The sequence below is a fragment of the Ramlibacter alkalitolerans genome (assembly GCF_016722765.1).
In the GTDB taxonomy this organism is placed as follows: domain Bacteria; phylum Pseudomonadota; class Gammaproteobacteria; order Burkholderiales; family Burkholderiaceae_C; genus Ramlibacter; species Ramlibacter alkalitolerans.
Genome location: NZ_JAEQND010000006.1, coordinates 54,939 through 282,090, shown reverse-complemented (window position 1 = coordinate 282,090; position 227,152 = coordinate 54,939). Strand labels below are relative to the sequence as shown.

The 227,152-nt window shown below is 69.0% G+C and carries 197 protein-coding genes, 2 tRNA genes, 1 other RNA gene, 2 pseudogenes and 2 riboswitches (1 of these 204 running past the window's edge); of the genes and pseudogenes, 110 read left to right on the top strand and 92 right to left on the bottom strand.

The annotated features are described in order from the left end of the window. Positions 1-566: the 3' portion of a ferrochelatase gene (gene hemH / locus JI746_RS12575; protein ID WP_201689883.1), read on the top strand. It extends 538 nt beyond the left edge of the window; only the last 566 of its 1,104 coding nucleotides appear in the window; the start codon falls outside the window, past its left edge; the stop codon is at positions 564-566. 159 nt (positions 567-725) lie between these two features. Here the strand turns inward: hemH and JI746_RS12570 are convergent, their stop codons facing one another. From JI746_RS12570 to JI746_RS12535, 8 genes are all read right to left on the bottom strand, one after another. Beyond that, entirely contained in the window at positions 726-1,616 is an 891-nt protein-coding gene (locus JI746_RS12570; protein WP_201689881.1) for an alpha/beta fold hydrolase, read from the bottom strand. A gap of 35 nt (positions 1,617-1,651) precedes the next feature. Next, positions 1,652-3,943, bottom strand: a complete 2,292-nt coding sequence (locus JI746_RS12565) for a 3-hydroxybutyrate oligomer hydrolase family protein (RefSeq protein ID WP_201689879.1) — start codon at positions 3,941-3,943, stop codon at positions 1,652-1,654. Next, entirely contained in the window at positions 3,930-5,084 is a 1,155-nt protein-coding gene (locus JI746_RS12560) for a branched-chain amino acid ABC transporter permease (protein WP_201689878.1), read from the bottom strand. The genes JI746_RS12565 and JI746_RS12560 overlap by 14 nt, the downstream gene beginning before the upstream one ends. Positions 5,085-5,091: 7 nt before the next feature. After that, positions 5,092-6,072: a branched-chain amino acid ABC transporter permease gene (locus JI746_RS12555; RefSeq protein ID WP_201689876.1), complete on the bottom strand. Its 981-nt coding sequence runs from the start codon at positions 6,070-6,072 to the stop codon at positions 5,092-5,094. Next, the gene (locus tag JI746_RS12550) at positions 6,069-6,881 is read right to left on the bottom strand and encodes an ABC transporter ATP-binding protein (RefSeq protein WP_201689875.1); all 813 of its coding nucleotides are present in this window, start codon (positions 6,879-6,881) and stop codon (positions 6,069-6,071) included. The genes JI746_RS12555 and JI746_RS12550 overlap by 4 nt, the downstream gene beginning before the upstream one ends. Beyond that, a complete protein-coding gene (locus JI746_RS12545) occupies positions 6,878-7,648 on the bottom strand; it encodes an ABC transporter ATP-binding protein (protein WP_201689874.1) in 771 nt (256 codons plus the stop codon). Before JI746_RS12545 ends, JI746_RS12550 begins: the two co-directional genes overlap by 4 nt. Positions 7,649-7,840: 192 nt before the next feature. After that, the gene (locus JI746_RS12540; RefSeq protein ID WP_201689873.1) at positions 7,841-9,037 is read right to left on the bottom strand and encodes a substrate-binding domain-containing protein; all 1,197 of its coding nucleotides are present in this window, start codon (positions 9,035-9,037) and stop codon (positions 7,841-7,843) included. A 265-nt stretch (positions 9,038-9,302) separates the two neighbouring features. Beyond that, positions 9,303-10,769, bottom strand: a complete 1,467-nt coding sequence (locus JI746_RS12535) for a sigma-54 interaction domain-containing protein (RefSeq protein ID WP_201689872.1) — start codon at positions 10,767-10,769, stop codon at positions 9,303-9,305. A gap of 169 nt (positions 10,770-10,938) precedes the next feature. Between JI746_RS12535 and JI746_RS12530 the strand changes: the two genes are divergently transcribed. The 6 genes from JI746_RS12530 (at position 10,939) to JI746_RS12505 (ending at position 16,855) form a co-directional block, all read left to right on the top strand. Next, the gene (locus JI746_RS12530; RefSeq protein ID WP_408004095.1) at positions 10,939-12,105 is read left to right on the top strand and encodes an ABC transporter substrate-binding protein; all 1,167 of its coding nucleotides are present in this window, start codon (positions 10,939-10,941) and stop codon (positions 12,103-12,105) included. A gap of 99 nt (positions 12,106-12,204) precedes the next feature. Further along, positions 12,205-13,065: a branched-chain amino acid ABC transporter permease gene (locus JI746_RS12525; RefSeq protein WP_201689871.1), complete on the top strand. Its 861-nt coding sequence runs from the start codon at positions 12,205-12,207 to the stop codon at positions 13,063-13,065. Then, positions 13,062-14,075, top strand: coding sequence for a branched-chain amino acid ABC transporter permease (locus tag JI746_RS12520; RefSeq protein WP_201689870.1), 1,014 nt, complete (start codon positions 13,062-13,064; stop codon positions 14,073-14,075). Before JI746_RS12525 ends, JI746_RS12520 begins: the two co-directional genes overlap by 4 nt. After that, entirely contained in the window at positions 14,072-14,842 is a 771-nt protein-coding gene (locus JI746_RS12515; RefSeq protein WP_201689869.1) for an ABC transporter ATP-binding protein, read from the top strand. Before JI746_RS12520 ends, JI746_RS12515 begins: the two co-directional genes overlap by 4 nt. Further along, positions 14,835-15,581 (top strand): ABC transporter ATP-binding protein, encoded by a 747-nt coding sequence (locus JI746_RS12510; protein WP_201689867.1) that lies wholly within the window; start codon positions 14,835-14,837, stop codon positions 15,579-15,581. Before JI746_RS12515 ends, JI746_RS12510 begins: the two co-directional genes overlap by 8 nt. Next, positions 15,578-16,855, top strand: a complete 1,278-nt coding sequence (locus tag JI746_RS12505) for a class I adenylate-forming enzyme family protein (RefSeq protein ID WP_201689865.1) — start codon at positions 15,578-15,580, stop codon at positions 16,853-16,855. The genes JI746_RS12510 and JI746_RS12505 overlap by 4 nt, the downstream gene beginning before the upstream one ends. 96 nt (positions 16,856-16,951) lie before the next feature. Here JI746_RS12505 and JI746_RS12500 read toward each other — a convergent pair whose 3' ends face one another. The 3 genes from JI746_RS12500 to JI746_RS12490 form a co-directional block, all read right to left on the bottom strand. Continuing rightward, positions 16,952-18,484 (bottom strand): tripartite tricarboxylate transporter permease, encoded by a 1,533-nt coding sequence (locus tag JI746_RS12500; protein ID WP_201689863.1) that lies wholly within the window; start codon positions 18,482-18,484, stop codon positions 16,952-16,954. A gap of 1 nt (position 18,485) precedes the next feature. Further along, entirely contained in the window at positions 18,486-18,995 is a 510-nt protein-coding gene (locus tag JI746_RS12495; protein WP_201689862.1) for a tripartite tricarboxylate transporter TctB family protein, read from the bottom strand. 76 nt (positions 18,996-19,071) lie between these two features. Continuing rightward, the gene (locus JI746_RS12490; protein ID WP_201689861.1) at positions 19,072-20,031 is read right to left on the bottom strand and encodes a Bug family tripartite tricarboxylate transporter substrate binding protein; all 960 of its coding nucleotides are present in this window, start codon (positions 20,029-20,031) and stop codon (positions 19,072-19,074) included. A gap of 99 nt (positions 20,032-20,130) precedes the next feature. Here JI746_RS12490 and JI746_RS12485 point away from each other — a divergent pair, with 99 nt between their 5' ends. From JI746_RS12485 to JI746_RS12460, 6 genes are all read left to right on the top strand, one after another. Continuing rightward, positions 20,131-20,820: a response regulator transcription factor gene (locus JI746_RS12485; protein WP_201689860.1), complete on the top strand. Its 690-nt coding sequence runs from the start codon at positions 20,131-20,133 to the stop codon at positions 20,818-20,820. Continuing rightward, positions 20,817-22,226, top strand: coding sequence for a sensor histidine kinase (locus tag JI746_RS12480; protein ID WP_201689859.1), 1,410 nt, complete (start codon positions 20,817-20,819; stop codon positions 22,224-22,226). Before JI746_RS12485 ends, JI746_RS12480 begins: the two co-directional genes overlap by 4 nt. Before the next feature lie 6 nt (positions 22,227-22,232). Beyond that, entirely contained in the window at positions 22,233-22,664 is a 432-nt protein-coding gene (locus JI746_RS12475; RefSeq protein ID WP_201689858.1) for an RNA-binding S4 domain-containing protein, read from the top strand. Positions 22,665-22,741: 77 nt separating this feature from the next. Further along, positions 22,742-23,695 (top strand): TAXI family TRAP transporter solute-binding subunit, encoded by a 954-nt coding sequence (locus JI746_RS12470; protein ID WP_201689857.1) that lies wholly within the window; start codon positions 22,742-22,744, stop codon positions 23,693-23,695. Positions 23,696-23,822: 127 nt separating this feature from the next. Then, the gene (locus tag JI746_RS12465) at positions 23,823-26,045 is read left to right on the top strand and encodes a TRAP transporter permease (protein WP_201689855.1); all 2,223 of its coding nucleotides are present in this window, start codon (positions 23,823-23,825) and stop codon (positions 26,043-26,045) included. 110 nt (positions 26,046-26,155) lie between these two features. Beyond that, positions 26,156-26,341, top strand: a complete 186-nt coding sequence (locus JI746_RS12460) for a hypothetical protein (RefSeq protein WP_201689854.1) — start codon at positions 26,156-26,158, stop codon at positions 26,339-26,341. A gap of 96 nt (positions 26,342-26,437) precedes the next feature. Here JI746_RS12460 and JI746_RS12455 read toward each other — a convergent pair whose 3' ends face one another. The 4 genes from JI746_RS12455 to JI746_RS12440 all read right to left on the bottom strand — a co-directional run bounded on the left by JI746_RS12455 (position 26,438) and on the right by JI746_RS12440 (position 31,793). Next, positions 26,438-26,614, bottom strand: a complete 177-nt coding sequence (locus tag JI746_RS12455; protein WP_201689853.1) for a hypothetical protein — start codon at positions 26,612-26,614, stop codon at positions 26,438-26,440. Between the two features lie 106 nt (positions 26,615-26,720). Further along, the gene (locus JI746_RS12450) at positions 26,721-29,354 is read right to left on the bottom strand and encodes an Ig-like domain-containing protein (protein ID WP_201689852.1); all 2,634 of its coding nucleotides are present in this window, start codon (positions 29,352-29,354) and stop codon (positions 26,721-26,723) included. A gap of 1,003 nt (positions 29,355-30,357) precedes the next feature. Beyond that, a tRNA-Ser gene (locus JI746_RS12445) sits at positions 30,358-30,451 on the bottom strand. Positions 30,452-30,524: 73 nt separating this feature from the next. Next, entirely contained in the window at positions 30,525-31,793 is a 1,269-nt protein-coding gene (locus tag JI746_RS12440) for an aspartate kinase (protein ID WP_201689851.1), read from the bottom strand. Between the two features lie 480 nt (positions 31,794-32,273). Here JI746_RS12440 and JI746_RS12435 point away from each other — a divergent pair, with 480 nt between their 5' ends. Together JI746_RS12435 and JI746_RS12430 are read left to right on the top strand one after the other, a co-directional pair. Beyond that, entirely contained in the window at positions 32,274-34,907 is a 2,634-nt protein-coding gene (locus JI746_RS12435) for an Ig-like domain-containing protein (RefSeq protein WP_201689850.1), read from the top strand. Between the two features lie 262 nt (positions 34,908-35,169). Then, positions 35,170-36,108 (top strand): SEL1-like repeat protein, encoded by a 939-nt coding sequence (locus JI746_RS12430; protein WP_201689849.1) that lies wholly within the window; start codon positions 35,170-35,172, stop codon positions 36,106-36,108. Here JI746_RS12430 and JI746_RS12425 read toward each other — a convergent pair. From JI746_RS12425 to cysS, 5 genes are all read right to left on the bottom strand, one after another. After that, positions 36,105-36,968 carry a DMT family transporter gene (locus JI746_RS12425; RefSeq protein ID WP_201689848.1) on the bottom strand — a complete coding sequence of 288 codons (864 nt, stop codon included), beginning with the start codon at positions 36,966-36,968 and terminating at the stop codon, positions 36,105-36,107. The two genes, JI746_RS12430 and JI746_RS12425, sit on opposite strands and share 4 nt — an antisense overlap. A 178-nt stretch (positions 36,969-37,146) precedes the next feature. Further along, positions 37,147-38,136 carry a tRNA lysidine(34) synthetase TilS gene (tilS, locus tag JI746_RS12420; RefSeq protein ID WP_201689846.1) on the bottom strand — a complete coding sequence of 330 codons (990 nt, stop codon included), beginning with the start codon at positions 38,134-38,136 and terminating at the stop codon, positions 37,147-37,149. After that, positions 38,099-39,076, bottom strand: coding sequence for an acetyl-CoA carboxylase carboxyltransferase subunit alpha (locus JI746_RS12415; RefSeq protein ID WP_201689844.1), 978 nt, complete (start codon positions 39,074-39,076; stop codon positions 38,099-38,101). Before JI746_RS12415 ends, tilS begins: the two co-directional genes overlap by 38 nt. A gap of 36 nt (positions 39,077-39,112) precedes the next feature. Then, positions 39,113-39,763, bottom strand: a complete 651-nt coding sequence (locus JI746_RS12410) for a DNA-3-methyladenine glycosylase family protein (protein ID WP_236599780.1) — start codon at positions 39,761-39,763, stop codon at positions 39,113-39,115. Further along, positions 39,760-41,136, bottom strand: a complete 1,377-nt coding sequence (gene cysS / locus JI746_RS12405; protein WP_201689843.1) for a cysteine--tRNA ligase — start codon at positions 41,134-41,136, stop codon at positions 39,760-39,762. The genes JI746_RS12410 and cysS overlap by 4 nt, the downstream gene beginning before the upstream one ends. 156 nt (positions 41,137-41,292) lie before the next feature. Here cysS and JI746_RS12400 point away from each other — a divergent pair, with 156 nt between their 5' ends. The 6 genes from JI746_RS12400 to JI746_RS12375 are packed head-to-tail and all read left to right on the top strand — an operon-like array spanning position 41,293 to position 46,423. Continuing rightward, positions 41,293-42,471, top strand: coding sequence for a nuclear transport factor 2 family protein (locus tag JI746_RS12400; RefSeq protein WP_201689841.1), 1,179 nt, complete (start codon positions 41,293-41,295; stop codon positions 42,469-42,471). Positions 42,472-42,499: 28 nt separating this feature from the next. After that, the gene (locus JI746_RS12395) at positions 42,500-43,792 is read left to right on the top strand and encodes a L,D-transpeptidase family protein (protein WP_201689839.1); all 1,293 of its coding nucleotides are present in this window, start codon (positions 42,500-42,502) and stop codon (positions 43,790-43,792) included. Then, entirely contained in the window at positions 43,792-44,361 is a 570-nt protein-coding gene (locus JI746_RS12390; RefSeq protein WP_201689837.1) for a peptidylprolyl isomerase, read from the top strand. Before JI746_RS12395 ends, JI746_RS12390 begins: the two co-directional genes overlap by 1 nt. Before the next feature lie 12 nt (positions 44,362-44,373). Further along, entirely contained in the window at positions 44,374-44,877 is a 504-nt protein-coding gene (locus tag JI746_RS12385; RefSeq protein WP_201689835.1) for a peptidylprolyl isomerase, read from the top strand. A 41-nt stretch (positions 44,878-44,918) separates the two neighbouring features. Next, positions 44,919-45,659 (top strand): UDP-2,3-diacylglucosamine diphosphatase, encoded by a 741-nt coding sequence (locus tag JI746_RS12380; protein WP_330892993.1) that lies wholly within the window; start codon positions 44,919-44,921, stop codon positions 45,657-45,659. Further along, the gene (locus JI746_RS12375; RefSeq protein WP_201689833.1) at positions 45,659-46,423 is read left to right on the top strand and encodes a M90 family metallopeptidase; all 765 of its coding nucleotides are present in this window, start codon (positions 45,659-45,661) and stop codon (positions 46,421-46,423) included. Before JI746_RS12380 ends, JI746_RS12375 begins: the two co-directional genes overlap by 1 nt. Positions 46,424-46,521: 98 nt before the next feature. Here JI746_RS12375 and JI746_RS12370 read toward each other — a convergent pair whose 3' ends face one another. After that, the gene (locus JI746_RS12370) at positions 46,522-49,281 is read right to left on the bottom strand and encodes a DUF349 domain-containing protein (RefSeq protein WP_330892992.1); all 2,760 of its coding nucleotides are present in this window, start codon (positions 49,279-49,281) and stop codon (positions 46,522-46,524) included. A gap of 827 nt (positions 49,282-50,108) precedes the next feature. Here JI746_RS12370 and JI746_RS12365 point away from each other — a divergent pair. From JI746_RS12365 to nrdR, 3 genes are all read left to right on the top strand, one after another. Next, a complete protein-coding gene (locus tag JI746_RS12365) occupies positions 50,109-50,927 on the top strand; it encodes a lytic transglycosylase domain-containing protein (protein WP_201689830.1) in 819 nt (272 codons plus the stop codon). 213 nt (positions 50,928-51,140) lie between these two features. Then, entirely contained in the window at positions 51,141-52,385 is a 1,245-nt protein-coding gene (glyA, locus tag JI746_RS12360) for a serine hydroxymethyltransferase (RefSeq protein WP_201689829.1), read from the top strand. Between the two features lie 8 nt (positions 52,386-52,393). Then, positions 52,394-52,843 (top strand): transcriptional regulator NrdR, encoded by a 450-nt coding sequence (gene nrdR / locus JI746_RS12355; protein WP_201689828.1) that lies wholly within the window; start codon positions 52,394-52,396, stop codon positions 52,841-52,843. A 1-nt stretch (position 52,844) separates the two neighbouring features. On the opposite strand, the gene JI746_RS12350 is transcribed toward nrdR, so the two are convergent. Further along, positions 52,845-53,402, bottom strand: coding sequence for a GspH/FimT family pseudopilin (locus tag JI746_RS12350; protein WP_201689827.1), 558 nt, complete (start codon positions 53,400-53,402; stop codon positions 52,845-52,847). Positions 53,403-53,485: 83 nt separating this feature from the next. Then, a complete protein-coding gene (locus tag JI746_RS12345) occupies positions 53,486-54,145 on the bottom strand; it encodes a hypothetical protein (protein ID WP_201689826.1) in 660 nt (219 codons plus the stop codon). Positions 54,146-54,381: 236 nt separating this feature from the next. On the opposite strand from JI746_RS12345, the gene JI746_RS12340 reads away from it, so the two are divergent. The 17 genes from JI746_RS12340 (at position 54,382) to JI746_RS12260 (ending at position 71,400) form a co-directional block, all read left to right on the top strand. Continuing rightward, the gene (locus JI746_RS12340; protein WP_201689825.1) at positions 54,382-54,822 is read left to right on the top strand and encodes a type IV pilin protein; all 441 of its coding nucleotides are present in this window, start codon (positions 54,382-54,384) and stop codon (positions 54,820-54,822) included. After that, positions 54,816-55,421, top strand: coding sequence for a GspH/FimT family pseudopilin (locus JI746_RS12335; protein WP_201689824.1), 606 nt, complete (start codon positions 54,816-54,818; stop codon positions 55,419-55,421). The genes JI746_RS12340 and JI746_RS12335 overlap by 7 nt, the downstream gene beginning before the upstream one ends. Before the next feature lie 10 nt (positions 55,422-55,431). Next, positions 55,432-55,899, top strand: coding sequence for a type IV pilus modification protein PilV (gene pilV, locus JI746_RS12330; RefSeq protein ID WP_201689823.1), 468 nt, complete (start codon positions 55,432-55,434; stop codon positions 55,897-55,899). Further along, positions 55,896-56,978, top strand: a complete 1,083-nt coding sequence (locus JI746_RS12325) for a PilW family protein (RefSeq protein WP_201690017.1) — start codon at positions 55,896-55,898, stop codon at positions 56,976-56,978. Before pilV ends, JI746_RS12325 begins: the two co-directional genes overlap by 4 nt. Continuing rightward, positions 56,972-57,580, top strand: a complete 609-nt coding sequence (locus tag JI746_RS12320; RefSeq protein ID WP_201689822.1) for a pilus assembly PilX family protein — start codon at positions 56,972-56,974, stop codon at positions 57,578-57,580. The genes JI746_RS12325 and JI746_RS12320 overlap by 7 nt, the downstream gene beginning before the upstream one ends. Beyond that, complete coding sequence (locus JI746_RS12315; protein WP_201689821.1) at positions 57,567-62,870, top strand: PilC/PilY family type IV pilus protein; 5,304 nt, start codon at positions 57,567-57,569, stop codon at positions 62,868-62,870. Before JI746_RS12320 ends, JI746_RS12315 begins: the two co-directional genes overlap by 14 nt. Positions 62,871-62,925: 55 nt before the next feature. Next, positions 62,926-64,014, top strand: a complete 1,089-nt coding sequence (gene ribD / locus JI746_RS12310; protein ID WP_201689820.1) for a bifunctional diaminohydroxyphosphoribosylaminopyrimidine deaminase/5-amino-6-(5-phosphoribosylamino)uracil reductase RibD — start codon at positions 62,926-62,928, stop codon at positions 64,012-64,014. An 18-nt stretch (positions 64,015-64,032) separates the two neighbouring features. Continuing rightward, entirely contained in the window at positions 64,033-64,662 is a 630-nt protein-coding gene (locus tag JI746_RS12305) for a riboflavin synthase (protein ID WP_201689818.1), read from the top strand. Next, the gene (ribBA, locus tag JI746_RS12300) at positions 64,659-65,789 is read left to right on the top strand and encodes a bifunctional 3,4-dihydroxy-2-butanone-4-phosphate synthase/GTP cyclohydrolase II (protein ID WP_201689817.1); all 1,131 of its coding nucleotides are present in this window, start codon (positions 64,659-64,661) and stop codon (positions 65,787-65,789) included. The genes JI746_RS12305 and ribBA overlap by 4 nt, the downstream gene beginning before the upstream one ends. A gap of 20 nt (positions 65,790-65,809) precedes the next feature. Continuing rightward, positions 65,810-66,274 (top strand): 6,7-dimethyl-8-ribityllumazine synthase, encoded by a 465-nt coding sequence (gene ribH / locus JI746_RS12295; protein WP_201689816.1) that lies wholly within the window; start codon positions 65,810-65,812, stop codon positions 66,272-66,274. Beyond that, positions 66,271-66,750, top strand: coding sequence for a transcription antitermination factor NusB (gene nusB, locus JI746_RS12290; RefSeq protein WP_201689815.1), 480 nt, complete (start codon positions 66,271-66,273; stop codon positions 66,748-66,750). The genes ribH and nusB overlap by 4 nt, the downstream gene beginning before the upstream one ends. Continuing rightward, the gene (locus JI746_RS12285) at positions 66,747-67,931 is read left to right on the top strand and encodes a pyridoxal phosphate-dependent aminotransferase (RefSeq protein ID WP_201689814.1); all 1,185 of its coding nucleotides are present in this window, start codon (positions 66,747-66,749) and stop codon (positions 67,929-67,931) included. Before nusB ends, JI746_RS12285 begins: the two co-directional genes overlap by 4 nt. Next, complete coding sequence (gene ybgC, locus JI746_RS12280) at positions 67,928-68,338, top strand: tol-pal system-associated acyl-CoA thioesterase (protein ID WP_201689813.1); 411 nt, start codon at positions 67,928-67,930, stop codon at positions 68,336-68,338. Before JI746_RS12285 ends, ybgC begins: the two co-directional genes overlap by 4 nt. Then, positions 68,335-69,027 (top strand): protein TolQ, encoded by a 693-nt coding sequence (tolQ, locus tag JI746_RS12275; protein WP_201689812.1) that lies wholly within the window; start codon positions 68,335-68,337, stop codon positions 69,025-69,027. The genes ybgC and tolQ overlap by 4 nt, the downstream gene beginning before the upstream one ends. Before the next feature lie 88 nt (positions 69,028-69,115). Continuing rightward, positions 69,116-69,541 (top strand): biopolymer transporter ExbD, encoded by a 426-nt coding sequence (locus JI746_RS12270; RefSeq protein ID WP_201689810.1) that lies wholly within the window; start codon positions 69,116-69,118, stop codon positions 69,539-69,541. A gap of 7 nt (positions 69,542-69,548) precedes the next feature. Further along, positions 69,549-70,457 (top strand): cell envelope integrity protein TolA, encoded by a 909-nt coding sequence (gene tolA / locus JI746_RS12265; protein ID WP_201689808.1) that lies wholly within the window; start codon positions 69,549-69,551, stop codon positions 70,455-70,457. Positions 70,458-70,686: 229 nt separating this feature from the next. Then, entirely contained in the window at positions 70,687-71,400 is a 714-nt protein-coding gene (locus JI746_RS12260) for a TauD/TfdA dioxygenase family protein (RefSeq protein ID WP_201689806.1), read from the top strand. Positions 71,401-71,546: 146 nt separating this feature from the next. On the opposite strand, the gene dnaE is transcribed toward JI746_RS12260, so the two are convergent. From dnaE to JI746_RS12235, 5 genes are all read right to left on the bottom strand, one after another. Beyond that, positions 71,547-75,011: a DNA polymerase III subunit alpha gene (dnaE, locus tag JI746_RS12255; protein WP_201689804.1), complete on the bottom strand. Its 3,465-nt coding sequence runs from the start codon at positions 75,009-75,011 to the stop codon at positions 71,547-71,549. A gap of 104 nt (positions 75,012-75,115) precedes the next feature. Then, positions 75,116-76,015, bottom strand: coding sequence for a pirin family protein (locus JI746_RS12250; protein WP_201689802.1), 900 nt, complete (start codon positions 76,013-76,015; stop codon positions 75,116-75,118). A 1-nt stretch (position 76,016) separates the two neighbouring features. Beyond that, positions 76,017-76,583 carry a flavodoxin family protein gene (locus JI746_RS12245; protein WP_201689801.1) on the bottom strand — a complete coding sequence of 189 codons (567 nt, stop codon included), beginning with the start codon at positions 76,581-76,583 and terminating at the stop codon, positions 76,017-76,019. Between the two features lie 4 nt (positions 76,584-76,587). Then, a complete protein-coding gene (locus tag JI746_RS12240) occupies positions 76,588-77,052 on the bottom strand; it encodes a DoxX family protein (protein WP_201689800.1) in 465 nt (154 codons plus the stop codon). A 37-nt stretch (positions 77,053-77,089) separates the two neighbouring features. Beyond that, the gene (locus JI746_RS12235; protein WP_201689799.1) at positions 77,090-77,794 is read right to left on the bottom strand and encodes a pirin family protein; all 705 of its coding nucleotides are present in this window, start codon (positions 77,792-77,794) and stop codon (positions 77,090-77,092) included. Positions 77,795-77,896: 102 nt separating this feature from the next. Here JI746_RS12235 and JI746_RS12230 point away from each other — a divergent pair, with 102 nt between their 5' ends. From JI746_RS12230 to trmB, 3 genes are all read left to right on the top strand, one after another. Further along, complete coding sequence (locus tag JI746_RS12230) at positions 77,897-78,844, top strand: LysR family transcriptional regulator (RefSeq protein WP_201689798.1); 948 nt, start codon at positions 77,897-77,899, stop codon at positions 78,842-78,844. A 7-nt stretch (positions 78,845-78,851) separates the two neighbouring features. After that, entirely contained in the window at positions 78,852-79,721 is an 870-nt protein-coding gene (gene gluQRS / locus JI746_RS12225; protein WP_201689797.1) for a tRNA glutamyl-Q(34) synthetase GluQRS, read from the top strand. A gap of 99 nt (positions 79,722-79,820) precedes the next feature. Further along, entirely contained in the window at positions 79,821-80,522 is a 702-nt protein-coding gene (gene trmB / locus JI746_RS12220) for a tRNA (guanosine(46)-N7)-methyltransferase TrmB (protein ID WP_201689795.1), read from the top strand. 128 nt (positions 80,523-80,650) lie between these two features. Here trmB and JI746_RS12215 read toward each other — a convergent pair whose 3' ends face one another. From JI746_RS12215 to alaS, 8 genes are all read right to left on the bottom strand, one after another. Beyond that, on the bottom strand, positions 80,651-81,943 hold the full coding sequence (locus JI746_RS12215) for an NnrS family protein (protein WP_201689794.1): 1,293 nt from the start codon (positions 81,941-81,943) through the stop codon (positions 80,651-80,653). Between the two features lie 45 nt (positions 81,944-81,988). Beyond that, positions 81,989-82,432 (bottom strand): hemerythrin domain-containing protein, encoded by a 444-nt coding sequence (locus tag JI746_RS12210; RefSeq protein WP_201689793.1) that lies wholly within the window; start codon positions 82,430-82,432, stop codon positions 81,989-81,991. A gap of 28 nt (positions 82,433-82,460) precedes the next feature. Then, entirely contained in the window at positions 82,461-82,787 is a 327-nt protein-coding gene (fdxA, locus tag JI746_RS12205) for a ferredoxin FdxA (RefSeq protein ID WP_201689792.1), read from the bottom strand. 10 nt (positions 82,788-82,797) lie between these two features. After that, entirely contained in the window at positions 82,798-83,787 is a 990-nt protein-coding gene (locus tag JI746_RS12200; protein WP_201689791.1) for an acyl-CoA dehydratase activase, read from the bottom strand. Continuing rightward, positions 83,784-84,605, bottom strand: a complete 822-nt coding sequence (locus JI746_RS12195) for an acyl-CoA dehydratase activase (protein ID WP_201689790.1) — start codon at positions 84,603-84,605, stop codon at positions 83,784-83,786. Before JI746_RS12195 ends, JI746_RS12200 begins: the two co-directional genes overlap by 4 nt. Next, entirely contained in the window at positions 84,602-85,957 is a 1,356-nt protein-coding gene (locus JI746_RS12190) for a 2-hydroxyacyl-CoA dehydratase subunit D (RefSeq protein ID WP_201689789.1), read from the bottom strand. The genes JI746_RS12195 and JI746_RS12190 overlap by 4 nt, the downstream gene beginning before the upstream one ends. A gap of 12 nt (positions 85,958-85,969) precedes the next feature. Beyond that, the gene (locus tag JI746_RS12185) at positions 85,970-87,145 is read right to left on the bottom strand and encodes a 2-hydroxyacyl-CoA dehydratase (protein WP_201689788.1); all 1,176 of its coding nucleotides are present in this window, start codon (positions 87,143-87,145) and stop codon (positions 85,970-85,972) included. 216 nt (positions 87,146-87,361) lie between these two features. Then, entirely contained in the window at positions 87,362-89,986 is a 2,625-nt protein-coding gene (alaS, locus tag JI746_RS12180; protein ID WP_201689786.1) for an alanine--tRNA ligase, read from the bottom strand. 199 nt (positions 89,987-90,185) lie between these two features. On the opposite strand from alaS, the gene JI746_RS12175 reads away from it, so the two are divergent. The 3 genes from JI746_RS12175 (at position 90,186) to pncB (ending at position 94,015) form a co-directional block, all read left to right on the top strand. Beyond that, positions 90,186-91,664 (top strand): NAD-dependent succinate-semialdehyde dehydrogenase, encoded by a 1,479-nt coding sequence (locus JI746_RS12175; RefSeq protein WP_201689784.1) that lies wholly within the window; start codon positions 90,186-90,188, stop codon positions 91,662-91,664. A gap of 241 nt (positions 91,665-91,905) precedes the next feature. Beyond that, positions 91,906-92,754, top strand: coding sequence for a mechanosensitive ion channel family protein (locus JI746_RS12170; protein ID WP_201689782.1), 849 nt, complete (start codon positions 91,906-91,908; stop codon positions 92,752-92,754). 67 nt (positions 92,755-92,821) lie between these two features. Further along, positions 92,822-94,015 (top strand): nicotinate phosphoribosyltransferase, encoded by a 1,194-nt coding sequence (pncB, locus tag JI746_RS12165; RefSeq protein ID WP_201689780.1) that lies wholly within the window; start codon positions 92,822-92,824, stop codon positions 94,013-94,015. A 114-nt stretch (positions 94,016-94,129) separates the two neighbouring features. On the opposite strand, the gene JI746_RS12160 is transcribed toward pncB, so the two are convergent. Together JI746_RS12160 and JI746_RS12155 are read right to left on the bottom strand one after the other, a co-directional pair. Beyond that, positions 94,130-94,333 (bottom strand): DUF3606 domain-containing protein, encoded by a 204-nt coding sequence (locus tag JI746_RS12160; RefSeq protein WP_201690015.1) that lies wholly within the window; start codon positions 94,331-94,333, stop codon positions 94,130-94,132. A gap of 93 nt (positions 94,334-94,426) precedes the next feature. Beyond that, on the bottom strand, positions 94,427-95,512 hold the full coding sequence (locus JI746_RS12155; protein WP_201689778.1) for a hypothetical protein: 1,086 nt from the start codon (positions 95,510-95,512) through the stop codon (positions 94,427-94,429). Positions 95,513-95,652: 140 nt separating this feature from the next. Here JI746_RS12155 and JI746_RS12150 point away from each other — a divergent pair. After that, positions 95,653-96,695, top strand: a pseudogene (locus tag JI746_RS12150) (aldo/keto reductase). Positions 96,696-96,837: 142 nt separating this feature from the next. On the opposite strand, the gene JI746_RS12145 reads toward JI746_RS12150, so the two are convergent. Then, positions 96,838-96,911: transfer RNA gene (locus JI746_RS12145), tRNA-Gly, on the bottom strand. Positions 96,912-97,223: 312 nt separating this feature from the next. Between JI746_RS12145 and JI746_RS12140 the strand changes: the two genes are divergently transcribed. Continuing rightward, positions 97,224-97,757, top strand: coding sequence for a TlpA family protein disulfide reductase (locus JI746_RS12140; RefSeq protein WP_201689776.1), 534 nt, complete (start codon positions 97,224-97,226; stop codon positions 97,755-97,757). A gap of 362 nt (positions 97,758-98,119) precedes the next feature. After that, the gene (locus JI746_RS12135) at positions 98,120-99,145 is read left to right on the top strand and encodes a DUF898 family protein (protein WP_201689774.1); all 1,026 of its coding nucleotides are present in this window, start codon (positions 98,120-98,122) and stop codon (positions 99,143-99,145) included. Between the two features lie 35 nt (positions 99,146-99,180). Here the strand turns inward: JI746_RS12135 and JI746_RS12130 are convergent, their stop codons facing one another. Next, positions 99,181-99,681 carry a DinB family protein gene (locus tag JI746_RS12130; protein ID WP_201689772.1) on the bottom strand — a complete coding sequence of 167 codons (501 nt, stop codon included), beginning with the start codon at positions 99,679-99,681 and terminating at the stop codon, positions 99,181-99,183. 238 nt (positions 99,682-99,919) lie between these two features. Here JI746_RS12130 and JI746_RS12125 point away from each other — a divergent pair, with 238 nt between their 5' ends. Further along, entirely contained in the window at positions 99,920-101,086 is a 1,167-nt protein-coding gene (locus JI746_RS12125) for a helix-turn-helix transcriptional regulator (protein ID WP_236599777.1), read from the top strand. Positions 101,087-101,344: 258 nt separating this feature from the next. Further along, a complete protein-coding gene (locus JI746_RS12120; RefSeq protein ID WP_201689768.1) occupies positions 101,345-103,108 on the top strand; it encodes a hypothetical protein in 1,764 nt (587 codons plus the stop codon). Between the two features lie 53 nt (positions 103,109-103,161). Here JI746_RS12120 and JI746_RS12115 read toward each other — a convergent pair whose 3' ends face one another. From JI746_RS12115 to imuA, 3 genes are read right to left on the bottom strand one after another with little or no spacing between them, the layout of a single operon-like run. Next, positions 103,162-106,362 carry an error-prone DNA polymerase gene (locus JI746_RS12115; RefSeq protein ID WP_201689766.1) on the bottom strand — a complete coding sequence of 1,067 codons (3,201 nt, stop codon included), beginning with the start codon at positions 106,360-106,362 and terminating at the stop codon, positions 103,162-103,164. A 15-nt stretch (positions 106,363-106,377) separates the two neighbouring features. Then, a complete protein-coding gene (locus JI746_RS12110; RefSeq protein ID WP_201689765.1) occupies positions 106,378-107,721 on the bottom strand; it encodes a Y-family DNA polymerase in 1,344 nt (447 codons plus the stop codon). Next, positions 107,687-108,424, bottom strand: coding sequence for a translesion DNA synthesis-associated protein ImuA (gene imuA / locus JI746_RS12105; RefSeq protein ID WP_201689764.1), 738 nt, complete (start codon positions 108,422-108,424; stop codon positions 107,687-107,689). The genes JI746_RS12110 and imuA overlap by 35 nt, the downstream gene beginning before the upstream one ends. A 140-nt stretch (positions 108,425-108,564) precedes the next feature. Between imuA and JI746_RS12100 the strand changes: the two genes are divergently transcribed. Next, positions 108,565-110,418: an ABC transporter ATP-binding protein gene (locus tag JI746_RS12100; RefSeq protein ID WP_201689763.1), complete on the top strand. Its 1,854-nt coding sequence runs from the start codon at positions 108,565-108,567 to the stop codon at positions 110,416-110,418. After that, positions 110,411-110,980: a DNA-3-methyladenine glycosylase gene (locus JI746_RS12095; RefSeq protein ID WP_201689762.1), complete on the top strand. Its 570-nt coding sequence runs from the start codon at positions 110,411-110,413 to the stop codon at positions 110,978-110,980. Before JI746_RS12100 ends, JI746_RS12095 begins: the two co-directional genes overlap by 8 nt. A gap of 191 nt (positions 110,981-111,171) precedes the next feature. Here JI746_RS12095 and JI746_RS12090 read toward each other — a convergent pair whose 3' ends face one another. From JI746_RS12090 to JI746_RS12075, 4 genes are all read right to left on the bottom strand, one after another. After that, positions 111,172-111,798, bottom strand: coding sequence for a hypothetical protein (locus tag JI746_RS12090; RefSeq protein WP_201689761.1), 627 nt, complete (start codon positions 111,796-111,798; stop codon positions 111,172-111,174). Positions 111,799-111,927: 129 nt separating this feature from the next. Continuing rightward, positions 111,928-113,310, bottom strand: coding sequence for a CoA transferase (locus JI746_RS12085; RefSeq protein WP_201689759.1), 1,383 nt, complete (start codon positions 113,308-113,310; stop codon positions 111,928-111,930). A 74-nt stretch (positions 113,311-113,384) separates the two neighbouring features. Further along, on the bottom strand, positions 113,385-114,026 hold the full coding sequence (locus tag JI746_RS12080) for a CoA transferase subunit B (protein WP_201689757.1): 642 nt from the start codon (positions 114,024-114,026) through the stop codon (positions 113,385-113,387). Positions 114,027-114,078: 52 nt separating this feature from the next. Next, positions 114,079-114,780: a CoA transferase subunit A gene (locus JI746_RS12075; protein WP_201689755.1), complete on the bottom strand. Its 702-nt coding sequence runs from the start codon at positions 114,778-114,780 to the stop codon at positions 114,079-114,081. Between the two features lie 103 nt (positions 114,781-114,883). On the opposite strand from JI746_RS12075, the gene JI746_RS12070 reads away from it, so the two are divergent. Then, positions 114,884-115,432 (top strand): LuxR C-terminal-related transcriptional regulator, encoded by a 549-nt coding sequence (locus tag JI746_RS12070; protein WP_201689753.1) that lies wholly within the window; start codon positions 114,884-114,886, stop codon positions 115,430-115,432. Positions 115,433-115,479: 47 nt separating this feature from the next. Here JI746_RS12070 and JI746_RS12065 read toward each other — a convergent pair whose 3' ends face one another. Together JI746_RS12065 and JI746_RS12060 are read right to left on the bottom strand one after the other, a co-directional pair. Next, a complete protein-coding gene (locus tag JI746_RS12065) occupies positions 115,480-115,860 on the bottom strand; it encodes a carboxymuconolactone decarboxylase family protein (protein ID WP_201689751.1) in 381 nt (126 codons plus the stop codon). A gap of 66 nt (positions 115,861-115,926) precedes the next feature. Further along, entirely contained in the window at positions 115,927-116,916 is a 990-nt protein-coding gene (locus JI746_RS12060; RefSeq protein WP_201689749.1) for a lysozyme inhibitor LprI family protein, read from the bottom strand. A 166-nt stretch (positions 116,917-117,082) separates the two neighbouring features. Between JI746_RS12060 and JI746_RS12055 the strand changes: the two genes are divergently transcribed. After that, positions 117,083-117,661 (top strand): peroxidase-related enzyme, encoded by a 579-nt coding sequence (locus JI746_RS12055; RefSeq protein WP_201689748.1) that lies wholly within the window; start codon positions 117,083-117,085, stop codon positions 117,659-117,661. 143 nt (positions 117,662-117,804) lie between these two features. On the opposite strand, the gene JI746_RS12050 is transcribed toward JI746_RS12055, so the two are convergent. Together JI746_RS12050 and JI746_RS12045 are read right to left on the bottom strand one after the other, a co-directional pair. Beyond that, entirely contained in the window at positions 117,805-118,224 is a 420-nt protein-coding gene (locus JI746_RS12050; RefSeq protein ID WP_201689747.1) for an acyl-CoA thioesterase, read from the bottom strand. A 14-nt stretch (positions 118,225-118,238) separates the two neighbouring features. Then, a complete protein-coding gene (locus JI746_RS12045; RefSeq protein ID WP_201689746.1) occupies positions 118,239-119,021 on the bottom strand; it encodes an SDR family oxidoreductase in 783 nt (260 codons plus the stop codon). 124 nt (positions 119,022-119,145) lie between these two features. Here JI746_RS12045 and JI746_RS12040 point away from each other — a divergent pair, with 124 nt between their 5' ends. The 8 genes from JI746_RS12040 to JI746_RS12005 all read left to right on the top strand — a co-directional run bounded on the left by JI746_RS12040 (position 119,146) and on the right by JI746_RS12005 (position 129,668). Beyond that, positions 119,146-120,828: an electron transfer flavoprotein-ubiquinone oxidoreductase gene (locus JI746_RS12040; RefSeq protein WP_201689745.1), complete on the top strand. Its 1,683-nt coding sequence runs from the start codon at positions 119,146-119,148 to the stop codon at positions 120,826-120,828. A 128-nt stretch (positions 120,829-120,956) separates the two neighbouring features. Beyond that, a complete protein-coding gene (locus JI746_RS12035) occupies positions 120,957-121,928 on the top strand; it encodes a TRAP transporter substrate-binding protein (protein ID WP_201689744.1) in 972 nt (323 codons plus the stop codon). Positions 121,929-122,082: 154 nt separating this feature from the next. Continuing rightward, positions 122,083-122,577 (top strand): TRAP transporter small permease, encoded by a 495-nt coding sequence (locus JI746_RS12030; protein WP_201689743.1) that lies wholly within the window; start codon positions 122,083-122,085, stop codon positions 122,575-122,577. Beyond that, positions 122,574-123,851 carry a TRAP transporter large permease gene (locus tag JI746_RS12025; RefSeq protein ID WP_201689741.1) on the top strand — a complete coding sequence of 426 codons (1,278 nt, stop codon included), beginning with the start codon at positions 122,574-122,576 and terminating at the stop codon, positions 123,849-123,851. Before JI746_RS12030 ends, JI746_RS12025 begins: the two co-directional genes overlap by 4 nt. A gap of 138 nt (positions 123,852-123,989) precedes the next feature. Next, a riboswitch (glycine riboswitch) is annotated at positions 123,990-124,078 on the top strand. Between the two features lie 10 nt (positions 124,079-124,088). Next, positions 124,089-124,194: riboswitch (glycine riboswitch) on the top strand. 43 nt (positions 124,195-124,237) lie between these two features. Next, positions 124,238-125,368: a glycine cleavage system aminomethyltransferase GcvT gene (gene gcvT, locus JI746_RS12020; protein ID WP_408004094.1), complete on the top strand. Its 1,131-nt coding sequence runs from the start codon at positions 124,238-124,240 to the stop codon at positions 125,366-125,368. A gap of 19 nt (positions 125,369-125,387) precedes the next feature. Next, positions 125,388-125,765 carry a glycine cleavage system protein GcvH gene (gene gcvH, locus JI746_RS12015; protein ID WP_201689737.1) on the top strand — a complete coding sequence of 126 codons (378 nt, stop codon included), beginning with the start codon at positions 125,388-125,390 and terminating at the stop codon, positions 125,763-125,765. Positions 125,766-125,905: 140 nt separating this feature from the next. Beyond that, complete coding sequence (gene gcvP / locus JI746_RS12010) at positions 125,906-128,800, top strand: aminomethyl-transferring glycine dehydrogenase (RefSeq protein WP_201689735.1); 2,895 nt, start codon at positions 125,906-125,908, stop codon at positions 128,798-128,800. 124 nt (positions 128,801-128,924) lie between these two features. Next, the gene (locus JI746_RS12005; RefSeq protein ID WP_201689733.1) at positions 128,925-129,668 is read left to right on the top strand and encodes a sulfite exporter TauE/SafE family protein; all 744 of its coding nucleotides are present in this window, start codon (positions 128,925-128,927) and stop codon (positions 129,666-129,668) included. 6 nt (positions 129,669-129,674) lie between these two features. Here the strand turns inward: JI746_RS12005 and JI746_RS27655 are convergent, their stop codons facing one another. The 4 genes and pseudogenes from JI746_RS27655 to tam form a co-directional block, all read right to left on the bottom strand. Next, complete coding sequence (locus tag JI746_RS27655; protein ID WP_408004097.1) at positions 129,675-130,994, bottom strand: TRAP transporter large permease; 1,320 nt, start codon at positions 130,992-130,994, stop codon at positions 129,675-129,677. 180 nt (positions 130,995-131,174) lie between these two features. Further along, positions 131,175-131,768: pseudogene (locus tag JI746_RS28005) on the bottom strand (TRAP transporter small permease); the annotation flags it as partial. Next, positions 131,734-132,729, bottom strand: a complete 996-nt coding sequence (locus JI746_RS11995) for a TRAP transporter substrate-binding protein (protein WP_201689729.1) — start codon at positions 132,727-132,729, stop codon at positions 131,734-131,736. The gene JI746_RS11995 and the pseudogene JI746_RS28005, both read right to left, overlap by 35 nt. A 177-nt stretch (positions 132,730-132,906) precedes the next feature. Next, complete coding sequence (gene tam / locus JI746_RS11990; protein ID WP_201689727.1) at positions 132,907-133,686, bottom strand: trans-aconitate 2-methyltransferase; 780 nt, start codon at positions 133,684-133,686, stop codon at positions 132,907-132,909. Positions 133,687-133,801: 115 nt separating this feature from the next. Here tam and JI746_RS11985 point away from each other — a divergent pair, with 115 nt between their 5' ends. Together JI746_RS11985 and JI746_RS11980 are read left to right on the top strand one after the other, a co-directional pair. Continuing rightward, a complete protein-coding gene (locus tag JI746_RS11985; RefSeq protein ID WP_201689725.1) occupies positions 133,802-134,245 on the top strand; it encodes an Hsp20/alpha crystallin family protein in 444 nt (147 codons plus the stop codon). A gap of 11 nt (positions 134,246-134,256) precedes the next feature. Then, positions 134,257-134,667 (top strand): Hsp20/alpha crystallin family protein, encoded by a 411-nt coding sequence (locus tag JI746_RS11980; RefSeq protein ID WP_201689723.1) that lies wholly within the window; start codon positions 134,257-134,259, stop codon positions 134,665-134,667. 199 nt (positions 134,668-134,866) lie between these two features. Here the strand turns inward: JI746_RS11980 and JI746_RS11975 are convergent, their stop codons facing one another. From JI746_RS11975 to JI746_RS11935, 9 genes are all read right to left on the bottom strand, one after another. Further along, positions 134,867-135,544: a DsbA family oxidoreductase gene (locus JI746_RS11975; protein ID WP_201689722.1), complete on the bottom strand. Its 678-nt coding sequence runs from the start codon at positions 135,542-135,544 to the stop codon at positions 134,867-134,869. Positions 135,545-135,673: 129 nt separating this feature from the next. Continuing rightward, complete coding sequence (locus tag JI746_RS11970) at positions 135,674-136,678, bottom strand: SDR family oxidoreductase (protein ID WP_201689720.1); 1,005 nt, start codon at positions 136,676-136,678, stop codon at positions 135,674-135,676. An 87-nt stretch (positions 136,679-136,765) separates the two neighbouring features. Further along, positions 136,766-137,791 carry an aldo/keto reductase gene (locus JI746_RS11965; RefSeq protein WP_201689718.1) on the bottom strand — a complete coding sequence of 342 codons (1,026 nt, stop codon included), beginning with the start codon at positions 137,789-137,791 and terminating at the stop codon, positions 136,766-136,768. Next, positions 137,791-137,982: a DUF3606 domain-containing protein gene (locus JI746_RS11960; RefSeq protein ID WP_201689717.1), complete on the bottom strand. Its 192-nt coding sequence runs from the start codon at positions 137,980-137,982 to the stop codon at positions 137,791-137,793. The genes JI746_RS11965 and JI746_RS11960 overlap by 1 nt, the downstream gene beginning before the upstream one ends. 66 nt (positions 137,983-138,048) lie before the next feature. Next, the gene (locus tag JI746_RS11955; protein ID WP_201689716.1) at positions 138,049-138,486 is read right to left on the bottom strand and encodes a signal peptide prediction; all 438 of its coding nucleotides are present in this window, start codon (positions 138,484-138,486) and stop codon (positions 138,049-138,051) included. A 58-nt stretch (positions 138,487-138,544) separates the two neighbouring features. Beyond that, positions 138,545-139,732: an MFS transporter gene (locus JI746_RS11950; protein ID WP_201689715.1), complete on the bottom strand. Its 1,188-nt coding sequence runs from the start codon at positions 139,730-139,732 to the stop codon at positions 138,545-138,547. Further along, positions 139,733-140,830, bottom strand: coding sequence for a chorismate synthase (gene aroC, locus JI746_RS11945; RefSeq protein WP_201689714.1), 1,098 nt, complete (start codon positions 140,828-140,830; stop codon positions 139,733-139,735). It abuts the gene before it with no gap. A gap of 4 nt (positions 140,831-140,834) precedes the next feature. Next, positions 140,835-141,800: an MYG1 family protein gene (locus tag JI746_RS11940; RefSeq protein WP_330892991.1), complete on the bottom strand. Its 966-nt coding sequence runs from the start codon at positions 141,798-141,800 to the stop codon at positions 140,835-140,837. 131 nt (positions 141,801-141,931) lie between these two features. Then, entirely contained in the window at positions 141,932-142,396 is a 465-nt protein-coding gene (locus tag JI746_RS11935; RefSeq protein ID WP_201689713.1) for a CBS domain-containing protein, read from the bottom strand. A 99-nt stretch (positions 142,397-142,495) separates the two neighbouring features. On the opposite strand from JI746_RS11935, the gene JI746_RS11930 reads away from it, so the two are divergent. From JI746_RS11930 to JI746_RS11920, 3 genes are read left to right on the top strand one after another with little or no spacing between them, the layout of a single operon-like run. After that, on the top strand, positions 142,496-143,791 hold the full coding sequence (locus JI746_RS11930; RefSeq protein ID WP_201689709.1) for an O-acetylhomoserine aminocarboxypropyltransferase: 1,296 nt from the start codon (positions 142,496-142,498) through the stop codon (positions 143,789-143,791). 10 nt (positions 143,792-143,801) lie between these two features. After that, positions 143,802-144,605 carry an alpha/beta fold hydrolase gene (locus tag JI746_RS11925; protein ID WP_201689708.1) on the top strand — a complete coding sequence of 268 codons (804 nt, stop codon included), beginning with the start codon at positions 143,802-143,804 and terminating at the stop codon, positions 144,603-144,605. Between the two features lie 2 nt (positions 144,606-144,607). Then, positions 144,608-145,882 carry a cytochrome P450 gene (locus tag JI746_RS11920; protein WP_236599776.1) on the top strand — a complete coding sequence of 425 codons (1,275 nt, stop codon included), beginning with the start codon at positions 144,608-144,610 and terminating at the stop codon, positions 145,880-145,882. Positions 145,883-146,010: 128 nt separating this feature from the next. Here the strand turns inward: JI746_RS11920 and JI746_RS11915 are convergent, their stop codons facing one another. Then, positions 146,011-147,210 carry a YihY family inner membrane protein gene (locus tag JI746_RS11915; protein WP_201689707.1) on the bottom strand — a complete coding sequence of 400 codons (1,200 nt, stop codon included), beginning with the start codon at positions 147,208-147,210 and terminating at the stop codon, positions 146,011-146,013. Between the two features lie 23 nt (positions 147,211-147,233). Here JI746_RS11915 and JI746_RS11910 point away from each other — a divergent pair, with 23 nt between their 5' ends. From JI746_RS11910 to JI746_RS11890, 5 genes are all read left to right on the top strand, one after another. Beyond that, positions 147,234-147,590, top strand: coding sequence for a DUF2069 domain-containing protein (locus JI746_RS11910; protein WP_201689706.1), 357 nt, complete (start codon positions 147,234-147,236; stop codon positions 147,588-147,590). Continuing rightward, a complete protein-coding gene (locus tag JI746_RS11905; protein ID WP_201689705.1) occupies positions 147,587-148,999 on the top strand; it encodes an FAD-binding oxidoreductase in 1,413 nt (470 codons plus the stop codon). The genes JI746_RS11910 and JI746_RS11905 overlap by 4 nt, the downstream gene beginning before the upstream one ends. Before the next feature lie 146 nt (positions 149,000-149,145). Then, on the top strand, positions 149,146-149,961 hold the full coding sequence (locus tag JI746_RS11900) for a thymidylate synthase (protein ID WP_201689704.1): 816 nt from the start codon (positions 149,146-149,148) through the stop codon (positions 149,959-149,961). Beyond that, positions 149,958-150,455 carry a dihydrofolate reductase gene (locus JI746_RS11895; RefSeq protein WP_201689702.1) on the top strand — a complete coding sequence of 166 codons (498 nt, stop codon included), beginning with the start codon at positions 149,958-149,960 and terminating at the stop codon, positions 150,453-150,455. The genes JI746_RS11900 and JI746_RS11895 overlap by 4 nt, the downstream gene beginning before the upstream one ends. 2 nt (positions 150,456-150,457) lie before the next feature. Next, positions 150,458-151,063 carry a DUF4337 domain-containing protein gene (locus JI746_RS11890; protein ID WP_201689701.1) on the top strand — a complete coding sequence of 202 codons (606 nt, stop codon included), beginning with the start codon at positions 150,458-150,460 and terminating at the stop codon, positions 151,061-151,063. A 132-nt stretch (positions 151,064-151,195) separates the two neighbouring features. Here JI746_RS11890 and JI746_RS11885 read toward each other — a convergent pair whose 3' ends face one another. Continuing rightward, on the bottom strand, positions 151,196-152,182 hold the full coding sequence (locus tag JI746_RS11885; protein ID WP_201689700.1) for a Bug family tripartite tricarboxylate transporter substrate binding protein: 987 nt from the start codon (positions 152,180-152,182) through the stop codon (positions 151,196-151,198). A gap of 165 nt (positions 152,183-152,347) precedes the next feature. Between JI746_RS11885 and xth the strand changes: the two genes are divergently transcribed. Both xth and galE read left to right on the top strand, forming a co-directional pair. Then, complete coding sequence (gene xth, locus JI746_RS11880; protein WP_201689699.1) at positions 152,348-153,127, top strand: exodeoxyribonuclease III; 780 nt, start codon at positions 152,348-152,350, stop codon at positions 153,125-153,127. After that, entirely contained in the window at positions 153,124-154,167 is a 1,044-nt protein-coding gene (gene galE / locus JI746_RS11875) for a UDP-glucose 4-epimerase GalE (protein ID WP_201689698.1), read from the top strand. Before xth ends, galE begins: the two co-directional genes overlap by 4 nt. A 154-nt stretch (positions 154,168-154,321) precedes the next feature. Here the strand turns inward: galE and ntrC are convergent, their stop codons facing one another. From ntrC to JI746_RS11850, 5 genes are all read right to left on the bottom strand, one after another. Continuing rightward, positions 154,322-155,842, bottom strand: a complete 1,521-nt coding sequence (ntrC, locus tag JI746_RS11870) for a nitrogen regulation protein NR(I) (protein WP_201689697.1) — start codon at positions 155,840-155,842, stop codon at positions 154,322-154,324. A gap of 35 nt (positions 155,843-155,877) precedes the next feature. After that, positions 155,878-156,897 carry a nitrogen regulation protein NR(II) gene (glnL, locus tag JI746_RS11865; protein ID WP_236599791.1) on the bottom strand — a complete coding sequence of 340 codons (1,020 nt, stop codon included), beginning with the start codon at positions 156,895-156,897 and terminating at the stop codon, positions 155,878-155,880. 187 nt (positions 156,898-157,084) lie between these two features. Next, positions 157,085-157,615 carry a hypothetical protein gene (locus tag JI746_RS11860; protein WP_201689695.1) on the bottom strand — a complete coding sequence of 177 codons (531 nt, stop codon included), beginning with the start codon at positions 157,613-157,615 and terminating at the stop codon, positions 157,085-157,087. A 233-nt stretch (positions 157,616-157,848) separates the two neighbouring features. Continuing rightward, positions 157,849-159,270 carry a type I glutamate--ammonia ligase gene (glnA, locus tag JI746_RS11855; protein WP_201689693.1) on the bottom strand — a complete coding sequence of 474 codons (1,422 nt, stop codon included), beginning with the start codon at positions 159,268-159,270 and terminating at the stop codon, positions 157,849-157,851. Between the two features lie 211 nt (positions 159,271-159,481). Then, complete coding sequence (locus JI746_RS11850; RefSeq protein ID WP_201689691.1) at positions 159,482-160,297, bottom strand: competence/damage-inducible protein A; 816 nt, start codon at positions 160,295-160,297, stop codon at positions 159,482-159,484. 79 nt (positions 160,298-160,376) lie between these two features. Here JI746_RS11850 and JI746_RS11845 point away from each other — a divergent pair, with 79 nt between their 5' ends. Next, positions 160,377-161,795, top strand: coding sequence for a mannose-1-phosphate guanylyltransferase/mannose-6-phosphate isomerase (locus tag JI746_RS11845; RefSeq protein WP_201689689.1), 1,419 nt, complete (start codon positions 160,377-160,379; stop codon positions 161,793-161,795). Here JI746_RS11845 and JI746_RS11840 read toward each other — a convergent pair. Further along, positions 161,780-162,616 carry an EI24 domain-containing protein gene (locus JI746_RS11840; RefSeq protein WP_201689688.1) on the bottom strand — a complete coding sequence of 279 codons (837 nt, stop codon included), beginning with the start codon at positions 162,614-162,616 and terminating at the stop codon, positions 161,780-161,782. The genes JI746_RS11845 and JI746_RS11840 overlap by 16 nt on opposite strands. 42 nt (positions 162,617-162,658) lie before the next feature. Between JI746_RS11840 and JI746_RS11835 the strand changes: the two genes are divergently transcribed. Further along, entirely contained in the window at positions 162,659-163,825 is a 1,167-nt protein-coding gene (locus JI746_RS11835; protein ID WP_201689686.1) for a nucleotide sugar dehydrogenase, read from the top strand. Positions 163,826-163,953: 128 nt separating this feature from the next. Here the strand turns inward: JI746_RS11835 and JI746_RS11830 are convergent, their stop codons facing one another. From JI746_RS11830 to JI746_RS11815, 4 genes are all read right to left on the bottom strand, one after another. Further along, the gene (locus JI746_RS11830) at positions 163,954-164,940 is read right to left on the bottom strand and encodes a sterol desaturase family protein (RefSeq protein ID WP_201689682.1); all 987 of its coding nucleotides are present in this window, start codon (positions 164,938-164,940) and stop codon (positions 163,954-163,956) included. A 2-nt stretch (positions 164,941-164,942) separates the two neighbouring features. Continuing rightward, on the bottom strand, positions 164,943-165,707 hold the full coding sequence (locus JI746_RS11825; RefSeq protein WP_269129449.1) for a polysaccharide deacetylase family protein: 765 nt from the start codon (positions 165,705-165,707) through the stop codon (positions 164,943-164,945). Positions 165,708-165,733: 26 nt separating this feature from the next. Continuing rightward, entirely contained in the window at positions 165,734-166,753 is a 1,020-nt protein-coding gene (locus tag JI746_RS11820; RefSeq protein WP_201689681.1) for a YVTN family beta-propeller repeat protein, read from the bottom strand. Between the two features lie 101 nt (positions 166,754-166,854). Further along, entirely contained in the window at positions 166,855-167,586 is a 732-nt protein-coding gene (locus JI746_RS11815; RefSeq protein ID WP_201689679.1) for a pseudouridine synthase, read from the bottom strand. Positions 167,587-167,777: 191 nt separating this feature from the next. On the opposite strand from JI746_RS11815, the gene JI746_RS11810 reads away from it, so the two are divergent. The 16 genes from JI746_RS11810 (at position 167,778) to JI746_RS11735 (ending at position 186,910) form a co-directional block, all read left to right on the top strand. Further along, complete coding sequence (locus tag JI746_RS11810; RefSeq protein ID WP_201689677.1) at positions 167,778-168,149, top strand: MarR family EPS-associated transcriptional regulator; 372 nt, start codon at positions 167,778-167,780, stop codon at positions 168,147-168,149. 14 nt (positions 168,150-168,163) lie between these two features. Continuing rightward, a complete protein-coding gene (tviB, locus tag JI746_RS11805; RefSeq protein WP_201690011.1) occupies positions 168,164-169,441 on the top strand; it encodes a Vi polysaccharide biosynthesis UDP-N-acetylglucosamine C-6 dehydrogenase TviB in 1,278 nt (425 codons plus the stop codon). Positions 169,442-169,454: 13 nt separating this feature from the next. After that, positions 169,455-170,489 (top strand): NAD-dependent epimerase/dehydratase family protein, encoded by a 1,035-nt coding sequence (locus tag JI746_RS11800; RefSeq protein WP_201689675.1) that lies wholly within the window; start codon positions 169,455-169,457, stop codon positions 170,487-170,489. Next, complete coding sequence (kdsA, locus tag JI746_RS11795) at positions 170,486-171,328, top strand: 3-deoxy-8-phosphooctulonate synthase (RefSeq protein WP_201689673.1); 843 nt, start codon at positions 170,486-170,488, stop codon at positions 171,326-171,328. Before JI746_RS11800 ends, kdsA begins: the two co-directional genes overlap by 4 nt. A 23-nt stretch (positions 171,329-171,351) precedes the next feature. Beyond that, positions 171,352-172,368 carry a polysaccharide pyruvyl transferase family protein gene (locus JI746_RS11790; protein WP_201689671.1) on the top strand — a complete coding sequence of 339 codons (1,017 nt, stop codon included), beginning with the start codon at positions 171,352-171,354 and terminating at the stop codon, positions 172,366-172,368. Then, positions 172,365-173,990, top strand: a complete 1,626-nt coding sequence (locus JI746_RS11785) for a hypothetical protein (protein WP_201689669.1) — start codon at positions 172,365-172,367, stop codon at positions 173,988-173,990. The genes JI746_RS11790 and JI746_RS11785 overlap by 4 nt, the downstream gene beginning before the upstream one ends. Positions 173,991-173,993: 3 nt before the next feature. Then, a complete protein-coding gene (locus JI746_RS11780) occupies positions 173,994-175,064 on the top strand; it encodes an EpsG family protein (protein WP_201689667.1) in 1,071 nt (356 codons plus the stop codon). Further along, positions 175,055-176,218, top strand: coding sequence for an acyltransferase family protein (locus JI746_RS11775; RefSeq protein ID WP_201689665.1), 1,164 nt, complete (start codon positions 175,055-175,057; stop codon positions 176,216-176,218). Before JI746_RS11780 ends, JI746_RS11775 begins: the two co-directional genes overlap by 10 nt. A gap of 9 nt (positions 176,219-176,227) precedes the next feature. Further along, the gene (locus JI746_RS11770; protein WP_201689664.1) at positions 176,228-176,971 is read left to right on the top strand and encodes an acyltransferase; all 744 of its coding nucleotides are present in this window, start codon (positions 176,228-176,230) and stop codon (positions 176,969-176,971) included. Further along, positions 176,968-178,143, top strand: a complete 1,176-nt coding sequence (locus JI746_RS11765) for a glycosyltransferase family 4 protein (protein WP_201689663.1) — start codon at positions 176,968-176,970, stop codon at positions 178,141-178,143. The genes JI746_RS11770 and JI746_RS11765 overlap by 4 nt, the downstream gene beginning before the upstream one ends. Continuing rightward, complete coding sequence (locus JI746_RS11760) at positions 178,079-178,933, top strand: class I SAM-dependent methyltransferase (RefSeq protein ID WP_201689662.1); 855 nt, start codon at positions 178,079-178,081, stop codon at positions 178,931-178,933. Before JI746_RS11765 ends, JI746_RS11760 begins: the two co-directional genes overlap by 65 nt. Continuing rightward, on the top strand, positions 178,930-179,871 hold the full coding sequence (locus JI746_RS11755) for an FkbM family methyltransferase (RefSeq protein WP_236599775.1): 942 nt from the start codon (positions 178,930-178,932) through the stop codon (positions 179,869-179,871). Before JI746_RS11760 ends, JI746_RS11755 begins: the two co-directional genes overlap by 4 nt. A gap of 7 nt (positions 179,872-179,878) precedes the next feature. Beyond that, the gene (asnB, locus tag JI746_RS11750; RefSeq protein WP_201689660.1) at positions 179,879-181,864 is read left to right on the top strand and encodes an asparagine synthase (glutamine-hydrolyzing); all 1,986 of its coding nucleotides are present in this window, start codon (positions 179,879-179,881) and stop codon (positions 181,862-181,864) included. Next, positions 181,861-185,313 carry an SGNH hydrolase domain-containing protein gene (locus JI746_RS11745; RefSeq protein ID WP_201689659.1) on the top strand — a complete coding sequence of 1,151 codons (3,453 nt, stop codon included), beginning with the start codon at positions 181,861-181,863 and terminating at the stop codon, positions 185,311-185,313. The genes asnB and JI746_RS11745 overlap by 4 nt, the downstream gene beginning before the upstream one ends. After that, on the top strand, positions 185,310-186,458 hold the full coding sequence (locus JI746_RS11740; protein ID WP_201689657.1) for a glycosyltransferase family 4 protein: 1,149 nt from the start codon (positions 185,310-185,312) through the stop codon (positions 186,456-186,458). Before JI746_RS11745 ends, JI746_RS11740 begins: the two co-directional genes overlap by 4 nt. A 77-nt stretch (positions 186,459-186,535) precedes the next feature. After that, positions 186,536-186,910 (top strand): VanZ family protein, encoded by a 375-nt coding sequence (locus JI746_RS11735; RefSeq protein WP_201689656.1) that lies wholly within the window; start codon positions 186,536-186,538, stop codon positions 186,908-186,910. A 45-nt stretch (positions 186,911-186,955) separates the two neighbouring features. Here JI746_RS11735 and JI746_RS11730 read toward each other — a convergent pair whose 3' ends face one another. The 3 genes from JI746_RS11730 to JI746_RS11720 all read right to left on the bottom strand — a co-directional run bounded on the left by JI746_RS11730 (position 186,956) and on the right by JI746_RS11720 (position 189,842). Then, positions 186,956-188,710 carry a calcium-binding protein gene (locus tag JI746_RS11730; protein ID WP_201689655.1) on the bottom strand — a complete coding sequence of 585 codons (1,755 nt, stop codon included), beginning with the start codon at positions 188,708-188,710 and terminating at the stop codon, positions 186,956-186,958. A 157-nt stretch (positions 188,711-188,867) separates the two neighbouring features. Beyond that, the gene (locus JI746_RS11725; RefSeq protein ID WP_201689654.1) at positions 188,868-189,272 is read right to left on the bottom strand and encodes a hypothetical protein; all 405 of its coding nucleotides are present in this window, start codon (positions 189,270-189,272) and stop codon (positions 188,868-188,870) included. 204 nt (positions 189,273-189,476) lie between these two features. Then, positions 189,477-189,842 carry a hypothetical protein gene (locus JI746_RS11720; RefSeq protein WP_201689653.1) on the bottom strand — a complete coding sequence of 122 codons (366 nt, stop codon included), beginning with the start codon at positions 189,840-189,842 and terminating at the stop codon, positions 189,477-189,479. A gap of 209 nt (positions 189,843-190,051) precedes the next feature. Here JI746_RS11720 and JI746_RS11715 point away from each other — a divergent pair, with 209 nt between their 5' ends. After that, a complete protein-coding gene (locus JI746_RS11715; RefSeq protein WP_201689652.1) occupies positions 190,052-190,528 on the top strand; it encodes a LysM peptidoglycan-binding domain-containing protein in 477 nt (158 codons plus the stop codon). Positions 190,529-190,566: 38 nt separating this feature from the next. Here the strand turns inward: JI746_RS11715 and ssrA are convergent. Then, positions 190,567-190,941: a transfer-messenger RNA gene (gene ssrA / locus JI746_RS11710) on the bottom strand. An 873-nt stretch (positions 190,942-191,814) separates the two neighbouring features. Between ssrA and JI746_RS11705 the strand changes: the two genes are divergently transcribed. Beyond that, the gene (locus JI746_RS11705; protein WP_201689651.1) at positions 191,815-193,743 is read left to right on the top strand and encodes a hypothetical protein; all 1,929 of its coding nucleotides are present in this window, start codon (positions 191,815-191,817) and stop codon (positions 193,741-193,743) included. Positions 193,744-193,822: 79 nt separating this feature from the next. Here JI746_RS11705 and gph read toward each other — a convergent pair whose 3' ends face one another. The 3 genes from gph to ompA all read right to left on the bottom strand — a co-directional run bounded on the left by gph (position 193,823) and on the right by ompA (position 196,018). Further along, positions 193,823-194,494, bottom strand: a complete 672-nt coding sequence (gph, locus tag JI746_RS11700; RefSeq protein ID WP_201689649.1) for a phosphoglycolate phosphatase — start codon at positions 194,492-194,494, stop codon at positions 193,823-193,825. Then, the gene (ubiG, locus tag JI746_RS11695; protein ID WP_201689647.1) at positions 194,494-195,204 is read right to left on the bottom strand and encodes a bifunctional 2-polyprenyl-6-hydroxyphenol methylase/3-demethylubiquinol 3-O-methyltransferase UbiG; all 711 of its coding nucleotides are present in this window, start codon (positions 195,202-195,204) and stop codon (positions 194,494-194,496) included. Before ubiG ends, gph begins: the two co-directional genes overlap by 1 nt. Before the next feature lie 91 nt (positions 195,205-195,295). Next, positions 195,296-196,018 carry an outer membrane protein OmpA gene (ompA, locus tag JI746_RS11690; protein ID WP_201689645.1) on the bottom strand — a complete coding sequence of 241 codons (723 nt, stop codon included), beginning with the start codon at positions 196,016-196,018 and terminating at the stop codon, positions 195,296-195,298. A gap of 231 nt (positions 196,019-196,249) precedes the next feature. On the opposite strand from ompA, the gene gyrA reads away from it, so the two are divergent. The 11 genes from gyrA to JI746_RS11635 all read left to right on the top strand — a co-directional run bounded on the left by gyrA (position 196,250) and on the right by JI746_RS11635 (position 209,356). Beyond that, positions 196,250-198,883 carry a DNA gyrase subunit A gene (gene gyrA, locus JI746_RS11685; protein ID WP_201689643.1) on the top strand — a complete coding sequence of 878 codons (2,634 nt, stop codon included), beginning with the start codon at positions 196,250-196,252 and terminating at the stop codon, positions 198,881-198,883. 179 nt (positions 198,884-199,062) lie between these two features. After that, positions 199,063-200,148, top strand: coding sequence for a prephenate dehydratase (pheA, locus tag JI746_RS11680; protein ID WP_201689641.1), 1,086 nt, complete (start codon positions 199,063-199,065; stop codon positions 200,146-200,148). Positions 200,149-200,175: 27 nt separating this feature from the next. Further along, positions 200,176-201,045: a prephenate dehydrogenase gene (locus JI746_RS11675; RefSeq protein WP_201690010.1), complete on the top strand. Its 870-nt coding sequence runs from the start codon at positions 200,176-200,178 to the stop codon at positions 201,043-201,045. 6 nt (positions 201,046-201,051) lie between these two features. Next, complete coding sequence (locus tag JI746_RS11670) at positions 201,052-203,121, top strand: bifunctional 3-phosphoshikimate 1-carboxyvinyltransferase/cytidylate kinase (RefSeq protein WP_201689639.1); 2,070 nt, start codon at positions 201,052-201,054, stop codon at positions 203,119-203,121. 168 nt (positions 203,122-203,289) lie between these two features. Further along, positions 203,290-204,978, top strand: coding sequence for a 30S ribosomal protein S1 (gene rpsA / locus JI746_RS11665; protein ID WP_201689638.1), 1,689 nt, complete (start codon positions 203,290-203,292; stop codon positions 204,976-204,978). A gap of 34 nt (positions 204,979-205,012) precedes the next feature. Beyond that, entirely contained in the window at positions 205,013-205,369 is a 357-nt protein-coding gene (locus JI746_RS11660) for an integration host factor subunit beta (protein WP_330892995.1), read from the top strand. 140 nt (positions 205,370-205,509) lie between these two features. Next, the gene (locus tag JI746_RS11655; protein WP_201689636.1) at positions 205,510-205,806 is read left to right on the top strand and encodes a LapA family protein; all 297 of its coding nucleotides are present in this window, start codon (positions 205,510-205,512) and stop codon (positions 205,804-205,806) included. After that, positions 205,796-206,929, top strand: coding sequence for a lipopolysaccharide assembly protein LapB (gene lapB, locus JI746_RS11650; RefSeq protein ID WP_201689635.1), 1,134 nt, complete (start codon positions 205,796-205,798; stop codon positions 206,927-206,929). The genes JI746_RS11655 and lapB overlap by 11 nt, the downstream gene beginning before the upstream one ends. Then, positions 206,926-207,855 carry a D-glycero-beta-D-manno-heptose-7-phosphate kinase gene (gene rfaE1, locus JI746_RS11645; RefSeq protein WP_201689634.1) on the top strand — a complete coding sequence of 310 codons (930 nt, stop codon included), beginning with the start codon at positions 206,926-206,928 and terminating at the stop codon, positions 207,853-207,855. Before lapB ends, rfaE1 begins: the two co-directional genes overlap by 4 nt. After that, positions 207,852-208,856, top strand: coding sequence for an ADP-glyceromanno-heptose 6-epimerase (gene rfaD, locus JI746_RS11640; RefSeq protein ID WP_201689633.1), 1,005 nt, complete (start codon positions 207,852-207,854; stop codon positions 208,854-208,856). The genes rfaE1 and rfaD overlap by 4 nt, the downstream gene beginning before the upstream one ends. 89 nt (positions 208,857-208,945) lie before the next feature. Further along, the gene (locus JI746_RS11635; protein ID WP_201689632.1) at positions 208,946-209,356 is read left to right on the top strand and encodes a ComEA family DNA-binding protein; all 411 of its coding nucleotides are present in this window, start codon (positions 208,946-208,948) and stop codon (positions 209,354-209,356) included. A 122-nt stretch (positions 209,357-209,478) separates the two neighbouring features. Here JI746_RS11635 and JI746_RS11630 read toward each other — a convergent pair whose 3' ends face one another. The 4 genes from JI746_RS11630 to JI746_RS11615 form a co-directional block, all read right to left on the bottom strand. Beyond that, on the bottom strand, positions 209,479-210,546 hold the full coding sequence (locus JI746_RS11630; protein WP_201689630.1) for a dihydrodipicolinate synthase family protein: 1,068 nt from the start codon (positions 210,544-210,546) through the stop codon (positions 209,479-209,481). 19 nt (positions 210,547-210,565) lie between these two features. Then, positions 210,566-211,426 (bottom strand): GNAT family N-acetyltransferase, encoded by an 861-nt coding sequence (locus JI746_RS11625; RefSeq protein ID WP_201689628.1) that lies wholly within the window; start codon positions 211,424-211,426, stop codon positions 210,566-210,568. Further along, positions 211,413-212,480 carry an NAD-dependent epimerase/dehydratase family protein gene (locus JI746_RS11620; protein ID WP_201689626.1) on the bottom strand — a complete coding sequence of 356 codons (1,068 nt, stop codon included), beginning with the start codon at positions 212,478-212,480 and terminating at the stop codon, positions 211,413-211,415. Before JI746_RS11620 ends, JI746_RS11625 begins: the two co-directional genes overlap by 14 nt. Positions 212,481-212,607: 127 nt before the next feature. Continuing rightward, complete coding sequence (locus tag JI746_RS11615; protein WP_201689625.1) at positions 212,608-216,282, bottom strand: hydantoinase B/oxoprolinase family protein; 3,675 nt, start codon at positions 216,280-216,282, stop codon at positions 212,608-212,610. Positions 216,283-216,347: 65 nt separating this feature from the next. On the opposite strand from JI746_RS11615, the gene JI746_RS11610 reads away from it, so the two are divergent. Together JI746_RS11610 and JI746_RS11605 are read left to right on the top strand one after the other, a co-directional pair. Beyond that, positions 216,348-216,857, top strand: coding sequence for a TRAP transporter small permease (locus JI746_RS11610; RefSeq protein WP_201689624.1), 510 nt, complete (start codon positions 216,348-216,350; stop codon positions 216,855-216,857). After that, positions 216,850-218,145 carry a TRAP transporter large permease gene (locus tag JI746_RS11605; protein WP_201689623.1) on the top strand — a complete coding sequence of 432 codons (1,296 nt, stop codon included), beginning with the start codon at positions 216,850-216,852 and terminating at the stop codon, positions 218,143-218,145. The genes JI746_RS11610 and JI746_RS11605 overlap by 8 nt, the downstream gene beginning before the upstream one ends. Before the next feature lie 128 nt (positions 218,146-218,273). Here JI746_RS11605 and JI746_RS11600 read toward each other — a convergent pair whose 3' ends face one another. Next, positions 218,274-219,149, bottom strand: a complete 876-nt coding sequence (locus JI746_RS11600) for an alpha/beta hydrolase (protein WP_201689622.1) — start codon at positions 219,147-219,149, stop codon at positions 218,274-218,276. Positions 219,150-219,282: 133 nt separating this feature from the next. On the opposite strand from JI746_RS11600, the gene JI746_RS11595 reads away from it, so the two are divergent. Next, complete coding sequence (locus JI746_RS11595; protein ID WP_201689621.1) at positions 219,283-220,251, top strand: TRAP transporter substrate-binding protein; 969 nt, start codon at positions 219,283-219,285, stop codon at positions 220,249-220,251. Positions 220,252-220,671: 420 nt separating this feature from the next. On the opposite strand, the gene JI746_RS11590 is transcribed toward JI746_RS11595, so the two are convergent. From JI746_RS11590 to JI746_RS11575, 4 genes are all read right to left on the bottom strand, one after another. Further along, entirely contained in the window at positions 220,672-221,739 is a 1,068-nt protein-coding gene (locus JI746_RS11590; RefSeq protein WP_201689620.1) for an XdhC family protein, read from the bottom strand. Positions 221,740-221,754: 15 nt separating this feature from the next. Beyond that, on the bottom strand, positions 221,755-223,917 hold the full coding sequence (locus JI746_RS11585; protein WP_201689618.1) for a TonB-dependent receptor family protein: 2,163 nt from the start codon (positions 223,915-223,917) through the stop codon (positions 221,755-221,757). 235 nt (positions 223,918-224,152) lie between these two features. Further along, on the bottom strand, positions 224,153-225,283 hold the full coding sequence (locus tag JI746_RS11580) for a c-type cytochrome (protein ID WP_201689617.1): 1,131 nt from the start codon (positions 225,281-225,283) through the stop codon (positions 224,153-224,155). A 27-nt stretch (positions 225,284-225,310) separates the two neighbouring features. Beyond that, positions 225,311-226,987, bottom strand: a complete 1,677-nt coding sequence (locus tag JI746_RS11575) for a pyrroloquinoline quinone-dependent dehydrogenase (protein WP_201689616.1) — start codon at positions 226,985-226,987, stop codon at positions 225,311-225,313. Positions 226,988-227,152 lie beyond the last annotated feature (165 nt).

Here is a 227,152-nt window from a genome sequence, read left to right as displayed (position 1 = left end):
GCTACCACGACGACCGCGGCTACGTGCAGGCGCTGGCGCAGCGCATCCAGCGGCACTGGCGCGAGAACGGCCGGCCCGACCACCTGGTCATGAGCTTCCACGGCGTGCCCGAACGCACGCTACACCTCGGCGACCCCTACCACTGCGAATGCCGCAAGACGGCGCGCCTGCTGGCCGAGTGGCTGGAGCTCGCGCCGGAGCAGTACACCCTGAGCTTCCAGTCGCGCTTCGGCAAGGCCAAGTGGCTGGAGCCCTACACGCAGCCGACCGTCGAAGCGCTCGCGCGCAAGGGCGTGCAGCGCCTGGACGTGGTCTGCCCCGGCTTCGTGGCGGACTGCCTGGAGACGCTGGAGGAGATCGGCATGGAGGTGCGCGACGCGTTCCTCGCCAATGGCGGCAAGGAGTACCGCTACATCCCGTGCCTGAACGACGAGACCGAGTGGATCGCGGCTTTGGGGAACATCACCTTGCAGCACCTGGCGGGATGGGAGACGCAGGCGGCGCCGCAGGCGCAGGAGCTCGCGGCGCAGAAGGAGCGGGCGATGAAGCTGGGGGCGTCGGCGTAGGCTGGGGGGCTCCGTACCGCCGGGGAATCCCCGTACCGCTGGGGAATCCCCGTAGGCTGGGGTGACGCGCGAAGCGCCGGAACTCCGGCGCTCGCGCGCATCGCTGGGGTTTCGCTGCGCTCCACCGCCAGCCTACGAACGCAGGCCCCAGGAGCCAGCCTACGAAACCGCCGCTGTCGCCGCCAGCTCCACCTGGTCGATGAACCCCCTGACCACCGCCAGCTGCTCCGGCACGTTCAACGCCGGCGCATGCCCGCACCCCGGCACCTCCACCACGCGCGTGAGCCCCAGCGCGCCGGGGCCGCGCGTCATCATCTCCGCCGCAGCATCCGGCAGCACCACGTCCGATTCCATGCCGCGCAGCAACAGCACGGGAATGCGCAGCCGGTCGTAGTGCTCCCACAACTCGTAGTCGCGCGGGTGGTCCGTGAACTGGCGCACCATCGCCGGGTCGTAGTGCGGCGTCACGCGGCCATCGGGGAGGCGGCGCGTCGAGGTCTCGGCCAGGCGCCGCCACTGATCCTCACTGAGCCACCCGTACGGCTTGTAGACCTCGCGGAAGAAGCCCTCCAGTTCGGCCATCGAGGCGAACGCCGGCGGGTTGCCCGCATAGGCGCGGATGCGTTCGATGGCCGGCTGCGCCAGCCGGGGTGCGTTGTCATTGAGCACGAGGCTCTGGATGCGCCCGGCCAGCTGCGGCTGCAGCAGGCCGGCCGCGCACACCGTGCCGATGGCGCCGCCCATCGAAGTCCCCACCCAATGCGCCCGCTCGATGCCGAGCCGCTCGAACAAGTCCGCTGCCAGGCGCGCATAGAACGCCAGGCAGTACTCGTTGGCGGGGTCGGGGCTCCACTGGCTGTAGCCGCGTCCCACCGTGTCCGGGCAGATCACCCGGAACCGGTGGCACAGGGCCTGCGCCAGTTCGTCCATGTCGCGCCCGGTGCGCGCGAGGCCGTGCCACGCGATCACCGTGGGGGCGTGCCGGGCGCCCCACTCGGTGAAGTGGATCTCGCGCCCTGCGCAGGTGGCGTAGCTGGATGTGAATTGCATGCGGGTCCTCCTCCCGGGCGGCGGCGCGCGCCCCGCTATTGCGGCACGGCGAGCGTGCTGCCGGCGAAGCCGATGCGATCGCCGGCCGCCGGCTGGGCGCTGATCGGCGGGATGTTCGCAGCGGTGAGCGCCGGCGCGGGCGCGACCAGGCTGGGAACACCGCCGCGCGGCGTGGTCCGCACCACCTGGCTGGGCGGCAGCGCCGCGCCATTACGCAGGTGCGCGTACATCATGTCCATCGCCTGGTTGAAGTACACGTGCAGCGGCACGAAGCGGTTGTCGAAGCCGGCCAGCGGAATGAAGGTGTCGAAGTGCTGCGCATTCGTCACCTCCACGTAGCGCAGCCTGCTCTTGCGCCCTTCCTGCGCCTGGTTCAGCGCCGTGTAGGCGCGCGCATTGTTGTTCACCGGCACCAGCGCGTCGCTGCGGCCCGCCACGATCAGCGTCGGCGTGCCGCGCAGGTCGCCGTTCACCAGCACTTGCGCGATGCCCGCCTGCACGGCGCGGCTTTGCGCCAGCGTCGGCCGGCTGCTCGCGGTGAGGGGCGCGCCGGTGACGGGATCGGTGCCCGTGACGAGTGCCCGCTGGCACAGCGCGGTGTCCAGACCGAAGTCGAGCGCGCCGGTCGATTCCGAGCGCGCGAACTGCCAGGCCTTGGGGCCGCCCGGCGACCTGTCGTACACCGGCGTCGCCGGAGTGCCGTTGGCCGTGCCGTTGGCGGTGGCGAAGCTCTGGGCCACGCCCGCGGGCGAGGCCGCGATCGGATCACCGGTGGCATTCACTGCGGCGAAACTGGTGTCGCACACCTTGTCCAGCACCGAGAAGCGCCCATAGGCGACGGGATACATCGCCGCCAGGATGGGGCCGTTGCCCAGCCCCCAGTGCGCGTTGTGCATCTGGTCGTTGTCCGCCGTCCAGCCGTAGGCGTGCAGCTTCGCCAGCGCGTCCGCCGCCTGCTCCTGCGGGGTCGCGCCGCTGACCAGCCCCTTGGCCGCGAGGCTGGTGCAGCGCTCCTGCGCGCGGCCGTTCATGCCGGTGAGGGACATGAAGTTGAAGAACGAAACCTCGGTCATCGCCGCAGCGGGCGCCAGGGTGGCGCAGGGCTGCAGCAGGTTGCCGTAGGTGACGTAGTCGGCCAGCGTCTTGAAGCCGCTCACCGGCACGCCGCCGAAGGTGGCGCCGAAGCCTCGGGCACCGTCGATTTCCGTGACGGGCTCGGAGGCCACCACGCCGTCGATGATCCCGCTGTGATCCAGTTCGGCGGCGCGCAGCACCGCGGCGCCGCCGTTGGAGGCGGAACCGGCGATCACCAGCGTGTTGGACTTGTCGAAGCGCAGCGACTTGCCGTGCTGCGCGAAGTGGTCCTCCAGCGCGATGAAGGCGTACTGCGCGGCGGCCAGCGTGTCGCTGCCCCAGTCCTTCTCAGGGTTCTGCTGCGAGTGCACGTGCTTGAGGGCGAAGCGGTTCGGCAGCACCGCGTTGAAGGCGGCCAGCGCCGCGTCGCCGACATCGGCCGCGAACTGCGCCAGCGACCCCGCCGCCGCGCGCGTCGCGCGCGTGCCGTCGACCTTGTTGACGGTGTCGTTCTGCAGGTCGTGCAGGCCCACGCCCTTGCCCGCATCGGTGAGCGCCACCGCGCATCCATTCTTCAGGCCCCACTCGCCCGCCGTGCCGATCGCTCCATAGACGCCGCGCGACCCCGAGGAAGGACCGAGCACGAGGCATGGGGCCCTGGTATCGAAGCTGTCAGGGATCTGCACCGCCATCACGACGCGCTTGCGGCCGCTGCCGTCATCGAGCGAGGCCAGGTATTCCACGCCGGGAATGAGGCCTTCCTCGGCGGTGACGGTGCCATCGGCCCGAAGGTTCGGGCCATAGAAGCGGCCGTAGCCGCCGGCGACCGACGGGTCCAGGATGCCCCGGTAGTTCGAATACAGCGCGTTGCGGCGCAGTTCGGCCGCGGTGGGGTTCGCCGGGTCGGCGTAGGCCGGCGGCAGCGCGGCGCCCAGCCCTGTCTTGCCGATCCCGCCGGTCAACAGGTCCTGCTCCGCGGCCGTCGCGCCGCTGCCGACGCTGGTGGCCCGGTACGCCGTGACGCTGTGCACCGTGACCTGCAGCGGCTTGCCCTGCCCCGGGAGCTCCACGAAGAGCGGCGACTTGCCACGCGAGGAGGCGCTCAGGAGCGAAGCCGCGCCGCCGTCGTCGGCAGCAGGCGAGCCGCCGCCGCAGCCGGCCAGGACGGCTGCCGCGACGGCGCACAGCGGGGCGAGGCGGCGCGCGCGGGCGCGGGCGCGGGCGCGGGCGCGGGCAGGATCAGTTGTTCTCAACGTAGTCTCCTTGCAGGCTCTTGGTGGGGTCGGATGCGGCCGGGCCGGCCGCGGCGGGAGGAGGCGTGCGCAGGGGCCCGGCGGCGCGCAGCGCGCGCAACCGCCCCACCACGCCGGTGGGGAAGTAGTAGACGGAGAGCACGAACAGCAGGCCCAGCCACAGCAGCCAGCGGTCCGGCGACAGCAGCGCGGCCAGCCAGGGCAGGTCGGCGACGGCGCCGCTGGCCAGCCGCAGCAGGTCCTGCAGGTAGCTTTGCGCCACGAGGAACAGGCCCGCGCCGATCGCCGCGCCGTAGATCGTTCCCATGCCGCCGATCACCACGATCAGCAGCACGTCGAGCATGATCTCGAAGGAGAGCGTCGTGTCCGGCCCGTTGTAGCGCAGCCAGATCGCCAGCATGGCGCCCGCAAGCGTGGCGAACAGCGCCGAGAGGATGCTGGAGAGGGTGCGGTACACCACCACGCGGTAGCCGATCGCCTCGGCGCGGAACTCGTTCTCGCGGATCGCCTGCAGCACGCGGCCGAAGGGCGAATTCACGATGCGCAGCAAGGCCAGGAACAGCAGCACGCAGGTGGCGAACAGCAGGTAGTAGCAGACGATGCGGCCGTCGAGCGTCAGCCCCAGCACGGGCGTTTCCGACAGCGTGAAGCCGGGCGACAGCACCTCCGGCATGCGGAAGGTCAAGCCGTCCTCGCCGCCGGTGAAGTCCGACAGCTGCGAGGCGAGCGTCTGGAAGGCCGCCGCGAAGGCCAGCGTGATCATCGAGAAGAAGATCGCCCGCACCCGCAGCGAGAACAGGCCGATGGCCAGGGCCAGCGCGAAGGACAGCACCAGCGCCACGGCCGTCCCGAGCAGGATCGCGCTCCAGCCCGCGCCCATGCGGGTCGACGCGATCGCCACGCCATAGGCGCCGATGCCGAAGAACATCGTGTGGGCGAAGCTCACGATGCCGGTGTATCCGAGCAGCAGGTCGAAGCTGGCCACCAGCACGATGAACACGAGGATCTTGGCCGCGACGTTCAGCGCCTTGATGCCGGGGATCAGGAAGGGCTGGAACGCGAGCCCCAGGAACAGCAGGACCAGGATCGCGGCCAGCACGCGGCTGCGCGGGTAGTCGTTGGAGAGCAGGTGCCTGAGCATCGCGGTGCTACTTGCTCAGCGCGTACACGCCCTGCGGCCGCCACAGCAGGATGGCCATCATCAGCAGGATGTTGGAGAACAGCGCCGCCTTGGGCACCAGGAAGCCGGTGTAGTTGGCCATCAGGCCCACCAGCAGCGCGCCGACCAGCGCCCCGGTGGTGGAACCGAGGCCGCCGATGATCAGCACGATGAAGATCAGCACGTTGACCTGCGCACCCATCTGCGGCACGACGTTCTGCTGGTACAGCCCCCACATCACGCCACCGAGGCCGGCGAGGCCGCTGCCCACCACGAAGACACCGACGAACAGCACGCGGATGCGGTAGCCGAGCGCCTCGACCATCTCGCGGTCCTGCACGCCGGCGCGGATCAGGAGGCCGATCTTGGTGCGGGTGAGCGTCCACAGCAGCGCGGCGAACACCACGACGCCGACGGCCACGGCAATGAGCCGGTACTTCTCCACGGCCGCCTCGCCCAGCAGCAGCGTTCCGCGCATGCCTTCGGGCAGCGGCAGCGGGATCTGCAGCGGCCCCCAGATCACCTTGATCAGCTCCTCGCCGATGATCATCCCGCCCATGGTGATCAGGATCTGCTTGAGGTGGTTGCCGTAGACCGGGCGCACGATGAAGCGCTCGAAGGCCAGGCCGACCGCACCGGCCACGAGCATCGCCACCACCATGGCCGGCAGCACCGCCAGCATGTTGCGCCACAGGCTCGCCGAGTTCGTGTAGTCGCCCATGGCGCCCAGCACGCTGGTGGCGACAAAGGCGCCCAGCGCGATGAACACGCCGTGGCCGAAGTTCAGCACGTCCATCAACCCGAACACCAGCGTGAGGCCCGAAGCGATGATGAACACGATCATCCCCATGGCCAGGCCCGCGATGGTCAGCGTGAGCCAGGTGGACGCGGAGCCGATGAAGGGGAACACGAGCAGCGCCAGCACCGGCACCAGGGCGAGCGGCTTCCAGTCCAGGTCCTTGTAGTTCACAGCGCCAGCCCGAGCAGCGAATGCTGCAGTTCCTCGTCCTGCGCCAGCGCCTGCATGGCGCCGGCGTGCACCACGACGCCGTTGTCCATCACGGCGACCGTGTCGCCCAGGCGCTTGGCGAAGTTGATGTTCTGTTCGACCAGCAGGATCGTCACGCCGCTGGCCTTGAGCTGCGCGAAAGCTTCGATCATGTTGTTGATGATGGCCGGCGCCAGGCCCTTGCTCGGCTCGTCGATGATCAGCAGCTCGCGCGGCTCCACGATCGCGCGGGCCACGGCGAGCATCTGCTTCTGGCCGCCGGAGAGCTTGCCGGCCGGGTGGTTCCAGAACTTCTCCACCGCCGGGAACAGCGAGAAGATCCACTGCAGGCGCTTCTCGTCCATCTGCTTCGCGTGCCGGACGCCGCGGGCAGCAAGCAGCATGTTCTCCTTGACGGTCAGGTCGGCGAAGATGCCCATGTTCTCCGGCACGTAGGCGATGCCGCGGGCGGCGATGTGGGGCGTAGTGGCGGCGGTGATGTCTTCGCCGGCGAAGGTGATGCGCCCGGCCGACGCGCGCCACAGGCCCATGATGGTCCGCAGCGTCGTGGTCTTGCCCGCGCCGTTGCGGCCCAGGAGCATCGTGAGCTGACCGCGCGGAACGGCCAGGTCGACGCCGTGGAGGATGTGATAGGCAGCGATGTGGGTGTGCACGCCTTCCAGGGTGAGCAGGTTGCCCCCGTCATCCCCGCGCAGGCGGGGATCCAGGGCGTCCTGCGAGCGCTGTCGCGCGATTCCCGCCTGCGCGGGAATGACGTTGCCGGGGCTCATGCGGCCTCCTTCGCGACACCCAGGTACGCTTCCTGGACGATGGGAGAAGCGATCACTTCGGCCGGAGCACCATCGGCCACGAGCGCCCCGTTGTGCAGCACCACGATGCGGTCCGCCAGTTCGCGCACCACGTCCATCTTGTGCTCCACCAGCAGGATGGTCTTGCTCCGGTCCTGCTTCAGCTTGCGGATCAGGTCCAGGATCACGGGCGCTTCCGCGTGGTTCATGCCCGCCGTCGGTTCGTCGAACATGTAGACCTGCGGCTCCAGCGCCATCAGCAAGGCCACTTCGAGCTTGCGCTGGTCGCCGTGCGGCAGGTTGGCCACCAGCTCGTTCTCGCGCGCCTTCATCGCCACGGCATCGAGGATCGCGTCAGCGCGGGCCATCAGTTCGCCATGGTCGCTCCACACGCTCCACAGGTTCAAGCCGCGCCGGTGGGTGCCGGGGCGCGTGGCCTGCACGGCGAGGCGCACGTTCTCCAGCACGGTGAGCCGCGGAAACAGGTTGGTGAGCTGGAAGGCGCGACCGAGTCCGGCGCGCGTGCGCTGCGAGGCGGAGGCCCTGGACAGGTCGCGCCCGCCCAGCGTGACGGTGCCCGAATCGGCCTTCAGCTGGCCCGAGATCAGGTTGAAGAACGTGGTCTTGCCGGCCCCGTTCGGCCCCACGATGGCGGTGAGCGTGCCCGGCTCGAACGTGCAGGTCACCGCATCGACGGCGACATGGCCGCCAAACCGGATGGTCAGGTCGCGCGTGGCGAGTTGGGTCATGGTTCCTCGGCGTCAGCGCTTGCTGCACCCGTCGATTCGGCTGCGAAGGAGAGAAGCCCCATTCAACGCAAAAGCCGCGAAACTTACGCAAAAGCCGCGAAAGAAAGGCCGGATGAAAAGATTCCCCTTTTGCGGCTTTCGCGCAACCTTTGCGGCTTTTGCGTTCGGCTGTCCGGTGTCCGCTTTCGGTTGCTAGCGCTTGTTCCGGATCGGGACCTGCATCTCTTCCGGCTTGATCTCGCGCACGAGTTCGGGCACGCCCCAGGCAAAGGCCGGATCCACCTTGATCCGGAAGTGGTACATGCTCTGCATGGCCTGATGGTCCTCCTTGCGGAAAGTCATCTTGCCCTTGGGCGTGTCGAAGGACATCCCCTCCATGGCGGGGATCAGCTTGTCGGCGTTCGTTTCGCCGTTGGTCTTCTTCAGGGCGGTGACGATCGCCATCGCGGCCGAGAAGCCGCCCGCGGTGAAGAAGTCCGGCGGTGCCTTGAACTGCTTGTAGTGCGTGGCGACCATGGCCTCGTTCACCGGGTTCTTCGGGATCCCGAAGTAGTAGTAGGTGGCGCCCTCCATGCCGGGGAACTGCTTGTACGAAGCCATCGCCGGCAGGATGTTGCCGCCGGTGAAGACGTCGATGCCATAGCGCTGCTTGAGGTTCTGCGCCGCCAGCGCATTGAACGGCGGCGTGCCGCCGGCCCAGATCACCTCGATCGCCTTGCGACCGGGCAGGTCCTTCATCTTGTCGACGATGCGCTGGATGCCCGCGGTGAAGTCCGTCGTGGTCTGCGGCAGGTACTCCTCGTGCACGATCTTCGCGTTCTTCAGCGCATCCTTGAACGCCTTCACGCCGTCGCGCCCGAAGGCGTAGTCCTGCGCCAGCGTGGCGACCAGCGTGCCCGGCTTGTCCATCGCCACCGCGTTGGAGATCGCATCCTGCGAGCTGTTGCGGCCGGTGCGGAAGATGTACTTGTTCCACCTGTCGCCGGTGATCGAGTCGGCCACGGCCGGCTCCACCAGCAGGATCTTCCGGTATTCCTCCGCCACGGGCAGCATGGCCAGCGCGACGCCGGAGGAGGTCGGGCCGATGGCGAGATCCGCCTTGTCGTCGGAATAGGCGCTGGCGAGCAGCGACTTGCCCAGGTCGGGCTTGCCCTGGTCGTCCTTCTCGATCAGGACGATCTTGCGGCCGGCGACGGTCATCGTGCCGCCGGTCGCGTAGTCGAGGCCCATGAGCAGGCCGGTCTGGGTCTGCTTGCCGTAGGCCTCCAGCGGGCCGGTGCGGCTGTAGACGTGGGCGATCCGGATTTCCTTCGCCTGGGCCCACGCCAGCGGCGTGGCGAGGCTGCCGGCGGCCAAGGCGGCGGCGGCCACCCAGATGCGTCTTTGCATGCTTGTCTCCTGCTCGTATTTCGGACCGCCCGATATTGCAGGGCTTGTGCCAGCGCGCAAGTGCTTGTCGGGTCAGGACTTTCCCGCTGGCGGAGGGCGGACTGTACGATTTTCAGTCATTTCAAGTGTCTGATCTCCAGGCATTTGCCTGAATGTCAGACGTAGGCTGGCGGTGGAGCGAAGCGCAACCCCAGCGATGCGCGAAAGCGCTGGGGTTCCGACGCTGGCGCGCGTCACCCCAGCCTACGAGCCGGCCCAACGCCCGTTACGGAACCGCCAGCTCCAGCCGCTCGTACAGCTTCGCGCGCGAAATCCCGAGCATCTTCGCGGCGGCGACCTTGTTGCCGCCGGTCGCCTGCAGCGCCGCCTCGATCGCGCGCCGCTCCACCTCGGCCACCTGCTCGGCGAGCGGCCGCAACACCGTCGGCGGCACGCCCGCGGGCACGGCATGCGGCTGCGGCGCCGGCGGCAACCGATCGATGCCCGCATCGCGCAGCACCTGTTCGATGTGCGACACCTCGATGCGCTGCGAGTCGCTGCGCATGGCGGCCTGTTCCAGCACGTTGCGCAGCTCGCGGATGTTGCCGCGCCACGCCTGCGAGGCGAGCGTCGCAACGGCCTCGCCGGCGAGCTCGCACGGCGCCGTGGCGTTGCGCAGCGCGATGTCCTCCACCAGCACCTCGGCCAGGGCCGGGATGTCGCCGCGCCGCTCGCGCAGCGGCGGCACCTTCACCGGCAGCACGTTGAGGCGGTAGTACAGGTCCTCGCGGAAGCGCCCTTCGCGCACCAGCGCGCCCAGGTCGCGCGAGGTGGCGGCGATCACGCGCGTGTCGAAGGGCACCACCTTGTTGGAACCCAGCGGCTCGATCTCGCCTTCCTGCAGCGCGCGCAGCAGCTTGGGCTGCAGCGCCAGCGGCATGTCGCCGATCTCGTCGAGGAACAGCGTGCCGCCGTCGGCGAGCTTGAACTTGCCCTCGCGCCCCTTGCGGTCGGCGCCGGTGTAGGCGCAGGGTGCCACGCCGAAGAACTCCGCCTCGAGCAGCGTGTCCGGCACCGCGGCGATGTTGACGCTGACGAAGGCCGCGCGCGCACGGGCCGAGGCCGCGTGGATCGCGTGCGCCAGCAGCTCCTTGCCGGTGCCGGTCTCGCCGAGCAGCAGCACCGGGCTGGAGGACTGCGAGGCGCGGCGCGCCTGCCGCTTGACTTCGACGGCCGCCGGACTGCTGCCGATGAAGCTGGCCAGGGTGTACTTGCTGCGCCGCTGCGTCGCCAGCTCGCGGCGCGCGTCGTCGAGGTCGCGCTGCAGCGCGGCGAACTTCTGGATCAGCGGCTGCAGCGTCGTCTCGGGATGGTCGAACAGCACGATGCCCAGGACGCCGATCACCTTGCCGGCCTCGTCGCGCAGCGGGATGCGGCTGACGACGAAGGTGCCGGCGCGGTTGGACAGCAGGTCGATCAGGATCGGCTTGCCGGTTTCCAGCACGCGGTGCATCTGCGTGTTCTGCACCACCTTCGATACCGGCTGGCCCACGAAGTCCTCCGGCCGCTCGAAGCCCAGCGCCGGCAGGAAGCGCTTGTACTGGTCGTTGATCCACGCGACGCGCGCGTGCCGGTCCACCAGCAGCATGCCTTCGCTGGCATTGGCGAACAGCTCGAACATCGAGCGCGCGGCCAGCTCCAGGATGCGCTGGCCGTCGAGAGGCAACAAGGCTTCGGGGGTCATGGCCGGCATCGTAGCGCGGCCCGGATTTGTTGATCCTTCGCAAGCCTTGTGCGTTTGCGCGGGCCTGCTCTCTTGCGCCGCATCCGGCACGGATCCACTCTTGCGACCACAACAAGAGTGCACCGCGGCCGGCAAGGTGTAGCGCCGATGGCGGACTACCATCCACAGGAGACAGACAGTGAAGCGTTCGATCCTTCGCGGGGCCGCGGCCCTGGCGGCAGCACTCGCGTGCACCTGCGCCCTCGCCGCGGGCAACACCATCAAGGTCGGCGTGATCGCCGAGATGTCCGGCACCTTCGCCGACTTCGGCCAGCAGATCACCAACGGCGCGAAGGCGTACATGAAGGCCAACGGCGACAGCGTCGCGGGCCGGAAGATCGAGCTGATCGTGAAGGACGCGACCGGCCCGGCGCCCGACGTCGCGCGCCGCCTCGCACAGGAACTGGTGGTGAAGGACGAAGTGGACTTCATCGTCGGCTTCGGCCTCACGCCCAATGCGCTCGCCGTCGCCACGGTCGCGACGGAGGCGAAGAAGCCGATCGTGATCATGAACGCGGCCACCTCGGTGATCACCACCAAGTCGCCGTACATCGTGCGCACGTCGATGACGCTGCCGCAGGTGACGGAACCGATGGCGCAGTGGGCCTGGAAGTCCGGCGTGCGCAAAGTCTACACCGTGGTGGCCGACTACGGCCCGGGCCACGATGCGGAGAAGGCCTTCCGCGGCGCCTTCACCAGGGCCGGCGGGGAGATCGTCGGCGACGTGCGCGTGCCGCTGAAGAACCCGGAATTCGGCCCCTTCGTGCAGCGCGTGAAGGACGCCAAGCCGCAGGCCGTGTTCGTGTTCATGCCGGCCGGCGAACTGGCCCTGGGCTTCATGAAGGCCTACAGCGAACGCGGGCTCGACAAGGCCGGGATCAAGCTGCTGACGACCGGCGACCTGACCGAGGACGGCATCCTGGAGGCGCTCGGCGACCATGCGCTGGGCGTCATCTCCACGCACCACTACTCGATGGCGCACGACTCGCCGGAGAACAAGGCCTTCCTCGCCGCGTATGCGCAGATCAGCCCGCAGCGGCCCAACTTCATGGCGGTCGGCGCCTGGGACGGCATGGCCGCGATCTACGAAGTGGCGCGCAAGCTCCATGGCAGCATCGACGGCGACAAGGCGATGCAGGCCTTCCGCGGCATGAAGATCAAGAGTCCGCGCGGCCCGCTCGAGATCGACGCCGACACGCGCGACGTCGTGCAGACCGTGTACGTGCGGGAGGTGAAGAGGGTCGGCGGCAAGCTGTACAACGTCGAATTCGACCAGTTCCCGGCGGTGAAGGATCCCGGCAAGTGACGGAATGACCTCGCTGCGCTTCGATGAAGGAATGACAGGTCATTTCGTCATCGACGGCGAAGCCGAGGTCATTCCGCGCTGCGGCCTCATGGAACGGCCATGCTGACCATCCTCTTCGACGGCATCGCCTACGGGATGCTGCTGTTCCTCATCTCGGTGGGGCTGTCGGTCACGCTGGGGATGATGGGATTCATCAACCTGGCCCACGGCGTGTTCGCGATGATCGGCGGCTACCTGCTGGTCACCTGCATGGGCAAGGCAGGGATCCCCTTCCTGCTCGCCCTGCCGCTGGTCTTCGTGGCCACGGCGGCGTTCAGCCTCGTGCTGGAGCGCACGCTGTACCGGCCGCTCTATCGCAGCACCCACCTCAAGCAGGTGCTGCTCACGGTGGGCATCATCCTGGTGGCGGTGGCCGCCGCGACCTATGCCTTCGGACCCACGCAGCAGCCGGTGGAAGTGCCGCAGGCGCTGGCGGGCCAGACCGTGGTGTTCGGGCTCGAGCTCTCGCGCTACAAGCTGTTCCTGGTCGGCGTGGGCGTCGCCGTCACGCTGGCGCTGGTGTTCGGCCTCGAACGCACGCGCTTCGGCGCGCGCATCCGCGCCTCCGTGGACCGCCAGTCCACCGCCGAGGCGATGGGCATCCATGTGGGCCGCGTGTTCCAGCTCACGCTGGCGATCGGCAGCGGCCTGGCCGGCCTGGGGGGCGCGCTGGGCGTGAACATCCTGGGGCTGGACCCGCAGTTCCCGCTCAAGACGCTGGTGTACTTCCTGCTGGTCGTGGTGGTGGGCGGGGCCGGTTCCATCCCGGGCACCCTGCTCGCCGCGATGGTGCTCGGCATCGCCGACACCGCCGGCAAGTACTACCTGCCCGAGGTGGGCGCCTTCATCATCTACGCCGCCATGATCGGCCTGCTGCTCGCCTTTCCGCACGGGCTGCTCGGGCGCCGGAGGCCCGCATGAAGACGCCGCCGCCCGTCCCGCGCCACCTGCTCGGCGCGCCCCCTTACCTGCTTGCACTGCGGGCGCGCGAGCGCTGGGGCAAGGGCGAGATCCTGTTCTGGATCGCGCTGCTGGCCGTGTTCTTCCTGTTCCCGAAGAACCTGCTGCTCGCCTCGCAGATCCTGATCGCGGGCCTGTTCGCGCTTTCGCTGGACCTGATCCTGGGCCACGCCGGCATCGTGACGCTGGGGCACGCGGCCTTCTTCGGACTCGGCGCCTACACCGCGGGGCTCATCACGCGCGTGGGCGTTCACGACCCGCTGCTAGGGCTCGCCGCGGCGGCCGCCGTCGGTGCTGCCGCGGGCTGGCTCACCAGCTTCCTGGTGCTGCGCGCCAACGATCTCGGGCGCCTCATGATCACGCTGGGCATCGCGATGCTGCTGTACGAGGTGGCGAACCGCGCGACGGCGATCACCGGCGGCGTGGACGGCCTGCAGGGCGTGGAGGTCGGCCCGGTGCTGGGCCTGTTCCGCTTCGACCTGCTCGGTCGCACCGCCTACCTGTACGTGCTGGCGGTGAGCTTCGGCCTGTTCCTGCTGGTGCGCGCACTGATGGTCTCGCCCTACGGCCTGTCGCTGCGCTGCATCCGCGAGAACAACCGGCGCGCCCAGGCCATCGGCGTGCCGATCCGCGCCCGGCTGACGAACATCTACACCTTCTCGGCCCTGCTCGCCGCGGTCGCCGGGGCGCTGCTGACGCAGACCACCCAGTTCGTCGGCATCGACGTGCTGGGCTTCCAGCGCTCGGCCGACCTGCTGATCATGCTGATCGTCGGCGGCACGGCCACGCTGTATGGCGGCTTCGTCGGCGCCGCGGTGTTCATGCTGGCGCAGGACCGGCTGGCCAACCTCAGTCCGGAATACTGGCTGTTCTGGCTCGGGCTGCTGCTGATCGTGGTGACCCTCCACCTCGATGGCGGCGTGGTCGGCGGACTGCGGCGACTCGCGGCCTGGATGGAGCGCAGGCGATGATCCCGCAACCGGTGCTGCGTACCGTGGACCTGTGCATGGCCTTCGGCGGCCTGAAGGTCACGCAGGACATCAACCTGAACCTGCGCCCCGGCGCGCGCCACGCGCTGATCGGTCCCAACGGCGCCGGCAAGACGACGCTGGTGAACCAGCTCACGGGCGCCCTGCGGCCCTCCAGCGGATCGATCTGGCTGGATGGCGCGGACATCACCGCCCTGCGGCCGGACCAGCGCGTGCGGCGCGGCCTGGCACGCACGTTCCAGATCAACACGCTCTTTCCCCGGCTCACGCCACTGGAAGCGGTGGCCAACACGATCTGCGAACGCGAGCGGGATCATCTTTCGGTGTTCGAGCGCCGGCTGTTCGCGCTGACACGGCGCCGCGAGCAGATCGACGAGGCCTACGTGCTGCTGGAGCGGCTCAACCTCGGGCCCGACTGCCTGCGCGAGACCCGCGAGCTGGCCTACGGCAAGCAGCGCCTGCTGGAGATGGCGCTGGCCCTCGCCGTGCGCCCCCGCGTGCTGCTCCTGGACGAACCCGCCGCCGGCGTGCCGGAAGGCGAGAGCGACGAACTGTTCTCGGTGCTGGCCGAACTGCCGGACGACATCGCGATCCTGCTGATCGAGCACGACATGTCGCTGGTGTTCCGGTTCGCCGATTGCATCACGGTGCTGGCCGGCGGCGCCGAGCTCGTGACCGGCGCACCGGCGCAGATCGCGGCCGACGAGCGCGTGCGCGAGGTCTACCTCGGAAAGGCGCGCCATGGCTGAAATGCTGGAACTGGAGCGCGTCACCGCCGGCTACGGCGAGGCCATCGTGCTCGATCGCTGCACGCTCTCGCTGGCCGAGGGCGAGAGCCTGGCCCTGCTCGGTCGCAACGGCGTGGGCAAGAGCACGCTGCTGGCCACGCTCATGGGGCAGACGCGGGTGCGCGAGGGCACGCTGCGCTGGGGCGGCAAGGACCTGGCGCGCATCCCGCGCCATCGCCGCGCGGCGGCCGGCCTCGGCTGGGTGCCGCAGGAGCGCGAGATCTTCGCCTCGCTCACGGTGGAGGAAAACCTCACCGTCGCGGCAGTGCCTGGCAAGTGGGACGTGCAGCGCGTCTACACCCTCTTTCCGCGGTTGCGCGAGCGCCGGCGCAACTGGGGCAACGAACTCTCGGGCGGCGAACAGCAGATGCTCGCCATCGCGCGGGCGCTGATGCTCAATCCGCGCCTGCTCCTGCTGGACGAGCCGCTCGAAGGGCTCGCCCCGGTCATCGTGGAAGAACTGTGCGCCGCCCTCGAGCGCATGGTGCGGCAGGAAGGCCAGTCGCTGCTGCTGGTGGAGCAGCAGGTGGCGCAGGCGCTCGCGCTGACGCAGCGCTGCGTGGTGCTGGAGCGCGGCCGCGTCGTGCATTCCGCCCGCAGCCGGGTCCAGCTGGAGGACCTGCGCGCGCTCGATCGCTGGGTCGGCGTGCGACTGCAGGAAGCCGGCACGCCGGCTGCGCTGGCGAAGGAGGAGCCATGAACGCCGCCGAAACGCTGCTGGCCGCCGGATGCGACGGACATTCCGCGCTCCTGTGCGCCGAACAGCAGCTCACCTACCGCGTCCTGCGCCGCCTCGTGGCACAGGTCGCGGGCGCGTGGCAGGCCCGCGGCTTGCGCCCCGGCGAGCGCGTGTTCGTGATCGCTGCCGACAGCGTCGACTGGGTGGCGACCTACCTCGGGGTGATCTGGGCCGGCGGCGTCGCGGTCGGCCTCGATCCGCGGCTGCCTGCGGGCGAGCTGCAAGCGATCCTGGCCGACAGCGATGCGCGCTTCGTGTGGTGCGAAGACGATGCGGCGGCCGGCGTGGAAGCGATGCAGGGCTTGCCGGCGGCGGTGGTGCGCAACGGCCCGGGGTGGGCGGTGGCCGTGGCCGCCGCCCGCATGATGCCTGCCGTGAGGCGCGATGCCGAGGACCCAGCGCTGTGGGTCTTGACTCCAGGCACCGGCGGCACGGCCAAGGCCGTGGTCCACGTGCACCGCACGGTGGTCGACGTGCATTCCTTCGCCTGCGGCGTGCTGGGAGCCGATTCCTCGGACCGCTTCTACGCCAGCTCCGGCCTGTTCTCCGCCCATGCGCTGGGCAACAGCCTGTTCGCCGGCCTGCGCGCGGGTGGCACCGTGGTCCTGGATCCGCACCGGCCCACGCCGCAAGGGTTCGAGACGATCGTGCAGCGCCTCCGTCCCACCCTGGTGTTCAGCGGGCCGGCGCTGTACCGCGGCCTGTTGCAGGCCGGCATCGCAACGCGGCTGGCGGATGCCGGCGTGCGGCGCTACGTGTCCGTGGGCGAGGCGCTGCCCGCCGGCACGCGCGCCGCCTGGCGCGAAGCCACGGGCCTGGCGCCCGTCGAAGGCTATGGCACCAGCGAGACCCTGGCGCTGGTGCTGTACTGCGACGACGAGACCGGCCTGCTGCGGCCCACGCCGTTGACGCAGACCAGCTGTGTGCCGGGGCCCCAGGGCAGCGTTCCCCAGCGCATCTGGATGCGCCACGGCGCCGTGGCGCGGGGTTACTGGCACCGCCCGGAAGCCGAGGCCGACGCCTTCCGCCCCGGCGGCTGGTTCTCGCCCGGCGACCTCTTCCTGAGCCATCCGCACGACCGGCTGGAATGGGCCAGCCGCGACGGGGCAATACGGGGAGTCGGGGCGGCTCGCCGCCGCGGTGCAAGCCTTGCCGCGACGCCGGTGGCCGCGGTGGGTGCATTGGGTGGCTGCGCTGGCGGTGACGGCGACGCGCGTCTCGCAGGCTGGGGGTGACCCGCGAAGCGCGGGAACCCCAGCACTTTCGCGCAGCGCTGGGGAATCGCTGCGCTCCACCGCCAGCCTACGCGTTCCCGCCCCGGATGCGATCGATCAAGGCTCCACCCCCCCATGCGGCAGCAGCGCCGGCCCGTGCCGGCGCGCCTGCATGAACCGGTACAGCCGCGGCAGTGCGAGCACTGCCACGATGATCACGATCAGCCCCAGCGACATCGGCCGCTGGAAGAACACGCCCACGCTGCCCTCGCCGATGGAGACGGCGTTGCGCAGTTGCGCCTCGGCCAGCGGGCCCAGGATCATGCCGACCACCACCGGCGCGGTCGGGAAGTCGAAGCGCCGCATCACCACGCCCACCAGTCCGATGCCCCACAGCAGCACCAGGTCGAAGGCGCTCTGGCGCATGCCGTACGCACCGACGGTCGCGAAGATCAGGATGCCGGCATAGAGCTGCGGCTTCGGGATCTTCAGCAGCTGCACCCACAGCTTCACCAGCGGCAGGTTCAGGATCAGCAGCATCACGTTGCCGATGTACAGCGAGGCGATCAGCGCCCACACCAGGGCGGCGGAGTTCGTGAACAGCTGCGGCCCGGGCTGGATGCCGTAGTTCTGGAACGCGCCGAGCAGGATGGCGGTGGTGTTGGAGGTCGGGATGCCCAGCGTCAGCAGCGGGATCAGCGCGGTGGTCACGGTGGCGTTGTTGGCCGCTTCCGGACCGGCCACGCCCTCGATCGCGCCCAGCGTGCCGAACTCCTCCTTGTCCTTGCCCTTGGCCAGCTTCTTCTCCACGGCGTACGAGAGGAAGGTCGGGATCTCGGTGCCGCCGGCGGGGATGCAGCCGAAAGGGGCACCGATGAAGGTCGCGCGGATCCAGGCGGGAACCGATCGGGCCCAGTCGCGCTTGGACATGTAGACCCGGCTCATCTTGTTCTGCGTCTCCACCGTCCTGCCTTCGTACAGCGCGAAGTACAGGACTTCGGCCACCGCGAACAGGCCCACGGCCACCAGCACGATCTCGACCCCATCGAGCAGTTCGGGGATGCCGCCGGTGTAGCGGGCCTGGCCGGAGATCTGGTCCATGCCGACCAGGCCCAGCGCCAGGCCCAGGAACAGCGAGGTCATGCCGCGCAGCGTGCTCTGCCCGAGCACCGCACTCACGGTGGTGAAGGCCAGCACCATCAGCAGGAAGTATTCCGGCGGGCCGAGCTTGACGGCGAAGTCCGCCACCGTCGGCGCGAACAGCGTGACGATGATGGTGGCGATGGTGCCGGCGACGAAGGAGCCGATGGCGGCCGTGGCCAGCGCCTGGCCGGCGCGGCCGCTCTTGGCCATCTTGTTGCCCTCCATCGCCGTCACCATGCTGGCGGTCTCGCCGGGGGTGTTCAGCAGGATGGAGGTGGTCGAGCCGCCGTACATCGCACCGTAGTAGATGCCGGCGAAGAAGATCATCGAGGCGGTGATCTCCACCTTGGCCGTGATCGGCAGCAGCATCGCGACGGCCACCGCCGGCCCGATGCCGGGCAGCACGCCCACGGCCGTGCCCAGCACGCAGCCGACGAAGGCCCACAGCAGGTTGACCGGGCTGATCGCCGTGGCGAAGCCTTGCAGCAGCGAAGCAAAGATGTCCATGTCAGATCCAGCCGGTGCCGGTGAGGCCGGGGAGGTTGATCGCGAGGAACTTGGTGAAGGCCCAGTACACCGGGGCCGAGATCGCGAGCCCGGCCACCAGATCCATCGCCAGCACGCCGGGCGCCGAGGCGTGCTGGCCCTGCGCGCGCCGCAGCCCCTGCACCGCGAGCAGGAAGCACAGGCCGCAGCTGAGGATGAAGCCGATCGTGGTGATGAGCGCCGCGTTCAGCAGCAGGCCCGCCGACACCCACACCAGCCCCGGCCACCAGCCGCGCTCCGACCCCGAAGGCGGCTCCATGTCGTGGAAGCCGCCGGACAGGGCCTCGCGCACGATCAGGATCCCGCACACCGTCAGCACCGCCGCCACCACCCAGGGCAGGAAGTTCGGCCCGACGCCGCCGTAGCCGGCCTCGCCGGGAATGGTGATCGCGCCGCCGGCCAGGCCGAGTCCGGTGAGCACCACGGCGGCGCCGACCAGCGTCTCGACGCGCAAAAGGGGTTGTTGGTTCATGGTTGTCGCCCTTCGGGGGACTTGCGCACAAGGAAAAGGGCCCGGCGTTGCACCGGGCCCGGGCCGCGGGGCGGCCTCAGATCATGCCGGCCTTGGCCATGGTGGCGCGCAGCATCGCGAATTCGTTGTCCACGAAATGGCCGAAGGCATCGCCGGTCAGGACCGCGGGAGTCCAGTCGTTCTTCTCCATCGCCTCCTGCCAGGACTTGGTCTTGATGGCGCGTTCGACCATCGCGACCAGGCTCTTGCGCTGTTCGGCGCTGATGCCGGGGGCGCCGTACACGCCGCGCCAGTTGCCCAGTTCGACGTTGATGCCCTGCTCCTTGAGCGTCGGGATGTCGATGCCCTTCAGGCGCGTCGGCGAGGTGACGGCGATCGGCTTCATCTTGCCCGACTTGATGTACTCGGCGAACTCGCTGTAGCCGGAGCCGCCCACCGTGACATTGCCGCCCAGGATGGCGGCGGTGGCCTCACCGCCCCCCCGGAACGCCACGTAGTTGATCTTGGACGGATCCACGCCCACTTCGCGCGCCAGCATGGCGGCCGCGATGTGCTCGGTGGAGCCGCGCGAGCCGCCGCCCCACTTGACGCTGCCGGGGTCCTTCTTCAGCTGCGCGACGACGTCGGCCATCGTCTTGAAGGGCGAGTTGGCCGGCAGCACGTAGACGTTGTACTCGCTGGTCAGGCGCGCCAGCGGCGTGGCGGTGTGCAGGTCGACCGGCGGCTTGCCGGTGATGATGCCGCCCAGCATCACGGCGCCCATCACCATCAGGGCGTTCGGGTCGCCCTTGCTGGCGTTGACGAACTGCGCCAGGCCGAGCGCGCCGGCGGCGCCGCCCTTGTTGTCGTAGGTGACGCTGTCGGCCGCCTTGGCGTCGACCAGCGCCTTGCCCAGGGCACGGCCGGTCGTGTCCCAGCCGCCGCCGGGGTTGGCCGGGATCATCATCTTCAGGTTGGAAGCGGCGTGGGCCGACAGCGGCAGCGCGCCGGCGGCTGCCAGGGCCGCCATGGTCTTCAGGAAGTCATTGCGACGCACGGTTCTTGTCTCCTTGGTTGGACCTGTCGATGGTGGTTCGGCTCGCTGTCATTCGGCTGTCCAAAGTACTAGGGTAAACGCTAGTCTTGCGGCCGGGTTATGGTTCCGGAAATGAAAGTCCTCCTGGTCGAAGACGACCCGTCCATGCAGACGGCGCTGCAGCGCACGCTGACCAAGCGCGGCATGGAAGTGGAGCTGTGCAGCGACGGCCGCGTCGCGCTGGAGCGCTGGAAGGCGGCCCCGCCGGACGTCGTGATGCTGGACCTCACCCTGCCCGGCATGGACGGGCTGCTGGTGCTGGAGGAGGCGCGCCGCAGCGGCCTGGCCACGCCGGTGCTGATCCTCACCGCGCGCGGCACGGTCGGCGACCGGATCATGGGCCTCAATAGCGGCGCGGATGACTACCTGCCCAAGCCCTTCGATCTCGACGAGCTCGAGGCGCGGCTGCGCGCCCTGCACCGCCGCCGCGCGCCCGCCGGGCACGCGCCTGCCGCCGAGCCGGGCATTGGCGGACTGCATTGCGACCGGCAAAGCGGCGCCATCCACTTTCGCGACGAGATCCTGGAGCTCGCCCCGCGCGAGACGGCCCTGATGCAGGCGCTGCTGGCGCGGCCGGGCCATGCGGTGCCCAAGGAGCGCCTGTTCGAACTGGTCTTTCCGGGCGAGACCGAGGTGCAGTACGAAGCCATCGAGGTGGTGGTGTATCGCCTGCGCAAGAGGCTCGCGCACACCGGCGTGAAGCTGGTGACGCTGCGCGGCCTGGGCTACCTGCTCAAGGCCGGCGCGTGACCCGGCCGGTTTCGCTGCGGCGGGTGCTGCTGGCCGGCATCCTGGTGCCCGTGGGCATCGTGATCGCGGTGAACGCTGCTTCGCTGTACCGCAAGACCCTGGACGCGCTGAACACCGCCTACGACCGGACGCTGCTCGCATCGGCGAAGTCGATCGGCGAACAGCTCGACGTGCGCGGCTTCGACGAGAACGCGGTGCTGCGCGCCACCGTGCCCTACTCCGCGCTGGAAGCCTTCGAGGCGGACCTGCAGACGCACATGTACTACCGCGTGTCCGACCTGCACGGCCGGCTCGTCTCGGGCTTCGAGGACCTGCCTTTCTGGCAGGGGAGGATCCCCTCCCAGCCGCCCTACGCGGCGCTGGTCAACTTCTACGACACCACCTTTCGCGACAGCCAGGTGCGCGTGGCGGTGCTGCTGCAGCCCGTGGCCACCCCGTCGGGCCGCGCGATGGCGGTGATCCAGGTGGCCGAGACGCTGGAGCTGCGCCGGCGCCTCACGCGCCGCATCCTGTTCGATTTCCTGTGGCAGCAGGCCGGGCTGGTGGCGCTGATCGCGCTGGTGGTGGTGGTGGTCGTGCAGCGCGCCACGCGCCCGGTGCGCCGCCTCAGCGATGAATTGCAGGCGCGTCCGGCGGGCGACCTCTCGCCGCTGTCCGCGGCGGGTGCGCCGCGCGAGCTGCTGCCGCTGGTGGAAGCCACCAACGAGGTGATGGCGCGGCTGGCGCACATGCTGGAGAACCAGAAGCGCTTCGTGCGCGACACCTCGCACCAGCTGCGCACGCCGCTGGCGGTGCTGAAGGCGCAGGTGCAATCGGCATTGCGGGGCGACGTCGAGCCGCGCCAGGCCCTCGGCGAGATCGAGGACACCGTGGAGCGTGCGACCGTGCTGGCCAACCAGATGCTGTCGCTGGCCAAGGTGGAGCAGTTGCGCGCCCAGAGCGAGGAGCAGGTGAACGACCTGGCCGCGGCCGTGCGCGCCATGGCGCTGGAACTCGCGCCGCTGATCGCCGACAAGGACATCGACTTCGATATCGAGACCGATGCGACGCCGGTGCGCGCGCACGAGTGGATGCTGCGCGAGCTTTCGCGCAACCTGCTGCACAACGCGGTCAAGCACACGCCGCGCGGCGGCACGCTGTCGGTGCGGGTGCTGGCCGGCTCCCACGGTGCGATGCTGGTCGTGAGCGACAGCGGGCCGGGCGTGCCCGAAGAGCTTGCGCCGCGGCTCTTCCAGCCGTTTTCGGCCGGCGACGTGCGCAGCGGCTCGGGCCTGGGCCTGGCCATCTGCCAGGAGATCGTGCGGGCGCTCGGCGGCACGATCGCGCTTCAAAACCGTGAAAAGGACCACCGGATCGCCGGGCTGGACGCCACCGTGCGGCTGCCGCTGGCGGAGAATCCGACCTGAATGGGCATGGACAGATTGCGGATCGACAAGTGGCTGTGGGCGGCGCGCTTCTACAAAACGCGCAGCTTGGCCACGGAAGAAATCGACAAGGGGCGCGTGGCGATCAACGGCCAGGACGTGAAGCCGGCGCGCGAAGTGAAGGTGGGCGACACCGTCTCCATGCGGCGCGAAGGCCTCACGCGCACGGTGCGGGTGCTGGGGCTGTCGGACATGCGCGGGCCGGCGCCGGTGGCGCAGCAGCTGTACGAGGAGACGGCCGAGAGCCTCGCCGAGCGCCAGAAGGCCCTGGAGCAGCGTCGCTTCGCCCGCGAACCGGCGCTGGCGATCGAACATGGCCGGCCCACCAAGCGCGGCCGGCGCGACCTCGAGGAAGCGCAGCGCGCCGGCTGGGGTGACCGCTGGAGCGCGTCGATCGACGACGAGACGCCGAAGCGCTGATCGCGCTCGGTGCTTCCACTATCCGCCCCCCGACCTCGTCCATGCTCTACTCGCTGCCTCGCAACGAGGAGAGTTCCATGAGCATGAAGAAGTGGGCCGCTACCTTCGCGGCCGCCCTGGCCTTCGCCGGCGCCGCGCACGCACAGCAGTTCTTCCGCATCGGCACCGGCGGCACCGCCGGCACCTACTACCCCGTGGGCGGGATGATCGCCAACGCCGTCTCGCAGCCTGGCAAGATCGTCGCCACCGCGCAGTCGAGCAACGGCTCGCTGGCCAACGTCAACGCCATCGCCGGCGGCTCGCTCGAAGCCGGCATGACCCAGTCCGACGTGGCGACCTGGGCCTACACCGGCACCGGCGCCTTCGAAGGCAAGCCCAAGGTGCCGGACCTGCGGCTGATCGCCAACCTCTATCCCGAAAGCATCCACCTGGTGGTGAAGAAGAACTCCGGCATCAAGAGCGTGGCCGACCTGAAGGGCAAGCGCGTCGCGCTCGACGAGCCCGGCTCCGGCACGCTGATCGACGCCCGCATGGTGCTGGCGGCCTATGGCGTCAAGGAGTCCGACATCAAGCCGGACTACATCAAGCCGAACCAGGCCGGCGACAAGCTCAAGGACGGCTCGCTCGATGCCTTCTTCTTCGTCGGCGGCGCGCCCGCCGGCGCGATCGCCGAACTCGCCTCCAGCGGTGTCGGCATCGAGCTGGTGCCGCTGGGCGGCCCGCAGGCGCAGGCGCTGCTGAAGTCCAGCCCCTGGTTCGCCGTGGACCACATCCCCGCCGGCACGTACAAGGACGTGGCCGCGGTCGACACGCTGGCCGTCGGCGCGCAGCTGGTGACCAGTGCCAAGGTCCCCGCCGACACGGTCTACCAGATCACCAAGTCCATGTACAGCGAGGCGACGCAGAAGACGCTGGCCGCCGGCCACGCCAAGGGCAAGTTCATCACCAAGGAGAACGCGGTCAAGGGCGCCGGCATCCCGTTCCACCCGGGCGCCGAGAAGTTCTACAAGGAAGCCGGGCTGATCAAGTAAAGGCCGCCACCCCCGCGAAGGCGGAGGCCCAGAGCACGCGCGCAGCGCGTGAAACTGCCCTGGGTCCCCGCCAGCGCGGGGACGACGGTGGGGGAGGCGCAGCCTCCCTTTGCTTTTGGAGAGACGGATGAACACGCCCAGCGCGCTCGACGAGCGCCAGCTGCAGGAGCTCGAACAGAAGTTCGACCCCGAGATGCGCTTCCGCGCCACGGTGCAGCCCGCCACCTGGATCGTGATGGCGCTGCTGATCGCGCTGTCCTGCTTCCACTACTGGACGGCCGGCTTCGGCCTGCTGCGCGAGACCACCCACCGCGGCGTGCACCTGGCCTTCGTGCTGGGGCTGATCTTCCTCGTCTTCCCGCGTACGAAGCGCCTGTACGGCGAAGCGACGACCAGCCGCTGGCACAGCCCGGGCGGCGTGCCGTGGTACGACTGGCTGCTGGCGCTGGCCTGCGCGGCCAGCGTGCTCTACATCCCCTGGGTGTTCGAGGACCTCGCGTTCCGCATCGGCAATCCGAGCACCGCCGACGTCGTCTTCGGCACCCTCCTGTTCGTCACCCTGATCGAGGCGACACGCCGCTCCATGGGCTGGCCCCTGCCGCTGATCGCGCTGGGCTTCACCTCCTACGCGCTCGCCGGCCCCTGGTTCCCCGGCCTGCTGCAGCACGCCGGCGCGAGCTGGAGCCAGATGATCAACCACCAGTACCTCACCAGCCAGGGCATCTACGGCGTGGCGGTGGGCGTGGTGGCGACCTACGTGTTCCACTTCGTGCTGTTCGGCGTGATGGCCACGCGGGTCGGCCTGGGCCAGCTGTTCCTGGACATCGCCGCCACCATCGCCGGCCGCTATGCCGGCGGGCCGGCGAAGGTCAGCGTGTTCGGCTCCGCGATGTTCGGCATGCTCTCGGGCTCCTCCGTGGCCAACGCGGTGACGGTGGGCTCGCTCACGATTCCCGCGATGATCCGCGTCGGCTACCGGCGCGAATTCGCCGGCGCGGTGGAGGCCGCTTCGTCGACCGGGGGGCAGATCACGCCCCCGGTGCTGGGCGCCGCCGCCTTCCTGATGGTGGAGTTCCTCAACGTCTCCTACCAGACCATCATCGCTGCCGCGGTCGTGCCGGCGTTCATGCACTTCTTCGGCGTCTTCATGCAGGTGCACTTCGAGGCCAAGCGCCACGGGCTGCGCGGCCTCACCGACGAGGAGATGCCGAGGCTGCGCGAATCGCTTCGGCAGCGCTGGCCGACGCTGATCCCGCTGTTCCTGCTCGTGGGGATCCTCGTGTCCGGCCGCACGCCCTACCTGGCCGCATTCACCGGCATCAGTTCCTGTGCGATCGTCGGCCTCACCACCCGGACCAGCGGCAACCGCCCGGCCAACTGGGCGCTGTTCCTCGTGCTCCATGCCCTGCTGTTGCTGATCGGCTTCGCCGACCTCGGGCCGCAGACCGACCGCATCAAGATCGCGCTGTTCGCGGCTGCCATCGTGATCGCGCTGGCCGGATGGAAGCTGGCCGGCATCACGGGCCGCATCTCCCACGGCGTGTTGGTCGAGGCCTTCGAGACCGGCGCCAAGTACGCGCTGGCCGTGGGCGCCGCGGCAGCCACGGTCGGCATCGTGATCGGCGTGGTGACGCTCACCGGCGTCGGGTTCAAGATCAGCTTCATCATCACGGGCTGGGCGCAGGCCATCGCTGCCGCGGCGGCGACCGTCGTTCCCGCCTTCATCGCGGACACGCGCAGCATGACCTTGCTGGCCGCGCTCGCGATGACGGGGGTCGTCTGCGTCCTCATGGGATGCGGCATTCCCACCACCGCCAACTACATCATCATGGTGACGGTGGCGGCGCCGACGCTGGTGCAGCTCGGCGTGCAGCCGCTGGTGGCGCACTTCTTCGTCTTCTACTACGGCGTGCTGGCGGACATCACGCCCCCGGTGGCGCTCGCCGCCTATGCGGCGGCAGGGATGGCGGGCAGCGATCCCTTCAAGACCGGCAACACCGCATTCCGGCTCGGGCTGGCGAAGGCGCTGGTCCCCTTCGTGTTCGTGTTCTCGCCCTCGCTGCTGCTGGTGGCCAAGGGCTTCAACGGCTACGACTTCGCGGTCACCTTCCTCGGCTGCGTGCTGGGGATCGTGGTCCTGGCGGCCGCGCTCAGCCGCTTTTTCCTGGTGGAGATGAAGCGCTGGGAACAGTTGCTGTGCCTGCTGGCGGCCCTGCTGCTGATCGCCCCCGGCCTCTGGGTGAGCCTCGCCGGGGTGGGGCTCGTCGCACCCGTCGTGCTGCGCCACCTGGCGGCGCGGCGGCGGGCGATGCTGCCTCTTGCGGCCGGGCTGGATGTCAGATACCGCTGACCTGTGCTCACGCAGCACGCTGGCACGGCGTCCTTGCGCGTGCCCCGATACTTCTCCGCACTGCAGTCACACACAGAACGAGGCAGTGGAGAACGACAGGGAAGAAAAGCATGAGCGATACAAGAACAACAGCGTCGATCCTGCAGCGGGTACCGGCCATTCTGGCGGTCACGGCGAACTCGTACGGCCTGCACCTGCAGGCCGACGAAGCGCGCAAGCCCGCGGCGGCAGGGGAGCGTCGTCGCACCGGACGAAACAAGGCGAGCGGGCAGGACAAGCCCGCCGCGCAGCGATAACAAGGACGTTCACTGGGAGCAGGAAAGCCGCCTTCGGGCGGCTTTCTTCTTTGGGCGAAGCGATCGTTCCCGTGCAGGCGGGAAATCCACTCCTCCCTACTTCACCCGTCGCTCGCGCGCCCTGCGCACCTGGCGGCTCTCCGCCGCGCGGCGCTGTGCCTCCTCCTTCTGCCGTTTCTTCTCGCGCCACTTGCGCGAGAGAAGGCGCGCCACCACGAAGGTGAGCGCGCAGGTGAAGACGAGCACCAGGGTGCTGCTGAAATCGGTGGGCATGGAAGGGCGCGAAGTCGGTGCCGTGGATGGTACCCCGTGATCCACGGCCGGTCGCCGGCGAGGCCGCAGCGAACCGTCCACCGCAGAGCGGACGGTTCGCTCGGCGTCAGTCGATCCGGATGTCCATCACGGCGGATCCGCCAAGTTCCGGACTGCTCGAGAACGCCCGCACGCTGGTCGGCGGCGTGCTCCACGTGTGATCCGAATTGCTCGGGTCCTTCGGGCCGCCGCGACCCAGTCTCTGCTGGTAGCTCCAGGTATTGGAAGCGCCGAGGACCACGGTGGCGACCACGCAGTCGGGGATCGCCGCCGTGCCGTCGCAGCTCTGGCCTGCGAAGGGTCCCTTGGCGAGCGTGCCGTTCGTGTAGGCGATCGTGATCGTCTGGTTGGCGTGGACCCGGTCGGTGCCGGTGATGTTCCAGATGCCGAAGTCACGCGTGTACTGTGCGCGAATGAAGGCGATGATTTCCTGCGCAACGACCGCCACCGCTCCCTGCCCGGTGTTCGGCGACGCCGCGTTGGCGCCATCGATCACCCGATAGTTGAAGCTGAAGTTGCCTGCGCCGGGTGGCACGAAGCTCACCACACCATTCACCGGCGCAGGTTGCGCCCCCAGCCCGGCCGGCCAGGTGGTGATCTCCGCATTGCGCAGGTCGCCTGCGCCGTCCGGATCGCTCGCGCCAGTCAGCAGGTTCACCGTGATCGGCCGGCCGGTGACGGCGCCGGTCGAGACATTGCCCGCCATCGGCACGTCGTTCACTGGCGTCACCGTGATCGCGACCGAGGCAGGATTGGACAAGGGGATGGCGTCGTCCACCGCAATGGTGATCGTGTAGCCGATGGAATCCGCGCCGCTGGCGTTCGGGTTCGGCACATAGTTCAAGCGGCCGTTGCTGATGGTCGCCTTGCCGATGTGCGCCGCCTGGGTGAGGTTGACCGTCACCGGGAACTGGTTGCGGTCGGCCACTTCACGCAGGTTCTCGACCGTCCCGTTGATCTGCACGGTATCGTTGGCAAGCAGGTCGATGGTGGCGCCCTGCCCTTCCGCGCAGGCGGTCGCAGCCTGGTCGGAGCAGTCCTCCAGCACCGTCAGGGTGTCACCCACCGCGATGGGGGGACCGATCAGCTGTGCGGCGCCATGCTTGGTGTCGGTCAAGCGCATGCCCGTGCCGCCCCGGGTGGAGACCACCTGCACCGTGGCGGGCGGTGACTTGAGTCCGTGGACCTTGGCGGTGTTGCCCACCAGTTCCACCCCGCCGCCGGTGCCCATGCCGATGGCCGAGCCATTGGAGCCCGGCCCATACCCGGCGAGCGTGAGGACTGCCGTGGGATCGCTGGATTTCGCCTGGACGGTGAGCGTGCCGCCGAAGGGACCGTCGAAGCCTGCGGTGGTGACGCGCACGTCGTCGGTCACGGCGCGCAGCACGTACACGGGCGCCAGGTTGCCGGCAACGTCCCGGGCCGTGTTGTCCACGATGCACACATGCGTCGGCGGCAAGCCCCCCGGGGTGACCTGGGCCCAGAACTCCGTGCTGCCGTCGTTCGTATCCATCGGCAGCGGAGTGCCCGCCGGCGCGCCGTAGGGCGGCGGGTTGACGACCTGCTCGCCTGTTTCCGGCTTGACGCTGATCGCACCCGCGCAGGGCTCGGGATAGAAGGCCAGCACCGGCTGGGGCTTGGTCGTCGCCGGACCACCGGGCAGGCGCGCCCGGACCGTCGGCAAGGCGTTGGCGAAGACGTCGAGATCGGTCATCATCCCCGTGCTGTCCGCCTTGTAGACCGCGCGCGTGCCATTCAGCTGCGCTGGCAGGGTTCCGGTCTGGAGGCGCCCAGCCACGCTGAAGTTGTTTGCATCCTCCAGCGTGTAGATGACCGGGCCGTTGTGGTCTGCCGAAGGCGCCCTCACCTCGATGCGGAAGGTGTTGTGGTCGCGCCCGGGCGTCTCCGTCCCGTCCTTGTTGTAGGCGGTGAACTTCTCGAGCGGACTGCCGGTCACGGGCCCGAGCCGCGACGGATCGGCGAGGTACTTCTTGCCGGTGCCGGGGTTGCTGGTCAGGCCTCCCGAGGCGCGGACCGTGTCCAGGAACGGATCCGTCCCGGTGGGCATCGCGGCCAGGTCGGGCATCGGCGGCAGTTCGGCCCCGCCCGGCACCTTGGAAGGCAGGAGGTAGGGGCCGAGGCCGCCCGCCAGCGTGCACTCGAACGTGAAGGGGCAGCCGACGCCGATGTCCTGGGTCTCGAAGATGCGGTCGCCCTGCTTCTTGTCGAAGAAGGTGACGTCCTGGAAGGGCGTGATCACCCGGTAGTCGCCGTCGAAGGGCAGCGAACGGATGTCGAGCCGGTGGCGCGCGAACACGGTCTGGCCGCCGTCGGGGATCGCTTCGAGCGCAATCACCAGCCGGGCCCGGAAGCGCGTGCCGGTGGACTCGTCCTGGAGCACGTTGTCGGCCGAGTAGTAGAAGTGCTCCTCGAAGAAGTTGTTCGGAAAGACCTCGGGCAGGCCGAATTCGGGCCCGTCCGGCGGCGCCAGCACGCACCACCCGCCTTCCCACTCCGCCTGCGTACTGAGGTCGCAGAATTCCAGCGCGATGCCGGTCCGGTCCTGGAACCAGGCCGGGAAGCCGCCAACGGAGGGCCTCGATTCGATCGGACCCACACGTTCAAGTGCCGCATGGGCTGCGCCTGCGGACAGGCACGCGAGAACGGCGGTAGCCGCGGTGATCTTCAGTTTCGCCTTCATGGAAGTCCTCCTCAATGGACGTCGGATACGAGTGGTTGCCGCCCATGCGTCGCGGGGTGGCGGCATGTCTGCGATCTCGAGGACTCAAGGCAGGAGGGGCAGCGCAGGGCAGCGCCCCGCTGGGAACGCTGCATCGAACCGGTTACACGGTGACGACTGCCCGTCAAGACACCCTCCGCCAGAGACCACGTGAAGTGGTATGTAAAAAGTTCGCCGCATATCTTGCACCAGGTAACGAGAAGCATTCGCCACGCGAAAAGCGACATTTCCTGTGAAGTAGTACGTAGTACAAGGCGGCGTCGTTGCTTACTTGCACCTGACCAGGCCCGGAACCGGGGGGGAATTTGGCCCGAAGGCGGGGTTCCCCCCGGCGTTGGGGAGTGAAGCGCCGGCTCGCTGACGCGCGCGGCCAGGAGGAGACCGAGGGCGGGATGAGGCGAGGCGCGTCGTTGCGCTTCGGCTTGCAGGCGGCCGTGGCTGTGCGCGAAATGGCTGGCGGCGTTGCGCCGAATCACGCGCGCTTGTGCGGCCGCGAAAGGCGGAGTCCGACGTTGCCCGTTGCATCGCGCGATCGCGCAGAAGATCGCGAACGCACTGGTGCTGCTTTGCGGAGGGCGGATCGCCTGCGTCCACCGGGACGCGCGCGCTCACCGGCCTGGAAGCGAAGCGCGGCGCAGTACCTTCCCGAGTGGAATTCGCGACGCGCGTGCCGCATCAAGAAAAAGGCCGCTTCCCGTGCACGGGAGCGGCCCTTGAAAGTTAGCCCCTCGACAGAAGCTGGTCACAGTTTGATGCATTCACAAACTGTTGCGCATACTCCAAACGGGTGAATACGTTGCGGCCTGCGGGAATCTACCCATCGGTCCTCTGGACGTGGCCGCACGGCGCATGCAAGTGCGCGCTCGCGAATCCAGGAAGGGAAGGCTGTCAGGTGGACAGCCTTGGAGCCGATCCCGCGGCATGCAAGCGGCACCGGGATGCACGCTGGCGCGCGGGATGGTTCTGGCGGAGCGACAGGGATTCGAACCCTGGATGCAGGTTTTTGCCCGCATACTCCCTTAGCAGGGGAGCACCTTCGGCCACTCGGTCACCGCTCCGGAACTGGAAATCATAACGCAAACTGGGTCCCCGCCTGCGCGGGGACGGCCGGGTATGCGCGCGTCCCGCGCGTTACCCGGCCGGCTGGTCCAGGTCGAACGCGCGATGCAGGGCGCGCACCGCCAGTTCCATGTACTTCTCGTCGATCACCACCGAGGTCTTGATCTCGCTGGTGGAGATCATCTGGATGTTGATGCCCTCCTCCGACAGCGCACGGAACATCTTCGACGCGATGCCGACGTGGCTGCGCATGCCGATGCCCACGATCGAGACCTTGCAGATGCGCGTGTCGCCTTCGACGCGGTCGGTGCCGAGCGAAGGCAGCACGCTGGTCTTGAGCACGTCGATCGTGCGGGCGTACTCGCTGCGGTGCACCGTGAAGCTGAAGTCGGTACGGCCGTCGTGGCTGACGTTCTGGATGATCACGTCGACCTCGATGTTGGCCTCGGCCACGGCACCGAGGATCTGGTAGGCGATGCCGGGGCGGTCGGGCACGCCCAGGATCGAGATCTTGGCCTCGTCGCGGTTGAACGCGATGCCGGAAACGACGGCTTGTTCCATCTTCTCGTCTTCCTCAAAAGTGATCAGCGTGCCTGACCTGGCTTCCTCCTCGATCGGGATGTCCCAATCGGTGAAGCTGGAAAGCACGCGCAGCGGCACCTGGTACTTGCCCGCGAACTCGACCGAGCGGATCTGCAGGACCTTGGAGCCCATCGAGGCCATCTCCAGCATTTCCTCGAAGCTGACGGTCGAGAGCCGGCGCGCCTCCGGCACCACGCGCGGGTCGGTCGTGTAGACGCCGTCCACGTCGGTGTAGATCAGGCATTCGGCCGCCTTCAGCGCCGCCGCCACGGCCACCGCGGAGGTATCGCTGCCGCCGCGCCCCAGCGTCGTGATGTTGCCCTGCCCGTCCACGCCCTGGAAGCCGGTGATGATCACCACCTTGCCCTGCGCGAGGTCCTTGCGCACGCGGGCGTCCTCGATCGATTCGATGCGCGCCTTGGTATAGGCGTCGTTGGTGTGGATCGGCACCTGCCAGCCCGCATAGCTCACGGCGGGAAGGCCCTCGGCCTGAAGCGCCAGCGCCAGCAGTCCCACGGAGACCTGTTCGCCGGTGGAGGCGAGCATGTCGAGTTCGCGCTGCACCGCGGCATCCGTCCTCGCGGGCGAAACCTCCTTGGCCAGTCCGAGCAGGCGGTTGGTCTCGCCGCTCATGGCGCTGGGCACCACCACCATCTGGTGGCCGGCGCGCACCCACTTGGCCACGCGCTTGGCGACGTTGCGGATGCGCTCGGTCGAGCCCATCGACGTGCCGCCGTATTTGTGAACGATCAATGCCATCGGAACGGGAAGGAGAAGGGCCGCGCGAGCAGCGGGGGAGTCGGGCCGCGCGCAAGCGGGGTCGCGCGCGAAGTCCGGGATTATACCTAGCGCGTCAGTGACGCCTGACGTGGCCTCTCCCTCGAGGGTGCCGGTGCGACAGGCACCTCCGTCGACCCGCAGCGGCACTTCCGCGAGCGCCACCTGCGCGGCGCGTGAAGCCGGCCGGCACCTAAGTTCGCCCCGTGAAAGCCATCCGTTTACCTCCCCACTGTTGGGGCAGGAGCCCCACCAGCACCGGGGGATGGCGCCCAGCCGGGACCTTCGTTCCTCTCAAACGTACTCATTCGTATTCACTTCTCGGCCAAAAGCCGGTGGCACGTTCGCTGCGATACAGATGCTTGCAGGGACCACAAAGGTGTTGCACGCCGCAACATCAAGTCAAGCCAGCCGGGGGAACTCCCGGTTTTTTACAGCCAAGCGTTTTTTTGAGGAGTCGGTATGAAACACAAGTTGCACGCAATATCTGCAGCGATCCTGCTGGCCACGGCCGCAGCCGCCCCGGCGTTTGCCGGTCTCGAACGGGTGGGCCCGATCAGCACGGCGTCCGATTCCACGGGCTTCCCGACGTGGTTCCAGGACACCACGGGCATCACCATGGAGTACTGCAACCTGAGCACCCAGGCCGAATGGGATGGCGGCTGGTGCGTCGTGGCGCCGCCGGACGGCCCCGCGAGCCTGCCCGAAGTCTTTCCGGACAACTTCTTCGAGGAGCACTTCTACTACGGCGCGGACAACGTGCTGCTGGATGACGCCCGCGGCTTCAAGGCGCGCCTGATCATCGCGCTGGAAGCGATCCCCGATGGCGGCCAGACCGTCTTCGCGCGCCATCGCCTCGACATCCGTCCCCTGCCCTTCGCCGGCGACTACCGCGTGATCACCCCGTTCATGGACGAGGTCTTCAAGAATCGTTCGGAAGGCGACCGCATCTTCGAAACCTCCGACATCGGCGTCGGCTGCCCCTTCACCTTCGAATGCACGCTGACCGGCGCGCTCGGCCCCTACCTCCTGCCGTCCCCCGCCCCGGGCGGCGCCGAAGTGCCCCCGATGCCCGACCTGCAGTCTGCGCCGGCCGGCACGGACCCGTTCTATGACTCCCTGGTCGCGCAGGGCGGCACCACGACCAACCCCGGCACCGGCAAGAAGTACATCGCCGACCCGGCTCGCGTCGGCCCCGTGACCGGCAGCCCGCTGCCCGACATCACCGTCTACGACATCGACAACAGCCCCACCCCCAACACCAAGGGGATCCCGCGTCCGCAGAACCACAACACCTTCCGCGTCGAAGTGCGTGCTTCGCAGGCGGACGGCAACGGTGACCTGCTGTACGTCCTGGACGGCGCGACCAACTTCACGGTGGCCGGCCGCCTGATGACGGACATCATTCCGGGCCGTGTGGGCGGCGGTCGTGCGACCTACCGTGCCGACGCGACCGGCAATGCGACCGACGTCGACGTGTTCACGACGGCCACGCCGACGCTGCAGGCGCGCATCCCGGCCCAGCCGATCCAGGGCCTGATCAAGCCCCTGCTGGAGTTCTACGCGCAGCCGTGCGGCGGCGCCCTCAGCCTCGACGCCGACGGCAACACCGTGGTGAACCCCGGCCCGTACACCGCGCCGTCGCAAGGCTCCGCGATCGCCATGGTCAACGACGAAGGCAGCAGCGACTACTGGGCCCAGATGGCCGTGAGCGGCCCGCCGCCCAGCCACGTCTGCATCGTGAACACCAACGCCCGTGACGCCAACGGCCAGGTCCGCCCGAGCTACATGCTCAAGGCCCTGACCGACGACGTGGTGATCAAGACCGCCGACTACAACGGCCCGCAGGACGGCACCATCGCCGTGACCGCCGAGTCCAGCGACCCGACGGCGGTGCTGACGCTGGCCGGCTTCGGCAGCGTCCGCGGCACCGACGGCTCGTACATCGGTCGCGGCCCCGGCGCCGCACTGGCCGCCAATGCGGTCACGGTGCGCGGCATCAAGTCGCCGCCCAACCAGGTGCAGGTGGTGTCGAACAAGGGCGGCAGCAACATGCACACGGTGCAGACCGCGCGCGGCATGGCCGTGACGGCCGGCCAGGTCGTGGCGGGCAACGTCACCGCCACCGTGGCGGAAGACTGCGCGGCCACCTCGTCGACCGGCTGCACCGCCGGCCAGGAGCTGGTGATCGACCTGCTGGCCAACGCCACCGTGCTGGTCAACGGCCAGACCACGTCGCTGCGCACCGCCGTCCAGCAGGGCGGCACCGTGACGGTGAACATCCTGCAGGCGGCGCGCCTCGGCACGACCACCGTGTCCGCGGATGGTTTCCTGAACTACCTGCCGAACCCCAACGCGAGCGGCATCGACGGCGTCACGTTCAACGTGTCCTTCAACGGCGCGCCCGTGTCCGATCCGGCCACGGTGAACATCACCGTCACGCCGGTGAACGATGCGCCGGTGGCCGGCAACACCACCGCCAACGCGGTGAGCGCCATCGCCTCCACGGTGAACCTGCTGGCGAACGCCACCGATCCGGACGGTTTCGCCGACCTGAAGAACGTGGTGATCACCAGCTGGCCCGCCGGACTGGGCACGCAGCCGACGCCGGTCAACGGCGCCGTCACCTTCACCTCCACGGTCCCCGGCACCTACACCGTGCAGTACAAGGTGGTGGACGCCGCCGGCATCCAGTCGGAGAACACCGGCCTGGCCTCGATCACGGTCGCCGCTGGCGAGACCATCGCCATCGCGCGGGCGCAGTTCGAAGCCAGCAAGTTCCGGTGGCGCGTGGACGGCACGGACACGATCCGCAACAGCCAGACGATCTCGATCACGTTCATGAACGGCACGCTGTCGCGCGGCCCGAACGCAGGCCAGACCTGCGACGGCACCGACACCATCCCGGAGTGCACGATCGGAACGACGGGTGTGACGGCCGACGGCAGCTGGGCGTTCGACCAGAAGTTCTCGAGCGGCTCCTTCCAGAACCCGGCCACCGCCGGTGGCTGGTCGGTGGCGCCGACGCAAGTGCGCGCCTGGTCCAGCAACCCGGTCCTGGGTGGCGGGGCGACGGCCAACATCACTCGCAAGTAAGCGCGACAAGGCGCGGCGGGGCAGCCAGCCCCGCCGCCCGAACGATTGCTACACGGGTTCCCGGCAGGACCGCTTCGGCGGCCCGGCCGGGTTTTTTTATGGGGGCGGCATCCTGCCGCAGACCCTGCAAGCGCGGATGAGCCTGCGGGGCGCAGGAAATTTCTGCGCCTGGGCGATGAAAAACCTGTCACCGATGAAACCATTCTTGCGTGGGAGCTGTCCTACCCCACGTTTGTCGCTCAACACCGAAAGGACCAGCTTGATGTTCAGAACGGGTGCCGCCGCCCTCCTCGCTGCCGCCGCAGCCTTCATCCCCGGTTTCGCGCACGCCGATGCGTTCGAAACGGGCATGAACACCCTGTGGGAAGTGCTGTGGCACCAGAGCGGGATCCCGACGCGCCTCGTGCATTGGGAGCAGCCGCAACTGAAGGTCAGCATCAACGGCGTCAACGCGGCAGCCCACAGGCAGCACACGCTGCAGGCGCTGCGCGACGTGGCGGCCGAGGCGGGCCTGCAGGTGGCCGACGTGAGCGACCAGCCCGACGCGGCCCAGACCGCCGACGTGCGCATCCAGATCACCCCCGACAGCACCCTGTCCGACAACGAGCCCTGCGTGACGCAGCTGCACTTCCAGCACGAGACGAGGCTCGACTGGGTGGAGATGCAGATGCGCGACGGCGACGCCCGGCGCTGCGCGTACCACGAGGCGATGCACGTGATGGGCGTGCGCGGCCACCCCGAAGGTCCCACGGTGCTGAGCTACTTCACGAACCAGACCGAAGGCCTGCAGCCGCTCGACAAGGCGATGCTCCACGCCTGGTACTCGCCCGCCACGCACGGCGGCATGACGCCCTTCGAGGTGCTGCCGATCCTCGCCAGCGAGCTGGTGGCGATCCTGCCCGACAAGCAGCAGGCCGCGCTGTCGCGCGACCGCTACCTGCAGCGCACCGTCGCGGAGATGCAGGCCTTCGCCGAAGGCAGCGCCGACGTGCCGATGATCGTCAAGCGCTCGGGCAAGTGCACCGACCAGGGCGTGCGCTTCGGGCGCATGGAGATGAGCTACTTCCTCGGGGTCGCCTACCAGAAGGGCGCCGTGGTGCCGCAGGATGCGGTGCAGGCGACGCGCTGGATGCAGCGCGCCGCCAGCCTCGGCAGCCGCACGGCCCAGACCCGGCTTTCCGCCGGTCGGGCAGCCTCCTAAGCTCCTCGCAGCACCAAGACCAGTCCGCCCACGATCGCCGCCGTGCCCGCCAGGGACAGCGGCGCCATCGCGTGGCCGAAGATGAGCCAGTCGAGCGCCGCCGTGCAGGCCGGCACGAGGTAGAACAGACTCGTGACGTTCACCAGGTTGCCGGCGGCGATGAGGCCGTACAGCAGCAGCGTGGCTGCCACCGAGATCCCGAGCCCCAGCCACCCGACCGCCAGCACCAGCCCAGTGGACGACTGCACCCGCACCGGCATCACGAAGGACAACAGCAGGAACAGCAGCAGCGCCACCGCGTACTGCAGCGGCAGCACGGCGAGCGGCGCCTGCTGCAATCGCTTCTGCATCAGCGTGCCGACCGTGATGCAGGCCAGCGCCGCGAACGCGCACAGCAGCCCGGCCGGCGCCAGGCGCGCGCGCAGGAGGCTGTCCCCCACCACCAGGACGAGTCCGCCCAGCGCCAGCGCCAGCGCCAGGCCTGCGAAGCGGGCAGGCTGCAGCGGCCGTTCGGTCGCCAGCAGCGTCAGCAGCGGCTGCAGGCCCAGCAGCGTGGCCAGCAGCCCCGGGGTGACCCCGAGGTCCAGCGCCAGCAAGTAGGACAGCGAGTAGCCGCCCACCAGCACGAGGCCGGCCAGGGCGACCTGCGGCGCCGTGCCGCTGCGCGGCCACCAGCGGCCGCGCGCCAGCGCCACGACCGACAACGTCGCCAGCGCGAGCGCGAAGCGCAGCACGAGGAAGGCCACGGTGCTGGCCTGCTCCAGCCCCCAGCGCGACACCAGTGCGCCGCTGCTCCACAGGAGGACGAACAGGGCTGTCGGGCCGAACACGGCCCGCGCCCCGGAAAGATCGGTTTGCATGAAGACACCCATTCCTGGCGGGCACACGGGGGTGCCCGCCTTGCACACACGGAGCGACCCCGCCGCGGCGGGATCACGAAGGCCTCAGGCGAGGCCGGCCGGTGGCGCGGAGGGAGGCGGGTTGCAGGTGACCCGGTGGGTGTTCATGGCGGCAATGATAGTGCGGTCGCGCGCGCGTTCAGACGGAAAGGTCCGCCCCGTACTGCAGCCGCTCGCCCTGGCGCTGCACGAAACCCGCGCCCACCTTGATGCGGATGCGGTGCCCGCGCGTCCTGCAGTCGGCGACCTGGTCCAGCAGTTCCTCCAGCTGCGCGGCGCTGGCGCTCGCCGCATGCGCCTTGCGCAGCCAGTGCCGCAGCACGTTGGCCTGGCGCGCGCGCGGCAGCATCTGCAGCGCGGTGATCGCCGGCGTGCCGCCCATGCGCGCCAGGTCCTCCTCGGCCACCGTTTCCAGCAGGTCCTGCGCCTGCGCCGCGTGACGCGAGGAGCGCGCGAAGGTCTCGCGGTACTGCGGAAAGCACTCCGCCAGCGCCGGCAGCAGCAGGTGGCGGATCCGGTTGCGCGTGAACGCGGTGTCGGCGTTGGTCGGGTCCTCGACGACGGCGATGCCCTGCTCGCGCAGCCAGGCGCGGATCGCCTGCGCCGACAGCAGGAGCAGCGGCCGCACGAACACCATGCCCTCGCGCTGGAACACCGGCGGCATGGCCGCCAGCCCGGGCAGGCCCGCGCCGCGGCTCAAGGCCAGCAGCAAGGTCTCGACCTGGTCGTCGGCATGCTGCGCCAGCAGCACCGCATGCAGGCCTGCTTCGCGCGCGGCCCGCGCGAGTGCCTGGTAGCGGGCCGTGCGGGCCACCTCCTCCGGGCTCTCGCCGCTCGCATGGCGCGCATGCACGCGCCGCACCTGCAAGGGCACGCTCAGGGCGGCGCAGGTCGAACGGCAATGGTCCTCGAAGCCGTCGGCGGCATCCTGCAGGCCGTGATGCACGTGGATCGCCTGCACCTGGCCGGGCCAGCGGCGCGCGGCGGCGAGCAGGAGCACGGTGGAATCCGCGCCGCCGCTATAGGCGACGGCCAGCGGCAGGGGCAACTGCAATCCCGCGAGCGAAGAGGCCGCGGGATTGCCGTCGGGATCAGGCAGATTCGGCCTTGGTGTCGGAGAAGCGGCCATAGCTTTGCAGCCGCTCGTAGCGCCGCTCCAGCAGCTCGCGCACCTTCAGGTCGGAGAGCTGGCGCCAGGCGTCGTTCAGCGCGCGCTTCAGGAAAGCCGCCATCTGCTTGTGGTCGCGGTGGGCGCCGCCCACCGGTTCGTTGACGATCTTGTCGATCAGGCCGATCGCCTTGAGCCGGTGCGCCGTGATGCCCATCGCATCCGCCGCTTCCTGCGCCTTCTCGGAGGTCTTCCACAGGATCGAGGCGCAGCCCTCGGGGCTGATCACGGAATAGATCGAATACTGCAGCATCAGCACCTGGTCGGCCACCGAGATCGCCAGCGCGCCGCCGGAGCCGCCCTCGCCGATGACGGTGGTGATGATCGGCACTTCGAGCTGCGCCATCTCGTAGATGTTGCGGCCGATGGCCTCGGACTGGCCGCGCTCCTCGGCATCGATGCCGGGGAAGGCGCCGGGCGTGTCCACGAAGGTGAACACCGGCAGCCTGAACTTCTCCGCCGTCTTCATCAGCCGCAGGGCCTTGCGGTAGCCCTCGGGACGCGTCATGCCGAAGTTGCGCACTGCGCGCTCCTTCGTGTCGCGGCCCTTCTGGTGGCCGAGCACCATGCAGGCATTGCCGTTGAACCGCGCCAGGCCGCCGACGATCGACTGGTCGTCGGAGAAGTGGCGGTCGCCGTGCATCTCCACGAAGTCGGTGAAGATCTCCTTCACGTAATCCAGCGTGTACGGCCGCTCGGGGTGGCGCGCGATCTTGGTGATCTGCCACGGCGAGAGCTGGCTGTAGATGTCCTTGGTCAGCTGCTGGCTCTTCTTCCCGAGCTGCTCTATCTCCTCGGAGATGTCGACTGCCGATTCCGTCTGCACGTAGCGCAGTTCCTCGATCTTGGTCTCCAGCTCCGCGATCGGTTGCTCGAAGTCCAGGAAGGTCCGTTTCGCCAAGCGTTGCTCCTATAAGCGCCCTGCGCCACGCCGCGGTCAATAGGCCACGGGCAGCGGGTCGAGCGACCTCCAAATATACCAAGTCGCGACCGAGCAATAGGGGTTCCAGGCCGCGGCCACCTCGCGGGCGTCGCTGCGGCTGACCGGGTCGCCCGAGAAATAATTCTTGCTGATGCCGGTGATGAGCCCGACGTCGTCCAGCGGCAGCACGTTCGGGCGCATCAGGTGGAAGATGAGGAACATCTCCGCCGTCCAGCGGCCGATGCCCCGGATACCCACGAGTTCGTTGACGATGTCCTCGTCGCTCATGGCGCGCCAGGCCTCGACGTGGATCGCGCCGGAGTCGAAATGCAGGGCCAGGTCGACCAGGTATTCGATCTTGCGCGCGGACAGGCCGGCCTGCCGCATGTCGTCGACCTTGAGCTTGAGCACGTTGGCCGGCGTCATGCGCCGGGGGAGCGCGGAGAACCTGTCCCACACGCTCTGCGCCGCCTTGACCGAGATCTGCTGGCCCACGATGCTGCGCGCCAGCGTGGTGAAGGCGTCGCCGCGCGACTGCAGGCAGGCGTTGCCGAACTGCGGGATCAGCCGCTTCATGACGCGGTCGCGCCGCGTGAGGTACTTGCGCGCTTCGTCCCAGTATTCCGGTGTGACCAGCCCGCCAGGGGCCTCGCCTGCAGTGCTCAAGATTTCGCCTCCCAGGTCGTCCCGGTCGGCGAGTCCTTGAGAACGATCCCCTGGGCGAGCAGTGCCTGGCGGATGCGGTCGGCTTCCGCGAAATCCCTGGCCTGCTTGGCGGCGGCGCGCGCCGCGATCATCTGCTGGATGCTGGCTTCGTCCAGCCCGGCACCGGCGCGCAGGAAGGCCTTGGGATCCCCCTGCAGGAGGCCCAGCGTGCCGCCCAGCGCCTTGAGCAGCCCGGCGCGTTGCGCCGACTGCGTGCGGTTCACGTCCGCGGCCAGCTCGAACAGCACCGCCACCGCCTCGGGCGTGCCGAAGTCGTTGTCCATGGCGGCCTTGAAACGCGCGGCGGCGGGCTCGTTCCAGTCGATGGCGACCGGCGCCGGCGCCACCGCGTCGAGCGCGGTGTACAGGCGCCGCAGCGACGCGCGCGCGTCCTCGAGGTGGACGTCGCTGTAATTGAGCGGGCTGCGGTAGTGCGCCCGCACGATGAAGAAGCGGATCGTCTCGGCGTCGAACTTCGCGAGCACGTCGCGGATCGTGAAGAAGTTGCCGAGGGACTTCGACATCTTCTGGTTGTCGATGTTCACGAAGCCGTTGTGCATCCACAGCTTCGCGAGCGGCACGCCGTTGGCGCCTTCGCTCTGCGCGATCTCGTTCTCGTGGTGGGGGAACTGCAGGTCCGCCCCGCCGCCGTGGATGTCGAAGGTATTCCCGAGCAGCGCACAGGACATGGCGGAGCACTCGATGTGCCAGCCCGGGCGGCCGCGCCCGTACGGGCTTTCCCATTGCGCGTCGGCCGGCTCCTCCGGCTTGGCGGACTTCCACAGCACGAAGTCGAGCGGGTCTTCCTTGCCTTCCAGCACCGCGACGCGCTCGCCCGCATGCAGTTCGTCGAGCGACTTGCCCGACAGCTTGCCGTAGCCGGGGAAGCGGCGCACCGCGAAGTTCACGTCGCCGCCCTCGGCTCGGTAGGCCAGGCCCTTGTCTTCCAGCTTGCGCACGATGTCCAGCATCTCGGGCACGTAGTCGGTGGCCCGCGGGTCGTGCGTGGGCCGCTCGATCCCCAGCGCGTCGAAGTCGCGGTACATCTCGGTGATCATGCGGTCGGTGAGCGCGCGCACGGTCTCGCCATTCTCGACGGCGCGGCGGATGATCTTGTCCTCGATATCCGTGATGTTTCGCACGAACGTGACCTGCAGGCCCGAGGCCTTCAACCAGCGTTGCACCACGTCGAAAGCCACGTTGGCGCGCGCGTGGCCCATGTGGCACAGGTCGTACACGGTCATGCCGCACACATAGATGCGGACGTGGCCGGGCTCCAGCGGCGAAAAGTTCTCCAGCGCACGCGTCAGCGTGTTGTAGATGCGCAGGCTCATTGGGATCTCGGGGGCGCCGCCGGCCCCGGGGCCGCGGGCGGATGATGTTGTTCTGGGCAGAGCCGATCGAGCCGGCGGCGCGGCCCCACGGCTACAATCGGCACGCAGTATATAGCCCGCCCCCAGGGCTGTCATAGCGTTGGAACAAGGGACCTCATGAAGCTTGCGCGCTGGGAATTTCGCAAATCGCTCGGCCTGGCGGTGGTCGTCACCGCCACCCTGCTCGCCACCGGCGCGGCGCGCGCCGACGAGTACGGCGATGTCAACCAGCTCCTGCGCTCCGGCAAGGCGACCGAAGCGCTGGCGAAGGCCGACCAGTACCTGGCCGGCAAGCCCAAGGACCCGCAGATGCGCTTCCTCAAGGGCGTGGTGCTCACCGAGGCGGGCCGCACCGCCGAAGCGATCAGCACCTTCCAGAAGCTCACCGAGGATTACCCCGAACTGCCGGAGCCGTACAACAACCTGGCCGTGCTCTATGCCGGCCAGGCGCAATTCGACAAGGCCCGCGCGGCGCTCGAGATGGCGATCCGCACCAACCCGAGCTATTCCACCGCGCACGAGAACCTCGGCGACGTGTATGCCAAGCTGGCCAGCCAGGCCTACAGCCGTGCACTGCAGCTCGATGCCAGCAACACGGCCGTACAACCGAAGCTGGCGCTGATCCGCGAATTGTTCGCACCGAACCCGCGCGCCGGCGCCGCCGCCGCTGCGCCCGTGCGCGGTGGTGCGATCGTGGCCGCTGCCCCCGCGCCGGCCAGCCCCGCCACCCCTGCGGCGCGCCCCGCCGCCCCCGCCGTGGCCGCAGCGCCTGCCGCCGCTGCGGCGCCGGCCGCCCGCGTGCCGGCGCCCGTGACGGGTGGTGCCGTGGCGCCCGCCACGCCGGCGACCCGGGCCGCCGCGCCCGCGCCTGCGCCGACCCCCGCCACCGGCGGGACGGCCGTCGCCGCCGCCGCGCCGTCCGCTCCTGCCGCCGCGAGCGCCGCTGCCGGCGGCGACGCCCGGGGCGCGGTCGAGGCCGCCGTGAAGGCCTGGGCCAATGCCTGGGCCTCGAAGGACATGACCGGCTATCTCTCCGCCTACGGCAAGGAGTTCGACCCGCCGGGGCGGATGTCGCGCCAGGCCTGGGAGCAGGAACGGCGCGCGCGCATCGTCGGCAAGTCGAAGATCTCGGTGCAGGTCAGCGACCTGAATGTCACGGTCAACGGCAACAAGGCCGTGGCGCGCTTCAAGCAGAACTACAGCGCGGATGCGCTGCACGTGAACAGCCGCAAGACGCTGGAGCTGGTGAAGAACGGCGAGCGCTGGGCCATCGTGCGCGAAAGCTCCGGCGGCTGAGCGCCGCCCCGGCGCGCAGGCGAAGGTTGTGCAGTTGAACCTCCCCCACCGCTCCATCGGCATCGCCAGGGCGCTCGTCGTCGCGTGCTGCGCGGCCGGCTGCGTCGCCGCCGCCGTTGCCGCCACGCCGCACAAGCTGCAAAGGCCAGGCGCCAAGCCGGCGAAGGCTGCCAAGGCCGTGCACGGCCGGGCGGCGCCGGCCAAGGTCCGTGACGGCGAGGCCGAGGCCCGGCTGATCGAGATCTACAAGCTGATCGGCCAGGCGCAGACCCGCGCTGCGCTCGCCAGGGCCGAAACGCTGGTCAGGGACCATCCGAACTTCAGCCTCGCGCAACTGGTCTACGGCGACCTGCTGACGGCGCAGCAGCGGCCGGTCCGCGTCTTCGGCGACGTGCCGGACAGCGCGGTGCGCACCGGCGCGCAGGCCCTGGCCGAACTGCGCGAGGAATCGCAGCAGCGCATGCGCGCGCTGCGCGAGCGGCCGCCGCTCGGCGCGATCCCCGCGCAGTTCCTGCAGTTGTCGCCGCAGAACAAGCACGCAATCGCCATCGACGCCTCGCGCTCGCGGCTGTACCTGTTCGAGAACGGCACGGCCGGGCCGAAGCTGATCGCCGACTACTACATCTCGGTCGGCAAGCTCGGGATCGAGAAGACGGCCGAAGGCGACCTGCGCACGCCGCTGGGCGTGTACTTCATCACCAGCAACCTCGACCCGAAGTCGCTCAAGGACTTCTATGGCTCGGGCGCGCTGCCGATCAACTACCCGAACCCGTACGACGCGCGGCGCGGCAAGACGGGGCGCGGCATCTGGCTGCACGGCACGCCGCCGGAGCAGTTCGCCCGCGCGCCCAAGGCCACGGACGGCTGCGTCGTGCTCGCGAACCCGGATCTCGAACGCATCATCCGCACCGTGGAGGTGCGCAGCACGCCGGTGGTCATCGCGCCCTCGCTGCGCTGGGTGGCCCCCACCGCGGCGCAGCACGATGCGCGCCACTTCCACGACGTGCTGCAGGCCTGGCGCAATGCCAAGGCCAGCGGCGACGTCAACCGGCTGCTCGGTTTCTACACGCCCGACTTCGCGCTGAACGGCAAGACCTTCGAGGAATCGCAGCCGCTGCTGAAGGTGGAACTCGGCCGCATGCGCGGCAAGGAGATCGAGCTCAAGGACCTGTCGGTGCTGCGCTGGACGGATAGCGCCGACACCATGGTGGTAACCTTCGGCGAGGTGCCGCTGGGCGCCCGCACGGGCGTGACCAAGCGGCAGTACTGGGTGCGGCAGGGTCCGCAATGGAAGATCTTCTTCGAAGGAGTGGTTGGCTGATGTCCTCGTTCACGCGCCGCGCAGCGGCTGTCCTCGTTCTTGCCTGCGCCGCCGGCGCCACCTGGGCCGCCGATGCGCCCCGGGTGAAGTTCAACACTTCCGCCGGCGACATCGTCATCGAGGTGTATCCGGACAAGGCGCCCAAGACGGTGGAGAACTTCCTGCAGTACGTGAAGGACCACCACTACGACGGCACGATCTTCCACCGCGTGATCAACAACTTCATGATCCAGGGCGGCGGCATGGACAAGAACATGGCCGAGAAGAAGACCCGAGCGCCGGTGCCGCACGAAGGCGCGCAGACCGGCCTGAAGAACGAGATCGGCACGGTGGCCATGGCCCGCACGGCGGACCCGAATTCCGCCACCGCGCAGTTCTACATCAACGTCGCCAACAACGCCTTCCTCGATCCGAAGCCGGGCAACCCGGGCTACACCGTGTTCGGCAAGGTGGTGAGCGGCATGGACGTGGTGGACAAGATCAAGGGCGTGCAGACCGGCCGCATGGGCATGCACTCCGACGTGCCGGTGACGCCGGTCGTCATCAACTCCGCCGAGATCGTCAAGTAAGAAAGGCCTGCCATGAATCCCAAGGTGGAATTGCACATCCGCGGCCAGGGCGTCGTCACGCTGGAGCTCGACGAGCAGAAGGCGCCCAAGACCGTCGCCAATTTCCTCAGCTACGTGAAGAAGGGCCACTACGACGGCACCATCTTCCACCGCGTGATCGACGGCTTCATGGTCCAGGGCGGCGGCTTCGAGCCGGGCATGAAGCAGAAGCCGACCGACGCGACCATCCAGAACGAGGCCGACAACGGCCTGAAGAACGAGAAGTACACGGTCGCGATGGCCCGCACGAACGACCCGCACTCGGCCTCGGCGCAGTTCTTCATCAACGTGGCCGACAACGATTTCCTGAACCACAAGTCGCCCACCGCGCAGGGCTGGGGCTATGCCGTCTTCGGCAAGGTGGTGGCGGGGCAGGACGTGGTCGACAAGATGCGGGCCGTGAGCACCGGCCGCAAGGGCTTCCACGACGACGTGCCGATGCAGGATGTGGTGATCGACAAGGCGGTCGTGGTCTGAACACGACCGCGCCAGCGCCCGCGCCGCAGGCGCAGGAACTCGTGGCCCCGCCGCTCTGGCGCAGCGTCGAATGCATCTCCGACCTGCACCTGCAGGCGGGCCATGCGGGCACCTTCGAGGCCTGGCGGCGCTACATGGCGGCGAGCGCCGCCGATGCCCTGTTCCTGCTCGGGGACCTGTTCGAGGCCTGGGTCGGCGACGACGTCCTCGAGGCCGAGGGCTTCGAGGCCGAATGCGCCGAGGTCCTGCGCGCGGCGGCGTGGCGCGTGCCGCTGTTCTTCATGGTCGGCAACCGCGACTTCCTGGTCGGCCAGGGCCTTGCGCAGGCCACGGGCATGACGCTGCTGCAGGATCCTACCGTCTTCACCTTCGGCGGCCGGCGCTGGCTGCTCTCGCACGGCGACGCGCTGTGCGTCGGCGACACCGACTACCAGGCCTTCCGTGCCCAGGTGCGCGGGTCCGCGTGGCAGCAGGGTTTCCTGGCGCAGCCCTTGTCGGTGCGCCAGGCGGTCGCGCGCGGGCTGCGCGAGGAGAGCGAGGCGCTCAAGGCCACCGACCGCGTGTATTCGGACGTCGACACGGCCGCCGCGCTGCAGTGGCTCGAAGCCGCCGACGCCGAGGTCCTGGTCCATGGGCACACGCACAAGCCGGGCGAGCACACGCTGGATGCGCGCCATCGCCGCATCGTCCTGACCGACTGGGATGCAGCCGCCACGCCGCCCCGGCTGGAGGCCCTGCGCATCGCGCGCGAGGGCACGGTGCAGCGCGTCGGGCTGGCCTGATGTGGGGCTGGCTGCGACGCCGTCGCAGCGCGCCGGAGATTCCCGACGCGCTCTGGCGCGCCACGCTCCAGCGCTATCCGTTCCTCGCCGCCCGTTCCCCTGAGGAAACCGGGAAGCTGCGTGCACTCGCGGCCGAATTCCTCGCCAGCAAGGAATTCCATGGCGCCGGCGGACTCGCGATCAGCGACGAGATCGCGCTGGCGATCGCCGCGCAGGCCGTGCTGCCCGTGCTGCATCTCGGACTGGCCTGGTACGACGATTTCGTCGGCATCGTGGTGCATCCCGACGAAGTGCTGGCGCGGCGCTCGCAGACCGACGAGAGCGGCGTGGTGCACGACTGGCACGAGGTGCTCGCCGGCGAGGCGATGGACGGCGGGCCCGTGATGCTGAACTGGCACGACGTGGCCCATGCCGGCGCGTCGGCCGAGACCGGCTTCAACGTGGTGATCCACGAGTTCGTGCACAAGATCGACCTGCGCGACGGCGCAGCGGACGGCTGCCCGCCGCTGCCTTCGCGCCAGGCGCGGGCGCGCTGGCTGGAAACCCTGCAGCACGCGTACCAGGGCTTTCGCGAGCAGGTGATCGTGGCGGAGCGCTTCGGCGGCGAGGAGCCGTGGCTGGATGCGTACGGTGCGACCGCGATCGACGAGTTCTTCGCCGTGGCGTGCGAGGCGTATTTCGTGAACCGGGAGCGGTTCGGGCGGGAGTTCGCGGAACTTACCGCCCTGTTCGACGGGTTTTATCTGCCGAAGGGAAATTCGTAGGCTGGCGGTGAGCCGCGGCAGCGCGCGAACCCCAGCGATGCGCGAAGCGCTGGGGTTTCGCTGACGCTCCACCACCAGCCTACGATCCGGAATCCGGCTTACCGCCGCAGCAGCGCCTTCAACGCATTCTGCAACCTGCGCGCCGCCCCCGCCTCGTACGGCGTCGCCAGCACCTTGGCCACGTCCGCGCCCCAGGTCTCCTGCGGACCCGCTTCGTGCCGCTTGGTCAGCAACTGCAGTTGCAGCATGCGCCGGGCCGTGATCTGCTCGCCCGGCGTCGGCACGTCGGCCGCGATTTCGAGCCGCAGCAGCGTTTCCGACGGATCGCCGGAAGCGCCCTTGCCCAGGGCCTGGATCCAGGCCTGGCGCACTTGCGGGCTCACCGCCTTGCCCAGTTCCTGGTGGCTGGGCACCTGCTCACCCGAGCGCTGCTCCCACGCCGTCATGAGCTGCGTCAGCGCCTCGCCATGCGCCTGCGCGGCCAGCTTGCGCAGCGCCGCCTGCGCGTGTTCCTGCGCCTCGCGCTGGGCGCGGAAGGCGGCGTCCCCCAGGCGCGGGCCGCGGTCCTCGCGCTCGAAGCGGTCGCCGCGCTCGAAGCGGTCGCCACGCGGCGGACCGCGCCGGTCGTCGCGCGCATCGCGGCCTCCCGGGCCGCCCGGACGCCGCGCATCGAAGCGCCCGCCAGGGCGCGCCGCCGTGGCGACCTCCGGCCGCCGGGCGCCGGGACGGTCGTCACCGCGCATCGCGATCACGGGCTTCGGTGCCGGCTTGGGCGGGGCCGCGGCAGCCGCTTCGCCCCCTTCGGGACTCTCGGCACTCTCGCCACCCGCCTGCGCCGTCGCCGCTTCTTCGCCCGATCCCTCGGCGGGCTGCGCCGGCGCCGCAGGCGCGGCTGCGGCCGCCGGCGCATCGCCGGCCCGCAGCGCCTGCTCCAGCGCCTGCATCGTGGCGCGGATCTTCTGCGCGTCGCCGCTCGCCGTCGCTTCCTCCACCGCCTTCGACGCTTCCAGCACCGCGCGGTCGCGCGCGCTCAGGGCCGCGGTCGCCTTCTCGCGCTCGGCGGTCTTGCGGTTGAAGGCCTCGTCGATCGGCTTGCGAAAGGCGTCCCAGAGCTTCTGCTCCTGCTTGCGATCGAGCGGAACCGTCTGCGCCTCGGCCTGCCAGCGCTGCTGCAGCGCCTTGACGGCGTCGATGCGCAGCATGGGCGCCTCGCCCAGCACCCTGGCCTCCTCGATCATCGCGTTGCGGCGCTCGACGCTTTCCTTCTGCGCGCCCTCCAGCGGAGCGGCGGCGTGGGAGATCGCCTCCTTCCACTGCGGCTGCAGTTCGGCGAAGGCCTTCTCGCTCAGGTGGCCGGCCTCGCGCCAGCGCTCGGAGAACTGGTGGATCGCGCGGTTGAAGCCCTTCCAGTCGCCGTTGTCCGCCTGCGGGTGCGCGGCGGCCCAGGCCTTCACTTCCTCGATCAGCGCCAGCCGGCCGGCACGGTGTTCGGCGGCCTCCGCCTTGACCTTGTCCAGCCACTCCTGGACCACCTTGTAGGCTTCGTTGCAGGCCTCGTCGAAGCGCTTCCACAGCGCGTGGTTGGGCGGCCCGCCCTGGTCGACCTGCTTCCACTGCTCGCGCAGGCTGCGCAGCGTCTCCTGCATCTTGCGGCCGCCGAAGCGCGGCTTGCGCACCATGGGTGCCGGCACCGGCGTCGCGGCGGGCGATTCGGCCTCCGCCTGCTCCGTCGCCGCTGCTTCGGTGTCCGCGGCCGCCGGCTCGGGGGTGACCGGCGCCGGCGCCGTCTCGAACAGGGCTTCGGCCTTGGCGACGAGTTCCTGGCGGAGCTGGTCGGCGCGCCAGCGCTGCCAGCCTTCCAGTTCGCCGGCGGCACCGAGCGCGGCATGCGCCTGCGCTTCGAGCTTGTCGTCGACCAGCTTGCCGTGTTCCTTCAGCGCATTGCGCAGCGCGTTGGCGGCGCCGGCGCTGGCCTTGCCGTGGCCTTGCGCCACTTCCTGTTCGACCCGGGCCAGCGCCTCGCTGACCGCCTGGTGGGCCCTGGCCTTCAGCTCGGGATCGACCTTCGGCTTGGGCGGCTTCGGCGGGACGTTCTCGGCCGGCAGGCCGCGCGCCTGGCGCAGTTCGTCGGCCCACACGGGCACGGGCGGCAGCGGCGCATTCGTGTCTTCGGCGGCGGCGGTGGCCTGCGCCAGCGCGGACTGGAAGGCATCCCACACCACCTGCAGCTGCGAGCGCGAGGCCTCCAGCAGCGGCGGGAACCTGGCGTCGACGCTGGCCCAGTTCGCGTCGTCGAGGAGGGCCTGCGCCTGCGCCTGCCATTGCGGCACGTCGGCACGCAGGGCCTCGGCCGCGAGCTGCGCGTCCTTCCAGGACTTGGTGGAAAGCACCTCGATGCGCTGGGCGAGCAGCACAGCGGCCTCGCGCTGGATCTGCACCCGGTTCTGCAGGTCCTCGATGCCCTTGACGCGCTCGGCCAACTGCGACTTGACGCCCGCCAGCGGCTCGCGGCTGAGGGGCGCCCCCGCCTTGGCGGCATCGCGCTGCCACGCGAGCGCATCGGCGATGTTCAGGCGCGGTTGCGACAGCAGGTTGCGGGCCCGCTCGGACCATTCCGCGGCGATCGCCTCCTGCCCCTTGGCGCGCTTGATCTCGTCGAGCCGTTCGCGCAGCAGGCGCGCCGCGCCCTTGTCGCGGCCGCTCAGCTCGCGGAACACCTCCTGCATCTGCTCGGTGCTCGGCTCGGTGTTCAACCACTCGCGCACGCGGGCGGCGCGTTCGCCGGAGGTAGGCGCGGAAAAGGCACCCCCCGTCAGCGCGTCCAGCGCCTGGGTGTCGTGGGTCTTCAAGCTGCTCACAATGGTTTTGTTCGATGGAAAGGAAAGCCCCCGCAAGGGGGGCACGGGCCGTATTCTCGCCGCGAAACGCGCCAAAGCGTGCGTTGCGCACTGCCGCAAGGCGGGAGCCCCAAAATGGAAAGCCCGGCCAGGTGCCTGAAGCTGCCTGCCGGGCTGGACGGTCCGACCTGATGTCGCTGCCGTCTGGGTTCGCAACACGAACGTGCCGTCCGCGTTGCGCCGGAAGCAAAGATTGCTTCCTTTAGGAAGCCGGGGCTGCCACGCAGTGGCCCTACCGGCTGACGCCTGATCGCTCAGGCCCCGTCAAGGTAGGCCGGGTTGGCGCGGATTGCAAATCCTCATTTCAATCGGCGCGCCCTGCCCGATTGCAAGAACCGACGCCCAACGGCCGGCTGGCGGACAGACGGCCGTCCGGCGGTCCGTCTGCCGACAAGCGGTGCCGGCGCCGTCAGTTTTCCGCTCTTGCTCCTTTTTTCGTAGCGACCGCGCCGGTGTGCGGCGAGGGCTGACAAGCGTAGGCGAGGCCGGACTACGGAACTTTTCTGCTGTTGAGCCCTACAGTATCGCCTTCTTATCTCTTTCAACGAATAAAGAATTGGAGAAACATCCTTGACCTGGAATTTAGCGCCTGCCTAGAATCCGCCCCGTCCCCCACCCGTAGGGGGCAACCAGAAGACCCGCTGCCGAACCCGGCGAATCGAAACCGGGATGAGCCCCCCAGGGGCCTCCCCTTCGATGGCGTACCAATCCAAACGAGGGACCGAGAGTCCACTGCCGCTTCCCCGGAGCGGCCGAAGCTTTCGGCTCCGCGCGTAGAAAGGAGTGCTATGACAGCGTCAGGAAAACTGGGAAGTCTCACCCGGGGCGTGCAGACCTTCTGCTGCGACGTCGCCGAGGGCTTCTTCGAGATCACGCACAACGGCTTCGCAGTGGTGGGGCTGGCAGTGGTGTTTTCCGTTTTGACCTTGCTGGCCCGCCCTGACCTGCGTCAGGCCGGGGAGTCCCAGCTCATGACCTGGCTGCATGCGCGCCAGGTGGAAACGCTCGGCCTCGTGCCCGAGCTCGATGCGATCGACCGCGCCACGGCGCTGAATCCGAAGGAGTTGCCCAAGCAGCAGGCCGCAGTGGCCTATTGGCTCAGCAAGAAGTACCGGGTCGCGCCGGAGCCCCTCAGCGCCCTCGTCGCCGAGGCCTACGAGATCGGCCAGCGCATGAAGATCGACCCGACCCTCCTGCTGGCCGTGATGGCGGTGGAATCCGGCTTCAACCCCTTCGCCCAGAGCCCCGTCGGGGCCCAGGGGCTCATGCAGGTGATGACGGGCATCCACAGCGACAAGTACGAGAACTTCGGCGGCAAGCTCGCCGCCTTCGACCCCGTGACCAACCTGCGCGTGGGCGCCAAGGTGCTGCAGGAATGCATACAGCGCGCCGGCTCGGTGCAGGCCGGCCTGAAGTTCTACGTCGGCGCGGCCTTGCTGGCCGAGGACGGCGGCTATGCGGAGAAGGTGATGGCCGAGCACGCGCGCCTGCAGCAGGTGGCGCATGGCCGCCCGGTGCCGATCGCCCCGCCCCCGACGCTGCGCACCGTCGCGCCGAACCCGGCGCCGACCCCGCAGGACCAGGACGCGCCGGCGGTGATCTCCTGAGCGGCGCATCATCCGCCTAAGGTAAACTCGCCGCCGTGCGCGACTGGCGATAGGCGCGCCCTGCGGGGCGCGCTGACGTGGATCCACCGGGGGTTCCCCCTCAAACCACTGGGAAGCGTACCGCCGGCCCCTCCGGATGCGGGCCGGTGAACCGCCGTTCGCCTGGGCAGCCCTGGCCCGCACAGGGATCAATCGTCCACGGAACTGCCGCTCATGTACGACCGCCGAATCCTCATCCAAGACACCGATCCCGAACTCTGGGCCGCCATCCAGGCGGAGAACCGCCGCCAGGAAGAGCACATCGAGCTGATTGCGAGCGAGAACTACGCCTCGCCCGCCGTGATGGCCGCCCAGGGCACCCAGCTCACGAACAAGTACGCCGAGGGCTACCCCGGCAAGCGCTACTACGGCGGCTGCGAGAACGTCGACGTCGCCGAACAGCTGGCCATAGCCCGCATCAAGCAGATCTTCGGCGCCGACGCCGCCAACGTGCAGCCGCACTCCGGGGCCCAGGCCAACGAGGCCGTGTTCCTGGCCTTCCTCAAGCCCGGCGACACCATCATGGGCATGAGCCTGGCCGAGGGCGGCCACCTCACGCACGGCATGCCCCTCAACATGAGCGGCAAGTGGTTCAACGTCGTGAGCTACGGCCTGAACAAGGAAGAAGCGATCGACTACGACGCGATGGAGCGCAAGGCCCACGAGCACAAGCCCAAGCTGATCATCGCCGGCGCGTCGGCCTATTCGCTGCGCATCGACTTCGAGCGCTTCGCCAAGGTGGCGAAGGACGTCGGCGCGATCTTCATGGTCGACATGGCGCACTACGCCGGCCTGATCGCCGCCGGCGTGTACCCGAACCCGGTGCCGCATGCCGACGTGGTGACCTCCACCACGCACAAGAGCCTGCGCGGCCCGCGCGGCGGCTTCATCCTGATGAAGGCACCGCACGAGAAGGCGATCAACAGCGCGATCTTCCCCGGCCTGCAGGGCGGCCCCCTGATGCACGTCATCGCCGCCAAGGCCGTGGCGTTCAAGGAAGCGCTGTCGCCCGAGTTCAAGAGCTACCAGCAACAGGTGCTGCGGAACGCGCAGGTCGTCGCCGAGACGCTGGCCGAGCGCGGCCTGCGCATCGTGAGCGGCCGCACCGAAAGCCACGTGATGCTGGTCGACCTGCGCGGCAAGGGCATCACCGGCAAGGAAGCCGAGGCCGTGCTCGGCCAGGCGCACATCACCATCAACAAGAACGCGATCCCCAACGATCCGGAAAAGCCGATGGTCACCAGCGGCCTGCGCGTCGGCACGCCGGCCATGACCACGCGCGGCTTCCAGGAACAGGAAGCGCGCCAGACGGCCAAGCTGGTCGCCGACGTGCTGGACCATCCGCGCGACGCCGCCAACATCGAGCGCGTGCGCGAACAGGTCAACGCCCTGACGCGCCGCTTCCCGGTCTACAAGTAGGCCAGTCCATGCGCTGCCCGTTCTGCGGCCATGCCGAAACCCAGGTGGTGGAGACGCGCATGGCGGAGGACGGCGACTTCATCCGCCGCCGGCGCCAGTGCGCGGATTGCGAGAAGCGCTTCACCACCTACGAGCGGCCGGACGTCACCTTTCCGGCGGTGGTCAAGAAGGACGGCCGCCGCATCGAGTACGACCGCGCCAAGCTGCTCGGCTCGATGAACCTGGCCTTGCGCAAGCGCCCCGTGAGCACCGAGCAGATCGACGCCGCGGTGGAGCGCATGGAGGAAAAGCTGCTGAACCTAGGGCTGCGCGAAATCCCGAGTTCGCGCATCGGCGAGCTCGTGATGCGCGAGCTCAAAAAGCTGGACAAGGTGGCCTACGTCCGCTTCGCCAGCGTCTACCGCAGCTTCGAGGACGTCGACGAGTTCAAGACGGTGGTGGACGAGATCCGCAGGTAGCTCACACGCAGCTGGCCACCGTCGTCTTCTGCACGCGCGGGCGGCCGATGGAATTGACGATCACCTGGCGCGCCGGCGTCGCCGCCCCCGAGCGCCGGCAGATCGTCAGCGTGCCGGCCTGGAAGCCGCCGCCCATGAGCTTCGACGCCCCGACGGCGGTGTACGAAACGTAGGCCGCCACCGGCCGGTTCCCCACCAGCCGCAGGTTCCACGGCAGCGGCTCGTGCCGGCCGAGCACTTCCTCGCCGTCGTCGAGCGCGCCGTTGCCGTTCTCGTCGCCGAACACGATCCAGCCCTGCTCCCAACCGCCGTGGCTGCTGCAGCCCAGACCGTCGGGCGACTTGCAGACCGTCACGCGGCGATTGCGCCTGAGCGCCTCGGCCCGGGCGAGGTGCAGGTCGCCCACGAGATCGCTCGACGCCGCCGCGAGCTTCGCGCCTTCGAGGAACTCCGCCACGGGCGGCGCGCCGCCGGCGAGCAGGGCCATGAGGATGGCGAGGGCGACGACCAGCTCGATCAGCGTGGCCCCGTGCTGGCGGACAGGCGCGTGGGTGGGCATGCCGCGCACGGTACGCCCCGCCCGCCCGCGCCGGAGGCAAGGAATGCATCACATCCCGGTGATGCAGCAACCACGGGCGCGGGTCATCTTTCCTTTCCGGGCTGCGGCGTCCAGCACTCGTCGGACGAGGCCTGCAACAATCCCGCATCGTCGAAACAGAGCAGCGTGCGCAGGATGGCGCCGACGCTCTCGTCGTGCAGGCGCCCCGGCGTGAAGTGCACGCCCGTGAGCGCCTCCTCCAGCCGCGCGGCGAGTTCGGGACTCAGCTCGTTGCGCCGCACTTCGGCCTTGCGCACCGTGCCGGTCGCATCGATCCAGACTTCCGCCCGCAGGCGCCGCGAGACGAGCTGCGGCGCGATGTCGCGCAGTTCGGGGTCGCCTTGCGGCAAGGGCAGCTGCGTGAGTTCCTCGGCCGGATGGAAGCTCGCGTCTGCAGAGGGCGCGGCGGCCTCCCGCGGCGGCTCGGTGGGCGCGGCGGCGGGGGCCGGCACCGCGACGACCTCGGGTGCGGGCGGGGTGAGCGGCTGCGCCTTGCGCGCCGCACGCGGCGGCGGCTGCGGGGCCGGGACCGGGGATGCGGTGGCCGTTGCCGGCGGCGGCGGCGCGCTGGCTGGCGGCGGTTCGATCACGGCGCCGCGCAGGGTGACCGCAAGCACCGCGCGCGGCGCATGCGCCTCGCGCGGCACGGCGAAGGTGAACAGCAACAGGAGGTGGGCGAGGAGGGAGACGGCAATGGCCGGCAACAGCGATTTCCACTGGGGCCATGGGGCCGCGGGCCTGGTGTCACGCACCATGCCGCCGGGGCTGCGCGACCCCTCGTTCACTGCGTCGAAATGCCTCTGCCATACCCCCGAGCCGTCCGTCAGGCACCCCGACCCACTCATCGAATGCAAGTCTGATGCCGGACCATTACAGCATAAGCTGCCTCGCAAATCGGATCGGGAGGGCTGGCCGCAGGGCCGCACAACAAGGGCCACATATGTCGAGAAAAGCATCGGGTTTCACGCTGATCGAGCTGATGATCACCGTGGCCATCGTCGCCATCCTCGCCGCGGTGGCGCTGCCCTCCTACCGCAGCTACGTGACCCGCGGCCGGATCCCGGAAGCCACCACGGCGCTCGCCTCCAAGCGCGTGCAGATGGAGCAGTTCTACCAGGACAACCGCACCTACGTCGACGCGCCGGCGGGCAACAACGACACGGGGACCAGCACGTACTTCGACTTCACCGCCGCGCCTGGCGGCGCCGAGACCCGCACCGCCACCGGCTACGTGCTGTCCGCCGTCGGCAAGAACGGGATGACCGGGTTCACCTTCACCGTCGACCAGTCGAACGCCAAGCGCACCGTCGTCAGTGGCGTGCCCGGGTGGACGGACACGACGGTGAACTGCTGGCTCACGAAGCAGGCGACCTCGTGCTGAAGCTTCGCCAGCAGCGCGGCGTGAGCCTCATCGAGGTGATGGTCGGCCTGACCCTGGTGGGCATCATGACGGCCATCGGCGTGCCCGCCTTCAGGACCGGCATGCTCAATCGGCAGATCCGCGGCATGGCCGACTCCATCCAGGGTGGCCTGGTGCTGGCCAAGACGGAAGCGCTGCGCCGCAACCGCATCGTGAAGTTCGAGCTCGGTGGCACGCCCGGCAGCTGGCTGGTGGGCTGCGAGACCGCGGACACGAGCCTCGTGGACGGGCAGGAGGCCTGCCCCGCGACGATCCAGAGCCGGACCGGCACCGACACCACCGGCACCCCTGCGGTCGCCGTCGTCCAGATGGACATCGGCGGCGGCGGCCCGGCGGAGGCCGAGAGCCAGGTGAACATGAATCCGATGGGGCGCACCACGCCCGACACCCTGCCGGCCGGCAAGATGAAGGTGTACCAGGTCACCTATCCCGGCGGTGGCACGTGCGCCACGGCCGGAGGGGAAATGCGCTGCCTCAACGTGGTGGTGACGGCCATGGGGCAGATCCGCATGTGCGACCCCAAGACGACGTCGCCGGACTCGCGGGCCTGCCCCTGGTAAGGAGGACGGAATGCGCCTGAACCGAACCCCGCCTTCCCCCAGGCGCCGCCGCCACGCGCAGCGAGGGATCATGCTGCTCGAGGCGCTGATCGCGATCCTGATCTTCACGGTGGGCATCCTCGGCCTGGTCGGCCTGCAGGCCAGCGCGGTGAAGCAGTCCACCGATGCGAGCTACCGGGCCGAAGCCGCGCAACTCGCCGACCAGCTGATCGGCAAGATGTGGGCGGACAACCGCGCGGTCACCAATCTCCAGACCCGGTACAACACCTGCACCTCGTCGGCCTGCCCGGGGTACATCGAGTGGATGGCCACCGTGGCCAACACCCTGCCCGGCGTGACCATCACCTCCTCGACGACCCGGCCGGACGTCAGCGTCAACGGCCAGGGCATCGTCACCATTTCCATCTTCTGGCGCGCACCCCAGGACGAGGGCTCGGCCCCGCACCGCTACGACGTCGAGGCCCAGATCAGCGAATGAACCCCTTGCACCGTGCGCACGCGCAACGCCGCCAGCCCCGGCGGCTGGCAGGTTTCACCCTGGTGGAAATCCTGGTGGGCTTGGCCATCGCGATGATCGGGACGGTCATCATGATGGAAGTGCTGGTCACCTCCGACCAGCGCACGCGCACCAGCACCGCCGGCAACGACGCCCTGAGCAGCGGGGCGGTGATGATGCACCTGCTGCGGCGCGACCTCGTGCAGGCGGGCTACGGCATCAGCGCTTCCAGCCTGGTCGGCTGCAACCTGCAGGTGCCCACCGGAGCGGTCGTGCCGCTCGCGCCGGTCGTGATCAATCCCCCGACGGCCCTGGTGCCCGCCGGCGACCCCAACACCGATCGCGTTCTGGTCGTGTACGGCAACGACAGCGGGCAACCGGAAGGCCAGGAAATCGTGGCCACCGCCGGCTCCGCGTACACGGTCCGCGCCGCCGCCGCCTACGCGCAGGACGACTATGTGGTGGCTGCGCCGACGCCCTGCGCCGGCACCGTCACACTGGCGCGCGTGACGGGGGTCGTAGGCTTCACGGTCAGCGTCAACTCCCTCAACGCCACGGCGACCACGCTCTACAACCTCGGGCGCAACCCGCGGATCGTCGCCTACGCCATCCGCAACGGTTCGCTCACCTCGTGCGACTTCCTGCTGGCGGATTGCCGCACCAACAACGCGGCGAACTGGACGGCCGTCGGCGCCAACATCGTGAGCCTGCGCGCGCAGTACGGGCACGACACCGCCGCCGCCGGGACGCGCGACGCCATCGACCTGTGGGACCAGAGCACTCCGGTGGACGCCTGCCAGTGGGCGCGCGCGCCAGCGGTGCGCTTCGTGCTGGTCACCCGCAGCAACCAGTACGAGTCGCGGCTCAACGCCACGACGAAACAGCGCGAGTGCGATCCGGTGACGGCGACGCCGCGCGTGTGGTCCGGGAGCATCGGAACCTCGCCGGCGCCGATCGACCTGAGCGCCGCGGCCGACTGGCAGTGCTACCGGTACAAGACGTTCGAAAGCGTTGCGCCCTCGCGCAACACGGTCTGGATGAGGGTGCCCCCAGGATGTTGAAGCGTCGAATCCCATCTTCGCGCGTCGCACGCGCCGGCCAGCGCGGCATCGTCCTGATCGTGGCGCTCGTGGTGCTGGTGGCGCTGACGATCGCCGGCATCGCGATGATCCGTTCCGTCGACACCGCGACCCTCGTGGCCGGCAACCTGGCTTTCCAGCAGTCGGCGACGCACGCATCCGACAAGGGGGTGGAGCAGGCCCTCGCGATGCTGCGGCAGAAGGCGATCGACGGCACGCTCGACAGCAGCGATCCGAGCAACGGCTACTTCGCCACGCTCGAAAACAGCAAGCCGACCGGTACCCAGAGCTGGCAGGACTTCTGGCAGACGAGCCTCGGGCCCGCCTCCTTCGATGCCGGCGAGGACCAGTTCAAGAACCACATCTATTACGTCGTGCACCGCCAGTGCGCCTTCGCCCAGCCGCCAGGCTCGGGCGGCGAATGCATCTCCTCGCCCGCGATCCTCTCGGAATCGACGGGCGGATCGCATGGACTGGGGGGCATCGCGCTCAAGGCCGCCACGGCCGTGTACTACCGCATCACCGTGCGCGTCTCGGGTCCCAGGAGGACGGAAAGCTATGTTCAATCCTATGTTGCGATGTAACACCGCCGCCGCGGCGAAGGCGGGCCGGCCCGTGCGCGGCGTGCTGGTCCGCGGCCTCGCCTTCGGGCTGGGCGTCACCGCATCCTGCGCGCTGCTGGCCGACCCGACCGAGCTGTCGCCGATGCCGCTGCCCACCTTCGCCGTGGGTTCGGTCGTCGACATCAAGCCGAACATCCTGATGGTGCTGGACGACTCCGGCAGCATGGACTGGGACTACCTTCCCGACTGGGCCAACGACCGGCCCGGCAACTATGCGAGCAACACGCTCCTGCCGCTGCATCCCACCACGATGTCGAACGGCGATGCGATGGGCCTGCCCTCGTACCTGTTCCGGAATCCGGCCTTCAACGGGGTGGCCTACAACCCGGCGGTGCGCTACCAGCCGCCGGTGCACTACACGAACGCGGGCGCCCGGGACGTCACGAGCTACCCGGGCATGGTCGGCACGTCGTCCGATACGGGTGCGAACACCTCTTCCAGCATGCCCAACTGGAAGTCGGTGGTGTACGACGGCTACACCATCCAGCGGGATACCAACAGCCAGCGGCCCCGCACCGACCTCGAGGCGCGCGCATTCTTCTACACGGTCATCGCCGGCGAATACTGCGATTCGCCGGCCATGACCAACTGCACGACGTCGGCCGTGCCCACCGGCAACTTCCAGTACGCCGCTCCGCTGCGCTGGTGCAACAGCAACACCCTGACCACCTGCCGAGGCCTGCAGTCGTCCACCTTCAACCGGCCGCGCATCCCGGCGCCGCGCCTGGCGACGATCGATTTCTCCAACTCCTCCAGCGCAGTCATCACCAGCATCCGGGTCGATTCCCAGGAAATCCTCTCCGCGTCCAGCACCAGCAGCAGCACCAGCACGGACGTGGCGGCCAGCGTGGTGAGCAGGATCAACGCCTGCACGCTCGCCCGGACGGGCAACTGCACGGTCCTCGGCTACTTCGCGGTGAATGCCGGCAACGGCGGGATCCGGCTGTACGCACCGGGCACCACCAGCGCCTCGCCCGTGCTCCTCAAGACGGGAACGGTCACGATCTCGACCACGGCCTTCGGACGCGTCAACGTGCCGCCGCCGGACTGGAGCAACGGCACGGGCCGCAGCACGAACCCCGTGCCCGGCGAGAACATCCTGACCGTCATCACGCGCTCGAACGACAGCTATCCGTACCCGGGCAGCAGCACCAAGGCGGTCGGCCGCACGGATTGCACCAGCCGCATCGACAACACCTGCTCCTACGCGGAGGAGATGACGAACTACGCGAACTGGTGGGCCTACTACCGGACGCGGATGCAGATGATGAAGACGGCGACCTCGCGCGCCTTCTCCGCCCTCGACACCGACGCGGACAGCATCGCGCTGAGGAGCCGCTATCGCATCGGCTACCTGAGCATCAACAACAATACCGGCAGCGACTTCGTCAACATCGACGACTTCGCCGGCGGCCAGAAATTCACCTGGTACTCCAAGCTGTTCGCGGCGCGGCCGAACAACAGCACGCCCCTGCGCACGGCGCTGTCCACGGCCGGTCGCCTGTACGCCGGCGTGCTGAACGGCAGCTCGCTGAACGGCACGCGCGTCACCGACCCGCTGCAGTTCTCCTGCCAGCGCAACTACACCATCCTGACCACCGACGGCTTCTGGAACAGCGGCGGCGGCGTGAAGCTGGACGGCTCGAGCGACATGGACAACCAGGACGGGCCGCTGCCGCGTCCGTACAACGACGGCGCGCAGGCGCAGAACCAGGCGCGCAGCAGCCAGTTGCAGCAGCGCGTCAGCACGCAGATGGCGGAACTGGGGACCTTGCAGCGCCAGATCTCGCAGCTGCAGACCATGACCTCGCAGTTGAATAAGCGGATCGATCAGTTGCAGACCCGCACCTCGGACGACCGCGGGGACACCTGGACGGGCTGGAGCAACGTCAGCAGCTGTACGCCGGACAACAGCAGCAAGTCGCGCCGCGAATGTCGCACCGTCACCGGCACCCCGAGCCCCGTGAGCTCCTGCAGCACAGGCACCAGCGGCGGTGCGACGACCGTCTGCCTCTACGTGGACGGGACCTGGGGCGACGCCACCTCGTGCAGCACGGTGGCCCCGTCGCCCGGCCCCAACAACTACAGCGTAGCCCAAGCCCGCTCGTGCCGCTACGCGGTGAGGAGTTCCTTCACCAATGCGGCGTCCTGCACGCCCACGACGGTGCCCAACGGCCAGGGCCAGACGACGCAATGCCAGTACAGCTTCGCCGCGTCCGCAGCCACCCAGACCTGCGCCCCGGCCTATTCGGCGAACAACTTCACCAACACCACGGTGTACCGCAACTGCGGCACCACGCCGGGCACCCTCAGCAACGTGACCAGTTGCACGGCGACCACCACGCCGGACGCGCTGGGCCGCACCACGGCCTGCTCGTACTCCGCGTGGAGTTCCTGGTCGAACGTGGGCTCCTGCACGGCGGTGGCCCCGAGCACCGGCCCGACCATCTTCACGGTGGGCACCGCCAGGGAGTGCCAGCTGACGTCCAACGGCGGCACCGCCAACACGCTGGCGGACATTGCCGCCTACTACTACACCCATGACCTGCGCGACCCGGACATCAACACCGGCGTCGACCGCACCGGCACCTGCACCGGACCCATCGTGCCGCCGGCCACCACGGCGAGCGACCTGTGCACCAACAACGTGAAGCCCTTCGGCCGCGACAGCAGCGACAAGCAGCACATGACCACCCACACCCTCGGCCTCGGTGCGCAGGGCCAGATGGTCTATTCCAACTTCCAGAACGACCGCTCGGGCCAGAGGGTGTTCCAGCCGGATTACTGGAGCCAGGTCTCGGGTGACTTCTTCGCCGTCTCCAACGGCAGCATCGCCAACCCCGCCAGCGGCATCTGCCCCTGGATGACGGTCGGCACCACCTGCACCTGGCCGGCTCCGGCCCCGGACTCGAGTGCCAACATCGACGACCTGTGGCACGCGGCCGTCAACGGGCACGGAACGTACTTCAGCGCGGCGGACCCCATCTCGCTGGCCGACGCCCTCAGCGGCGTGCTCTCGCAGATCAACAACCCGCCCCGTCCGGGCACGGCCGCGGCCGCCGCGAGCTCGAACCCGAACATCACGAGCAGCGACAACTTCGTGTTCAGTTCCTCCTACAAGTCCATCGACTGGTTCGGCGAGCTGATCATGCAGAGGTTCCGGGAGGACGGATCCCTCTCGCGGCAGCAATGGTCCGCGATGCAGTTGCTCGATTGCGCCACGACCGCCTGGCAGGCGAACCACGCCTACAAGCTCAACGATGCCTTCCAGCAGGGCGGCGTCTGCTATGCCGTGCGTACCGACTACACGTCCGGCGGCGCCTTCGACGGTTCCGCCGGCGGCAACGACGGCCAGAACATCGTGACGCTGCAGGGCACGCCGGTCACGCGCACCATCTACACGGCGGGGACGGTCTCCGGCGCTCCGGCGCTGGTCCCCTTCACCTGGGCCACGCTGAACGGCACGCAACAGGGCTACTTCTCGCGCGCGGCGATCACGTACGTGTCCACCAGCCAGGGCCTGACGCAGTTCTGCACCAACGGCGCCACGTGCATGACGGACGCCGCGCAGACCAGCGGGGCCGGCGAGAACCTGGTGAACTTCCTGCGCGGCGACCGCACGTTCGAAGGCACCTACTACCGGCAGCGCGCCCACGTCCTGGGGGACATCGTGTCGGCCGAAGCGCGGTACGTGAAGCAGCCGCTGCAGGACTACCTGGACCCGGGCTTCGCGGCGTTCAAGGCCGCCATGGCGAGCCGCGCACCCACCGTCTACGTGGCGGCCAACGACGGCATGCTGCACGCCTTCGACGCCCTCACCGGCCGGGAACGCTGGGGCTTCATCCCCTCCACGGTGCTGCCGGAGATCTACCGCCTCGCCGACACCGACTACGCCAACAAGCACCGCTACTTCGTCGACGGCACGCCCGAAGTGGGCGACATCTGCCCGAGTGCCCCGTCGCAGGCCTGCGCGGCCGGCGAATGGCGCACCGTCCTCGTGGGCGGGCTGAACCAGGGCGGCAAGGCGTACTACGCGCTCGACATCACGAACCCGGCCAGCCCCCGGCTGCTGTGGGAGTTCAAGAACAACGCGGGCCTCGGCTACAGCTACAGCAACGCGCGGATCACGAAGCTGCGCAACGGCACCTGGGTGGTGATCCTGGCGTCCGGCTACAACAACGACGACGGGGTCGGCCGGCTGTTCGTGCTGAATGCTTCCACCGGTGCGCTGCTCACGACCATCAGCACGGGCACGGGGAGCGCGAACAACCCGAGCGGGCTGGCCAAGCTGGAGGGCTTTGCCACCAACCCGGCCAGCAACAACACCACGGAGGAGATCTACGGCGGCGACATGCTGGGCAACGTGTGGCGCTTCGACGTGAACGACTCCGTCGGCGCGCCGGGCGTGGAGGCGCACCAGCTGGTGCAGTTGCAGGACCCGAGCGGCAACGGGCAGCCGATCACGTCCAAGCCGGAACTGGCCCTGATCGGTGACAAGCCCCTGGTGATCGTGGGCACGGGCCGCTACCTCGGCACCAACGACCTGACCGACACGCGGACGCAAACGATGTACGCGATCAAGGACAAGCTCGACGCCGTCCGGCTGCCGACGCCCCGCTCCGGCGGCAGCAACTTCGTCCAGCAGACGCTGACGGTCGGCGAGTGCCCGCAGGGCGCCCCGACCTCGATCTGCACGCCGGGCCAGGTGGTCCGCACGGTCACGTCGAACCCGGTGGACTGGAGCGTCAAGAACGGCTGGTTCATCGACTTCGCGATCCCCGGCGAACGCTCGGTGACGGATGCGACGCTGGCGCTCGGGACGCTGGTGTTCACCACGATCAAGCCGCAACCGCCCAGCACCGGCGTCGTCGTCGGCTGCAGCGGCGACAGCAGCCTGGTCGACGCCAAGAGCTTCCTCTACTACCTCAACTACCAGACCGGCAGCGCGGTGGCGGGCACCAAGAACGTCGCCGGCGAGGAACTGTGCACCTGCGTCGCGACGCGGCCGTCGGTGGTGAAGACGCAGAACGGCACCGTGGAGGGCGTGATCCGCCTGTCCGGCGGCGACTCGCCGTTCGGCGGAACGAACCCGGGCGGCGACCCCAACGGCGGCGGCGAAGGCGGCGGTGGCGAGACCAACGAGGAAGGGACGCACACCGACCTGGGCCGCACCCTCACCGAGGAACTGCCCTACGACCCGACCGGTGGCCCGCCGCGCCGCATCTCCTGGCGCGAGCTGAACGGCGATTGATGGTAGAAGGGCGGGCGAACAACCCGCCCTTTTCCTTTCCGTGTCCACCGACTTCATGGCCCAGGCCCTCGCCCTCGCGGCGCGGGCCATCGGCCTGTCCGAGCCCAACCCCCGCGTCGGCTGCGTGATCGTCTCGGCCGACGGGGCGCGCGTCCTCGGCACCGGCCACACCCAGCCGGCCGGCCAGGCCCACGCGGAAATCATGGCGCTGCGCGATGCGGCGGCGCGCGGCGCGGACGTGCGCGGCGCCACCGCCTGGGTCACGCTCGAACCCTGCTCCCACCATGGCCGCACCGGCCCGTGCTGCGAGGCGCTGGCGGCCGCCGGGATCGCCCGCGTGGTCGCCTCGCTCGCCGACCCCAATCCGCTGGTGGCCGGCCAGGGCTTCGCGCGGCTGCGGGCGGCCGGGGTGGCGGTGGAGGTCGGGCCCGGTGCGCGTGAATCGCGCGAGCTGAACATCGGCTTCTTCAGCCGCATGGTCCGCGGCCGGCCCTGGGTGCGCATGAAGATCGCCGCCTCCCTGGACGGCCAGACGGCCCTGGCCAACGGCCGCAGCCAGTGGATCACCGGCGAGGCGGCCCGCGCCGACGGCCACGCCTGGCGCGCCCGCGCCGGCGCCCTGCTCACCGGCATCGGCACGGTGCTGGACGACGACCCTCGCCTCGACGTGCGGCTCGCCCCGGTGGGCAAGCAGCCGCCGCTGGTGGTGGTGGACAGCCGGCTGCAGACGCCGCCCGCCGCCGCCCTCTTCTCGGTGGCGGGGCGACCGGTGTGGATCTACGCCGCCGAGGCGAAGCCCGACGCCCAGACCGCGCTGGAAGCACGCAGCGCGCACGTGAGCCAACTGGCCGGCGCCGGCGGCAAGGTGGACCTGGCCGCGCTGCTGAAGGACCTGGCCGGGCGCGGCGTCAACGAACTGCACGTCGAAGCCGGCTTCAAGCTCAACGGCTCGCTGCTGCGCGAAGCGCTGGTCGACGAGTTCCTGGTCTACCTGGCGCCCAAGCTCCTGGGCCCCGGGCGCGGCATGGTCAATATCGGGCCGCTGGAAGACCTCGCACAAGGCGTGGCGCTGGAGTTCGGCGGGATCGAGCGCGTCGGCGCCGACCTGCGGGTCCTGGCCCGCGTCGCCGGGCGGGACTTCTAGGCCTGTCACAATGCAGGGATGTTCACCGGCATCATCACCGGCGTCGGGCGTATCGCCGCCATCGACGACCTCGGATCTTCGCAGCAGCACGGCAAGCGGCTGACCATCACCGCGCCGGCAGGCTACCTGGACGATGTGGGGCTGGGCGACAGCATCGCGCTCAACGGCGCCTGCATGACGGTGACCTCGCTGGACGCCAACGCCGGCCACTTCACGATCGAGATTTCCGCCGAATCGCTGGACAAGACCGCCGGCCTCGCGCAACCCGGCCCGGTGAACCTGGAAAAGGCGCTGCGCCCGCAGGACCGCCTGGGCGGCCACCTCGTCTCGGGCCACGTCGACGGCGTCGGCGCGGTCACGAAGATGGCGCCGGTGGGCGAAAGCTGGGAGCTGCGCATCCTCGCGCCGCAGGCGCTCGGCAAGTACCTCGCCTACAAGGGCTCGATCACCGTCAACGGCGTGAGCCTCACGGTCAACACGATCGAGGACCGCGCCGACGGCACCGAGCTGAGCATCAACCTGATCCCGCACACCGTCGAAAACACGGCGCTGCATGCCGTCAAGGCCGGCGCGCGCGTCAATCTCGAAATCGACCTGATCGCCCGCTACGTCGAACGCATGCTGGGCGCCGGAAAGGTGCCGCAATGAACGCCCGCACTCCCGTTGCTCCCGTCGCCATCTCCAGCGTCGAGGAGATCGTCGCCGAGATCAAGGCCGGCCGCATGGTGATCCTCGTCGACGAGGAGGACCGCGAGAACGAGGGCGACCTCGTGCTGGCGGCCGAGCATGTCTCGCCCGACGCGATCAATTTCATGGCGCGCTTCGGCCGCGGGCTCGTGTGCCTCACGCTCACGCGCGATCGCTGCGAGCGGCTGCAACTGCCGCCCATGGTGGCGCGCAACGGCACGAAGATGGGCACGGCCTTCACCGTCTCCATCGAGGCGGCCGAGGGCGTCACCACCGGCATTTCCGCGGCGGATCGCGCCCGCACCGTGCAGGCGGCGGTCGCGCGCGGCGCCCGGGCCGCCGACCTGGTGCAGCCGGGCCACATCTTCCCGCTGCAGGCCGTCGACGGCGGCGTGCTGATGCGCGCCGGCCATACCGAAGCCGGCTGCGACCTCGCCGCCATCGCGGGGCTCACGCCCGCCGCGGTGATCTGCGAGATCATGAAGGACGACGGCACCATGGCCCGCCTGCCGGACCTGCAGCTGTTCGCCGCCGAACACGGCCTGAAGATCGGCACCATCGCCGACCTGATCCACTACCGCAGCCGCAACGAATCGCTGGTGCACAAGATCGGCGAGCGCCCCATCACCACCGCCTTCGGCGACTTCGTCGCCCATGCGTGGCGCGACAAGCCCAGCCAGGGCCTGCACCTCGCGCTGGTGAAAGGCGCGTGGCAGCCCGGTCAGGAAGTGCCGGTGCGGGTGCACGAGCCGCTCTCCGTGCTCGACGCGCTGGAGATCCAGCGGCCGATGCATTCGTGGAGCCTGGACCAGAGCCTCACGCACATCGCGGCCACCGGCCACGGCGTGGCGGTGCTGCTCAATTGCGGCGAGACGGCGGAGCAGCTGCTGGCGCAGTTCGAAGGCACGGCCAAGGCCTCCCATGCGCCCGAGCGCGGGCGCATGGACCTGCGGACCTACGGCGTGGGCGCGCAGATCCTGCGCGAGCTGGGCGTGCAGCGCATGAACCTCATGGGCACGCCGCGGCGCATGCCCAGCATGGCCGGCTACGGCCTGGAAGTGGCGGGCTACATCCACCGCCCCGACTGAAACGTTTTTCGAGGGTTTCCATGTTTGGTGCAGACAAGGGCACGGCCGACCGGCTGGACGGCAAGGAACTGGTCATCGGCATCGTGCAGGCGCGCTTCAACCAGGGCGTGACCGACGCGCTGGCGAAGGCCTGCCGCAACGAACTGATCGCGCGCGGCGTGCAGGAGAAGAACATCGACCACGTGCTGGTCCCCGGTGCCCTGGAGGTGCCGATCGCCCTGCAGGCCATGGCCGAGAAGGGCGGCTACGACGCCCTGGTGGCGCTGGGCTGCGTGATCCGCGGCGAGACCTACCACTTCGAGCTGGTGTCGAACGAATCGGCCGCCGGCGTGACGCGCGTGGCGCTGGACTACCAGCTGCCGGTCGCCAACGCGATCCTCACCACCGAGAACATGGAACAGGCGCTCGCGCGGCAGGTCGAGAAGGGCCGCGACGCGGCGCTGGTCGCCATCGAGATGGCCAATCTGGTGGACGAGCTCGGATGACCGCCACGCCCGCTCGCAAGACGTCGACCAAGCCGCCGCGCAGCCGCGCCCGCGAATTCGCGGTGCAGGCGCTCTACCAGCACCTGGTGGGCAAGCAGGACGCCGAGTCGATCGACCAGTTCACCCGCGGCCTCTCCGGCTTCCACAAGGCCGACGCGGTGCACTACGACGCCCTGCTGCACGGCTGCATCCGCGAGGCCGCCCAGCTCGACGCGCTGATCCTGCCCCTGCTCGATCGCCGGCTGGAGGAGATCTCGCCCATCGAGCATGCGGTGATGTGGATCGGCACCTACGAGTTCCTGCATGCGCCCGACGTGCCCTGGCGCGTCGTGCTCAACGAATGCATCGAACTGGCCAAGGAGTTCGGCGGCACCGACGGCCACAAGTACGTCAACGGCGTGCTCAACGGACTCGCGCCGCAGCTGCGTTCGCTGGAAGTGGAAGCGGACCGCGCCACCGGCAAGGCGAGGCCATGAGGATTTCGAAGCGCGCCGAGCGCATCGAACCGTTCTACGTGATGGAGGTGGCCAAGGCCGCCTCGCAGCTCGCGCGCGAAGTGGCGCGCAGCGCGAGCCCCATGATCTTCCTGAACATCGGCGAACCGGACTTCACCGCGCCGCCGCTGGTGCAGGAAGCGGCGGAAAGGGCGATCCGCGACGGCCGCACGCAGTACACCGACGCCACCGGCCTGCACGCGCTGCGCGAGCGCATCAGCGGCTGGTACCGCACGCGCTTCGGCGTGACCGTGCCGGCCAGCCGCATCGTGGTGACGGCGGGCGCCTCCGCGGCCTTGCAACTGGCCTGCCTGGCGCTGATCGAGGCCGGCGACGAGATCCTGATGCCGGATCCGAGCTATCCGTGCAACCGGCACTTCGTGAGCGCCGCCGAAGGCGACGCGGTGCTGATCCCCACCACGGCGGCCGAGCGCTACCAGCTCAGCGCCGCCAAGGTCGAAGAGCACTGGGGTCCGCGCACCCGCGGCGTGCTGCTCGCATCGCCGTCGAACCCCACCGGCACCTCGATCCATCCCGACGAACTGCGCCGCATCCACGGCTTCGTGAAGGCCCAGGGCGGCATCACGCTGCTGGACGAGATCTACCTGGGCCTGTCGCACGACGACACCTTCGGCCACACGGCCCTGGCGCTCGACGACCAGGTGATCAGCATCAACAGCTTCTCCAAGTACTTCAACATGACCGGCTGGCGCCTCGGCTGGCTGGTGGTGCCGGAGGTGCTGGTCGCGCCGCTCGAACGCCTGGCGCAGAACCTGTTCATCTGCCCCAGCACCGTGGCGCAGCACGCGGCGCTGGCCTGCTTCGAGCCCGAGAGCCTGGCCGAATACGAGCGCCGGCGCGCCGAGTTCCGGGCCCGCCGCGACTGGTTCATCCCGCAGCTGCAGGCGATGGGGCTGGCCGTTCCGGTGGTGCCCGATGGCGCCTTCTACGCGTGGGCCGACTGTGAGGCGGCCGCGCGGCACCTCGGCGTGCAGGGCAGCTGGGACTTCGCCTTCGAGGTGATGCGCCGGGCCCACGTCGCCGTGACGCCGGGCCGCGACTTCGGCCATGCGGACACCGGGCGCTTCATCCGCTTTTCCACTGCCAATTCGATGGCGCAGCTGCAGGAAGCGGCGGCCCGGCTGAAGGGCCTGCTCGAATGAGCGCCCACCAGGTCTTTGCCTGGCCGGTCCGCGTCTACTGGGAAGATACCGATGCGGGCGGCATCGTGTTCTACGCCAATTACCTCAAGTTCTTCGAGCGCGCCCGCACCGAGTGGCTGCGTTCGCTGGGCATCTCGCAAGGCGCGCTGCGCGCGAGCGCGGGCGGCATCTTCATCGTGGGCGAAACTTCCGTGCGTTACCTGGCGCCGTCCAGGCTCGATGACGAACTTCTTGTTACGGCCGAGTTGAAGAGCGTTGGCAAAGCGTCTCTGATAATCGGGCAGCAGGCGCGGCGCGACGACACGCTGCTGGCCGAAGGCACGATCCGCATCGGCTGGGTCGACGACAAGACATTGCGGCCCGGCCGCATCCCGCCCGCCCTCCTGGCAATCCTCAACCGCGAATGAACCAAGACCTGTCGATCCTCCAACTCGTGCTCGGCGCCAGCCTCGTCGTGCAGCTGGTGATGCTGTTGCTGCTGATCGTCTCCGTCACGAGCTGGGCCGCCATCTTCGGCAAGCTGTTCGCGCTGCGCAGCGTGAACAGCAAGAACGACGAATTCGAGCGCGATTTCTGGTCCGGCACCAGCCTGAACGACCTGTTCTCGGCGGCGGCGCAGAACGCCAAGCTGGCCGGGCCCATGGAACGCATCTTCGCCTCCGGCATGCGCGAATACCAGAAGCTGCGCGAGCGCCACATCAGCGATGCCGCCACGCTGCTGGACGGCGCGCGGCGCGCGATGCGGGCCAGCTTCCAGCGCGAACTCGACGTGGTCGAGACGCACCTGTCCTTCCTGGGCTCCGTGGCTTCCGTGTCGCCCTATGTCGGCCTGTTCGGCACGGTGTGGGGCATCATGCATGCCTTCACCGGGCTGGGCGCGCTGCAGCAGGTCACGCTCGCCACGGTCGCGCCCGGCATCGCCGAGGCGCTGGTCGCAACCGCGCTGGGCCTGTTCGCCGCGATCCCCGCCGTCGTCGCGTACAACCGCTTCGCCCGCGACATCGACCGCGTCGCGATCAAGCTGGAGACCTTCATCGAGGAGTTCTCCAACATCCTGCAGCGCAACCTGGGCGCGCAGTCCGCGTCGGGGCATTGATGATGACGCGCTTCGCGCATGACCTCGCCTGCGGCGTCGATGACGGCTTCGCCATGTGCGGAGTCATTCCGTCATCGGGAAGGCACTGATGGCGTCCGTCGCCCATCGCGGCCGCGGTCGCCGCTCGATGAACGAGATCAACATGGTCCCGTTCATCGACGTCATGCTGGTGCTGCTGATCATCTTCATGGTGACCGCACCGCTGATCACGCCCAGCCTGATCGACCTGCCCACCGTCGGCAAGGCCGCACGCCAGCCGGACCAGGTCGTGCAGGTGCTGGTCGGCAAGGACGAGGCCCTGCAGCTGAAAAGCGGCGACAAGACCCAGTCCATGGTGCTCAAGGACATCGCGCCCGCGGTGCTGCAGGCGCAGTCCGGGCAGCCGCCCGGCAGCGTCGCCGTCGTGATCAGCGCCGACCGCAACGTGAAGTACGAAACCGTGGTGAAGGTGATGGACACGCTGCAGCGCGCGGGTGTCCAGCGGGTGGGCCTGTCGGTGCAGGTCGCGCGCTAGGCAAGCCATGGACACCGCCGCCGATCGCCTCGAATTCGCGCCGCCCAAGCAGGATGCGATGTGGCGCGGCTTCGCGCTGGCGGTGCTCGCGCACGCGCTGCTGGTGGCCGGCCTCACGCACGGCCTGAAGTGGCAGCGCGAAAGCCAGAACGTGGCCGTGGAGGCCGAGCTCTGGGCCGCCGTGCCGCAGGAAGCGGCGCCGCCCGCTCCGCCTCCGCCACCTCCTCCGCCGCCGGCCCCCGCTCCGGTGCCGGCACCGCCGCCGGTCGTCCGTGCGCCACCGGCGCCCGACCCGCAGGTGCAGCGCGACGCGCAGATCGCGCTGGAGCGGGAGAAGAAGCGCGAGCTCGAACGCGAGCGGCAGGAGGAACTGCAGCGCGAACGCGAGGAGAAGCGCAAGCTCGAGGCGAAGAAGAAGCACGAGGAGGAACTCGCGAAGAAGAAGGAGCAGGCGCGCGAGCAGGCGCGCCTGGTCGCCGAAGCCAAGCGCAAGGAAGAAGAGAAGAAGCGCAAGGAGCAGGAGGCGAAGGAAGCGCGCGAGGTCAAGCGGCTCGCGCAGCTGCGCGAGGAGAACATGCGGCGCATGCAGGGCATGGCCGGCACCGGCGCGCCCTCTTCCACCGGCACCGCGGCCCATTCCTCGGGCCCGTCGGCGGGCTGGGCCGGCCGCGTCATCGCGCGCGTGCGGCCCAACATCGTCTTCACCGACACGGTCAGCGGCAACCCGGAAGCCGAAGTCGAGGTGCGCCTGGCCCCGGACGGCACGATCGTGAGCCGCCGCCTGAAGAAGTCCAGCGGCGTCAAGGCCTGGGACGATGCGGTGCTGCGCGCCCTCGACAAGACCGAGGTCCTGCCACGCGACGTCGATGGCCGCGTGCCCTCGCCGGTCGTCATCGAGTTCAAGCCCAAGGGCTGACGCGCTGCGTGCGTTGCGCCGGCGCACTGTCAGATCTGACAGGGTGCGGGCCGGGCAAGCGGCGGACCTCCCTCTGAAAGCCGGTCGCGGAGCGCCCTGTCATTTCTGACAGGGGCGCGTGCAAGGATACGTAAGGCCGGCGCGCCGCGGGCCGCCGTGCTTGGCAGGGTCGCCGATCTCGCCAACACTGGCACCAAGCGCGCAGCTCGACGCGCCCCCGAGGAAACGCATGCTCCACGAACCCCTCTCGCCCGCTTTTGGCGCCCTGCTGGAAGGCATCCCCCTCGCCGGTCTCGATGCCGCGGGTTTCCGCCAGCTCTATGCCTTGTGGCAGCGGCAGCACCTGCTGGTCTTGCGTGGCCACGGCCTGGACCGTCCCGGCTTCGAGGCCTTCGCCGCGCGCTTCGGGCAGGTCGACCCGCTGCCGGACCTGGGCGCCGCGGAATCGTCCTGGGGCGTCGAACTCGCGTGGGCCGAACGCCCTGCCTTCGCCTGCCTGCTGCACGCGTGCAAGGCGCCGGAAAGCGGCGGCGCGACCTGGTTCGCCTGCCTGCCTGCCGCCCTGCGCCTGATCGCGCCGGACCTGGTGGCGCGCCTGCGCTGGCTCGCCATCCAGCACGGGCCGCACGCCCATCCCATGGTGATCATGCAGCCGGAGACAGGCGAGCACTCGCTGTTCCTGGGCACGCGGCGGGATGCGCGGATCATGGAAGTGCCGCAGGCCGAATCCGAGCGGCTATTGAACATCGCCTGGAGCTATGGCACGGCCGATGCGGTGAGCCTGTGCCACCGCTGGCAGCCGGGCGACATCGTGCTGTGGAACAACCTCACCGTGATGCACCGCCACGACGCGGTGCCCGCGGGCAGCGTGCGCAAACTGCAGCGCGCGCGCATCCAGGGCCGCTACACGCTCGCGGCGCCGATCGAGACGGAAGCCGCTTAGGGGGGAGAACCGGAAGACGGACAACCGAACGCAAAGGCCGCAAAGGTTACGCGAAAGCCGCGAAAGGAGACAAGTCTTCCTTCAATGCTCTTTTTTGCGTCCTTTGCGATCTTTTTTGCGGCTTTTGCGTTCGGTTCTCCGGTTTCTCAACCCTCGTACACCACCTGCGCCTGGCCCTGGTAGGCCTGGGCCATCCAGCTGGCGAGCGCGGCGTCGGTCGGGAAGAACTTCGCCTGTTCGCCCAGTTGCAGCTCGGCCCGCGCCTGCTCGCGCAGCACTTCCAGCCGCACCGGCAAGCCGCGCACCAGTTCGCCCTGCTCCGTCATCTCCCGCCTGGGCGGGAAGTCGCGCACCAGGCGCTGGATGTCCGGCACCGCGCCGTTGACGGCCACCTTCAGGTACTTGCCGAAGCGGCAGCGCGCCGTCGCCAGGTCCCAGATCTGCTGGATGTTCAGGCGGAAGCCGCCGGAGAAGCGATCGGGCTGCAGCTTGGCCTGCACCACGATCAGCTCGTCGTCCTTGAACCACGCCTTGTGCGAGTTGAACACCGATTCGTCGGCGGCGGCCTCGATCGTGTCGCTCTTGTCATCCAGCTTGAACAGCGCCAGCTTGCCGCGCTGGCCGTTGATGATGCGCAGGTCCGTCACGATGCCCGCCAGCATCAGGATGTCGCGCGTGTCCACCAGTTCCTCGATCCTGCGGCGGCAGAATCGGCGCACCTCGCGCTCCACTTCGTCGAACAGGTGGCCCGAGAGGTAGAAGCCGATCGCCGTCTTTTCCTGCGACAGGCGCTCCTTCACGCCCCAGGGCGTGGCCTCCACCAGGTCCGGCTCCTGGTGACTCGCGCCGTGCGTGTCGCCCATGTCGAACAGGCCGCCCTGGTTGGCGTTGGCTTCCTGCGCCGCGGCGAACTCGTACGCGCGGTCGATGGTCGCCACCAGCGAGGCGCGATGGAGCGTCAAACAGTCGAAGGCACCGGCCTTGATCAGCGCTTCCACCGTGCGCTTGTTGATGCGCGAGCGGTCCACACGGCAGCAGAAGTCGTACAGGCTCTTGAAAGCCCCGCCCTCCTCGCGCGCCGCCACGATCGCCTCGATCGCCGACTGGCCCGTGCCCTTGATCGCGCCCAGGCCGTAGCGGATCACCTTGTCCGAGATCGGCTCGAAGCGCCAGGCACCGCGGTTGACGTCCGGTGGCTCGAAGGTCATGCCGAAGTTCTTGACCGCGTCCTCGTGCAACACCTTCAGCTTGTCGGTGTTGTCCATTTCGATGGTCATGTTGGCGCAGTAGAACTCCGCCGTGAAATGGACCTTCAGCCAGCCCGTGTGGTACGCCAGCAGCGAGTACGCGGCGGCGTGCGACTTGTTGAAGCCGTAGCCCGCGAACTTCTCCATCAGGTCGAAGATCTCGTCGGCCTTGTCCTGGGGGATGCCGTGCGTCTTGTTCGCGCCCTCGCGGAACCGCTCCCGGTGCACGGCCATCTCCTCGGCCTTCTTCTTGCCCATGGCCCGGCGCAGCAGGTCCGCGCCACCGAGCGAATAGCCGCCCAGGATCTGCGCCGTCTGCATCACCTGTTCCTGGTAGACCATGATGCCGTAGGTCTCGCTGAGCATCTCCGCCACCGCGGGATGCGGGTACTCCACCGTCTCGCGCCCGTGCTTGCGGGCCACGAAGCTGGGGATCAGGTCCATCGGGCCCGGGCGGTACAGCGCGTTCAGCGCGATCAGGTCTTCCAGCCGCGACGGCTTGGCGTCGCGCAACATGCCCTGCATGCCGCGCGATTCGAACTGGAACACGGCTTCGGTCTTGCCGTCGGTGAACAGCTTGTAGGTGCGCGCGTCGTCCAGCGGCACGGTCTCGAAGCTGAAGTCCTGCCGGCTCGGATGGCGCCGCACGATGAATTCGCGCGCCAGTTCCAGGATGGTGAGCGTGGCGAGGCCCAGGAAGTCGAACTTGACCAGGCCGGCGGCCTCCACGTCGTCCTTGTCGTACTGGCTCACCGCGGAATCGCTGCCAGGCTGCTGGTACAGCGGCGTGAAGTCGGTGAGCTTGCCGGGCGCGATCAGCACGCCGCCGGCGTGCATGCCGACGTTGCGCGTCATGCCTTCGAGCTTCTGCGCCAGGTCCAGCAGCGTGCGCACTTCCTCCTCGCGCTCGTAGCGTTCCTTGAGGATCGGCTCCTGCTCCAGCGCGTCGGCGATCGTGATGTGCGTGCCGGGCTTGTTCGGGATCAGCTTGCTGATGCCGTCGCAGAAGGTGTAGCTCATGTCCAGCACGCGGCCGACGTCGCGCACCGCGGCGCGCGCGGCCATCGTGCCGAAGGTGGCGATCTGCGACACGGCGTCGCGGCCGTACTTCTCCTTCACGTACTCGATCACGCGGTCGCGGTTGCCCTGGCAGAAGTCGATGTCGAAGTCGGGCATCGACACGCGTTCCGGGTTCAGGAAGCGCTCGAACAGCAGGCTGTACTGCAGCGGGTCGAGGTCGGTGATCTTCAGCGCGTACGCGACCAGCGAGCCGGCGCCGGAGCCGCGGCCCGGACCGACCGGGCAGCCATGGTTCTTGGCCCAGTTGATGAAGTCGCCCACGATCAGGAAGTAGCCCGGGAACCCCATCTTCAGGATGATCTCGAGCTCGAACTCCAGCCGCTCCTCGTAGCGCGGCCGCTGCTTCTCGCGCTCAGCCTCGTCGGCGAACAGATGCGCAAGGCGCTCGTTCAGGCCCTCGTGCGAGGCGTAACGGAAGTACTCCTCGATCGGCATGCCGTTGGGCGTGGGGAAGTTGGGCAGCCGCGGCTTGCCCAGTTCCAGCACCAGGTTGCAGCGGCGCGCGATCTCCAGCGTGTTGGTGATCGCCGAGGGGATGTCCTCGAACAGCGCCTCCATCTGCGCCTGGGTCTTGAAGTACTGCTCGCGCGTGAAGCGGCGCACCCGGCGCGGGTTGCCGAGGATCTCGCCTTCCGAGATGCAGACGCGCGCCTCGTGCGCCTCGTAGTCGTCTTCCTTCGTGAACTGCACCGGGTGCGTGGCGACCACGGGCAGCTTCAGGCGGGCGGCCAGTTGGACGGCGGCGGCCACGTGCGGCTCGTCCTCGGGGCGGCCGGCACGCTGCAGTTCCAGGTAGAAGCGGTGCGGGAAAATGCCGGCGAGCTGCAGCGCGAGTTCCCCGGCGCGGCTCTCGTCGCCCTGCAGCAGCGCCTGGCCGATGGCGCCGGCCTGCGCACCGGACAGCAGGATCAGGCCCGCATTGAGCTCCTGCAGCCATTCCAGCTTCGCCACGGCCTGGGCGCGCACCACGTTGACGGTCCAGGCACGGGCGAGGATCTCGCACAGGTTCAGGTAGCCCTGGTGGTTCTGGACCAGCACGATGGCGCGCGAGACCGCCTGGGCGTCGGGGCCGAGGCCCTGCAGCATCAGCTCGCAACCGACCACGGGCTTGACGCCCTTGCCGCGGCCTTCCTTGTAGAACTTGATCGCCCCGAACATGTTGTTCAGGTCGGTGATGGCCAGGGCGGGCTGCGCATCCGCGGCCGCCGCCTTCACGATCTCGTCGATGCGGTTGGTGCCGTCGACGACGGAGAATTCGGTGTGCAGGCGCAGGTGGACGAACATGGGGCCATTTTAGGAAACCTGGCCGACGTCATTCCCGCGCAGGCGGGAATCCACCGCCGCTGCGCGGCGGCTCTGGGCCCCCGCCTACGCGGGGGTGACGGATGTCACGAACGCGGTTCGGGCGGCGTCATCGGCGTCGGCGGCAGCGGAATGAATTCCGCCTCATCCCCCGGCACCGTCCCCATCCGCATCGCCTTCCAATCCTCGCCGGCCTGCAGGATCCGCTCCTTGCGGCTGGAGACGAAGTTCCACCACATGTGGCGCGGGGCATCCAGCGCATCGCCGCCCACCAGCACCAGCCGTGCCCCGGCGGGCGCGAACAAGGTCACGGCCCCGCCCGGCTCCAGCACCGCCATGCGGCGCAGCGCCAGCGGCGCGTCATCCACCTGCAGCTCGCCTTCCAGTGCATAGATCGCCTGCTGCGCCTCCAGCGCCGGCAGATCCATGCGCCCGCCCGCCGGCAGCCGCACGTCGAGGTACAGCGTGCGCGAGAGCGCCGGCACCGGCGAGCGCACGCCGAAGGCCTCGCCCACCAGTACCCGCACGCGCGCGTCGCCCACGCTGCATTCGGGGATCGCCTGCGCCGGCGTGTGCGAGAACGAGGGTTCCGTTTCCTCGTGCGCCAGCGGCAGCGCCGTCCAGAGCTGCAGTCCGTGGTTCACGAAGGCCACGTCGCGCAGGTGATCGGGGCGCCGCTCCGAATGCACGATGCCGCGCCCCGAGGTCATCCAGTTGATCGCGCCCGGCTCGATCAGCTGCGCGGTGCCGAGGCTGTCGCGATGCATCATCGCGCCCTCGAACAGGTAGGTGACGGTGGCCAGGCCGATGTGCGGATGCGGCCGCACGTCATGGTTCACCCCAGGCAATTCCTGGGCGGGGCCGAAGTGGTCGAAGAAGATGAAGGGGCCGACGCTGCGCTGGCGCGCGTCGGGCAGCAGGCGCCGCACGAGGAAGCCGCCACCGAGGTCCTTCTCGTGGCCGGTGAGTTGCTGGGCGATGGTCACGTCAGGCGCTCCTGCCACGCGACCAGCGCTGCGCCGCGGTCGCCACGCGTTGCCCGAACTGGCGGCCGGTCTCGAGGTCGCCGGGCAGCATCTCCGCGGCCGACGCGTCGATCGGTGTCTGCGAGGCGGCGCCGGCGAAGGTGCCGATCCAGTTCACGTCGTTGCGCTGCGCCGCCTTCGCGTTCGACGGCATCATGCCGTTGCCGACCCAGACGCCGCCATGCTGCATGGCCAGCGTGAAGAAGTAGAACATGGTGCTCGACTTGTCGCCGTTGATGCTGCCGCTGTTGGTGAAGCCGGCGAAGAGCTTGTCCTTCCACGCCTGCCCGAACCAGGGCTTCGACGAGGCATCGGCGAATTTCTTGAACTGCCAGCTCGGCCCGCCCATGTAGGTGGGCGAGCCGAACACGATCGCGTCGGCGGCGGCCAGTTCCTCCCAGCCGCCGGCGGGGAGGTTGCCCTCCGCGTCGATGGCGAGCAGCTGCGCGCCGGCGCCCTCGGCCACCGCCTGCGCCAGTCGCTGCGTGTGGCCGTAGCCCGAGTGGTAGACGACCACCGTTTCGGCCATCCCCTCAGTCCCTGCGACGGCCGTCGACACTGAAGGTGCCGCCGCCGAAGGCCGCGAACGCCAGCAGCCCGCCCGCGATCGCCATGTTCTTGAAGAAGTTCATCTTCTGCGCCATCAGCTGCGCCTCGGGCACCGCCCAGTAGTTGTGGAAGATCGGCGTGATCACGAGCACGAAGATCGCCATCAGCAGCGCCACCCAGCGGACCTTGAACCCGACCAGGAGCAGGAGCCCGAGCCCCAGTTCGGTCGCGATCGCGATCGCGGCGCACACCTCGGGCAGCGGCACGCCCTTGGACGAGATGTAGCCCACCAGCCCCGAGAAGCCGGCGATCTTGCCCCAGCCGGAGGGGATGAAGAGCAGTGCGATCAGCACGCGGCCGATCAGCGCCAGCGCGTTCTGCGCCGGCGTCACGGCGGCAGCCTCGGTGTTCACGGAGTAACCGGATTGGGGCGAAGTCAGTGTTGCCATGGTGAAGCTCCTTCAGGAGGGGTGGGGAACATGAAGATCAGTGCTCGGACAGGTCGAAGACCAGCACCTCGGCATCCTTGCCGTGGTCGATCGCCAGCGTGCGCTCGCCGCGCAGCTTGGCCGCGTCGCCGGCCGCCAGGCGCGTGCCGTTCACGGACAGCTCGCCGCGCACCACGTGCACGTAGACCGGCCGCGCCGCATCCAGCTCGATGCTGGCAGTCTCGTCGCCGTTGAAGAGGCCCGCGTACACGCGCGCATCGGCATGAATCTGCACCGAGCCCTGCGCGCCATCGGGCGAGGCGACCAGCCGCAGCTTGCCGCGCTTCTCGGCCTCGGCGAAGCCTCTCTGCTCGTAGCTCGGCTCGATGCCCTGCACGTTCGGCTCGATCCAGATCTGCAGGAAGTGCGTGGTCTGGTCCTCGGCGTGGTTGAACTCGCTGTGCATCACGCCGCGGCCCGCGCTCATGCGCTGCACGTCCCCGGGCGGGATGGCCTTGACGTTGCCCAGCGTGTCGCGGTGCGCGAGCTCGCCGGAAAGCACGTAGCTGATGATCTCCATGTCGCGGTGGCCGTGCTGGCCGAAGCCGGTGCCCGGCGCGATGCGGTCCTCGTTGATGACGCGCAGGTTCCCAAAGCCCATGTGCTCGGGGTCGTGATAGCCGGCGAACGAAAAACTGTGGAAGGACTTGAGCCAGCCGTGGTCGGCATGGCCGCGTTCCTGTGATCTGCGTACGGTAAGCATCGTGCGTGTCCTTGGAAAGACCGAATGTAGGAGCGCGCCGGCATTGCCGAACCTGCTGGTGATTGATGGCATCATTCAAAATTCCTGACGACAACGGATGAGATGGCTTCCCCGCGCGACGTGTTGACCCCGGACGCCTTCGGCCTCGTGCAGGCGGTGGCGGACCACGGCAGCTTCGCGGCGGCGGCCCGCGAGATGGGCCTGGTGCCCAGCGCCGTCACCTACCGCATCCGCCAGCTCGAGGACGCGCTCGACGTGCTGCTGTTCGACCGCAGCTCGCGCCAGGCACGGCTCACGGCGGCCGGCAATGAACTGCTCTGCGCCGGGCAGCAGCTGCTGCAGGACATCGATGCGATGGCGCATCGGGTGCGCCGCGTCGCCACCGGGTGGGAAGCCGAGTTCACGGTCGCCGTCGACAATGCCCTCTCGTTCTCCACCGTGATGGAACTGGCCGAGACCTTCTACGGCCTGGAGCCGACCACGCGCCTGCGGCTGCGCGACGAGGCGCTGGGCGGCACGCTCGAAGCGCTGACCGCCGGCCGTGCCGACCTCGCGCTCGGCGTGCTGGTCGAGCCCGGCACCACGCCCGGCATTTCCAGCCACGAGCTCGGCGACCTGCGCTTCGTGTTCGCCGTCGCCCCGCACCATCCGCTGGCGACGATCGAAGAGCCGATCGCCGATGAAGTGCTGATCCGGCATCGTGCGGTCGCCGTGTCCGATTCCGCCCAGCAGCGCGGCAACGCGCTCACCTACGGGCTGCTCGCCGGCCAGGACGTGCTGACGGTGCCCAGCATGCGGGCCAAGCTCGATGCGCAGTTGCGCGGGCTCGGCGGCGGCTTCCTGCCGGAGCCGCTGGCGCGTCCCTACCTGGAGGCCGGCCGGCTGGTCGCGCGCGAGATCCAGCGCGGCAGCCGGCGCACCATCCGTCTCAGCTACGCGTGGCGCAACACCAGCGCGCTGGGCCCGGGGCGGGCGCTGCAATGGTGGCTCGCGCAGCTGGAAAGCGCCACGACGCGCGCCGCGCTGCTGGAGCGGCACCGGGCGGGATGACGGCCTGATGCGGTACCGCGGCCGCTTCGCGCCCTCGCCTACCGGCCCGCTGCATGCCGGCTCGCTGGTGGCCGCCTTCGCGAGCTGGCTGGACGCGCGCGCCCGTGCAGGCGAATGGCTGGTGCGCATCGAAGACGTCGACCGGCCGCGCACCGTGCCCGGCGCCGACCAGGAGATCCTGCGCCAGCTCGCCGCCTGCAGCCTGCTGCCCGACCAGCCGCCCACCTGGCAATCGCAGCGCGAACCCTTGTACCAGGCCGCGCTCGACCGGCTGGTGCGCGAAGGCAAGGCCTACCCCTGTGCCTGCTCGCGCAAGGACATCGCGCTGGCGCTGCGCGCGCAGGGGCGCGAGCGCACGCGGCATGGCGAGCTGGTCTACCCGGGCACCTGCCGCGGCGGCCTCGGTGCGCGGGAGGCGCGCGCCTGGCGCTTCCACGTGCCCGAAGGCCTGGTGCCGTGGACCGACCGGCGCGTGGGCGTGCACCTGCAGAACGTCGCCGAGGAGGTCGGCGACTTCATCCTCAAGCGCGCCGACGGGCTGTTCGCCTACCAGCTGGCGGTGGTCGTCGACGACGCGGACCAGGGCATCACGCACGTGGTGCGCGGCGCCGACCTCGTCGACAACACGCCGCGCCAGATCCTGCTGCAGCGCGCACTGGGGATCGCCACGCCGCTGTACCTGCATGCGCCGCTGGTGCTCGCGGCCAATGGCGAGAAGCTGTCGAAGCAGAACGGGGCGGCGCCGGTGGACGTGGCGGACCCCGCCGCCGCGCTCGCGGCCGCGGCCGCGGTGCTGGGGATCGGCGTCGATGCGCGCAGCGGCGTGGACGCCGTGCTCGCGCAGGCGGTGCCCGCGTGGGCTGCCCGGTTCCCGTAGGCTGGCGGTGACGCGCGACAGCGCCGGAACCCCAGCGACAGCGCAAGCGCTGGGGTTCGCGCTGCGCGGCTCACCGCCAGCCTACGTGACAATCCGGGCATGCACGAACCATCGAACACGCCCCAGGGCGTGCCTCCCCGCCGCGGCATCCGCAGCTTCGTGCTGCGCACCGGCCGCACGACGGTCGGCCAGCAGCGCGCGCTCGACACGCTGGGCCCGCAGTTCCTGCTGCCCTACCAGCCCGCCCCCATCGATCTCGCGCAGGCCTTCGGCCGCGAGGCGCCGACGATCCTGGAGATCGGCTTCGGCATGGGCGAGGCGACGGCGCACATCGCGGCGCTGATGCCGCAGAAGAACTTCCTGTGCTGCGAGGTCCACACACCGGGCGTGGGCGCGCTGCTCAAACGCATCGGCGACCAGGGGCTGGCCAACGTCCGCATCGTGCAGCACGACGCGGTGGAGGTGCTGGAGCACATGCTGCCGCCCGCCTCGCTGGCCGGCGTGCACATCTTCTTCCCGGATCCGTGGCACAAGGCGCGCCACAACAAGCGGCGGCTGGTGCAGCCGCAGTTCCTGGCCAGGCTGCTGCCGCGGCTGGCCAGCGGCGGCTACCTGCATTGCGCGACGGATTGGGAGCCGTATGCGCAGCAGATGCTGGAGGTGCTGTCGGCGGAGCACCAGTTGCGCAATACCGCGCACGGGTTCGCGCCGAGGCCGGAGTACCGGCCGCTGACGAAGTTCGAGCATCGCGGCTTGCGCCTCGGCCACGGCGTGTGGGACGTCGTCTTCGAGAAGAAGTGAGCTGACGGGAAGCCCGTCAGCCCCGCGCAGGCGGGGGGCCAGGGCAGGCGCGCAGCCGCGTGGATTCCCGCCTGCGCGGGAATGACGAAGCAGGTGGCCGGCGCGTTCCGGCCGGCGGCGCGCCCCGCTCACCCGGGTCCCCCGTCGGCCCGCGGTTCGCCCAGCCAGCGGCCGTGCCGCAGCGCCCAGGTCGCGGCCACGGCGAGCCATCCGGCGCCCGCGACGGGCAGCAGCAGGACGGCCGAAGCAGGCCACAAGGCTGCCGCCACGCGCGCGAAGACGGTCACCTGCAGCAGCACGTTCAGCCGCCGCGCGACCGCGTCGATCGGGTGCGGCCGGCCGCTGTGCGTGCTGCTCACCCGCGTCACCATCGCCAGCATCGTCCCGCCCAGGTAACCGAGCGACAGCGCATGCAGGGCCGCCATCTCCAGGCGGGCGCCCAGCGCCGGCGCGATGGCCGGCAACCAGGAGAAAGCACCCAGCACCAGGGCCGCGTTCCACCACAGCAGGGGGCGAAACAGCATCGCCACCATCGGCTGCTTCAAGGGCGGCGTTCCGAGCCAGCGCAAGGACAGGCGCAGGCTCGCGGCAGCGGCCAGGGCGAGATGGGCCGCGATCAGCCAGCGCCAGCCGGGCCGCGGCGCCAGCCACGCGGGCGCGAGTGCCGCCGCGCCCTGCACCGCCGGCACCGACGCCAGCAGCCACAGCGGCCAGGCCGGCCAGCGGGCGTCCAGCCGCGGCCAGCCGCCATCGCCCAGGAAGGGCAGCATGCGGTGCGAGACGACGATGAACACCGTGGCGATGCCCCACCAGAGGCCGAGCCGCGCCAGGCTGCCCAGGGCATCCGCGCGCCCGATCGCCACGGCCACCGCGGAGGCCGCCAGGCACGCGCCGATCGCAAGCGCGCCCGCCACAAGGGCCTTGGGATGCATGCGGTCCGTTTCCGTGCTGCGCGTGACCAGGAGAAGCAGGCGCATCGCCAGCACGCTCCACGCGAGGGCAGCGAGGCCCAGGCCGGCGGCCGCCAGGAGGGCGCCGGCCTGGAAGCCCATGGCGGCCAGGGCCCACCCCGCGGTGAAGCCGGCGACCGGCAGGCGCAGCGCACGGGCGTCCACCGGGGGCTGGCGCAGCCACTTCGGACCGGCCGTGAACATGAAGCCCGCGATGAACAGCGGCATAGGCCCGAGGCTGAACCACAGGCCATGGGCCGCGGCAGGAGGGACCTGCCAGGACCAGCCGGCGCCCACGGCTTGCGCGAATTGATGCAGCGCCCACCACAGCGCAGCGACCGCCCACTGGATGCCGGCCCAGAAGAAGCACAGCTTGTGCGGGGACGACAGCAGCGATGCGGCCCGCCAGGGGCCCCGCTGCAGGGGACGCTCCGGCGGACGGATGCGGGCGTCGTCGCGGCCGGTGGGCATCGGCCCATTGTAGGAGCGGCCGATGCCGCGAACTTCAGCCCGCGCTCAGAGCGCCCTCCGCCTGACCTGCAGCAGCAGCTCCTGTGCATCCGCGCCGGCCGCATCCTCCAGCATCGGATACATCATCTGCTCCTCCTTCACGTTGTGCGGCTCCAGGATGTCCAGCAGCGAGCGCGTCGCGCGCTGCCATTCGGCGCCGTCGTTGGCGGCCAGCGCCTGCTGCATGCGCACCAGGATCGGCTGCATCCACTCGTGCTCGTCGCGCATCTGCCGGGACGGCCCTGCCGCCACCATGCCGGTGCGCTGCTCGAAGGCGGGGAACAGCAGGTCCTCCTCGATCTCGATGTGCCGCTGCAGCCGCCGCAGGAATTCGCTTCCCTGGTCCTGCAGGGTGCTCCAGTCCTGCGCGCCGGCCGCGGCGGTGGCGCGTGCGGCATGGCCGTCGATGCGGTCGTGGTCCTGCTCCATGTAGCTGGTGATCGTTTCCATCCGTTCCTCCTCGTCGGCTGCGGGCCGCTCAGGAATGCTGCAACTGGTCCAACTTGCCCGCCACGCCGGCCCAGTGCGCGGCATCGGGCAGCGGCTCGCGCCGCTTCACGATGACGGGCCAGTCGCGCGCGAGTTCGGCGTTCAGCGCGATGAACTTGCGCTGGTCCGCCGGCACGTCGCTGTCGGCGTAGATCGCGTTGGTCGGGCACGCGGCCACGCAGGCCATGCAATCCACGCAGGTGTCGGCGTTGATCACCAGGAAGTTCGCGCCCTCGTGGAACGAATCGGCGGGGCACACCTCGACGCAGTCGGTGTGCTTGCAGTTGATGCACGCTTCGGTGACGACGTGGGTCATGCCGGCCTCCTCAGGCGGCGGCGCGCTCGGAAGCGGCCGGTGCCTTCTTGACGATCACGACCGGGCACTCGCCCGTCTGGCCGCCGGTCTCGCCGCACGGCTCGAAGCGCCGGCGCGTCGCCGCCATGGCCGACCACCGGCGCACGGTCTGCACCCCCTGGGCCTGCCCGAGCTGGGCCGCCGTGGGCGGGATCGGCTTGCCCTCGGCGAGCAGCTTCTGCACGCGCCGCAGGCCGAGGTAGGCGGCGCCGTAGGCGCCATTGAGCTGGCCGAGGCCGTTCGGCGCGACGTGGAAGGTCTCCCCGAGTGCGCTCTCGAGGGCCTTCACCATGGCGGCGTTGCGGGTCATTCCCCCGGTCAGCATGTAGCCGGGCTCCAGGCCGACCCGGCGCATCAGCTGGATCGCCCGGCCGCCGAGCGACACCATGGCACCCATCATGATGTCCTCGGCCGGAATGCCGTTGGACAGGTGGTTGATCACCTCCGACTCCGCGAACACCGCGCAGACGCTGCTGATCGCCTTCGGATCCGTCGAGCGCAGCGCGTACGGGCCGATGTCCTCCGTGGTCAGGCCGAGGTAGCGCGCCGTCTTTTCGAGGAAGGCGCCGGTGCCGGCCGCGCACTTGTCGTTCAGGCGAAACGCCTTCACCCGGCCCTGGTCGTCGACCTTGATGGCCTTGATGTCCTGGCCGCCGATGTCCAGGATGGTCCGCGTGTCCGGGAACAGGTGCACCGCCGCCTGGGCATGGGCCGTCAGTTCCGTGATCTGCGCATTCCGGTAGGCGACGGTGTAGCGGCCATAGCCGGTCGCCCCGACGTAGGTGATGTCGCCGCGCTGCAGCTTGCAGTTCGCCAGCAGGTCGTCGAAGACCGCCTCCGAGGCCTGCGCCAGCTTGAAGCCGGTGCGGCGCACGGCCGTGCCGACCACCTTGCAGTCGCCATCGAGCGCGATCGCCTTGGTGTAGGTGGATCCGATGTCGAGTCCCACAACGTAGATCATGCTTTCTCCTCGGCGAGCGCAGCGGGCTGGGTGGCATGCGCGAGAACGTGGTCGCGGGCGAACAGGGCGGCCCCCAGCGCACCGCAGAAATGGGCGTCAGGGCTGACGTTGATCTTCATGCCCACCGCGTCCTCCAGCAGCTTGACCATCGCCTGGTTGCGGCTCACGCCGCCGGTGAAGGTCACTTCCGAGTGCACGCCGACGCGGCGCGCCAGCGAGACGCAGCGGCTGGTGATCGCCTGGTGCACGCCCATCAGCACGTCCTCGGGCAGGATGCCGCGCGACAGGTGGCTGATGATCTCGGACTCCGCGAACACGGTGCAGGTGGTCGTGATGCGCACCGGGTTCTGCGACTTCAGTGCCAGCGGCCCCAGGTCGCCCAGCGACATTTCCAGCGCATAGGACGCCGCGCCGAGGAAGCGGCCGGTGCCGGCGGCGCACTTGTCGTTCATGGTGAAGTCGGCAACCTGGCCGTCCGGCTTCACCGCGATCGCCTTGGTGTCCTGCCCGCCGATGTCGATCACCGTGCGGGTGCCGGGGAACAGGAACACGGCGCCGCGTGCGTGGCAGGTGATCTCGGTCACCTGCTCATGGCCGAACGACACGTTGTAGCGGCCGTAGCCCGTGCTGGCGATGCGCGCCACCTGCTCCTCCTGCAGGCCCGCGTTGGCCAGGGCCGCGCGGAAGGCATCCTGCGCGATCGTGACCATGCTGGTTTCCATGTCGAGCAGGGCCCGCCCGACCATCGTTCCGTTCTCGTCCAGGATCACTGCCTTGGTCTGGGTGGATCCGACGTCGACGCCGGCGATGTATCTCATTGGGCGCTCCCGTTGGCGATGGCGGCCTGCGCGCGGGCCAGGGGCGGCGGGCCGCCGCGCTGGTGCAGGGACTCGAAGAAGGCGTCGACCCGGTTCTTGATCTGGGCGTCGGACCAGTAGCGCGGGTCGATCAGGTCCGACTCGACGTAGAGGCTCGGGATGTTCATCCGCTGGTTCAGGTAGTTGCGCGTGTCGGCCATGCCGGAGGAGACGAAGCGGCAGCTCTTGATGCCGTGGAAGACGACGCCGTCGACGTCGTACTCCTTGATCTGCTGCGCCAGCCGCTCGTGGGCGAAGAACTGGTTCGACAGGCCGCGTTGCGCCGCCAGGGCGGAGATCTCGGCCAGGCTCTCGAGCGGGCGCGAGGTGTCGTACACCATCTCGCCTGCGTCCATGCCGCCGGCGGCGAAGGTGAGGTAGTCGGAATACGCGAACACCCCGCCCCAGGACTCGAACAGTTCCACCAGCCGGCGCATGGACACGTAGCAGGGCGTGCCGGAGAACAGCAGCCGGAAGCGCTCCTCCTTCACGCGGCCCTCGCCGCGGGCCACCTTGGCGCGCAGCTGCTCCTCCAGCCGGCGCATGTACTCGACGCCTTCCTCGGTGCCGCGGTAGACGTTCATGATGCCGATGTACGTCAGGCCGTCCAGCATCGCGTTGTAGGGCGCGGGGCAGACCCGGTTGAGCGCCATCACGTTGTTCCAGTGGTAGACCATGCGGTTGACGCGGTCCTGCACCTGCGCGAGCTTGTCGAAATCGAAGCGCTTGCCCGTGATGTTCTCGCAGCGCGTGATCAGGTCGCGGAACTGCGACTCCACCCACTGCGAGTCGGCCATGTGCTGGGCGTCGCCGCGCCGCACCTGCCAGTTCGAGCCGCGCTGGCCGGGCAGGTCGAGCGTGAAAGTGGGGGTATGCAGCATGCGCTCCCAGATCTCGCCCCACTTGATGAACGTGCTGCACATGTTCGAGGTGATGGCGATGTCGGCGTGCGGGATGGTGCCTGCCGGGTGCTTCTGCTGGCGCAGGATCAGGCCGACGTCGGCCTTGACGTAGGAGCACACGTCGGGCGAGTAGCCGTAGTCCTCGGACTCGCGCAGGTAGCCCTCGGAGACCTTCTTGACGCCCGTCTGCAGCGAGTTGATCTCCGGGAACACGAGCTGGAAGTCGAAGGTGCGCAGGATCTCGATGGCGTTGCCCATCACGAAGACGTTGGCGACCTTCTGGCCGCGCGCCTTGGCCTGCTCGAGGTCGGCGTACCACGCCTTCATGAGGCGCTGGCCGTCCTGGATCGGGTTGAACTCGTCGGCCGGTGCGGCCTGGGGGGCGGCGCGTTCGAGTGTTTCGGTGGTCATGGGCGGCTCCGGTCAGGCGGTGGCGAAGAGGAGGGATTCGGCGAAGGTCTCGAGCTGCATCGCCATCTGCTCGAACGAGGTCATCTTTTCCTCGAACTCCAGCACGAGGTACTGCACGCCGACCTGGTCGAGGTGCTTGGACCAGGCCACCTGCTCGTCCAGCCCGGGCTCGCAGAACTTGGCGGCGGTGACGATCGCCGCCTCGGCCTTGCTGGAGGCGATCATCTCCATCAGGTAGGCTTCCTTCGTCTTGCGCTCGTCGTGCTGCACCGGGCTGGCCGCGCAGCGCTGCACGAAACTCTCGGCCAGCGCCCAGATCGGGTCGCCGGTGCCGGGCACGTCGGCGGTGAGCCAGCGCAGGCCGATCAGCAGGTCGTCGTCGACCACGTAGCAGTTGTCGTCGATCGCCTCCAGCATCTCCAGCGGCGGCTGCTCGCAGAAGCCGCCCACGAACACCACGCGCGGCTTGTCCTGCGCCGGCCGGTGGCGCGCGCGGATGCCGTCGAGTGCGCGCGCGAGCAGGTCGTTGTGCGCCTCGCACGGGATGCGCGTGCGCGCGCGCAGCAGCAGGTAGGACTCGGTGCAGCTCACCTTCCAGGGCTCGTCGCGGCGCAGCGCGTACAGCTCGCGCACCAGCGCGCGGTTGCGGTTGTAGGCCTGGATGCTGGCGCGCAGCTTCAGGTCGGTCGCTTCGCGGCCCGAGCGGCGCTCCAGCTCGCCGCGCAGGCGCTGGTACTCCGCCGCCACGAAGCGGATGGCGCCGGGCGTGTTGGGGTTCTGCGGCAGGTACAGGATCTGGGCGAGCTGGTCCGGGATGTTGCGGGACCAGATGCCGGCCAGGTGCTTGGCCGCATCGCAGATCGGGTGGGTGATGAAGCCCTTGAGCCCCTTCAGCTGGCCGTTGAGCCCCATCTCCGTCGTGGAGCGGCAGATCGAGCAGATGAACGACCCCATGTGCGCGTCCGCGTGCTTGAGCTCCAGCTTGTTGCCCCCGCCCAGCAGGTTGACGGGCAGCAAGCCGGCGGCATGCGCCACCTCCTCGGGGAAGTACACGGGGAAGTGGCCGAGGGTGCCGGTGAACCCGTCGGGCAGCGCATCGTCCGCCGGCGGCGGCGATTGCCTGAGCGTGTTGCAGTACTCCAGGATCTCGTCGAGCTCGGCCTCGCGGTCCAGTCCTTGTGTCTCCATGTCGCCTCCAGCTAAATCGGTATTGCAGTACCTGAATGCCGATATTGCCGGAGAGGCTGGGCGAAACCTTGATCCTGGTCAAAGGACGGACGGCTGCCTGCAGGCTCCCTCCCCTCCGGGGGAGGACTGGGGTGGGGGCATTCTCGGCGCCGAAATGGAAAGGGGCGCCCTGGAGCGCCCCCCTGCCCTCCCCCGGAGGGGAAGGGAAAGACAAGACTAGACCCGCTCTGCGACCCAGGCCTGCACCGACTGCAGCGCGCCCGGCAGCTTGCTCGCGTCCGTGCCGCCGGCCATCGCCATGTCCGGCTTGCCGCCGCCCTTGCCGCCGACCTGCTGCGCCACAAAGTTGACCAGCTCGCCGGCCTTGACCTTGCCCATGCTGTCGGCCGTCACGCCGGCCGCGAGCTGCACCTTGGCGCCATCGACCGCGGCCAGCACGATTGCCGCCGTCTTCAGCTTGTCCTTGAGCTTGTCCATCGTGTCGCGCAGCGCCTTCGCATCGGCCCCATCGAGGCGCGCGGCCAAGACCTTGACGCCCTTGACGTCCACCGCCTGGTTCACCAGGTCGTCACCCTGCGACGACGCCAGCTTGCCCTTGAGCGCGGCGACTTCCTTTTCCAGCGAACGCACCTGCTCCAGCACCTGTGACACGCGGCCCTGCAGCTCGGTGGGTGCGGCCTTCAGCGAACCGGCCACCGTCTGCACCGTGGATTCGAGCTGCTGCAGGTAGGCCAGCGCATTGGCGCCCGTCACCGCCTCGATGCGGCGCACGCCCGCGGCCACGCCGCCCTCGCTCACCACCTTGAACAGGCCGATGTCGCCGGTGCGGCCCACGTGCGTGCCGCCGCACAGTTCGCGCGAGGAGCCGATGTCCAGCACGCGCACCGAGTCGCCGTACTTCTCTCCGAACAGCATCATCGCGCCGGTCGCCTTGGCGGACTCGATGTCCATCACGCGCGCCTGCGTCGGGTGGTTCTCCAGGATCTCCGCGTTCACGCGCTTTTCGATCTCGCGGACCTGGTCCTCGGTCAGCGGCGCGTTGTGCGTGAAGTCGAAGCGGGTCTTGTCGGCATCGACGAGCGAGCCCTTCTGCTGCACGTGCGCGCCGAGCACCTCACGCAGCGCCTTGTGCATCAGGTGCGTGACGCTGTGGTTGCGCATGGTCGCTTGCCGCAGCTGCATGTTCACGGCGGCCTGCACGGTGTCGCCCACCTTGAGCGTGCCCTGCGTCTGGACGCCATGGTGGCCGAACACGTCCGCCTTGATCTTCTGCGTGTCCTCCACGCCGAACTGCACGCCTTCCGCGGACAACGTCCCGCTGTCGCCGACCTGGCCGCCGCTCTCCGCGTAGAACGGCGTCGTGTCCAGGACCACCACGCCCGGCTGGCCTTCCTCGAGCTGCTGCACGGGCGTGCCGTCCTTGTACAGGGCGACGACCTTCGCCGTCTCCCGCAGGCTCTCGTAGCCGGTGAAGACGTTGCCCGCGCCCGCGTATTCCAGCAGGCGGTCCATCTTGAACTTGCCGGCGGCACGGCCGGCGGCCTTCTGCCGCTCCATCGCGGCGTCGAAGCCGGCCGCATCCACCGTCACGTCGCGCTCGCGGCAGACGTCGTTGGTCAGGTCCAGCGGGAAGCCGTAGGTGTCGTGCAGCTTGAAGGCGACGTCGCCGGGCAGCACCTTCTGGCCGTTGCCCAGGGCCGCATCGAGGATCTCCATGCCGTTGGCCAGCGTCTCGTAGAAGCGCTCCTCTTCGGCCTTCAGCACCTCCATGACCCGCTGCTGCGAGGCCTTGAGGTTCGGATAGGCATCCCCCATCAGCTTGACCAGGTCGGGCACCAGCTTGTGGAAGAACGGCGTCTTGCGACCGAGCTTGTAGCCGTGGCGGATGGCGCGGCGGATGATGCGGCGCTGCACGTAGCCGCGGCCCTCGTTCGACGGGATCACGCCGTCGGCCACCAGGAAGGCGGTGGCGCGGATGTGGTCGGCGATCACCTTGAGCGAGGGGGTCTCCAGGTCCTGGATGCCGGTCTCGCGCCCGGCCGCCGCGATCAGCGCCTGGAAGATGTCGATCTCGTAGTTGCTGTGCACGTGCTGCAGGATCGCGGCGAGGCGCTCCAGGCCCATGCCGGTATCGACGCAGGGCGCGGGCAGCTTCTTCACGCTGCCATCGGGCTGCATGTCGAACTGCATGAACACGTGGTTCCAGATCTCGATGTAGCGGTCGCCGTCCTGCTCCGGGCTGCCGGGAGGGCCGCCGGGGATTTCCGGGCCGTGGTCGAAGAAGATCTCCGAGCAGGGACCGCAAGGGCCGGTGTCGGCCATCATCCAGAAGTTGTCGCTGGCGTACTTCGCGCCCTTGTTGTCGCCGATGCGCACCACGCGCTCCGGCGGCAGGCCGATGTCCTTCGTCCAGATGTCGTAGGCCTCGTCGTCGTCGATGTAGACCGTGGCCCAGAGCTTGTCGGCCGGCAGCTTGTAGACCTGCGTGAGCAGTTCCCAGCCCCACATCAGCGACTCGCGCTTGAAGTAGTCGCCGAAGGACCAGTTGCCCAGCATCTCGAAGAAGGTGTGGTGCCGCGCGGTGTAGCCCACGTTCTCCAGGTCGTTGTGCTTGCCGCCGGCGCGCAGGCAGGCCTGCACCGAGGCCGCGCGCACGTAGGGGCGCTTGTCGGTGCCGAGGAACACGTCCTTGAACTGCACCATGCCGGAGTTGGTGAACATCAGGGTCGGATCGTTGCCCGGCACGAGCGGGCTGGAAGCGACCACCGTGTGACCCTTGTCCCTGAAGAAGTCGAGGAAGGTCTGGCGGATGTCGGCGACGGTGAATTGGGGAGTGCTCATGGGGGGTCCAGCTGAACCTTTCATTATAGGTTTGGGCCCATGTTCGCACCCGGACGAAGGCTGTTGCTCCTTCCCCCTCTGGGGGAAGGCGAGGATGGGGCCGTTCCCGGGCCGAAAGCGCCCCCACCCCAGCCTCCCCCGGAGGGGGAGGGAGGAAGAGGGCGCGCTATGCTTGTTGCAAAGACCAGGAGAACAGCGCATGGACATGAAGACCTCCCCCCTCGCCCTGCTGAAGGACCCCAGCCTCCTCAAGACCGACGCCCTGATCGATGGCGAATGGGTGCACGGCACGTCGCGCTTCGACGTGCACGATCCCGCCACCGGCCTGAAGCTCGCGGACGTCGCCAACCTCGGCGGACGCGAAGCCGAACAGGCCATCGCTGCCGCCAATCGCGCCTGGCCGGCGTGGCGCAACAGGACGGCCAAGGAGCGCAGCGCGATCCTGCGCAAGTGGTACGAGCTGCTGATGGCCAACCAGGAAGACCTGGGCCGCCTGATGACCGCCGAACAGGGCAAGCCCTTGGCCGAGGCGAAGGGCGAAGTGGCCTACGGCGCCAGCTTCGTCGAGTGGTTCGCCGAGGAGGCCAAGCGCGTCAACGGCGAGACCCTGCCGCAGTTCGACAACAACCGCCGCCTGCTGGTGATCCGCCAGCCCATCGGCGTCTGCGCGGCCATCACGCCCTGGAACTTCCCGCTGGCGATGATCACGCGCAAGGTGGCGCCGGCGCTGGCCGCCGGCTGCCCGGTGGTGATCAAGCCGGCCGAACTGACGCCGCTCACGGCGCTGGCCGCGGCCGAACTGGCGATGCGCGCCGGCATGCCGCCCGGCGTGCTGAACCTGCTGCCGGCCGACGGCGCCAACAGCATCGCCATCGGCAAGGTGTTCTGCGCCAGCGACATCGTGCGCCACATCAGCTTCACCGGTTCCACCGAAGTGGGCCGCATCCTCATGGCCCAGAGCGCGCCCAGCATCAAGAAGCTCTCGCTCGAGCTGGGCGGCAACGCGCCCTTCATCGTGTTCGACGATGCCGACATCGATTCGGCCGTCGAAGGTGCGATCGCCAGCAAGTACCGCAACGCCGGCCAGACCTGCGTCTGCGCCAACCGGATCTACGTGCAGGAAGGCGTGTACGACGCCTTCGTGCAGAAGTTCGCCGCGAAGGTCAGGACGATGAAGGTGGGCAACGGCTTCGAGGAAGGCGTGGTGCAGGGCCCGCTGATCGAGCCGGCCGCCGTGCAGAAGGTGCAGCAGCACCTGGACGACGCGAAGGCCAAGGGGGCGCAGATCGTCACCGGCGGCAGCCGGCTGCAGGGCCAGTTCTTCGAGCCGACGGTGATCTCCGGCGCGACGGGCGACATGCTCTGCGCGCGCGAGGAGACCTTCGGCCCGCTGGCGCCCGTGTTCAGGTTCAAGACCGAGCAGGAAGCGATCGCCGCGGCCAACAACACCGAATTCGGACTCGCCAGCTACTTCTACAGCCGCGACGTGGGCCGCATCTTCCGGGTGGGCGAGGCGCTGGAATACGGCATGGTGGGCATCAACACCGGGGTCATCTCCACCGAGCACGTACCCTTCGGCGGGGTGAAGCAGTCGGGCCTGGGCCGCGAAGGGTCGAGCCACGGCATCGATGAGTACGTGGAGATGAAGTACCTGTGCCTCGGTGACGTGCTGAAGTGATGGATGTCGTAGGCTGGCGGTGAGCGCCGCAGGCCGAACCCCAGCGGTTCCACCGCATCGCTGGGGTTCGCGCTTCGCGGCTCACCTCCAGCCTACGGGACGCAGGGCGTCATGACAGACACCGCCCTCCGCCTTTGTAAAGCGCTCCTACAACCGGCTCTGACGGCGGCCGACTTGGACGGCGCACGCCACGGGTGAAAGTGTGCGGTAGTTAACACCATCCGCCACAGGAGATCCGTCCATGCCCACCGCAGTCACCCACTGGAGCGACGCCATGTTCACGTCGCTCGCAGCAGCCATGGCGCTGCTGTTCTCGGCGATCCCGAAGATCATCGGCTTCGCGCTGATCCTCATCGCAGGCTGGTTCATCGCCTCGCTGATCGAGCGCGGCCTGGCCGCGATCCTGCGCACCATCCGCTTCAACCACTTCGCCGAGCGAGCCGGCCTGGCCGACTTCGTGCAGCGCATGGGCATGAACACCGATGCCGCCGGCATGATCGGCCTCGTCGTCAAGTGGTTCGTGCGCCTGATCGCACTGGTGGTCGCCTTCGACGCGCTGGGCCTGCCCGCCGTGTCCGAGGTCCTGCGCCAGCTGCTGCTGTGGCTGCCGAACGTGATCGTCGCGATGGTGGTGCTGGTGATCGGCGGCCTCGCGGCCCGCGCCCTGAGCAACCTGGTGCGCGGCGCGGCCAGCGAAGCGGGCCTGTCCAACACGGACTTCCTCGCCAAGACCTCCGCGATCATCGTGTGGGCCTTCGCGATCGTCGTCGCGGTGAACCAGCTGGGCATCGCCACCGAACTGGTCAACACGCTGTTCATGGCGGTGGTGGGTGCGATCGCCCTCGGCATGGGCCTGGCCTTCGGCCTGGGCGGCCGCGAAACGGCCGGCGAGATCCTGCGCAAGTGGTACGCCAAGGCGCAGGAGAACAAGGGCAAGATCGTGCAGGTGGCCGACAACATGGGCGACCAGGCGCGCGAGAAGATGGAAGCCGAGCGCGCCCAGTGGCCCACCGGCGGCTATCCGCAAGGCGGCGGCATGCCCGGCGGCCCGGTGCCCGCCGACAAGCGCCACGACGCGGAAGGCGGCTGACCCTTCACCGCGCACCGCAGCAGAAAAAGGAGCCCCACGCGGGCTCCTTTTTCCTTACCCTCCCCCGATGCAGACCGAGCCCGTCGTCCGCAGCCTGCTGGACACCGATCTCTACAAGTTCACGATGTGGCAGCCGATGCTGCATCGGCACCCGCAGACGCAGGCGCGCTACCGCTTCGTGCTGCGCAACACCCCCGCGTACCCGCTGGCCGAACTGTGCGAGGAAGTGAATGCGCAGCTCGACGACCTGTGCCGCCGGTTCTTCGCGCGGGACGAACTCGCGTACCTCGCGGGGCTGCGCTTCATCCGGAGCGACTTCGTCGACTTCCTGCGCATCTTCCATTTCCAGCGCGACTTCATCCGGGCCTGGACCGAAGGCGAGCACCTGCGCATCGAGGCGCAAGGGCCGCAGGTGCACGTGATGGGCTTCGAGATCTTCGTGCTGGCGATCGTCAACGAGCTGTACTTCCGCCGCTTCGACCGCGACGCGGCCTTCGCGGAAGGGCGCCGGCGGCTGCAGGCGAAGATCGACCGGCTGCGCGCCTTCTCACTGCAGCCCGCCCTGGCGCACCCCTTCGAGTTCTTCGACTTCGGCGTGCGGCGCCGCTATGCGCGCGCGTGGCAGGCGGAGGTGGTGGCCACGCTGGCGCGCGAACTGCCGGAGTACTTCAAGGGCACGTCCAACGTGCTGCTGGCGCGCGACTGCGGCATCACGCCCATCGGCACCATGGGGCACGAGTACCTGCAGACCTTCCAGGCCACCGGCGTGCGCCTGCGCGATTTCCAGCGCGGGGCCCTGGAGGAGTGGGTGCAGGAGTACCGGGGCGACCTCGGCATCGCGCTCACCGACACGGTGGGCATGGACGCCTTCCTCACCGACTTCGACCTGTACTTCGCCAAGCTGTTCGACGGCCTGCGGCACGACTCGGGCGACCCGGTGGCCTGGGGCGAGAAGGCCCTGGCCCATTACGCGCGGCTGCGCATCGACGCGCACGGCAAGCGGCTCGTGTACTCGGACAGCCTGGACGTGGAGAAGGCGCTGTCCCTCTACCGGCACTTCGGCGACCGGGTGAACCTGGGCTTCGGCATCGGCACCCATCTGACCAACGACGTCGGCCTGCAGCCGCTGAACATCGTGATGAAGCTGGTGGAAGTGAACGGCCAGCCGGTGGCGAAGCTGTCGGATGCGCCGGGGAAGACGCTGGCGACGGACGAGACGTTCCTGGCGTATTTGCGGCAGGTGTTCGGGGTGGCCACGTGACTTGCTCCTCCCCCCTCTGGGGGGAGGCTGGGAGGGGGGCGCTCGTGCGCAACATGCGCGCGGGGGAGCGCCCCCACCCCAGCCTCCCCCAGAGGGGGAGGGAGCCATGCGGGGTCAGGCCGAGGGCCTCTCCGACGAACGCACGGCCTTCAGATGGGCCCGCACCTTCTCGGCATCGTCCCCCACCGCGGCCACGGCTTCCTTCACGTGCCGTTCGCTCACGTTGAAGTGCCGCGCCCAGGCGCAGACGGCGTAGTCGTAGCTGAGGTCGATGCGTTCCTTGCGGGCGGAACGGCTGGGGTTCTGCTGGGTGGGCATCGTGGCGTCTTCTCCGAAAGCGACGATGCTAGCCATCGGGCTCAGCCACCTGTGTAGGACGCCGTCCAGCTTGCGCGCCAGCGCGACAGCAGCTCAGAAAACCTTGGCGAGCTCCATCGCCAGCAAGGCCTGCAGCTGCGGCCGCAGCTCCGACCGGCTCACGCGGCTCGTTGCGCCATCGTGCCAGGTGCCCAGCTCCACCACGTTGGCGGCCTCCACGATCTCCAGGCACGGGAAGTTGATGTTCTCGCGCAGCACGTGCTGGCGCAGGTCCTCGAAGGCGCTGTCGCGCGAGGCCTCGTCCAGCACGATCATGTCCGGCAGCTCCAGCTCGCAGAAGCGCACCGCCTGCGAGCAGTCCTGCACCACGTCGAGCACGAGCCGCATCTTGCGGCAGACCAGGTCCAGCTCCCACGCCGTGGCGTGGTCGCGCGTGACGAGCAGCACGTGGTGGCCGGCCAGCGAAGACGAATCCGCCACGTGGTCCGCGCCGCCGTCCACCTCCATGGCCGTGAGGCCGGCCATCTCCTTCACCGTGCGCGGGAATTCGACCGTGATCTGCACGAACTCGGTTTCGCTGGTGCGGCGCACCTTCACGCCCGTGGCGTCGGCCAGGCGGCACAGGTGGATCCATTGCAGCGAGTGCGAGGCCTCGATCTCGCGGCCGTCCCGGAAATGCGGTCGCGAGCGGATCGTGAGCAGCGCATGCTCGGGCCAGTGCTGCATCGCCAGCCACACCTGCAGCCGCTCGCCGTCGCAGGCGGCGCATTCGAGCGCGATCTCGCACAGGCTGACCAGCAGCCCCGCATCCGAAATCACGGCTATCGGATGCAGATGGGATTCGATGGCGATGCCCTGCCGCTGATAGCGCGCGTCGTTTTCGGCCAGCACGTGGCGCACCACTTCGGCCACATCCAGGCGCTCGTGCGACTGGCGCAGGCGGCCGTGGGCCAGGCGCGTGATCTGCTGGCTGGTGAGCGCGATGCGCTGCAGGTGCTCCGCCGCCTCGGTGAAGGCGCGTGCCTCGGAATGCGTCATCAGGCCCGCGGCCTTGAGCCGCTGCACGACCTGCAGCGCCGGCGTGACGTGGTGCGCGAGCTCCGCGCCGATGAGGCCCGGCACCTCCCATGCATCGATGCCCGCGACCTCGCGCGGGGCCGCCGACCCCATCTTCTTCATGCGGCTTACTGTAGGGCGGCCGGGCAGCGCCGCATGTACGTTTGCTGACACACTGCGCGCCGCGCGCCGCATTGTTTGATCCTGCGCAATCCCGCACGGGTCGCCGCACAATCGCTGCTTCGCAAGAGAGGAGCCCCCGCATGCGCCACGTCCCCTTGGGCCGCACCGGCCTGTTCGTCTCCGAGCTCTGCCTCGGCACCATGACCTTCGGCGGCAGCGAAGGCATGTGGGGCCCATCGGCAAGCTGCAGCAGTCGGATGCGGAGCGGCTGGTGGGCCAGGCGCTCGACGCCGGCATCAACTTCATCGACACCGCCGACGTGTATGCGGGCGGCATGTCCGAGCAGATCACCGGGCAGGCGCTGCGCAACCTGAAGGTGGCGCGCGACCAGGTGGTGGTCGCCACCAAGGTGTTCGGCGAGACCGGGCCCGGCACCAACATGCGCGGCAACACGCGCAGCCACGTCCTCGACGGCGTGAAGGCGAGCCTGAAGCGCCTGCAGCTCGAACACATCGACCTGTACCAGGTCCACGGTTTCGATCCGACCACACCGATCGAGGAAACGGTGCGCGCGCTGGACCAGCTGGTGCGGCACGGGCACGTGCGCTATGTCGGGGTCTCCAACTGGGCGGCATGGCAGATCGTGAAGGCGCTCGGCATCTCGGAGCGGCTGGGGCTCGCCCGCTTCGAGTCGCTGCAGGCCTACTACACGATCGCGGGCCGCGACCTGGAACGCGAGCTGATCCCGATGCTGCGCAGCGAGGGGGTGGGGCTGATGGTGTGGAGTCCCCTGGCGGGCGGTCTCCTGAGCGGCAAGTACGGGCGCGACCAGCAGGCCGAGGAAGGCAGCCGCCGCACGGCCTTCGACTTCCCGCCGGTGAACAAGGACCGCGCGTGGGATGTGGTCGACGTGATGCGAGAGATCGCGCAGGCGCGCGGCTGCACGGTGCCGCAGGTGGCGCTGGCCTGGCTGCTGCACCAGCCGCAGGTGACCAGCGTGATCGTCGGTGCCAAGCGGCCGGAGCAGCTGGCCGACAACATCGGCGCCACCGAGGTGCGGCTGGAGGCAGGGGACCTGGAGCGGCTGGACGCGGTGAGCAAGCTGCCGGCGGAGTATCCGGGCTGGATGTTCGAGCGGCAGGGGGAGGCGCGGCGGAAGCAGCTGGAGGCGGCGCGGCGGTGAATGGGAACCGTCAAAGCGACGACGACGACGCCTCTCACCTCTCCGTCATTCCCGCGCACGGCGGGAATCGTCCGTGGGTCCCATGAAAACCGGACCCCGGAGCGCCACCGCGCGCCGAACGGAGACGCCTCAGACTGAGCGATGGAGCGGGCGATGGGAATCGAACCCACGTCTTGAGCTTGGGAAGCTCAGGTCCTACCATTGAACGACGCCCGCGGCCCAGCGTCGGATTCTAGCGGATCAGCCGACTGTCGACGACATTCCGGCCCCGAGACCGGCGCCCACCGTCGTCGTCGGCTCGAATTCGGCTCCGCTGCGGTCGGCCGCTGCGGGGGCTGATCCGTCTGCTGTTGCACCTGCCGCACCGGCACCGAATTTCTGCACACGGATCCGGGGCGGGTGGGCGCCCCTCCCCAGATGGGGCATGGTGCACCGCGCTCCCTCCTGGATACTCTGCCCCTTCGCAGTGTCTCGATCTCCGCATGGCGCCGGAGTCCTTGCGTTTCCTGCCTCCGAGGAGAGCTTCCCGTGTTCCGATCCATTCTCGTCACTTTCGCCCTGTGTGCGCTTGCGCTGAGCGCCCATGCATTCAAGCCTGAACTCGGGGCGGCGCCGGAGGCTATGGACCGCATCGAATACGTGGATGGCACGCCCGTGGACTTCGCCGCCCTCAAGGGCAAGCCCACGGTGGTGTATTTCGGTGCTGACTGGTGCCTGCCCTGCATCGAACGCGGCCGCCCCACCGTGCTGCGTGTGCTGCAGAAATACGCGCATCGCGGCCTGCAGGTCGTGTTCGTGAGCATGGATGACAACCGGCTGCGCGCCGCAAAGCAGGAGGAGGCCGCCCAGACGGGGATGAGGATCGCCATGGCGAGGCAGGATCTCTGCCCGCCCGGCAAGTGTCCGGACGGCCTGCGCGAAGTGGGCGCCTTCGGACGCGTCTTCGTCTATCCGACAGCCGTCGTGCTGGACGCGCAGGGCATCGTGCGGGCCAAGATGGATCGCGGTGTCGGAGTCGCCGGAGGACTGGAGTCCGCCGTGCTGAGCGTCCTGGCGCCGTAGGAGCCAGGCCCCTTCCGGGCGCTGAACCCGGTGCGGCCTCGCGCTCTCGCGCTCCAAAGCGTCCGTCGCGGCGAGCGCGGCTGACCAGCCCCTTCGCGAGTGGCGCGCTGGCCCCCTCGCCCGCCCTCGCGAGAGCCACCGCGCCGATCATGCTGCTGGCTCGATCCGTAAAGCGCCACGGCCCGACATTCTCTTCCCCCCACTGCGATCGAGCAAAATGCCGTATTTCGCGGAGACCGCCTGCGGTCTCCCGTCCCGGCGACGGTGGTGCGATCGTTCCGTGCGCGCGCCGAGCACGCCGCAACGAACGCGCCCTCATCGATCCTACTGGCCAGCTTCGGGCGCAAGCCTTTTCTTCTTCGATGCGTCCCCTGCCCCTCACCTTCACCGGCAGCCCGGAAGACCTGCGCCGCCACGGCAGCCGGGACCTCCTGATCAACATCGTCCTCGGCGGGCTCTACACCCCCATCGCGCGGCGCCACACGGCCGCATACCTGGCCGCGCATACCAGCATCGACGACACGCCCCTGATCCACGTGCCTGCCACGCGCACGCGCTGGCGCGCGATCCTGCTGGTGTTCGGTTTCATCGGGCTGCGCCTGGCCAACGCGTTCGAGCTCGGGCCGACCATGCCCATCGTGATCGTGTACGGTGTGCTGCTCATTCCCTACCTCTGGGGCATCGTCGCGTCGAGGCGAGTGCGTTCGGTGCGGTGGCGCCAGCTGCAGCCCTGGTTCAAGCCGCAGTGGCGAGAGGTCTACCTGCAAAGCTGGCCGCTGCTGCTGCTGGGCGCCGCGTGGGCCATCGCGCAGCCGCTCGTCCCGGACGACGCACCGGAACTCGGTGACCTCGACCTGCGCTGGCTCGCGGTTTCCGCCGCAGCAGCGGCCATCGCGTTCCCGCTGCTCGCACGCCAGGGCTTCAACTACCTGCGCCTGCGCCTGACGCACACGCGCGTGGGCGGTTCCCTGGTCGTGTGGGAGGCGACCTTCGCGACCTACCTGCGCCTGTGGCTCGTCACCGGCGCGGCGGTGCTCGTGACGGCGGTCGCTCCCGTGCTGCTCCTGCGGCAGGCGCTCTTCGGCTCCCTCGCCGACCTGCCCCAGACGCAGGCCGACCTGGTGTACCTCGCGGCCATCGTGCTGGCGTGGCTGCTGTCCGTGCCCGCGCGCGCATGGTACGAGGCGCGGCTGTTCATGCTCACCTGGAACGGTCTGCGCGTGGACGACCGGCTCCAGGTGCAGTGCGAGATCGACGCGCGATCCTTCGTCGCGATGCGAACGAAGAATGCGTGGCGCGCCCTCCTCACCTTCGGGTTCCACCACCCGCGCGCCGTCGTCGCGGCGTACCGCGCGAAGCTGGCGGCGCTGAGGGTCTGGTCGGCGTAGCGCGCCGCGCGGGTCCGGACTTTCCGTTCGGGCCGTCAGCCCGCTTCGCGCAGGAACACCGGCAGGTCCGTGGCGGGCGGCCGCACCCCGGCCTGGAAGAACATGTCGGCCACCCAGCCGCGGTGGTAGGTCTTGTGGTTCACCACGTGCAGCAGGATGTCCGCGCGGCTCATGGTGCCTGCGCCGCCGTCGACGAAGCGGAACGCGACCGCCTCGTCGTGCGCGTCTTGCGGCAGTGTGTCCGCATACTTCACGTACCACTGGTCCATCTCGGCCTGGGCCTGGCGCAGTTCCGCGAACCCGGGGGTTTCCTTCGTGTTCAGCGCGGTGTAGCCGTGCGGCCGCCCTTCGAGGTGCGCCTGCCAGATGCGGTCGACGACGAAGGAGTGGTTCAGCGTGTGCACCATGTTGCCGAACAACGTGGGGCGCGCGGCGGTGGCCGCGCCCTCCGGCAGTTCGGAGACAGCCTGGAACAGCCGTGCGTTCGCCCAGGCGTTGTAGCGCGTGAGCCTTCGGATCTGGGCAGTGGCACTCATGCGCGCATGCTACTTGGCACGCGTCGCCGGGTGAAGCGGGCCGACCCCGCGTGAAGCCACGGCCCCAGGAAGGCATGCGTCCGAGCCTGACCAGCGCGACGGCTTTCCGCCGGGAAAACCCTCACCGTATCGCCGGTCCCACGAGCATGTTCCTGCTTCCCCGCCGCTACACTCCCTCGGCGCCCCGGGAAGGCCGGCGGCGCCCATGCAACGCGAAGAATGCAGTGAAGACCTTGCGATGGACCTGTCCGAGTCGTCTCTCCACCGCCTCCTCGACCTGATCTACGACGCCGCCGAACACCCGACCCGCTGGCACGGGGTGTACGAGGCGATGCGCTCCGCGCTCGGCGTCAAGTCGATCCACGTGCTGGGCATCGACCGGCGCCACGCCACGCTCTCGTACAGCGATGGCGCGAACCTGCCGGTCGAGGGCGAGCTGGCCTACATGCAGCGCTACCGGCTCGACGACCCGCGCCTGCCGATGATCCTGGGCAAGCCGGTCGGCGAGTGGACCCACTGCCACGAGGAAGTGCCGCAGGAGATGGTCGACACGCTGCCGCTGTACCAGGAACTGCTGCTGCCCTACGACCGCCGCTATCTGAGCGCCTGCACGCTGGTGGACACGCCGGAGGCGGCCATCATCTTCTCCATCCACCGCGGCGCAGCCGAAGGCCCCCTGCCCCCGGGGACGGTGGCCTTCCTCGATCGCCTCATGCCGCACCTGCGGCGCGCCGTCCGCATCGGCCTGCGCAACTTCATCTACTCCACCCAGGCGCTGGTCGGGCACCTGCTGGTGAACAAGCTGCGCCAGCCGGTGATCCTGGCCAGCCCCGAAGGCGAGGTGGTCCACACCAACGATGCCGCGCAGGAGCTGCTGCGCACCACCCGGCTCGTGAGCGTGGAAGACGGCCTGCTGCGACTGCCCGAGCCGCACCTGCAGGAGCTGCTGCGCCGCTGCGCGGCCATGGAGCAGTCGCTGAAGGCGGCGGATGCACACGACGCCGCGGGTGCCGCGCTCGCAGGCGACTTCCACTCGCTGCGGGTGGCGCAACCGGGGCAGGACGAATCCGTCTATGCGTTCTTCACGGTGCTGTCGCCGCAGGGCGCGATGGGCACCTTCGGCCTGCGGCCGGTGGTGATGCTGCTCTTCTACCATCCGCAATCGGCCCCCGCCATCGACGGCAACCTGCTGTACGCGGTGTTCGGCCTCACCCCGGCGGAGGCGCGCATCGCCACGCTGCTGGCCGAAGGCCTGTCGCTCAAGCAGATTGCGCAGGTGCAGGGCACGCAGCACGACACGGTGCGCAAGCAGTTGCGCGCCATCTACCAGAAGACCGCGACGAACCGGCAGCCCGAACTCGTGCGGCTGCTGCTGCACCTGCCGCACAACGCAGCGCTCGCGTAGCCCGGCAGCCCGGCCCGCCCTGCCGGCCCCCGGCGTCGCAGCGGGCCCGCTCCTTAGGTGATTGAAACGTTTCTCGTTACATGGCGTGTGCCTTTGTGCACGAAACGTGGAGATGTTCCCCAAACGAGGAATGGCCGCCCTGCGTGGTCTTCCGCGATGCTTCGCCTCGATTTGTGTCAAATGTTTCTTGATGCAAATCAAGGCATCGGCCTCGCTCCCGAGGACGGAAGTTCGCAAACACACCCATTTCCACGAAGCATGAATTTCAATTCACTCTCGAAGACCATGGCCGCCGGGGCCGTGGCCTTGCTGATGGCAGGCTGCGGCGGCGGCGGCGGCGACGACGAAGTCGCCGCGCCCGCAACGCCCACGCCCCCCGCGGCCAGCCTGCAGGTGTCGGGCACCGCGGCGACGGGCCTGGCGCTGGCGGGTGCCGACGTGCAGGTGAAGTGCGCGGCGGGGAACGGCACCGCCACCACCAGCGCGAGTGGTGCGTACAGCGTCAGCCTCGTGGGCGGCGCGCTCCCCTGCATCATCCGTGTGACGGGGAGCGCGGCGGGCGTTCAAGTGACGCTGCACTCGGTGACGGAAGCGGGCAGCAGCGATGCGACGACCAACAAGACCAGCGCCGTGGCCAACGTCACGCCGCTGACGGAGATCGTGGTGGCGCAGCTCACCGGCGGCCTGCCGACGCAGGTGTTCGCGAATTTCGGCGCGACGAGCGCGACGCAGATCACCGCCGACAAGCTCTCGGCCGCCACCACCACGGTGCTGGCCACGCTGAAGGACGCCACGGGCCTGGACTTCGGCAGCATCGACCCGTTCAAGGCGCCGCTCGTGGCCGCCACGTCCGGCGCGCCGGCACAGGGCAACGCCTACGACAAGCTGCTGGACCAGCTGGGTGACAAGGTCGCTCCGGAAGCGCTGCCGCAGCTCGTGACGCAGGTCGCCACCGCATCGGCCAGCGGCAGCACCAGCGGCCTGCAGGACGCGATGGCTTCGGTGGACGCCGGCAGCCTGCCCGGCTGCCCCGCGGTCCTGGGCGGCAACTACCGGATCGTGGAGTACTTCGGCTCCAGCTACGTGCGCAACCTGAACTTCAGGACGATGAAGATCACGCGCCCGGGCAGCACCGGCGCCGGCCTGGACATCACGGTGGACCCGGCCAAGGCTTGCGCGTTCCAGGTGGCCGGCAACAACGGCACGGCCGACGTGCAGCTCGATTTCGCCATGGGCGCCAGCGGCGTCGGTGCAGCGCGCATCCTGAACCTCACCGCGAACCGCAACAACATCGCGTACGTGTTCCCGGTGCAATCGCACACGCTGGCCGAGATCACCGGCAGCTGGACCTTCCACCAGGGTGGCTTCATCCCTGGTGAAGGCCTGGTGCACTCGCCGGGCAAGGTGGACATCGCGGCCAACGGCACCGCCGTGCCGTGCGACTACCCGTTCGGCGCCAGCACCTGGTCGACCTGCACGCCCGACACCACCAACCTGAAGGTGGCGACGCGCGACGACGGCGGCGTGAACCTGATGGCGGGCACCAGCGTGGCCGCCAGCTTCTGGGGCTACCGCTCTCCCAGCGGCTCGCTGACCTTGTTCGGCACCACGAACGAGGTCGGTTCCACCGATCCGGCGGTGGAGCAAACCGTCCTGGTCCTGTTCAAGCCGAACCCGCAGCAGCTGCCCGCGGCGGGAACCCTCTCGAAGTACTGGGACGTGACCCTGGCGCGCCCGCTCAATGCGGCGCCGGGCCAGAACAACGCGACCATCGTGGCCGACAGCAACACCATCCTGAGCGTGGACACGGCGTCTTCGAGCGTCGTGCGCAAACGCGCCAGCGACGGGCGCGAGGACACGGTCGTGTACAACGCACCGCTGCCGGGCCTGCGCTATCGCGCGCAGACCTCCACGGTCCTGGGCGTGTACCAGATGCCGCTGCCCGGTACGAACGTGGTGCTGTCGGTCAACTCGGCGCCCGCCTCGACCCACCTGTACAACCTGAGCGTCGGCCGGCCGTAAAGGCAGGAGCTTCGTGAGGGCGACCCGGTGCCGCGGCACCGGGTTTTTTTTCGTCAGTGGAAATCGCGCGAGGCCGTGCCGCCGCGGCCCAGGCGCCCGAGCAGCGGCGTGAGGTCCTCGAGCTGTTCGGCGATCAGGTGCTTCACCTGCCCGCCGCTGTCCACGTCGCGCTGCCACACGCCCCGCACCGCCATCAACCTGGAATGCAGGAGCGCATCGCGCTGCTGCTCGCGCACGTGCTTCCACACGATCACGTTCACCGGGCCGGTCTCGTCCTCGAGGGTGACGAAGATGGTGCCGTTGGCCGTCTGCGGCTGCTGGCGCACGGTGACGATGCCGCAGGCGCCGGCGCGGCGGTTGTGCGGCAGCTGCTCGAGTTGCTGCGCCGTGAGCAGCTTCATGCGTTGGAGGCGCGATCGCAGCAAGGCCACGGGATGGCGCCGCAGCGTGAATCCCATTGCGCTGTAGTCGAAGAAGATCTCCTCGCCTTCCCTCGCTGCGGGCAGGAGCAGCTGCTGCTCGTTGACGGGCGCTGCGCGCAGCATGCCGGGGGCCTTCTGCTGCGCCGAGGCTTCCCACACCTGCTGGCGGCGATGGCCCGCGAGGGACTGCAGCGCGTCGGCGGCGGCCAGCGCGTTGAGGTCCTTCAGATCGAGCTGCGCGCGCAGGGCGAGGTCTTCGACGCTGGCGAAGGGGCGTTCGGCGCGCGCTTCGACGATGCGCTGTCCTCCAGCCTCGCTGAGGGAGCCGACCATGCGCAGGCCGAGGCGGACGCGCGGGCGCAAGTGGGGGTCCCGCAAATTGGGGTCAGATTCCAATTTCTCCGAAGAGAAATTGGAATCTGACCCCAATTTGCTATCTGCCGCCAACGTGCAATCCCAATCCGAGAACGAAACATCCGGCGGCAGCACCTTCACCTGGTGCCGCTGCGCGTCCTGGATCAACTGCGCGGGTGCATAGAAGCCCATGGGCTGCGAGTTGAGCATCGCGGCCAGGAAGGCTTCGGGCTCGTGGCACTTGAGCCAGCTGCTGGCATAGGCGAGCAGCGCGAAGCTGTAGGCATGGCTTTCGGGGAAGCCGTATTCGCCGAAGCCGAGGATCTGCTTGAAGATGGCCTCGGCGAATTCCTTGCGGTAGCCGTTCTTCAGCATGCCCTGGATCAGGCGGTCCTCGAACTTGTGGACGCCGCCGCTGCGCTTCCACGCGGCCATCGAACGCCGCAACTGGTCGGCCTCGTCGGCGGAGAAGCCGGCGGCGATCATCGATATCTGCATCACCTGCTCCTGGAAGATCGGGATGCCCAGCGTGCGCTCCAGCGCCGGACGCAGCGCCTCGCTTTCGAAGCGCACCGCCTCGCCTTGGCGCAGCCGCTCGCGCGCCTTGAGATAGGGGTGGATCATGCCGCCCTGGATCGGCCCCGGCCGCACGATCGCGACCTCGATCACCAGGTCGTAGAACACCTGGGGCTTCAGCCGCGGCAGCATCGACATCTGCGCCCGGCTCTCGATCTGGAACACGCCCACCGTGTCGGCGCGGCAGATCATGGCGTAGGTGGCCTCGTCCTTGTCGGGGATGTCGGTCAGCCCGAAGGGCTGGCCGCGGCGCTGGCCCACGAAATCGAGGCAGCGGCGGATCGCCGTGAGCATGCCCAGCGCCAGCACGTCGACCTTCAGCAGCCCCATCTCGTCGAGGTCGTCCTTGTCCCACTGGATCACCGAGCGGTCGGCCATCGCCGCGTTCTCCACCGGCACCAGCCGCGTGAGCTTGCCCTGCGTGAGCACGAAGCCGCCCACGTGCTGCGACAGGTGGCGGGGGAATCCCATCAGCTCCTCGGAAAGCTCCATCCACAAGGCCAGCGTCTTGTCCGCCACCTGCACGCCCAGGTGCACCGCCAGTTCGACCAGCTTGCCCACGCGCAGCCCGCGCTCGTCGAACCAGAAGTGGTCCTTGGCGAAGGCGTCGACCAGCGCATCGGGCACGCCGAGCGCCTTGCCCACGTCGCGGATCGCGCTGCGCGTGCGGTAGGTCGCCACCACGGCGGCGATGGCGGAGCGCTCGCGGCCGTACTTGCCGTAGATGTACTGGATCACCTCCTCGCGGCGCTCGTGCTCGAAGTCGACGTCGATGTCGGGCGGCTCCTTGCGCTCGCGGCTGATGAAGCGCTCGAACAGCAGGTCGGAGCGGGCCGGGTCGACCGCCGTGATGCCGAGGCAGTAGCAGACGGCGGAATTGGCCGCCGAGCCGCGGCCCTGGCACAGGATGCGCTGCGAGCGCGCGTAGCGCACGATGTCGTGCACCGTGAGGAAGTACATCTCGTAGGCGCAGTCGGAGATCAGGTCCAGTTCGCGCAGGAGTTGCTTGCGCACGCGCCAGGGCACGCCGCGCGGATAACGCTGGCGCGCGCCCTCGATCGTGAAGCGGCGCAACGCCTGGCGCGGGGTGAGTCCGGCGGGCACCGTCTCCAGCGGGTACTGGTACTTGATCTCCTCCAGGCTGAAGCCGCAGCGGTCCGCCACCGTGATCGTGTGCTCCAGCCATTCGGGCGGATAGAGCGTGGCCAGGCGCATGCGGTGGCGCAGGTGGCGCTCCGCATTGGGATGCAGCGCGAAGCCGCATCCGGGCACCGGCTTGCCCACGCGCACGGCGGTGATCACGTCCTGCAGGGGCTTGCGCGAGCGCGCGTGCATGTGCACGTCGCCGGTGGCCACCACTTCGATGCCGGTGCGGTCGCTGGCCTGCTGCAGGGTCTGCTGCCAGAGTTCGTCGTCGCCATCGAGCAGCAGTTCGCCGGCCAGCCAGGCCGCCGGACCGAACAGGCGCTGGGCCCATTCGATGCGCTCGCACAGGTCTTCGAGTGGCAGGCCGTGTTCGGGGGCAAGCAGGATCTCGCACTCCTGCAGCAGGGAGAAATCGCTGTGGCCTCGCGCGCAGAGGTATTCGCCCTTGTCCGCCTGCATGCGCGCAGCGGTGATGAATTCGCACAGGTTGCCCCAGCCGCGCACGTTGCGCGCGAGCGCGACGAGGCGAAAGCCGTCGAGCGCGAATTCCGAACCGAGGATCAGTTTCAGCCCCAGCTTCTTCGCCTCGGCATGCGCGCGCACGACGCCGGCCACCGAGCATTCGTCGGTGATCGCGAGGGCCGTGTAGCCCAGTTCCTGCGCGCGCTGCACCAGTTCCTGCGGATGCGAAGCCCCGCGCTGGAAGCTGAAGTTCGACAGGCAATGCAGTTCGGCGTAATCGGGCAGCCAGGACATGGGAGCTTCCAGGCTTCAGGCGTACAGGCCGTGCAGGAACCACTGCGGACGATCCTGGTCGGCGGCGAGGCGCTCGCGGAAGACCCACAGCAGCCCCGCGGAGACGCTGCGGGCGATGAAGTAATCGCGCAGCACCGGCTCGCGGGTTTCGGGATCCCACCAGGCGGCTTCGAGCCGGCGCGCGCGCGTGAGGAGCTGCAGCGGGCCCTGGTACCAGGGCTTGTCGCCCTTGACTTGCAGCTTCAGGGGCTGGCGCAGGATCCAGGGGGGAAACAGGGCCTCTCCCGTCATCCCCGCGCAGGCGGGGATCCAGGAACGCGCCACCGGCGCGCTTTGCGCAAGCCCTGGATTCCCGCCTGCGCGGGAATGACGGGGATTGGAACGGGCAGGCACCGACCGTTGCATGCATTCGGGCCGGTGGTCCTCCTGCGCCAACAACACGCTGACGTTCTGCTCCCCCAGCCGCACGCTCAGCCGCTCCACCAGCTGGTGCAGCTTCTCCCCCGGCTTGTTCTCCTCCGGCAGCAGGCTGGTCGTGACGCCGCCCCAGGGCACCGTCTCCAGCGTGCGCAGGCGCAAGGCATTCGCGGGCGCGGCCAGCGTGGTGCGCGCGAGCTGTTCGCTCGCCAGCCGCCGCAAATGACGGATCTCCTGCGTGGGCTGGGCCGTGCGCAATTCCAGGCGCTCGTTCGGCGGCAGCGGCTTGCCATCGAGCCGGCGCAGGTCGAGCGTCCATTCCAGCTCCAGCGCCAGCACGCCGAGGTTGCGGCCCTGCAGCCAGGATTGCAGGCGCGTGAGCAGGTGCTGGCCGGTGAAGAGAAGATCCTGCGCCGAGGTCGCGAGCGCCGGCAGTTCCAGCTTCTGGTCGAATTCCGGCGGCAGCGTGAGCCAGGGATAGCGCTCCGGCCGCTGGCCGCAGGCGCTGTCCAGGGCCTGCAGCAGCTCCGCCCCGAAGCGCCGGCTCACGCCCGCCCGCGGCAAGGCGCGCAACTGGCCGAAGCTGCTGCAGCCGATGCGCTCCAGCGTGGCGAGATGGGGCGCCGCCGCCGTCAAGGTGGCCAGCGGCAGATCGTCGGGGATGGCCGCGGGAGGCTGCGCCCCGCTGCGCTTCATGCGCAGCAGCGACAGGGCGACCAGCGCCGTCGGCCCCGCCGCCCACGCTTCGAACCGCAGCGCGCAGCCTTCCTTCAGCAGGCTGCGCAGCAGGCGCCGGCGGCCGCCGAACAGGCGCTCGGACGCCCCCGCTTCCAGCAGGATCGCCTCGTCGACGAACGCCACCCGGGGAGTGAACTGCAAGGCGCGCCATCCCCAGGCGGTGCGGTCTTCATCCGGCGAGGCTTGCAGTGCGATCCAGTACATGCGATCCACTCCACTGCGGCAGCGCCGCTGGCACCGTGCGCCGGGACTTGCGCGCCGCCAGCAGCGCCGACAGGCGCGCGGGCTGCGCCTGCAGCGACAGCGGCTGCAGCAGCGGCGGGCCGCGCCGCTTGACGATGCGCACTTCCAGTTCCTCGGCGCCCTGCACCAGCAGGCGCAGGCGCGCCGGGCTGGACTGGCTGCGCGCCAGGACGGGACGGAACACGACCAGTAGTTTTTCCGTCGCCTGCGCGCACAGGTGCAGGCGGCGCAGTTCCTCGCTGCGGGCCTGCGGCAGCCAGGCCAGCACGGCGCACACGTCCGCGCAATGCAGGGACTGCTCCGTGGCCCACAGCCGGGCGGCAGGCTTTTCCGCCTGCACGCACAGCAGCCGCTCCGGCACCAGGCCCAGCGCCCGCAAGGCCGGGCCGAAAGGCTGGTAAGGTGCATTCACCAGCACGGCCGGTTCGCCGTGGGCCTGCATGGCCTGCGCCAGTGCCGGGCCCACGAGCTGCCACACGTGCTGCTGCTGTTCCTGCTGCAGCACCTCGACCAGGCTGCCCAGGGGCCAGCCGCCGCCGGGCAGTTGCGCGTCGAGCGCGGCATGCCCGGAAGGCAGCGTGCTTTCCTGCGCCTGCGCGAGCTCGCGCCCCCGCCACACCTGGGGCGGCAGGACGAGCTCGGAGGAACGGGCGGGGGTGGTCATGGCGGCTAAACTACTGGTTGTTTATACAGGTTTTTCGACCAGCAGGATACTTCGGCCAGCCCGCCGCCCTCACCGGCTGTCGATTCCGTACAAACTCCCCAAGTCCATCCACCCAGCGCCATTCCCGGGAGTCCCTGGCCTTGTTCCGGCTGTTCGAAAAACTGGTCCACCCCTATCCGGAACAGGTTCCGCAGGATCTACCGAAGGGTTTCTTCGCCTTCCTCTGGGCCTGCACCGCCGGATTGCGCCGCTACCTGCTGGCCTTCGCGCTGCTGGTCGCGGCCTTCAACGCCTATGAAGCCTGGCTGTTCTCGGTGCTGGGCAAGGTCGTGGAATGGCTCACCCACACGCAACCCGGCCAGCTGTGGGCCGAGCAGCGCCACACGATCTACCTGTTCGCCTCGGTCCTGGTCGCCAGCACCTTCCTGCTGGCCGGCTACACCACCCTGAAGCACCAGGCGCTGTCGATCAACTTCCCGCTGCGGCTGCGCTGGAACTTCCACCGCATGATGCTGGGCCAGAGCATCGGCTTCTACTCCGACGAATTCGCCGGCCGCATCACCACCAAGGTGATGCAGACCGGCCTGGCCGTGCGCGAGCTGCTGTTCACGTTCATCGAGATCGTGATCGGCCTCGGCGTCTACTTCGTCGCCATCCTGGGCCTGGTCGCCGGCTTCGAGAAGCGGCTGATGCTGCCCTTCCTGGGCTGGATGGCGCTGTACGGCATCTCGATCTGGTACTTCGTGCCGCGGCTCGGGCGCATCGGCAAGAAGCAGGCGGATGCGCGGGCGATGATGACCGGCCGCATCACCGACGCGTACACCAACATCTCCACCGTCAAGCTGTTCTCGCACACGCACCGCGAGGCCGGCTTCGCCCGCGAGGCCATGTCCGAGTTCCGCGCCACCGGCTACCGCCAGATGCGGCTGGTGAGCGGCATGAACATCGTCAACCACCTGGTCACGGTGTTCCTGATCCTGGCCTGCTCGGGCTATGCCGTGTGGCTGTGGAACGCCGGTCAGGTCGGCCCCGGCGCGGTGGCGGCCGTCACGGCGATGGCGCTGCGCATCAGCGGCATGGGCACGACGATCATGTGGGAGATGGCCTCGCTGTTCGAGAACATCGGCACCATCCAGGACGGCATCGCCACCCTCACCCGCCCCAAGCTGGTGGTGGACGTGCCGGACGCACAGCGCCTCGCGATCACGCGCGGCGAGGTGCGCTTCGAGCGCGTGCGCTTCGGCTACGGCAAGCCGCAGCCGATCATCGACGACTTCAACCTGGTGATCCGGCCGGGCGAGAAGGTGGGGCTGATCGGCCGCTCGGGCGCGGGCAAGTCCACGCTGGTGAACCTGCTGCTGCGCTTCTGGGACGTGGAGGGCGGCCGCATCCTGATCGACGGCCAGGACATCGCGCTCGTGACGCAGGACAGCCTGCGCGCCGCCATCGGCATGGTCACGCAGGACACCTCGCTGCTGCATCGCTCGGTGCGCGACAACATCGTGTACGGCCGGCCCGGCGCGAGCGAGGAGGAGATGGTCCGCGCGGCGCAGCGGGCGCAGGCGGACGCGTTCATCGCCCACCTGGGCGACCCGCAGGGCCGCAAGGGCTACGACGCCCACGTGGGGGAACGCGGCGTGAAGCTCTCCGGCGGCCAGCGCCAGCGGGTGGCGATCGCGCGCGTGATGCTCAAGGACGCGCCGATCCTGCTGCTGGACGAAGCCACCAGCGCGCTCGATTCGGAAGTGGAAGCGGCGATCCAGGCCAGCCTGGCGGACCTGATGCAGGGCAAGACGGTGATCGCCATCGCGCACCGGCTGTCCACGATCGCCGCACTGGACCGGCTCGTGGTGATGGACCAGGGCCGGATCGTGGAGGAGGGCGACCACCGCAGCCTGCTGGCACGCGGCGGGCTCTATGCGCGCCTGTGGCAGCACCAGAGCGGCGGCTTCCTGGGCGAGAGCACCGACGCGGAGGAAGCGGCGCATGCCTAGACGCCTGAAGCCGGCGGACTTCCTGCGCGATGCGCCCGAGATGGCGCGCCTGCTGATCGGCGCCGTGCTGCTGGTCGATGGCGTCGGTGGGCGCATCGTCGAGACCGAGGCCTACGACCGCGAGGATCCGGCATCGCACAGCCACTCCGGGCCCACGCCGCGCAACCAGGCGATGTTCGGGCCGCCGGGGCGGGCCTATGTGTACCGCTCGTACGGCATCCACTGGTGCCTGAACTTCGTGTGCCGCGAGGAAGGGCATGGCGCGGGGGTGTTGATCCGCGCCATCGAGCCGCTGGCCGGCGTGGCCACGATGATCGAGCGCCGCGGGCTGCACGAGCCGCGGCTGCTGTGCTCGGGGCCGGGGCGTGTGGGGCAGGCGCTGGCGATCGTGCACGCCTTGAACGGTCACCGGCTGGACCAGCGGCCGTTCGCCGTGCATGCGGCGGACCGGGATTACGACGTGGTCGTGGGCCCGCGCATCGGGATCACGAAGGCGGCGGATGTGCCGTGGCGCTTCGGGATGGCGGGGTCGAAGTTCTTGAGCCGGGGGTTTCCGAAGTGAGCCCGCCGGTCGTCGCTCCCCAGAACGTCATCCCCGCGCAGGCGGGGACCCAGGACGCGCGCGCAGCGCGCTCCCCTGGAAGCCCTGGATTCCCGCCTCCGCGGGAATGACGGAGATTCCCGCCTCCGCGGCAAGGACGGAGATTCCCGCCTCCGCGGGAGGGACGGATATCAACCGCCTCGCGGCCGGGATCACCGCGGCGAGATGATGCGCGTGCCGTTGGTTTCGATCACCGTGATCGGCGGGTCGCGCATCTCGGTGATCACCACGTTCGGCTTGCCGCCCGGGGCGCGCGCGGCGCCCGTGCGCGCAGGCGCAGGGCCGGCGCCCAGCACCGCGGTGTTCGGTGGCGTCGCGGCCGCGAAGGTCGAGGCGGGCAGCACCGTCACCGTCGCATGCATCGCGCGCTCGGCCACCGCCGGCGGCACGACCACGATGTCACCGGCGACCTGCGTATGCGGCAGGTTGGCGCGTTCGGCGGTCTCGCGCTCGGTGAACAGCGGCGCGGGAGCGGACGAAGAAGGCCCTTGCGTGCCGGTGCGCTCCAGCCGGATGGTGTTGGGCGGCACGTCGGTGCCCGAAGGACGCGGCAACTGCGCCAGCCCCACCGGGCGGCAGTTCGCCGTCTGGTCGAAGACCATCTGCGCGCCGCGCGGGAATCGCTGCGACAGCGCCTGGTGCAGCGGCAGGCTCATGTCCACCGGCGACTCGACGCCCTGGTACACGACGCGGCTGCTGCCGTCGTAGACCGTGTAGCAGGCCATGGCATTGGCCCCCGCCAGGAGCAGGCCAACCAGCAGTGCGATCTTGGCTTTCATCTGTTCGTCCTTTCGCCGCGCGCACGCGGCCGCGGAATGCATGGCGATGATGAGTACGATACCGCGCAGGGCACGCAGGTCAAGCCAGCGACCGCTTGTCAGCCGGCTTCCCGCCGCACCGGGTGGACGTCACCAGCGCGCTGGCGAATGGCCGGGCCGTTCGGAAGGACGCGTCCACTTCGCCGGCGTGCGGCCGAGATGGGCGCTGTGGCGCAACCCGCACAGCAGGCCGAAGTCGGAACTCCCGGTTTCCAGGTAGGGCTCCAGCGCCGGCGGCGTGACGGCGAAGCCATCGGACACGCGGCCGAGTTGCCGGATCCAGTGACCGGTCTGCGCCAGCGACACCTGCACGTGCCAGCTGCCGCCTTCGCGCTGCTGCCGGCGCAGCGCCGCCGCGGCGCCGAACGCGATCAGGTAACCCGTCGCCTCGTCGAGGATCTGCATCGGCAGCGGCCGCGGGCGTTGCGGATCGCCGAAGGCCTGCGCTTCCGCCAGGTTGAAGCCCATGGCCGTCTGCACGAGCGAATCGAATCCGCGCCTCTCCTGCCACGGTCCCTGCGTGCCGTAGGCGCTCAAGGAGACGCAGACGATGCCCGGGCGTTGCGCAGCAAGCTCCTCCGGACCATAGCCGTGCGAGGCCAGCGCGCCGGGACGGTAGCCCTGCACGAACACATGCGCCTCCTCGAGCAGGCCGTCCATGGTGGCGCGATCCTCGGGCGTGCGCAGGTCGAGCAGCACCGAGCGCTTGCCGCGGCTGGTGTCGGCAATGGCTTCGATGTTGGGCAGGTGCGGCGCGTTGACGAGCATCACATCGGCGCCGTAGGCCGCGAGTGCCCGGCCGCCCACCGGTCCGGCGAGGATGCGCGTGAGGTCCAGCACGCGCACGTCCTCGAGCGGCCGCTGCGCGAGGCCGAGCGGCGGCAGCGGGCGCGGCGGCGCGTCGGCGATGCGCGTGAGCGTGAACAGCGGCTGCGCCGCGATGGCACGGCCCTGTTCCGTCGCGTCCCATTGCGCGAAGGAGCGCAGCGCCGTGGCAACCAGGCCGGCATCGGCCGCGGCCTGCTCGAACGCCAGCGCCTCCCATTGCGCCATCGCGGCCTCGGCGGCCCCGCGGTCCGACGTTTCCGGATCGACGCCGAGCAGGCGCAGCGCACCCTCGCGGTGGTGGCGGAAGTTGGCGTGCACCCGCACCCAGCCGTCGCGGGCGCGGTAGAGGCCGGAGAACCTGTCCCACAGCTGGGGTTCGCGGCCGTCGAGGCTGAACCAGCCGAGGCATTCGGCCGCCGCATGCTGCGCATCGACCGCGACGCGCTGGCGCGGCGTGCCGCGCACGTGGCCCAGCTCGCAGGCGGCCAGCGCCGCGGCCGCGATGGTGGACTGGGCCGCCGCCGCGACCCGGAAGGAGGAGGGAAAGACCGGATCGGTGCCGGTGAGGTCAGCGAAGGAGAGCGCCTCCTCCGGCAGCCCGGCGAGCTGCCAGAGGTGTCGGAGTGCGGAGGCGCTGGGGTTCACGCGCTGACGCGGTTCACCGCCAGCCTACGCTGCTTCACCGCCAAGGTACGCATCGGCGGCGCACCGGATCCCCATCACCGAACCAGCTTCACGCCCGTCTTGGACTGCACGAACTCGAAGCTCACTTCCGGCGCCAGCTCCGTGACCTTCAGGCCCTGCGGCGTCACGTCCATCACGGCGAGGTCGGTGATGATGCGGTCCACCACGGCCTTGCCCGTCAGGGGCAGCGTGCACTCGGGCAGGATCTTCAGGTCCTCGGTGCCATCCTTCTTGCGGGCCACGTGCTCCATCAGCACGATGACGCGCGGCACGCCGGCCACGAGGTCCATCGCGCCGCCCATGCCCTTGACCATCTTGCCGGGGATCATCCAGTTGGCCAGGTCGCCCTTCTCGCTCACCTGCAGCGCGCCCAGGATCGAGAGGTTGATCTTGCCGCCGCGGATCATCGCGAAGCTGTCGTGGCTGCCGAAGATCGACGAGCCCTTGATCGTGGTGACGGTCTGCTTGCCGGCGTTGATCAGGTCGGCGTCCACCTCGTCGTCGTACGGGAAGGGGCCGATGCCCAGCATGCCGTTCTCGCTCTGCAGCCAGACCTCCATGTTGTCCGGCACGAAGTTCGCCACCAGCGTGGGGATGCCGATGCCGAGATTGACGTAGAAGCCGTCCTGCAGTTCCTTGGCGGCGCGCGCGGCCATCTGATCCTGGGTCCAGGGCATTGCTTTCTCCTATTCAGAGGGGACAGAGCTGAAGGTCTGTCCCCTGGTCCATCTATTTGCGGTCGCGCACCGTGCGCTTCTCGATGCGTTTCTCGGGCGTCGGGTTGTGCACGATCCGGTGCACGTAGATGCCCGGCAGGTGCACGTCGTCCGGCGCGATCTCGCCGACGGCGACGATGCGCTCCACCTCCACGATGCAGATCTTGCCGGCCATCGCGGCGGCCGGATTGAAGTTGCGCGCGGTGAGGTTGAAGCGCAGGTTGCCCGAGCGGTCCGCCACGTCGGCCTTGACCAGCGACACGTCCGGGAACAGCGCCCGCTCCATCACGTAGGTCTCGCCGTCGAACTCGCGCAGTTCCTTGCCCCCGGCGACCATGGTGCCGACGCCGGTCTTCGTGAAGAACGCCGGGATGCCAGCGCCGCCGGCGCGCAGCTTCTCGGCCAGCGTGCCCTGCGGCGTGAATTCCAGTTCCAGTTCGCCGGCCAGGAACTGGCGCTCGAACTCCTTGTTCTCGCCGACGTACGAGGAGATCATCTTGCGGATCTGCCGCGTCTGCAGCAGCTTGCCGAGGCCGAAGTCGTCGACGCCGGCGTTGTTCGAGATCGCGGTCAGGTCCTTGACGCCGCTCGCCTTCACCGCTTCGATCAGGGCCTCGGGAATGCCGCACAGGCCGAAGCCGCCGACGGCAATGAGCTGGCCGCTGCGGATCACGCCGTCGAGCGCCGCTGCCGCACTGGGATAGATCTTGTTCACTCTCCGCTCTCCTGCTGGTCACCCACCGGCCGCGAAGCGCGGGCCGTCGGGAAGCTACGATACTACCTACGATGCTACGTAGTACTCCCTAGAGGATAGCCCCATGGACGTCGATTACCGGCTCGCCTTCGAGCTCGCGCCGGTGGGCCTGTGCCTGTCCCGCAACCGTTCCATCGTGGATTGCAACGTGGCGCTGTGCGAGATGTTCGGCTGGTCGCGCGAATTGCTCACGGGCCAGTCCTTCCTGGTGCTGTACCCCAGCGCCGACGAATACGAGCGCCTGGGCGCGCGCATGGCGCCGATCCTCAACGCCAAGGGCCACTACGCCGACGACCGCATCATGAAGCGCGCCAGCGGCGAGGTGTTCTGGTGCCACGTGAGCGGAAGCGCGCTCAACCGCGCAGCGCCGCACGAGGCCGGCATCTGGGTCTTCGAGGACCTGAGTTCGCGCCGGCCGGTGAAGGCCGAACTGACGGCGCGCGAACGCGAAGTGGCCGCGCGGCTGCTCGATGGACTGACCTCCAAGGAGATCGGCAAGACGCTGAACATCAGCCATCGCACGGTGGAGATCTACCGGGCCCGGCTGATGCGAAAGTACCGGGCGAATACCACGGCGGACCTGGTGCACAAGCTGATGGCCGGGGTGTCGTGAACAAGCCCCTGGATCCCCCCGGCCTTCGCGGGGAGGAGGGGTGCGGACTACTTCGCGTCCACCACCTCCGCCGCCGTCCGCAGCGCATCGATCGCCGCCGGGAACCCGCAATACACGCTGGCGTGCAGGAAGATCTCCTGCAGTTCCTCGCGCGTGACGCCGTTGTTCAGCGCGCCCCTCACGTGCGCCTTCAGCTCGTGCGGCCGGTTGAGCGCGACCAGCATCGACACGGTGACGATGCTGCGCGTCTTCAGGTCCAGGCCCGGGCGCTGCCAGGTGTTGCCCCAGGCGTGCTTGGTCACCAGTTCCTGCATCGGATCGGTGAACGGCGTGACGCGGCTCAGCGCGCCGTCGACGTACTCGTCGCCGAGCACCTTGCGGCGGGTGGCCAGGCCGGCCTGGGTTTCGGGATCCTGGGACAGGGGCATCGCGCGCTCCACGAACGAAGAAGCCGGGAGCATACGCCCGTGGCTCCCGGCGGATCGCTGGCGCGGTCAGAACTCGTCGAGCAACTGGCTGCGCCGCTGGGCGTACCACCGCAGGAGGCAGGCCTTGTCCTGGCAGGCGGAATCGCGCTGCGCCAGCGCCTGGCTGTCGCGCCGGTGCAGGCCCGCCGGGTCGCGCGTGACCTGGCTCGCCTGCGCGCGCAGCCGCTCCATGTCGCGCTCGAGTTGGGAGAGTTCGGGATCGGAGGAGATCAGGCGCGCAGCGGCGGCATTGCGGGCCGTCGGCGCGAAGCTCTCGGCCGCACCCATGACACGCGTGCCGGCCTCGCTCTGCAGGTCCGCGCGGGCCCTCTGCAGCGCGCCGGGGTCGCGCAGCGACGCCAGCCGCTGCTCGGCGAGCCGCGTCTTGGAGGCTTCGCGGCCGAGCGCCGCGGAATAGGTGATCGCGCTTTCCGACAGCAGCGCTGACGCGCGCTGCAGCAGCGCCTCGCGGCCATCCCCCTGCTCCTGCGAAGCCGCAAAGGCAGCGTACTGCTGCGCCATTTGCGACTTCAGGTCGGCGACCGTCACCGAGTGGCTGCCGGAGCCCTTCTCGGCCAGGTGGCAGGCGGCGAGCAACGCCACTTCCGCATCACGCAGGTGGCCCTGCTGCGCCGACTCGCGCGCGACGGTCACATAGGCCGAAGGTTCCACCTGCGCTCCGGAGGACAGGGCCGAAGCGAGCGCGAAGCGGCCGTCGCCGGGGCCGCTTGCCACGACGAGCGGCTGCGCGGGACAGGTCTCCGCCAGCACGACGGCTTGCACCTGGCCCGTGGCAGGCGCTTGGGGCCTGCGCCCCTGCGGATCGGCGCGCACCGCGTCGGATGCGGCGAGCGGCTGGCCCGAGAGGTCCGCCGGCGCCGTCGTGCGGTTGGCGGCGGCGGGCGCAGGGGCAGGCTCTTCGCTGCGCGTGAACGCGCCGAGCCAGGCCGCCAGCAGCAAGGCCCCGGCGAGCGAGCCGCCGACGAAGGTGGCGGGACTGAGGAAGACTCTGGCCATGCGCCAACATATACCGCCTGGCCCAGGTGTGCCAAGTCGGATCACATCCTGGCGCGGCCGTCACATTCTGCGACGGCGGTCGAGCCTGCCGTGGCTCAGCTGCGCGGTCCGGCTATCCTCCTGGTCCATGGATTCCCGACTGCGCGGGAATGATGGAGACCCAAGCATGGACCGCTACCCGATGCCCGAACTGAAGGACCTGCCCGAGGACATGCGCCAGCGCATCCTGGAGGTGCAGGAAAAGAGCGGCTTCGTGCCGAACGTGTTCCTGGCGCTGGCGCGCCGGCCGGCCGAGTGGCGCGCCTTCTTCGCCTACCACGACGCGCTGATGCTCAAGGAGACCGGCTCGCTCACCAAGGGCGAGCGCGAGATGATCGTGACGGCCACCAGCGCCGCCAACAACTGCCTGTACTGCGTGGTCGCGCATGGCGCGATCCTGCGCATCTACGAGAAGAAGCCGCTGGTGGCCGACCAGGTGGCGGTGAACTACCGCAAGGCCGACATCACGCCGCGCCAGCGCGCGATGCTCGACTTCGCGATGAAGGTGTGCCTGCGCTCGCACGAGATCGACGAGGCCGATTTCCAGGCGCTGCAGCCGCACGGCTTCGACGACGAGGACATCTGGGACATCGCCGCGATCACGGCGTTCTTCGGGCTGTCGAACCGCATGGCGAGCTTCTCGAACATGATGCCGAACGCGGAGTTCTATCTGCTGGGAAGGGTGCCGCGGGAGAAGAAGGCGTAACTTCCGCTGCGCATTCTGTATTTGTAGGCTGGCGGTGAGCCGCGCAGCGCGCGAACCCCAGCGTTTGCGCGGCGGTGCGCAAGCGCTGGGGTTCCGGCGCTTCGCGCGTCACCGCCAGCCTACCGCATGCGTTCGCCGAAGCCTCAGGAAATCAACTCCCGGAACCACGCCGGCATCGGCACGCTCTTCTGCTTCGGGAAATCCACCCACACCGTCGTCGCGCCGCCGGACGAATACAGCGTGCCGGGGTCGTCGTCGCGCTCTATCGTCGCCCAGCTCTCGAAGCTGCTGCGACCCGGATCGCTGGCGTACATCTTCACCGTGATGTCGCCGGGGTACTCCAGCTGCTTGTGGAAGTTGCAGAACGCATTGACGATCACCGGCCCCTCGCCCTGCGGATTGAGGTTGCAGCCGATTGACCGGAACCAGTCGATGCGCACCACCTCCAGGTAGCGGAAGTACAGCGTGTTGTTCACGTGCCCCATCGCATCCATGTCGCCCCAGCGAATGGGCATGCGCATGGTGTAGACCAGCTTCTTGCTTTCCGGCAGTTCCAGCTTCATCCGCGGCGCTTTCCTCAGATCCCGAAGCCGTCGTCGGCGGCGATCACCGCGCCGTTGACGAAGTGGCTCTCGTTGGCCGCCAGCATCACCAGCAGCGCATCGAGGTCCTCCGGCTTGCCCACGCGCTTGCGCGGCAGCATCTGCACCAGCTTCTGCCCCTGCTCGCTCTCCCAGTGGCGGTGGTTGATCTCGGTGTCGATGTAGCCGGGGCACAGCGCGTTGACGTTGATGCCGAAACGGCCCCATTCCAGCGCCAGCACCTTCGTCATCTGGATCACCGCCGCCTTGCTCATGGCATAGACGCCGATCTGCGGCAGCGCCCGCATGCCCGCCATCGACGCGATGTTGATGATGCGTCCGCCGGTGTAGGTGCCCGGCGCCGAGCCCTGGGCGCGCGCCAGCATGCGCTTGCCCACTTCCTGTGCCACGAAGAAGGCGCCCTTCACGTTGGTGTCGAACACGTAGTCGAACTCCTCCTCGCCCACGTCCTGGATGCGCTGCGTGGTGCTCACGCCGGAGTTGTTCACCAGGATGTCGATGGAGCCGACCTCCGTCTCCGCGTGCGCCACGGCGGCGCGGATGCTCTCGAGGCTGGTGACGTCGAGGCCGACGACATGCGCGTCGCCGCCCTCGCCTTCGATCTGCGCCCGCAGGTCCTTGAGTTTCTCGAGGCGGCGCGCGGCCAGCACCACGGCGGCGCCGGAGCGCGCCAGCACGCGCGCGAACTGCGCGCCCAGGCCGCTGGACGCGCCGGTGACCAGGGCGACACGCCCGGACAGGTCGATGGTGTAGGCCAAGGGGACTCCTCTTCTCGTCTCGTCGAACGGTCGTTCGGGGCCCGGTTTCACCGGGGCATAGAATCGACGGTGGAGCGCGGCGCAAGGACACGCGCGGTTGCGGACCATTATCAACGACACTCCCATGACCCAAGAAGAGATCCTGGCCCAGTACGGCCCGCGCGAAGCGATGGAATACGACGTGGTGGTGGTGGGCGGGGGACCCTCCGGCCTCTCCACCGCGATCCACCTCAAGCAGCTCGCCGCGCAGGAAGGCAAGGATGTCTCGGTCGTGGTGCTGGAAAAGGGTTCCGAGCCCGGCGCCCACATCCTCTCCGGCGCCGTGGTCGACCCGATCGCCCTGAACGAGCTGATCCCCGACTGGAAGGAAAAGGGCGCGCCGCTCAACCAGCCGGTCACCGAGGACGTGTTCCTCATGCTGTCCGAGCGCGGCGCCTCGCGCATCCCGAACTTCCTGCTGCCGCCCAACTTCGTCAGCCACGGCTGCTACATCGTGAGCCTGGCCAACGTGACGCGCTGGCTCGCGCAGCAGGCCGAGGGCCTGGGCGTGGAGATCTTCCCCGGCTTCGCGGCGGCCGAAGTGCTGTACGACGAGAACGGCGCGGTCAAGGGCGTGGCCACGGGCAACATGGGCATCGGCAAGGACGGCGAGCCGACCGAGAACTTCCAGCTCGGGATGGAGCTGCACGCCAGGTACACGATCTTCGCGGAAGGCGCGCGCGGCCACCTGGGCAAGCAGGTGATCGGCCGCTTCAAGCTCGATGGCGACCGCGATCCGCAGACCTACAGCATCGGCATCAAGGAAGTGTGGGAGATCGATCCCTCGCGCCACACGCCCGGCCTCACGCTGCACAGCTCCGGCTGGCCGCTCGACGAGATGACCTACGGCGGCACCTTCATGTACCACATGGAGAACAACCTGGTCGCCACCGGCTTCGTCGTCGGCCTCGATTACCAGAACCCCTACCTGTCGCCGTTCGAGGAATTCCAGCGCTGGAAGACGCATCCGAACATCCGCTGGTACTTCGAGGGCCCCGGCGGCGCCAGGCGCCTGGGCTACGGGGCGCGCGCGCTGACGGTCGGCGGCATCCTGTCGCTGCCCAAGCTGGTGTTCCCGGGCGGCGCGCTGGTGGGCGACGACGCAGGCTTCCTCAATGCCTCGCGGATCAAGGGCACGCACACGGCGATCAAGTCCGGCATGCTGGCGGCGCGCGCTGCCTTCGACGCGGTTGCCGCCGGGCGCCAGCGCGACGAGCTCGTGGCCTACCCCGAGGCCTTCGAGCAGTCGTGGATGTACAAGGAACTGAACAAGTCCCGCAACTTCAAGCAGTGGTTCAAGAAGGGCCGCACGGTCGCCACGCTGATGACGGGCGTCGAGCAGTTCGTGCTGCGCGGCACGATCCCGTGGACCATCCACCGCGACAAGCCGGACCACGTCTATCTCAAGCCCGCCGCGGAGTGCAAGCCGATCGTCTATCCCAAGCCGGACGGCAAGCTGACCTTCGACCGGCTGTCCTCCGTCTTCATCGCCAACGTCAACCACGAGGAGAACCAGCCCTCGCACCTGACGCTGAAGGACCCCAGCGTGCCGGTGCAGGTCAACCTGCAGAAGTTCGCGGGACCCGAGGCCCGCTACTGCCCCGCCGGCGTGTACGAGTTCGTCGCCACCGACAACGGCGGCGAGCGGCTGCAGATCAACGCGGCCAACTGCGTGCACTGCAAGACCTGCGACATCAAGGATCCGACGCAGAACATCGTCTGGGTCACGCCGGAAGGCGGCGGCGGGCCGAACTACACCAACATGTGACGCTTTCACGGAATGTCGGCCGCTCCTGACTGGAGCTGACGGCTTCCGTCCGGAGAAGTCCCGTGTCGGGCGCAGCCCGACTGGGGCATGATCGCCGGGTTTTGTCCGCAAGTCCCCCAGGAGACCTCATGAAGTACACCAAGCTCTTCGCCGTCCTCGCCGCCGGCCTGCTGGCCAGCTCGCTGGCCGCCGCCCAGACGACGATGAAGATCAGCATTTCCACCGCCCAGAACTCGCACCAGGGCATCGCGATCGACACCTTCGCGAAGGAAGTGGAAAAGCGCACCAGCGGCCGCTACAAGATCCAGACCTTCTACAACGGGTCCCTGGGCGGCGAGCGCGAGTCCATCGAGGCGGTGCAACTGGGCACCCAGGAACTGGCGTTCTCCTCCACCGGCCCGGTGCCGAACTTCGTGCCCGAGACCAAGATCCTGGACGTGCCCTTCCTGTTCCGCGACAAGGCCCATGCCCGCGCGGTGCTCGATGGCCCGATCGGCCAGGACCTGCTGACCAAGTTCGATGCCAAGGGCTTCAAGGCGCTGGCGTGGGCCGAGAACGGCTTCCGCCACATGACCAACAGCAAGCGCGACGTGAAGGCGCCGGAGGACCTGAAGGGCCTGAAGATGCGCACCATGGAGAACCCGGTGCACATCGCCGCCTACAAGGGCTTCGGCATCATCACCACGCCCATGGCGTTCCCGGAAGTCTTCACCGCGCTGCAGCAGGGCACGGTCGACGGCCAGGAGAACCCGCTGTCGGTGATCATCTCCGCCAAGTTCGACCAGGTGCAGAAGCACCTGAGCCTGACCGGCCACGTGTACTCGCCCTGCATCTTCGTGATGAACAAGGGTTCGTTCGACAAGCTCTCCGCCGCCGACAAGCAGGCCTTCCTCGAGGCGGCCAAGGTGGCCACCGCAGCCAACCGCGCGCGCGTGGACGAGGACGACGCCAAGGGCGTGGCCGACCTGCGTGCCAAGGGCATGACCGTGATCGACAACGTGGACAAGGCCGCCTTCGTCAAGGCCCTGGGCCCGGTGAACGCCGACTTCGAGAAGCAGTTCGGCAAGGCCAACCTGGACCGCATCCGCAACTACAAGTGACAGCGCGGGGGTCCGCCCCCCGAGCCGTCATCCCCGCGCAGGCGGGGATCCAGAGGGCCCGCGAACGCGGGCCTTTCCACGAACGCCGCGCGAACGTGATCCACTGGATCCCCCGCCTGCGCGGGGATGACGAAGATCCCAACAAAGAGTCCCCGTGAAAGAAACCTTCCTGCGCATCGAGCGCTTCACCAGCGGCCTGGCCATGGCCGGAGCCTGCGCCATGCTGGTCGTGGCCAGTGTGCTGGGCATGTTCCAGATCGTCACCCGCTTCATCCTGGAGCAGCCGGCGGAGTGGAGCGAGATCCTGATCCGCCTGTCGCTGATCTGGATGGTGTTCCTCGGCATCCCGGCCGCGTTCCGCCAGGGCGCCATGGTGAGCGTGGACGTGGTGTACCGCTCGGTGCATGGCGGCGCCCGCCGCGCACTCGACTGGGCGGTGGCCATCGCAGCGCTGGTGCTCGTCGCCGTCATCCTCTGGTGGGGCTGGGACTATGCCGTGCGCGGCCAGGTGCAGTCGATGGCCGGACTGGAATCGATCTCCATGTTCTGGGGCTACCTGGCGCTGCCGGTCGGCGCGGTGTTCTGCATCTTCGGGATCATCGGCAACCTGATCGATCCGAAGCGCGAGGAACTGGAGACGGCGCAATGACCAGTGCGATGCTCGCCACGATGGTGCTGTGCTTCGCGCTCAGCGTCTCCGTCGCCGTCTCCATCGGCCTGTCCGCCATCCTCGGCATCCAGGTCACCCACGCCAACATGCTCATCTCCGTCAAGGAGATGTTCAACTCGATCAACAAGTTTCCGCTGGCGGCGATCCCCTTCTTCATCCTCGCCGGCAACCTGATGGAAACCGGCGGCATCTCGCGCCGGCTGGTGGAATTCGCCAAGAGCATCGTGGGCGGCGTGCAGGGTGGCCTCCCCATGACCTGCGTGCTCACCTGCATGATCTTCGCGGCGGTCTCGGGGTCGTCGGTCGCCACCACCTTCGCGATCGGCGCGATCCTGATCCCGGCGCTGATCAAGCACGGTTACCCGACCAGCTATGCCGCGGCGCTGCAGGCCACCAGCGCGGAGCTGGGCGTGATCATCCCGCCCTCGATCCCGATGATCCTGTACGGCGTGAGCGCCGAGGTCTCCATCGGCGAACTGTTCATCGCCGGCTTCGGCCCCGGCATCCTGATCGGCGGCTCGCTGATGTTCTTCGCCTGGGCGTACTGCAAGTACAAGGGCTGGGGCAAGAACGACGGCGACGGCCGCCTGCCCTTCGGCACCGCGCTGAAGCAGGCCGGGTGGGCGCTGCTGATGCCGGTGATCATCCTGGGCGGCATCTACGGCGGCGTGTTCACGCCGACCGAAGCTTCGGCCGTGGCCGTGTTCTACGCGCTGGTCGTCGGCATGCTCGTCTACCGCGAGATCGACGTGCGCCAGCTGTACGCCATCCTGCGCAAGTCGGTGCTCTCGTCGGCGGTGATCATGTTCATCATCGCCAACGCGGGACTGTTCGCCTTCCTGATCACCCGCGCCGGCGTGCCGGAGGCCATCGGCCTGTGGCTGCAGGACGTGCTGAAGAGTCCGCAGATGTTCCTGCTGGGCGTGAACGCGGCGCTGTTCCTGATCGGCATGTTCATCGAGACCAGCGCAGCGATCATCGTGCTGGCGCCCATCCTGGCGCCGGTGGCGCAGCACTTCGGCATCGACCCGGTGCACTTCGGGCTGATCATGGTGGTGAACCTGGCGCTGGGCATGATCACGCCGCCGTTCGGCGTGAACCTGTTCGCCGCTTGCACGGTTGCCAAGATCTCGCTGGACCGCATCATCACGCAGCTGATCCCCTTCGTGCTGGTGGTGCTCGCCTGCCTGATGGTGATCACGTACGTCCCGGGCCTGTCGCTGGGCCTGCGGGACCTGGTGTACGCGAAGTAGAGCCGGAACAGCCTTCAACGCAAAAGCCGCGAAAGCGCGCAAGGACCGCCAAAGGAATCCTTCGATTTTCCTCTGCGGCTTTGGCGTACTTTCGCGGCTTTCGCGTTCTGGCTGTCCGTCCCTTGCGCTCGGCTAGAATCCTGCACGTCAGGAGAGAGCTTCGCAGCAGTCCAGCGGAGCCGCCGAAGGCGCTGCAACGCTCAGGTACCCAGGACTGACGAACGCTCCGTGCGCGGAGCGTACCTTGCTGGAGAGAGGCGGCTGCCGCGCAGCCACCCACCGAAGGAGCAAACCCGGCGCGGGCCGGGCGAATCTCTCAGGTAAAGCGGACAGCACGGGCCCACCCATCGTGAAGTACGATGGTCCACAAGCCTGTTGGAGTCCGCGTGTCCGCCCCTCAAGAAGAGCTACAGAAGACACCCCTGCACGCCTTGCACCTCGAGCTCGGTGCGCGCATGGTCCCGTTCGCCGGCTACTCGATGCCGGTCCAGTACCCCGCCGGCCTGATGGCCGAGCACCACCACACGCGCACCAGCGCCGGCCTGTTCGACGTCTCGCACATGGGCCAGCTCCGGCTGGTCGGCCAGGACGCCGCGGCGGCCTTCGAGACGCTCGTGCCCGTCGACGTGATCGACCTCGCGCCCGGCAAGCAGCGCTACGGCCTGCTGCTCACCGACGAGGGCACGATCATCGACGACCTGATGTTCGTCAACCGCGGCGGCGAACTGTTCGTGATCGTCAACGGCGCCTGCAAGACCGGCGACCTCGCGCACATCCAGGACCGGATCGGCTCGCGCTGCCAGGTCGTGCCGATGTTCGACCGCGGGCTGCTCGCGCTGCAGGGCCCCAGGGCGGTCGATGCGCTCAGTCGCGTGCTGCCCGGCGTCGAGAAGCTGGTGTTCATGACCGGCGCCGGCTTCCAGTGGCAGGGGGCGGACCTGTTCGTCACGCGCAGCGGCTACACCGGCGAGGACGGCTTCGAGATCTCGGTTCCCGGCGAGCGCGCGCAGGCGTTCGCGCGCGAACTGCTCGCCCAGGAGGAAGTCAAGCCCGTCGGCCTCGGCGCGCGCAACTCCCTGCGGCTGGAAGCCGGCCTGTGCCTGTACGGCAACGACATCGACACCACCACCACGCCCGTCGAAGCGGCGCTGCAGTGGGCGATCCAGAAGGTGCGGCGCACCGGCGGCGGGCGCGCGGGCGGCTTCCCGGGCGCGGAGCGCGTGCTGGCGCAACTCGATGGACGCGAGGCGGTCGCGCGCAAGCGGGTGGGCCTCGTCGCGCTGGAGCGGGTGCCCGTGCGCGAGCACGCGGAGTTGCAGGACACCCAGGGCCAGCGCGTGGGCGAAGTCACGAGCGGCCTGCTCGGGCCGTCCATCGACAAGCCGATCGCCATGGGCTACGTGCCGCCCCAGCTTGCCGCCACCGGCACGCGCCTGCAGGCCGTGGTGCGCGGCAAGCCGGTGGCCATGGAAGTCGGCGCCATGCCTTTCGTCCCCAATCGTTACTACCGCGGCTGACCCCGCCAGGAGAGGAAACATGACCGTGAAGTACACGCCCGAGCATGAATGGATCCAGCTGGAGGACCACGAGTACGCCGTGGTCGGCATCACGCTGCATGCGCAGGACGCGCTGGGCGACGTCGTGTTCGTGGACCTGCCCGAAGTCGGCCGCACCTATGCCAAGGGCGAGCAGGCCGGCGTCGTCGAATCGGTGAAGGCGGCGGCCGACGTGTACATGCCGATCTCCGGCGAAGTCTCGGAAGTCAACGAGGACCTGCGCAACGACCCGTCCATCGCCAACAAGGACCCGATGGGCAACGGCTGGTTCTTCAAGATCCTGATCAAGGACATGGCGGAATTCGACGCGCTGATGGACGAGCCCGAATACGTCAAGTTCGTGAAGGCGACGACCTGACGCGCGCTGCGCGCGCATGACCTCGCGCCGCGGCGCTCCATGACACGCTTCGCCCACGACGAATGACGTGGTCCGTGTCATCAGCGCAGCGTGTCATCGAAGCCGCGCCAGCGGCAAGTCATCTTGTCATTGGGCCCCGAATGTTGAAGCAAACCGCCCGGCCGCTCGGCGAGCTGGAAAACCCGAACGAGTTCATCCCGCGCCACATCGGCATCGGCGAGGCCGACGAACAGCACATGCTGTCCGTGATCGGCGAAGCCTCGCGCCGCGCGCTGATCGAAAGCATCGTGCCGCGGTCCATCGCCCGCGCCCGCGAGATGCGGCTGCCGCCGCCGGCCACCGAGGCGGCCGCCCTGCTGGAACTGCGCGCCATCGCGAACCGCAACCAGGTCTTCCGCAGCTTCATCGGCCAGGGCTACTACGGCACCTTCACGCCGGGCGTGATCCTGCGCAACATCCTCGAGAACCCGGCCTGGTACACGGCGTACACGCCCTACCAGGCGGAGATCAGCCAGGGTCGCATGGAAGCGCTGGTGAACTTCCAGACCATGGTGTGCGACCTCACGGCCATGCCGATCGCCAACGCCTCGATGCTCGACGAGGCCACGGCGGCGGCCGAAGCGATGACGCTCGCAAAGCGCATGGTCCGGAGCAGGAGCGCCAACTTCCTCGTCGCGGGCGACTGCCACCCGCAGACGATCGAGGTGGTGCGCACGCGCGCCGCGCCGCTGGGCATCAACGTGGTCGTCGGCGTCGTGCCGGACCTGATGCAGCAGCAGGACTACTTCGCCGTGCTCGCGCAGTACCCGTCCACCAGCGGGATGATCCACGACATGCGTGCCTGCGTGGACCAGGCGCATGCGAAGCAGGCCGCGTTCATCGTCGCCGCCGACCTGCTGGCGCTCGCGGTGCTGGCCCCGCCAGGCGAATGGGGTGCCGACGTCGTGGTGGGCAGCACCCAGCGCTTCGGCATGCCGATGGGCGCCGGCGGCCCGCATGCGGCCTACCTCGCCTGCCGCGACGACTACAAGCGCTCGATGCCGGGGCGCCTGGTCGGCGTCAGCGTCGATGCGCACGGCAACCCGGCGTACCGCCTGGCCCTGCAGACGCGCGAACAGCACATCCGGCGCGAGAAGGCCACCTCCAACATCTGCACGGCGCAGGTCCTGCCCGCGGTGATCGCGAGCATGTACGCGGTCTACCACGGGCCGCAGGGACTCAAGCGGATCGCGCAACGGGTGGCCGCGTACACGGCGATCCTCGCCGCGGGCCTGAAGCAGATGGGATGGGAGCTGAGCGCGCCCTTCGCCTTCGACACGCTGGTGGTGAAGACCGGCGAATCGACCGACATCATCGCCGGCCGCGCCCACGCCGCGCACGCCAACCTGCGCAACACCTTCCCCGGCGGCCTCGGCATCTCGCTGGACGAGACCACCACGCGCGACGACATCCGCCTGCTGTGGTCCTTCTTCGCCCGGCCGGGGCAGGCGCTGCCGGACTTCGCCGGCTTCGAGAAGGGCGTCGAGCCGCTGATCCCGCCCGAGCTGCGCCGCACCAGCACCTTCCTGGCGCATCCGGTGTTCAACAGCCACCACAGCGAGACCGGCATGCTGCGCTACATCCGCAGCCTGTCGGACAAGGACCTCGCGCTGGACCGCAGCATGATCCCGCTGGGCAGCTGCACGATGAAGCTCAATGCGACGAGCGAGATGATCCCCGTCACCTGGCCGGAGTTCGCGCACGTGCATCCGTTCGCGCCGCGCGACCAGCTGCAAGGCTACGCCGAACTCGACGAGCAGCTGCGGGCCTGGCTGTGCGAGGCCACGGGCTATGCCGGCATCAGCCTGCAGCCCAACGCCGGCTCGCAGGGCGAGTACGCCGGCCTGCTGGCGATCAAGGCGTGGCATGCCAGCCGCGGGCAGGCGCATCGCACCGTCTGCCTGATCCCGTCGTCCGCCCACGGCACCAATCCGGCCAGCGCGCAGATGGCCGGCCTGCAGGTGGCGGTGACCGCCTGCGACGACAACGGCAACGTGGACCTCGCGGACCTGAAGACGAAGTGCGAGCAGCACAGCGAGCAGCTGGCCTGCATCATGATCACGTATCCGAGCACGCACGGCGTGTTCGAGATGCAGGTCAAGGAACTGTGCGCGATCGTGCACCAGCACGGCGGCCGCGTGTACGTGGACGGCGCCAACATGAACGCGCTGGTGGGCGTGGCGGCGCCGGGCGAATTCGGCGGCGACGTGAGCCACCTGAACCTGCACAAGACCTTCTGCATCCCGCACGGCGGCGGCGGCCCCGGCGTGGGCCCCGTGTGCGTGGTGGAGGACCTCGTGCCCTTCCTGCCCGGGCACCGGGCCGGCGGCCTGCCGGAGCACCCCGTGGGCGCGATCTCCGCGGCGCCGCTGGGCAATGCGGCGGTGCTGCCGATCTCCTGGATGTACTGCCGCATGATGGGCGCCGCCGGCCTGACGCAGGCCACCGAGACGGCCATCCTGAGCGCCAACTACATCAGCGTCCGGCTGCGGGAGCACTATCCGACGCTCTATGCCAGCGCCAACGGCCACGTCGCGCACGAGTGCATCCTGGACCTGCGGCCGCTGAAGGACACCAGCGGGGTGATGGCCGAAGACGTCGCCAAGCGGCTGATGGACTACGGCTTCCATGCGCCGACCCTAAGCTTCCCGGTGCCCAACACGCTGATGGTGGAGCCCACGGAAAGCGAGACGCTGGAGGAGATCGACCGCTTCTGCGACGCGATGATCGCCATCCGCGAGGAGATCCGGCGCGTCGAACGGGGCGAATGGCCGCAGGACGACAACCCGCTGAAGAACGCGCCGCACACGGCCGAATCGCTGCTGGCCGCGGAGTGGACGCATCCCTATCCGCGCGAAGTCGGCGCGGCGATGGCGGATCCGAAGACCGGGTCGGGGCGCCAGCTGAAGTACTGGCCCCCGGTGGCCCGTGTCGACAACGTGTACGGCGACCGCAACCTGTTCTGCAGCTGCGTGCCGACGTCGGCGTACGAGTGAGATCTGCCTTCGCGGCGCGGCGTCACGCAGGCTGGGGTGAGCCGCGCAGCGCGCGAACCCCAGCGATGTGCGCAAGCGCTGGGGTTCGCCTTCGGGCCCACCGCCAGCCTACGGGGTGGCCTGCGTGGAGCTGGTAATCACCGTCGCCCTCGGCGCTGCCATCGCCGGCTTCGTGCAAGGCCTGTCGGGTTTCGGCTTCGGGCTCACCGCCATGACCCTGTGGGCCTGGACGCTGGAGCCGCGCCTGGCCGCCGCCCTCTCCGTCTTCGGCGCGCTGGTCGGGCAGCTGCTCGCCGCCTTCACCGTGCGCCGGGGCTGGGACCTCAAGGCGCTGGTCCCTTTCCTCGCCGGCGGCTTCGCCGGCCTGCCCGTCGGCCTGTACCTGCTGCCGCGCCTGGACGTGCCGCTGTTCAAGACGGTGCTCGGGGCCATGCTGGTGGTGATCTGTCCGCTGATGTTCTTCGCCGCCCGCCTGCCGCGCGTGAACGGCGGCCGTGCCGGCGACGCGCTCGCGGGCGCGGCCGGCGGCGTGATGGGCGGACTCGGCGGCTTCACGGGCGTGGTCCCCACCCTGTGGTGCACCGTGCGCGGCTTCGACAAGGACCGCCAGCGCGCCATCATCCAGAACTTCAACCTCTCGATGCTGCTGGTGACCTTCGCCAGCTACCTGGCCACCGGCATCTTCGAGCGGCGCATGCTGCCCTTGCTGGCCGTCGTGGCGCCCGCGGTCCTGGTGCCGGTGCTGGTCGGCACCCGCGTGTACCTCGGGATCAGCGACGTCGCCTTCCGCAAGGTGGTGCTGGGACTGCTCGCCGCCAGCGGGGTCGCCCTGCTCGTCGCCTCGGTGCCGGTGCTCCTTGCGCGCTGAGGCGCGCTACATCCCCAGCAGCCGGGGCAGCGCCAGCGAAATCTCCGGCACGTAGGTGACCAGGCCCAGGAACACCAGCATCGTCAGCAGCCAGGGCCACACCGCGATCGTCAGCTCGGTGATGCCCATGTGCGCGATGCCCGAGGCCACATAGAGGTTCAGGCCCACCGGCGGGTGGCACAGGCCGACCTCCATGTTGACGGTCATCAGGACGCCGAAGTGGATCGGGTCGACGCCCAGCTGCACGGCCACCGGGAACAGGATGGGCGCCATGATCAGGATGATCGACGAGGGCTCCATCACATTGCCGGCCAGCAGCAGCATCACGTTGACCACCAGCAGGAAGGAGACGGCGCCGAGGCCCCGGTCCACCATCCACGCCGCCATGGCCTGCGGGATCTGCTCGCTGGTCATGAGGAAGGAGAACAGGACGGCGTTGGTGATGATGTACAGCAGCATCGCGCTGATGTTGGCGGAGGCGAGCAGCACGCGCGGCACCTCCGACAGGCGCAGGTCCTTGTAGACGAAGACGGCGATCCAGAACGCGTACACCGCGCTCACGGCGGCGGCTTCGGTGGGCGTGAACAGGCCCGAGTAGATGCCGCCCAGCACGATCACGATCAGCATCACGCCCCAGAACGAGTCGCGGGCCGCCCGCGCGCGCGTCGCCCACGCCGCGCGTTCCATGCGCGGATAGCCGTTGCGCCAGGCGCGGTACCAGGTCGTCACGCCCAGCATCGTCGCCAGCATCGCACCGGGCACGACGCCGGCCATGAACAGCTTGCCGACCGAGGTGTTGGTGGAGACCGAATAGAGCACCATCGCGATCGACGGCGGGATCAGGATCCCGAGCGCGCCGCTGGTGGTGACGACGCCGGCGCCGAAGCGCTTCGGATAGCCCTGCGCCACCATCGCCGGCAGCAGCACCGAGCCGATCGCCACCACCGTGGCCGGCGAAGAACCGGAGACCGCGGCGAACAGGGCGCAGGCCACCACCGCGGACAGGCCGAGCCCGCCGTGCCAGTGCCCCACCATCGAGGTCGCGAAGGCGATCATGCGGCGGGCAACGCCGCCGTGCGTGAGGAAGTTGCCGGCCAGGATGAAGAACGGGATCGCCATGATCTCGAAGTTCTCGATCCCCGTGAACAGCTTCATGGCCACCGAGTCCAGCGAGATGTCGCTGAGCAGGAACATGAAGGACAGCACCGTGAGGCCCAGCGCGATGGAGATCGGCATGCCGGTGAGCATCAGCGACACGAGCAGCCCGAACACCACGGTCGTGCGCAGGCCGCCGCCGGCGTGGAACACCCCGTACTTCGCGAGCATGCCCATGGCGAGCAGCGCGAAGGGCAGCAGCAGCACCAGCACCGAAAGGACGGCACCCTTGCCGGCGGCGCCGTGCGCCGGCGCGTCGGCCTGCAGGGGAGGCGGCGGAGCCTCGGGTTCCACGCCCTGCACATGGGCGGCGTCGTGGTGCGCCAGCGTCCCCGTCGTCCAGAAGGCCCACGCGGCCTGCAGGAAGCGGAAGCACATGAGCGCGGAGCCGAGCGGGATCGCCATGTAGACGATCCACATCGGCGCCTCCAGGTCGTTGGAGCGGCTGCCCGAGTCCCACACCCCGGCGGTGAAGTGCACGCCGAAGTTGGCGATCATCCCGGTGAAGAAGGCGCCCGAGAGCAGGCCGAACAGGATCACCTTGCGGGCGCGCGCCGGATCCATGCGCGTGACCAGCACGTCGACGCCGATGTGGATGCCGGTGCGCACGCCATAGGCGGCGCCGAACTTCGCCATCCAGATGAACATGTAGATGCACAGCTCCTGCGCCCACGACAGGTCGCGCGCGGCCAGCCACGCGAACACCCGGCGCAGGGGCGCCGCGGCCAGGGCGAGCCCGTGCTCTTCGAGCCATTTGGCGGAATCGATCGCAGAGGACGTGCCGTACCGGTGCAGCACGGCGACGAACACGACGAGGGTGGCGACCGCGATCAGGCTCGCGATCAGCCATTCCTCCAGGTGGTCGAGGACAGCGCCGAGCGCCCGGCCGACCCGGGGCCCGGCGCCGCCCTCAGGCCACGATGCCAGCCGACTTGAGGAGGTCATCCACGACCTGCTTGCCCACCCGCGCCTCGGCCTCGTGGTACACCGGCTTGAGCGCCACCACCCAGGCATTGCGCTGCTGCGGCGTCAGGTAGTGCAGCGTGGTCTTGCCGGAGGCCTTGATCTTCTCCAGCGCATCCACGTTCTCCTGCTTCGCGATGGAATTCGTGTAGCGCGTGGCTTCGGCCATGGCCTTGGTCAGCTGGCCGCGCACGTCGCCGGGCAGGCCGTTCCAGAACTTCGAGTTGGTGACCACGGCGTACTGCAGGTGCGCGTGGTTCGACACGGTGATGTGCTTCTGCACCTCGTGGAACTTCTGCGTCCAGTAGTTCGACGGCGTGTTCTCGCAGCCGTCCACCACGCCCGTCTGCAGCGCGTGGTACACCTCCGAGAAGGCCATGATCTGCGGCAGCGCGCCCATCTTGCGGAAGTACAGGTCGGCGATCTTGGAGCCGGAGATGCGGATCTTCAGGCCCTGGAAGTCGGCCGGCAGCAGCAGCGGCCGGTTGGCCGAGACCATGTGGAAGCCGTTGTCCCAGTACGCCAGGCCGGTGATGCCCTTGGCTTCCAGGCGCTTGAGCAGCCCGCCGCCGATGGGCCCGTCCACCGTCTTGTAGTAGCCCTCCTCGCCGTTGAAGATGAAGGGCAGGTCCATGGCCTCGAACTCGGGCACGCCGATGGGCCGGAACTTCGCGGTCGAGGGCGCCAGCATCTGCACCGAGCCGCTGTTCAGGGCGTCGAGTTCCTCCTTGTCCTTGTAGAGGGTGGAGTTCGGGTAGACCTCGACCTTCACGCGGCCGCCCGTGTACTTCTCGGCGAGCTCCTTGAACTTCAGCGCACCCTTGCCCTTGGGCGTGTCGTCCGTCACGACGTGGCTGAACTTGATCACGATGGGCTGCTGCGCAAAGGCATGGTGGCTCGCGAGCGCCAACCCCATCGCCGAGAGAGCAGTACGACGTTGCATGGTGGATCTCCTGGTTTGAAGCGGAAGGAAGCGCCCGGAGCGGAGGGCGGCGAGCACGCCTGATTCTCACGAGCGGCGCGCGGCGCTGGCTTGCGGGTTAACTCGCAACGCCGCGGCCGGCAGCCCCTGCGCGGCGCTCTTCACGGGAACGACCGTACGGGCCGACCCGCAAGCGCCTCAGCCGCGGCGCGCGATGAAGAACAGCCGCGGGAACGGCAGCAGCACCGTGCCGTCGGCGAGCGGCGCGTAGGCGCCGGCGAGCGCCGCTTCGTAGCGCGCCAGGTACTCGGCCTGCTCGTCCGGCGTGAGCGGCTGCAGGAAGGGGCGCAGGCCGCTGCCCTTGAACCACTCGACCACGGCGCGCGGCCCGCCGGCGAGCTGGTGGTGGTAGGTGGTGCGCCAGAGGTCGACGTGCGCAGCCGCCTCGCGCAGGATGCGGAAGTAGCCGTCGGCCGCCAGCGGCGCATCGCGCCGGGCGACGGCGGCCGCCAGCCGCTGGGCCCACGGACCCTGCGCGGCCACTTCGCGCATCAGGCGATGTGCCGGCTCCTGCAGGTTGTCGGGCATCTGCACGGCCAGCCAGCCGCCGGGCGCCAGCTCGCGCAGCAGCGCGGGCAGCACGCGCGCGTGGTCCGGCACCCACTGCAGGACGGCGTTCGAAAAGACCAGGTCGGGCGCGAAGCCGTCGCTGCTCCAGGCGGCCGCGTCGGCCAGTTCGAAATGCACGCCGGGCAGCCGTTCGCGGGCGGCGGCGATCATCTCCGGCGAGTTGTCCATGCCCCGCACCTCGGCGCCGGGCCAGCGCCGCAGCAGCAGCTCGGTCGAATTGCCGGGCCCGCAACCGATGTCGACGGCGCGGCGGATGCCTTCGTCCGGCAGTTGCGCCAGCAGGTCGTGGATCGGCCGGTTGCGTTCGGCCTCGAAGCGCGTGTACTGACCGGCGTCCCAGCTTTTCATCGCGCAGAGTCTAGCCGGCGTGCCGCGCCTGCGACCCCTTGAAAGCCCGGCGGGTCGACCCTAATTCCGGATCGCTCCGACGCGACAGAAAGGAAATGAAAGGAGAGAGCGAGCCATGAGTCCCTTGTTCCGATCGACCGCGGACCTGTTCGCGGAACTGAACCGCATGCAATCGATGCTCGACCGCGTGTTCCCCAGCCCCGGCTCCAGCATCCGTTCCCAGGCCGGCGCGGGCTTCCCCGTGCTGAACGTCGGCAGCTCGCCGACTTCCATCGAGGTGCAGGCGCTCGCGCCCGGGGTCGACCCGGCCAAGCTGGAAATCACGGTCGACCGCGGCCTGCTGGTGATCGCCGGCGAGCGCCGCAGCGAACTGCCCCCGGGCGACGAGCGCGCCAGCGTGTACGCCAACGAGCGCTTCGCCGGCCCCTTCCGCCGCGTGGTGAGCCTGCCCGAGGATGCCGACCCGGCCCGGGTCGAAGCGAGCTATCGCGACGGCGTGCTGCGCGTGAGCGTGGCCAAGCGCGAGTCCTCGCTGCCCCGCCGCATCGAAGTGAACTGAAGGAGATCGCCATGACGAATGCTGTCCAGAATGCTTCCGCCTCCGGGCGCGCGCCTGCCAACGCGGCTGGTGCCGGCGACGCAGCGCAGGCCTTCGTCGTGCCGCCGGTGGACGTGTACGAGAACGAGAACGCGATCACGCTGCTGGCGGACCTGCCCGGCGTGACGCGGGACCAGCTGAACCTGCGCATCGACGGCGAGACGCTGCTGATCGAGGCCACGGCCAGCGCCGCCAGCACGCCGCCCGACATGGAACTGGTGTACGGCGAGCTGCAGTGCCCGGCCTACCGCCGCCAGTTCACCCTGAGCCGCGAGCTGGATGCCGGGCGCATCGAGGCGCAGCTGCGTGACGGCGTGCTGCGCCTGACGATCCCGAAAGCCGAGGAAGCGCGCCCGCGCCGGATCCAGGTGCAGGCCGGCTGAGATCGCCGGCTGGGCCGCCGAAGAGAGATCCGCGCTGGCCTGGCTGCGATGGAGACCGAGGCGATGCTCGATGACGGGGTCGTTGCTGGTGATCTCGTAGGCTGGCGGTGAGCGCCGAAGGCCGCGAACCCCAGCGCTGTGCGCATCGCTGGGGTTTGCGCGCTGCGCGGCTCACCACCAGCCTACCGAACCCGCCGCCTCAAGCCTCCGTCGTCGCCGACCCCGCCGGCTGCTGCGCGAGCTGCCGCAAGGCCTGCTCGAACAGCTCCGGCGGCTGGCCGCCCTGGATCAGGTGGCGGTTGTTGATCACCACCGAGGGCACGGCGCTGATGCCCAGGCTGTGCCAGTGCTGTTCGGCGTCGCGCACTTCCTGCGCGTAGCGGTCGCCTGCGAGGATGTCCTCGGCCTGCTTGCGATCGAGCCCCACCGACTCGGCGACCTCGGCCAGCACCGCAGGATCCGAGGGATTGCGGCCTTCGCCGTGGTAGGCCCGCAGCAGCGCCATCTTCAGGTCACGCTGCTGCTGCGCGCCCTGCTCGCCGGCCCAGAACAGCAGCCGGTGCGCGTCGAAGGTGTTCCAGATGCGCCCGCGGCCTTCCTTGCGGAACTCGAAACCCACCGCCGCACCGCGCTGCGCGATGCCGGCGCGCGCCTGCGCCTGCTGCTCCGGCGTGGAGCCGTACTTCTGCGTCAGGTGCTCGGTCACGTCCTGCCCCTCGGCGCCCATCTGCGGATTGAGCTCGAAGGGCTGGAAGCGGATCTCGACCGGCACTTCGCCGGCCAGGTTCTGCAGCGCGCGCTCGAGGGAAGCGAGCCCGACGGCGCACCAGGGGCACGCCACGTCGGAGACGAAGTCGATGTGGAGGGTTTGCGTCATGGCGCCATTGTGAGTCGGATGGAGAAGTCGTGACGCCCACTCCGTCATTCCCGCGGAGGCGGGAATCCAGGGCTTTCCACGCGCGGCGCGCGTGCTCTGGGCCCCCGCCTGCGCGGGGTGACGGCCCTGCTAGCTGCCCACACTCCCCGTGATCGGCAGCACGATGCCCGTGATGTAGCTCGCGCAGGCCGGCGAGGCCAGGAACACGTAGGCGGGCGACAGCTCCTCCGGCTGCGCCGGGCGCTTGAAGTCGGTCTGCTTGCCGAATTCCACGATCTCCTCGGAGCTCGCGTCCGCCGGATTCAGCGGCGTCCACACGGGGCCCGGCGCCACCGCGTTGACGCGGATGCCCTTGTCGATCAGCGAAGAGGCCAGCGACATGGTGAACGCATGGATCGCTCCCTTCGTGCCCGAGTAGTCCAGCAGCTTGGCGCTGCCCTGCAGGCCCGTGACCGAGCCGGTGTTGATGATGGAGGCGCCCGCTTTCAGGTGCGGCAGCGCCGCCCGGGCCATGCGCATGTAGCCCATGATGTTGGTCTCGTAGGTCTCGCGCATGCGCTCATCGGTGATGTCTTCCAGCGAATGCGCATGCTCCTGGAAGGCGGCGTTGTTCACCAGGATGTCGAGCTTGCCGAACTCCTTGACGGTCTTCTCGACGGACTGCTTGCAGAACGCGCTGTCCTTCACGTCCCCCGGGATCAGCAGGCAGCGCCGCCCTTCCTTCTCGATGCAGCGCCTGGTCTCCTGCGCATCCTCGTGCGAGGCCAGGTAGACGATCGCCACGTCGGCCCCTTCGCGCGCATAGAGCACCGCCACCGCGCGGCCGATGCCGGAGTCGCCGCCGGTGATCAGGGCGGCCATGCCTTCGAGCTTGCCGCTGCCCTTGTACTGCGGGGCCATGAACTGCGGCTTGAGCTCCATGTCCTTTTCCTGGCCCGGCTTCTGCAGGTGCTGGGAAGGCAGGTCTTCGGGGTACTTCTGGCTGCTGGTCTGCGGCGCGCCCTTGTCCTTGCCGCCGCCGGCGCTCTCGCCGGGTTCCTTGCGGTCCTGCTCGCGTTGCAGTTCGCGCTGTTTCTCGGCGGTCGCTTCGCCGGCGCCGCGCGCCTGGTCCCTGGCTTTGGGTTTGTTGTCCATGTCGGCCTCCTGTGGCAAACCTCCATGGTGCGGCGGGCCGTCCACGCCGCGGCGCGGAAAAGGACGGACCGCTTCGTCGGAGCCGGACTACACGTGGCCGAGCACCGGATGCGGCTGGTACGGTGCTTCGAGCTGGCGCACTTCCTCGGGGCTCAGCGTCACGTCGAGCGCCGCGACGGCCTGGTCCAGCTGCCAGGTCTTGCTGGCACCCACGATGGGCGCCGTGACGCCCTTGTGCAGCAGCCAGGCATACGCCAGCGTCGCATTGCTGGCGCCCTTCTGGGCGGCCAGCGCGCCGAGCGCCTCGACCACCTGGAAATCGCTGTCGCGGTAGTAGTAGTGCTGCGCGATGTCGTCCGTCTGGGCACGCGCGGTGGCGCCCGCTTCCTTGTCGCCGCGCTGGCGGTTGCCGGCGAGGAAGCCGCGCGCCAGCGGGCTCCAGGGGATCAGGCCCACGCCCTGGTCGCGGCACAGCGGGATCATCTCGCGCTCTTCCTCGCGGTAGGCGAGGTTGTAGTGGTTCTGCATGCTGACGAAGGGGGTCCAGCCGTGCTCCTTCGCGATCTGCTGCATCTTCGCGAACTGCCAGGCATACATGCTGCTCGCGCCGATGTAGCGCGCCTTGCCGGCCTTCACCACGTCGTGCAGCGCCTCCATCGTTTCCTCCATCGGCGTGCCGTGGTCGAAGCGGTGGATCTGGTACAGGTCGATGTAGTCGGTGCCCAGGCGCTGCAGGCTGGCATCGACGGCGTGGAAGATGCGCTTGCGCGAAAGGCCGTCCATGTTGGGCCGCCGGGGCGGCTTGGGCGCCGCCGAGGCGCCGCCCTTGAAGTCGACGTCCACCGGGTGGAACAGCTTGGTGGCGATCACCGCCTCTTCGCGGCGGCAGAACTCGCGCAGGAAGCGGCCGGTGAGCACCTCGCTCTCGCCGCCGGAGTACATGTCGGCGGTGTCGAAGAAGTTGATGCCGAGTTCCACGGCGTGGCGGACCACCGGCCGCGAGGCCTCCTCGTCGAGCACCCACGGCCGCCATCGCGGCGTGCCGAAGGTCATCATGCCCAGGCAGATGCGCGACACCTTCAGGCCGGTGCGGCCGAGGCGCGTGGTCTGCATCAGAGCGCGTGGATGTTCTTCTGGCGCAGGTAGCGTTCCACTTGCTCGACCTGATGCCCTGCGTGATGCACGGCATCGCGCAACTGGTCCATGCTCACGTCGAAGACGCGGCACCAGAACTGCACGTCCGTCTGCCGGGTCAGGTCGATGATGCGGATGGCATCGCCGGGATGGGAACTCACGTTGTCCATTCGGAACTCCTTTCGCCAGGATCGATGATGCAGCGAATCGGACCCCTCGTGTGGCCGGGCTGGCCCTTAAGGGCCTGGCTCCTGTGTGGACGCCGCCCGCCGCCGGGCCGGTGCCAGCGCATAGGCCTGGCGCTCGAAATGGTTTTCCCGGTAGGGATTGCGGCCGCGCAGCAGTTGCACCAGGCTGGACAGCAGGTAGGCCGGCAGGAACAGCGGGCCCCAGCGCTCGTACTGGCGCACGTGCACGTGCTCGTGGCGGCGCAGCTGCACCAGGGCCGAGCGGTCGACGGCCAGGATCACGTGGCCCAGCGTCATGGCGGAAAAGCCGAACAGGCGCGGCAGGCGCGCAATGGCATCGCCGGCGCGGCCGCCGTAGATCTCCAGCACGCCCTGGTGCCGGCGCACCCTGGCCCCGCACAGCACGGCGACGCCGCCGAGCAGCAGCCCCAGCAGCGTGTAAGGGATGGCCCAGAGATAACGGAACAGGCGGGCGGCCGCGAGCATGCAGCCATTCTGCTGCGTCCGGGCGATTCCTGCTGGCGCCCGTGTGCCGCTCCGTGCGTCAGACGAGGGCGGCTTCCCCTGGCTGCAACACCCGCACGCGGTGGGCGCAGAACGCGGCCAGCAGGCCCAGCAGCGCCGCCGTCCCGAACACCGGACGGAAGCCCCAGCGCGCCGCGATCGCCCCGCCCGCGAGCACGCCCACGACGCCACCGATGCCGTAGCCGGTGACCGTGAACAGGGCCTGCCCGCGCGCCCGCAGCCGGCCGGGGAAATGCCGGGTCACCATCGCGATGCAGGCGGTGTGGTGCGTCGCGAAGGTCAGCGCATGCAGCACCTGCGCGATGAGCAAGGCGACGAACCAGTCGGCCAGGCCCGCCGTGATCGCCATGCGCAAGGCGGTCGCCAGGGCGCAGATCAGCAGCCACTGCTCCATCGCAAAGCGTGGCAGCAGCCGGCCCTGGGCGTAGAACCACGCCACCTCCACGACCACCGAGACGGCCCACAGCACGCCGATGGTCGTCTTGCTGTAGCCCAGCGCGTCGAGGTACAGCGACAGGAAGCCGTAGAGCGCGAAATGCGCCATCACGTGGAACAGCAGCGAGGCGAAGAACCAGCGCACCGCCGGCTGCCGCAGCGCCGCACCGATCGGCGCGTGCGCTGCGCGGCCTTCGTGCGCCGCCTCCCGGGCGTCCGGCAGCCACCAGGTGCACAGCAGCACGCCGGCCAGGGTGACCAGCGTCCAGCCGGGGAAGCCGCCCATGCCGAAGCGCTCGAACCAGGCACCCGCCACCAGCACCGTCGCCATGAAGCCCAGCGAGCCCCACAGGCGCACCTTGCCGTAGCGGCCCCAGTCGCCGGCGACCAGGTGCGCCATCGCCGCCTCCGTCAGCCCCATCATCGAGCTGGTGTGCGTGAACAGCAGCAGCAGCACCAGGCCGATCCACCACGCGCTGCCCGGCCACCACAGGCCCAGTGAAGCGATCAGCGCGATCGTGGCGCTGATGCGCAGCAGCTTCACCCGCTCCCCGGTGCGGTCGCTGAGCGCGCCCCAGGCGTACGGCGCGAAGACGCGCGTGACCGACTGCACCGAGGCCAGCAGGCTGATGATCGTGATCGGCAGCCCCTGCGCCTTGAGCCACAGTGGCAGGTAGGGGTTGAAGAAGCCGATGTGGGCGAAGTAGGTCGCCGAGAGCGCAGCAAAGGGCACCAGCTGGCGGATGCCAACCGGCTGCGGACCGCTGGCCATCTACCCGACGGAAGCGGCGAGCGGGGTCAGTGGCGGCAGCACGTCGGCGCACTGCGCGCGATGGCGCAGCACGGCGTCCATGACCACCAGCGCCAGCATCGCCTCGGCGATGGGCGTCGCCCGGATGCCGACGCAGGGGTCGTGGCGGCCCTTGGTGATCACCTGCGTCGGCTGGCCGTCGATGTCGATGGTTTCGCGCGGCACCAGGATCGAGCTGGTGGGCTTGATCGCGATCGACACCTCGAGGTCCTGGCCGGTGCTGATGCCGCCCAGGACGCCGCCGGCGTTGTTGGTGGCGAAGCCCGTCGGCGTCAGCGAGTCGCCGTGGCTGGAGCCGCGCTGCGTGACGCAGCCGAAGCCGGCGCCGATCTCCACGCCCTTGACGGCGTTGATGCCCATCATGGCGTAGGCGATCTCGGCGTCGAGCTTGTCGAACAGGGGCTGGCCGAGACCGACCGGCATGTTGGTCGCGGTGACGCGCAGGCGCGCGCCACAGGAGTCGCCGGACTTGCGCAGTTCGTCCATGTAGGCCTCGAGCTTGGCCACGTTGGCCACCGGCGCGAAGAATGGGTTGTGCAGCACGTGGTCCCAGCTCTCGAACGGAATCTCCACGTCGCCGATCTGCTGCATGCAGCCGCGGAACTCGGTGCCGTACTTCTGCTTCAGCCACTTCTTGGCGACCCCGGCCGCCGCCACCATGGGTGCCGTCAGGCGCGCCGAGGCGCGGCCGCCACCGCGCGGATCGCGCAGGCCGTACTTCTCGAGGTAGGTGTAGTCGGCGTGGCCGGGGCGGAACTTGCGCGCGACCTCGCTGTAGTCCTTGCTGCGCTGGTCGGTGTTGCGGATCAGGAGGCAGATCGGCGTGCCGGTGGTCCTGCCCTCGTACACGCCGGAGAGGATCTCCACCCTGTCCTCTTCCTGCCGCTGCGTGACGTAGCGGCTGGTGCCGGGACGGCGGCGATCGAGGTCCGGTTGCAGGTCGGCTTCGGACAGTTCCATCCCGGGCGGGCAGCCGTCGACCACGCAGCCGATCGCCGGCCCGTGCGATTCGCCGAAGTTGGTGACCGCGAAGGCCTTGCCGAAGGTGTTGCCGCTCATGGCCTCAATTATGACCAAGCGCCTGTGCCGCCAGCCGCAGCGCGCCTTCGTAGCTGCGCGCGACGGCGATGAACAGGTTGCGGTGGCAGAACGCAGCGTCCGCAACGCCCGTCACGGCGGCGAGTTCCTCGTCGCGCAGGCCGGCCCAGGCGGCGGGCAGGTCGAGCCGGGCGTGGAAGGAACCCGGGCGCTGCGGCACGGTGCGGATCTGGTGCCGGCCCGGTTCCGCATCGGGATAGAGCACGAGCTGCACCTCCGGCATCTCCTCCACCACCACGCGTGTCCACGGCATGCCGCCTTCCGGCAGGTACAGCAGGCGGCCGTCGAACAGGCGCCGGCCCGCGCGCACCTTGTCGGCGGCCAGCAGTTGCCCGATCTTGCGCCGCAGGAAGGCGTCGAGGAAGCGCCGCACCAGCGCCATGCCTTCGCGGAAGCGCTCCACCTGCAGGGCCGCGTGGGCCTCGCGCGTGAGGGCCTGCTCCTCCATCCAGTCGGTGTTGAGGAGCGACAGCAGTTCGGACAGGCCGAAGATCCCCGGCGCGACCGTGTCCTCGCCGTTGTCGACCAGGTCCAGGTAGCGCACCAGGGCGGAATCGACATCCTGCGCGATCGCAACCAGCGCGGCCTCGTCGACCTGCCGGCCCATGCGCTCGGCCACCTGCCGCACGTAGGCGGGCCCGAATTCGCGCCAGACCAGGCCGGCGCTCGCATAGCCCTCGGCGCGCACCGGCTGGCCCTGGGCGTCGAGCCGGGTGCGCGCGCCGTCGAAGTCGCGCTGGTGGTGGTCGAAGCGGCCGCGCGCCGGGTCCCACTCGCCGCCGACGTCGACGGCGAAGTCGGCCCGCGCGATCTCGTCGGGATCGCGGATGCGCAGCAGGATGTGGTCGGGAAAGAGGGCCGTGAGCACGGCGACGCCGAAGGTGTCGTCGGCGTGGTGGGATCCGTTGTGGGTGGCGATGCGCTGGGTCACTGCAGGGCGTGCCCTGGGTAGGCTGGCGGTGGAGGCGAAGCCGAAACCCCAGCGATGCGCGAAGCGCTGGGGTTCGCGCGCTGCGCGGCTCACCCCAGCCTACGAGGAGGCCGCGCGGGGGACGACCGGAATCAGAGCTGCGCCGTCGGCTGCGAATCCTCGGACGACGGCCAGTCGCGGATGTAGGCCTTGAGCATCCGGTTCTCGAAGTTCTGGCTGTCCACCACCGCCTTGGCGACGTCGTAGAAGCTGATCACGCCCATCAGCATGCGCTGGTCCATCACCGGCATGTAGCGCGCGTGGCGATCGAGCATCATGCGGCGCACTTCGTCCAGTTCGGTTTCGAGCGTGCAGGTCAGCGGGTGGTCGTCCATCGCGGTGCGCACGACGGTGCTGCCCACCACGTGCTTGTTGGCGACAATGCACTGGATCACCTCGCGAAAGGTGAGCATGCCCACCAGGTCCCCGTGGTGCATCACCACGAGCGAGCCGATGTCCTTTTCGGCCATGAGGTCGATGGCGCGCGACAAGGGCTCGTCGGGGTTGGCCGTATAGAGCGTGTTGCCCTTGACGCGCAGGATGTCGCTGACTTTCATCGCTTGCCTCCAATCGTTCGGCCTGCCATGGAAGGACCATGGCTGTGTCGGATGAATATAGCCCACAATCCGGGCCAGTCCAATACGGAGGGAATGCCTATGCCCGGTTACGCCGACCCAGGATTCGACACGCTGGCGCTGCACGCCGGCGCCGCGCCGGACCCGGCGACCGGCGCCCGCGCCGTGCCGATCCACCTGAGTACCTCCTTCGTGTTCGAGTCGAGCGACCACGCGGCCGCCCTGTTCAACCTGGAGCGTTCGGGCCACGTCTATTCGCGCATCAGCAATCCGACCAATGCGGTCCTCGAACAGCGGGTCGCGGCGCTCGAAGGCGGCATCGGCGCCATCGCCACCGCCAGCGGGCAGGCGGCGCTGCACCTGGCGATCGCCACCCTCATGGGGGCGGGCTCGCACATTGTCGCCAGCACGGCACTCTACGGCGGATCGCAGAACCTGCTGCACTACACCTTGCGCCGCTTCGGCATCGAGACGACCTTCATCCAACCTGGGGACATCGACGGCTGGCGGGCGGCGATCCGGCCGAACACGAAGCTGCTGTTCGGAGAGACGGTGGGCAATCCCGGGCTCGACGTGCTGGACATCCCCACCGTCTCCGCGCTCGCCCATGAGGCAGGCCTGCCCTTGCTGGTGGACTCCACTTTCACCACTCCTTACCTGATGAAGCCCTTCGACCTGGGCGCGGACCTGGTCTATCACTCCGCCACCAAGTTCCTGTCCGGCCACGGCACCGTGATCGGCGGCGTGGTGGTCGATGGCGGCAGCTTCGACTGGGAGCGCTCGGGCCGCTTCGCCGAACTCACGGCGCCTTATGACGGCTTCCACGGCATGGTCTTCAGCGAGGAGTCCACCGTCGGCGCCTTCCTGCTGCGCGCCCGGCGCGAAGGACTGCGCGACTTCGGCGCCAGCATGAGCCCGCACACGGCGTGGCTGATCCTGCAGGGCATCGAGACGCTGCCGCTGCGCATGGAACGGCACATGAGCAACACGCGCAAGGTGGTGGAGTTCCTCGCGTCACAAGCCTTCGTGGAGCGCGTGGGCCATCCGATGCTGGAATCCCATCCGAGCCACGCGCTGGCGCGCAAACTGCTGCCCCGGGGCGCGGGGTCGGTGTTCAGCTTCGACATGAAGGGCAGCCGCGAACAGGGCAAGCGCTTCATCGAGACGCTCAAGCTGTTCAGCCACCTGGCCAACGTGGGCGACTGCCGCTCGCTGGTGATCCACCCGGCCAGCACCACGCATTTCCGCATGACGGACGAAGCCCTGCGCAGCGCCGGCATCGGGCCCGGAACGATCCGGCTGTCGATCGGTCTGGAAGACCCCGACGACCTGATCGAAGACCTCAAGCGCGCCCTGAAGGCCGCGGAAAAGGCCTGAGGAGCACGCCATGGAACTGACCGTCAACGGCGCCCGGACCTTCTGCTACACCGGCGGCAAGCCCTTCGATCGCGAGAAGCCCACGGTGGTCTTCCTGCACGGGGTGCTGAACGACCACAGCGTGTGGATCCTGCAGACCCGCTGGTTCGCGCACCACGGCTGGAACGTGCTGGCGCCCGACCTGCCCGGCCACTGCCGCAGCGAAGGCGAGGCTCCGGGGAGCGTGGAGGAAGCGGCCGGCTTCGTGCTGGCCCTGCTCGATGCCGCGGGCGTGCAGAAGGCCGCATTGGTGGGCCACAGCTTCGGCTCGCTCGTCGCGCTGGAGGCCGCGGCGCGGTCGCCGGAGCGCGTCACGCACCTGGCGCTGGTCGGCACCGCCTTTCCGATGAAGGTCTCGCCGTCCCTGCTGGAGAACGCGCAGCACCAGCCGATGAAGGCGATCGACATGGTCAACGTCTACTCGCACTCGCTGATGGCGCCGCCGCCGTCGGCGCTCGGGCCCGGCACCTGGCTGCAGGGCGGCTCGCGGGCGCTGATGAAGCGGGTGCTCGCGAGCAATCCGCGCGTCAACGTGTTCCACCGCGGCTTCGCGGCCTGCGACAGCTATGCCGGCGGCGAGGCAGCGATGGCGCAGGTGCAGTGCCCGATCCTGTTCGTGCTGGGCAAGGCCGATGCGATGACGCCACCCAAGGCCGCGCAGTCGCTGCAGAAGAAGGCGCCCGGTGCGCGCACCGTCATGGTGGAGGGCGGCCACCAGATGATGACGGAAGCGCCGGATGCGGTGCTGTTCGCCCTGCGCGATTTCCTGCGTTGACCATGGAGGTCACGCCGCGCATGAGCCCGGAGCGGGCGCGCGAGATCGCCGCCGGGTTCGACCTGCGCGCGCTGCCGCCCGATTTCTACGCCAATCCGTATCCGGTGTATGCGGCGCTGCGCGAGGGCGCGCCGGTGCGGCCCATGCCGGACGGCTCCTGGTTCCTCACCCGCCACGCCGACCTGCTGGCGGTGTACCGCGACGCGCACGCCTTCAGCTCCGACAAGAAGGTCGAGTTCACGCCGAAGTACGGCGCCGGCTCGCCCCTGCTCGAACACCACACGACCAGCCTCGTCTTCAACGACCCGCCGCTGCACACACGGGTGCGCCGGCTGATCATGGGCGCGCTCACGCGGCGCGCGATCGCCGACATGGAGCCGGGCCTCATCCTGCTGGTGGAAACGCTGATGGACCCCATCGAGGCGCGCGGCGGCGGTGACCTGATCGAGGATTTCGCCTCTGCCATTCCGGTGGAGATCATCGGCAATCTGCTGGCCGTGCCGCGCGATGAACGCGGCCCGCTGCGTGCCTGGTCGCTGGCCATCCTGGGCGCGTTGGAGCCCAGGCTCACCCGCGAGCAGGAGGACCTCGGCCACCGCAGCGTGCGTGAGTTCGCCGACTACCTGCGCGTGCTGGTGGCCGACCGCCGCCGCCATCCCGGCGACCCGGAGCACGACGTGCTCACGCGCCTGATCCAGGGCGAAGAGGCGGGCGAGAAGCTCTCGGAGTCGGAGCTGCTGCAGAACTGCATCTTCATCCTGAACGCCGGGCACGAAACCACGACCAACCTGATCGGCAACGCGCTGGTGGCGCTGCAGGAATGGCCCGGTGAGAAGGAGGCGTTGCTGCGCACCATCGGCGCGCGCCCGGATTGGGAGGCGCTCGAACCGGTCATGACCGTCGCCGTCGACGAGTTCCTGCGCTTCGAGTCCTCCAACCAGCTCGGGAACCGGCGCGCGCTGCAGCCCTGCGAGATCGGCGGCGTGGCCTTGCCGGCCGGCGCGCTGGTCACGCTGTGCGTAGGGGCCGCGAACCGCGACCCGGCGCAGTTCGCGCGGCCCGACGTGCTGGACCTGCAGCGGGCCGAGAACCGCCATCTCGCCTTCGGTTTCGGCATCCACCAGTGCGCGGGCCTGAGCCTGGCGCGGCTGGAGGGGCGCATTGCGATCGGGCGCTTCCTGGCGCGGTTCCCGCGCTATCGGCTGACGGCGCCGCCGGTGCGCGGCGGGCGGGCACGGTTCCGGGGGTTCCTGAAGGCGCCGTTCGCGACGCAATGACGCCGCTTTGCGCGGAGCATTCGTAGGCTGGTGGTGAGCCGCGTCAGCGCAAACCCCAGCGATGCGCGAAGCGCTGGGGTTCGGCCTTCGGCGCTCACCGCCAGCCTACCCACTCCCGCTCCCGCCGCTCAAAGCACGTCCTTCAGATAGATCGTCGACAGCCGCCCCGTATGCCACAGCTTGGCCGTCGCGTCCGACACCGGCAGCAGCAAATGCCGGATCAGCGGCTCCAGCGCCGTCGACTGCACGTCCGCCAGCAGCACGAAACGCGTCGCCGCCTGGTCGTCGACTTCGTTCAGGCGCGCGATCCAATCGAGCTGCACCAGCGTGTGCAGCACCGGCTCCAGCTGCAGTGCGTCGACCTGCATGGTCTGCGACAGCTCGCCGGCACTCATGCCGCGCCGGGCCGATCCGTGGGCGCCGTGCAACTGGTGCAGCACCTCCAGCGCCAGCTGGAACTGCCAGCCATGGCCGCCCGGGCGGCGGGTGGCCCCCGCCAGCAGGCTGGGCAGGTAGGCCGCCAGCACCGCGCCGAACAGCACGATCAGCCACGCGATGTAGATCCACACCAGCAGGATCGGCAGCGTGGCGAAGGCGCCGTACACGACAGAATACGTGGGCACCTTGCCGATGTACCAGGCCAGCAGCCGCTTCGCGAGCTCGATGCCGATGGCGGCCGCAGCGCCGCCGGCGATGGCGTGCGCGCGCTGCACCGGCGTGTTGGGCACGTAGTGGTACAGCGCCGACAGGGCCGCCGCGAGCAGCAGGAATTCGATGACGTCGATGACGAAGGCGAAGAATCCCGGCAGCTGCACGAGCCCCCGCGAGGCCGAGATCACGTACGAGGTGGTGCTCAGGCTGGCGGCCAGCAGCAGCGGGCCGAGCGTCATCGCCGCCCAGTAGATCAGGACACGCTGGGCGAGCGGGCGCGGCCGCCGCACACGCCAGATGCCGTTGAGCGTGCGGTCGATCGTGAGCACCAGCGCCAGCGCCGTGACCAGCAGCGCCGCCAGGCCGACGCTTCCGAGCCGGCTGGCCTTGCCCGCGAACTGCGTCAGGTAGCCCAGCACCTGGCGCGCGATGGATTCCGGCACCAGGCTCTGCACCAGCCACGCCTGCAGGTTCGATTGCAGCTTGCCGAAGATCGGGAACGCGGTGAACAGCGCCAGTGCCACCGTGAAGAAGGGCACCAGCGCCATGGTCGTCGTGAAGGTCAGGCTGCTGGCCGAAAGGCCCAGGCGATCCTCGCGGAAGCGTTCGCGCAGGGTGAGCGCGGCGGGCAGCCAGGGGAAGCGCGCGAGATCGTCAAGCAGCTGGCGCCAATTCATCGGTCGCTATGATGCCACCGCACATGCAGTCCCCCGAAACCGCCGCCGTCCCGCCCGTCGTCGAAGCCACGCGCTGGATCGCCGTCGCCGCCCTCCTGGGGCTGATCGTGCTGCAGCTCGCGTGGCACCTGTGGCTGCCGGCCAGGCCGAGCCTGTGGGTGCTGAAGGCGCTGCCGCTGTGCATTCCGCTCGCGGGGCTGCTCAAGCGCCAGATGTACACCTACCGCTGGACCAGCCTGCTGGTGTGGCTGTACGTGCTCGATGGCGCCGCGCGCACCGCGGAGGGCCTGCCGCCTGCGCTGGAGCTCGCCCTGTCCCTCATCCTCTTCGTTGCCTGCGGTCTGCACGTGCGGATCCGCCTGCGCAACGCCAAGCCATGACCGAACTGATTTCGCATCTGCGCAGCGCCGTGGGCGCCGCGCACGTCCTGACCGAAGGCGACCTGGCCGCCTGGGAAACCGACTGGCGCAAGCGCACGCGCGGCAAGGCCCTCGCCGTGGTGCGCCCCGCGAGCACCGACGAAGTGGCCGCCGTCGTGCGCGCCTGCGCCGCCGCCGGCGCGCCCATCGTGCCGCAGGGCGGCAACACCGGCCTGGTGGTGGGCGGCGTTCCCGATGCCTCGGGGCGCGAAGTGGTCCTGAGCCTCACACGCCTGAACCGGGTGCGCGGCATCGACCGCGACAACCTCACGATGACCGTCGACGCCGGCTGCGTGCTGCAGAACCTGCAGCAGGCGGCGGCGGACGCAGGGCTGCTGTTTCCCCTGAGCCTTGCCGCCGAGGGCAGTTGCACCATCGGCGGCAACCTGGCCACGAATGCCGGCGGCACGCAGGTGGTCCGCTACGGCAACACGCGCGAGCTGTGCCTGGGCCTGGAGGTGGTCACCGCGCAGGGGGAGGTCTGGAACGGCCTTTCGGGCCTGCGCAAGGACAACACCGGCTATGACCTGCGCGATCTCTTCATCGGCAGCGAAGGCACGCTCGGCGTGATCACCGGCGCCACGATGAAGCTCTATCCGCGGCCGGCGGCCACGCTCACGGCCTGGGCTGCGGTCCCTTCGATGCAGGCGGCGGTGACGCTGCTCGGACTGGCACACCGGCACCTGGGCGCCGGGCTCACCGGCTTCGAGGTGATGGGGCAGTTCGCGCTGTCGCTGGTGGCGAAGCACTATCCGCAGCTGCGGGTGCCGCTGTACGAGTCCGTGCCCTATTGCGTGCTGCTGGAAAACGCGGACGCGGAGTCGCAGGAGCATGCGCGATCGGTGTTCGAGCGGCTGCTGGAGGTGGCGCTGGAAGACGGCTGCGCGGCCGATGCCGTGGTGGCGGAGAACCTCACGCAGGCGCACCAGCTGTGGCACATCCGCGAAGCCATCCCCCTGGCACAGGCCGAGGAAGGGCTGAACATCAAGCACGACATCTCGATCCCCGTCTCGCGCATCCCGGCCTTCTGCGCCGAAACCGACGCCCTGCTGCAGCGGGAGATCGCCGGCGTGCGGCTGGTGAACTTCGGCCATCTCGGCGACGGCAACCTGCACTACAACGTGCAGGCGCCCGCGGGCGGCGACATGAAGGCCTTCCTGGACGAGAACGAGGAGCGCGTCAACACGCTGGTGTACGAACAGGTCAAGCGCTTCGACGGCTCGATCTCGGCGGAGCACGGGATCGGCATGCTGAAGGCGGGCAAGCTGCCGCAGTACAAGTCGAAGGTGGCGCTCTCGATGATGCAGGCGCTGAAGCGGGCGCTGGATCCGGAGAACATCCTGAATCCGGGGCGCGTCGTCGCCCTGTAGTTCCTCCCTCCCCCTCCGGGGGAGGGCCGGGGTGGGGGCGCCCCGGCGCCCGTACAACGCTGCGGCGGAATTAGTTGCACGGCGCCCCCATCCCGACCTTCCCCCAGAGGGGGAAGGAGTAAGAAAGCCCCCGATAATTGCCCCCGATGACTTCTTCCCGCCCCGTCCGCTCGCAGTACGAGGACTTCATGCGCCATGTCTACACGCATGGCACCGCCAAGACGGACCGCACCGGCACCGGCACGCGCAGCGTGTTCGGCTACCAGATGCGCTTCGACTTGAACGAGGGCTTCCCGCTGGTGACCACCAAGAAGGTCCACCTGAAGTCCATCATCCACGAGCTGCTCTGGTTCCTCGCGGGATCGAGCAACAACAACTGGCTGAAGGAACGCGGCGTCTCCATCTGGGATGAGTGGGCGCGCGAGGACGGCGAGCTCGGCCCGGTCTACGGCGTGCAGTGGCGCAGCTGGCCCACGCCGGACGGCGGCCACATCGACCAGATCGCCGAAGCCGTGAAGACGATCCGCACCAATCCGGATTCGCGCCGCATCATCGTGAGCGCCTGGAACGTGGCCGACCTGCCGAAGATGGCCCTGATGCCCTGCCACGCGTTCTTCCAGTTCTACGTGGCCGAAGGCAGGCTCTCCTGCCAGCTGTACCAGCGCAGCGCGGACATCTTCCTGGGGGTGCCGTTCAACATCGCCAGCTACGCGCTGCTCACGCACATGATCGCGCAGCAGTGCGACCTGGGCGTGGGCGACTTCATCTGGACGGGCGGCGACTGCCACATCTACAGCAATCACCACGAGCAGGTGGAGCTGCAATTGAGCCGCGCCCCCTACCCTTATCCCACGCTGAACATCAGGCGCCGGCCGCCCTCGATCTTCGACTACGCCTACGAGGACTTCGAGATGCTGGACTACCAGTGCCACCCAGCCATCAAGGCGCCCGTGGCAGTATGAAGATCGCCCTCCTCTACGCCCAGTCCCGCAACGGCGTGATCGGCCACGGCGGCAGCCTGCCCTGGCACCTGCCCGAGGACCTGGCGCACTTCAAGCGGACCACGATGGGCGCGCCCGTGATCATGGGCCGCAAGACCTGGGACTCGCTGCCGCCGCGCTTCCGGCCGCTGCCGGGGCGGCGCAACATCGTGATCACCCGCGATGCGCAATGGCATGCCGACGGCGCCGAACGCGCCGGCTCGCTCGACGAGGCGCTGGCGCTCGGCGCCGGCGCGGAGACGATCTGGGTCACCGGCGGCGCCGAGGTGTTCCGCCTCGCGCTGCCGCGCGCGCACGTCGCCGTGGTGACGCAGATCGATGCGGATTTCGAGGGCGACACCGCTGCGCCCCACCTGGATGCCGGCTGGCGGGAAGTGGCGAGGGAACGCCACGTGTCTGCCAACGGATTGCCCTTCAGCTTCGTTACCTACCACAACACCCACAACGAGGACTGAGCATGTCTGGCGGAACCTTCCATGTCCATGGCCCCCACGACCACGAACTGGAGCACGCGACGCAGCACGCCGCGGGCGAGCATGCGCACCACGGCGTCGGCGGCGGCAGCATGACCAACCAGATCGCGCTGTTCACGGCGGTGATCGCCACCGTCGGCGCGATCTTCGCCTACCTGGGCGGCGCGACCCAGGCCAACGCGGGCCTGTACAAGAACAACGCCGCGATCAAGAAGACCGAAGCGTCCAACCAGTGGAACTTCTACCAGTCCAAGAGCAGCAAGCAGAACCTGTCGGAGCTGGCCGTGGCGCTCGTCGCCGAGGACAAGAAGGACTACTACCGCAAGGAAATCGACCGCTACAAGCTGGAGAAGGCCGAGATCAAGCTGGCGGCGGACAAGCTCGAGGCCGAAGCCACGGAGTGGGACCGCAAGAGCGACGCGGAGATGCACGTCCACCATCGCTGGGCCCAGGCGACCACCGCGCTGCAGGTGTCGATCGCGCTGGCGGCCATCGCGCTGATGACGAAGAAGAAGTGGCTCGAGATCGCGATGTTCGGCGTGGCGGCGGTCGGCCTCGCAGTCGGCGGGCTGGCGGCGTTCCATGTCTGAGGCCGCCGGGATCTGAGGCCGCCGGACCTGTAGGCTGGCGGTGACCGGAGGGAACCCCAGCGATCGGCGGGCGCGGGGAAGCTGGGGTTCGCGCAGCTCACCTGCCGCTGCGCGCCAGCCTACAGAAAACGCTTAGTCCACCTTCGCGCCGGAAGCCTTGACGACGGGCGCGAAGCGCACCATCTCCTTGCCGATCATCTCCGTGAAGGTCTCGGGCGAGACGCTCATCGGGTCCGCGCCCAGGTTCTCGTAGACCTTGCGGATCTCCTCGCTCTGCACCGCCTTGGCGAACTCCGCGTTGAGGCGCCGCACGATGGCCGGGTCCATGCCCTTGGGGCCCAGGATCCCGGTGTAGAGAACCAGTTCGAAGTTCGGCACCCCCGCCTCGCCCATCGTGGGCACGTCGGGCGCTGCCGGCACGCGCTTCGCCGTGGTCACGGCCAGGGCGCGCAGCTTGCCTGCCCGCGCATTGCTCACCGCCGGCGGCATCGTCGAGAACACGAAGCTGACGTCCCCAGCCAGGATGGCCTGCGTCGCCGGCCCGCTGCCCTTGTAGGGAACGTGCACCGCCTCCAGGCCCTGGCTCGCCTTGAGCATCTCGCTGGCCAGGTGGATGATCGTGCCGTTGCCGGACGAGCCGTAGGACATCTTGCCCGGGTCCGCCTTGGCCTGCGCCGCCAGGTCGCGCACGCTCCTGGCCGGGGAGGACGGGTGCACCACCAGCATCAAGGGTGTGGAGGCGACGAGGGCGATCGGCGAGAAGTCCTTCACCGTGTCGTACGGCAGCCTGGGATAGAGGCTGGCGTTGATCGCATGGGTGGTGATGTCCTGCAGCCAGATCGTGTAGCCGTCGGCCGGCGCCTTCGCGACCATGTCGCCGGCGATGGTGGTGCCGGCACCCGGCCGGTTCTCCACGATCACGCCCTGGCCGATCTGGTTCGAGACCTTGGCGGCGAGCGCGCGCGCCAGCACGTCGGAGATGCCGCCCGGCGCGAAGCCCACGATCATGCGGATCGGCTGCTTCGGGTAATCGGCTTGCGCCAGCGCGGGCGCGCTGGCGAGGACGGCGAGGCTGCAGACGGCGGCCTGCACCAGGGACCGGACGAGGGAATGCATCATCGGGACCTCCAACATGGGCGGGAGGGCATGCTGGCACGCGTGCGGCAGAATCCGCATCGGGCCCCGCCCTAGTTGGGCCGCCGGCTGCACCGGACCGGGGACGAGCGCCCCGCCCGCGGGCCCGCGCGCACCAGACCGAAACCACCGCACCGCCCGGAACCGCCCTTGAAGATCACCACCTGGAACGTCAACTCGCTGACCGCCCGCCTGCAGCACGTCCTCGACTGGACGGCCGCCAACCCCGTCGACGTCCTGTGCATCCAGGAGCTCAAGCTCACGGACGACAAGTTCCCGCTCGACGCGCTGCGCGCCATCGGCTACGAGCACTGCGCCGTCTTCGGACAGAAGACCTACAACGGCGTGGCGGTCATGAGCCGCTTCCCGGTGCGCGACATCGTGAAGAACATCGCCGGCTTCGACGACGAGAACTCGCGCCTGCTTTCCGTGACGGTGGAAACGCCTGCCGGCGCGCTGCGCCTCGTCAACGGCTACTTCGTCAACGGCCAGGCGCCGGGGACCGAGAAGTTCGACTACAAGATGTCCTGGCTGCGCGGCCTGCGCGACTCCCTGCGCGAGGAGATCGCCCACCATCCCGAGCTCGTGCTGCTGGGCGACTTCAACATCGCGCCGGAGGACCGCGATTCTTTCGACCCCGAGGGCCTGCGCGAGACCATCCACCACACGAGCGAGGAGCGCGACCACTTCCGCAAGCTGCTGGAACTGGGGCTGGTGGACAGCTTCCGCCTGTTCGAGCAGCCCGAGAAGAGCTTCAGCTGGTGGGACTACCGCATGCTGGGCTACCAGAAGAACCGCGGCCTGCGCATCGACCACATCCTGGTCTCGCAGCCGCTGAAGGCGCGCGTGGCGGGCTGCGCCATCGACCGCACGCCCCGCAAGTGGAAGCAGCCGAGCGACCACGCCCCCGTGACCGTGGACATCCAATGACGACCCAACAGACCATCCTGCTCACCGGCGGCGCCGGCTACATCGGCAGCCATACCTTCGTGGCCCTGCACGAGGCCGGCTTCGTGCCCGTGATCCTCGACAACTTCTCCAACAGCCACCCGGCCGTGCTCGAGCGGCTGCAGCGCATCACCGGCCGCGACCCGCTGGTGGAGCGCGGCGACGTGCTGGACACGCCGCTGGTGGAAGCCGTGCTGCGCCGCCACCGCATCGCCGGCGTGGTGCACTTCGCCGGCTCCAAGGCCGTGGGCGAGAGCGTGGCGCAGCCGCTGAAGTACTTCGAGAACAACATCGGCGGCGCGATCAGCCTGCTGCGCGCGATGGAAGCCGTGTACCTGGCGCCGGACAGCTGGGGCCCGCCGACGCTGGTGTTTTCCAGCAGCGCCACCGTGTACGGCGATCCGGCGACCGTGCCGATCACGGAGGATTTCCCGCGCAGCCACACCAACCCGTACGGCCACACCAAGCTGGTGATCGAGGACATGCTGGCGGCCGTGCGCCAGCCGCAGCCCGCATGGCGCATCGCGACGCTGCGCTACTTCAACCCGGTGGGCGCGCATCCCAGCGGCCTGATCGGCGAGGATCCGGCCGGCATCCCCAACAACCTGATGCCCTTCGTGACGCAGGTGGCGGTGGGCCAGCGGCCGCAGCTGAGCGTGTTCGGTGGCGACTATCCGACGCCCGACGGCACCGGCGTGCGCGACTACATCCACGTCGACGACCTTGCGGCCGGCCACGTGGCGGCGCTGCGCGCACTCTCCTCGGGCGAGAGCTTCACGGTGAACCTCGGCACCGGCCAGGGCTACAGCGTGCTGCAGGTGGTGCGGGCCTTCGAGCGGGCGAGCGGCCGCAAGGTGCCTTACCAGATCGTCGCGCGCCGGCCGGGGGACGTGGCGCAGTGCTATGCGGATCCATCGCTGGCGCGGCAGATCCTGGGCTGGGAGGCGCGCAAGGGGCTGGACGCGATGTGCGTGGATGCGTGGCGGTGGCAGAGCCAGAACCCGAAGGGGTACGGCACGTGATCGCGATCCGGATTTCGTAGGCTGGCGGTGACCGCGATAGCGCGGGACCCGTAGGCTGGCGGTGAGCCGCGAAGCGCGAACCCCAGCGTTCAAACCCCCGCGCCGCCGAGCGCCCCCACCCCAACCCTCCCCCTCCAGCGGAGGGAGCAAGCCATCACTCCAGGCCCAGTTCCTGGATCTTCCGCGTGATCGTGTTGCGGCCGATCCCCAGCTTCTGCGCCGCTTCGATGCGGCGCCCGCGCGTGTTCTGCAGCGCGGTCAGGATCAGGCGCGACTCGAAGCGCCGCGTGAGCTGCTCCCAGACATCGTGATGGCCGCTGGCCAGCAACTGCATCGCCTCCGCTTCGAGGGCGGATTCCCAGGTCATCGCTGGGACGGACGCTGCGGCCGGTTCGGCAGCACTCGCGGCTTCCGCGGCACCCGGGATCCCGGCCTGCGCGGCGGCGACGCCGGTGGGGGCGGCGAATGGGCCGGGAACACTCGCGGTGCGCCGAGCGAGCGCCTCCGGCGATCCCCCGCCCACCTCCGGCGGCAGGTCCTTGGGCTCCACCAGCTGCGCCGGCGCCATCACCGTCAGCCAGTGGCAGATGTTCTCCAGCTGCCGCACGTTGCCGGGGAAGTCGAAGGTGGTGAGGCGCGCCAGCGCCGCATCGGAAATGCGCTTCGGCTCCACGCCCAGCTGCAGTGCGCTTTGCTGCAGGAAGTGGCGCGCCAGCATGGGGATGTCCTCGCGCCGCTCGCGCAGCGCCGGCAGCCGCAGGCGGATCACGTTGAGGCGGTGGAACAGGTCCTCGCGGAACACGCCCTCCTTCACCCGCTGCTCCAGGTCCTGGTGGGTCGCCGCGATCACCCGCACGTTGGCCTTGACCGCGTTGTGCCCGCCGACGCGGTAGAAGTGCCCGTCCGACAGCACGCGCAGCAGCCGCGTCTGCAGGTCGAAGGGCATGTCGCCGATCTCGTCGAGGAACAGCGTTCCGCCCTCGGCCTGCTCGAAGCGGCCGCGCCGCATCGTCTGCGCGCCGGTGAAGGCGCCGCGCTCGTGGCCGAACAGCTCCGACTCCAGCAGGTCCTTCGGGATGGCCGCGGTGTTGATCGCCACGAACGGCCCGTTGGCCCGCGGCGAGTGCTTGTGCAGCGCCCGCGCGACCAGTTCCTTGCCCGAGCCCGACTCGCCCGTGATCATCACCGTCACGTTCGACTGCGACAGCCGCCCGATCGCGCGGAACACGTCCTGCATCGCCGGCGCCTGGCCCAGCATCTCGGGCGCGTCGGCCATGCGCTCCTCGGCCACTTCCTCGCGCTGGCTCTCTTCCACCGCGCGCCGAATGAGTTCGATCGCCTTGGGCAGGTCGAAGGGCTTGGGCAGGTATTCGAAGGCGCCGCCCTGGAAGGCGGAGACGGCGGAGTCGAGGTCCGAGAACGCCGTCATGATGATGACCGGCAGGCCCGGATGCTTCTCCTTGACGCGCGTGAGCAGGTCGAGCCCCGAGGTGCCCGGCATGCGGATGTCGCTCACCAGGATCTGCGGCCCGTCGTCGTCGTTGGCGGCATCGAGCGCGCTCAGCACTTCCTTGGCGCTCGTGAAGCTGCGGGTGGGAAGGTCCTCCCGCATCAGCGCCTTCTCGAGCACGAAGCGGATGGATTGGTCATCGTCAACGATCCAGATCGGCTTCATGTTCCCTTTCGTCACCTCAGGTCTGCACGTCTCTTCTAGGGCAGGGGGATCAGGATCTTGAAATCCGTCCGCCCCGGCACGCTGTCGCACTCGATCAGGCCATGGTGCTGCTGCACGAAGGTCTGCGCCAGCGTGAGCCCCAGGCCGGAGCCGCCTTCCCGCCCCGACACCAGCGGGAAGAAGATGCGGTCCTTGATCGCGTCCGGTACACCGGGCCCGTTGTCGATGACATGCAAGTCCAGTGCCAGTCGATAGCGCTGCTTGCCGAAGGTGACCTGGCGGCCGATGCGCGTCTTGAAGGTCAGTTGCGCATCGCCCGCCTCGATGCGTTGCGCCAGCGCCTGGCAGGCGTTGTGCGCGATGTTCAGCACTGCCTGGATCAGCTGTTCGCGGTCGCCGCGGAATTCGGGGATCGAGGTGTCGTAGTCGCGCACGAACTTCAGCCCGCGCGGGAACTCCGCCAGGATCAGCGACCGCACGCGCTCGCACACCTCGTGGATGTTCACGTCGCCCACCATGTGCGGCCGGCGGTGCGGCGCCAGCAGGCGGTCGACCAGCGTCTGCAGGCGGTCGGCCTCGTGGATCACGACGCGCGTGTATTCCTTCAGCTGCGGGTCGATCTCCATCTCCAGCAGCTGCGCCGCGCCGCGGATGCCGCCCAGCGGGTTCTTGATCTCGTGGGCGAGGTTGCGGATCAGTTCCTTGTTCGCCTGCGCCTGATCGATCAGGCGCTCCTCGCGGTCCTGCCGCGTCTGCGCTTCGAGCGGCAGCAGTTCGACCACGAATTCGTCCTGGACGTCGGTCTGCGCCAGCACCACGTGCACCGGCAGCGCCTCGCCCTGCTGGCGCAGAAGGCGCGTGTCGTAGCGCAGCGCCGCGTATTCGTTGATGCGCGCGCCGTCGAGCGCGGTGCGCAGGATGTGCGGTTCGGCGAACAGGGGCAGCAGGCTCGCACCTTCGATGCTGCGGCGGGACAGGCCCACGGCGTCTTCGAGCGCGGAGTTGGCGAACAGCACGGTGCCGTCGCCGCGCACCACCGCCACCAGCGTGGCCAGGAGGTCGAAGGCGTGGAAGCGGGGAAAGGACGGCGACGGGGCCCGGCCGGTGCGCGCAGGCCGCGGCGTGACGGCAGGGGCGCGGGCGGCCGCGCCTTCGCCGAGCGCGCCGGCGTCATTCCCGCGCACGCCAGCGTCATCCCCGCGCGCGACAGCGTCATCCCCGCGCAGGCGGGGATCCAGTGCCTTATCTCGCGGCGCTGGTGGCGCGCCCGAGCTCGCGCTTGAGGCCGGCAATGTCTTTCTCGTTGCGCTCGAGGGCAGCCTTGAGTTCGGCCACGCGATCGAGATACTTCTGGTAGTTGCGGTGTTCGGGGCCGAGTTTTTCGGGAGCGCCGTTGTTGTACTCCTGCTGGAGCTCCGACTGGCGGGCCTCGGCCTTCTTCAGTTCGGCCTCGAGGATCGCGCGGGCATCGTTGTCGCGCGCCTTCTGCTCGCCGGCGTCCACCCGGGCACCGCCGGAGCCGGCGGTCTGGGGCGCGGTCGCCACGCTGTCGGAGCGACGCGTGCGCGCGGCATCCGGCGCGGGCGCGCCGTTGACGCGGGTGCCCTGCACCACGGTGACGTTGCCGCCCTCCACCAGCTTGCAGTTCTGGGTGCGGGCCAGGGCCTCGTCGTTCGTGTAGGCGTTGCCGCAGCGAAAGATCTTCGTCTGGGCATAGCCGGGCCCGACCAGGACCAGGGCCGCCAGGGGAATCAGGGCGTAAGACAGCTTCATGCGGCACTCCTCGCATCCCAGGATGCGCAGGGACGGCCTTTCAGTATCACGCAAACTCTGCAGATTGGCAAATAACCTGTTGATTCAAAAAGGAAAAGGCGACAAAAGTCGCCCTTTCGGTTGTTTGCTGGGGTTCCGGCGCTTCGCGCGTCACCGCCAGCCTACCGGTGCACCCAGCGGCGTTCGGTAGGCTGGCGGTGAGCCGCGAAGCGCGCGAAGCCCAGCGCTCGCGATTACAGCGAGTAGTACATGTCGAACTCCACCGGATGGGTGGTCATGCGGTAGCGGGTGACTTCCTGCATCTTCAGTTCGATGTAGGCGTCGATCATCGAATCCGTGAACACGCCGCCCTTGGTGAGGAAGGCGCGGTCCTGGTCCAGGTATTCCAGCGCCTGGTCGAGGCTGTGGCACACGGTCGGGATCTTCGCGTCCTCTTCCGGCGGCAGGTGGTACAGGTCCTTGGTGGCCGCCTCGCCGGGGTGGATCTTGTTCTCCACGCCGTCCAGGCCGGCCATCAGCATGGCCGCGAAACCCAGGTAGGGGTTGCAGGTCGGGTCCGGGAAGCGCACCTCGATGCGGCGGCCCTTCGGGTTGGCCACGTAGGGAATGCGGATCGAGGCGGAGCGGTTGCGGGCCGAGTAGGCCAGCTTCACCGGGGCCTCGAAGCCGGGCACCAGGCGCTTGTAGCTGTTGGTGCCGGGGTTCGTGATCGCGTTCAGGGCGCGCGCGTGCTTGATCACGCCGCCGATGTAGTACAGCGCGAACTCGGACAGGCCCGCGTAGCCGTCGCCGGCGAACAGGTTCTTGCCGTCCTTCCACACGGACTGGTGCACGTGCATGCCCGAGCCGTTGTCGCCCACGATCGGCTTGGCCATGAAGGTGGCCGTCTTGCCGTACGCGTTGGCCACGTTGTGGATCACGTACTTCATCAGGATCGTCCAGTCGGCGCGCTGCACCAGCGTGCTGAAGCGGGTGCCGATCTCGTTCTGGCCGGCGCCCGCCACTTCGTGGTGGAACACTTCGACCGGGATGCCCAGCTGCTCGAGGATGAGCGACATCTCGGCGCGCATGTCCTGCGTGCTGTCGACCGGGGGCACCGGGAAGTAGCCGCCCTTGGTGGTCGGGCGGTGGCCCTTGTTGCCGCCTTCGGTCTTCTTGCCCGTGTTCCAGGGGGCTTCGTACTCGTCGATCTCGACGAACGAGCCCGACGGATCGTCGCTCCAGCGGACGTCGTCGAAGATGAAGAACTCGGGTTCGGGGCCGAAGAATGCCGTGTCGCCGAAGCCGGAGGCCTTCAGGTAGGCCTCGGCGCGCTTGGCGATCGAGCGCGGGTCGCGGTCGTAGGCCTTGCCGTCGCCCGGCTCCAGCACGTCGCAGGTGAGGATGACCGTCGTCTCTTCGAAGAAGGGATCGATGTTGGCGGTGGACGGATCCGGCATCAGCAGCATGTCGGAGGCTTCGATCCCCTTCCAGCCGGCGATGGACGAACCGTCGAAGGCGTGGCCGGACGTGAACTTGTCCTCGTCGAAGTGCGACACCGGCACGGTCACGTGCTGTTCCTTGCCACGGGTGTCGGTGAAGCGGAAGTCAACGAACTTGACCTCGTTGTCCTTCACCATCTTCATCACGTCTGCGACGCTCTTGGCTGCTGCCATCAGGTTTCTCCTGGGGGGATGGTTGGTTGTGAACGAAATGTGCGGCTTGCGGGAATGCAGGTTCTGTGCCAAAAGCTGGTGCATGCGAGGCCGCGTGAAGCTCGGGGATTGTCCTGCAATCTGATGCCTTTTCCCTACTGAACCCTTGCGTTTTCAGCGCGACAGCGCACCGTGAAGGTGCATTTCTTCCAACGCACCACGACAGTGCGACTCAGGGACGCACCAATTCAGGGCCGAGGCGGACCTTCAGCAAGCCCAGGCCGTCCAGCAGGGTCCGGTAGGCCGGCTCGACGTGATCCGGCTCGCCCTTGACGCCCAGGTCGATGTGGCGGCCCCAGGTCGGATGGTCCACGCTGGGCAGGCTGAAGACCTTCACATCCGGGTGCTCGCGCTCGATCTGCTCCATCAGCGGGGTCAGCGTGGCCTCCATCGAGCCGAACACGATCACCGATTTCTCGACGTAGGTGCCGCGCCGGAACAGGTGCGCGTAATGGGTGTCCAGCACGTCCTGCATCATCGGCCACGCCATCACCGGGAAGCCCGGGACGAAGTGCACCGAGCCCACGCTGAAGCCCGGGATCTTGTTGTACGGGTTCGTGATGATCGCCGCGCCCTTCGGGAACACGCCCATGTTCAGGCGGTGGATGTTGTCCGGCCGGTCCGGCTCGTAGGCCACGCCCTGCTCCCGGGCCACGTCCTGCATGCGCTCGCGGATCAGCCGTTCGGCCTCGGGATGGAGTTCGAGCTCCACGCCCAGCGCCCGCGCGGCGCACTGGCGGGTGTGGTCGTCCGGCGTGGCGCCGATGCCGCCGCAGGAAAACACGATGTCGCCCGAGGCGAAGGCGCGCCGCAGCGTCTGCGTGATCCGCTCGGGCTTGTCGCCCACGTACTCCGCCCATCCGAGCTGCAGCCCGCGTTCGGTGAGCAGCTCGATCAGCTTGGGCAGGTGCTTGTCGGCGCGCTTGCCGGAGAGGATCTCGTCGCCGACGATGATGAGGCCGATGTCTGGGCGCAGGGGAGACGTCATGCGGTAATCCTACCGGTCTGGCCGCCCGCGCAGGCACGGCCCCTGCGGACGCGCCGTACACAACAGGTAACATCGACCGATGTCCCTGATTCCCGTGATCCTGTGCGGCGGCTCCGGCACCCGCCTCTGGCCCCTGAGCCGCAAGAGCTTCCCCAAGCAGTTCGTCCCGCTGGTGGGCGACAAGAGCCTGCTGCAACTGACGCTCGAACGCGTCGCGCTGCTCGGCCCGCAGGTGATGGCGGTTGCCGCCGAAGACCACCGCTTCCTCGTGGCCGACAGCTTCCGCCAGGCGAACGCGCGCGGCACCACGATCCTGGAGCCGGTGGCGCGCAACACCGCGGCGGCGATCGCGCTGGCCACGCTGCAGGCCGATCCCGACGATGCCCTGCTGTTCTGCCCGGCGGACCACTACATCCCCGACGCTGCCGCCTTCGCCCGCACCGTGAAGGAAGGCCTGAGCGCGGCGGACAGCGGCGCCATCGTGACCTTCGGCGTGGTGCCCACGTTCCCGAGCACGGCCTACGGCTACATCCGCCAGGGTGCGCTGCGCCCGGACGGCGCCCTGCAGGTCAGCAAGTTCATCGAGAAGCCCGACGCGGCCACCGCGCAGCAACTGCTGCTGGCGGGCGACACGCTCTGGAACGCCGGCATCTTCCTCACGCGCGCCCGCTTCATGCTGGAAGCGCTGGAGGAGCATGCGCCCGACATCCTGGCCGCCTGCCGCGCCGCGCTGGCAGCCGCCCGCCGTGAAGAGCCCGGCAGCGCCGCACCCGGCGTGGCCTTCGTGCGTCCGGACGCCGCCGCCTTCGCCGCGTGCCGCTCGCAGAGCATCGACTACGCCGTGATGGAGCCGCACAAGCAGGTCGCCGTGCTGCCGTTCCGCGGCCAGTGGAGCGACGTGGGCAGCTGGAACGCCGTCGCCGACCTCGCGCCGGCCGACGCGCAGGACAACCGGGTGCTGGGCCAGGGCCGGGTACATGGTGCGCGCAACACCTTCATCCATGCGCCCCACCGGCCGGTGGTCGCGCTCGGCACCACGGACCTCCTGATCATCGACACGCCCGACGCCGTGCTGGTGGCCGACCGCTCCTGCGCCGAACAGGTGAAGGACGTGGTGGCCAACCTGGAGAAGTCGAATGCGTCGCAGGCGGCGTTCCACCGCAAGGTGGTGCGGCCCTGGGGCTGGTACGACAGCGTGGACGCGGGCGAGCGCTTCCAGGTCAAGCGCATCGGCGTCAAGCCGGGCGCCTCGCTGAGCCTGCAGAAGCACCACCACCGCGCCGAGCACTGGATCGTGGTGCGCGGCACCGCCGAAGTGACGCGCGGCGCCGAAACCTTCCTCCTGAGCGAGAACCAGTCGACCTACATCCCGATCGGCGAAGTGCACCGCCTGCACAACCCCGGCAAGATGGAGCTGGAGATGATCGAGGTGCAGTCCGGGGGCTACCTCGGCGAGGACGACATCGTCCGCCTCGAAGACACCTACGGCAGGGCCTGAAGCGGCGCCTGCGCCGGCGCGTCGGGCGGCGCGCCGCGCATCTGCTCCAGCGCCGCCAGGCAGTAGTGCGCGAACCAGAGCGAGGAAAACGCGAAGACCAGCGTGTAGATCCAGATCGCGACCGGGATCAGGATCGGGAAGGCGGCGGCGAAGAACCAGCCGGAGGCCCACACGATGCTGGGCGCGGCGCCGAGGTAGCCGGTGCCGACCCCCATCAGCAGCAGCCAGCTGCGGTGCTCGCGGAACATCCGGGCGCGTTCCCCGGGGCTGGCGTGGTCCGCCAGCGCGTCGAACGCCATCACGCGGTACGTGAGCCAGCCCCAGATCAGTGGCGGCAGCACCAGCACCAGGGGCGGGATGAACCACAGCGGCAGTGACACCGCCAGCGCGATCACCGCCAGCAGCATCGAGCCCAGCGACCACAGCGCGCCGCGCGTGAACGAGGCGCCATGCCTGCGTTCCAGCGCCGGGAAGCGCCGGCGCGCGACCAGGTTCACCACCGCCGGCATCATCATCACGGCGACCAGGAACAGCACCACCACCACCAGCAGCGGCGTGATGGCGAAGATCACCAGCAGCGGCGCCAGGGCGTTCTTCAGCCCGCCGAAGCCGAGTTCGCCCAGCCAGCGCGCGATGTTCTCCATCCAGGCGGTGGATTCCAGCCAGAGGAACACGCCGTTGACGGCGCTGTCCCAGAAGAAGTAGCCCAGGCCCGAGGCCAGCAACACCATCAGCACCAGCGGCAGCAGGGACAGGAAGATGACGCGCGGGTGCAGGCAATAGAACACGGCGCGCCAGAACGAATCCAGGAACAGGGACATGGGGGCGGAGGATACCCGGCCCGGATCAGGGACAATCTGCCCATGAAGATCGCCATCGCAGGCACCGGCTACGTCGGCCTGGCCAATGCCGTCCTGCTCGCCCAGCACCAGCAGGTCGTCGCCCTGGACATCGCCCGGTCCAAGGTGGACATGATCAACGCGCGGCAGTCGCCGATCGAGGACGCGGACATCGAGCACTTCCTGCGCGAGGAGGCGCTGGACCTGCGCGCCACGCAGGATCCGCAGGAGGCTTACGCGGGCGCGCAGTACGTGCTGATCGCGTCGCCGACCGACTACGACCCGCAGACCAACTACTTCGACACCAGCTCGGTCGAGGCCGTGGTGCAGGACGTGCTGCGCATCGCGCCGCAGGCCGTGATGGTGGTGAAATCGACCGTGCCGGTGGGCTTCACCGAAGGCCTGCGGCGACGCTTCCCCGGCGCCAACGTCTTCTTCAGCCCCGAGTTCCTGCGCGAGGGGCGCGCCCTGCACGACAACCTCTATCCGAGCCGCATCGTGATCGGCGAGGACTCGGAGCGCGCGCGCGCCTTCGCGCAGTTGCTGGTGCGCGGCTCGCGCAAGCCCGACGTGGCGGTGCTCCACACCGGCAGCACGGAAGCCGAGGCGATCAAGCTGTTCGCCAACACCTACCTGGCGATGCGGGTGGCCTTCTTCAACGAACTTGACAGCTACGCCACGATGCGCGAGCTGGACTCGCGGCAGATCATCGACGGCGTGAGCCTCGATCCGCGCATCGGCAGCCACTACAACAACCCGAGCTTCGGCTACGGCGGCTACTGCCTGCCCAAGGACACCAAGCAGCTGCTGGCCAACTACCGCGACGTGCCGCAGACGCTGATCAGCGCCATCGTGGAGGCGAACAGCACGCGCAAGGACTTCATCGCGCAGGACGTCCTGCGGCGCCGGCCGAAGACGGTGGGCGTGTACCGGCTGGTGATGAAATCGGGCTCCGACAACTTCCGCGCCAGCAGCGTGCAGGGCGTGATGAAGCGGCTCAAGGCCAAGGGCGTGCAGGTCGTGGTGTACGAGCCGGCGCTGAAGGACGACGCCTTCTTCAACTCGCCCGTGCTGCGCGACCTGGAGCGCTTCAAGCGGGAGGCCGACGTGATCATCGCCAACCGCCCGGCGCCGGAGCTGGAGGACGTGCGCGAGAAGGTCTACACGCGGGACTTGTTCGGCAGCGATTGAGGGGTATCCGGTAGGCTGGCGGTGAGCCGCGCCAGCGCGAACCCCAGCGATTCCTGTCGCGCGAAGAAGCTGGGGTTCGCGCAGCTCACCTTCCGCTGTCGCGCCAGCCTACGCAGTTGCGACCCGCGCTAAGCGCGCCCCAGCAGCCGCAGCAACCCCAGCTTCTGCTGCTCCCAGAATCCCCGCCCGTACTCTCGCCCCGCCTCGACCTGGTCGCGGATGCCCGTGGGATCCCAGCGCATCTCGAAGTTGGCGGTGCCGAACAGCATGTCCCAGCACGGCAGCAGCACGCTGAAGTTGTGGCCGCCCATCGCGGGGCTGCGGCCATAGACCAGGTTGTCGGCGTCGTCGGCGTCCTTCTCGTGGCCCATGCCGATCGCGTGGTGCAGCCGGTGGTAGCGCGGGCTGACCCAGAGGCGCTCGCCCAGCCAGCCGAAGTGCAGGCGCACGTTGGCGTGCTGCAGGCTCTCGCTGAGCTGCGCGATCACGACCAGGCCGATGAACTGGCCCGGCCCGACGCCGATCAGCTGGCCGATGATCACGATCAGGCTGTCGTGGATCAGGTCATCGAGCAGGTGGTTGCGGTTGTCGCTCCACATCGTCATGGAGCGCTGCGAATGGTGCAGCGAGTGCAGGCTCCACCACCACTCGAAGCGGTGCTGCGCGCGGTGGATCCAGTAGTCGAAGAAATCGAACACCACCAGGTAGATCGCGAAGCTGATCAGCGGGTGGTCGGTGACGCCGACCATCAGCTGGTCGATATGGACGGTGCCCAGGCCCATCACCCGGAACCAGCCGAACAGCTGGTCGAACAGCGGCTCCACGCTCAGGAACAGCGCGACGCGGAAGATGCCCAGCCGGTGCAGCAGGGTGTAGAGCACGTCGGTGCGGATCTCGCCGGCGTCGAGCGCCTGGTCCACCGGGCGCCAGCGCTGCAGCGGGCCGATGACGGCGAGCAGCACGGCGATTTGCACCAGCCCGGCCAGGATCCAGCCGGTGGCCACGAAGCCGTCTTCCAGCATGCCGCCCAGGCCGAAGGCGTACAGGATCGGCTCCACGGCCGACTGGAACAGCCACTGCTGCGCCGCTTCAAACAAGTTCAGTATCCATTGCATGGCTAGCGAACGCGCGCCACCCAGTCGCGATAGCCCGGATGGTCGCGCAAGGTGGCAAAGCAGAATCCCCTCTGTTTGAGCCCGGCGATCAGGGGCTCCAGCACGGCCGGCGCCCACGGGTCCTTGCGGGACCAGATCCCCAGATGAGCCAGTAGGATGTCGCCACCGCGCACTTCGCGCAAGGCCTTTTGTAGTAGTTCCTGGTTGCTGGCGCGTTCGCTCGGCAGTTCATCGCCCAGGAATCCCGCCGGCGCCCAGCCGACGTGCAGGTAGCCACAACTCTTTGCGGTAGCCAGCAGACGGGGCGACACCTTCCCTCCTGGCGCACGATACAGGGGCAGCGGTTTACGTCCAGTAACTTCTTGCAGGCGCCGGGACGCCCGCTCGATTTCTGCGCAATATTCCGGGGCTGTCCACGTGAGGTCCTTGCCGGCCTGGGGCCCGGCCGACGGGCGGACGCGAAAGCGCGGCGGCTCGCCGGGAACGTCGGCCCGCCAGTAGACGTGGTCCAGGGTATGGGAGGCGAACTCGTGGCCCTCGGCGGCGCGCGCCTTCCACCACGGCGCCCAGAAACTGCCGAGGCTGCCGTCGCCCTCCTGCGTCTTCTCGTTGGCCGCGAAGAAGGTGACCTTCACCTGCTGCCGGTTCAGCACGTTGGCGATGAGCTCCGCCACCCCCATGTGGCCGGTATCCAGGGTGAGGTAGACCGGCTTGTCGCAAGGCTGGCCCAGCACGAGGCGCGGGGCCAGCGACGACAGGGCCAGCAGTCCGGCCAGGCGCCGCCGCCGCACGCTCAGCTCCTCGGCGTGTGGTCGACCGTCCAGACGCCGTGCGGCGACTTGCCGACGTTCACTTCGCGGGCGAGCTGCCTGGTCTGGGTGTCGATCACGAGCAGCTTGCGGGCCCAGCGGGCCGTGGCCAGCAGGTAGCGGCCGCCCGCCAGCACCTCCATGCAGTCCGGCCCACCCGGAGCGGGGTACGAGTCCACCACCCTGAAGGTCTCGAGGTCGATCTTGCTGATCGTGTTGGCCACCCGGTTGCTCAGGAAGACGTGCTTGCCGTCCCCGGCCGCGCGGAAGGCATGCGCCCCGGCGCCGGTGCGGATGTAGCCGATCGAGCGCGGGACCTTCGTGTAGCTCACGTCGAAGATCTGCACGCTGTCGCTGCCCGTGAGCCCGACGAGCAGCCTGCGGCCGTCGGCGGTGCCGAACACGTCCGCCGGCATCGCGCCGGTGCGCACGCGCCAGCGGATGCGCTGCTGCTCCAGGTCCACCGCCACGAGCTCGTCGCTGTCCTGCATCGTCACATAGGCCACGGTGCTGTTGGCGTCGATGAAGATGTGGCTGGGCGTCTTGCCGGTGGAAATGCGCTTGACCAGGCTCAGGTCCTTGCCGTCCCAGCGGTACAGGTCCACGTGCTGCAGCCGGTTGCCGGCCGTCACCAGCCACTTCATGTCCGGCGAGAAGCGCAGGTGGTAGGGATCGACGATGCCGCGCACGGTTCTCTGGATGGTGGCGGTGCGCGGATCCACGAAGGTGAGCGAATCGGCCAGCGCGTTGGCGACGATGATCGATTTCTCGTCCGGCGTCATGTACAGGTGGTGCGGCTCCTTGCCCGTGGGCAGGCGCTTGATCTCCTTCCAGGTGACCGGATCGATCACGCTGATGTCGGCATCGAGGGAGTTGAGGACGAAGATCGGCGCGGGCTGGGCCAGGGCCAGGCCGGTGCTCACCAGCAACAGGGCACAGAGCCAGGCGCGGCGGACGATGGAAAGGTTCACTGCTCGGGCGGTCTCGGAAGGTTTGCGCCTCATCCCACCGGCGCGCGGGCCGGTGGTGGACGGGAGCGCCATTGTCCGTGATCCGCGGTCGCGTGCGGGTGGGGGAAGTCCGGGCCGCGAATGTCGCCCGGCGACTAGACCGCCTTCGCGGAAGCCTCCGCCACCTGCGCTGGCGTCAGCCAGCGCCAGCCGCCCGCCGGCAGATCGGCGGGCAGTTCGAGCCGCCCGATGCGCGAGCGGTGCAGCGCCGTCACGCGGTTGCCCACCGCCGCCACCATCCGCTTGACCTGGTGGTACTTGCCCTCGGTGAGCGTGAGGCGCAGCGTGTCGGCGCCGGTGCATTCGCAGGCCGCCGCCCGCACCGGCCTGGGGTCGTCATCGAGCACGACGCCGGCCAGCAGGCGCGCGATGTGCTCATCGCGCACCGGATCGGCCGTCGTCACCTCGTAGACCTTGGGCACGTGGTGCTTCGGCGAGCCCATGCGATGGATGAAGGTGCCGTCGTCGCTCAGGAGCAGCAGGCCTGTCGTGTCCTGGTCCAGCCGGCCGATCGCCTGCACGCCCGGCGTGCCGCCCTTGCTGGGACGCTGGCGCAGGGGCGCCGGCAGGAGGGTGTAGATGCTCGGCCAGGCCGAAGGCCGCTGCGAGCATTCATGGCCGGCCGGCTTGTGGAGCATCACATAGGCCTTCGCGTGGTAGGTCCAGGCCTTGCCCTCGACCGTGAAGGTGACGTGCTCGGGCTCGACTTCGGCGTGCGGGTCCGTGACGGGTGCGCCGTCCACGGTCACCAGCCCGTGCTGGACGAGGCCGAGGCAGACGCGGCGCGGGCCGAAGCCTTGTGAATAGAGAAGGTCCTGCAGTTCCATGCGGCCGCGAGTATCCGCGAAAGCGCCAAGCTCGCGATCTACCACGGCCGGGCACTGGTTGCACAGCGCCGTTACCACGGTCGAGCTCAAATCGTTTCGCCTCCGTACAAATGCGGAGGAAGAACGCTGCCCACAAGGCCCGGAGATCGCTAGAGTGCTCAGTCTTGAACGGTCAGGCCGCGGAGGCAGCGATGCCGAGCAGACATCCCCAAGAGGTCGAAGACCTGCACTTCCGGGTGCTGAAGCTGCTGCAGGACAACCCTGCCCTGTCGCAGCGGGAGCTCGCGCGCATCGTCGGCGTGAGCAACGGCAAGCTGCATTACTGCATGAAGGCCCTGATCGACAAGGGACTGGTGAAGTTGAGCAACTTCGCGAACTCGAAGCACCACCTCGGGTACGCGTACCTGCTCACGCCGGCTGGCATCGCGCAGAAGGCGAGCATGACCGGCCGCTTCCTGAAACGGAAGATGGAGGAGTACGAGGCCCTGCACGCGGAGATCGCCGCGCTACAGGCGGAGATGGCCGGCGACCACGCGCGATCGGCCGAGAGCAGCACGCACTGAGAGGGATGAACCGGATGGACCTCAAGGACAAGACGCTCGCCGTCATCGGGCTCGGCTACGTCGGCCTGCCGCTCGCCGTCGAATTCGGCAAGCGTCGCCCCGTCATCGGCTTCGACGTCAAGAAGGACCGCGTCGCCGAACTGCAGGCGGAGGAAGACCACACGCTGGAGTGCTCGCGCTCGGAACTCAAGGCGGCGAAGCACGCGCGCTACACCAGCGACGTGGAGGACCTGCGGCAGGCGCAGATCTTCATCGTGACCGTCCCCACCCCCGTCGACCGCGCCAACCGCCCCGACATGACGCCGCTGGTCAAGGCCAGCGAGACGGTCGGCTCGGTGCTCAAGCCCGGTGACATCGTGGTCTACGAATCGACGGTGTATCCGGGCGCCACGGAGGAAGTCTGCGTGCCGGTGCTCGAACGCGCCAGCGGCCTGAAATTCAACAGCGACTTCTTCTGCGGCTACAGCCCCGAGCGGATCAACCCCGGTGACAAGGAACACCGCCTGCCCTCGATCCGCAAGGTCACCAGCGGCAGCACGCCGGAAGTGGCCGACGAGGTCGACCAACTCTATGCGCAGATCATCCCGGCCGGCACGCACCAGGCCAGCAGCATCCGCGTGGCCGAGGCCGCCAAGGTGATCGAGAACACCCAGCGGGACGTGAACATCGCGCTCATGAACGAATTGAGCCTGATCTTCCGCCGCCTGGGCATCGACACGCTGGAAGTGCTGCAGGCCGCGGGGACGAAGTGGAACTTCCTGCCCTTCCGCCCCGGCCTGGTGGGCGGGCACTGCATCGGCGTCGATCCGTTCTACCTGACCCACAAGGCGCAGGAGGTGGGCTACCACCCGGAGGTGATCCTCGCGGGCCGGCGCATCAACGACAACATGGGCAAGGTAGTGGCCGACGAAACGGTCAAGCTGATGCTGCGCAAGGGCCTGCCGGTGCTGGGGAGCAAGGTGCTGGTCCTGGGCCTCACGTTCAAGGAGAACTGCCCGGACGTGCGCAACACGAAGGTGGTGGACATCATCCGCACCCTGGAGGGCTACAACACCCAGGTCGATGTGTACGACCCCTGGGCCGACGTCGAGGAGGCGCGGCACGAATACGGCCTCGCGTGCCTCGACGCGGTGCCCCAGGCCGGCGAGTACGCGGCCATCGTCATCGCCGTCGGCCACCGGGAGTTCTTGGAACTGGGCGAAGCCGGCGTCCGCGCCTTCGGGCAACCCGGTGCGGTGATCTTCGACGTCAAGGGCCTGCTGCCGCTGGGCAGCGCCGAGGGCCGCCTGTGAGCGGCAGCCACGCATGACGGCCTACCAGGACCTCCTCGAGCGCCTGCCGCGCGAACCGCGGACGTGGCTCGTCACCGGGTGCGCCGGCTTCATCGGCTCCAACCTGCTGGAGGCGCTGCTGAAGCTCGACCAGCGGGTCGTCGGCCTGGACAACTTCGCGACCGGCCACCAGCGCAACCTCGATGAAGTGAGGACGCTCGTCACTCCGCAGCAGTGGAGCCGCTTCCAGTTCATCGAAGGCGACATCCGCAAGCTGCAGGACTGCCGCCACGCCGTGCAGGGCGTGGACCACGTCCTGCACCAGGCGGCGCTGGGTTCCGTGCCGCGCTCCCTGGCGGATCCGATCACGACCGACGCGACCAACATCGGCGGCTTCCTCCACATGCTGGTCGCCGCGCGCGACGCCGGCGTGCGCAGCTTCACCTATGCGGCCAGCAGTTCCACGTATGGCGACCACCCCGGCCTGCCGAAGGTGGAGGAGCGCATCGGGAAGCCGCTCTCGCCCTACGCCGTGACGAAGTACGTCAACGAGCTGTATGCGGACGTGTTCGCGCGCAGCTACGGCTTCCACGGCATCGGCCTGCGCTACTTCAACGTGTTCGGGCCCCGCCAGGACCCCGACGGCGCCTATGCCGCCGTCGTGCCGAAGTGGACGGCCTCGATGATCCACGGGCAGGACGTGTTCATCAACGGCGACGGCGAAACCAGCCGCGACTTCTGCTTCGTCGACAACGCCGTGCAGGCGAACCTGCTCGCCGCCACGACCACCGCCGACGACGCGCGCGACCAGGTCTACAACGTCGCCGTCGGCGGCCGCACCACCTTGAACCGCCTGTTCGAGGGCTTGCGCGATGCGCTGGCGCGCAACGGCGTGCAGTACGACAGGGAGCCCGTGTACCGCGAGTTCCGGGCCGGCGACGTCCGGCATTCGCAGGCCGACGTCGCCAAGGCGCGCCGGCTCCTCGGGTACGAGCCGCAGTTCGACCTGCGTGCCGGCATCGTGGCGGCGATGCCCTGGTACGTCCGCTTCCTGGCACCCCAGCGATGATCTCCATCAGCCCCGATATCCCCTGCGGCAACGACCGCCCCTTCGTCCTGTTCGGCGGCCTGAACGTGCTGGAGTCGCGCGAGCTGGCGCTGCGCACCTGCGAACACTTCGTCGGCGTCACGCAGCGCCTGGGCATCCCCTACGTGTTCAAGGCCAGCTTCGACAAGGCCAACCGCTCCTCGATCCACTCCTACCGCGGCCCCGGCATGGAGGAAGGCCTGGAGATCCTGCAGGCCGTCAAGGACACCTTCGGCGTGCCCGTCATCACCGATCTGCACGAGCCCTGGCAGGCGGAGCCGGTCGCGCAGGTGGCCGACGTGATCCAGCTCCCCGCGTTCCTGGCGCGCCAGACCGATCTGGTGGTCGCGATGGCGCGGACCGGCCGCGTGTGCAACATCAAGAAGCCCCAGTTCCTGAGCCCGCCGCAGGTGGCCAACATCGTGGAGAAGTTCCGCGAGGCCGGCAACGAGCGGCTGATCCTGTGCGAGCGCGGGACCTGCCACGGCTACGACAACCTCGTCGTGGACATGCTGGGATTCGGCGTCATGAAGAAGGTGACCGGCGGCTTGCCGATCATCTTCGACGTGACCCACGCGCTGCAGCAGCGCGATCCCGGCGGCGCGGCTTCGGGCGGGCGCCGCCAGCAGGTGGTGGACCTGGCGCGTTCCGGCATGGCCGTGGGGCTCGCCGGCCTGTTCCTCGAGGCGCACCCCGACCCGGACCAGGCGCGGTGTGACGGCCCCAGCGCGCTGCCACTGGACAAGCTGGAGCCGCTCCTGGCGCAGGTGAAGGCGGTGGACGATCTGGTGAAGTCGTTCGCGCCGCTGGAAATCAGGTAAGGTCCGGCCTCCGCCGTCCACCCATGAGCACACCCCTTCCCGTCTGCATCCTCAACGACACCAGGGTGGACCGGCATCACGGTTGTGAGCGGGTGATGGGTGCGATCGAGGCACTGGTGGCGCGCAACGGCATGCAGGTGACCGGCTCGTGCCCCGCGCACGCGGACTGGAAGGACCCGGCATTCCTGAAGGCCCTGGAAGGTGCCCGGCTGGTGATCGTCAACGGCGAGGGCACGCTCCACCATGACCGGCCCGCGGCGCGCCGGCTGCTCGAGATCGGCGCCTACGCGCGCGCGACCGGCGTGCCCGCGGTGCTGGTGAACGCCGGCTGGGAGGCGAACGGCCCCGAGCTGCTGGCCATGCTGCGCGACTTCGCGCTCGTCGCGTTGCGCGACGGCGCCAGCGCCGACGCGGTACGCGCCGGCGGTGTGGCCTGTCGGGTGGTGCCGGACCTGAGCCTGTACCTGCCGGCCCCGGAGGCTGGCGCCGCTGCGCGCGAACGCATCGTGTTCACCGACAGCGTGGACCGGTTCAAGGCCGTGGCCCTGGACCGCTGCCGTCGGCAGGTCGGCGGCGACACGCTCTCCATCGTCTTTCCGCCTCCCGGGGCTGCGGGATACCTGCGCTTCCTGCGCCAGGGCTTCGCGGCTCGCGACGCGCTCACGCCCGCGCAGCTGCTGCGCATCGTGCGCTTGCGCAACCGCCTGGGCCGCAACAGCTTCACGCGCACCGAGCCTTTCCTGTCTGCCCTCGGTCGCTATCGCCTCCTCGTCTCGGGCCGCTTCCATGCCTGCACCTTGGCGCTGATCACGGGCACGCCTTTCATCAGCGTGCCCTCCAATACGAGCAAGATCGCGACGCTGGTCGCCGACGCGGGGCTTGCGCCCTGGCGCGCCAGCACGGACCTCGATGCGAACAGCATCGCGCACGCCAGCGCCGCAGGCTGGTCGCCGCAGGAGCGTGAAGCGATCGCGACCCACGTGGCCGATGCGCGAAGCGGCGCCGAGCGCATGTTCCGCGACATCCGGGAGCTCGCATGATGACCTCGCTGGTCGCGCGTCGCACCGATGACGGCTGGAAAGCGAGCCTGAGCGCGCAGGCGAGCCCCGAGGCGCCGGGGCTGCCGCAAGCCAGCCTCGCCGGCCGTGCCAAGGCCTGGGAACTTGCGCGCGACCTTGGACGCACTCGCTCGCCGTGGCAGCTCGAATGCCAGAAGGCCGCGCTCGGCTCCCCGGAAATCACGCTGGGCTATGCCCACCTGCTGGCCGAAGGCTGCGAGGCCGGCGCCGCCCAAGCCAGCGAGCGCAGCCTCTCGGTGCCGGCGCTGTACGCCGATGCGCGCGTCGTCAACCGCGAACTCGCGTGCCGCGGGCTCGCGCGGCAGGGCCTGGCGCGCGCGCAGGCCTTGCTCGATCGCCTGCGCTTCCTCGTCGCCGCCACTGGCGCGGCGGCCAGCCTGGTCGCGTACACGCTGACCGTCGGTCGCCGCATGCGGGGCGCAGCGGCACCGGTGGCTGGCGACACAGCCCTGGCCCTGCACGGCGAGCGCGCCACCCGCACGCAGCACCTGCTGAAGGCCGGTATCGAGCAGGCGCGTCCCTGCTGCATCGTCGTGATCGGGCGGCTGCGCACCTCCCTCGCCACGCTGCGAGAGGAGTGGGCCGCGATGGCGGGCGCGCCCGTGCCGCGACTAGTTCATCCGTTCTCGGCCACGGCCGCAGTGCGCGCCGTGCCGCGCATGCTGCGCCTGCTGGCCGAGGGCTGGCGGGAGGCCCCCAGGCACCACTACCTCCCCGGCGCGCGCGAACACCTGGCGATCGTCTTCCGGGTGCTGCTGGGCGCGGCGATGGAGCAGTGGTGGAAGATGCACGGTACCGCGGTGGATACGGTCTTCTTCGGCCACACGGGGGTGGCGGATACGACCGCCCTCGAGGCGGCGATGCAGGCCAGGGGCACGCGGACCATCCACGTGGTGCACGGACTCGCCACAGGGCCCAACTTCCCGGGCTTTTCCGACGTTGCCTGGTTCCGCTGCGGCTTCGACGCGGAGCAGTACGCGCGCCTCGGCACCTACGGGGAATGCCTGGTGCAGGAAGCGCCTGCGCCGCAACCGGTGCGCGGCCGCGAAGGCATCTACCTGCTCACCAATCTCGCCCACCCGATGAATCCCGGCTTCATTGCCCGCGGACCGGAGGACGAGATCGCCCTGCTGCGCCTCGTGGCCGCCGCGGCGCGCAAGCTCGGCCCGCCAGGGCAACGCATGCTGTGGCGTCCGCACCCCGTGCTGCGGCGCCTGCCGGCCGACGTTTCGGCGCAGATCCGCCAGGAGGCGAGCCGCCTCGGGTTCGTCGAGCAGGACCACGCCGAGCCGATGGGGCCGGCGGCCGCCGGCGCGCGCTGGGTGATCACGAGCCCCTCGACCACCGCGATCGACCTGCTGGTCCAGGGGACGCTCTGCGTCGTCGTCGACCTGCAGGAGTCCGCGGCCGGCACGGCGCCGGCGCAGTTTCCATGTCCTCCAGCCCACCCGGACGCGCTCGGCGCGCTGCTGCGCGAGCTCGACGAGGACGCCACCTATCAGGCGCGGTTCACGGAAGTCTGGAACTCCGTTCGCCCCGCCCGGCCGCTGGACCTGGCGCGGCCGCCTAGCAACGGAGCCTGAGGCATGCTGCCTTACCTGTTTGTCTGCATTCCCATCGCCTTCATGGCGATGGCGTCGCAGCAGCACCGCCTGCACATTGTCATGTGGACGGGGGCGTTCTTCATCCTCGTCGGCTTCGTCGGACTGCGCCATCACGTCGGCATGGACTGGAACAACTACCTGCTGATGATCCAGAAGGTCACCTGGACGCCGCTGAACGAAGCATTGGGGGCGGCGGAGCCTGCCTACGCGCTGATCCTGCGGCAGTCGGGTCAGATGGGTTACGGCGTGTACGGAGCCAACCTGGTTGTCGCCGTCATCCTCATGCTCGGCCTCTTCAGGTACGCACGCACCACGCCCTACCCCTGGCTGGCCCTGCTGACCGCCCTGCCGTTCCTGGTCGTCGTGATCGGAATGAGCGCCAATCGCCAGGCCGCGGCCATCGGCATCCTGCTGTGGGCGGTGGCACGCTGGGACAAGTACTCGCTGATCACGCGGGCCGCCTTCGTCGGGCTGGCGGCGCTGTTCCACTTCAGCGCCCTGCTGTTCCTGCTGGTCGTCGCCGCGGACATCCAGATGCAGCGGACCATGAAGTTCGCCATGGTCTTCATCTTCGGGTCCGTGGGGCTGTACGTGCTGGATGCCACCGGCCGGCTCGATTATTACGACACGCTGTACGTGAGCAACCAACTGGGGCTCACGTCTTCTTCCGGCGCCTTGTTCCACACCTTGCTCAACGCGGGCCCGGCGATGATCTACTTCCTGATGAAGCCTTACCGCGACAAGCTGCTGCCGAACGAGTTGCACCGGAACATGGCGGTACTGGCCATCTGCCTCGTGCCCCTTTCCTTCGTGGTCTCCGCCGCAGCGGGGCGCATCACGCTGTACCTGTTCCCAGTCTCCATGTACGTCTTTTCCGCCCTGCCGCGTGTGTTGCGCGGGGCGGGCACCATGGCCGTCTACAAGTTCCTGTGCGGGAGTCTGTTCGTCCTCCTGCTGGTGTTCTGGCTGGTGGCGTCGAACTCGGGCATCGCCTATGTGCCTTACCGGAACCTGCTGAACACTTTCCCCTCCGAACGCGAACTATGCTGCTGACGACCGCGCGCTCCGGCGGCGACGATGCGAGCCGGCTCGCCTCGTTGGACATGCTGCGCGCGCTGGCGGTCTTTCTCGTGATCGGCCACCACGCGGCGTGGCGCTTCCGCCCGGCTGCGGGTGACGTCGTCGGCCAGCTGCTGAAGGGGAGTGGCTGGATCGGTGTCGACATCTTCTTCGGCATCAGCGGCTTCATGATCACGTCCATCCTGTGGCGGGACGCGGAACACATCAAGGCCTTCTTCGTACGCCGCATCTATCGCATCGTGCCCATCTTCCTGGTCGCGATCGCGAGCTTCGTGCTGGTGACGATCGCCACGGGCATCGGGGCGGACCGCCTGTTCCTGCTCTGGAGCCCGGCCCTCTTCCTGAACGGCTGGACGATCCCCATCTTCGGCGCGAGTACGGTGCCGTTCACCATCACCTGGTCGCTTTCCGTCGAAGAGACCGCTTACCTGGTGCTCGGCCTGAGTTGCCTCGGCGGCCGGCGTGCGCTCCGCGCCGGGCTGTTCGCCATGCTGGTTGGTGCCCCCTTGCTGCGCATCGCCGTCGCGACGGGCGGGTGGTTCGACCCAGAAAACCTCTACTACTTCGTTCCGGCACGGCTGGACTCGATCGCCCTCGGCGGCCTCGCAGCGATCAGCACCATCGGCCAGCAGCACCGGCGCTGGCAGGTGCCGGTCGCCGGCTGCGCTGTGTTCGCCCTGATCTGGATGTTCCAGTTCGTGCGCATCTCGGACCAGCGGCTGTACCTCGTGGGCTACACGGTGTTCGGCATCGCGACGGCGGCGCTCGTTTCCGGCCTCGCGGCCGCGGATGTCGCGCGTGCCCGCTCGCGGGTCGGCGGCGCCCGGCGCGGAGCAGTGCAATCCGCGCTCGCGCCCATCGCCCAAGGCGTGGCCACTTTCGGCAAGTACTCGTACTTCATCTACCTGTTCCATCTCTTTGTGCTGGAGGCGATCCTGCAACTGCAGCACCTGGTGGGGGTGAGGCTCGGTTACTGGCAGGCGCTCCCACTGGCGTGCGCCATCGTGTTCACCCTGGCCGCCGTCTCCTGGAAGTACTTCGAATACCCCCTGATCAGGAAGGGGCGCGAGCGCACGTCGCAGGCCACCCAGGCCGCGATCCATCCTTCCGCGCAAGCGCCGACGTAGGCATCCTCCATGACGAAACAGAAGTTCATCGCATTCCTGCTGCTGCCGCTGCCCTCCTTCCTGAAAGTGCTCGCCTACCGGTATCTGCTCGGGTATCAGATCGGCAAGGGCGTGCACATCGGATTCAGCGTGCTCATCGCGAGCAAGTGCCGCATCGGTGCGCGCACCCGGATAGGCAACCTGAACTACATCGCCTACATGCAGGAGCTCTCCCTGGGCGAGGACGTGCGCATCGGGCACGTGAACATCCTGCTGGGCGGGAGGCTGGTGGAACTCGGCAACGGTGCGACGATCGGCCGCTTCAACGAGATCAACTCGATCCTGAGCCCACTGGCGCGAGGCAATAACGACCCGGTGCTCACGCTCGGCCAGCGCGCGGTGGTGACGGCGTGGCACAAGATCGACTTCACCGACCGCGTCACGCTGGAAGAATCCGTGGTTCTCGCGGGCCGCGTCTCCAACCTGTGGACGCACAACCGGCAGGACGTGGCACCGGTGCGCATTGGCGCGCACAGCTACGTGGGCTCGGGCATCCAGATGGTTCCCGGCAGCAGCATCGGCCGGCACTGCGTGGTCGGACTCGGTTCGGTGATCACGAAGGCGCACACCGAGGAAGGCGTGCTGCTCGCCGGCGTGCCCGCCAAGGTCGTGAAGCAGCTCGACGAGGAAACGATCAAGCTGGTCACCTTCCCGACGCGTCCGGATCTGGATGGCAGCGCCGACCTCGTGACCGCATCGGAGGTGACGGGTTGAAGCTGCTGTTCGTCATCAAGTCGCTGAACGTGGTCGGCGGCGGCGCCGAGCGCGTGCTCGTGGACGTCGCCAACGGGCTCGTCGCCCGCGGGCACGAGGTGAAGGTCCTGACCTTCGACCCGGCGGGGGAGTCGTTCTACCGCCTCGACCCGCGCATCGAGCGCACCGATACCGGCATCGGGGAACCGGGGCGCTCGACGCCGCGCCTGGGCTTCCTGATGAACATCCCGCGCATCCGTCGCGCCGTCGTGAGCAAGAAGGTGGACCTGGTCATCGCCTTCATGCATTCCACCTATGTGCCGGTGGCCGCTGCGTTGCTCGGCACCGGGACGCGCCTCGTGTTCAGCGAACACATCGACGCCGCGCACTACGCCGACCGTCCCCTGCAGCGGATGCTCGTGCGCCTGGGCGACCGGCTGGCGATCGCCAAGACCGTCCCCTCGGCGCCGCTGCGCGAGGAGCACCCGCCGGCGGCCCGCCGCAAGGTGCACGTCCTGCCCAATGCCGTGGACCTGGCGACCTTCATGCAGCGCGGCCGGGAAGCGCCGCGGCAGCCGCCGGTGCTGCTCACGATCGGCCGCTTCATGGCGCAGAAGAACCACATCGAGCTGCTGCAGGCCTTCGCCCGGTTGGCGCCGGGCTTCCCCGAGTGGACGCTCAGGATCGTCGGGGAAGGCGAACTGCGCCCGCAGCTCGAGGCGGAAATCGCGCGGCTGGGATTGCAGGATCGCGCCGTGCTGCCGGGTGTCACGCGCGACGTCGCTTCCGAGTACGCGGCGGCGAGCTTCGTCGTCCTGCCCTCACTCTACGAGTCCTTCGGCCTGGTCGCTGCCGAGGCGCTGGCGAGCAGCCGGGCCGTGCTCGCCTTCGACAGCTGCGTCGGCGTCGCCGAGATGGTTCGCGACGAGATCAACGGACTGCTGGTTTCCGCGTCGGGCGATCGCGTGGCCACCCTGGCGGCGGGCATGGAACGGATGATGAGAGACGAGGCGTTGCGCTCGCGCCTCGGCGCGGCAGGGCCCGCGTCGGTCAGCCGCTATGCGCTCGGGGGCGTGCTCGACGCCTGGGAGGCACTTCTCGTACAGCTTGACCAACATGGAGGATTGCGTGGTCGACACCAAGACAGCAGCAGCGAACCGGGACGAAGCGACGATCGCCTCCTTCGGCGATGAGTGGACGAAGTTCACGCAGGCCAACCTCGACCAGGGCGAAGTCCAGCGGCTTTTCGACGGCTATTTCGGCATCTTCCCCTGGGACAGCCTGCCGCCGGACGCGCAGGGCTTCGACATGGGCTGCGGCAGCGGCCGCTGGGCCCGCATGGTCGCGCCCCGGGTCGGGCGCCTGCACTGCATCGACGCCTCCCACGAGGCGCTGGCCATCGCCCGCGCCAACCTCGCAAGTTGCCGCAACGCGAGCTTCCACCATGCCACCACCGAGACCGCGCCCCTCGCGCCGGCAAGCTGCGACTTCGGCTATTCGCTCGGCGTGCTGCACCACATTCCCGACACGGCCGGCGCGCTCGCCGATTGCGTGCGGCTGCTGAAACCGGGCGCGCCTTTCCTCGTCTACCTGTACTACCGCTTCGACAATCGTCCGCTGTGGTTCCGCGCCTTGTGGCAGGCGAGCAACCTGGTGCGGCGCGGCGTGAGCGCGCTGCCGCCGCGCGCCAAGCACACGGCGACGGACCTGATCGCCTTCACCGTCTACTGGCCGCTGGCGCGGCTGGCGCGCGTGCTCGATCGCGTGGGCCTGCCGGTGGCGTCGGTGCCGCTTTCCTTCTACCGGAACTCCAGCATGACGACGCTGCGCACGGACAGCCGCGACCGCTTCGGCACCCCGCTCGAACAGCGCTTCACGCGCAGCGAGGTCGAAGCCATGATGCGCAAGGCGGGGCTGGTGGACATGCGCTTCTCGCCTGCGGAGCCCTACTGGTGCGCCGTCGGCCGCAAGGGCACGGCATGAGTGCCGTGGGTACCGATTACAGGCGGGTCGCCACGCCGGCCTTGTGGAAGGCGATGGCGCGCCGCCTGCTGCTCACGCCGGCGATCAACCGGCCGGTGGTGATGGCACTCGCTCCCCTGCAGGCGGCCGAATGGAAGCGGCGCATTCCCGTCGTCGGCGCTGCCACGCTGCGGCTGGGCAACGACCGCAGCGTCGTGCTCCAGAAGGCGGAGCGCTGCCAAGTGGCCAAGGAGGTCTACTGGGGTCAGGGCCACCTGCACGGCGCGGCGGACCGCCTGGCCCTGCAACTGGCGATCACGCTGAGCGCCGACGCCGACACCTTCCTGGACATCGGCGCCTACACGGGCCTGTTCGCCCTGGCCGTCGCGCGCGAGAACCCGCGCATCCAGTGCGACGCCTACGAGATCGTGCCGGACAACTATGTCCTCATGTGGGAAAACACGATCCGCAACAACCTGGTGGCGCGCGTGCACCCGCGCCTGGTCGGTCTCGGGGCGGCGAAGGGCACGCTGAAGGTCCCGGGCAGCTTCGGCAGCGGCGCACTCGCTTCGTCCGTGGCGCTCGATTCGGTCGCCGCCGACGGTGTCGACATCCCGATCGCCGCGCTCGATGAGCTCTACGCGGGGTACGCCTCCAAGATGGTCATGAAAATCGACGTCGAAGGCTTCGAGTGGGAAGTGTTGCGGGGCGGCCGGCAACTGATCGCCCGCGTGAAGCCCGATATGGTCTGCGAGGTCCTGCGCCGCGCGCCGAACGTGCCGGAGATGGAAGCCTTCCTGCGCCAGGTCGGCTACAACATCTTCCACATCAGCGACGCGGGCCTGCGCCCCGCCGATCGCATCGTGCCCGTGAAGCTGGAGCGCGACTGGCTGTTCACCACCCGCTCCGCCTCCGAACTGCAAGCCCGCGGTTTCCCGCTGACAGCCGCACCCAGCTGAGTCGGCCATGTGCGGCATCACCGGCTTCCTCTCCGTCTCGCCGTCGGTCGGCCCGGCCGAAGGCCTGCTGCGCCTGCAGGCCATGACCCGTGCGATCGCCCACCGCGGCCCCGACGCCGACGGCCACGAGGTGCTGGGTGGCGCGGGCTCGGCCCTCACCGGACTGGGCCATCGGCGCCTGTCGATCATCGACCTGTCGCCTGCGGGCGCGCAGCCGATGAAGTCGCACGACGGCAGGTTCGTCATCGCCTTCAACGGTGAGATCTACAACTTCGCCGACTTGCGGGTCGGCATAGAGCAGCGCCGGGGCTCCATTCGCTGGCGCGGCCATTCCGACACTGAAGTCCTGCTCGAACTCTTCGCCGACTTGGGCGTGCAGCGCGCCCTCGAACTGCTGGATGGCATGTTCGCGCTGGCCGTGCATGACCGCGCGGAGCGCACGCTCACGCTCGCCCGCGATCCCTTCGGCGAAAAACCCCTGTACTACGGGTGCGCCAACGGCGTCCTCCTGTTCGGCTCCGAGCTGAAGTCGCTGCGGGCCTGGCCCGGCTTTGCGCCATCCGAGAACGCCGACGCGCTGGCGGACTTCCTGAAGTACAGCTACGTGCCGGCGCCCGCGACCATCTACGAAGGGGTGTGGAAGCTTCCGCCCGCGACCAGCCTGACCGTGCGCGAGGAAAACGTCCGCAGCGGAACGCTGCCTGCGCCGGTCGCCTACTGGGACATGGTCGGCACCGCCCTCGCCGCGCGCCAGCGGGGTTTCGCCGGAACGCGCGAATCGGCTCTGGAGCAACTGCAGGAGGTGCTCGGACGCTCGGCGCGGCGGCGCATGGTGTCGGACGTTCCGCTCGGCGCGCTGCTCTCCGGCGGCATCGACTCGTCGCTCACCACCGCGCTGATGCAGGACGGCGCCTCGCAGCCCGTGCGCACCTTCACGATCGGGATGGAGGAAGCCGGCTACGACGAGGCGGTCCATGCCCGCGCCGTGAGCAAGCACCTGGGCACCCGGCATACAGAGCTGAGGCTCACGTCCGCGGAGGTCCAGGCCGCCATTCCCGAGGTGGCGGCAACCTACGACGAGCCGTTCGCGGACTCCTCGCAAGTGCCCACCTACCTGGTCTCGCGGATGGCGCGCGAGCACGTGACGGTGGTGCTGTCCGGGGACGGCGGAGACGAACTCTTCGCCGGCTACAACCGCTACTTCCACGGCCCCCGTGTGTGGTCTCGCCTCTCGGGCGTGCCCTCGCCGCTGCGCCATGCCGCCTCCGCCACCTTGCGGACCGTGTCACCTGCGGCCCTGAACCGGGCGGTGAGCTTGGCGGGCCGGCTGGCGCCGCGCGAACTCGCCGCGGGCAAGGCCGGCGAGAAGATCCACAAGCTCGCCGGGCTGCTTTCGGCGCACAACTGCGCCGACTTCCACAACCGCCTGCTGACGACGGGGGCGCCGCTGCGCGTGCTGGCGCATCCGCATGCGGGCAGCGCCCTGACGGCGCGCAGCGACACGCGCTCGGCCGCCCTCGAGTTCGCCGGCCAGGCCATGCTGCTGGACACGGCGAACTACCTCCCCGACGATGTCCTCACGAAAGTCGACCGCGCCAGCATGGCCGTGGCGCTGGAGGTGCGCACGCCGTTCCTGAGCCGCGAGGTGTTCAAGCTGGCTTGGCGGCTGCCGCTGCCGATGAAGGTCGATGGCCTCCAGGGCAAGACGATCCTGCGCGAGCTGCTGTACCGGCACGTCCCGCGTGCGCTCGTCGATCGCCCGAAGGCAGGGTTCGCCGTGCCAGTGGGGCGCTGGTTGCGCGCGGGCCTGCGCGACTGGGCGGAGTCGCTCCTCGACGCGCAGGCCTTGCAGGATGCGGGCGTGTTCGATGTGGCGCACGTGCGGCGGCTCTGGGCGGATCACCTGTCCGGCCGCCGCGACCACGAGACGCAGTTGTGGTCCATCCTCATGTACCAGGGCTGGCGCCGCAGCCAAAGAGGCGCGCCGGCATGAAAGGGGCCCTGGTCGCATCCGCCGCGGCGCTCGGGGCGCTGCGGGTCGCCGGCATGGGCCTGGGCCTGCTCGTCACCGTGATCCTCGGCCGTACGCTGGGGCCGGACGGACTCGGCGCATACGGCTACGCGGTGATCATCCTGACGCTGGCCGGCGTCCCCGTGAGCTACGGGTGGGGCACCCTGCTGCTGCGGCGCGTCGCGGCAGCCCTGCAGGACGATGGCTGGGCGGAAGCGAAGGGCATGATGCGGCGCGGCACGCAGTACGCCGCGGTGATCGCGCTGGTGGGCGCCGTCGCGGCGATCGTCTTCGCGCGGCTCGCCGTGCAACCGGCCACGGTTTCCTTCACGGCGTCGGCGGCGCTGCTGCTGGCGGCCGTGCTCTTCCTCGACCAGCTCTCCGCGCTCAGGCTCGCGGTATTGCGCGGCTTGAACCACCCGGTGTGGGGACAGCTGCCCGAAATGCTGCTGCGGCCCGGGTTGCAGATCGTGTGCTTCGGCCTCGTGGTGCTGCTGTGGCACGGCGCGCAACTGGTGCACGCCTTTGCAGCCCTCGCGATCGGATCGCTGGCCGCGGCCGTGGCCGGCATCCTGGTGTTGCGGCGGATGTCTCCGGCGCCGCTGGCGGCGGCGGCTCCGAGCTTCCACACGCGCGCGTGGCTCGGAAGTGCCACCGTCATGGCCGGCAATTCCGGATTGATGCTGCTCAACTCGTACACCGACATCCTCCTGCTGGGCGCCCTGGGCACCCTGCAGCAGGTGGGGATCTATCGCATCGCCACCCAGATGGCCCTTCTGAGCGGCTTCGTGTACACCGCCGTGAACCTGCTGGCCACCCCGAAGTTCGCAACCTTGCGTGCGGCCGGCGAGACGGCCACGCTGCAATCCACGGCCGTTTTCATGGCGCGGCTGGCACTCCTGGGGGCCATGCCGCTCCCGCTGTTCTTCCTGCTGTTCGGCAGTTCGCCGCTGCGGCTGGTGTTCGGCGCCCCGTTCGAAGCCGCCTACGGACCCATGCTCGTCCTGTTCGCCGGCCAGGCCGTGAATGCAGCAGCCGGCATGGCGAGCTCGCAGCTCATGATGAGCGGCCACGAAGGCAAGCTGCTGCGGTTCACGGCGCTGGGCGTGATCGTGAACGCCGTGGTGTCGGCGCTGCTGATCCCGCGCTTCGGAATCATGGGCGCTGCCGCGGGCAACGCCGTGGCGATGGCCGTTTGGAACGCGGCGGCCTGGCTCGGCTCGGTGCGCCTGACCGGGATCGACACCAGCGTGATCGGCCATTTCGGAGCGTCCCGGCAGCCGCGGGGGAACACGCGGCCGCCCGGTTCCGGCAACGGCGCGCGCAAGGGCGGGGAAGGCATGAAGTACAGGCGTGAGATCGACGGCCTGCGCGCCGTCGCCGTGGTCCCGGTCATGCTGTTCCACGCCGGGATGACGACCTTCAGCGGCGGCTTCGTCGGCGTGGACGTGTTCTTCGTGATCAGCGGTTACCTGATCACGTACATCATCCTGGACGAGCAGGAGCAGGGAAAGTTCTCCGTCGCCCGCTTCTACGAGCGCCGGGCGCGGCGCATCCTGCCCGCCCTCTTCCTGGTGCTCGTCTTCTGCCTGCCGCTTGCCTGGCGCCTGCTCACGCCCGTGGACATGCGGGAATTCGCCAGGAGCGTCGTGGCGGTGGCGGCCTTCTCGTCCAACATCCTGTTCTGGCAGCAGAGCGGCTATTTCGATACGGCCAGCGAACTCAAGCCGCTGCTCCACACGTGGAGCCTCGCCGTGGAGGAACAGTTCTATGTGCTGTTTCCCCTCCTGCTCGTCTTCCTGTGGCGATTCGGCCGGCGCGCGGCCTACGTGGCACTGGGCGCCATCCTCGTCCTGAGCCTTGCGCTCGCGCAATGGGGCGCCACGCGGGCGCCGGACGCCACCTTCTACCTGCTGCCGACGCGCGCCTGGGAACTGATGGTGGGCGCGCTCGGGGCGGTGTTCGCCAGCGGACGGCACGATCGCGCGATCACCGACCGCCTTGCCGCGTGGGGCGCATTCGCCGCGTTGCTGGGCCTGGGTCTGATCGCGTACGCGGTGTTCGTGTTCGACAAGTCGCTGCCGTTTCCCGGCGCGTACGCGCTCGTCCCGACGCTGGGCGCGCTGTTGATCATCCTGTTCGCGCGGCCGGAGAACCTGGCGGGCCGCATCCTGGGCAGCCGCTGGTGCGTCGGCGTCGGCCTGGTCAGCTACAGCGCCTACCTGTGGCACCAGCCGCTGCTGGCTTTCGCGCGCCACGCCTCCATCAACGAGCCGCCGGCGATGCTGTTGCTTTCCATGTGCGCCGCCAGTCTCGTGCTCGCCTACCTGAGCTGGCAGTACGTGGAGATGCCGTTCCGCGGCCGCCAGTTCCTCACCCGCAACCATGTGTTCGCGCTGTCCCTTGCGGGGCTGGCCGTGTTCGCGGCCTTCGGAGTGCTCGGTGACCGCAGCAACGGTTTTCGCCTGCGATGGGGTCCCGAGTTCGCGCGCTTCCAGCCGGAGGACAAGAACTTCTTCCGCTATGTCGGATGCGCATCGAATCCGAAGAAGTTCGTCGCGCCCGAGCACGCCTGTTCGTACGGGGAGGGAGAGGCCCGGATCGCAGTGGTGGGCGATTCGCACGCCCGCGCGCTGGTCTACGAGCTGTCGCAGGCCGCCAGCAAGCGTGGCCTCAAGGTCACCCAGTTCACCTACGAAGGCTGTCCGCCCATTCTCGACGTGTACCGGGCGGACCAGGGGACCGACCACCGCTGCTACGAGCACAACAAGGCCACCTTCGAGTACCTCGCCCGCAAGCCCGAACTGCATTACGTGGTGCTGGTGGCACGCTGGCCGCTTTACCTGGAGCGCGCGCGCTTCGACAACGGCGAAGGCGGCGTCGAGAAGGGGCAGCCCACCCGGCTCGACCTGGTGGCGAACGGAACACGACTGACGACGCCGGAGAAGGAGCGGCTCGCCGGCTTGCAGCAGCGCATGCAGCGGACGATCCGCAGCTATGCAGCGGCAGGAAAGGAGGTGATCGTCGTTCAGTCGGTGCCGGAGGCCGGCTGGTACGTTCCCGACTACCTGATGAAGCTGCTGTCCCGCCACGGCACGCTGGCGCCCGCGGATGGCTCCACCAGTTTCGCCGTGTACGAGGCCAGGGCGCGGCATGCGACGGAAGTGTTCGCGGACCTGCGGGGCGCGAGGAACGTCGTGCTCGTGCGGCCGGCACAGCACCTGTGCAATACCGTGGTGCCGGGGCGATGCGTGACGCACCTGAACGCCGTTCCCCTGTACCGTGACGCGGACCACCTGTCGAACCTGGGCGTACGTCTGATCGTCGAGGACATCATGCGCGTCATCCCGCAGAATGCCCTGGCTGCTGTCCATGCCCCTGACAAAGCCGACACCATGCCTGCCACACGAACGGACGGAGCCCTTCGTTGAAAATCCTGCTCTTCGCGAACACGGACTGGTACCTGTACAACTTCCGGCGCTCGCTGGCCGTCGCCCTGCGCGATGCGGGGCACGAGGTCCTGCTGCTCTCGCCGGGTGGACCTTACGGCGCGCGACTGGGCGAACTGGGGTTTCGCTGGATCGAGGCGCCGATGCAGCGGCGCAGCCTCAACCCGCTGCGCGAACTCGCACTCCTGCGCTGGCTGCGGCGCCTCATCGTCGCGGAGCAGGTGGAACTCGTGCACGGCTTCACGATCAAGTGTGCCGTGTACGGCTCCCTGGCAGCGCGGCTGGCGGGTGTGCCGGCCCGCGTGAACGCCGTGGCGGGAATGGGGTATGTGTTCACCAGCGGCGACGTGAAGGCCCGCGTGCTGCGTCCGGTAGTGAGTTCGCTGCTGCGCCTCGCGCTCGGCGGCGAAACCGCGCGGCTCATCCTGCAGAACCCCGACGACGTGGCCCTGTTCCACCGCGCCGGCCTGGTGCGTGCCGACCAGGTGCGCCTCATCCCGGGCTCGGGGGTCGACTGCCGGCGCTTCACACCGAAGCCGGCCCGCGAGAGCGGGAGCGGAAGCGGCAAGAAGGGTGCGTTCCGCGTCGTGCTGCCTGCGCGGCTGCTCTGGGACAAGGGCCTGCGTGAATTCGTGGAGGCTGCGCGGCTGCTGCAGTCGGAAGGTCGCGCGATGGAATTCCTGCTGGCCGGCGAGCCGGACCCCGGCAACCCGGCTGCAGCGTCGGAGGAAACGATCAGGGGCTGGGAGCGCGAAGGTCTGGTGCGCTGGCTCGGGCACGTGGACGACATGCCCGCGCTCTTCCACTCCGCCGACGCCGTGATCCTCCCGAGCTACCGCGAGGGCCTGCCGAAGGGCCTGATCGAGGCCGCCGCCTGCGGCTTGCCGCTGGTGACCACGGACGTGCCCGGCTGCCGCGAGGTCGTCACCGATGGCGTTGACGGCCTGCTGGTGCCGGCCAGGGATGCGGTCGCCCTTGCACGCGCCATCGCGCGCCTGCACGACGACGCTTCGCTGCGCGCGCGACTGGGCGCCGCTGCACGCGCGAAGGCACTGCGCGAATTCGACGAGCAGTCGGTCATCTCCCGCACGATCGGGGTCTACCGCGAATTGCTGCCGGGGGTGTGAAAGCGAAACCGTCTCTTCGCGAGCGGAGGGACCCACCCGGCACCGCACGATGGACGCCAGCGCTGCGGCGCGTCGTGATGGGCGTGTGCCTGGTTTCCCTCGTGTGCCTGTTGCTGGCCCCGAACACGTTCCTCCGCTTCCTGCGCATCCAGTACCCGTGGATCGGCTGGCCCATGAACTGGATCGAAGCCCACTCGGCTTCGATCAACCTCGCCCACGTGATCGCCTTCGTTGCCCTCGGTTTCGCCGTGAAGCTGGGGATGGCCGTCCGCACGCGTTACGTGCTGGCACTCATCGCCACGCTGTCGGTCGCCTCCGAGATCGCACAGTTCTGGGTTCCCGGACGCACGCCCCGACTGACCGATGCGGGCGTGGACGTTGCCGGGGCATTGGCTGGCATCGCACTCGCGAGATTGGTGCTGTGGATGCGTGCGCGCGCCCGGGGAGAGTGATGCCGGTACCGGCCGAACCCCGGCCTCGCGGCGCGTGGAAGTCGTTCAGCCGACGAGCAGCCAGTCGCTCCAGGCCCCGCCATCGAAGGCGCGGATCATCAGGCCGTCCGTGCCCTCCGTCAGGCCGCCATCCGCGCGCAGCGTTTCGAACCGCTGGGGGGTGACGTCGACGACGTCGCCGGCGCGGATGAATCCGTCCGTGCCGTTGCTGTCGATCACGAAGCGACCGCTTCCCTTGGCCACGGACAGGTCCTGCACCTGGTAGCGCAGCGGCGTGTCGCCGTCCGCGTCGCTCCAGGTGAACAGGCTGGACGCGGCGACCACTTCGCCGGCGCGGGGCGACGTCCCCGAAGGCACGAGCACCGGCGCATGATTCGCCGGCGGCGCGTCGGTGGGATATGCGGGCACGCCGAAGGTCGGCGCGGGAAGGAACCAGTCGGCACTGAACTCGGCGGCCGTGCGCCCGGCCAGCACCGCGAAATCCTGGCCGGAATGGGCCAGGATCAGGCCCGCAGCCGAATCCGTTGCGGTGAGCTGGGGGAGGAATTCGGCGAGCCTGGTCACTCCTTCCAGCGAGATCCGGTCGCCCTGGGCGAAATCGAAGTCCTGCACGCGGTCCACGTTGCCGGCGGAGAGCACGAAGTGGTCGGCGCCCAGCTGGCCGATCAGCGTGTCCGCGCCCGCGCCACCCACCAGCGTATCGTTGTCGGGCCCGCCGGTGATCGTGTCGGCGCCGCCGCCACCGAACAGGAGGTCGTTGCCGTTCATCCCGCTGATCACGTCGTTGCCGTCTTCCCCATACACGACGTCCTTGCCCAGACCGCCGCGGACGATGTCGCGCCCCGGCGCGCCGAATACGAGATCGTTGCCGTCGCCGGCATCCACGTGGTTGAAGCCGTTGCCGCTGAACACCAGGTCGTCGCCGGCACCGCCGTTGATCGTGTCGTTGCCCACCCCGACGCCTCCATACAGGATGTCGTTGCCGGCATCGCCACTGAGCACGTCGCTGCCCCGCCCGCCGTCGATCCAGTCGTCTCCCCCCAACCCGTTCACCACGTCGTCGCCGTCGCTCGGATTGAGCAGGTCGTTGCTGCCGGTGCCGGTCATCGTGTCGGCGAAGCCCGTGCCCCCCACGATGTTCGGGTTGACGACGCTGTTGCGGATCGGTCCCGGCAGCGGCACGAACCAGTCCTGCGTGAAACTCGCGCTGGTGAAGTTCGCGAGCAGCGCGAAGTCCACGCCGGCATGCGAGAGCACGAGGCCCGCCGCCGAGTCGCGCAGGTCGATTTGCGTCGGGTCGAAATCCACTTCGAGCCGATCGCCGTCGCCCCAGGTGAAATCCTCGACGGTATCGAGGCCCATGTCCGGGTCGAAGGTGAAGGAGAACGTGTCGGATCCCGGGGACCCGGCCAGCAGGTCGTTCCCCGTTCCTCCGTTGAGCCAGTCGTTGTCGCGGCCTCCGCGCAGTTCGTCCGCGCCGGCGTCGCCCCACAGGCGGTCGTCCCCGGGGTCGGCGAGCAGCTGGTCGTTGCCGTCGCCGCCATGCATCAGGTCGATGCCCGTCTGGCCGACCAGGCGATCGTCGCCCTCGTCCCCGAAGAGCTCGTCGTCGCCGATGCCGCCGATCACCTGGTCGTTGCCGGGCCCCCCGGATACGAAGTCGTTGCCGCTGCTGCCCGTGAGGAAGTCGTTGCCACCGAGGCCGAAGACCGAATCGTCCCCCAGCGAGGCATTGATCGTGTCGTCATCTTCCGTGCCGACAATGGTTTCGGATTTGGCAGTGCCGGTGATCGTCGTCATTCCCTTCCCTTCCTGCACGTGGCGGCGGTCCATGCGCCCGACGTGCGGGCACTGGGTACGCGGCCAAGTTTAAAGGGCAGGGATGGCGGGCCACAACGCGGGAATCAGGGAAACGACGGGCCGCGCCGCCGCGGGGGCCGCGCCGCCCCAGCTGGGCTCAATGCTTGTCTTCGGTCTTGCGCGCCTGCGCCTTGCCCTTGCCGCCGTGCTCGTGCTTGGCGTCATCGCCCGTGGTGTGCTGGTGCTCGGCCTCGGCCGCCTTGGCCGGGGCTGCCTGCTTGGCACCAGCGACCTTGGCTTCGTGGCGCTGCTTGGCTTCCGCCAGCTTGGCGTCATGGCGCTGCTTCGCTTCGGCCAGTTTGGCGTCGTGGCGCTTCTTGGCCTCCTCCAACTTGGCTTCGTGCCGCTTCTTGGCGTCCTGCATCTTGTCGTCGTGCGCATTCTGCGCAGCAGCGGCAGCCTTGGCGGGGGTTGCGGGAGTGGCAGGCGTCGCCGGAGTCGCTTGGGCGAAGGCGGCGGAGGTCAGAACGGAAGCGGCGATGGCGAGGATGTAGCGCGTCATGGGAGTCCTGGTCGTTGAAGTACACGGAATGTGCCGTGCGCCTCGCCTTCAACGGGGCTGCCGCGCCGACGTTGACCTGCGGCGCTCGCAACAAGCGTTTCCGCGTGTCTGCCGCGTGTAACGAGCGCGCAAGGCGTTGCAGCGCCAGGATCGCCGGCACCGGCAAGCGCTCTCGCTTGCCAGCCCGGCTAAGCCATGGCGACGTCAGTGCCGCGACGCCAGCTGGCGGTCGTGGCGGCGCCGCGCCGCATCGAGCAGAGCCTGGTGCCGCACCTCGGCCTGCCTCAGCTGATCCTGGTGCCGAAGCTCGGCAGCCCGCAGCGCCGCATCATGGCGGATCCGCGCGTCGCGCAGGGCGAGCTCGTGCCGCGCGCGGGTGTCGCGGGCATTCAGGTCGTGCCGGTGTTCGTGACGGCGCAGTTGCCCGGGGGGGACACATGCTTCGCGCAGCTGGACGAGCCCGGGCGGGCAGGCGATGAGGCGATCGCCGTGGTGCACATGGCGCTCGCGCGCCATGGCGGTGCCGGCGACGCAGACGCCGGCGAGCAGGATGGCAAGAACCTTGGTCATGGAATACTCCCTTCACAGTCATGGGTCGCACGCATCGCGTGCGCAACCGTTTCAGGTTGGCATACCCGGCAGCCGGCCGATGTCGGAAAGACGCTCTTGCGGCGCGCCGCAAGGCTGACGCGGCGGCTCGTGCGCCACGGCGCCATCGAGGTCAGCCTCCGTTCAGCCGCGCCGCCCTAATCTCCTGCCCCTGGACCAAGGAGGGCACCATGCTGCGCCTGAAGTCGTGCCGCTGTTCCGGAGGCGAATGGAAGCGCATTTCCCGCGCCTCCTGGATGCGCAACCTCTTCCCGGCGCGCCGGCTGTTCGCCTGCTCGGCCTGCCACCGCCGCTTCCTCGTGCGAGAGGACGCGACGGAGCCGAATGACGTGCTCGCCAAGACCGTGATGACGCTGCTCGCAACAGCCGCTGTTGTGCTCGCGGCGCTGGGCTGGCTCTGGTCCGCTCGGCAGGCTGCGGCCGACGACCTGGCGGCCGGCAGGCCGGTCCTGCGCCCGGCATCCGCAACGTGCCAGCGTGTGCATGTCTTCAAGGAGGGTGAGACCCTGGAAAGCATCGCCCAGCAGGAGCTCGGCGATGCCTCGATGTGGCAGCAGATCAGGATCGCGAACCGCTGGCTCGACACGGCGCAAAACGGGCTGGAACCCGGGGCCCGGCTGGTGGTGCCGGCGCCCTGTGCGGGCTGAGGAGATGCCGCGGCATACGCGCCGCGGCGATCGGATGATGGTGGAGCTGGCGGGAATTGAACCCGCGTCCGCAAGCCTTCTACGAACAGTTCTACATGTTTAGCGATCTGTTTTGTTTCTCGCCAACCGGATCGCGCAGTCGCACGCTACCCGGCCAGCCAGCACCCTATTTTCTCGCCCCACACCAAGGTACCCGGTGCGGAGCCAGCCAATGTAGATTACCTTGCAGCTAGGACCTTGCGACCCTAACCCAGCCCATCGGCCAACTGTTGCAAGGCTCACCGGCAATTAAGCGGCGAGGGCGAAACGTTCGTCGTTCGCAGTTAGTTTGTTTCAGCTGGATTAACGAGGTACTCTGACCCTCGACATGCCCTGCTGCGTGTCCGAACCCACGTCGAAACCGGTGCAGCCCCAGGAGATCCGTATCTTACGTCAACTGCCCCGATTTCAAGAGCACCGGCACATACGCCCGGCGCGCCCCCCGCATGCCCGCATAAGGTGAAAAAGTTGACACCTTCTTCACCGCGAGGATAGGCTCGCCCTCCGATGAGAAATCCATGACCGGCTTTGGTCCTTGCCAGTGTTCGACGGGCGAGGTGATGCGCGTGCCCCGCTCCGCGTGGATGCGTGTGCTCTTTCCGTCCCGCCCACTGTATCGATGCAGCTGTTGCGGCTGTGAATTTCTCGTCACTCTCGCGCAGCAGGCCGAACTCGGCGCACGGACCCAGGACCGGGCAAGGGCCCGCCGCACGTCGAACGCGGATCAAGGCACGTCCAGCCGCGACCCCGCCGGCTAAGTCGTCACGCCACAGCGCGCACGGCCCGCGTACCCGCAGTTCTGCCGGCCCGCGGGTGCGCCGGGCCGCCAACGGCTCCCCGCGCTCGGAGAGAAATAGGCGCTCTTCCCTGGGAGCGCTGACGGCACGACCCGGTCACCGCCTGACCGCGCTGCCCTACCAGAAAAATGGCCGCTGCGCCTCGCCGCTTTGCGTCTGCCTGCATCGGAGTCCTACAGGTGCATCACGCCGGCATTCGCCCCCGTGCCGTCGAACGTGCTCCGAATGCCTCGATGTAAAGCCGCTTGCTGCACTGCCGCAATGATGACACGCCGACGAGCGGCATGGCTATTCTTACCTTCGATGACAACAAGACGCAGTTTTCTTGCAGCCGCAGCGCTGTTGGCGGGTTGTGGCGGCGGCGAGGACATAGTCGGGAACGAGCCCGAAGGCGCAGGGAGCGCCGCCAACCCCGAACCCCTTGCGCGGGGCTCCTTGCAGGCCAGCGCCGTGGAACCCGCCGCCAGTTCACTCTATGACGTCTGCGCGTCTGCGCGCCACGCCATCGTCTGGGGCGATGCGGCCCAGCACGCGGGCAGGTACGTGCCCAACCGCTCGCGCCCTGCCACGCCGACGGCCAACGTGCTGGCGTTCAGCACCGGACCGATCGTCAACGAAAGCAGTTCGCCGCTACCCGCCAAGACCAACTGCTTCGTCACCTGGACCGACTGGCAGGGCACCAGCCGCGCCACGCGCCTGCAATCCACCGCCCCGCAGGTGTTCTATTTCTATCGCCCGACGACCTGTCCGGCTCTCCCGCCTGGCACTTATGGCCTGAAATTCCGCTGCCGCGCCACGGCTGGCACGGGCGACCAGTCGTTCAGCTACGGCCTGACGTCCCGCCTGACCCCGGCCGTCGCCCGCGATCTCGACTGGACCGAGGACGCCTACGCGAGCGCCACCACCTTCACGCTGCAGTTCGAGTACAGCGGAGTGGGAGATATCGCGCTGCGCCTGCCCGCCGCCGGCCTGGACATCCTGATAGACCGGGTGCAGCTATATCTCGGCGGCATTGCAGCGATCCCTTCCTGGGCCGAGGAATCGGCGCGCCTGCACGGCGGTCGCAAGGGCTTCTCTTTCCCCGGCGCGATTCCGGTGGACGCCGAAGGGAACTGGAAGCTGACCGCCGATTCGGGAGGCGCCTGGATCCTCGAGCCGGGCCTGGACGACCACACGTACGACCGGGGCGTCACGGTCCTGCACGCCTGTGCGCTGGACGACCTGAACGCCGCGTCCGGCGAAACCCTGGGGTTCGCGCTCGCCACGCGCCATGACGCCCGCCTGGGCACCACCCTTTCCACCCTGCATGTCGGCTTCGAAACCAACGTCAGCCCGTACCAGGGCCAGGTCCACTTCGCGCCCTCCACCAACTTCCGGTCGCAAGCGAGCTTCCAGGCCCTGGGACAGGGCATCGTCGTGCTCGGGCAAGCGGCGGACTCCACCGGCCGCCGCATGTTCGTGGACGAGATCCCCGTGCTGACGGAGCCCGTGCCCTTTGCCCCGTTCAAGGCGAACTGCTGGCATGTGGGCTCCGGCTCCACCTCGGCGCGCGCGCACGTCAAGGACTTCGACGTCGTGGGCCGGCATTCGATGACGCTCATCTGGGACCGCGCCCTTTCGGACGAGGAATGGGCGGCGGCGGCGCGGGCGGTGCAGAACCATCTGGCGGGCAAGGGCGAAGCGCGCTTCCCCGACTTCCACGTCTTCTCCGGTGACAGCAACTGGACCAAGGCGACGGGCGACGTGATGCAGTTGCTCTCCGAGCACGACTGCTTCGGGCAGGGGCGCAACCTCTGGGCACGCGACACCTCGCGCGGCGGAACGGGCGCCGCGGAGGTCTACGGCACGCGCCCCTACCCGGCTCCGATGGACCCCCAGGGCCGTCTGCTTGCCACCGAGGTGCCGATGATGCTGGCGGCGCTGCGCGCCGGACGCAAGGTGTGCTACCACCTGCTGTGGGGCACGAACGATTTCACCGAGATCAGCGGGGTGAACAACTGGGGGGTCGCGGCCTATAACGATACCCGCCAGGCCGTGGTCGATTACCTGCTTGCGCTGCATCCCAATCTCTGGATCCTGGAGTACACGATCGTGGCCGCCGGAAGCGACAGCGGCAGGTGGTACCAGCCCAAGGACCGCGAGGCCGTCAACCGGCTGCGGCGAGCGCAGGCGGCACGGCACCTGAGTCCGCGCCACCGCCTGTGCGATCTCGGCGGGCCCAGCAGCGTGCTCGGAGACCAGGCCACAGCGGACGTCGGCACCTACCTGCTCGAGCCTCCGTACCACGGGGTGCACTTCAATCGGACGGGGGATGCTGCCGCGGCCGAGTACATCCACCGGTCGATCGTCTCGTTGCGTGCGGCGATGAAGATCTGGTAAGGCGGCGCGGAGCGCGCCACTGTGTAGCCTGCTCAGGAGCGGCGCCGGGCGCGCCGCGCCAAGCCCGACACCTCGTGCTTCAGGCCGCGACGCGAAACCGCAGCAGCGGCAACAACCCCCGCGGCGTCGCGATCTGCGTATCCGCGCCCCACTCCTTGACCTCGGTGGTTCCCAGGTAGCCGTAGGTGGCGGCCACCGTGCCCATGCCGGCGGCGCGACCTGCCTGCATGTCGCGCAGGTCGTCGCCGACGTAGATGCAGTCGGCCGGCTTCACGCCGACCTGGCGTGCGGCCTCCAGCAGCGGCCCGGGGTGCGGCTTGGCGTGCGGCGTGGAATCGCCGCCGATCACGGCCCGCGCCGACGCGAACAGCGGCATCTTCTGCGTCAGCGGGCCGGTGAAGCGCATGGACTTGTTCGTCACCACGCCCCAGGCCACACCCTGGTCCACGAGGGACGCGATCATCTCCGCCACGCCGTCGAAGACGTACGTGTTCTGCGTCATGCCGCTCTCGTAGTTGCGGAAGAACTCTTCCCGCAGTTCGGCGAAGTTCGGATGTTCCGGCGTGATGCCAAAGGCCACGCCCAGCATGCCGCGGGCGCCGGCACCGGCCATGGGCCGGTACTTCTCCAGCGGCAGCGAAGGCAGGCCGCGCGCCACGCGCATCCGGTCCGCCGCGGCGCCGAGATCGGGGGCACTGTCGATCAGGGTGCCATCCAGGTCGAACAGGACGGCCTTCACGTCTTCGAACATCAGAGTTTGCGCGCGGCAACCAGGTAGTTGACGTCCGTATCGCCGGACAGCCAGTAGCGGCGGGTGAAGGGGTTGTATTGCATCCCCCGCGTGTTCACCATGTCCAGGCGCGCCGCGCGGCACCACGCCGCCAGCTCGCTGGGCTTGATGAACTTCATGTATTCGTGCGTGCCCCGGGGCAGCAGGTTCAGGACGTACTCCGCGCCCACGATGGCGAGCAGGAAGGCCTTCGGGTTGCGATTGAGCGTGGAGAAGAACACCCAGCCGCCCGGCTTCACCAGCGTGGCGCAGGCCTGCACGATCGATTCGGGCCTGGGCACGTGTTCCAGCATCTCCATGCAGGTGACCACGTCGTACGCGCCCGGTTGCTCCTGCGCCAGCGCCTCGGCGCTCACCTCGCGGTATTGCACGTTGGGCGTGCCGGCTTCCAGGGCGTGCAGCATCGCGACGCGGATGCCCTTGGCGGACAGGTCGATGCCCAGCACGTCGGCGCCCTTGCGCGCCATCGAATCGGAGAGGATGCCCCCGCCGCAGCCGATGTCGGCCACGCGCTTGCCGGCCAGGCCGCCCGCCAGCGCGTCGATCCACTGCAGGCGCAGCGGATTGATCTGGTGCAGCGGCGCGAACTCGCTGTCGGCGTCCCACCAGCGGTGGGCCAGGTCCGAGAACTTCGCGAGTTCCGCCGGGTCGGCGTTCAGTTGTTCAGTCATGTTCTTGCGCGATTGTCTGGCGGAATCCGCGTGACGAAATGAAAAAAGGCCCCGCGCAGCGGGGCCTGTGTGCAGCTTTTCGCGCTGATGTTCAGCGGCCTGCGGCGCGGGTTCCGACCACTTCGATCTCCACGCGGCGGTTCTTCGCGCGGCCTTCGGCGGTGCGGTTGTCGGCCACGGGCTGCTTCTCGCCCTTGCCTTCGGTGTACACGCGATTGCGCTCGATGCCCTTGGAGACCAGGTAGCCCTTCACGGCTTCGGCGCGGCGCACCGACAGGCGCTGGTTGTAGCTGTCCGTGCCCACCGAGTCGGTGTGACCGACGGCGATGATCACTTCGAGGTTGATGCCCTGGATCTTGCCGATCAGGTCATCGAGCTTCGCCTTGCCTTCGGGCTTCAGGACGGCCTTGTCGAAGTCGAAGAAGGCGTCGGCCGCATAGGTCACCTTGGTGGCGGCGGCAGGCGGCGGCGGGGCCGGCGGCGGAGGCGGTGGCGGGGGCGGCACGACCGCGGGAGGCGGCGGCGGGGGCGGCGGCGGGGGCGGCGGGGGCGCCACGGCGGCAGCACGAACAAGGGCGCCATCGCAACCAACCGCAGCGGTGGCGGGCGTCCAGTTCGCATCGCGCCAGCACAGTTCATTGGTGCCGTTGCGCCACACGTACTCGCCGGTTCCGTTGACCCAGTTGTCAAGGACGGTACCACCATTGGCGGCGACGACACGGCTGCCGCCCGGGGCAGACGTGGACATCACTCCGCAACCGGCCAGCAGCGCAGTCGAGGCAAACAGCAGCGCCACTTTGTTCAGTTTCTTCATGGTTCTCCTCTTGGGGAAAGTTCGCAGCTGCGCTGCGCCAAAGCTACGTGCTCAGTGACCTATTCACCAATTACGTGCGGTTGATTGTGCCATACGCACTTAAGCAATGAATGGATGTGCCAGCGGGGTTCCGTAGGACAAAACCGCATCTGCGGGCATCTGTTGCCATGTCGCGACATGGTCTCGCAACAGGTAAAATGAAGGGTTCCGCGCCCTGCAGCAAGCCCCCTGATGACCTCTTCCTTCGCGAAAGAAACCCTGCCCGTCAGCCTCGAGGAGGAGATGCGCCGCAGCTACCTCGATTACGCGATGAGCGTGATCGTGGGGCGGGCCCTGCCGGACGCGCGCGACGGCCTCAAGCCCGTGCACCGGCGCGTTCTTTTCGCGATGCACGAGCTGAACAACGACTGGAACCGGCCCTACAAGAAGTCCGCGCGCATCGTCGGCGACGTCATTGGTAAATATCACCCGCACGGCGATCAATCGGTCTACGACACGATCGTGCGGCTGGCGCAGGACTTCTCCATGCGCCACATGCTGGTGGACGGCCAGGGCAACTTCGGCTCGGTCGACGGCGACAACGCCGCGGCCATGCGCTACACCGAAATCCGCCTGGCGAAGATCGCCCACGAGATGCTGGCCGATATCGACAAGGAGACGGTCGATTTCGGGCCCAACTACGATGGCAGCGAGAAGGAGCCGCTGGTGCTGCCCTCGCGGCTGCCCAACCTGCTGGTCAACGGCTCGGGCGGCATCGCGGTGGGCATGGCCACCAACATCCCGCCGCACAACCTCAACGAGGTCGTCGACGCCTGCCTGCACCTGCTGCGCAACCCCGAGGCTTCCATCGACGAACTGATGGAGATCGTGCCGGCGCCCGACTTCCCCACCGGCGGCATCATCTACGGCATCTCCGGCGTGAAGGAAGGCTACCGCACCGGCCGCGGCCGGGTGGTGATGCGGGCCAAGACCCACTTCGAGGACATCGACCGCGGCCAGCGCACCGCGATCATCGTCGACGAGATCCCCTACCAGGTCAACAAGAAGACGCTGCAGGAGCGGATGGCGGAGCTGGTCAACGAGAAGAAGCTCGAAGGCATCAGCCACATCCAGGACGAGAGCGACAAGTCCGGCATGCGGCTCGTGATCGAGCTCAAGCGCGGCGAAGTGCCCGAGGTGGTGCTGAACAACCTGTACAAGCAGACCCAGCTGCAGGATACCTTCGGCATCAACATGGTGGCGCTGATCGACGGCCAGCCCCGCCTGTGCAACCTGAAGGACCTGATCCAGGTCTTCCTGCAGCACCGCCGCGAGGTGGTGACGCGCAGGACGGTGTTCGCCCTGCGCAAGGCGCGCGAACGCGGCCACGTGCTGGAAGGCCTGGCCGTGGCGCTGGCCAACATCGACGAATTCATCCGCATCATCCGCGAGTCCCCCACCCCGCCGGTGGCCAAGAGCGAGCTGATGGCGCGCGGCTGGGATTCGTCTCTCGTGCGCGAGATGCTCACGCGCGCCCGCGAAGACGGCAGCGTGATCAGCGCCGACGACTACCGGCCCGAAGGCCTGGAGCGCGAATACGGCCTGCATGCGGACGGCCTGTACCGCCTCTCCGACACGCAGGCCCAGGAAATCCTGCAGATGCGCCTGCAGCGCCTGACGGGCCTGGAGCAGGACAAGATCGTCTCCGAGTACCGCGAGGTCATGGCGGAGATCGACGACCTGCTGGACATCCTGGCCAAGCCGTCCCGCGTCTCCACCATCATCAGCGACGAACTCACCGCGCTGCGCCAGGAGTTCGGCCAGACCAAGCTGGGCGCGCGCCGCAGCGTGATCGAGCACAACACGCAGGACCTGGGCACCGAGGACCTGATCACCCCGACGGACATGGTGGTGACCCTGTCCCACATGGGCTACATCAAGAGCCAGCCGCTCAACGAATACCGGGCGCAGAAGCGCGGCGGCCGCGGCAAGCAGGCGACCCAGACCAAGGAAGACGACTGGATCGACCAGCTCTTCATCGCCAACACGCACGACTACATGCTGTGCTTCTCCAACCGCGGCCGCCTCTACTGGCTCAAGGTGTGGGAGGTGCCGTCCGGTTCGCGCGGCTCCCGGGGCCGGCCGATCGTCAACATGTTCCCGCTGCAGGAAGGCGAGAAGATCAACGTGGTGCTGCCCCTCACCGGCGAATTCCGCAGCTTCCCCGAGGACCACTTCGTGTTCATGGGAACGTCCATGGGCACGGTGAAGAAGACCGCGCTGCACGAGTTCAACAACCCCCGCAAGCTCGGCATCATCGCCGTCGACCTGGACGAGGGGGACTACCTGATCGGGGCCGCGCTCACCGACGGCAAGCACGACGTGATGCTGTTCTCCGACGGCGGCAAGGCCGTGCGCTTCGACGAGAACGACGTGCGCCCGACGGGCCGCAACACCCGGGGCGTGCGCGGCATGATGCTCGACGAGGGCCAGAGCGTGATCGCGATGCTGGTGGCCGAGGACGAATCCCAGAGCGTGCTGACCGCCACCGAAAAGGGCTACGGCAAGCGCACCCCGATCACCGAGTACACGCGCCATGGCCGCGGCACCAAGGGCATGATCGCCATCCAGCAGAGCGAGCGCAACGGCAAGGTCGTCGCCGCGACGCTGGTGCATGCCGAAGACGAGATCATGCTGATCACGGACCGCGGCGTCCTGGTGCGCACCCGGGTCAGCGAAATCCGCGAGCTGGGCCGGGCGACGCAGGGCGTGACGCTGATCAACCTGGACGAAGGTTCGAAGTTGAGCGGCCTGCAGCGCATCGTGGAGAACGATGCGGGGAATGGCGAGGCCGAGGAGAACGGCGGGGGTGAGTCCGCCAAGTAACCGGGCGGCGGCTCCTGCAGGCTGGCGGTGCAGCGCAGCGAAACCCCAGCGATGCGCGAAAGCGCTGGGGTTCCGGCGCTTCGCGCGTCACCACCAGCCTACGCGCCACCAGCCAGCCGCCCCTTCGCCACCAGCCGAGTGACAAGCCGTAACCTGCCGCTATAGTTGCCGCTTCGCCCATGCCCAAACCGCTGTCCGAGCTCCGCACCGCCATCGACCAGGTCGACCGCGAACTCCTGGCATTGCTCAATCGCCGCGCCGCCCTCGCCAACGAGGTCGGCGAACTCAAGCGCGCCGAAGGCTCGCCCGTGTTCCGCCCCGAGCGCGAAGCGCAGGTGATCAACGGCCTGCAGACGGCCAACCCCGGCCCGCTGAAGGACAACAACATCGCGCACATCTGGCGCGAGATCATGTCCGCCTGCCGCGCGCTCGAGGCGCCGCAGCGCGTCGCCTTCCTCGGCCCCTCCGGCACCTTCAGCGAGCAGGCCGCCCTCCAGTTCTTCGGCGCCAGCATCGAGAAGATCCCCTGCGTGAGCATCGACGAGGTGTTCCGCGCCACCGCGGCGGGCACCGCCGAATACGGCGTGGTGCCGGTCGAGAACTCCACCGAGGGCGTGATCGCCCGGTCGCTGGATCTGTTCCTGTCCACGCCGCTGCACATCGTGGGCGAGAGCAGCCTGCTGGTACGCCACAACCTGCTGCGCAAGGACAACGCCTCGCTCCAGGGCATCGAGGTCGTGCTCGCGCACCCGCAGGCCCTGGCGCAGTGCCAGGGCTGGCTGGGCACGCACCTGCCCGATGCCGAGCGCCGCGCCGTCTCCTCCAACGCCGAAGGTGCGCGCCTCGCCGCCACGCATCCGAACTGGGCCGGCATCGCCAGCGACCGCGCCGCCACCGAGTTCGGGCTGCACATCGCCGCCCACGCGATCCAGGACGACGCCTTCAACCGCACCCGCTTCGCCGTGATCTGCCTGCCGCAGACGCTGGCCGCGCCGGAAGCTTCGGGCAAGGACTGCGTGAGCCTGATCGTCTCCGTGCCGAACCGGCCCGGCGCGGTGCACGACATGCTGGTGCCGCTGAAGAAGCACGGCGTGTCGATGACGCGCTTCGAATCGCGCCCGGCCCGCTCCGGCCAGTGGGAGTACTTTTTCTACATCGACCTGCAGGGCCATCCCGCGCAGCCCCAGGTGGCCGCCGCACTGAAGGACCTGCAGGCCCTGTGCGCCTTCTACAAGGTGCTCGGGACCTATCCCGTCGGCGAGTAACGAGGACCAGAAGAACGCATGGCAGCGATGTTCGAGCAACTGGGATTGATCGGGTGCGGCCTCATGGGCGGCTCGTTCGCGCTGGCCATGAAGCGGGCGGGGCTCGTCAAGCGCGTGGTGGGCTACAGCAAGTCGCCCTCCACCACCGAGCGGGCGCGCCAGATGGGCGTAATCGACGTCGAGGCGCCCTCGGCACTGCTCGCCGTCTCCGGCGCGGACGTCGTGCTGCTGGCGGTGCCCGTCGCGGCGACGGAGGCCACCTTCAAGGCGATCCGCCACCTGGTGACCAACAGCATGCTGATCATGGACGTGGGCTCCACCAAGCGCGAAGTGGTGGATGCCGCGCGCCGCGTGCTGCGCGACCACATCGGCTCCTTCGTGCCGGCGCATCCGATCACCGGCAAGGAACTCTCCGGCGTGGAGCACGCCGACCCCGACCTGTACCACGGCAAGCAGGTGATCCTGACGCCGATCGAGAAGACGCAGACCGCGCACCTCAAGCGGGCGCAGGCGCTGTGGGAGGGGCTGGGCTGCCACGTGCAGCAGATGGCACCGGACTCGCACGATGCCGCCTTCGCCGCCGTGAGCCACCTGCCGCACCTGCTGGCGTTCGCCCTGATCCACGCGATCGACGGCCAGGCGCATGGCAAGGACTTCCTCGGGCTCGCCGGGCCGGGCTTTCGCGACTTCACGCGCATCGCGGCGAGCGACCCGAAGGTCTGGCGCGACATCCTGCTGTCCAACCGGGTCGAACTGGTGGAGCAGGCGAAGATGTTCCAGCGCAGCCTGATGAACATGCTGCATCTGGCCGAGACGGGTGCCGGCGAGAAGCTCGAAGAGATGATCGCGCAGGCGAGCCAGGTCCGTGCCCAGTGGCACATGGGCCGCAAGAAGTAGGTCAGCGTGTTCACCACCGCCTTCCTGGACCTCGCCCCTCTCGAGGAGGCCGGCGGCACCGTCGCCCTGCCCGGCTCGAAGAGCATCTCCAACCGCGTGCTGCTGCTGGCGGCGTTGTCGCAGGGGACGACGGTCGTCCATGATTTGCTGGATTCGGATGACACGCGGGTGATGCTGGAGGCGCTGGTGGCGCTGGGGTGCGGGGTGGAGCACGCAGGCAGCACCGTGACGATCACGGGTCTTGCTCCTCCCCCCTCCGGGGGGAGGCTGGGAGGGGGGCACGCAGCGGCCGCAGCGAGCGCCCAGCGCCCCCACCCCAACCCTCCCCCAGGGGGGGAGGGAGCAATACCTCTGTTCCTCGGCAACGCGGGCACCGCGATGCGGCCGCTCACCGCGGCGCTCGCCCTTCTGGGGGGAAATTTCGAACTCTCCGGCGTGCATCGCATGCACGAGCGGCCCATCGGCGACCTCGTCGATGCGCTGCGCCAGCTCGGGTGCCGCATCGACTACCTGGGCAACGAAGGCTTCCCGCCGCTGCGCATCCGCCCGGCCCAAGCCCTGGATGTCGCCGCACCGATCCGCGTGCGCGGCGACGTCTCCAGCCAGTTCCTCACCGCCCTGCTCATGGCGCTGCCCCTGGTGGCCAGCCGCGACATCGTGCTCGAGGTGGTCGGCGAGCTGATCTCCAAGCCCTACATCGAGATCACGCTCAACATGCTGCAGCGCTTCGGCATCGCGGTCGCACGCGAAGGCTGGCAGCGCTTCACGATTCCCGCCGGCAGCCGCTACCAGTCGCCGGGCGAGATCCACGTCGAGGCCGATGCCTCCTCGGCCAGCTACTTCGTGGCGCTGGGCGCCATCGCCGGCTGCAGCGAGCCGGTGCGCATCGGAGGCGTGGGCGCCGCATCGATCCAGGGCGACATCCGCTTCGTCGAGGCCGCGCAGCAGATGGGCGCAGCGGTGACCAGCGGCCCCAACCGGCTCGAAGTGCGCCGCGGCGCCTGGCCGCTGAAGGCCGTGGACCTCGACTGCAACCACATCCCCGACGCGGCGATGACGCTGGCGGTGATGGCGCTCTACGCCGACGGCACCACCACGCTGCGCAACATCGCCAGCTGGCGCGTGAAGGAAACGGACCGCCTGGCGGCCATGGCCACGGAACTGCGCAAGCTCGGCGCCGAGGTCGAGGAAGGCCAGGACTTCATCCGGGTGGCGCCGCCGAAGGCCTGGTCGGCCGCGACGATCCACACCTACGACGACCACCGCATGGCCATGTGCTTCGCACTGGCCGCCTTCAATCCCGCCGGGACCCGCGTGCGCATCGAGGACCCGAAGTGCGTCGGCAAGACCTTTCCCGACTACTTCGAGGCGCTGTTCTCGCTGGCGCGCACTGCCGCGCCGCACATCCCGGTGATCTGCGTCGACGGCCCCACCGCCTCGGGCAAGGGCACGCTGGCGTCCGAAGTCGCGCGGCGGCTGGGCTACCACTACCTCGACTCGGGCGCGCTCTACCGCATCACCGGCCTGGCCGCGGTGCGTGCCGGGCTGGCGCTGGACGTGGCGCACGAGCATACGATCGCCAGGATGGCCGAGACGCTGCCCGTCGTCTTCGTCGACGGCAGCGTGCTGCTCGCGGGCCAGGACGTGACGGACGACATCCGCACCGAAGAGGCCGGCATGAACGCCTCGAAGGTCTCGGCGCTGCCGGCCGTGCGCAGCGCCCTCGTCGCGCTGCAGCAGAGCTTTCGCAGGCTGCCGGGCCTGGTGGCCGACGGCCGCGACATGGGCACGGTCATCTTCCCCGACGCGCCGATGAAGGTGTTCCTGACGGCGAGCGCCGGCCAGCGTGCCGACCGGCGGCATAAGCAATTGATTTCAAAAGGGATTCAGGCTAAAATCGACGATCTTCGCGCGGACCTGGAGGCGCGCGATGCGCGCGACTCCAATCGCGCCGTCGCCCCGCTGAAACCCGCGCAGGATGCCCTCCTGCTGGATAACTCGAGCCAGACCGTCGAAGAATCGGTCGCCCAGGTCCTCCGCTGGTGGGAAGAAAAGCAGCCGTTCGCCCACCCGTGAGCGGCTGGCGCGCCGGTGGTGATGCGCTGGCGCGAACGTAGGCTGGTGGTGAACCGCGTCAGCGCGTGAACCCCAGCGATCGAACAGGCCCCCGACACTCCCTCCGCGCAGCAGCGCACCGGTGGCGGGGATCGCAAACCCAACCCCGCGGGGTCACCCGCACTATCAATGTCTGAATCTTTTGCCGAGTTGTTCCAGGAATCGTTGCAGCGCTCCGAAATGCGCGCGGGCGAAGTCATCACCGCCGAAGTGGTGCGCGTGGAGCACAACTTCGTCGTGGTGAATGCCGGCCTCAAGTCCGAGGCCTACATCCCGATCGACGAATTCAAGAACGACACGGGTGAAGTCGAAGTCCAGGAAGGCGATTTCGTCTCCGTGGCCATCGACGCACTGGAAAACGGCTACGGCGACACCATCCTGTCGCGCGACAAGGCCAAGCGCCTGGCTTCGTGGATGTCCCTCGAGAAGGCGCTGGAGTCCGGCGAATTCGTCACCGGCACCACCACGGGCAAGGTCAAGGGCGGCCTGACCGTCCTCGTCAACGGCATCCGCGCCTTCCTCCCCGGATCGCTGATCGACACGCGTCCGATCAAGGACCTGACTCCGTACGAAAACAAGACGATGGAGTTCAAGGTCATCAAGCTGGACCGCAAGCGCAACAACGTGGTGCTGTCGCGCCGCGCGGTGGTCGAAGCGTCCATGGGCGAAGAGCGCGCCAAGCTGATGGAAACCCTCAAGGAAGGCTCCATCGTCCGCGGCGTGGTCAAGAACATCACCGAGTACGGTGCGTTCGTCGACCTCGGCGGCATCGACGGCCTGCTGCACATCACCGACATGGCCTGGCGCCGCGTGCGCCACCCGTCCGAGGTGGTCACCGCCGGTCAGGAAATCACCGCCAAGATCCTCAAGTTCGACACCGAGAAGAACCGCGTGTCGCTGGGTCTCAAGCAGATGGGCGACGACCCGTGGATGGGCGTTTCGCGCCGCTATCCCAACGGCACCCGCATGTTCGGCAAGATCACGAACATCGCCGACTACGGCGCGTTCGTCGAGCTCGAGCCCGGCATCGAAGGCCTGGTGCACGTCTCCGAAATGGACTGGACCAACAAGAACGTGGCCCCGTCCAAGGTCGTGTCCCTGGGTGACGAAGTCGAAGTCATGGTCCTCGAGATCGACGAAGACAAGCGTCGCATCAGCCTGGGCATGAAGCAGTGCAAGGCCAACCCCTGGCAGGAATTCGCGCAGAACACCAAGCGCGGCGACCGCGTCAAGGGCCCGATCAAGTCGATCACCGACTTCGGCGTGTTCGTCGGCCTGGCCGCCGGCATCGACGGCCTCGTGCACCTGTCCGACCTGTCCTGGAACGAGCCGGGCGAACAGGCCGTGCGCAACTACAAGAAGGGCCAGGAAGTCGAGGCGATCGTGCTGGGCGTCGACGTCGACCGCGAGCGCATCTCCCTGGGCATCAAGCAGCTCGATGGCGACCCGTTCGCCACCTTCACCTCGGTGCACGACAAGGGCTCCACGGTGTCGGGCAAGGTCAAGGCCGTCGACCCGAAGGGCGCGGAGATCGACCTGGGCAACGAGATCTTCGGCTACCTGCGGGCCTCCGAAATCAGCCGCGACCGCGTGGAAGACGCGCGCAACGTGCTGAAGGAAGGCGACGAAGTCACGGCCGTGATCACCAACATCGACCGCAAGACGCGCAACATCCAGCTGTCGATCCGCCAGAAGGACATGATCGACGAGCAGGGCGCGATGGCGCAGCTGTCGCAGCAGTCCGCGCGCGAGCAGGCCGGCACCACCAGCCTCGGCGCGCTCCTGCGTGCCAAGCTGAACGACCAGGACCGCGGCTGATCGCCGTTTGAGCGTTGAGCGTGCGGCGTTGAGCGTGGATGCGGGTCTTGCCCGCTCAACGCTCAACGCTCAACGCCGAACCTCCATGACTCGCAGCGACCTCGTAGAAGAACTGGCCTCCCGCTTCAGCCAGCTCACCCATCGCGACGCGGAATACGCCGTCAAGACCATCCTCGACGCGATGAGCGACGCCCTGGTGCGGGGGCACCGGATCGAGATCCGCGGCTTCGGCAGCTTCTCGATCAACCGCCGCCCTCCCCGCATGGGCCGCAACCCGCGCTCGGGCGAAAGCGTGCAGATCCCGGAGAAGCGCGTGCCGCACTTCAAGCCGGGCAAGGCGCTGCGCGAGGCGGTGGACGAGCGGACGAAGGAGATGGAGGCTGGACGCTGAGGGCGCGACCTTGTCACCCCCGCGAAGGCGGGGGCCCAGAGCTCCCGATGCCCGCCGCTCGCGGCGCGCCCCCGAAGCCCTGGATTCCCGCCTCCGCGGGAATGACGGCGTCCTAGAATTCCGCTCACCAAAGGAGCCGGATGAAATATTTAGCTTGGCTGCTCAAGGCAGCCATTTTTTTTACGCTGTTCGCCTTCGCGCTGAACAACCAGCAGGACGTCACCGTGCACTTCTTCTTCGGCACGCACTGGACGGCGCCGCTGGTGCTGGTGGTGCTGGCCGCTTTCGCCGCCGGCCTGGTGGTCGGTGCGATCGGCATGGTGCCGCGCTGGTGGAAGCACCGCAAGGCCGCCGCCCCGCGCGGCGTGCACGCCGACGCGGGCGGCGCGCCCAGCACGCTGATCGGCCAGGGAACGCCTCCCACGCATGGACTTTGACCTGACGTGGCTGCTGTGGGGCCTGCCGGTCGCCTTCGCGCTCGGCTGGTTCGCCTCGCGCTTCGACCTGCGACAGCTGCGCATCGAGAACCGGCTGGCGCCCAAGGCCTATTTTCGCGGCCTGAACTTCCTGCTCAACGAGCAGCAGGACCAGGCCATCGACGCCTTCATCGAAGCCGTCCAGAGCGACCCCGACACCTCCGAGCTGCACTTCGCCCTGGGCAACCTGTTTCGCCGCCGCGGCGAGTACGAGCGCGCCGTCCGCGTGCACGAACACCTGCTCTCGCGCGCGGACCTGAGCCGCGCCGACCGGCATCGCGCCCAGCACGCGCTGGCGCTCGACTTCCTCAAGGCCGGCCTGCTCGATCGCGCCGAGGAGGCGCTGCGCAAGCTCGAAGGCACGGCCTACGAGGAACAGGCGCTGCTGGCCCTGCTCGCCATCTACGAGCGTTCGCGCGACTGGCCGCAGGCCTTCGAGATCGCGCGCAAGCTCGATGCGGCCGGCTCGGGCCAGTTCGCCGCGCGCCAGGCGCACTACCTGTGCGAGATGGCGGCCAGCGCTGCGCCGGGGCCGGCACAGGAGCTGCTGCAGAAGGCCAACAAGCTCGCTCCCAGCGCGCCCCGCCCCCGCATCGAGCTCGCCGCGCTGCTGCGGCGCGCCGGTGACGCGCGCGGCGCCTTCGACCTGCTGTGCGAACTCGCCGAGCAGGTGCCCTCGGCGATGGCGCTGCTCGCCAGGCCTTTGACGGAAGCGGCGCTGGCCTGCGGCCGGCAGGCGGAAGCGGCGCAGCTGCTGCAGGCGCACTACGAGCACGCGCCTTCGCTGGACGTGCTGGAGGGCATCACCGCGCTGGAGACCGACCCCGACGCGGCCCGCGGCTGGTACGTGCGGCACGTGCAGCGCGAGCCTTCGCTCGTCGCCGCCGCCAAGTGGATCGCCGGCGAGAAGCTGGAGCACGAGCAGTTCCACCCCGACGTCCAGCGTGCGCTGGACCACGCCGTCAAGCCGCTCACGCGCTACCGCTGCGCGGCCTGCGGCTTCGAATCGAAGCAGTATTTCTGGCAATGCCCCGGCTGCCAGGCCTGGGACAGCTACCCGCCGCGCCGGGTGGAGGAACTATGACTCCAAGCAAGCAACGCATGGCGCAGGCGCGCGTGCTGGTGGTGGGCGACGCGATGCTGGATCGCTACTGGCACGGCGCAGTGGAGCGCATCTCGCCCGAGGCCCCGGTGCCGGTGGTCAAGGTCTCGCGCGAGGAGGAGCGCATCGGCGCGGCCGCCAACGTGGCCTACAACGTCAGCACGCTGGGCGCGCAGGCGAGCTTCCTCGGCGTGGTCGGCGACGACGAGCCGGGGCACCGCCTCGAATCGCTGCTGACCGGCACCGGCATCCGGACCCACCTGAAACGCGACCCCGGGCTGCGCACGACCGTCAAGCTGCGCGTGATCGGCCGCCAGCAGCAGCTGCTGCGCATGGACTTCGAGAACGAGCCGGACCACGAAGTGCTGGAACTGCAGTCCGACGAGTTCGCCCGCCTGCTGCCGCAGCAGGACGCCGTGCTGTTCTCCGACTACGGCAAGGGCGGCCTGGCCCACATCCCGCGCATGATCGAGAACGCCCGCGCGGCCCGCAAGCCGGTGCTGATCGACCCCAAGGGCTCGGACTACACCCGCTACCGCGGCGCCACCGTCATCACGCCCAACCGCGCCGAGCTGCAGGACGTGGTCGGCCGCTGGCACGGCGAGCAGGACCTGAACCAGCGTGCCCACCGGCTGCGCGAGGAGCTCGGGCTGCAGGCGCTGCTGGTCACGCGCAGCGAGGAAGGCATGACGCTGTTCGACGCCCAGGGCGAGCTGCACGTGAAGGCTCAGGCGCGCGAGGTGTTCGACGTCACCGGCGCCGGCGACACGGTCATCGCCACCCTCGCCACGATGGTCGCCGCGGGCGTGGCGATCCGCGACGCGGTGCCGATCGCCAACCGGGCGGGCGGCATCGTGGTCGGCAAGTTCGGCACCGCCACCGTTTCCTACGAGGAGTTGTTCGCATGACGCGCGTCGTCGTCACCGGCGCTGCCGGTTTCATCGGTTCCAACATCGTCAAGGGCCTCAACGCCCGGGGCATCGACGACATCGTCGCGGTCGACGACCTGACCCAGGGCGACAAGTTCCGCAACCTCGCCGACCTGCAGATCGCCGACTACGTCGACGCCGCCGACTTCTATGCGCTGTTCGCCCAGGGCGGCTTCGGCAAGGTGGAGGCGGTGTTCCACGAAGGCGCCTGCAGCGACACGATGGAGCAGGACGGCAAGTACATGATGGCCAACAACTACGGCGTCTCGTGCTCGCTGTTCGCGTCCTGCCAGCAGCGCGGCGCCCGGCTGCTGTATGCGTCTTCCGCGGCCGTCTACGGCGGCTCGGACACCTTCCGCGAGACGCCGGAATTCGAGCGGCCGCTCAACGTCTACGGCTACAGCAAGCTGCTGTTCGACCAGCGCATGCGGCGCGAATGCGGCAACGATTTCAGGAGTGCCAGCCACCAGGTGGTGGGCTTCCGCTACTTCAACGTGTACGGCCCGCGCGAGCAGCACAAGGGCCGCATGGCCAGCGTGGCCTTCCACCAGTTCAACCAGTTGCGCGAGCAGGGGAAGGTCAAGCTGTTCGGCGAGTACGGCGGCTACGGGCCGGGCGAGCAGACGCGCGACTTCGTGTTCGTCGACGACGTCGTGGCCGTGAACCTCTGGTTCTTCGACCATCCAGAGAAGTCGGGCATCTTCAACCTGGGCACCGGCCGGGCGCAGCCGTTCAACGACGTGGCGCTGGCCGTGCTGGACGCGCTGCACCCCGGCGGCGTCCAGGACGCCGCCACCGCCGTGGACCTCGGCCTGCTGGAATACATCCCCTTCCCCGACGCCCTGCGCGGCAAGTACCAGTGCTACACCCAGGCCGACCTGTCGGCGCTGCGGCAAGCGGGCTGCGACCACGCCTTCGCGGACGTGGCGACGGGCGTCGGCCAGTACATGCGGGAGCTGCAGCGCCATTTCGGCGCCTGACGCGTCAACTTTCTCCGGCCCTGCACCGTTGAAGACGGGCCGCCTCCCGCGTCGGGATGCGCCCCATTCAACCTGCTGGAGAGAGACCCATGCTGAAGAAAATCCTGGCCATCCTGGCCATGCTCTACGCGGCCGCCGCCTTCGCGGGTGTCGAAGTGAACAAGGCGACCGCCGCCGAACTGGACGGCATCAAGGGCATCGGTCCGGTCATGTCCAAGCGCATCCTCGACGAGCGCAAGAAGGGCCAGTTCAAGAACTGGGACAACTTCATGGGCCGCATCAAGGGCATCGCGCCGATCACCGCCGCCAGGTACTCGGCCGGCGGCCTGACGGTCAACGGCGAGACGTACCAGCGCGACCTGGGCGGCAATTCCGGCGCGGCCCCCGCGAAGAAGGACGAGAAGAAGGAAGCGAAGGCCGAAACGAAGGCCGAAGCCAAGGCGGACAAGAAGGACGACAAGGCGGCCGCCGCCAAGCCGGCGGCGAGCGCCAAGAAGTAAGTCCTGCCACTCACCGCAAGAAAGCCCGCCATCGGCGGGTTTTTCTTTGGCTCTTCGCCGGTTTCCAAACAGCGCACGCCCGACCGCTGGTGTCGCCTGCGGCGAGACCAGCCTACGCGCTGCTACGACAGCCAGCGCTGCAGGTTCTCCCGCACGAACGCATCGTCCGCCAGGTCGGCGTGCTGCTGATACACGCGGTCGATCTCCTGCGCCTGGCCGGCGCCGAGACCCTCCTCGGGGTCCAGGCACCAGATGCCTTCGAGCAGCCCCTGGCGGCGCAGCACCTCGTGGCAGCCGGCGATGCAGCCGTGGAAGTTGTTCTTCACGTCGAAGAACGCGGAATTGCAGTCGGTCACGCGCGAGTCGAGCGCCAGCAGTTCGGGCGGCAGGCTGCCGCCGTTGGCCGCGATGGTGGCCTTGATCATCTCCAGCTGGCGCACCGCGCTCGCGGTCCAGACCGACCAGTGCCCCAGCAGGCCGCCACGGAAGCGCACGGTCACCGGCTGACCCGCGCGCATGGCGGTAAAGGGCAGCGCCAGGTCCAGCACGATGTGGTCGTCGTTGCCGGTGTAGAGGAACACGCGCTCCTCCGCCCCGGCCTCGACCAGGCCGCGCACGACGTCCAGCGTGCGGTAGCGATGGAAGGGCGCGACCTTGATGGCCAGCGCATTCGGGATGGATGCGAAACGGCGCCAGAAGGCGTGCGACAGCGTCGGGCCGCCGACGGCCGTCTGCAGGTAGAAGCCCACCAGCGGGATCTCCTGCGCCACCTGCTCGCAGTGCGCGATCATCTCGTCCTCCGAAGCGGAGGACAGCGCCGCCAGGCTCAGCAGACCGGCGTGGTAGCCCAGGCCGACCGCGATGCGCGCTTCCTTGCGGGCCTGCTCGGTGCGGCCGCACAGGCCCGCGACCATCACCATGGGCCGCTCGGTCCAGGCCAGCCGATCCTCCATGGCGGCGGACAGCACGCGCTCGTACAGGCCGTGCTCGCGGATGGCGAATTGCGTGGTGTGCACGCCGACGGCCAGCCCGCCGGCGCCGGCATCGACGTAGTAGCGCGTGAGCGCGCGCTGGCGATTGCGATCGAACTGGCGGCGCGCATCGAGCGCGAGCGGATGGGCGGGGATCACGGCGCCGCCGGCCAGCAGCTGCAGGACGTCCTGCGGGAGATCGGATCGGTTCAGGGGCATGACAACTTCCTCTGGATTTTCAGGCGTATTCGGGGCCGGCGACGGCATGCAGCAGCGCGTCGTCGCCGGCAGGCAGGACCTGCCCCGGCGCAAGCAGCGCCATGCGGGCAAAAGGGCGCTCGTGGCGGAAACCCGCGGCTTCGAGCGTGGCGCGCAGCAGCGGTCGCGCGTCGCGCAGGTCGATCAGGAGCGCGGCATCTTCGGCATCGACGATGTCGCGCAGCAGTGGCCCGGCGGCGGCTTCACTGCGGGCGAGCAAGGGGCCGACGTGGCGCGCCGTGCGGCCCTCGCGCACCAGCCCCGCGGCTTCGCCGCCGGCAACACACACGGAACCGCGCCGGTCCGCAAGCTGCTCCAGCAGCGTGCGACGGTCGAACCCCAGAGCCGCCGCGTCCAGCTTCACCAGCCCCTGGAGCGCCTCTCCCGCGGGCTGGCGCTGGAGCGAACGCGAAAGCCCGGCGTTGCGCGCATCGCGTTCGCTCGCCTCGCGCCGCCAGCGCGCCAGCCGCCATTGCGGGCGGAAGCCGAACTGCGTGTACAGCGCCTCGCCGGCCGGCGTGGCATCGAGCATGGGGATGCGGCCTTCGAACTGGATCTGCCGCAGGCACGCGCCGAAGACCGCACGGCCCAGGCCGACGCCCCGCCGCGCAGGCATGACCAGGATCATGCTGATCCACGCGACCGGCGAAGCGCCCATGGGCAGCACCGCGCCGCTCGCGACGATGCGGCCGGCTTCGTCGCGCACTACGTGCACGGTGCCCAGGCGCAGGAACACGTCCCAGTCTTCCGGCGACTGGTTCCAGCGACTCTCCACCACGAGTTGCTGCAGCGACGCCAGGTCGTCCCGCGAGGGCGCGGCCAGGCGCTCAGTAATGCCCATCCCGCTTCTCGAACTTCGTGGGCTTGCCGAGCAGCCGCTGCTCGTGCGCGATCCAGTCCGCGACCCAGGCCACCATCTGCCGCAGCGGCACGCGCGGATAGCCGAACAGGCGCTCGGCTTCGCCGGTGTTCATCAGCCAGGCGGTGGGCGCTTCCGTGCCCGTCACCTGCGCCGGCTTGCCGAAGGCGCGGCCGAATTCCTGCGCCAGCCAGCGGACGGAGGTCGTCTCGGGCCCGCTCACGTTCAGCGGCGAGGTCGGCACCGTCGCCACCGCGAGGCAGCGCAGCGCCTGCGCGTTGGCATCGCCCTGCCAGATCACGTTCACGTGGCCCATGGTCACGTCGACCGGCTCGCCGCGCCACACCTTCAGCGCCACGTCCGCCAGCACGCCGTAGCGCATGTCGATCGCGTAGCTGAGGCGGAACAGGCGGCCCGGCGTGCCGTGCAACTGCGAGAAGTGCTCGAACATGCGCTCGCGCGCCACGCAGGAGTTCGCGTATTCGCCGGGCGGCGCCAGCACTTCGTCCTCGCTCGCGCCCTGGCCGATCACCGGCACGAAGGGATAGACGCAGGCGGTGGAGAAGGCCACGATGCGCGAGGCCGTGAAGGTCTCGGCCACCAGGGCCGGCACCAGCGCGTTCATCGCCCACGTCAGCGGCAGGTTGCCGTCGGCGCCGAACTTGCGGCCGGCCATGAAGACCACGTTCGGGGACTTCGGCAGCGCCTGCAGCGCCGCCCGGTCCTGCAGGTCGCAGGCGATGGTCTCGATGCCGTGCGACTGCAGCGCTTCGCGCACGCCCGGCTCCGAAAAGCGGGCCACCGCGATCACGCGGCGCGAGGCCGGCAGCGCGTTGCGTGCCAGGCGGGCCAGCGTCGGGCCCATCTTGCCGCCCACGCCCAGGATCAGCAGGTCGCCTTCGGTGCGCGCGAGGTCGCGCACCAGCTCGCGCGAGGGCGTGGCGAGGTAGTCTTCGAGCGCCGCCTCGCTTTCGAAACGGCTGGGGAACGGCAGGTCGTCGAGGAACGCACCGCCGGCGGGGGTCTTTTCGATCATCGCGAAATGATGGCACAAGGAGCTCGGCCGAAGGCCGTCACCCCCGCGCAGGCGGGGGCCCAGGGCACGCGCGCAGCGCGGGGTTGCGGAAGCCCTGGATTCCCGCCTGCGCGGGAATGACGGCTTGCTAGGAGCCGAAGCCGCCGCCGCCGGGCGTGTGGATCTCGAAGAGGTCGCCCGGCTGCATCTCGGCCGAGCCGATGTGCTCCAGCGGCTCGGTGCGGCCGTCGGCGCGCACGACGCGGTTGATGCCCACCTGCCCCGGCGCGCCGCCAGCCATGCCGAAGGACGGGACCTTGCGGCCGTTGGAGAGGATGCTGGCCGTCATGGGCTCGAGGAAGCGCACCCGCCGCACGCCGCCGTTGCCGCCGTGCCAGCGGCCGGCGCCGCCGGAGCCGGCGCGGATCTCGTAGCTTTCCAGCCGCACCGGGAAGCGGAACTCCAGCACCTCCGGATCGGTCAGGCGCGAGTTGGTCATGTGCGTCTGCACGACGCTCGTGCCGTCGAAGCCGCCGCACAGGTGGCCCTGCTCGTCGTACAAGCCGCCCGCGCCGCTGCCGCCCGAGATCGTCTCGTAGTACTGGTAGCGGTCGTTGCCGAAGGTGAAGTTGTTCATCGTGCACGGGCCCGCCGCCATCACGCCCAGCGCGCCGTAGAGCGTATTGGTGATGCAGCTGGACGTCTCGACGTTGCCGGCCACCACCGAAGCGGGCGGATGTGGATTGAGCATGCAGCCTTCCGGCACGATCACCTTCAGCGGCTTGAGGCAGCCGGCGTTGAGCGGAATCTCGTCGCTCACCAGCGTGCGGAACACGTACAGCACCGCCGCCATGCACACCGCCCTGGGCGCGTTGAAGTTGTTGGTCTGCTGCGGCGAGGTGCCGGTGAAGTCGATCTCCGCCGAGCGCGACGCGGCATCGACGCGGATCGCCACCTGGATCCGGGCGCCGTTGTCCAGCGGCAGGGTGAAGCTGCCGTCCTTCAGGCGCGTGATGACGCGGCGCACCGACTCTTCCGCGTTGTCCTGCACGTGGCGCATGTAGGCCTGCACGACGTCCAGGCCGAACTGGTCCACCATGCGGCGCAGTTCCTGCACGCCCTTCTCGTTGGCGGCGATCTGGGCCTTCAGGTCGCCCATGTTCTGCTCGGGATTGCGACTCGGGTGGGCACCGCTGCGCAGCAGCTCCAGCATCTCCTGCTCGCGCAGCACGCCGCGGTCGACCAGCTTGAAGTTGTCGATCTGCACGCCCTCTTCCTCGATGCGGGTCGAGAAGGGCGGCATGGAGCCGGGGGTGGTGCCGCCGATATCGGCATGGTGACCTCGGGAGCCGACGTAGAAGGTCGGTTCGGCGTTGGGCGTCGGGCGTTGAGCGGGAGAACCTCCCTCACGCTGAACGCTAGCCGCCGAACGCTCGACGCCCAGGTACACCGGCGTGATCACCGTCACATCCGGCAGATGCGTCCCCCCGTTGTACGGATCGTTCAGCACGTACACATCGCCCGGCGCCATCGTCTCGCAGTTCTCGCGGATCACGGTCTTGATGCTTTCGCCCATGCTGCCCAGGTGGACCGGCATGTGCGGCGCGTTGGCTATCAGGTTGCCCTCGGCGTCGAACAGCGCGCAGGAGAAGTCCAGCCGCTCCTTGATGTTGACCGAGTACGCGGTGTTCTGCAGCTGCAGCCCCATCTGCTCCGCGATGTTCATGAACAGGTTGTTGAACACCTCCAGCAGCACCGGGTCGACCTGCGTGCCGGCCGCGAACCTCTGCGCCCGCGGCACGGTGCGATCGAGCACGATGTGGTCCAGCGTGGTGATGCGCGCCTGCCAGCCCGGCTCCACCACCGTGGTCGCGTTCTTCTCCGCGATGATCGCGGGGCCGGCGACCACGTCCCCCGGTTGCAGGTCCTCGCGCACGCACAGGGCCGCCGGGTGCCACTCGCCGCCCGAGTACATGCGCACCGTCTCGCGCCGCGGCACCTCGCGCTGCGCATGCTCCGCCAGCCGCGGTTCCGCCGGCGCATCGCCGGCGACGATGGCCTCCACCGAGACCGCCTCGACGATCATCGGCTTGCCCGGCATGAGGAAGGAGAAGCGCTGGCGGTAGGCCGTCTCGAATCCCCCCGTGATCTCCGGCAGCGTGCCGGCCGCGACCACCAGCGCCGAATCGCTGCCCTGGTAGCGCACGTGCACGCGCCGGCGCACCTGCACCGCGCCGCCGCCCGCCTGCTGGCGGCGCAATTCGGCTTCCGCGGCGGCAGCCAGTGCGGCGAGCTTCTCGTCGACCTGCGGCAGGTTCTCCTGCGTGAGCGGCAGTTCCACCGCCTGCTCGCGGATCACGTTCTGGTCCGCCAGGCCCATGCCGTAGGCGGACAGCACGCCGGCCAGCGGATGGATGAAGACGCGCGACATGCCGAGCGCGTCGGCGACCAGGCAGGCGTGCTGGCCGCCCGCACCGCCGAAGCAGTTGAGCGTGTAGCGCGTGACGTCGTAGCCACGCGCCACCGAGATCTTCTTGATCGCGTTGGCCATCTGCTGCACGGCGATCGCGATGAAGCCTTCCGCCACTTCCTCGGCGCTGCGGCCGGTGCGCCGGGCCACCTCGTCGAACTTGCCCGTCACGGCCTCGACGCTCAAGGCCTCGTCGGCATGCGGGCCGAAGACCTTCGGGAAGTACTTCGGCTGGATCTTGCCCACCATCACGTTCGCATCCGTCACTGCGAGCGGGCCGCCGCGCCGGTAGCTGGCGGGACCGGGGTTGGCGCCGGCGCTCTGCGGGCCGACGCGGAAGCGCGCGCCGTCGAACTCGAGGATCGAGCCGCCGCCCGCGGCGACCGTGTGGATGCTCATCATCGGTGCCCGCATGCGCACGCCGGCCACCTGCGTCTCGAATTCGCGCTCGAACTCGCCGGCGAAGTGCGACACGTCGGTGGAGGTGCCGCCCATGTCGAAGCCGATCACCCGCTCGTGCCCCGCCAATTGCGCGGTGCGCGCCATGCCCACGATGCCGCCGGCCGGGCCGGAGAGGATCGCGTCCTTGCCCTGGAAGGCATGCGCGTCGGTGAGCCCGCCGGAGGACTGCATGAAGAACAGCTGCACGCCGGGCATCTCGGCGCCGACCTGCTCCACGTAGCGGCGCAGGATCGGCGACAGGTAGGCATCGACCACGGTCGTGTCGCCCCTGCTCACCAGCTTCATCATCGGGCTGGTCTCGTGCGAAGTGCTGACCTGCTCGAAGCCGATGGCCCGCGCGAGGGCGCAGGCGCGCTGCTCGTGGTCCGTGTAGCGGTAGCCGTGCAGGAACACGATGGCGACGCTGCGCAGCCCGCGCCCGTGCGCCGCGGCGAGCGCGTCCCGCAGGTGCGCCTCGTCCAGCGGCTCGATCACGTCGCCGTGGGCGCCGACGCGCTCGTGTGCCTCGATCACTTCGCTGTAAAGCAGCTCCGGCAGCACGATGTGGCGGTCGAACAGCCGCGGCCGGTTCTGGTAGGCGATGCGCAGCGCATCGCGGAAGCCCCGCGTGGTGACGAGCAGCGTCGGCTCGCCCTTGCGTTCCAGCAGCGCGTTGGTGGCGACCGTCGTGCCCATCTTCACGCATTCGACCTGCTCCGGCCGGATCGGCTCGCCGGCCTGCAAGCCCAGGAGGTGGCGGATCCCCGCCACGGCCGCGTCACGGTACTGCTCCGGGTTGTCCGACAGCAGCTTGTGGGTGACCAGCGTGCCGTCGGGACGGCGGCCCACCACGTCGGTGAAGGTGCCGCCGCGATCGATCCAGAACTGCCATTTGCGGGGAGTCGAAGTCATGGGGCGATTATCCGGGGCATGGTGTGCGGGTATGTCCGGATCCGGAGCGCGCCTAAACTCAGCCGATGCGAAGACTCCTGGACTTCCTCTACGACGCGAGCGCGTGGCTGGCCGCGCTCGCCATGATCGGCGTGCTGCTGATGGTGCTGCTGTCCATCGTCAGCCGGCAGGTCGGCTTCCACGTGCCCGGCACCGACGCTTATGCGGGCTACTGCATGGCCGCGGCGGGCTTCCTCGCCCTGGCGCATACGCTCAAGCGCAACGAGCACATCCGCGTGACGCTGCTGCTGGGGCGCCTGCAAGGCAAGGCGCGCCACGGCCTGGAAATGTGGGGCCTGTCCGCCGGCGTGCTGCTGGCCGGCCTGTTCGCCGTCTACGCCGTGCGGCTGGCGTGGAACTCGCACGCCTTCAACGACATCTCGACCGGCAACGACGCCACGCCGCTGTGGATCCCGCAGCTCACGATGGCGATCGGCACGCTCGTCCTGCTGGTGGCCTTCCTGGACGAGTGGGTCCAGGAACTGCGGGGCCGGCGGCAGTCCGCCGGGAGCGAGGAGGCCCTGCACAATGAGTGAAGTCGCGATCACGACGATGCTGATCGTGCTGCTGTTCCTGCTCCTGGGCAGCGGCGTCTGGATCGGCCTCACCCTGGGCGGCGTGGCCTGGATCGGCATGCAGCTCTTTTCCTCCCGGCCGGCCGGCGATGCCATGGCAGTCACCGTGTGGGGCTCGGCCTCGAGCTGGACGCTCACCGCCCTGCCCCTGTTCATCTGGATGGGAGAGATCCTCTTTCGCACCAAGCTCAGTGAAAGCATGTTCCGTGGGCTGGCGCCATGGGTCTCGCGCCTGCCCGGCCGGCTGCTGCATACCAACGTGATCGGTTGCACGATCTTCGCCGCCGTCTCCGGTTCGTCCGCCGCCACCTGCGCCACCATCGGCAAGATGACCTTGCCGGAGCTCGACCGGCGCGGCTACCCGGAAGACATCACCATCGGTTCGCTGGCCGGCGCCGGCACGCTGGGCCTGCTGATCCCGCCCTCGATCATCATGATCGTCTACGGCGTGACGGCGGACGTCTCGATCGCGCGGCTTTTCGTGGCCGGCATCATCCCCGGCGTCGTGCTCGCGAGCCTGTTCTCCGGTTACCTCGCGGTCTGGGCGGTGTTGAACAAGAAGCGCATCCCGGTGCCGGGCGAGCGGATGACCTTTGCGCAGAAGCTCAGCGAGTCGCGGCACCTCATTCCGGTGGTGGTGCTGATCGCGGCCGTCCTGGGCTCGATCTACACCGGCATCGCCACCGCCACCGAAGCTGCGGCGGTCGGCGTGGTCGGCGCGCTGGTGCTGTCGGCAGTGCAAGGTTCGCTGAACTGGGCCACCTTCCGCGATTCGCTGCTGGGCGCGACGCGCCTGTACTGCATGATCGCGCTGATCCTCGCGGGGGCCGCCTTCCTCACGCTCTCCATGGGCTACATCGGGCTGCCGCGGCACCTGGCGGAGTTCGTGGGCTCGCTGGGCCTGTCGCCCTTCATGCTGATGGTGGCGCTGGCGATCTTCTACATCGTGCTGGGCTGCTTCCTGGACGGCATTTCGATGGTGGTGCTGACCATGGGCGTGATCCTGCCCACGGTGCAGGCGGCCGGCTTCGACCTGATCTGGTTCGGCATCTTCGTCGTGATCGTGGTGGAGATGGCGCAGATCACGCCGCCGGTAGGCTTCAACCTGTTCGTGCTGCAGGGAATGACCGGCAAGGAGATCACCTGGATCGCGCGGGTGACCATGCCCTTCTTCTTCCTGATGTGCGGGATGGTGCTGCTGCTGTGGTTCGTGCCGCAGATGGCGACGTGGATGCCGTCGAAGATGTGAGCGCGAACGGGTCTTTGTAGGCTGGCGGTGAGCCGCGCAGCGCGCGAACCCCAGCGCTGTCGCGCATCGCTGGGGTTCGGTCGTTTCGCTCCTCACCACCAGCCTACGAGGCGGAAAGCGCGTTCGCTTCAAGCCGCCACGTCGACATCCAGCTCCTGCAACCACGCGGCCACCGCGCCGCCCACCACGTCGGCGCCCCGCCGCGTGTCACCGCCCATGCCCAGCAGGTGGTCCATGCCGGCCACGATTTCCAGCCGCGCATCCGGCTTGCCCGCCTGCAGCCACCGGGCGTGCTCCACGCCGACCTGCACATCGGCCGAGCCATGCACCAGCATCACCGGCACCTGCAGGTCCGCCAGCACCGCCGGCGGGTCGTGGCGGAACCACGAGATCAGGTAGGGCTGCACGGTCGGGCGGAACAGCAGGAACAATTCATCGGGCACGTCCTCCACGCGCTGCTGCGATTCCAGAGCGGCTAGCGCGGCGAAGGCCGGCCCGGCGATGTCCTGCGGCAGGTGGTCCTCCATCTGCCGGCGCATCAGCGCCGAGGCGCGGCTGCCCGCACCGGCAATGGAGACGACGGCGTGGGCCTGGGCCTGCTCCTCATGGGCGGCCAGCGCAGCGATCAGGGCGCCCTCGCTATGGCCGACCAGGGCGATCCGGTTGATCCGATCGTCGTGCGCCAGGCAGCCGGCCAGCGCCACCGCGTCGTCGACGAGGTGCTCGAAGCGCAGCGCATCCTCGCTCAGCCCCGGGTAGACGCTGGCGCCGACGCCGCGCTTGTCGTAGCGCAGCGAGGCCACGCCGCGCGCGGCCAGCGCAGCGGCCAGCCGCTTGAGGTTGTCGATGTGCGTGCCCAGCAGCGGATTGTTGCCGTCGCGGTCGGTAGGCCCCGAGCCGGCAATGAGCAAGGCCGCCGGCCAGGGCGCGGGGCTGTCCGGCAGCTGCAGCGTGCCGGCCAGCTGGCCCCAGGCCGTGGGCAGGGCGAGCTCTTGTTGTGGCATGCGGCCAATCTAGCAAGCCGCGGTGCGCCTTGACGTCGGACAGCACCCGCGCTTCGGGAAAGGCCGAATCGGGAGCGATGGCGATCCGGGTAAGCTTCGCCTTGCTCAACACTCATCCTTGCGGAGCGATCCAATGAAATTCAAGTTCGCCCTTACGCTGGCGGCTCTTGCGCTGGCAGGCCAGGTCGGCGCGCAGACCAAGTGGGACCTGCCGGCCGCCTACCCGGCCAGCAACTTCCACAGCGAGAACCTGGTGCAGTTCGCCAACGACGTGGACAAGGCCACCGGCGGCAAGCTGAAGATCACCGTGCACCCGAACGCGTCGCTTTTCAAGGCCCCCGAGATCAAGCGCGCCGTGCAGGGCGGGCAGGCGCAGATCGGCGAGATCCTGCTGGTGAACTTCCAGAACGAGTGGCAGATCTTCGGCGCCGACGGCATCCCCTTCCTCGCCGACAGCTACGACTCCGCAATGAAGCTGTGGCGCGCGCAGAAGCCCATGGTGGACAAGAAGCTGGGCGAACAGGGGATGATGGTCCTCTACGCCGTCGCGTGGCCGCCGCAGGGCATCTACACCAAGAAGCCGATCAACTCGGCGTCCGACATGAAGGGCCTGAAGTGGCGCGCGTACAGCCCGGCCACCGCGCGCATCGCGGAACTGGTGGGCGCGCAACCGGTGACGGTGCAGGCGGCGGAACTGTCGCAGGCCATGGCCACGGGCGTGGTGGATTCGTACATGTCCTCCGGCTCCACGGGCTGGGACACCAAGACCTACGAGCACATCAAGAACTGGTACGACACGCAGGCCTGGCTGCCGAAGAACGCGGTGATCGTCAACCGCGCGGCCTTCAATGCCCTCGACAAGCCGACGCAGGAGGCGCTGCTCAAGGCCGGCGCCGACGCCGAGCGCCGCGGCTGGGAGATGAGCCGCAAGACCAACACCGAGGTGCTGGAAAAGCTCAAGGCCAACGGCATGACCATCCACGCGCCGTCGACGCAGCTGAAGGCCGACATGAAGAAGGTCGGCGACACGATGCTCAAGGAGTGGCTGGACAAGGCCGGGCCGGAAGGGCAGCAGCTGGTGGACGCGTACCGGAAGATGTGACGCGTCGCGGCCTTTCTTCGAAAGCGGCCCTCCGGGGCCGTTTTGTTTGGTTCTTGGCGGAATTCACGCCGTGCGAGCTGATGCCGAAGGCGTGATGATCGCGGCCTTCAGTCGGTGGCCTCCGGACCGGACCAGGACGGGTCCCTGTCCGCCTCTGCGACTGTCCTCCGGCGCGGATGAGAGACTGGCGCGAAGCTGACGTCGCGCCCGCGCCTCCCCCTTGATGTCGCCGAGTCGGACAGGGACCCGTCCTGGTCCTGCAGCGCGCGGGCGGGAGACGCGTGGCCCCTGCGACCTTCGCAGGAGCAGGCCTTGCCGCGACGGACCCCGCGCTTCGAAGGGGGCATAAGGCTTTCGGCCGAGGCCAGCGGCGCCCCCACCCAACCCTCCCCCACAGGGGGAGGGAGAAAGACAAGGACTTCAGCGCGCCCCGGCCACTCCGCAGACGATCGCGCCCGGGTCGTTCGCCTGCACGGCGCGCAGGTTCTTCGCCTGGCCGACTTCCATGTCGCGCGGCAGTGCCACTCCGTTCTTCACGGCCAGCACTTCCGCCATGATGCTCACGGCGATCTCCGCCGGCGTCTTGCTGCCGATGAACACGCCGATCGGCCCGCGCAGGCGCTGCAGGTCGGCGGCCGTGAGGCCGAAGTGCTCGATCATCCGCGCGTGCCGCGCCTCGTTGTTGCGGCGGCTGCCGATCGCGCCGACGTAGAAGGCCTCGGTGCGCAGCGCCTCCATCAGCGCCAGGTCGTCGAGCTTGGGGTCGTGCGTCAGCGCGATCACGCTGCTGCGGCGGTCCGGTTTGAAGGCCAGCACCACGTCGTCCGGCATCTCGCTCACCAGCCGCGCGCCGGGCACGCTCCAGCCACCGCGGTATTCCTCGCGCGGATCGCACACCGTGACCGAGAAGCCGCTGAAAAGCGCCATGGTCGCGAGGTATTCCGTCAGCTGACCCGCCCCGATCAGGAGCATGCGGTACTCCGGGCCGAAGGTGTTCACCAGCAGGCCGTCGGCGATGCTCAGTTCCTCGGGCGCCTGCGCTTCGGCCAGCGTGGCCTGGCCGTCGGACAGGCGCACGGTGCGCCGCACCAGCCGCCCTGCCTCCAGCGAGCGCACCAGTTCCTCGATGGACGCGAGCTCGGGGTCGTATTCCAGCAGCAGTTCCAGCGTGCCGCCGCAGGGCAGGCCGAAGCGGTGCGCCTCGTCGGCCGTCACGCCGTACTTGACGAAGGAGGGAGGCCCGGACGGAAGCTGGTGGCCCGGTTCCTTGCCGGAGTAGGCCTGCGTGTGGCGATAGATCAGGTCGTCCTCGATGCAGCCGCCCGAGACGGAGCCGACCACCGCGCCATCTTCGGCCAGCGCCATGATGGAGCCGACCGGCCGCGGCGAGGAGCCCCAGGTGCGCACCACCGTGGCGAGCAGCGCGCGCTTGCCGGCGGCGCGCCAGTCGCGCAGCGTGCGCAGCACCATGACGTCGAGGTTTTCCATGCCGTCTCCTTCCCTTCAGAAGGCGTACGCCGCGCTCACCCCCAGCAGCCAGGTGCGGCCCGGGGCCGGCTCGAAGAAGCGCGAGTTGCCTTCGTTGACGATCACCGAGCCGATGTAGTCGCGGCCGGCGAGGTTGTCCACCCGCACGAATTCACGCACGGTCCAGCGCTGGACATTTTGCGCCAGGGCAAGCCTCAGGTTGAACAGGGTTGCCGCGGGGGCGAAGTCGGTGTTGCGGTCGTCCACCGCGATGCGGCCGGTGTAGCGCACCTCGATGCCGGCCTCCAGGCCCCAGGGCCGGTGCTTGTAGACCAGTTCCGCGAAGGCGCTGGCGCGCGGGATGCCCGGGATGCGGTTGCCGGCCGGCACCGGCACCGCGGGATTGGCAGCAGTGGGGCACGGCCCGCCCGGGCAGGTCAGGAAGGCGGTGCGGTAGCTCGCGTCCAGCCAGGTCAGCGCCGCATATGTCGACCAGGCCTGGGCCCAGCTTCCCGCCAGCGCGGCCTCCAGCCCGCGGCGGCGCGTGCTGCTCGCGTTCTGGAAGGTGCTGCGGCCGCCCTGGTTGGTCAGCACCACGATCTCGTCGGAGGTGTTGGCCTGGAACAGGGCCGCGTTGACGCGCCAGTTGCGCACCGGTTCGGCCTTCACGCCCACCTCGTAGTGGCGGCTGTAGGCGGACTTGAGGTCGAAGTTCAGGCCGGTCTGCCCGTTGGGCCGGTAGGACACCTCGTTGAAGGTCGGCGTCTCGAAGCCGCGGCCCACCGAGGCATAGACATTGAGGTTGTCGTTGACGTGGTAGACCAGGCCCGCCATCGGCGTGGTCGCCGAATATTTGGCCGCGCCGCTGTCGTCCCCGTTGGCGCCGACGATGAAGTGGTCCTGCGAGCGGAAGCGCACGGTGGAATGGCGCACGCCCAGGGTGAGGCCGAAGCGCTCGCGCTCCCAGTTCGCCTGGGCGTACTGGTCGAAGCTGCGCACCCGGTTGTCCTCGTCGCGGCGCAGCGCGCCGATGACCCCGAGCGCGGTGGGGCTGGCAGACGCGCCGGTGAAGTTCTGGAAGCCCTGGCGGTGCTCCTTGAGTTCGTCCGCATAGACGCCGGCCGTGAAGGTCAGCGGGCTGCCGGCCAGCCGCGACTTGTGGATCCATTGGCCGTCCAGGCCCATGTAGTCGCGATCGAGGTCGATCACGCCGCCGGGCTGGGTGATCGGCGTCTGCGTCCCCACCGGGATGGCCTGGAACTGCTCCGTGCTGCGCTGGCCGCGCCACGTCGTGAGCTTCAGGCCGTTGGCGGGGTTCAGCTGGTGCTCCACGATGAGGCCGACCTGCTGCTGCTCCACGGACTTGCGCGTGTCGAACAGCAGCGCGACCGGGCTCGCCTGCCGCGGGTTGGCCTGGAACTCGGGGCGGGTGAGGCCCAGCGGATCCTGCACGTCGGGCATGTCCACTGCATTGGCGACCAGGGTGACGCGCGTATCGGCGGATCCCTTCCACTTCAGCTTTCCGTTCAGGCCCTCGCGCTTGGCGGCACTGTGGTCCCGGAAACCGTCCGTTTCGAAACGGGTGGCGCCCACGTTCCAGTTCCAGGTGCCGTTGTCGCCGGCGAAGCGCGCGTTCACCCGCCGGATGCCGTCGCTGCCGACCGCCGCACCCCCTTCGGCCTGCATGCCGGGCAGGCCGTCGGCGGTGAAGATGCTGATCACGCCGCCGGAGGAGTTGCCGTACAGGGCAGAGAACGGCCCGCGCAGCACCTCGATGCGGTCGGCGGAAGACAGGTCGAAATGCGAGACCTGGCCCTGGCCGTCCGGCGCGGTGGCCGGAATGCCGTCGGAGTACAGGCGCAGCCCCCGCACCCCGAAGGTGGAGCGGGCGCCGAAGCCGCGCACCGAGATCTGCAGGTCCTGCGCGTAGTTCTGTCGGTTCAGGGCGATCACGCCGGGCACGCGCACCAGGCTCTCCGACATGTTCACCTGCAACTGCGAGTTGCGGATGGTGGCGCCGTCGATCACGTCGATGGAGGCGGCCGTGTCGAAGGCCTGCTGCGCGACGCCGGGCGTGGCCGTGACCACGACCGGGCGCAGCGTGCGTTCGGCTTGCTGCGCGGGCGGCACGTCCGCCGGCGTTTGCGCGTGGGCCTGCAGCGTGGCGCAGGCGGCCGCGGCCAGGAGGGTCTTCTTCATGGTGTCTCCCCGGAGGTGCCGGGATTCTGGGGTTGCCGCGTACGGGCTGCAATCCGGGTTGGCGAGATGGTGGGGGGCGAGCCGTAGGCTGGTGGTGAGCCCCGAAGGGCGAACCCCAGCGATGCGCGAAGCGCTGGGGTTCCGCCGCTGACGCGCGTCACCGCCAGCCTACGGTTGGCCGTTTCGCGCGTCACCGCCAGCCCACGCTTGCGCCGTTTCGCGCGTCACCGCCCGCCTACTTCTGCAGCGTCGCCAGGAAGACGATCACCTCCTGGATCTGCGCGTCGCTGTACGTCGCGCCCCAGGTGGGCATGCCGGCCTCCTGGCGGCCATTCTTGATCGTCGTCAGGGCGGTTTCCTTCCAGCTGTCCTTGTACCGGCGCTGCAGCTTGCGCAGGTCGCGCTCGGTCACGGGGCTGGCGCCGTCGGTGCCATGGCAATGGGAACACACGTTGTTGAACAGCGTGCGGCCTGGGATGACGCCCTCGGCCGGGGTCGACGCGGCCGGTGCATTGGTGCGCGCGACCCAAGCGGACGGCACCGCCACGCCTTCGGCCAGCTTGGCACTGCGCACCTGGGGCGGCAGCGAGCGCGCGGCCAGCGACAGCGCCTTGCCGCGCGGGAAGCCGTACTTGCGCGCCAGTTCCTCGATCTGCGGCTGCAGTTCCACCAGCGCCTGGTCGATGCGCGCGACAAGCGCGTCCTGGCCCTTGCGCACGCCGACCACCACCGGGCCCCCGAGGCCCTCGCCCGTCACCGGCGTCACCTGCCAGCGGCTGCCGTGCTGGCGCAGGTTGCCGTAGCCCGCGCTCGGCCCCCACAGGATGGCCGCATCCACCTCGCCCCGGGCAAGCGCCGCCAGCGCCTCGTCCTGCTCGCGGAAGCTGGTGCTCGCATAGCCCTCGCGCGCCGCCAGCAGCATGTGGGGCGGCGAGCCGTGCAGCACGGCGACGCGCTTGCCCCGCAGGTCCGCCAGGCCCGTGACCCGCAGGCCCGGCGCGGCGACGATCGCGTAGCTCACGTCGAGGAAGGGCTTCGTCTTGACGACGCCACGCACGCGGTAGTCGGCCGCCGCGGGCAGCGCGAAGACGGCATCGCAGCCATCCTGCAGGATGGTGTTGCGCAGCGCCTTGCGCTGGTTGTACGTGAGCCACCACACGAACTCGGGCGACGCGCCGAGCTTCTGGCTCACGAGCCCGGCGAGCTCCACGTACAGGCCCTTCTCGGGCCCGTCCGCCTTGCTGAAGGGCAGGTTGTCGGGATCGGCGCAGATGCGCAGGGGACCGGCCTGGGCGCCGGTGGCTGCCAGGCCAGCGATGGCCGCGAGGGTGCACAGGGTCGTGCGGGCGAAATGGCGGATATTCATGGAAAGCTCCGGCGACGACGGTGGCCGTCAGTTCAGGCTGAACACGAACAGCGTGCCGCCTTCGGGGCTCGCCTCCACCATCTTCTCGCCCAGCGCGCCGTAGAACGCGGGGATGGAGAGCGTGCGGCCGGACACCACGGCCACGTACTGCTTGCCGTCGATCGCATACGTCATGGGCGCGGCGGAGATGCCCGAGCCGGCGTTGAACTTCCACAGCTCCTTGCCGCTCTTCGCATCGAGGGCATGGAACCAGCCCCGGATGTCACCGTGGAACACGAGGCCGCCGGCGGTGGTCAGCATGCCGCCGGTGTACGGCAGGTCGTCTTCGCGGAACCAGACCTTCTGCTGCCTGACCGGGTCCCAAGCCGTCACGCCGCCCATGTACGCGCCGGGCACCTTCTTGGAGATGTCGAAGTTCACGCCCAGGAAGAACTGGCCACGCTTGTAGTCCTGCTGCACGCCTTCCATGTCCATGCAGGAATTCATGCTCGGGATGTACACCAGCCCGGTCTGCCGGTCGTACGACATCGGCATCCAGTTCTTGCCGCCGATCAGGTTCGGGCAGATGTCGGTCGCCTTGCGGCCCAGGCCGGGGCGCTTGGCGTTGTCCGCCGTCTCGATGGGCCGGCCGGTCTTCAGGTCGATGCTGCTGGCCCAGTTCACCACCGGGATGAACTGCTTGGCCGACAGCAGCTTGCCGTTGGCGCGGTCCAGCACGTAGAAGAAGCCGTTGCGGTTGGCCTGCATGATCACCGGCACCTTGCGGCCGTCCACGGGCAGGTCGGCGAACACCAGCTCGTTCACGCCGTCGTAGTCCCACGCGTCGTGCGGCGTGAACTGGTAGTGCCACTGGATCTTCCCGTTGTCCGGGTTGATCGCCAGCACCGAGGAGGAGTACAGGTTGCTGTACGGCCCGATGTCGGAGCTGTCGTTGCCGCGCACCACGGCCGACCACGGGCCCGGGTTGCTGGTGCCGTAGTAGACGAGATCGAGCTTCGGGTCGTACGAGCCGATGTGCCACGCGACCGCGCCGCCGTACTTGCCGGAGTCGCCCTTCCAGGTCTCGCTGCCCTTCTCGCCGGCGCCCGGCACGGTGTGGGTGCGCCAGAGTTCCTTGCCGGTGGCGGCATCGAGGCCGATCACCGCGCCGCGGGCGCCGTATTCACCGCCGCCGAAGCCGGTGATCACCACGTTCTTCGCCACGGTCGGCGGCGAGGTGATGACGGAGCCCTGCTTGTAGTCGACGACCTCGGTGTCCCACAGCTCCTTGCCGGTCTTCGCATCGAGCGCCACCACGTGGCCGTCGAGGCGGCCCACCAGCAGCTTGCCGTCGTGGTACGCGGGGCCGCGGTTGTTGACGTCGCAGCAGGCGAACTGGTCGATGCCCTTGGGCACATCGGGTGAATAGCGCCAGCGCACCTCGCCGGTCTTCGCGTTCACGGCGAAGACGTTCTTCGGCCCGAACGAGGAGGTGACGAACAGCGTATCGCCGACCAGGATCGGCGTGGCCTCCTGCGACCGCAGCGAGCCGAGCTGCAGCGCCCAGGCCACCTTCAGGTTCTTGACGTTGCCGGTGTTCACCTGCGCCGCGTCGGAAAAGCGCGTGTTGCCGGTGTCGCCACCGTAGACGGGCCAGTTCTGCGCGTGCGCGCCGGCGGCGGCCACTGCGAGGCCGAAGGCGATGGAAAGAAGGCGGGGTTGCATCGGGGTGTCTCCTGGGTGTCACTCGGGTAGCGAGGAGCGAAGTGTTGGAGACAGGCCCGGAACGGCTCCCGAGGGTTAGACCTTAGGACCTCGCTTCATTCTCAAAATGGGACATCGGGCGTTCGCGCGTCTCAATTTAAGACACACGGGGGCGTGGCGTAGGCT

What these genes read in the sequence shown, in the direction of transcription:
- JI746_RS11920 (WP_236599776.1), top strand. Translation starts at nt 144,608, where the DNA reads ATGGAGGTCACGCCGCGCATGAGCCCGGAGCGGGCGCGCGAGATCGCC.
- pncB (WP_201689780.1), top strand. Translation starts at nt 92,822, where the DNA reads ATGCAGACCGAGCCCGTCGTCCGCAGCCTGCTGGACACCGATCTCTAC.
- rfaD (WP_201689633.1), top strand. Translation starts at nt 207,852, where the DNA reads ATGACGCGCGTCGTCGTCACCGGCGCTGCCGGTTTCATCGGTTCCAAC.
- JI746_RS12135 (WP_201689774.1), top strand. Translation starts at nt 98,120, where the DNA reads ATGCGTCCCCTGCCCCTCACCTTCACCGGCAGCCCGGAAGACCTGCGC.
- cysS (WP_201689843.1), bottom strand. Translation starts at nt 41,136, where the DNA reads ATGAGCCTGCGCATCTACAACACGCTGACGCGTGCGCTGGAGAACTTT.
- JI746_RS12260 (WP_201689806.1), top strand. Translation starts at nt 70,687, where the DNA reads ATGCTCCACGAACCCCTCTCGCCCGCTTTTGGCGCCCTGCTGGAAGGC.
- JI746_RS12305 (WP_201689818.1), top strand. Translation starts at nt 64,033, where the DNA reads ATGTTCACCGGCATCATCACCGGCGTCGGGCGTATCGCCGCCATCGAC.
- ntrC (WP_201689697.1), bottom strand. Translation starts at nt 155,842, where the DNA reads ATGAAGCCGATCTGGATCGTTGACGATGACCAATCCATCCGCTTCGTG.
- JI746_RS12450 (WP_201689852.1), bottom strand. Translation starts at nt 29,354, where the DNA reads ATGAAGGCGAAACTGAAGATCACCGCGGCTACCGCCGTTCTCGCGTGC.
- JI746_RS12110 (WP_201689765.1), bottom strand. Translation starts at nt 107,721, where the DNA reads ATGTACTGGATCGCACTGCAAGCCTCGCCGGATGAAGACCGCACCGCC.
- JI746_RS12475 (WP_201689858.1), top strand. Translation starts at nt 22,233, where the DNA reads ATGGACAGATTGCGGATCGACAAGTGGCTGTGGGCGGCGCGCTTCTAC.
- JI746_RS27655 (WP_408004097.1), bottom strand. Translation starts at nt 130,994, where the DNA reads ATGCTCGCGAAGTACGGGGTGTTCCACGCCGGCGGCGGCCTGCGCACG.
- JI746_RS11735 (WP_201689656.1), top strand. Translation starts at nt 186,536, where the DNA reads ATGGGCGTGTGCCTGGTTTCCCTCGTGTGCCTGTTGCTGGCCCCGAAC.
- JI746_RS12235 (WP_201689799.1), bottom strand. Translation starts at nt 77,794, where the DNA reads ATGCTTACCGTACGCAGATCACAGGAACGCGGCCATGCCGACCACGGC.
- JI746_RS12525 (WP_201689871.1), top strand. Translation starts at nt 12,205, where the DNA reads ATGCTGACCATCCTCTTCGACGGCATCGCCTACGGGATGCTGCTGTTC.
- JI746_RS12270 (WP_201689810.1), top strand. Translation starts at nt 69,116, where the DNA reads ATGGCGTCCGTCGCCCATCGCGGCCGCGGTCGCCGCTCGATGAACGAG.
- JI746_RS12520 (WP_201689870.1), top strand. Translation starts at nt 13,062, where the DNA reads ATGAAGACGCCGCCGCCCGTCCCGCGCCACCTGCTCGGCGCGCCCCCT.
- JI746_RS11895 (WP_201689702.1), top strand. Translation starts at nt 149,958, where the DNA reads ATGAAGATCGCCCTCCTCTACGCCCAGTCCCGCAACGGCGTGATCGGC.
- JI746_RS11580 (WP_201689617.1), bottom strand. Translation starts at nt 225,283, where the DNA reads ATGAATATCCGCCATTTCGCCCGCACGACCCTGTGCACCCTCGCGGCC.
- JI746_RS11590 (WP_201689620.1), bottom strand. Translation starts at nt 221,739, where the DNA reads ATGGAAAACCTCGACGTCATGGTGCTGCGCACGCTGCGCGACTGGCGC.
- JI746_RS12050 (WP_201689747.1), bottom strand. Translation starts at nt 118,224, where the DNA reads ATGAAGCTGGAACTGCCGGAAAGCAAGAAGCTGGTCTACACCATGCGC.
- JI746_RS11620 (WP_201689626.1), bottom strand. Translation starts at nt 212,480, where the DNA reads ATGATCGAAAAGACCCCCGCCGGCGGTGCGTTCCTCGACGACCTGCCG.
- JI746_RS11845 (WP_201689689.1), top strand. Translation starts at nt 160,377, where the DNA reads ATGTCCCTGATTCCCGTGATCCTGTGCGGCGGCTCCGGCACCCGCCTC.
- JI746_RS11965 (WP_201689718.1), bottom strand. Translation starts at nt 137,791, where the DNA reads ATGCAGACCACGCGCCTCGGCCGCACCGGCCTGAAGGTGTCGCGCATC.
- JI746_RS11745 (WP_201689659.1), top strand. Translation starts at nt 181,861, where the DNA reads ATGAAAGGGGCCCTGGTCGCATCCGCCGCGGCGCTCGGGGCGCTGCGG.
- JI746_RS11730 (WP_201689655.1), bottom strand. Translation starts at nt 188,710, where the DNA reads ATGACGACGATCACCGGCACTGCCAAATCCGAAACCATTGTCGGCACG.
- JI746_RS11790 (WP_201689671.1), top strand. Translation starts at nt 171,352, where the DNA reads ATGAGCACACCCCTTCCCGTCTGCATCCTCAACGACACCAGGGTGGAC.
- tolA (WP_201689808.1), top strand. Translation starts at nt 69,549, where the DNA reads ATGGACACCGCCGCCGATCGCCTCGAATTCGCGCCGCCCAAGCAGGAT.
- kdsA (WP_201689673.1), top strand. Translation starts at nt 170,486, where the DNA reads ATGATCTCCATCAGCCCCGATATCCCCTGCGGCAACGACCGCCCCTTC.
- gcvP (WP_201689735.1), top strand. Translation starts at nt 125,906, where the DNA reads ATGTTGAAGCAAACCGCCCGGCCGCTCGGCGAGCTGGAAAACCCGAAC.
- JI746_RS11950 (WP_201689715.1), bottom strand. Translation starts at nt 139,732, where the DNA reads ATGGCCAGCGGTCCGCAGCCGGTTGGCATCCGCCAGCTGGTGCCCTTT.
- JI746_RS11935 (WP_201689713.1), bottom strand. Translation starts at nt 142,396, where the DNA reads ATGAAAGTCAGCGACATCCTGCGCGTCAAGGGCAACACGCTCTATACG.
- JI746_RS12215 (WP_201689794.1), bottom strand. Translation starts at nt 81,943, where the DNA reads ATGCCCACCGGCCGCGACGACGCCCGCATCCGTCCGCCGGAGCGTCCC.
- JI746_RS12040 (WP_201689745.1), top strand. Translation starts at nt 119,146, where the DNA reads ATGACCCAAGAAGAGATCCTGGCCCAGTACGGCCCGCGCGAAGCGATG.
- ompA (WP_201689645.1), bottom strand. Translation starts at nt 196,018, where the DNA reads ATGAAGAAACTGAACAAAGTGGCGCTGCTGTTTGCCTCGACTGCGCTG.
- JI746_RS12385 (WP_201689835.1), top strand. Translation starts at nt 44,374, where the DNA reads ATGAATCCCAAGGTGGAATTGCACATCCGCGGCCAGGGCGTCGTCACG.
- JI746_RS12365 (WP_201689830.1), top strand. Translation starts at nt 50,109, where the DNA reads ATGACAGCGTCAGGAAAACTGGGAAGTCTCACCCGGGGCGTGCAGACC.
- alaS (WP_201689786.1), bottom strand. Translation starts at nt 89,986, where the DNA reads ATGAGCACTCCCCAATTCACCGTCGCCGACATCCGCCAGACCTTCCTC.
- JI746_RS11770 (WP_201689664.1), top strand. Translation starts at nt 176,228, where the DNA reads ATGACGAAACAGAAGTTCATCGCATTCCTGCTGCTGCCGCTGCCCTCC.
- JI746_RS11930 (WP_201689709.1), top strand. Translation starts at nt 142,496, where the DNA reads ATGCCCGGTTACGCCGACCCAGGATTCGACACGCTGGCGCTGCACGCC.
- JI746_RS12120 (WP_201689768.1), top strand. Translation starts at nt 101,345, where the DNA reads ATGAATTTCAATTCACTCTCGAAGACCATGGCCGCCGGGGCCGTGGCC.
- JI746_RS12440 (WP_201689851.1), bottom strand. Translation starts at nt 31,793, where the DNA reads ATGGCATTGATCGTTCACAAATACGGCGGCACGTCGATGGGCTCGACC.
- nusB (WP_201689815.1), top strand. Translation starts at nt 66,271, where the DNA reads ATGACCGCCACGCCCGCTCGCAAGACGTCGACCAAGCCGCCGCGCAGC.
- nrdR (WP_201689828.1), top strand. Translation starts at nt 52,394, where the DNA reads ATGCGCTGCCCGTTCTGCGGCCATGCCGAAACCCAGGTGGTGGAGACG.
- JI746_RS11970 (WP_201689720.1), bottom strand. Translation starts at nt 136,678, where the DNA reads ATGGACAACAAACCCAAAGCCAGGGACCAGGCGCGCGGCGCCGGCGAA.
- JI746_RS12175 (WP_201689784.1), top strand. Translation starts at nt 90,186, where the DNA reads ATGGACATGAAGACCTCCCCCCTCGCCCTGCTGAAGGACCCCAGCCTC.
- JI746_RS11615 (WP_201689625.1), bottom strand. Translation starts at nt 216,282, where the DNA reads ATGACTTCGACTCCCCGCAAATGGCAGTTCTGGATCGATCGCGGCGGC.
- JI746_RS12375 (WP_201689833.1), top strand. Translation starts at nt 45,659, where the DNA reads ATGTGGGGCTGGCTGCGACGCCGTCGCAGCGCGCCGGAGATTCCCGAC.
- JI746_RS11625 (WP_201689628.1), bottom strand. Translation starts at nt 211,426, where the DNA reads ATGGGCATTACTGAGCGCCTGGCCGCGCCCTCGCGGGACGACCTGGCG.
- JI746_RS11890 (WP_201689701.1), top strand. Translation starts at nt 150,458, where the DNA reads ATGTCTGGCGGAACCTTCCATGTCCATGGCCCCCACGACCACGAACTG.
- JI746_RS11915 (WP_201689707.1), bottom strand. Translation starts at nt 147,210, where the DNA reads ATGAATTGGCGCCAGCTGCTTGACGATCTCGCGCGCTTCCCCTGGCTG.
- JI746_RS12210 (WP_201689793.1), bottom strand. Translation starts at nt 82,432, where the DNA reads ATGGAAACGATCACCAGCTACATGGAGCAGGACCACGACCGCATCGAC.
- JI746_RS12495 (WP_201689862.1), bottom strand. Translation starts at nt 18,995, where the DNA reads ATGAACCAACAACCCCTTTTGCGCGTCGAGACGCTGGTCGGCGCCGCC.
- JI746_RS11820 (WP_201689681.1), bottom strand. Translation starts at nt 166,753, where the DNA reads ATGAGGCGCAAACCTTCCGAGACCGCCCGAGCAGTGAACCTTTCCATC.
- tolQ (WP_201689812.1), top strand. Translation starts at nt 68,335, where the DNA reads ATGAACCAAGACCTGTCGATCCTCCAACTCGTGCTCGGCGCCAGCCTC.
- tviB (WP_201690011.1), top strand. Translation starts at nt 168,164, where the DNA reads ATGGACCTCAAGGACAAGACGCTCGCCGTCATCGGGCTCGGCTACGTC.
- JI746_RS12500 (WP_201689863.1), bottom strand. Translation starts at nt 18,484, where the DNA reads ATGGACATCTTTGCTTCGCTGCTGCAAGGCTTCGCCACGGCGATCAGC.
- JI746_RS11600 (WP_201689622.1), bottom strand. Translation starts at nt 219,149, where the DNA reads ATGCCACAACAAGAGCTCGCCCTGCCCACGGCCTGGGGCCAGCTGGCC.
- JI746_RS12245 (WP_201689801.1), bottom strand. Translation starts at nt 76,583, where the DNA reads ATGGCCGAAACGGTGGTCGTCTACCACTCGGGCTACGGCCACACGCAG.
- JI746_RS12510 (WP_201689867.1), top strand. Translation starts at nt 14,835, where the DNA reads ATGGCTGAAATGCTGGAACTGGAGCGCGTCACCGCCGGCTACGGCGAG.
- glyA (WP_201689829.1), top strand. Translation starts at nt 51,141, where the DNA reads ATGTACGACCGCCGAATCCTCATCCAAGACACCGATCCCGAACTCTGG.
- JI746_RS12560 (WP_201689878.1), bottom strand. Translation starts at nt 5,084, where the DNA reads ATGCTCAGGCACCTGCTCTCCAACGACTACCCGCGCAGCCGCGTGCTG.
- JI746_RS12130 (WP_201689772.1), bottom strand. Translation starts at nt 99,681, where the DNA reads ATGAGTGCCACTGCCCAGATCCGAAGGCTCACGCGCTACAACGCCTGG.
- JI746_RS11900 (WP_201689704.1), top strand. Translation starts at nt 149,146, where the DNA reads ATGACTTCTTCCCGCCCCGTCCGCTCGCAGTACGAGGACTTCATGCGC.
- dnaE (WP_201689804.1), bottom strand. Translation starts at nt 75,011, where the DNA reads ATGTTCGTCCACCTGCGCCTGCACACCGAATTCTCCGTCGTCGACGGC.
- JI746_RS12390 (WP_201689837.1), top strand. Translation starts at nt 43,792, where the DNA reads ATGTCCTCGTTCACGCGCCGCGCAGCGGCTGTCCTCGTTCTTGCCTGC.
- rpsA (WP_201689638.1), top strand. Translation starts at nt 203,290, where the DNA reads ATGTCTGAATCTTTTGCCGAGTTGTTCCAGGAATCGTTGCAGCGCTCC.
- gph (WP_201689649.1), bottom strand. Translation starts at nt 194,494, where the DNA reads ATGTTCGAAGACGTGAAGGCCGTCCTGTTCGACCTGGATGGCACCCTG.
- tam (WP_201689727.1), bottom strand. Translation starts at nt 133,686, where the DNA reads ATGAAAAGCTGGGACGCCGGTCAGTACACGCGCTTCGAGGCCGAACGC.
- JI746_RS12035 (WP_201689744.1), top strand. Translation starts at nt 120,957, where the DNA reads ATGAAGTACACCAAGCTCTTCGCCGTCCTCGCCGCCGGCCTGCTGGCC.
- pheA (WP_201689641.1), top strand. Translation starts at nt 199,063, where the DNA reads ATGCCCAAACCGCTGTCCGAGCTCCGCACCGCCATCGACCAGGTCGAC.
- JI746_RS11850 (WP_201689691.1), bottom strand. Translation starts at nt 160,297, where the DNA reads ATGACGTCTCCCCTGCGCCCAGACATCGGCCTCATCATCGTCGGCGAC.
- JI746_RS11985 (WP_201689725.1), top strand. Translation starts at nt 133,802, where the DNA reads ATGAGTCCCTTGTTCCGATCGACCGCGGACCTGTTCGCGGAACTGAAC.
- JI746_RS12540 (WP_201689873.1), bottom strand. Translation starts at nt 9,037, where the DNA reads ATGCAAAGACGCATCTGGGTGGCCGCCGCCGCCTTGGCCGCCGGCAGC.
- ribD (WP_201689820.1), top strand. Translation starts at nt 62,926, where the DNA reads ATGGCCCAGGCCCTCGCCCTCGCGGCGCGGGCCATCGGCCTGTCCGAG.
- JI746_RS11775 (WP_201689665.1), top strand. Translation starts at nt 175,055, where the DNA reads ATGCTGCTGACGACCGCGCGCTCCGGCGGCGACGATGCGAGCCGGCTC.
- JI746_RS12425 (WP_201689848.1), bottom strand. Translation starts at nt 36,968, where the DNA reads ATGCAAACCGATCTTTCCGGGGCGCGGGCCGTGTTCGGCCCGACAGCC.
- gyrA (WP_201689643.1), top strand. Translation starts at nt 196,250, where the DNA reads ATGACCTCTTCCTTCGCGAAAGAAACCCTGCCCGTCAGCCTCGAGGAG.
- JI746_RS11675 (WP_201690010.1), top strand. Translation starts at nt 200,176, where the DNA reads ATGTTCGAGCAACTGGGATTGATCGGGTGCGGCCTCATGGGCGGCTCG.
- asnB (WP_201689660.1), top strand. Translation starts at nt 179,879, where the DNA reads ATGTGCGGCATCACCGGCTTCCTCTCCGTCTCGCCGTCGGTCGGCCCG.
- ubiG (WP_201689647.1), bottom strand. Translation starts at nt 195,204, where the DNA reads ATGACTGAACAACTGAACGCCGACCCGGCGGAACTCGCGAAGTTCTCG.
- JI746_RS11755 (WP_236599775.1), top strand. Translation starts at nt 178,930, where the DNA reads ATGAGTGCCGTGGGTACCGATTACAGGCGGGTCGCCACGCCGGCCTTG.
- JI746_RS12315 (WP_201689821.1), top strand. Translation starts at nt 57,567, where the DNA reads ATGTTGCGATGTAACACCGCCGCCGCGGCGAAGGCGGGCCGGCCCGTG.
- JI746_RS12115 (WP_201689766.1), bottom strand. Translation starts at nt 106,362, where the DNA reads ATGTCCTGGCTGCCCGATTACGCCGAACTGCATTGCCTGTCGAACTTC.
- glnA (WP_201689693.1), bottom strand. Translation starts at nt 159,270, where the DNA reads ATGGCAGCAGCCAAGAGCGTCGCAGACGTGATGAAGATGGTGAAGGAC.
- JI746_RS11720 (WP_201689653.1), bottom strand. Translation starts at nt 189,842, where the DNA reads ATGACCAAGGTTCTTGCCATCCTGCTCGCCGGCGTCTGCGTCGCCGGC.
- fdxA (WP_201689792.1), bottom strand. Translation starts at nt 82,787, where the DNA reads ATGACCCACGTCGTCACCGAAGCGTGCATCAACTGCAAGCACACCGAC.
- JI746_RS11635 (WP_201689632.1), top strand. Translation starts at nt 208,946, where the DNA reads ATGCTGAAGAAAATCCTGGCCATCCTGGCCATGCTCTACGCGGCCGCC.
- JI746_RS12570 (WP_201689881.1), bottom strand. Translation starts at nt 1,616, where the DNA reads ATGCAATTCACATCCAGCTACGCCACCTGCGCAGGGCGCGAGATCCAC.
- JI746_RS12080 (WP_201689757.1), bottom strand. Translation starts at nt 114,026, where the DNA reads ATGCCCTGGACCCAGGATCAGATGGCCGCGCGCGCCGCCAAGGAACTG.
- JI746_RS11905 (WP_201689705.1), top strand. Translation starts at nt 147,587, where the DNA reads ATGACCGAACTGATTTCGCATCTGCGCAGCGCCGTGGGCGCCGCGCAC.
- JI746_RS11975 (WP_201689722.1), bottom strand. Translation starts at nt 135,544, where the DNA reads ATGACGCAAACCCTCCACATCGACTTCGTCTCCGACGTGGCGTGCCCC.
- JI746_RS11885 (WP_201689700.1), bottom strand. Translation starts at nt 152,182, where the DNA reads ATGATGCATTCCCTCGTCCGGTCCCTGGTGCAGGCCGCCGTCTGCAGC.
- JI746_RS12155 (WP_201689778.1), bottom strand. Translation starts at nt 95,512, where the DNA reads ATGAAGAAGATGGGGTCGGCGGCCCCGCGCGAGGTCGCGGGCATCGAT.
- JI746_RS11860 (WP_201689695.1), bottom strand. Translation starts at nt 157,615, where the DNA reads ATGAAGCTGTCTTACGCCCTGATTCCCCTGGCGGCCCTGGTCCTGGTC.
- JI746_RS12485 (WP_201689860.1), top strand. Translation starts at nt 20,131, where the DNA reads ATGGTTCCGGAAATGAAAGTCCTCCTGGTCGAAGACGACCCGTCCATG.
- JI746_RS12195 (WP_201689790.1), bottom strand. Translation starts at nt 84,605, where the DNA reads ATGAGATACATCGCCGGCGTCGACGTCGGATCCACCCAGACCAAGGCA.
- JI746_RS12230 (WP_201689798.1), top strand. Translation starts at nt 77,897, where the DNA reads ATGGCTTCCCCGCGCGACGTGTTGACCCCGGACGCCTTCGGCCTCGTG.
- pilV (WP_201689823.1), top strand. Translation starts at nt 55,432, where the DNA reads ATGCGCCTGAACCGAACCCCGCCTTCCCCCAGGCGCCGCCGCCACGCG.
- JI746_RS11630 (WP_201689630.1), bottom strand. Translation starts at nt 210,546, where the DNA reads ATGCCCCTGAACCGATCCGATCTCCCGCAGGACGTCCTGCAGCTGCTG.
- JI746_RS11980 (WP_201689723.1), top strand. Translation starts at nt 134,257, where the DNA reads ATGACGAATGCTGTCCAGAATGCTTCCGCCTCCGGGCGCGCGCCTGCC.
- JI746_RS12125 (WP_236599777.1), top strand. Translation starts at nt 99,920, where the DNA reads ATGGACCTGTCCGAGTCGTCTCTCCACCGCCTCCTCGACCTGATCTAC.
- JI746_RS12430 (WP_201689849.1), top strand. Translation starts at nt 35,170, where the DNA reads ATGTTCAGAACGGGTGCCGCCGCCCTCCTCGCTGCCGCCGCAGCCTTC.
- tilS (WP_201689846.1), bottom strand. Translation starts at nt 38,136, where the DNA reads ATGGCCGCTTCTCCGACACCAAGGCCGAATCTGCCTGATCCCGACGGC.
- JI746_RS12320 (WP_201689822.1), top strand. Translation starts at nt 56,972, where the DNA reads ATGTTGAAGCGTCGAATCCCATCTTCGCGCGTCGCACGCGCCGGCCAG.
- JI746_RS12470 (WP_201689857.1), top strand. Translation starts at nt 22,742, where the DNA reads ATGAGCATGAAGAAGTGGGCCGCTACCTTCGCGGCCGCCCTGGCCTTC.
- JI746_RS12435 (WP_201689850.1), top strand. Translation starts at nt 32,274, where the DNA reads ATGAAACACAAGTTGCACGCAATATCTGCAGCGATCCTGCTGGCCACG.
- gluQRS (WP_201689797.1), top strand. Translation starts at nt 78,852, where the DNA reads ATGCGGTACCGCGGCCGCTTCGCGCCCTCGCCTACCGGCCCGCTGCAT.
- JI746_RS12285 (WP_201689814.1), top strand. Translation starts at nt 66,747, where the DNA reads ATGAGGATTTCGAAGCGCGCCGAGCGCATCGAACCGTTCTACGTGATG.
- JI746_RS12350 (WP_201689827.1), bottom strand. Translation starts at nt 53,402, where the DNA reads ATGCCCACCCACGCGCCTGTCCGCCAGCACGGGGCCACGCTGATCGAG.
- JI746_RS11810 (WP_201689677.1), top strand. Translation starts at nt 167,778, where the DNA reads ATGCCGAGCAGACATCCCCAAGAGGTCGAAGACCTGCACTTCCGGGTG.
- JI746_RS12090 (WP_201689761.1), bottom strand. Translation starts at nt 111,798, where the DNA reads ATGAAAGCCAAGATCGCACTGCTGGTTGGCCTGCTCCTGGCGGGGGCC.
- JI746_RS12240 (WP_201689800.1), bottom strand. Translation starts at nt 77,052, where the DNA reads ATGGCAACACTGACTTCGCCCCAATCCGGTTACTCCGTGAACACCGAG.
- JI746_RS12190 (WP_201689789.1), bottom strand. Translation starts at nt 85,957, where the DNA reads ATGACCACCGAAACACTCGAACGCGCCGCCCCCCAGGCCGCACCGGCC.
- JI746_RS11585 (WP_201689618.1), bottom strand. Translation starts at nt 223,917, where the DNA reads ATGAAGAAGACCCTCCTGGCCGCGGCCGCCTGCGCCACGCTGCAGGCC.
- JI746_RS12460 (WP_201689854.1), top strand. Translation starts at nt 26,156, where the DNA reads ATGAGCGATACAAGAACAACAGCGTCGATCCTGCAGCGGGTACCGGCC.
- JI746_RS11715 (WP_201689652.1), top strand. Translation starts at nt 190,052, where the DNA reads ATGCTGCGCCTGAAGTCGTGCCGCTGTTCCGGAGGCGAATGGAAGCGC.
- JI746_RS11610 (WP_201689624.1), top strand. Translation starts at nt 216,348, where the DNA reads ATGCGAAGACTCCTGGACTTCCTCTACGACGCGAGCGCGTGGCTGGCC.
- JI746_RS12170 (WP_201689782.1), top strand. Translation starts at nt 91,906, where the DNA reads ATGCCCACCGCAGTCACCCACTGGAGCGACGCCATGTTCACGTCGCTC.
- JI746_RS12325 (WP_201690017.1), top strand. Translation starts at nt 55,896, where the DNA reads ATGAACCCCTTGCACCGTGCGCACGCGCAACGCCGCCAGCCCCGGCGG.
- JI746_RS12400 (WP_201689841.1), top strand. Translation starts at nt 41,293, where the DNA reads ATGAAGCTTGCGCGCTGGGAATTTCGCAAATCGCTCGGCCTGGCGGTG.
- ybgC (WP_201689813.1), top strand. Translation starts at nt 67,928, where the DNA reads ATGAGCGCCCACCAGGTCTTTGCCTGGCCGGTCCGCGTCTACTGGGAA.
- JI746_RS12545 (WP_201689874.1), bottom strand. Translation starts at nt 7,648, where the DNA reads ATGACCCAACTCGCCACGCGCGACCTGACCATCCGGTTTGGCGGCCAT.
- JI746_RS11605 (WP_201689623.1), top strand. Translation starts at nt 216,850, where the DNA reads ATGAGTGAAGTCGCGATCACGACGATGCTGATCGTGCTGCTGTTCCTG.
- JI746_RS11815 (WP_201689679.1), bottom strand. Translation starts at nt 167,586, where the DNA reads ATGGAACTGCAGGACCTTCTCTATTCACAAGGCTTCGGCCCGCGCCGC.
- JI746_RS12060 (WP_201689749.1), bottom strand. Translation starts at nt 116,916, where the DNA reads ATGGCCAGAGTCTTCCTCAGTCCCGCCACCTTCGTCGGCGGCTCGCTC.
- JI746_RS12550 (WP_201689875.1), bottom strand. Translation starts at nt 6,881, where the DNA reads ATGAGCCCCGGCAACGTCATTCCCGCGCAGGCGGGAATCGCGCGACAG.
- gcvH (WP_201689737.1), top strand. Translation starts at nt 125,388, where the DNA reads ATGACCGTGAAGTACACGCCCGAGCATGAATGGATCCAGCTGGAGGAC.
- ribH (WP_201689816.1), top strand. Translation starts at nt 65,810, where the DNA reads ATGTTTGGTGCAGACAAGGGCACGGCCGACCGGCTGGACGGCAAGGAA.
- JI746_RS11910 (WP_201689706.1), top strand. Translation starts at nt 147,234, where the DNA reads ATGCAGTCCCCCGAAACCGCCGCCGTCCCGCCCGTCGTCGAAGCCACG.
- JI746_RS11830 (WP_201689682.1), bottom strand. Translation starts at nt 164,940, where the DNA reads ATGCAATGGATACTGAACTTGTTTGAAGCGGCGCAGCAGTGGCTGTTC.
- JI746_RS12065 (WP_201689751.1), bottom strand. Translation starts at nt 115,860, where the DNA reads ATGCCCCTGTCCCAGGATCCCGAAACCCAGGCCGGCCTGGCCACCCGC.
- galE (WP_201689698.1), top strand. Translation starts at nt 153,124, where the DNA reads ATGACGACCCAACAGACCATCCTGCTCACCGGCGGCGCCGGCTACATC.
- JI746_RS11595 (WP_201689621.1), top strand. Translation starts at nt 219,283, where the DNA reads ATGAAATTCAAGTTCGCCCTTACGCTGGCGGCTCTTGCGCTGGCAGGC.
- JI746_RS12185 (WP_201689788.1), bottom strand. Translation starts at nt 87,145, where the DNA reads ATGGAGACACAAGGACTGGACCGCGAGGCCGAGCTCGACGAGATCCTG.
- JI746_RS12465 (WP_201689855.1), top strand. Translation starts at nt 23,823, where the DNA reads ATGAACACGCCCAGCGCGCTCGACGAGCGCCAGCTGCAGGAGCTCGAA.
- ribBA (WP_201689817.1), top strand. Translation starts at nt 64,659, where the DNA reads ATGAACGCCCGCACTCCCGTTGCTCCCGTCGCCATCTCCAGCGTCGAG.
- JI746_RS12025 (WP_201689741.1), top strand. Translation starts at nt 122,574, where the DNA reads ATGACCAGTGCGATGCTCGCCACGATGGTGCTGTGCTTCGCGCTCAGC.
- JI746_RS11835 (WP_201689686.1), top strand. Translation starts at nt 162,659, where the DNA reads ATGAAGATCGCCATCGCAGGCACCGGCTACGTCGGCCTGGCCAATGCC.
- JI746_RS12505 (WP_201689865.1), top strand. Translation starts at nt 15,578, where the DNA reads ATGAACGCCGCCGAAACGCTGCTGGCCGCCGGATGCGACGGACATTCC.
- JI746_RS11575 (WP_201689616.1), bottom strand. Translation starts at nt 226,987, where the DNA reads ATGCAACCCCGCCTTCTTTCCATCGCCTTCGGCCTCGCAGTGGCCGCC.
- JI746_RS11725 (WP_201689654.1), bottom strand. Translation starts at nt 189,272, where the DNA reads ATGACGCGCTACATCCTCGCCATCGCCGCTTCCGTTCTGACCTCCGCC.
- JI746_RS12070 (WP_201689753.1), top strand. Translation starts at nt 114,884, where the DNA reads ATGGACGTCGATTACCGGCTCGCCTTCGAGCTCGCGCCGGTGGGCCTG.
- JI746_RS11925 (WP_201689708.1), top strand. Translation starts at nt 143,802, where the DNA reads ATGGAACTGACCGTCAACGGCGCCCGGACCTTCTGCTACACCGGCGGC.
- JI746_RS11960 (WP_201689717.1), bottom strand. Translation starts at nt 137,982, where the DNA reads ATGGACAACGTGAGTTCCCATCCCGGCGATGCCATCCGCATCATCGAC.
- lapB (WP_201689635.1), top strand. Translation starts at nt 205,796, where the DNA reads ATGGACTTTGACCTGACGTGGCTGCTGTGGGGCCTGCCGGTCGCCTTC.
- JI746_RS11780 (WP_201689667.1), top strand. Translation starts at nt 173,994, where the DNA reads ATGCTGCCTTACCTGTTTGTCTGCATTCCCATCGCCTTCATGGCGATG.
- JI746_RS11800 (WP_201689675.1), top strand. Translation starts at nt 169,455, where the DNA reads ATGACGGCCTACCAGGACCTCCTCGAGCGCCTGCCGCGCGAACCGCGG.
- JI746_RS12200 (WP_201689791.1), bottom strand. Translation starts at nt 83,787, where the DNA reads ATGATCTACGTTGTGGGACTCGACATCGGATCCACCTACACCAAGGCG.
- rfaE1 (WP_201689634.1), top strand. Translation starts at nt 206,926, where the DNA reads ATGACTCCAAGCAAGCAACGCATGGCGCAGGCGCGCGTGCTGGTGGTG.
- JI746_RS12095 (WP_201689762.1), top strand. Translation starts at nt 110,411, where the DNA reads ATGCCTAGACGCCTGAAGCCGGCGGACTTCCTGCGCGATGCGCCCGAG.
- JI746_RS12455 (WP_201689853.1), bottom strand. Translation starts at nt 26,614, where the DNA reads ATGCCCACCGATTTCAGCAGCACCCTGGTGCTCGTCTTCACCTGCGCG.
- JI746_RS12160 (WP_201690015.1), bottom strand. Translation starts at nt 94,333, where the DNA reads ATGCCCACCCAGCAGAACCCCAGCCGTTCCGCCCGCAAGGAACGCATC.
- JI746_RS11840 (WP_201689688.1), bottom strand. Translation starts at nt 162,616, where the DNA reads ATGTCCCTGTTCCTGGATTCGTTCTGGCGCGCCGTGTTCTATTGCCTG.
- aroC (WP_201689714.1), bottom strand. Translation starts at nt 140,830, where the DNA reads ATGAGCGGCAACACCTTCGGCAAGGCCTTCGCGGTCACCAACTTCGGC.
- JI746_RS12055 (WP_201689748.1), top strand. Translation starts at nt 117,083, where the DNA reads ATGGACCGCTACCCGATGCCCGAACTGAAGGACCTGCCCGAGGACATG.
- JI746_RS12515 (WP_201689869.1), top strand. Translation starts at nt 14,072, where the DNA reads ATGATCCCGCAACCGGTGCTGCGTACCGTGGACCTGTGCATGGCCTTC.
- JI746_RS11785 (WP_201689669.1), top strand. Translation starts at nt 172,365, where the DNA reads ATGATGACCTCGCTGGTCGCGCGTCGCACCGATGACGGCTGGAAAGCG.
- JI746_RS12340 (WP_201689825.1), top strand. Translation starts at nt 54,382, where the DNA reads ATGTCGAGAAAAGCATCGGGTTTCACGCTGATCGAGCTGATGATCACC.
- JI746_RS12535 (WP_201689872.1), bottom strand. Translation starts at nt 10,769, where the DNA reads ATGCCGGCCATGACCCCCGAAGCCTTGTTGCCTCTCGACGGCCAGCGC.
- imuA (WP_201689764.1), bottom strand. Translation starts at nt 108,424, where the DNA reads ATGACCACCCCCGCCCGTTCCTCCGAGCTCGTCCTGCCGCCCCAGGTG.
- JI746_RS11995 (WP_201689729.1), bottom strand. Translation starts at nt 132,729, where the DNA reads ATGCAACGTCGTACTGCTCTCTCGGCGATGGGGTTGGCGCTCGCGAGC.
- JI746_RS11655 (WP_201689636.1), top strand. Translation starts at nt 205,510, where the DNA reads ATGAAATATTTAGCTTGGCTGCTCAAGGCAGCCATTTTTTTTACGCTG.
- JI746_RS11955 (WP_201689716.1), bottom strand. Translation starts at nt 138,486, where the DNA reads ATGCTCGCGGCCGCCCGCCTGTTCCGTTATCTCTGGGCCATCCCTTAC.
- trmB (WP_201689795.1), top strand. Translation starts at nt 79,821, where the DNA reads ATGCACGAACCATCGAACACGCCCCAGGGCGTGCCTCCCCGCCGCGGC.